The sequence below is a fragment of the Cryobacterium flavum genome (assembly GCF_900103805.1).
Lineage (GTDB): Bacteria > Actinomycetota > Actinomycetes > Actinomycetales > Microbacteriaceae > Cryobacterium > Cryobacterium flavum.
On record NZ_FNIB01000008.1, the window covers coordinates 55,284 to 236,860 of the forward strand.

At 63.9% G+C, this 181,577-nt stretch carries 161 protein-coding genes, 1 tRNA gene and 1 pseudogene (1 of these 163 only partly in view); 47 read left to right on the plus strand and 116 right to left on the minus strand.

Features of this window, described 5'->3' with window-relative positions:
* The 3 genes in view from ligA to BLS91_RS12850 are tightly spaced (at most 55 nt apart) and all read right to left on the minus strand, a layout consistent with a single transcriptional unit that may run on beyond the window.
* Positions 1–470 carry the 5' end (the start) of an NAD-dependent DNA ligase LigA gene (gene ligA, locus BLS91_RS12840; RefSeq protein WP_092341160.1) on the minus strand. It extends 1,792 nt beyond the left edge of the window, so 470 of the gene's 2,262 nt are visible here — the first part of the coding sequence; it begins with the start codon at positions 468–470; its stop codon lies beyond the left edge, outside the window.
* Entirely contained in the window at positions 463–1,635 is a 1,173-nt protein-coding gene (mnmA, locus tag BLS91_RS12845) for a tRNA 2-thiouridine(34) synthase MnmA (RefSeq protein WP_092341161.1), read from the minus strand. Before mnmA ends, ligA begins: the two co-directional genes overlap by 8 nt.
* Before the next feature lie 55 nt (positions 1,636–1,690).
* Positions 1,691–2,884 carry a cysteine desulfurase family protein gene (locus BLS91_RS12850; RefSeq protein ID WP_092341162.1) on the minus strand — a complete coding sequence of 398 codons (1,194 nt, stop codon included), beginning with the start codon at positions 2,882–2,884 and terminating at the stop codon, positions 1,691–1,693.
* A gap of 100 nt (positions 2,885–2,984) precedes the next feature.
* On the opposite strand from BLS91_RS12850, the gene glgX reads away from it, so the two are divergent.
* Positions 2,985–5,063: a glycogen debranching protein GlgX gene (glgX, locus tag BLS91_RS12855; RefSeq protein WP_092341163.1), complete on the plus strand. Its 2,079-nt coding sequence runs from the start codon at positions 2,985–2,987 to the stop codon at positions 5,061–5,063.
* Positions 5,064–5,067: 4 nt separating this feature from the next.
* Here the strand turns inward: glgX and glgP are convergent, their stop codons facing one another.
* Positions 5,068–7,635 carry an alpha-glucan family phosphorylase gene (gene glgP, locus BLS91_RS12860; protein ID WP_092341164.1) on the minus strand — a complete coding sequence of 856 codons (2,568 nt, stop codon included), beginning with the start codon at positions 7,633–7,635 and terminating at the stop codon, positions 5,068–5,070.
* Positions 7,636–7,751: 116 nt separating this feature from the next.
* Here glgP and BLS91_RS12865 point away from each other — a divergent pair, with 116 nt between their 5' ends.
* A complete protein-coding gene (locus BLS91_RS12865) occupies positions 7,752–9,857 on the plus strand; it encodes an alpha-1,4-glucan--maltose-1-phosphate maltosyltransferase (RefSeq protein ID WP_420838505.1) in 2,106 nt (701 codons plus the stop codon).
* Positions 9,854–12,172, plus strand: coding sequence for a 1,4-alpha-glucan branching protein GlgB (glgB, locus tag BLS91_RS12870; protein ID WP_092341165.1), 2,319 nt, complete (start codon positions 9,854–9,856; stop codon positions 12,170–12,172). The genes BLS91_RS12865 and glgB overlap by 4 nt, the downstream gene beginning before the upstream one ends.
* Positions 12,173–12,198: 26 nt before the next feature.
* On the opposite strand, the gene BLS91_RS12875 is transcribed toward glgB, so the two are convergent.
* Both BLS91_RS12875 and BLS91_RS12880 read right to left on the minus strand, forming a co-directional pair.
* Positions 12,199–13,191 (minus strand): tetratricopeptide repeat protein, encoded by a 993-nt coding sequence (locus BLS91_RS12875; RefSeq protein ID WP_092341166.1) that lies wholly within the window; start codon positions 13,189–13,191, stop codon positions 12,199–12,201.
* Positions 13,188–15,029, minus strand: coding sequence for a DUF8094 domain-containing protein (locus BLS91_RS12880; RefSeq protein ID WP_092341167.1), 1,842 nt, complete (start codon positions 15,027–15,029; stop codon positions 13,188–13,190). The genes BLS91_RS12875 and BLS91_RS12880 overlap by 4 nt, the downstream gene beginning before the upstream one ends.
* A 245-nt stretch (positions 15,030–15,274) precedes the next feature.
* On the opposite strand from BLS91_RS12880, the gene BLS91_RS12885 reads away from it, so the two are divergent.
* Together BLS91_RS12885 and BLS91_RS12890 are read left to right on the plus strand one after the other, a co-directional pair.
* The gene (locus BLS91_RS12885; RefSeq protein WP_092341168.1) at positions 15,275–16,882 is read left to right on the plus strand and encodes a coiled-coil domain-containing protein; all 1,608 of its coding nucleotides are present in this window, start codon (positions 15,275–15,277) and stop codon (positions 16,880–16,882) included.
* 22 nt (positions 16,883–16,904) lie between these two features.
* Positions 16,905–17,954: an AI-2E family transporter gene (locus BLS91_RS12890; protein WP_092341169.1), complete on the plus strand. Its 1,050-nt coding sequence runs from the start codon at positions 16,905–16,907 to the stop codon at positions 17,952–17,954.
* A gap of 16 nt (positions 17,955–17,970) precedes the next feature.
* Here BLS91_RS12890 and BLS91_RS12895 read toward each other — a convergent pair whose 3' ends face one another.
* The 9 genes from BLS91_RS12895 to rpsB form a co-directional block, all read right to left on the minus strand.
* The gene (locus BLS91_RS12895; protein ID WP_092341170.1) at positions 17,971–18,732 is read right to left on the minus strand and encodes an alpha/beta hydrolase; all 762 of its coding nucleotides are present in this window, start codon (positions 18,730–18,732) and stop codon (positions 17,971–17,973) included.
* Positions 18,729–19,034, minus strand: a complete 306-nt coding sequence (locus tag BLS91_RS12900; RefSeq protein ID WP_092341171.1) for a hypothetical protein — start codon at positions 19,032–19,034, stop codon at positions 18,729–18,731. Before BLS91_RS12900 ends, BLS91_RS12895 begins: the two co-directional genes overlap by 4 nt.
* 50 nt (positions 19,035–19,084) lie before the next feature.
* Positions 19,085–19,747, minus strand: coding sequence for an aggregation-promoting factor C-terminal-like domain-containing protein (locus tag BLS91_RS20690; RefSeq protein ID WP_233197229.1), 663 nt, complete (start codon positions 19,745–19,747; stop codon positions 19,085–19,087).
* 54 nt (positions 19,748–19,801) lie between these two features.
* Positions 19,802–20,545 carry a DivIVA domain-containing protein gene (locus tag BLS91_RS12910; RefSeq protein ID WP_092341172.1) on the minus strand — a complete coding sequence of 248 codons (744 nt, stop codon included), beginning with the start codon at positions 20,543–20,545 and terminating at the stop codon, positions 19,802–19,804.
* A gap of 47 nt (positions 20,546–20,592) precedes the next feature.
* A complete protein-coding gene (locus BLS91_RS12915; protein ID WP_092341173.1) occupies positions 20,593–21,606 on the minus strand; it encodes a phosphatidate cytidylyltransferase in 1,014 nt (337 codons plus the stop codon).
* Between the two features lie 9 nt (positions 21,607–21,615).
* Positions 21,616–22,170, minus strand: a complete 555-nt coding sequence (gene frr / locus BLS91_RS12920; RefSeq protein WP_092108831.1) for a ribosome recycling factor — start codon at positions 22,168–22,170, stop codon at positions 21,616–21,618.
* A gap of 30 nt (positions 22,171–22,200) precedes the next feature.
* Positions 22,201–22,956 carry a UMP kinase gene (gene pyrH / locus BLS91_RS12925; protein ID WP_092341174.1) on the minus strand — a complete coding sequence of 252 codons (756 nt, stop codon included), beginning with the start codon at positions 22,954–22,956 and terminating at the stop codon, positions 22,201–22,203.
* A 124-nt stretch (positions 22,957–23,080) separates the two neighbouring features.
* Positions 23,081–23,908: a translation elongation factor Ts gene (gene tsf, locus BLS91_RS12930; RefSeq protein WP_092341175.1), complete on the minus strand. Its 828-nt coding sequence runs from the start codon at positions 23,906–23,908 to the stop codon at positions 23,081–23,083.
* 10 nt (positions 23,909–23,918) lie between these two features.
* Entirely contained in the window at positions 23,919–24,863 is a 945-nt protein-coding gene (gene rpsB / locus BLS91_RS12935; RefSeq protein WP_092341176.1) for a 30S ribosomal protein S2, read from the minus strand.
* Between the two features lie 325 nt (positions 24,864–25,188).
* Here rpsB and BLS91_RS12940 point away from each other — a divergent pair, with 325 nt between their 5' ends.
* Positions 25,189–25,722 (plus strand): M23 family metallopeptidase, encoded by a 534-nt coding sequence (locus BLS91_RS12940; protein ID WP_092341177.1) that lies wholly within the window; start codon positions 25,189–25,191, stop codon positions 25,720–25,722.
* 19 nt (positions 25,723–25,741) lie between these two features.
* Here BLS91_RS12940 and BLS91_RS12945 read toward each other — a convergent pair whose 3' ends face one another.
* From BLS91_RS12945 to BLS91_RS12955, 3 genes are read right to left on the minus strand one after another with little or no spacing between them, the layout of a single operon-like run.
* Positions 25,742–26,677: a tyrosine recombinase XerC gene (locus tag BLS91_RS12945; protein ID WP_241982986.1), complete on the minus strand. Its 936-nt coding sequence runs from the start codon at positions 26,675–26,677 to the stop codon at positions 25,742–25,744.
* Between the two features lie 13 nt (positions 26,678–26,690).
* The gene (locus BLS91_RS12950; protein WP_092341179.1) at positions 26,691–27,614 is read right to left on the minus strand and encodes a phosphodiesterase; all 924 of its coding nucleotides are present in this window, start codon (positions 27,612–27,614) and stop codon (positions 26,691–26,693) included.
* A gap of 50 nt (positions 27,615–27,664) precedes the next feature.
* A complete protein-coding gene (locus BLS91_RS12955; RefSeq protein ID WP_092341180.1) occupies positions 27,665–28,987 on the minus strand; it encodes a YncE family protein in 1,323 nt (440 codons plus the stop codon).
* Between the two features lie 121 nt (positions 28,988–29,108).
* On the opposite strand from BLS91_RS12955, the gene BLS91_RS12960 reads away from it, so the two are divergent.
* Entirely contained in the window at positions 29,109–30,596 is a 1,488-nt protein-coding gene (locus BLS91_RS12960; protein ID WP_092341181.1) for a pyridoxal phosphate-dependent decarboxylase family protein, read from the plus strand.
* A gap of 3 nt (positions 30,597–30,599) precedes the next feature.
* Here the strand turns inward: BLS91_RS12960 and dprA are convergent, their stop codons facing one another.
* The 4 genes from dprA to BLS91_RS12980 form a co-directional block, all read right to left on the minus strand.
* Positions 30,600–31,934 (minus strand): DNA-processing protein DprA, encoded by a 1,335-nt coding sequence (gene dprA / locus BLS91_RS12965; RefSeq protein ID WP_092341182.1) that lies wholly within the window; start codon positions 31,932–31,934, stop codon positions 30,600–30,602.
* Positions 31,931–33,466 (minus strand): YifB family Mg chelatase-like AAA ATPase, encoded by a 1,536-nt coding sequence (locus BLS91_RS12970; RefSeq protein WP_092341183.1) that lies wholly within the window; start codon positions 33,464–33,466, stop codon positions 31,931–31,933. The genes dprA and BLS91_RS12970 overlap by 4 nt, the downstream gene beginning before the upstream one ends.
* The gene (locus BLS91_RS12975) at positions 33,466–33,822 is read right to left on the minus strand and encodes a YraN family protein (RefSeq protein WP_092341184.1); all 357 of its coding nucleotides are present in this window, start codon (positions 33,820–33,822) and stop codon (positions 33,466–33,468) included. The genes BLS91_RS12970 and BLS91_RS12975 overlap by 1 nt, the downstream gene beginning before the upstream one ends.
* 101 nt (positions 33,823–33,923) lie before the next feature.
* A complete protein-coding gene (locus tag BLS91_RS12980) occupies positions 33,924–35,063 on the minus strand; it encodes an alcohol dehydrogenase catalytic domain-containing protein (RefSeq protein WP_092341185.1) in 1,140 nt (379 codons plus the stop codon).
* A gap of 39 nt (positions 35,064–35,102) precedes the next feature.
* Here BLS91_RS12980 and BLS91_RS12985 point away from each other — a divergent pair, with 39 nt between their 5' ends.
* Positions 35,103–35,546, plus strand: coding sequence for a nitroreductase family deazaflavin-dependent oxidoreductase (locus BLS91_RS12985; protein ID WP_092341186.1), 444 nt, complete (start codon positions 35,103–35,105; stop codon positions 35,544–35,546).
* Positions 35,547–35,584: 38 nt separating this feature from the next.
* Here the strand turns inward: BLS91_RS12985 and BLS91_RS12990 are convergent, their stop codons facing one another.
* The 9 genes from BLS91_RS12990 to nirD form a co-directional block, all read right to left on the minus strand.
* Positions 35,585–37,057, minus strand: coding sequence for a glyceraldehyde-3-phosphate dehydrogenase (locus BLS91_RS12990; protein ID WP_092341187.1), 1,473 nt, complete (start codon positions 37,055–37,057; stop codon positions 35,585–35,587).
* Between the two features lie 62 nt (positions 37,058–37,119).
* Positions 37,120–37,443, minus strand: a complete 324-nt coding sequence (locus tag BLS91_RS12995) for a DUF2469 family protein (protein ID WP_022886464.1) — start codon at positions 37,441–37,443, stop codon at positions 37,120–37,122.
* A gap of 12 nt (positions 37,444–37,455) precedes the next feature.
* Positions 37,456–38,100 (minus strand): ribonuclease HII, encoded by a 645-nt coding sequence (locus tag BLS91_RS13000; RefSeq protein ID WP_092341188.1) that lies wholly within the window; start codon positions 38,098–38,100, stop codon positions 37,456–37,458.
* On the minus strand, positions 38,100–38,882 hold the full coding sequence (lepB, locus tag BLS91_RS13005) for a signal peptidase I (protein ID WP_092341189.1): 783 nt from the start codon (positions 38,880–38,882) through the stop codon (positions 38,100–38,102). The genes BLS91_RS13000 and lepB overlap by 1 nt, the downstream gene beginning before the upstream one ends.
* Before the next feature lie 80 nt (positions 38,883–38,962).
* Entirely contained in the window at positions 38,963–39,304 is a 342-nt protein-coding gene (gene rplS, locus BLS91_RS13010) for a 50S ribosomal protein L19 (protein ID WP_092341190.1), read from the minus strand.
* Between the two features lie 174 nt (positions 39,305–39,478).
* Positions 39,479–40,015 (minus strand): hypothetical protein, encoded by a 537-nt coding sequence (locus BLS91_RS13015; RefSeq protein WP_092341191.1) that lies wholly within the window; start codon positions 40,013–40,015, stop codon positions 39,479–39,481.
* Positions 40,016–40,081: 66 nt separating this feature from the next.
* Positions 40,082–40,807, minus strand: coding sequence for a tRNA (guanosine(37)-N1)-methyltransferase TrmD (trmD, locus tag BLS91_RS13020; protein WP_092341192.1), 726 nt, complete (start codon positions 40,805–40,807; stop codon positions 40,082–40,084).
* Between the two features lie 9 nt (positions 40,808–40,816).
* Positions 40,817–41,614, minus strand: coding sequence for a sirohydrochlorin chelatase (locus tag BLS91_RS13025; protein WP_092341193.1), 798 nt, complete (start codon positions 41,612–41,614; stop codon positions 40,817–40,819).
* Complete coding sequence (nirD, locus tag BLS91_RS13030) at positions 41,611–41,997, minus strand: nitrite reductase small subunit NirD (RefSeq protein WP_092341194.1); 387 nt, start codon at positions 41,995–41,997, stop codon at positions 41,611–41,613. The genes BLS91_RS13025 and nirD overlap by 4 nt, the downstream gene beginning before the upstream one ends.
* A gap of 290 nt (positions 41,998–42,287) precedes the next feature.
* Here nirD and nirB point away from each other — a divergent pair, with 290 nt between their 5' ends.
* From nirB to BLS91_RS13045, 3 genes are read left to right on the plus strand one after another with little or no spacing between them, the layout of a single operon-like run.
* On the plus strand, positions 42,288–44,927 hold the full coding sequence (gene nirB / locus BLS91_RS13035; protein ID WP_092341195.1) for a nitrite reductase large subunit NirB: 2,640 nt from the start codon (positions 42,288–42,290) through the stop codon (positions 44,925–44,927).
* Between the two features lie 4 nt (positions 44,928–44,931).
* A complete protein-coding gene (gene cobA, locus BLS91_RS13040) occupies positions 44,932–45,771 on the plus strand; it encodes a uroporphyrinogen-III C-methyltransferase (protein WP_092341196.1) in 840 nt (279 codons plus the stop codon).
* Positions 45,771–46,967 (plus strand): uroporphyrinogen-III synthase, encoded by a 1,197-nt coding sequence (locus BLS91_RS13045; RefSeq protein ID WP_092341197.1) that lies wholly within the window; start codon positions 45,771–45,773, stop codon positions 46,965–46,967. The genes cobA and BLS91_RS13045 overlap by 1 nt, the downstream gene beginning before the upstream one ends.
* Positions 46,968–47,042: 75 nt before the next feature.
* On the opposite strand, the gene rimM is transcribed toward BLS91_RS13045, so the two are convergent.
* The 3 genes from rimM to rpsP are packed head-to-tail and all read right to left on the minus strand — an operon-like array spanning position 47,043 to position 48,336.
* Positions 47,043–47,672: a ribosome maturation factor RimM gene (rimM, locus tag BLS91_RS13050; protein ID WP_233197231.1), complete on the minus strand. Its 630-nt coding sequence runs from the start codon at positions 47,670–47,672 to the stop codon at positions 47,043–47,045.
* A gap of 19 nt (positions 47,673–47,691) precedes the next feature.
* On the minus strand, positions 47,692–47,928 hold the full coding sequence (locus BLS91_RS13055; protein ID WP_092108900.1) for an RNA-binding protein: 237 nt from the start codon (positions 47,926–47,928) through the stop codon (positions 47,692–47,694).
* Between the two features lie 3 nt (positions 47,929–47,931).
* Positions 47,932–48,336, minus strand: coding sequence for a 30S ribosomal protein S16 (gene rpsP, locus BLS91_RS13060; RefSeq protein WP_092341199.1), 405 nt, complete (start codon positions 48,334–48,336; stop codon positions 47,932–47,934).
* A 201-nt stretch (positions 48,337–48,537) separates the two neighbouring features.
* Here rpsP and BLS91_RS13065 point away from each other — a divergent pair, with 201 nt between their 5' ends.
* From BLS91_RS13065 to BLS91_RS13080, 4 genes are read left to right on the plus strand one after another with little or no spacing between them, the layout of a single operon-like run.
* On the plus strand, positions 48,538–49,674 hold the full coding sequence (locus BLS91_RS13065) for a glutamate--cysteine ligase (RefSeq protein ID WP_092341200.1): 1,137 nt from the start codon (positions 48,538–48,540) through the stop codon (positions 49,672–49,674).
* Between the two features lies 1 nt (position 49,675).
* Positions 49,676–50,080, plus strand: a complete 405-nt coding sequence (locus tag BLS91_RS13070; protein WP_092341201.1) for a DUF2256 and DUF3253 domain-containing protein — start codon at positions 49,676–49,678, stop codon at positions 50,078–50,080.
* Positions 50,081–50,131: 51 nt separating this feature from the next.
* A complete protein-coding gene (locus tag BLS91_RS13075) occupies positions 50,132–50,398 on the plus strand; it encodes a Rossmann-fold NAD(P)-binding domain-containing protein (protein ID WP_092341202.1) in 267 nt (88 codons plus the stop codon).
* On the plus strand, positions 50,395–50,712 hold the full coding sequence (locus BLS91_RS13080; RefSeq protein ID WP_092341203.1) for a Rossmann-fold NAD(P)-binding domain-containing protein: 318 nt from the start codon (positions 50,395–50,397) through the stop codon (positions 50,710–50,712). The genes BLS91_RS13075 and BLS91_RS13080 overlap by 4 nt, the downstream gene beginning before the upstream one ends.
* A gap of 145 nt (positions 50,713–50,857) precedes the next feature.
* On the opposite strand, the gene BLS91_RS13085 is transcribed toward BLS91_RS13080, so the two are convergent.
* The 4 genes from BLS91_RS13085 to BLS91_RS13100 all read right to left on the minus strand — a co-directional run bounded on the left by BLS91_RS13085 (position 50,858) and on the right by BLS91_RS13100 (position 54,999).
* The gene (locus BLS91_RS13085; RefSeq protein ID WP_092341204.1) at positions 50,858–51,676 is read right to left on the minus strand and encodes an SDR family oxidoreductase; all 819 of its coding nucleotides are present in this window, start codon (positions 51,674–51,676) and stop codon (positions 50,858–50,860) included.
* A 164-nt stretch (positions 51,677–51,840) separates the two neighbouring features.
* Complete coding sequence (locus BLS91_RS13090; RefSeq protein ID WP_092341205.1) at positions 51,841–52,647, minus strand: LLM class F420-dependent oxidoreductase; 807 nt, start codon at positions 52,645–52,647, stop codon at positions 51,841–51,843.
* Positions 52,648–52,802: 155 nt separating this feature from the next.
* Complete coding sequence (gene ffh / locus BLS91_RS13095; protein ID WP_092341206.1) at positions 52,803–54,392, minus strand: signal recognition particle protein; 1,590 nt, start codon at positions 54,390–54,392, stop codon at positions 52,803–52,805.
* A 7-nt stretch (positions 54,393–54,399) separates the two neighbouring features.
* The gene (locus BLS91_RS13100) at positions 54,400–54,999 is read right to left on the minus strand and encodes a TetR/AcrR family transcriptional regulator (RefSeq protein ID WP_092341207.1); all 600 of its coding nucleotides are present in this window, start codon (positions 54,997–54,999) and stop codon (positions 54,400–54,402) included.
* Positions 55,000–55,069: 70 nt separating this feature from the next.
* Between BLS91_RS13100 and BLS91_RS13105 the strand changes: the two genes are divergently transcribed.
* Positions 55,070–56,563 carry an MFS transporter gene (locus BLS91_RS13105; RefSeq protein ID WP_092341208.1) on the plus strand — a complete coding sequence of 498 codons (1,494 nt, stop codon included), beginning with the start codon at positions 55,070–55,072 and terminating at the stop codon, positions 56,561–56,563.
* A 116-nt stretch (positions 56,564–56,679) separates the two neighbouring features.
* Here the strand turns inward: BLS91_RS13105 and BLS91_RS13110 are convergent, their stop codons facing one another.
* Together BLS91_RS13110 and ftsY are read right to left on the minus strand one after the other, a co-directional pair.
* A complete protein-coding gene (locus tag BLS91_RS13110) occupies positions 56,680–57,183 on the minus strand; it encodes a DUF2004 domain-containing protein (protein ID WP_092341209.1) in 504 nt (167 codons plus the stop codon).
* A 22-nt stretch (positions 57,184–57,205) separates the two neighbouring features.
* Positions 57,206–58,081, minus strand: a complete 876-nt coding sequence (gene ftsY, locus BLS91_RS13115) for a signal recognition particle-docking protein FtsY (protein WP_092341210.1) — start codon at positions 58,079–58,081, stop codon at positions 57,206–57,208.
* Positions 58,082–58,317: 236 nt separating this feature from the next.
* Between ftsY and BLS91_RS13120 the strand changes: the two genes are divergently transcribed.
* Genes BLS91_RS13120 through fdxA form a run of 9 tightly spaced genes read left to right on the plus strand, consistent with a single transcriptional unit; the run spans position 58,318 to position 67,682 of the window.
* A complete protein-coding gene (locus BLS91_RS13120) occupies positions 58,318–60,051 on the plus strand; it encodes a nitrite/sulfite reductase (RefSeq protein WP_092341308.1) in 1,734 nt (577 codons plus the stop codon).
* A complete protein-coding gene (locus tag BLS91_RS13125) occupies positions 60,048–60,833 on the plus strand; it encodes a phosphoadenylyl-sulfate reductase (protein ID WP_092341211.1) in 786 nt (261 codons plus the stop codon). Before BLS91_RS13120 ends, BLS91_RS13125 begins: the two co-directional genes overlap by 4 nt.
* Complete coding sequence (gene cysD, locus BLS91_RS13130; RefSeq protein ID WP_092341212.1) at positions 60,815–61,753, plus strand: sulfate adenylyltransferase subunit CysD; 939 nt, start codon at positions 60,815–60,817, stop codon at positions 61,751–61,753. The genes BLS91_RS13125 and cysD overlap by 19 nt, the downstream gene beginning before the upstream one ends.
* Positions 61,753–62,814: an ABC transporter substrate-binding protein gene (locus BLS91_RS13135; RefSeq protein ID WP_092341213.1), complete on the plus strand. Its 1,062-nt coding sequence runs from the start codon at positions 61,753–61,755 to the stop codon at positions 62,812–62,814. The genes cysD and BLS91_RS13135 overlap by 1 nt, the downstream gene beginning before the upstream one ends.
* 3 nt (positions 62,815–62,817) lie before the next feature.
* Entirely contained in the window at positions 62,818–64,245 is a 1,428-nt protein-coding gene (locus BLS91_RS13140) for a sulfate adenylyltransferase subunit 1 (protein WP_092341214.1), read from the plus strand.
* Complete coding sequence (locus BLS91_RS13145; RefSeq protein ID WP_241982988.1) at positions 64,242–65,027, plus strand: ABC transporter ATP-binding protein; 786 nt, start codon at positions 64,242–64,244, stop codon at positions 65,025–65,027. Before BLS91_RS13140 ends, BLS91_RS13145 begins: the two co-directional genes overlap by 4 nt.
* A complete protein-coding gene (locus BLS91_RS13150; RefSeq protein WP_092341215.1) occupies positions 65,017–65,922 on the plus strand; it encodes an ABC transporter permease in 906 nt (301 codons plus the stop codon). Before BLS91_RS13145 ends, BLS91_RS13150 begins: the two co-directional genes overlap by 11 nt.
* Before the next feature lie 45 nt (positions 65,923–65,967).
* Positions 65,968–67,368 (plus strand): FAD-dependent oxidoreductase, encoded by a 1,401-nt coding sequence (locus BLS91_RS13155; protein ID WP_092341216.1) that lies wholly within the window; start codon positions 65,968–65,970, stop codon positions 67,366–67,368.
* Positions 67,365–67,682, plus strand: coding sequence for a ferredoxin (gene fdxA / locus BLS91_RS13160; protein ID WP_092341217.1), 318 nt, complete (start codon positions 67,365–67,367; stop codon positions 67,680–67,682). Before BLS91_RS13155 ends, fdxA begins: the two co-directional genes overlap by 4 nt.
* A gap of 36 nt (positions 67,683–67,718) precedes the next feature.
* Here the strand turns inward: fdxA and smc are convergent, their stop codons facing one another.
* On the minus strand, positions 67,719–71,288 hold the full coding sequence (gene smc / locus BLS91_RS13165; protein WP_092341310.1) for a chromosome segregation protein SMC: 3,570 nt from the start codon (positions 71,286–71,288) through the stop codon (positions 67,719–67,721).
* Between the two features lie 238 nt (positions 71,289–71,526).
* On the opposite strand from smc, the gene BLS91_RS13170 reads away from it, so the two are divergent.
* From BLS91_RS13170 to BLS91_RS13180, 3 genes are all read left to right on the plus strand, one after another.
* Complete coding sequence (locus BLS91_RS13170; RefSeq protein ID WP_092341218.1) at positions 71,527–71,943, plus strand: GNAT family N-acetyltransferase; 417 nt, start codon at positions 71,527–71,529, stop codon at positions 71,941–71,943.
* A 44-nt stretch (positions 71,944–71,987) separates the two neighbouring features.
* Complete coding sequence (locus BLS91_RS13175) at positions 71,988–72,629, plus strand: hypothetical protein (RefSeq protein ID WP_092341219.1); 642 nt, start codon at positions 71,988–71,990, stop codon at positions 72,627–72,629.
* 76 nt (positions 72,630–72,705) lie between these two features.
* Positions 72,706–73,587, plus strand: coding sequence for a hypothetical protein (locus BLS91_RS13180; RefSeq protein ID WP_134505127.1), 882 nt, complete (start codon positions 72,706–72,708; stop codon positions 73,585–73,587).
* 54 nt (positions 73,588–73,641) lie between these two features.
* On the opposite strand, the gene BLS91_RS13185 is transcribed toward BLS91_RS13180, so the two are convergent.
* The 10 genes from BLS91_RS13185 to BLS91_RS13230 form a co-directional block, all read right to left on the minus strand.
* Positions 73,642–74,115, minus strand: coding sequence for a GNAT family N-acetyltransferase (locus BLS91_RS13185; protein WP_092341221.1), 474 nt, complete (start codon positions 74,113–74,115; stop codon positions 73,642–73,644).
* A 389-nt stretch (positions 74,116–74,504) separates the two neighbouring features.
* Entirely contained in the window at positions 74,505–75,416 is a 912-nt protein-coding gene (mutM, locus tag BLS91_RS13190; protein ID WP_092341222.1) for a bifunctional DNA-formamidopyrimidine glycosylase/DNA-(apurinic or apyrimidinic site) lyase, read from the minus strand.
* A 4-nt stretch (positions 75,417–75,420) separates the two neighbouring features.
* Positions 75,421–76,113, minus strand: a complete 693-nt coding sequence (gene rnc, locus BLS91_RS13195; protein ID WP_092341223.1) for a ribonuclease III — start codon at positions 76,111–76,113, stop codon at positions 75,421–75,423.
* Between the two features lie 33 nt (positions 76,114–76,146).
* Positions 76,147–76,350 (minus strand): 50S ribosomal protein L32, encoded by a 204-nt coding sequence (gene rpmF / locus BLS91_RS13200; RefSeq protein ID WP_092108959.1) that lies wholly within the window; start codon positions 76,348–76,350, stop codon positions 76,147–76,149.
* Positions 76,351–76,352: 2 nt separating this feature from the next.
* On the minus strand, positions 76,353–76,925 hold the full coding sequence (locus BLS91_RS13205; RefSeq protein ID WP_233197234.1) for a YceD family protein: 573 nt from the start codon (positions 76,923–76,925) through the stop codon (positions 76,353–76,355).
* Positions 76,926–76,962: 37 nt separating this feature from the next.
* On the minus strand, positions 76,963–79,362 hold the full coding sequence (locus BLS91_RS13210; protein ID WP_092341224.1) for a transglutaminase TgpA family protein: 2,400 nt from the start codon (positions 79,360–79,362) through the stop codon (positions 76,963–76,965).
* Positions 79,355–80,722 (minus strand): DUF58 domain-containing protein, encoded by a 1,368-nt coding sequence (locus BLS91_RS13215; protein ID WP_170211115.1) that lies wholly within the window; start codon positions 80,720–80,722, stop codon positions 79,355–79,357. Before BLS91_RS13215 ends, BLS91_RS13210 begins: the two co-directional genes overlap by 8 nt.
* A gap of 14 nt (positions 80,723–80,736) precedes the next feature.
* Positions 80,737–81,846: an AAA family ATPase gene (locus tag BLS91_RS13220; protein WP_092341226.1), complete on the minus strand. Its 1,110-nt coding sequence runs from the start codon at positions 81,844–81,846 to the stop codon at positions 80,737–80,739.
* Positions 81,843–82,331 (minus strand): pantetheine-phosphate adenylyltransferase, encoded by a 489-nt coding sequence (coaD, locus tag BLS91_RS13225; protein WP_092341312.1) that lies wholly within the window; start codon positions 82,329–82,331, stop codon positions 81,843–81,845. The genes BLS91_RS13220 and coaD overlap by 4 nt, the downstream gene beginning before the upstream one ends.
* A gap of 65 nt (positions 82,332–82,396) precedes the next feature.
* Positions 82,397–84,649: an ATP-dependent DNA helicase RecG gene (locus BLS91_RS13230; protein WP_092341227.1), complete on the minus strand. Its 2,253-nt coding sequence runs from the start codon at positions 84,647–84,649 to the stop codon at positions 82,397–82,399.
* Between the two features lie 50 nt (positions 84,650–84,699).
* On the opposite strand from BLS91_RS13230, the gene rsmD reads away from it, so the two are divergent.
* A complete protein-coding gene (rsmD, locus tag BLS91_RS13235; RefSeq protein WP_092341228.1) occupies positions 84,700–85,275 on the plus strand; it encodes a 16S rRNA (guanine(966)-N(2))-methyltransferase RsmD in 576 nt (191 codons plus the stop codon).
* Here the strand turns inward: rsmD and thiL are convergent.
* Positions 85,272–86,306, minus strand: a complete 1,035-nt coding sequence (thiL, locus tag BLS91_RS13240) for a thiamine-phosphate kinase (RefSeq protein WP_092341229.1) — start codon at positions 86,304–86,306, stop codon at positions 85,272–85,274. The genes rsmD and thiL overlap by 4 nt on opposite strands.
* A 24-nt stretch (positions 86,307–86,330) precedes the next feature.
* On the opposite strand from thiL, the gene BLS91_RS13245 reads away from it, so the two are divergent.
* Positions 86,331–86,855, plus strand: a complete 525-nt coding sequence (locus BLS91_RS13245; RefSeq protein ID WP_092341230.1) for a DUF3515 family protein — start codon at positions 86,331–86,333, stop codon at positions 86,853–86,855.
* A gap of 33 nt (positions 86,856–86,888) precedes the next feature.
* Here the strand turns inward: BLS91_RS13245 and BLS91_RS13250 are convergent, their stop codons facing one another.
* The 9 genes from BLS91_RS13250 to BLS91_RS13290 all read right to left on the minus strand — a co-directional run bounded on the left by BLS91_RS13250 (position 86,889) and on the right by BLS91_RS13290 (position 98,574).
* A complete protein-coding gene (locus BLS91_RS13250; RefSeq protein WP_092341231.1) occupies positions 86,889–87,986 on the minus strand; it encodes a D-alanine--D-alanine ligase family protein in 1,098 nt (365 codons plus the stop codon).
* Positions 87,886–89,037, minus strand: coding sequence for an NAD(P)H-dependent glycerol-3-phosphate dehydrogenase (locus BLS91_RS13255; protein WP_233197235.1), 1,152 nt, complete (start codon positions 89,035–89,037; stop codon positions 87,886–87,888). Before BLS91_RS13255 ends, BLS91_RS13250 begins: the two co-directional genes overlap by 101 nt.
* Positions 89,027–89,824 carry a lysophospholipid acyltransferase family protein gene (locus tag BLS91_RS13260; RefSeq protein WP_233197236.1) on the minus strand — a complete coding sequence of 266 codons (798 nt, stop codon included), beginning with the start codon at positions 89,822–89,824 and terminating at the stop codon, positions 89,027–89,029. The genes BLS91_RS13255 and BLS91_RS13260 overlap by 11 nt, the downstream gene beginning before the upstream one ends.
* A gap of 7 nt (positions 89,825–89,831) precedes the next feature.
* Positions 89,832–91,139 (minus strand): UDP-N-acetylglucosamine 1-carboxyvinyltransferase, encoded by a 1,308-nt coding sequence (gene murA / locus BLS91_RS13265; protein WP_233197242.1) that lies wholly within the window; start codon positions 91,137–91,139, stop codon positions 89,832–89,834.
* A gap of 150 nt (positions 91,140–91,289) precedes the next feature.
* Positions 91,290–91,907, minus strand: coding sequence for a 3-isopropylmalate dehydratase small subunit (leuD, locus tag BLS91_RS13270; RefSeq protein WP_092341234.1), 618 nt, complete (start codon positions 91,905–91,907; stop codon positions 91,290–91,292).
* Between the two features lie 5 nt (positions 91,908–91,912).
* A complete protein-coding gene (leuC, locus tag BLS91_RS13275; RefSeq protein WP_092341235.1) occupies positions 91,913–93,370 on the minus strand; it encodes a 3-isopropylmalate dehydratase large subunit in 1,458 nt (485 codons plus the stop codon).
* A 149-nt stretch (positions 93,371–93,519) separates the two neighbouring features.
* Positions 93,520–94,311, minus strand: coding sequence for a PP2C family protein-serine/threonine phosphatase (locus BLS91_RS13280; protein ID WP_092341236.1), 792 nt, complete (start codon positions 94,309–94,311; stop codon positions 93,520–93,522).
* A gap of 37 nt (positions 94,312–94,348) precedes the next feature.
* Positions 94,349–95,374, minus strand: a complete 1,026-nt coding sequence (locus tag BLS91_RS13285; RefSeq protein ID WP_092341237.1) for a TerC family protein — start codon at positions 95,372–95,374, stop codon at positions 94,349–94,351.
* 248 nt (positions 95,375–95,622) lie between these two features.
* Entirely contained in the window at positions 95,623–98,574 is a 2,952-nt protein-coding gene (locus tag BLS91_RS13290; RefSeq protein WP_092341238.1) for an Ig-like domain-containing protein, read from the minus strand.
* Between the two features lie 258 nt (positions 98,575–98,832).
* Between BLS91_RS13290 and BLS91_RS13295 the strand changes: the two genes are divergently transcribed.
* Positions 98,833–99,966, plus strand: coding sequence for a methyltransferase (locus BLS91_RS13295; protein WP_092341239.1), 1,134 nt, complete (start codon positions 98,833–98,835; stop codon positions 99,964–99,966).
* A 92-nt stretch (positions 99,967–100,058) separates the two neighbouring features.
* Here the strand turns inward: BLS91_RS13295 and BLS91_RS13300 are convergent, their stop codons facing one another.
* The 4 genes from BLS91_RS13300 to BLS91_RS13315 form a co-directional block, all read right to left on the minus strand.
* Positions 100,059–100,823 carry an SCO1664 family protein gene (locus BLS91_RS13300; protein ID WP_092341240.1) on the minus strand — a complete coding sequence of 255 codons (765 nt, stop codon included), beginning with the start codon at positions 100,821–100,823 and terminating at the stop codon, positions 100,059–100,061.
* Between the two features lie 5 nt (positions 100,824–100,828).
* On the minus strand, positions 100,829–101,374 hold the full coding sequence (locus BLS91_RS13305) for a DUF3090 domain-containing protein (RefSeq protein WP_092341241.1): 546 nt from the start codon (positions 101,372–101,374) through the stop codon (positions 100,829–100,831).
* 9 nt (positions 101,375–101,383) lie between these two features.
* Positions 101,384–102,091, minus strand: coding sequence for a histidine phosphatase family protein (locus tag BLS91_RS13310; RefSeq protein WP_092341242.1), 708 nt, complete (start codon positions 102,089–102,091; stop codon positions 101,384–101,386).
* An 81-nt stretch (positions 102,092–102,172) separates the two neighbouring features.
* Positions 102,173–102,245: transfer RNA gene (locus BLS91_RS13315), tRNA-Glu, on the minus strand.
* A gap of 141 nt (positions 102,246–102,386) precedes the next feature.
* Here BLS91_RS13315 and BLS91_RS13320 point away from each other — a divergent pair.
* The 4 genes from BLS91_RS13320 (at position 102,387) to BLS91_RS13335 (ending at position 105,963) form a co-directional block, all read left to right on the plus strand.
* Complete coding sequence (locus BLS91_RS13320; RefSeq protein ID WP_092341243.1) at positions 102,387–103,040, plus strand: MBL fold metallo-hydrolase; 654 nt, start codon at positions 102,387–102,389, stop codon at positions 103,038–103,040.
* Positions 103,041–103,163: 123 nt separating this feature from the next.
* The gene (locus BLS91_RS13325) at positions 103,164–103,934 is read left to right on the plus strand and encodes an ABC transporter ATP-binding protein (protein ID WP_092341244.1); all 771 of its coding nucleotides are present in this window, start codon (positions 103,164–103,166) and stop codon (positions 103,932–103,934) included.
* The gene (locus tag BLS91_RS13330) at positions 103,931–105,223 is read left to right on the plus strand and encodes an ABC transporter permease (protein WP_092341245.1); all 1,293 of its coding nucleotides are present in this window, start codon (positions 103,931–103,933) and stop codon (positions 105,221–105,223) included. Before BLS91_RS13325 ends, BLS91_RS13330 begins: the two co-directional genes overlap by 4 nt.
* 35 nt (positions 105,224–105,258) lie before the next feature.
* Positions 105,259–105,963, plus strand: a complete 705-nt coding sequence (locus tag BLS91_RS13335) for a TetR family transcriptional regulator (RefSeq protein ID WP_092341246.1) — start codon at positions 105,259–105,261, stop codon at positions 105,961–105,963.
* A 5-nt stretch (positions 105,964–105,968) separates the two neighbouring features.
* Here the strand turns inward: BLS91_RS13335 and BLS91_RS13340 are convergent, their stop codons facing one another.
* From BLS91_RS13340 to BLS91_RS13405, 14 genes are all read right to left on the minus strand, one after another.
* Entirely contained in the window at positions 105,969–106,865 is an 897-nt protein-coding gene (locus BLS91_RS13340) for a response regulator (protein WP_092341247.1), read from the minus strand.
* 4 nt (positions 106,866–106,869) lie between these two features.
* The gene (locus BLS91_RS13345; RefSeq protein ID WP_134505128.1) at positions 106,870–109,662 is read right to left on the minus strand and encodes a response regulator; all 2,793 of its coding nucleotides are present in this window, start codon (positions 109,660–109,662) and stop codon (positions 106,870–106,872) included.
* Positions 109,663–109,934: 272 nt separating this feature from the next.
* Positions 109,935–112,379: a hypothetical protein gene (locus BLS91_RS13350; protein ID WP_092341249.1), complete on the minus strand. Its 2,445-nt coding sequence runs from the start codon at positions 112,377–112,379 to the stop codon at positions 109,935–109,937.
* A 740-nt stretch (positions 112,380–113,119) separates the two neighbouring features.
* Entirely contained in the window at positions 113,120–114,286 is a 1,167-nt protein-coding gene (rhaI, locus tag BLS91_RS13355; RefSeq protein WP_092341250.1) for an L-rhamnose isomerase, read from the minus strand.
* 40 nt (positions 114,287–114,326) lie between these two features.
* Complete coding sequence (locus BLS91_RS13360; RefSeq protein ID WP_092341251.1) at positions 114,327–114,935, minus strand: histidine phosphatase family protein; 609 nt, start codon at positions 114,933–114,935, stop codon at positions 114,327–114,329.
* On the minus strand, positions 114,932–116,422 hold the full coding sequence (locus tag BLS91_RS13365) for an FGGY-family carbohydrate kinase (protein ID WP_092341252.1): 1,491 nt from the start codon (positions 116,420–116,422) through the stop codon (positions 114,932–114,934). The genes BLS91_RS13360 and BLS91_RS13365 overlap by 4 nt, the downstream gene beginning before the upstream one ends.
* Before the next feature lie 28 nt (positions 116,423–116,450).
* Complete coding sequence (locus BLS91_RS13370; protein ID WP_092341253.1) at positions 116,451–117,224, minus strand: class II aldolase/adducin family protein; 774 nt, start codon at positions 117,222–117,224, stop codon at positions 116,451–116,453.
* Positions 117,225–117,259: 35 nt separating this feature from the next.
* A complete protein-coding gene (locus tag BLS91_RS13375; protein WP_092341254.1) occupies positions 117,260–118,282 on the minus strand; it encodes a LacI family DNA-binding transcriptional regulator in 1,023 nt (340 codons plus the stop codon).
* A 112-nt stretch (positions 118,283–118,394) separates the two neighbouring features.
* The gene (locus tag BLS91_RS13380) at positions 118,395–119,438 is read right to left on the minus strand and encodes a rhamnose ABC transporter substrate-binding protein (RefSeq protein WP_092341255.1); all 1,044 of its coding nucleotides are present in this window, start codon (positions 119,436–119,438) and stop codon (positions 118,395–118,397) included.
* A 12-nt stretch (positions 119,439–119,450) separates the two neighbouring features.
* Complete coding sequence (locus BLS91_RS13385; RefSeq protein ID WP_092341256.1) at positions 119,451–120,563, minus strand: ABC transporter permease; 1,113 nt, start codon at positions 120,561–120,563, stop codon at positions 119,451–119,453.
* Positions 120,560–121,588, minus strand: coding sequence for an ABC transporter permease (locus BLS91_RS13390; RefSeq protein WP_092341257.1), 1,029 nt, complete (start codon positions 121,586–121,588; stop codon positions 120,560–120,562). Before BLS91_RS13390 ends, BLS91_RS13385 begins: the two co-directional genes overlap by 4 nt.
* Positions 121,585–123,090: a sugar ABC transporter ATP-binding protein gene (locus BLS91_RS13395; protein ID WP_092341258.1), complete on the minus strand. Its 1,506-nt coding sequence runs from the start codon at positions 123,088–123,090 to the stop codon at positions 121,585–121,587. Before BLS91_RS13395 ends, BLS91_RS13390 begins: the two co-directional genes overlap by 4 nt.
* The gene (locus BLS91_RS13400; RefSeq protein WP_092341259.1) at positions 123,087–124,085 is read right to left on the minus strand and encodes an aldose 1-epimerase family protein; all 999 of its coding nucleotides are present in this window, start codon (positions 124,083–124,085) and stop codon (positions 123,087–123,089) included. Before BLS91_RS13400 ends, BLS91_RS13395 begins: the two co-directional genes overlap by 4 nt.
* Entirely contained in the window at positions 124,078–125,316 is a 1,239-nt protein-coding gene (locus BLS91_RS13405) for a cupin domain-containing protein (protein WP_092341260.1), read from the minus strand. Before BLS91_RS13405 ends, BLS91_RS13400 begins: the two co-directional genes overlap by 8 nt.
* A 215-nt stretch (positions 125,317–125,531) precedes the next feature.
* Between BLS91_RS13405 and BLS91_RS13410 the strand changes: the two genes are divergently transcribed.
* The 4 genes from BLS91_RS13410 to BLS91_RS13425 all read left to right on the plus strand — a co-directional run bounded on the left by BLS91_RS13410 (position 125,532) and on the right by BLS91_RS13425 (position 130,927).
* Positions 125,532–126,296 (plus strand): DeoR/GlpR family DNA-binding transcription regulator, encoded by a 765-nt coding sequence (locus BLS91_RS13410; RefSeq protein ID WP_233197162.1) that lies wholly within the window; start codon positions 125,532–125,534, stop codon positions 126,294–126,296.
* Between the two features lie 122 nt (positions 126,297–126,418).
* Positions 126,419–128,455, plus strand: a complete 2,037-nt coding sequence (locus BLS91_RS13415) for a bifunctional aldolase/short-chain dehydrogenase (RefSeq protein ID WP_092341315.1) — start codon at positions 126,419–126,421, stop codon at positions 128,453–128,455.
* A 4-nt stretch (positions 128,456–128,459) separates the two neighbouring features.
* Entirely contained in the window at positions 128,460–129,884 is a 1,425-nt protein-coding gene (locus BLS91_RS13420; protein ID WP_092341261.1) for a rhamnulokinase, read from the plus strand.
* A gap of 122 nt (positions 129,885–130,006) precedes the next feature.
* Complete coding sequence (locus tag BLS91_RS13425) at positions 130,007–130,927, plus strand: NAD-dependent epimerase/dehydratase family protein (RefSeq protein ID WP_159433859.1); 921 nt, start codon at positions 130,007–130,009, stop codon at positions 130,925–130,927.
* Between the two features lie 25 nt (positions 130,928–130,952).
* On the opposite strand, the gene BLS91_RS13430 is transcribed toward BLS91_RS13425, so the two are convergent.
* The 11 genes from BLS91_RS13430 to BLS91_RS13485 all read right to left on the minus strand — a co-directional run bounded on the left by BLS91_RS13430 (position 130,953) and on the right by BLS91_RS13485 (position 144,365).
* Positions 130,953–132,767, minus strand: coding sequence for an APC family permease (locus BLS91_RS13430; protein ID WP_241982992.1), 1,815 nt, complete (start codon positions 132,765–132,767; stop codon positions 130,953–130,955).
* Positions 132,768–133,612: 845 nt separating this feature from the next.
* On the minus strand, positions 133,613–134,299 hold the full coding sequence (locus BLS91_RS13440) for a cation efflux transmembrane domain-containing protein (RefSeq protein WP_092341265.1): 687 nt from the start codon (positions 134,297–134,299) through the stop codon (positions 133,613–133,615).
* The gene (gene cmtR / locus BLS91_RS13445) at positions 134,296–134,649 is read right to left on the minus strand and encodes a Cd(II)/Pb(II)-sensing metalloregulatory transcriptional regulator CmtR (RefSeq protein WP_092341266.1); all 354 of its coding nucleotides are present in this window, start codon (positions 134,647–134,649) and stop codon (positions 134,296–134,298) included. The genes BLS91_RS13440 and cmtR overlap by 4 nt, the downstream gene beginning before the upstream one ends.
* 209 nt (positions 134,650–134,858) lie before the next feature.
* On the minus strand, positions 134,859–135,197 hold the full coding sequence (locus tag BLS91_RS13450) for a thioredoxin family protein (protein ID WP_233206081.1): 339 nt from the start codon (positions 135,195–135,197) through the stop codon (positions 134,859–134,861).
* 104 nt (positions 135,198–135,301) lie between these two features.
* The gene (locus BLS91_RS13455) at positions 135,302–135,907 is read right to left on the minus strand and encodes a hypothetical protein (protein ID WP_134505129.1); all 606 of its coding nucleotides are present in this window, start codon (positions 135,905–135,907) and stop codon (positions 135,302–135,304) included.
* 680 nt (positions 135,908–136,587) lie between these two features.
* Positions 136,588–138,045, minus strand: coding sequence for a beta-Ala-His dipeptidase (gene pepD / locus BLS91_RS13460; protein WP_158252737.1), 1,458 nt, complete (start codon positions 138,043–138,045; stop codon positions 136,588–136,590).
* A 55-nt stretch (positions 138,046–138,100) separates the two neighbouring features.
* Complete coding sequence (locus BLS91_RS13465; protein ID WP_092341270.1) at positions 138,101–139,120, minus strand: ABC transporter permease; 1,020 nt, start codon at positions 139,118–139,120, stop codon at positions 138,101–138,103.
* On the minus strand, positions 139,120–140,655 hold the full coding sequence (locus BLS91_RS13470) for a sugar ABC transporter ATP-binding protein (RefSeq protein ID WP_158252738.1): 1,536 nt from the start codon (positions 140,653–140,655) through the stop codon (positions 139,120–139,122). The genes BLS91_RS13465 and BLS91_RS13470 overlap by 1 nt, the downstream gene beginning before the upstream one ends.
* Complete coding sequence (locus BLS91_RS13475) at positions 140,652–141,701, minus strand: ABC transporter permease (protein WP_104088313.1); 1,050 nt, start codon at positions 141,699–141,701, stop codon at positions 140,652–140,654. Before BLS91_RS13475 ends, BLS91_RS13470 begins: the two co-directional genes overlap by 4 nt.
* Before the next feature lie 98 nt (positions 141,702–141,799).
* Positions 141,800–142,954: a sugar ABC transporter substrate-binding protein gene (locus tag BLS91_RS13480; RefSeq protein ID WP_092341273.1), complete on the minus strand. Its 1,155-nt coding sequence runs from the start codon at positions 142,952–142,954 to the stop codon at positions 141,800–141,802.
* A gap of 175 nt (positions 142,955–143,129) precedes the next feature.
* Complete coding sequence (locus tag BLS91_RS13485) at positions 143,130–144,365, minus strand: epoxide hydrolase family protein (protein WP_158252739.1); 1,236 nt, start codon at positions 144,363–144,365, stop codon at positions 143,130–143,132.
* Positions 144,366–144,493: 128 nt separating this feature from the next.
* Here BLS91_RS13485 and BLS91_RS13490 point away from each other — a divergent pair, with 128 nt between their 5' ends.
* Positions 144,494–145,651: a beta-keto acid cleavage family enzyme gene (locus BLS91_RS13490; RefSeq protein ID WP_134505131.1), complete on the plus strand. Its 1,158-nt coding sequence runs from the start codon at positions 144,494–144,496 to the stop codon at positions 145,649–145,651.
* 55 nt (positions 145,652–145,706) lie between these two features.
* Here the strand turns inward: BLS91_RS13490 and BLS91_RS13495 are convergent, their stop codons facing one another.
* Entirely contained in the window at positions 145,707–146,456 is a 750-nt protein-coding gene (locus tag BLS91_RS13495; protein ID WP_420838506.1) for a lipoyl protein ligase domain-containing protein, read from the minus strand.
* A gap of 47 nt (positions 146,457–146,503) precedes the next feature.
* On the opposite strand from BLS91_RS13495, the gene BLS91_RS13500 reads away from it, so the two are divergent.
* Both BLS91_RS13500 and BLS91_RS13505 read left to right on the plus strand, forming a co-directional pair.
* Positions 146,504–147,136 carry an NUDIX domain-containing protein gene (locus BLS91_RS13500; RefSeq protein ID WP_241982989.1) on the plus strand — a complete coding sequence of 211 codons (633 nt, stop codon included), beginning with the start codon at positions 146,504–146,506 and terminating at the stop codon, positions 147,134–147,136.
* Between the two features lie 97 nt (positions 147,137–147,233).
* The gene (locus tag BLS91_RS13505) at positions 147,234–148,199 is read left to right on the plus strand and encodes a sugar-binding transcriptional regulator (RefSeq protein WP_158252740.1); all 966 of its coding nucleotides are present in this window, start codon (positions 147,234–147,236) and stop codon (positions 148,197–148,199) included.
* Positions 148,200–148,252: 53 nt separating this feature from the next.
* On the opposite strand, the gene BLS91_RS13510 is transcribed toward BLS91_RS13505, so the two are convergent.
* The 13 genes from BLS91_RS13510 to BLS91_RS13570 form a co-directional block, all read right to left on the minus strand.
* The gene (locus BLS91_RS13510; RefSeq protein WP_092341279.1) at positions 148,253–148,924 is read right to left on the minus strand and encodes a 2-oxo acid dehydrogenase subunit E2; all 672 of its coding nucleotides are present in this window, start codon (positions 148,922–148,924) and stop codon (positions 148,253–148,255) included.
* Positions 148,924–149,796 (minus strand): class II fructose-bisphosphate aldolase, encoded by an 873-nt coding sequence (locus BLS91_RS13515; protein WP_199181836.1) that lies wholly within the window; start codon positions 149,794–149,796, stop codon positions 148,924–148,926. The genes BLS91_RS13510 and BLS91_RS13515 overlap by 1 nt, the downstream gene beginning before the upstream one ends.
* Positions 149,797–149,832: 36 nt before the next feature.
* On the minus strand, positions 149,833–151,392 hold the full coding sequence (locus BLS91_RS13520) for an FGGY family carbohydrate kinase (protein ID WP_092341280.1): 1,560 nt from the start codon (positions 151,390–151,392) through the stop codon (positions 149,833–149,835).
* Positions 151,389–153,116 carry a glycerol-3-phosphate dehydrogenase gene (glpD, locus tag BLS91_RS13525; protein WP_092341281.1) on the minus strand — a complete coding sequence of 576 codons (1,728 nt, stop codon included), beginning with the start codon at positions 153,114–153,116 and terminating at the stop codon, positions 151,389–151,391. Before glpD ends, BLS91_RS13520 begins: the two co-directional genes overlap by 4 nt.
* A gap of 38 nt (positions 153,117–153,154) precedes the next feature.
* Positions 153,155–153,397, minus strand: coding sequence for a biotin/lipoyl-containing protein (locus tag BLS91_RS13530; RefSeq protein WP_092341282.1), 243 nt, complete (start codon positions 153,395–153,397; stop codon positions 153,155–153,157).
* An 18-nt stretch (positions 153,398–153,415) separates the two neighbouring features.
* Entirely contained in the window at positions 153,416–154,444 is a 1,029-nt protein-coding gene (locus BLS91_RS13535) for an alpha-ketoacid dehydrogenase subunit beta (protein ID WP_092341283.1), read from the minus strand.
* Positions 154,441–155,424, minus strand: coding sequence for a thiamine pyrophosphate-dependent dehydrogenase E1 component subunit alpha (locus BLS91_RS13540; RefSeq protein ID WP_198412702.1), 984 nt, complete (start codon positions 155,422–155,424; stop codon positions 154,441–154,443). Before BLS91_RS13540 ends, BLS91_RS13535 begins: the two co-directional genes overlap by 4 nt.
* 74 nt (positions 155,425–155,498) lie before the next feature.
* Positions 155,499–156,431, minus strand: a complete 933-nt coding sequence (locus BLS91_RS13545) for an HAD-IIA family hydrolase (protein WP_233197164.1) — start codon at positions 156,429–156,431, stop codon at positions 155,499–155,501.
* The gene (locus BLS91_RS13550; RefSeq protein WP_092341284.1) at positions 156,428–157,933 is read right to left on the minus strand and encodes a xylulokinase; all 1,506 of its coding nucleotides are present in this window, start codon (positions 157,931–157,933) and stop codon (positions 156,428–156,430) included. The genes BLS91_RS13545 and BLS91_RS13550 overlap by 4 nt, the downstream gene beginning before the upstream one ends.
* Entirely contained in the window at positions 157,930–159,372 is a 1,443-nt protein-coding gene (locus BLS91_RS13555; protein ID WP_092341285.1) for an iron-containing alcohol dehydrogenase, read from the minus strand. Before BLS91_RS13555 ends, BLS91_RS13550 begins: the two co-directional genes overlap by 4 nt.
* The gene (locus tag BLS91_RS13560) at positions 159,369–160,256 is read right to left on the minus strand and encodes an ABC transporter permease (protein ID WP_233197165.1); all 888 of its coding nucleotides are present in this window, start codon (positions 160,254–160,256) and stop codon (positions 159,369–159,371) included. Before BLS91_RS13560 ends, BLS91_RS13555 begins: the two co-directional genes overlap by 4 nt.
* A gap of 153 nt (positions 160,257–160,409) precedes the next feature.
* A complete protein-coding gene (locus tag BLS91_RS13565; protein ID WP_092341287.1) occupies positions 160,410–162,020 on the minus strand; it encodes a sugar ABC transporter ATP-binding protein in 1,611 nt (536 codons plus the stop codon).
* 78 nt (positions 162,021–162,098) lie between these two features.
* Complete coding sequence (locus BLS91_RS13570) at positions 162,099–163,106, minus strand: substrate-binding domain-containing protein (protein ID WP_092341288.1); 1,008 nt, start codon at positions 163,104–163,106, stop codon at positions 162,099–162,101.
* An 832-nt stretch (positions 163,107–163,938) separates the two neighbouring features.
* Here BLS91_RS13570 and BLS91_RS13575 point away from each other — a divergent pair.
* Both BLS91_RS13575 and BLS91_RS19635 read left to right on the plus strand, forming a co-directional pair.
* Positions 163,939–164,952: an IS1595 family transposase gene (locus BLS91_RS13575; RefSeq protein ID WP_233197166.1), complete on the plus strand. Its 1,014-nt coding sequence runs from the start codon at positions 163,939–163,941 to the stop codon at positions 164,950–164,952.
* A 22-nt stretch (positions 164,953–164,974) separates the two neighbouring features.
* Positions 164,975–165,187, plus strand: a complete 213-nt coding sequence (locus BLS91_RS19635; RefSeq protein ID WP_134505132.1) for a hypothetical protein — start codon at positions 164,975–164,977, stop codon at positions 165,185–165,187.
* A gap of 486 nt (positions 165,188–165,673) precedes the next feature.
* Here BLS91_RS19635 and BLS91_RS13580 read toward each other — a convergent pair whose 3' ends face one another.
* Genes BLS91_RS13580 through BLS91_RS13600 form a run of 5 tightly spaced genes read right to left on the minus strand, consistent with a single transcriptional unit; the run spans position 165,674 to position 171,503 of the window.
* Positions 165,674–166,912, minus strand: coding sequence for an MFS transporter (locus BLS91_RS13580; protein ID WP_159433860.1), 1,239 nt, complete (start codon positions 166,910–166,912; stop codon positions 165,674–165,676).
* Between the two features lie 19 nt (positions 166,913–166,931).
* Positions 166,932–168,452, minus strand: a complete 1,521-nt coding sequence (locus tag BLS91_RS13585; protein ID WP_092341290.1) for a tripartite tricarboxylate transporter permease — start codon at positions 168,450–168,452, stop codon at positions 166,932–166,934.
* A 19-nt stretch (positions 168,453–168,471) separates the two neighbouring features.
* Complete coding sequence (locus BLS91_RS13590) at positions 168,472–168,948, minus strand: tripartite tricarboxylate transporter TctB family protein (protein WP_092341291.1); 477 nt, start codon at positions 168,946–168,948, stop codon at positions 168,472–168,474.
* On the minus strand, positions 168,948–169,964 hold the full coding sequence (locus BLS91_RS13595; RefSeq protein ID WP_092341292.1) for a Bug family tripartite tricarboxylate transporter substrate binding protein: 1,017 nt from the start codon (positions 169,962–169,964) through the stop codon (positions 168,948–168,950). The genes BLS91_RS13590 and BLS91_RS13595 overlap by 1 nt, the downstream gene beginning before the upstream one ends.
* A gap of 48 nt (positions 169,965–170,012) precedes the next feature.
* Entirely contained in the window at positions 170,013–171,503 is a 1,491-nt protein-coding gene (locus tag BLS91_RS13600; RefSeq protein WP_092341293.1) for an MmgE/PrpD family protein, read from the minus strand.
* Positions 171,504–171,672: 169 nt separating this feature from the next.
* Here BLS91_RS13600 and BLS91_RS13605 point away from each other — a divergent pair, with 169 nt between their 5' ends.
* Entirely contained in the window at positions 171,673–172,353 is a 681-nt protein-coding gene (locus tag BLS91_RS13605; RefSeq protein ID WP_159433861.1) for a GntR family transcriptional regulator, read from the plus strand.
* Positions 172,354–172,374: 21 nt separating this feature from the next.
* On the opposite strand, the gene BLS91_RS13610 is transcribed toward BLS91_RS13605, so the two are convergent.
* The 5 genes from BLS91_RS13610 to BLS91_RS13630 all read right to left on the minus strand — a co-directional run bounded on the left by BLS91_RS13610 (position 172,375) and on the right by BLS91_RS13630 (position 177,212).
* A complete protein-coding gene (locus BLS91_RS13610) occupies positions 172,375–173,106 on the minus strand; it encodes an SDR family NAD(P)-dependent oxidoreductase (RefSeq protein WP_092341295.1) in 732 nt (243 codons plus the stop codon).
* A gap of 37 nt (positions 173,107–173,143) precedes the next feature.
* Positions 173,144–174,319 (minus strand): MFS transporter, encoded by a 1,176-nt coding sequence (locus BLS91_RS13615; RefSeq protein ID WP_092341296.1) that lies wholly within the window; start codon positions 174,317–174,319, stop codon positions 173,144–173,146.
* A gap of 3 nt (positions 174,320–174,322) precedes the next feature.
* Positions 174,323–175,855 carry a tripartite tricarboxylate transporter permease gene (locus BLS91_RS13620; RefSeq protein ID WP_092341297.1) on the minus strand — a complete coding sequence of 511 codons (1,533 nt, stop codon included), beginning with the start codon at positions 175,853–175,855 and terminating at the stop codon, positions 174,323–174,325.
* The gene (locus BLS91_RS13625; protein WP_159433862.1) at positions 175,855–176,301 is read right to left on the minus strand and encodes a tripartite tricarboxylate transporter TctB family protein; all 447 of its coding nucleotides are present in this window, start codon (positions 176,299–176,301) and stop codon (positions 175,855–175,857) included. Before BLS91_RS13625 ends, BLS91_RS13620 begins: the two co-directional genes overlap by 1 nt.
* 131 nt (positions 176,302–176,432) lie before the next feature.
* Complete coding sequence (locus BLS91_RS13630; protein ID WP_198412703.1) at positions 176,433–177,212, minus strand: Bug family tripartite tricarboxylate transporter substrate binding protein; 780 nt, start codon at positions 177,210–177,212, stop codon at positions 176,433–176,435.
* Positions 177,213–177,571: 359 nt separating this feature from the next.
* On the opposite strand from BLS91_RS13630, the gene BLS91_RS13635 reads away from it, so the two are divergent.
* Positions 177,572–178,276: a GntR family transcriptional regulator gene (locus tag BLS91_RS13635; protein WP_092341299.1), complete on the plus strand. Its 705-nt coding sequence runs from the start codon at positions 177,572–177,574 to the stop codon at positions 178,274–178,276.
* 80 nt (positions 178,277–178,356) lie between these two features.
* On the opposite strand, the gene BLS91_RS13640 is transcribed toward BLS91_RS13635, so the two are convergent.
* Both BLS91_RS13640 and BLS91_RS13645 read right to left on the minus strand, forming a co-directional pair.
* Complete coding sequence (locus BLS91_RS13640) at positions 178,357–179,985, minus strand: FAD-dependent monooxygenase (protein WP_092341300.1); 1,629 nt, start codon at positions 179,983–179,985, stop codon at positions 178,357–178,359.
* 15 nt (positions 179,986–180,000) lie between these two features.
* The gene (locus BLS91_RS13645; RefSeq protein ID WP_198412704.1) at positions 180,001–180,924 is read right to left on the minus strand and encodes an amidohydrolase family protein; all 924 of its coding nucleotides are present in this window, start codon (positions 180,922–180,924) and stop codon (positions 180,001–180,003) included.
* A gap of 92 nt (positions 180,925–181,016) precedes the next feature.
* On the opposite strand from BLS91_RS13645, the pseudogene BLS91_RS13650 reads away from it, so the two are divergent.
* Positions 181,017–181,553: pseudogene (locus BLS91_RS13650) on the plus strand (IS30 family transposase); the annotation flags it as partial.
* Positions 181,554–181,577 lie beyond the last annotated feature (24 nt).

Here is a 181,577-nt window from a genome sequence, read left to right on the forward strand (position 1 = left end):
GTGACGTCTTCGCCGACGACCCCGTCACCGCGGGTGGCCGCGGAGACGAGCACTCCATCGGCGTAGCGCAGATTGATGGCGAGGCCGTCGATCTTGAGCTCGCACAGATAGTGCACCGCGCGGCCCGAGTTCTCCGCGGCCTTGCGGGCCCAGGCGTCGAACTCGTCGAGGGAGAAGACGTTGTCGAGGCTGAGCATCCGTTCGGCGTGGGTGACCGGGTCGAACAGTGTGACCTCGGCGCGGCCGCCGACGGTCTGAGTGGGGCTGTCTTGGCTCTGCAGCTCGGGGTGCAGCCGCTCCAGCTCGCCGAGGCGCCGCACGAGCAGGTCGTAGTCGGCGTCGGAGATGACGACCGTGTCCTGCCCGTAGTAGGCGTCCCGGGCGGCGAGTACGCGGGTGGTGATGTCGGCAGCCTCGGCGGCTGCGGCGACGAGGTCGTCAGGGGTGGTGTCGGCGACGGACTCAGGCATTGACCGGGACGGGGCTGGCCGAAGCGGTAGGTGCTGAGACGGAACTGCCTGATGAAATCGGTACGGCGCTGACCGTGCGATCGATGGTGCATTGGCCGAGTGCCCGGGTGCCGACGTAGACGACGGCGGTCTGCCCGGGGGCGACGCCGGCGAGCGGCTGGTTCGGAATGATGCGCAATTCGACCGTGCCGTCGACGCCGGTGACGGCGGCGGTTGAAACGACCTGGGCTACGGCAGGTTCCGGGTCGGCGTGGGCGCGAATCTGCACATGACAGGCGAATTCCACCTCTGGATGCTCGGGGGCGAGCCCGGCCCAGGTGTACTTGTTGCCGGCGATCTCCTTGATGGCGAGCGCCTCCTTCGGACCGACGACGACCGTGTTGGTGATCGGGCGCACCTCAAGCACGAAGCGCGGCTTGCCGTCGGCGGCCGGAGTGCCAATGGAGAGGCCCTTGCGCTGGCCGACCGTAAACGCGACGGCGCCGTCGTGCTGCCCGAGGGTGTTGCCCTCCCGGTCAAGGATGTCGCCGGTTACCGGGGCGACGCGTTCGCCGAGCCAGCCCTTGGTATCGCCGTCTGGAATAAAGCAGATGTCGTAGGAGTCGGGCTTGTTCGCCACCGAGAAGCCGCGTTCGGCGGCTTCTTTCCGCACCTCGGCCTTGGTCGGCGTGGCGCCGAGCGGAAACATGGAGTGGTTAATCTGGTCAGCGGTGAGCACGCCGAGCACGTAGGACTGGTCTTTAGCCCAGGCGGCCGCGCGGTGCAGCTCCTTGTTGCCATCGGCATCCGTCAGAATGCTCGCGTAGTGGCCGGTGCAGACGGCGTCGAAGCCGAGGGCCATGGCCTTTTCGAGCAGGGCGGCGAACTTGATCTTTTCGTTGCAGCGCATGCACGGGTTCGGGGTACGGCCGGCGGCGTATTCGGCGATAAAGTCGTCGACGACGTCGAGCTTGAACCGTTCGGAGAAGTCCCAGACGTAGTAGGGGATGCCCATGATGTTGGCGGCGCGCTGGGCATCCATTGAATCTTCAACGGTGCAACAGCCGCGACTGCCGGTGCGCAACGTGCCCGGCATTCGGCTCAGTGCGAGATGCACGCCGACCACCTCGTGCCCCGCTTCGACCGCGCGCGCGGCTGCGACGGCGGAATCAACACCGCCACTCATTGCTGCTAAAACCTTCACCCAACGAGTGTACGCGGAGTATCTGACACGGCCAAGGTCAGCGCCCGGGCACCCGATCGGCCATTCCGGCCCGGAGCGCCTGGGCGTGCGCGGCCGGCAACGCCGCGAGCAGCGCGTCGACGTCGGCATCGGTCGACGTGTGGCCCAGGGTGATCCGCAGAGCACCGCGGGATTCGATCTCGTTGCGCCCCATCGCCCGCAGCACGTGCGAGGGTTCGGGCACCCCGGCCTGGCAGGCCGACCCGGTCGACACCGACACCCCGGCGGCGTCGAGCAGAAACAGCAGCGAGTCGCCCTCGCAGCCGGCAAAACTGAAGTGCGCGTTACCCGGCAGCCGAATGATCGGGTCGCCATTGAGCACAGCATCGGGTGCGACCCGCGCCACGCCTGCGATCACCCGGTCGCGCAGGGCTGCCAGGCGCGCGGTTTCGCCGCCGGCAGCCGCAGACAGCTCAGCCGACAGAGCGGATGCCGCCACCGCGAACGACACCGCTGCCGCGACATCCTGCGTGCCGCTGCGCACCTTACGCTGCTGTCCGCCACCGTGGATGAGCGGTTCGACGGTGGTGGCGCGACCGAGCACGAGAGCGCCGATACCGACCGGTCCGCCGACCTTGTGCGCCGAGACGCTGAGCGCCGACACCCCGGCGGCGGCCAGCGTGCGAAAGTCCACCGGAATATAGCCGTACGCCGCAACGGCGTCGACGTGCACCGGAATGCCGTGCACCGCGGCGAGCGCCGCCACCTCGGCGACGGGTTCGATGGTGCCGACCTCATTGTTGGCCATGATCACGCTGACCAGCGCAATATCAAACGGGTCCCGGGCAATAGCAGCCTTGAGCGCGGCGAGGTCGACGCGGCCCTGGTCGTCGAGCGGAATCCACTCGATCACGGCACCGTCATGCTCGGCGAGCCACTCGACGGTGTCGAGGGTGGCGTGGTGTTCGCCGCCGGGCACCAGAATGCGCCGGCGCGGGGCGCGCGCCCAGTACAGCCCCTTGATTCCGAGGTTGATGGCCTCGGTGCCGCTGCCGGTGAAAACAACCTCGATCGGGTCGCAGCCGAGGCTGGCGGCCACGATTTCGCGCGACTCTTCGAGCATCCGCTTGGCATTCTGCCCCTGGCTGTGCACCGAAGCGGGGTTACCGACGACACCCATCGCTTCGGCGTAGGCGGCAATAGCGGCGGGGAGCATGGGCGTGGTCGCCGCATGGTCCAAATAGACAACCATGCCCCCTATTTTACGCCCCCAAATTTTACGCACCCCAAATTTACCGTCGAGCGGATGCCGGTGGTCGTCAGCTTCCCGCACACTGATTATTCTTGAACCCATGAGTTCCACCGATCCCCTGCGCAACCTCGGTGTGCGACTAACCAGCGCCGGCGGCGAACTACGGGTGTGGGCCGAACACGCCGACGCCATGGACCTGTGTCTTTTCGACGACACCGACCCGAACTGGATCGTCAAGAGCGTGCCGATGACCAAGGACGTGCACGGCGTGTGGTCCGGCAAATCGCGCACGCTGTCCCCTGGGCGCCGCTACGGTATCCGCGTCTCCGGCCCGGCCAGCTCGAAGAACTCGTTTCACCCGGAGAAAACCCTGATCGAACCGTATTCTCGTGGTCTGGTGCGGGTCGGGGCCGGACTTTGGCAGTCCTCGGTGGTCGATGACTATTTCGACTGGAACGGCGCCACGAAACCGAAAGTCGCCCTCGACCACACGGTGGTCTATGAGGCGCACGTGCGCGGCGTCAGCCGGCTCAATCCGCTGGTGCCGGCCGTCCTGCGCGGCACCTATGCCGGGCTCGCCCACGAATCGACCATCGCCTACCTAAAAGACCTCGGCGTGACCGCGGTCGAGCTGTTGCCGGTGCAGGCGTTCGTGTCGGAGCAGCGTCTCATCAAACAGGGCCTAATCAACTACTGGGGTTACAACACCCTCAACTTTTTTTCGCCGCACGCCGACTACGCCACCCAGGCAGCGCAGTCGGCCGGTCCGGCCGCTGTGCTGCGCGAGTTCAAAGGCATGGTCAAGCTGCTGCACGAGGCCGGGCTCGAAGTCATTTTGGACGTGGTCTACAACCACACGGCCGAGGAGGGTCGCAACGGCCCGGTCACGAGCCTGCGCGGCATCGATAACGCGGCATATTACCGTCAGGACGATTCCGGGGCGTATATCGACGTGACCGGGTGCGGCAACACGGTCAATTTCAGCCACGACGTGCCGAAGCGCCTCGTGCTCGATTCCCTGCGGTACTGGGCCAACGAGGTGCAGGTCGATGGGTTCCGCTTCGACCTGGCCGCTACGCTCGGCCGGGACGCCGGCGTGGTCTACGACCCGCAACATCCGCTGCTCACCGAGATTCGCGACGACCCGGAGCTGGCGGGTGTGAAACTCATCGCCGAACCGTGGGATGTCGGGCAGGGCGGCTGGCAGACCGGCAATTTTCCGCCCGGGTGGACCGAGTGGAACGACCGCTACCGCGACCGGATGCGCGACTTCTGGCTCTCCGACATGAAGAGTCTGCGTCTGACCGGCTCGGCCGGCAGCGGCATCGGACGCTTTGCGACCCGCGTCGCCGGGTCGTCGAACACTTTTTCGGAAGCGCGCGGCCCGCTCGCCTCGCTCAACTTCATCACCGCGCACGACGGCTTCACCCTCGCCGATCTCACCGCCTACGATACGAAGCACAACCTCGGCAACGGCGAGTCGAACCGTGACGGCACCGACAACAACAGCTCCTACAACCACGGCGTCGAGGGTCCGACCCGCGACGTGGCCATTCTGGCCACCAGGCGGAAGGCCATGCGCAACCTGCTCGGCACACTGCTGCTCTCGGCCGGCATTCCCATGCTCACCGCCGGCGACGAGTTCGGCCGCAGCCAGCGCGGCAACAACAACGCCTACTGCCAGGACAGCGAGCTGACCTGGCTCAACTGGGACTTCGACGACTGGCAGCAGGACCTGCACCGGGTCACCCGCCGCCTTCTGCAGCTGCGCCGGGAAAACCCGGCCCTGCGCCCCGTGCACTTCGGTCGCTTCGGCGAGACGACGCCGAGCGCCAGCCAGCTGGACTGGTACAACATCGCCGGCGAAGCGCTCACCGGGGAGGCCTGGAACTCGCCGACCGAGCGCACCCTGCAGTACATGGCAGCGTCCACCCCCGAACACGAAGCCTTCAACCGTATTTTGCTCGTGGTGAACGCCCGCGAGCAGGACGAGACGGTCACCCTGCCAGCGCACGAGGGAGTGGATGCCTACACACTGCTCTGGGATTCCGGTCACGACGACCTGCGCGACTCGGTGATCGAGCACGCGCCCGGCACTGCCCTGTTCGTGTCCGGTGCGTCGATGCAGCTGATGCGGGCGCACGGCGCGTTCGTTCCGCGCCGCGCACGGCGCGCCTGACCGGCTAGTTCGCGATGGCGACCAGACCCATTTCGGCCGGGCTGATCAGCAGGTCATTGCGGGGAACGACACGCACGGTATACCCAAAGGCTCCGGCCCGGTCGAGCTCGACCGTTCCGGTGAACAGGGTGGCGCCGCCGGTCGATGCTTCTTTCAGCGGTGCCGGTTCGAGCGCCTGAATGGCCACGTCGCGCAGCTCGTCGGTGCCCAGGCTCTTGCCGTAGACGACCTCGACGGTCACGTCCTCTGCCGCCAGTCCGCCGAGCTGCACGTGTGCGCGCAGGTGCAGGTCGTCGCCCACTTCGGGCACCGACGAGACACCGCCCGATTCCACGTGGGTCACCGCGACCTGCGGCCAGGCCGACACGATCCGGCCCTTCCACGCGGCCAGTTCGCGGGCCGCGCGGTAGTTGTTGGCCGACATCAGCCCTTCGTAGTGTCCGGCCGGGCGATACAGCCGCTGCACGTACTCGCTGACCATACGGTCGGCGGACAGTGCCGGCGAGAGGGTGGCGAGGGTGTGCCGAATATTCGAGACCCACCGTTCGGGCACGTCATCGGCGTTCCGTTCGTAGAACGTCGGGGCGACCTGATGCTCGATCAGGTCGTAGAGCGCTTCGGCTTCGAGCCGGTCGCGTTCAGCGGAGTCGCCGGCCGAATCGGCAGACGGAATCGCCCAGCCGTTCTTGCCGTCGTAGTATTCGGGCCACCAGCCGTCGAGGATCGACAGGTTGAGGGCACCGTTGAGGGCAGCCTTCATGCCGCTCGTTCCGCAGGCCTCGAGCGGACGGAGCGGATTGTTGAGCCAAACATCCGTTCCCGGGTACATCAGCTGGGCCATGGCGATGTTGTAGTCGGGCAGAAAAGCGATGCGCGTGCGCAGGGCCGGGTCGGCCGCGAACTGCACGATCTTCTGGATCAGGCGTTTGCCCTCTTCGTCGGCGGGGTGCGACTTGCCGGCGATGACGATCTGAATCGGATGCTCCGAGTGCAGCAGCAGGGCGCGCAAACGTTCAGGGTCGTGCAACATCAGGGTGAGCCGCTTGTAGGTAGGAACACGGCGGGCGAACCCGATGGTCAGCACGTTCGGGTCGAAGACACGATTGATCCAGGTCGGGGGGATGCCGCCCGGGTTCTGGTCCCGCCAGGCGTTCAGCAGTCGGCGGCGGGCATCCTCGACGAATTGCAGGCGCATCTGACCGCGCACCGACCACAGGTCCTGGTCGGAGACATCCGCAGAGGCCCAGTTGGCCGTCGAGGTGTCGCTCGTGCCGAGCTTGGTGTGGGCGAGGCTCTTCAGCGCCGGGTCGGTCCAACTCTGCGCGTGCACGCCATTCGTGATCGACGTGATCGGAACATCCGCTGAATCAAAGCCAGGCCACAGGCCGTTGAACATGCGACGGCTGACCTCGCCGTGCAGGGTCGAGACACCGTTGGCGTGCTGGCCGAGCCGCAACCCCATAATGGCCATGTTGAACACGTCGTTGGAACCGCCATCGTAGCTCTCAGCGCCGAGCGCGAGCAGATCTTCCACATCGACGCCGGGCAGCAGGTCGGTGCCGAAGTAGCGTCGCACGAGCGACCGCTCGAAGCGGTCGATGCCGGCGGCGACCGGAGTGTGGGTGGTGAAAACGGTGCCGGCGCGGGCCACCTGCAGAGCTTCCTGAAAGCTGAGGCCCTCGCCGATCAGGCTGGAGATGCGCTCGAGGCCGAGGAAACCGGCGTGACCCTCGTTGGTGTGGAACACTTCGGGCTCCGGCAGTCCGTGCAGCGAGCTCCACAGCTTCACCGCGCGAGCACCGCCGATGCCCAGCAGCAGTTCCTGCAGCAGGCGGTGTTCGCCGCCGCCGCCATACAGGCGGTCGGTGACCAGGCGCAGGTCGTCGGCGTTCTCCGGAATGTCGGCGTCGAGCAACAGCAAACGCACTCGGCCCACCTTGGCCTGCCAGACCCGGGCATGCAGGGTGCGGTCGTCGGGCAGCGCGAGCGACACCTGTACGGCGGAGCCGTCGGCCCGGCGCAGCACGGCGAGCGGAAGCCCGTCGGGGTCGAGCAGCGGATAGCTTTCCATCTGCCAGCCGTCAGGAGAGATGGCCTGGCTGAAGTAGCCGGCGCGATAGAACAGGCCGACGCCGACCAAAGGCAGGCCAAGGTCCGAAGCGCTCTTCAGGTGGTCACCGGCGAGAATGCCGAGGCCCCCCGAATACTGCGGCAGGGCAGCGGCGATGCCGAACTCCGGTGAGAAGTAGGCGATGGCGGCCGGCTTCTCGCCCTCGAGCCCCTGGTACCAGCGTGGCTGCTCGAGATAGTCGCGCAACCCGTCACGGGTGGCGTTGACCTCGGCGACGTAGTCGTGATCCTGCGCGAGATCGTCGAGGCGACGCGGGGCGACGGCACCGAGCAGCGCGACCGGGTCGGTGCCGATCTCGCGCCAGAGCTCGGGGGCAATGTGCTCGAATAGTTGCCGTGTGGGCTCATGCCACGACCAGCGGAGATTGCCGGCAAGCTCCTCCAGAGCCGCGAGCGGCTCGGGGAGAACGGCACGGACGGTAAATTTACGGATGGCCTTCACGAGGTCAACCTTAGGGGTGCCACGTGTCCAACACGTAACAGTCAAACTTCACCGCGCGCACGCCAGGAGGGCAGAACGCGGAAGCCATTGCCACGCTTTCACGCTACGGTCGTGGTGTGGCCAAGACAGCAGCAAAAAAAACGATCCTGACGACAGCATCGAGCAGCGCCCCCGCGCGCGTGTCTGCGGGCGCGGCTGCGGGAAGCCGCGCCGCCGCATCCGTTGGTCGAATCCCCGTTCTCGACCTGTCTCCCCAGCTGAACGACAACCTCTGGCCGGCCCGCGCCTTCGTGGGCGAAGTGGTGCCGTTTGGCGCGACCGCTTTTCGTGAGGGACACGACCTCATCGGCGTCGATCTGCAGCTGACGGCGCCCGACGGCAGCACCACGCGGCATCCGATGGCGTTGCAGGCCGACGGCACCGACCGCTACGGCACCGAGGCCCAACTCGGCGCTGCTGGCCACTGGACCTATCGGGTGCGAGCCTACGCCGACGACTTCGCCACCTGGGAACACAATGCCGCGATCAAGATACCGGCCGGCATTGACGTGGAACTCATGTTCACCATCGGCGGCGAACTCCTCACCCAGGCCGGCGTCGACAAAGCCCGCCCGCTCGCCGCCCGCCGTCTGTTTCAAGCGGCCGCGAAGACCCTCGCCGACACCGGTAAGCCGGCCACCGAGCGTTTTCTCGCCGTGGCAGATGCCGCCCTCCTGCAGGCCATCAGTGCCCACCCCCTCGCCGGACTAGCCTCGCTATCGGCCGAGCGCACGATTATCGTCGAACGGGCCAGAGCCGGGGTCGGCTCCTGGTACGAATTCTTTCCACGCTCGGAGGGCGCCGTGCGGCGCGCCGACGGCAGCTGGAAAAGCGGAACGTTCCGCACCGCAGCCAAGCGACTGCCCGAAGTGGCCGCCATGGGCTTCGACGTGCTCTACCTTCCGCCGATTCACCCGATCGGGCAGGCCTTTCGCAAGGGGCCGAATAATTCGCTCGAGGTCGCCCCCGGCGATCCGGGCTCGCCCTGGGCGATCGGCTCGAAAGACGGCGGCCACGACGCCATCCACCCAGACCTCGGCACGGTGGCCGACTTCACGTTCTTTCTGCAGAAGGCCGCCTCCCTCGGCATCGAGGTCGCCCTCGACTTTGCGCTGCAGGCTTCCCCCGACCATCCCTGGGTCACGGAACACCCGGAGTGGTTCACGACGCTGCCCGACGGCAGCATCGCCTACGCCGAAAACCCGCCGAAAAAATATCAGGATATCTACCCGATCAATTTCGACAATGATCCGGACGGCATCCGCGCCGAGGCGCTGCGCCTGCTGCGTTACTGGATCAGCCTCGGCGTGCGTATCTTTCGGGTGGACAACCCGCACACCAAACCGCTCGACTTCTGGGAATGGCTGCTCGCCGAAGTCAACCAGGCCGACCCCGACGTGGTGTTTCTGGCCGAAGCGTTCACTCGCCCGGCCCTCATGCAGGCGCTCGGCAAGGTCGGCTTCCAGCAGTCGTACACCTACTTCACCTGGCGCAACACGAAGATCGAGCTCGAGGAGTTCTTCGACGGCCTCGCCACCGACACCCCCGACTTTCTGCACCCGAACCTGTTCGTGAACACCCCCGATATTCTCACCGAATACCTGCAATTTGGCGGGCCGGCCGCCTTCAAGATTCGAGCGGCACTGGCCGCGACGGCGGCGCCGAGCTGGGGGGTCTACGCCGGTTTCGATCTGTTCGAGAACGTCGCACGGCCGGGCGCCGAAGAGAGCATCGACAACGAGAAGTACGAGTACCGGCCGCGTGACTGGAGCAAGGCCGAGGAGCTAGGTCAGTCCCTTGCGCCGTACCTCACGCTGCTGAACCGCATCCGCTCCGAGCATCCGGCGCTCGGCCAACTGCGCAACCTCGACATCCACTCGAGCGACGACGATTCGATCCTCGTCTACAGCAAGTACCTCGACGCGGCGTTCACCGGCACCGGCCAAGCGGATGCCCTCCTCATCGTCGCCAACGTCGACCCGCACTCGGTGCGCCAGACCGTGGTGCACCTCGACGTGACCCGGTTCGGCATTGCGCGCGGCGACACCTTCGACGTGCACGACCTCGTCTCGGGTGCCACCTGGACCTGGTCGGCCGATAACTTCGTGCGGCTCGATGCTTTCACCGAACCGGTGCACATTCTGCACGTCACTCCCCACGATCCTGGCCAGGGCCGCGCATGAGCGACGGCAAGAAGAAACACAAGAAGAAGAACAAGTCCACGGACGAGAAGGGTCAGGGAAAGAAAATCGACGCTAAGAAGGCTCAGTCCCCGAAGACACCGTCTGTGAAAAAGCACGTCGCCCCGCCCGAGCCGGCTGCGATCGACGATCACATCCTGGAGACCGTCGCCGCCGGCAGCTACTACAACCCCCACGAAATTCTCGGCCAGCACCTCGCCCACCAGACTGGCGTCTCCGACCCGCTCGTGATCATTCGCGCCCTACGCCCGCTTGCAACCGAGGTCTTCGCCATTCTCGCCAACGGCTCCCACGTGGAGCTGGCGCACCTCGCGCACGGCATCTGGCAGGGCGAAAGCACCCTCGGACTCAGCGACTACACGATCGAGGCCCGCTACGAGGACGCCCTCACCTGGATCTGCGATGACCCGTACCGATTCATCCCGACCCTCGGCGAGCTGGACCTGCACCTCATCGGTGAAGGCCGCCACGAGCGCCTCTGGGACGTTTTGGGCGCCCACCACCGTCAGCACCAGGGCATCACGGCGTCATCGACCGGCACTTCGTTCGCGGTGTGGGCACCGCACGCCCGCGCCGCACGGGTGATCGGCGACTTCAACGGGTGGAACGGCGTGACCCACGCCATGCGCAACATGGGAAGCACCGGCGTCTGGGAGCTGTTCATTCCGGGCCTCGAACTCGGCACCAACTACAAGTTTCAGCTGCTCGCGCAGTCCGGCGCCTGGGTGGAAAAGGCCGACCCGATGGCCCGTCTCGCCGAGGTACCACCGCAGACCGCGTCGGTCGTCACAGAGTCCCACTACGAGTGGGCGGATGACGCCTGGCTCTTCAATCGCAAGGCCAACGATCCGCACAACCAGGCCATGAGCGTCTACGAGATGCACGTCGGCTCTTGGCGCCCCGGCCTCGGCTACCGAGACCTGGCCGATGAGCTCGTCGGTTACCTGCAGGAACTGAGCTTCACGCACGTGGAATTCATGCCCCTGGCGGAGCATCCGTTTGGCGGTTCCTGGGGCTACCAGGTCAGCGGCTATTACGCACCGACCAGCCGGTTCGGCTCCCCCGACGACCTGCGCTACCTGATCGACCAGCTGCACCAGGCCGGCATCGGCGTGATCATGGACTGGGTGCCCGGTCACTTTCCCAAGGACGACTTCGCCCTGGCCCGGTTCGACGGCCAGGCCCTGTACGAGCACCCCGACCCGCGTCGCGGTGAGCAGCTGGACTGGGGCACCTACATTTTCGACTTCGGGCAGATGCAGGTGCGCAACTTCCTCGTCGCCAACGCGCTGTACTGGCTCGAAGAATTCCACATCGACGCCCTGCGCGTCGACGCCGTCGCCTCCATGCTCTACCTCGACTATTCGCGCGAAGACGGCCAGTGGGAGCCGAACCAGTACGGCGGCAACGAGAACCTTGAGGCGATCAGCCTGCTGCAGGAGATCACCGCGACGGCGTACAAGCGCAATCCGGGCACGATCATGATCGCCGAGGAATCCACCAACTGGGGCGGAGTGACGGCGCCGACCAGCGGTGGCGGCCTCGGTTTCGGGTTCAAGTGGAACATGGGCTGGATGCACGACTCGCTCGAGTACATGCAGGTCGACCCGATGTACCGCTCATACCATCACAACGACATCACGTTCTCGTTCATCTACGCCTTTAGCGAGAACTTCCTGCTGCCGATCAGCCACGACGAGGTCGTGCACGGCAAGGGCGCCCTGGTCTCCAAGATGCCCGGTGACTCCTGGCAGCAACTCGCCAATGTGCGCGCCTACCTCGCGTTCATGTGGGCGCACCCCGGCAAGCAGCTATTGTTCATGGGCAGCGAGTTCGGTCAGCGTTCGGAGTGGAGCGAAGAGCGCGGATTGGACTGGTGGATGCTCGACCAGCCGGCACACCGCGGCCTGTTCAATCTCGTCGGCCAGCTCAACCGGGTCTACCGCGACAACGCGAGCCTATGGAGCCGGGACAACGACCCGGGCGGCTTCGAACTGCTCGACGGCGGCGCTGCCAGCCAGAACGTCGTGTCGTTTCTGCGCTGGGACAACCACGGCGTTCCGGTCGCGTGCTTCTTCAACTTCGCCGGCCAGCCGCACACCGACTACCGGGTCGGCCTTCCGTTCGCCGGGCAGTGGGAGGAAATCCTCAACACGGATGCCGGCGACTTCGGCGGCTCCGGTGTGGGAAATCAGGGCAGTGTGAAGGCGTATAACGAGCCCTGGGCCGGTCGCCCGGCCTCGGCGACCGTGACCCTGCCGCCTCTGGCCGGTCTCTGGTTGCGCCTCCGCCGCTAACTATCCCGCGAGAGCGAAATGGAAAGTTAGTAGAGGAGGGCGGTGAGGCGCGAGCGTGTCGGGGGGACGCGGGGATCGTCCTGGCCGACGACCTCGAACAGCTCGAGGATGCGCTCGCGGATGGCGTTGCGCCCGGGGGCTGGCTGGGCCGGAAAGAGGCCGAGCAACCGATCGAAAGCGTCCTCGATGTGGCCGCCGGACAGATCGAGGTCGGCGACCAGAAGTTGGGCGTCGAGATCGTCGGGAGCGGATGCCGCCCCATTGCGAATCTGGTCGATGGTCTTGCCCTGCAGCCGCGCCAGCAGGCTAACCTGGGCCAGTCCGGCCACGGCCATCGTGTCGTTCGGGTTCTGCGCCAGTGCAGTGCGGTATTCGCTCTGGGCGGTGGCGTAGTCGCCGGCCTCGATGGCGGTGTACGCCTCCAGGTGGTGCGGTGGCAACGGCTCATCGACGGCAACGGCCGGCTCGGTGCCGGCGTTCGCGTCGGCGGCCTCGGCCGTGCCGGTCACGCCCTGCTGGGCGGCGAGCTCGAGCACCCGAACGAGCAGCTCCGCGATCTGCTCCTCGCCGAGCGGGCCGTTGAAGAGCTGTACCGGCTGACCGGTGATGACGGCGGCGACCGTGGGCACCGTCCGGACCTGGAACGCCTGAGCGAGTTGCGGATTCGCGTCAATGTCAACGCGGGCCAGCACGAACCGGCCGTCGAGGCCGGTGATGAGCTTCTCGAGCACCGCCAGAAGCTGGGTCGAAGGCTCGCTGCGGGGTGCCCACAGCCCGACGATCACGGGAACGCGGGACGAGAGCTCGAGCAGCTCACCGAAATTGGCGTCCGTGCCGTCGATGACGAGACTCGGAACCATGACGGGGCCGGACGGCGCCGGCGCTCCCCCCACGGGTGCACCGGTCACGGGCGCCCCGTTCGTGGCCACCGGGGGCGCGCCCGTCGGGGCACGGTTCACGAGCGAGGAGAGGTCGACCGCTCCGCGCAGGTTCGATCCGGAAGGGGGCATATTCGTCATGGAAGCTCCGCCGATGTGATGAGGCCCTGGGCAAAGCCCAGAAGCACGATTTTGTCGCTCGAACCGGCCGTGGGCACATAGAACAACAGCTGGTCGCGGTAGGTGTTCGAGAAGCCCTTGGCCGTGGTGGTGATGCCGGAGAGCGCCTTCGTGGCGAGGGCATCGGCCGCCGGACCCACGGTGGCACCGGCATCCACCGGCTTGACCGTTTCGGTCTCGGTCATGCTGACCGCCACGATGCTGCCCGAGTCGTTGGTCGCGAGGGCGACGGCTTCATCGCTGCCCGCGGCAGCCGCGAACTCGATCGACGCGGTCGACGGCAGGGCGGCGATCTTGGCCGCATTCAGGTCGGCGACCTGCACCCGGAAATTATCGCCCTCGCTCTCGAACAGCCCGAAGGAGGGGCTGGCTTCGCCCTGCACCAGGATGTCGGCGTACGCGGCGGCCAATTCATCCGGCGGCAGCAACAGCAACTTGTTGTCGGGAGCGATGGCCGGAGCACCGACGATGGCCGGAGCCACCTTGGGAACGTGCGCCGACTGCTCGAGCGCGAACAGGTAATCCACTTGGTAGTTCGTGCGGGGCGATTCCTGCTTGAGGATGACCGCCATCGTTGGAATGCTGGGGTCGTTTTCATCCTGGATGACGGTCATGACCACCCGCGGCCAGGAATTCGTCTGCTGCGGCAAGGTGAAGGTGAGCGGAGCACCCGCCAGAGCGACGAGAGGCGCCACGGCCGGATCCACGGCGCGAATCTTGTAGTTGGCCAGTCGTTGTTCCAGGGCCGGGCCGGTGAATCGCGTGGCGAGGGTCTCGGTATTCAGGTTCGCATCGGCATCCGCAGTGAGCAGCGAAATTTCGCTCATGATCGTCTCAAGCTGGGAGACGGTCACGGCGGGCGGTGGCAGCTCGGCGGCAGCTTCGACGGAATCGGTGGACTGGGGCGTCGGCGTTGGGGTCGCTGTGGCGGTGTTGGCCGTGCTGAAATCGGGCCACAGATCTGCCGAACAGCCACTCAACGCCAGACCGGAAACCACGATTATGGGAAGGATGGCGACCCGGCGAGCGATTCCTCGCCGTGACGTGATCTGACTGGCCTTGATCGCCTTCGGACGCGGCGCGCGCGGCAACCTGGGCATACGCGGACCGCGCGGAACATTGCGGCGCGGACGACGGGATCGACGCAGATGCAGCAGGGCCAGTAGGTACAACACCAGGCCGGCCAATAGCAGCAAGGCACCACCGGCCAGCAGCGGGCCCGCCCACGGCGTGGAATTGTCGGACGCCCACGATAAACGGATGCTGGCGGGCGCCGGTTCGATTCCGTCCGACGCGACGATCACCGAGATGCCCTCCGGCAGGGTCAGCGTGGTGGTCACGGAGTTCGTGCCGGAGTATTCGTCGAGCCACAGGTCGGAGCCGGCCGGATTCATGATCGCGGCGGCGGCATCCGTTGTGGCGGCATCCGTCCCTGCGCCACCGCCCGTGGCCCCCTCAGAATCGTCGGGCGTGACCGCCGCAGTGATGGTGGAGGTGAGCTCACCGGTTTTCTCGCTCAGGCCGACGGTGGCAAATGAGTCGTCACCGATCCAGGCCGCGACGTCTTCCGACCGCCCGTAGGCCACGAAGATGGGCCCGTCTCCGCGCACGTTGATGGTCTGGCTGCCCGAAGAGGCTGCGAGGGCGCTCGGGTCGATCACGGTGTACTTCGCCGTTCCGGTGACGGTCGAGCTCAGGGACGTGAAAGCGGGCTCGAGCAGGATCGTGCGCTGTGCGATGCCGAGAACGATCATCACGGCAGCAAGAACGAAGGCCGCAATGGCAAGAACAAAACGCACGTATCACCCTTCAGCATTTGAGCTGGTTGGTACTGTTCAGTCACTCTGGCTGACTCACGTGACTGAAAGTCCTCAGACACGGACCTTCTACGTTACTGCGTTCACCTGAAAGGTGCCTAATAGCAGCCGAGGCCCGGCCAGCCGATGATCGGGTATTCGCGACGGCGGCGAGACACTAAAATTGGGGGCGTTCCCCGTCATGCATGATCCATCGAGGGCCGGGGCCCCATCTGTAAGGAGTAAAAGTGTCTGACGACGAAGCTGATTTCACCCAGGTATTTCGCGGCTACGACAAGGACGAGGTGGCCAAGGCTATCCAGTCGCTGCGTCGCGAACTGATTCAAGCGAACACCCAGAACGCCGAGGCCGGCCGCGAGGTCAAACGCCTGGCGGCGCGCATCGACGATCTCAACGCCGAGATCGAAGAGGTTGGAAGCCCCACCTTCTCCGGACTTGGAACCAAGTTGGAGAACACCCTTCGCGTCGCCGAAGAGCAGTCCACTCGCGTCATCGCCCAGGCCGATATCGACGCCGAAAAGCTTCGGGCCGCTACCACTGACGAGGTGCAACTGCTCCGTCACAATGCCCTCGAGCAGGCCGAACGCACCCTGTCCGACGCCGCAGTCAAGGCGCGTCGGGTGCTCGATGACGTCAGGGTCGAAGCGGATGACGTGCGCGCCCGTGCCCAGGACGACCAGGCCCAGATCGTTCAGGATGCGGTTCGCGATGCCTCCCTGATTCGGGGCGCTGTCGCCACCGAGGCTGCGGAAGCCCGTGCCACGGTCAAGCGTGAGGTTGCGGCCATCCGCTCTGAAGCCGATCGTGAAGCGGCAGAAGTACGCGTGGTCGCTCAGCGTGAAGCCACCGAAGCCCGCGAGATCGCGGCCGGTCTGACAAACGAGACCGAACTCACCCGCGCCGAAGTAGCCCTGGAACTCGACCAGCAGCGGGCTGACCTGCAGCGCGAAACCGAGCAGGCCCGCGTCGATCTGGCCGCCGAGACCGACCAGGCCAGAGTCGATCTGGCTCGGGAGTCCGAGCTCGCCCGGCTGGCTGGCGCCCACGAGGCAGACCAGGCGCGCACCCTGCTCGCCGCCGAGATCGAACAGGGGCGCATTGACCTGGCCCGCGAGATCGAACAGGCACACGCAGTGACCGAGGTCGAACGCGAGCAGGCTCAGACCGATCTGGCCCGCGAACTTGATCGCAAGCGTGCCGGTCTGTCCCGCGAGATCGAACAGGGCCGCGCGGCCCTCGCCGCCGAGGTGGAGCAGGCCGCCGCCGACCTGGCCCGCGAGAACCAGCAGGCCCGCATCGACGCCGAGGCCGAGGCCGAGCAGGCCCGCATCGATCTGGAGAACCAGCTCACCGCCACGCGCAAGAAGGGCGAGCACGAAGCTAGCCGTCTGGCCCGGGAGATCGACCAGGCGCGAGCCGACTTCGACGTGGAGCTGAAGGCCCGCCGTGACGAGGCCGAGCAGGAGCACCTCGCCCGGCACCAGGAAGCCGTGGCGCAGGCGCAGAAGTTCCAGCTCGATGCTGCCAAACAGCTCACCGAGACGACCGAGCGTACCGCGGAACTGCGCACGCTCAACGACCAGCTCGATGCTGGCGCTCGCGAAGAGGCCAAAGCCAACAAGGAACTGGCCGAAGAGAGCGCCGCGCGCATTCTCAGCGACGCCCACACCACGGCAACCGCGCTCGTCACCGACGCCACGACACGCTCACGTACCCTCGTTGCCGACGCCGAAGACCGGTTGTCCCAGATTAGGATTGAGCGCGACGCCGTTGCCGGTTATTTTGAAAGCCTACGCAGCGTTTTGACCCAGGCAGAACGGGTCGCAGCCGAGTAATTCCCTATCTTGGAGACGACACGTGAAAATTCAGAACGCCTTTCGATTCGGACTCGTCGGAACCCTGGGCGTAGGCCTGGGCCTGCTGATCATCACCTCGGTGATCACCCTGCAGACGATCATCATCTATGTCGGGGCCGCGCTGTTCATTGCGCTCGGCCTCGACCCGGCGGTCTCCTGGCTGGAGAAGAAGAAGTTCCCGCGCTGGGCGGCCATTCTCATCGTCGTCGCGGGCGTCCTCGGCGTACTCACCGGCGTGATCTTTGCGATCGTGCCAATCATCGTCGACCAGGTCTCCAAGCTGTCCAAGCTCATTCCCGAGCTCGTCACGGCCGTGAACAGCTCAACTTTCCTGAGCGATCTGCAGAAGCAGTTCCCCGGTCTCGACATCACCGAGATCACCAAGACGATCACTAATTTTCTCGGCGGAAACCTCACCAACATCACGGCGACGGTCGTGCAGTCGGGGTTGGCCTTCGTGAACGGGCTGTTCGGCGGGCTCATCATCCTGATTCTCACGCTCTACTTCACGGCCTCGCTGAACAACATGAAACGCGCCACCTACCAGCTGGTTCCCGCGTCCAAGCGGGAACGGTTCACCGACATCAGCGAACAGATCACCACGGCCGTCGGCCGCTACATCGTCGGCCAGGCGGCGTTGGCCTCGGTCAATGGCGTGCTGAGCTTCATCTTTCTGTCGATCATCGGCGCGCCGTTCCCGGCGCTGCTGGCGTTCATCGCCTTCCTGCTTTCGCTGATTCCGCTGGTCGGTACGATCTCCGGTTCGGTCATCATCGTGCTGACCTGCCTGATTCCCGAGATCGGCAGTTCTCCGCAGACCGCGCTGGCCGCGGCGATCTACTACCTCATCTATATGCAGGTCGAGGCATACGTACTCAGCCCCAACATCATGAACCGGGCCGTCTCTGTGCCGGGCGCGGTCGTCGTGATCGCGGCTCTGGCCGGCGGCAGCCTGCTCGGCATTCTCGGTGCCCTGATCGCGATCCCGGTGGCCGCTTCGGTCATCATGATCGTCAAACAGGTCGTCATCCCCCGCCAGAACGAACTCTGACGCCCGACGACCTGCCTCAGGAGTCAGCGGGCAGCGGCGCGGTCCACTCGGTCGGCAACGGCAGTGCGCCGGGGTTGATGGTGGCGACGATCTCGGTGAGCACCCGACGGGTCAGATTCTCGCCCACCCAGAGGTGCTTGCCACCCTCGACGGCGACCAGACGCATACCGGGCACGCTGGCGAACCGCAGGCGGGCGGCATCCGGTCGCAGGTAGTCGTCGAACTCGGGGATCAACGCGACCAGTTCGCGTTCGTTGCCGGCCCACGCTGCCAGCTCTTCGTTGGTCGTGCGGTGCAGCGGCGGTGACAGCAGGATGGCCCCGCGGATGGGATGCTCCAGGCCGTACTTGAGGGCCAGTTCGGTGCCGAAGGACCAGCCGACCAGCCAGGGATTGGGAAGGTGGCGTTCGGCGACGAAAGTCATTGCCGCGGCGACATCGGCCCGTTCGGTGAGGCCATGACCGAAATCACCCTCGCTGGTGCCGCGCGGCGATGACGTGCCGCGGGTGTTGAAGCGCAGCACGGCCAGATCGGCCAGGGCTGGCAGCCGGTTGGCGGCCTTTCGCAGAATGTGCGAGTCCATGAAGCCGCCGGCGGTGGGCAGCGGATGCAGCGTCACGAGTGTCGCTACCGGCGCACGATCCACCGGGGTCGCCAGCTCGCCCACCAGGGTGAGGCCGTCGCTGGTGCGCAGCTCGATGTGTTCGATGGTGGCGGGCAGTTCGATGCCACCACGAATATCAACCGGCACGGGTTCTCCTGAACTTTCGCGGGTCATTTGATCTTCCAACAGTGGGTGTGCCAGTGCCGCCGGTTGGAGAGGTCGGCGTTGTCGCCGAGCACTCCATCCCCGCGCCAGGTGACGATATGAGCGGTGCCGGGAAGGATTCCCTGGGTGCATCCCGGGCACAGATACGTTTTGACCGCCTGCTTGGCGGGAACCGGCTGCACGTGCCAAAGGCCGTCCCGCCGCACCTCACTGCGCCGCCACCCCGCGAGCAGATGATTCAGGTCAACGGCTTCGTCGTCGTCGACCGGCTGCTGGGCTTTGCGGCCTCGGGGTCGATTGCTGCGCGCCATGATTCCAGTCTAAAGTGCGCACCTGGCGCCGCTCGACAGCCGAAGTGCGGCTAGTACCAGCCCGAGGCCTGCGACTTCGCCCACGCGCCGCAGGGGGTGCCGTAGCGCCCGGTGATGTAACCCAGGCCCCATTCGATCTGCGTTCCGGCATTGGTGGCCCAGTCCTCGCCCGCCGTGGCCATTTTGGAGCCGGGGAGCGCCTGCGGAATCCCATAGGCTCCGCTCGAACCGTTCTGGGCGTTGACGCGCCAGCCAGATTCCTTCTGCCAGAGCGAGACGAGGCAGTTGTACTGGTCTTCGCCCCAGCCGCGAGCGGCAACGGCGTCGTAGGCGTAGGCCTGGGCCGAGCCGGGATCGGGCACGGCGGCAGAGGGGGCGGTGAAGCTCTGCGTTTTCTTTTCGACCGCGACGACGACGGGCACCGGTTGGGGCTTCTCGGTAACGGCATAGCCGTCGCGGGTAATGGTGTTGGCGTAGCTGCCGGCGACGAGAACGGCCTGGGCCGGCCCAGTATCGGTCGTGCTGCCGGCTATCTGAAAATACGGTGACGCCGTAGCGCCGGAGTAGGGGTCGACCACGGTGACGAGCACGAACGCACAGGCGGCGGTGAAGCCGAACATGAAGTGCGCGGGCTTCACCCGGCGTCGGGTACGACGAACTTTCGGCCGGGCCGCGGCCGGGACAGTGTCGATAACTTGCAGATGCCTACCCATTAGTAGACGACCTTAGCTGACAAATTAGGTAACGACCAAGTAACGGCGGTCAAATCAGCGGACCGCGAGCATGACGTCGACGACGCTGTCGAGCACGAGGTCCACCTGCGCTTCCCGGTATCCGCCCCGTTCAGGGCGAAAAACGGCGGTGCGAACCTCGTCAACGGTGAGCTCGCGACCGTCTTGAAAATACTTCACCAATTTGTTCGCGAGGCGGTCGACATCCACTCGTTTATAGCCAACCGCAAGCACACTGGTGCGGGTGAAACGGTGCCCGGGGGTGCGGCTGAGTCGGGCCACGATCACGTCGGCGGTGCCCTCGGCGTCAGCCATCCAGGCCTGCTCGCCCCGGTCGTGCGTCGCCTGATCGCGTTCCCGAGCCGCAAAGGCGTCTTCGAGCCGCTCCAGCGCCGCGTCGACGTGTTCGGGTGAGTATCCGCCCTTGTGCATGGCGAAGGCGGTATGACGGATCCCCTCGGCCGTCAATGCTGCACCGGTGCGGGCAGCTTCCGCCTCGGCCTTCTCCGCGACAATCGCGTGGATGGCCTCGGTCCCGTCGGCGGCGCCGGCTTCGTCGTCCGTGGTCGGCGGCGGCGTGGTGACGGTCTCGGTGTCGGCAGTCTCGGTGCCGGCGGCGATCTCGTCGACGGACTCCACGACACCGGTATCGGCATCGAGGTCGTCGCCCGGGTGGTCAGGCTGGTCGTACGCGCGTCGGGCTGCGGCCAGGAACGCGTCGACCTGGGAGACGTTGTAGCCGAGAAACTTCTTGACCACTCGGGGAAATATGGTGCTCATAGCCTCATTGTCTCGTACGAAGTTCGTGGGAAAAGAATCGGCCCGGCTCATGCAAAGACCAGGTAGAGCGCGTAGGCGGCAGCGGCCGACGGCAGGATCGAGTCGAGCCGGTCCAGAAAGCCGCCGTGCCCTGGCAGCCACGAGCTCATGTCTTTGATGCCGAGGTCACGCTTGATCAGTGATTCGGCCAGGTCGCCGAAGGTGGCGGTGAGCAGAATGACAGCGCCGAACACCAGTCCGAACCACCACGGCTGCTGGAGCATGAAGATCGACAGCAGCACACCAGCGATCATGCAGATCAGGCCGGCCCCGATGAAGCCTTCCCAGGTCTTCTTCGGGCTGATCGACGGTGCCATCGGGTGCTTGCCGAAGTTGAGGCCGCTGACGTAGGCTCCCGTGTCGGCAGAGATAACTAAGATCAGAAAGGCGAGCGTCCACCACTGTCCGTGGTCCTGGGCCACGAGCAGCACGGCGAAACTCGCGAGAAAGACCACGTAGACCTGAATCAGGATGCCGCCGCCCACGTCGCCAACGATGGATCGGACCGAGGCGCGATGTGACGGAATGACCAGCAGTGCCAGACGCCACAGGCCGATCAGCACGATGCCGCCGAGCATGACCAGCCATTGGCCGGTTGCCCCGCCATAGAACGCGGCCGGAACGATCGCGATGGCCGAGATGATCACGGGGATGCGCGGAACGTTGCGTCCGGCATGCCGCAGGGCCTGGGCCAGCTCGAACGCACAGAAACCGACGATCACGACGGCGAAGATCATGAAAAGCTGTTTGATGATGATGAGGCTCACCAGCATGGAGCCGCCGAGCACCAGTCCGATCAGGATGGCCAGAATGAGGTTGCGCCCAGTACGCGCTTCGATGCGTTCGTTGGCCTGGTCGAGTTGAGCCCGTGTGGCCTGCACCTGGCGTTCAAAATCGGCCTTGGTGGTTTGCACCTGGCGTTCGAAATCAGCGCGCGTGGTTTTCACTTGCGCCCGGAACTCGGCGCGACTGACGCCGCGACCGCGTTTGTGCGGCTGGTCATTCTCCGGTTTCTCGGTCATCTGAAGCTCCTAGATCTCGAGGAGTTCGGCTTCCTTGCGCTTGAAAGCGTCGTCGATACCGTCCACGTGGCTCTTGGTGATCAGCTCGAGTTCCTTCTCGGCACGACCGACTTCGTCGTCGCCGACCTCGCTCTTGAGGGCGTCGAGTTCATCCTTGGCCTTGCGGCGAATGTTGCGCACCGAGATGCGGGCATCCTCTGCTTTGGCCTTGACGATCTTCACGAACTCCTTGCGGCGTTCCGTGGTGAGTTCGGGCAGGGTGGCGCGAATGGTGGTGCCGTCGTTGCCGACGTTGGCACCCAGGTTCGGGGTGTCGCGAATGGCGATTTCGATGTCGCGCAGCGCTGCCTTGTCATACGGGCCGATCAGCATGGTGCGTGCTTCCTGGTTCTGCAGCGACGCAAGCTGTTCGAGCGGCGTCAGGGTGCCGTAGTAGCTCACCAGAATTTTCGCGAACATTTGCGGGTTGGCTCGCCCGGTGCGCACGGTACCAAAGTCGTCTTTGGCGGCCTCGAGGGCCCGGTTCATGCGCGCAGTGGCGTCGGAAAGAACATCCGCGATCACGGTGACTCCTTTATTTGTGGTGAAACAATTCTAGTTGGAGACGCGAGTGCCCAGATCGGTGCCGAGGATGGCTGCGGTCACGTTGCCCTCCGGCGCCATGCCGAAGACCTGCATGGGCATGTGGTTGTCCATGCACAGGCTGAAGGCGGTGGAGTCGACCACTTTGAGGCCGCGCTGCAGGGCTTCCAGGTAGGTGATGTGGTGAATCTTTTGGGCGTCGGGGTTGGTGCGGGGGTCGTCGGAATAAACGCCGTCAACGCCGTTCTTGGCCACCAGCACGACGTCGGCGTCGATTTCGAGGGCGCGCTGCGCGGCGACGGTGTCGGTGGAGAAGTAGGGCAGTCCGGCGCCGGCACCGAAGATGACGACGCGGCCCTTCTCCAGGTGGCGTTCGGCGCGCCGCGGAATGTACTGCTCGGCCACCTGGGTCATCGAGATGGCGGACTGTACGCGCGTTTCGGCGCCGGCCTGTTCGAGAAAGTCCTGCAGGGCCAGGGCGTTCATGACAGTGCCGAGCATACCCATGTAGTCGGCGCGGCCGCGGTCCATGCCGCGCTGGGAGAGCTCGGCACCGCGAAAGAAGTTTCCGCCGCCGACCACGATGGCCACCTCGACCTGCTTGGCGCCCTCGGCGATTTCACGGGCCAACGAGCTCACGACATCCGGATTGACGCCGACGGCGCCACCGCCGAAGGCCTCACCGGAGAGTTTGAGGAGCACCCGTCGTTTCTTGACGACCGCGGTCGGGCTGGTGTGGGTCGTGGGCGAGCTGGCCGTGTCAGTCATGTCGTGCGGGGCCTTCCGAGAGGGAGTGTTACCAAACTACCAAGTGCACGCGCGTACCCCAGCGGGGGCACACACACAAACGGAGGCCGGATTGCTTTCGCAATCCGACCTCCGACATTTATTGTTAGGCGCCGACCTTGAACCGGGCGAAGCCCGACACGGTCAGTTTTGCATCGTCCAGAACCTTCGCAACGGACACCTTGTTGTCCTTGGCGTAGTCCTGTTCGAGCAGGGCGACCTGCTTGAGATACGCCTTGACGCGTCCCTCAACGATCTTGGGCAGTGCCGCTTCCGGTTTGCCCTCGTTCTTCGAGATCTCGGTGACGATCTTGCGCTCAGTCTCCACCAGATCGGCCGGAACGTCGCTCGCTGCGAGGTACTCGGGGTTGGCGAACGATATGTGCTGGGCCACGCTGCGCGCGGTCTCCACATCGGTGCCGGAGAAGCCCAGAACAACGCCGACCTGCGGGGGCAGGTCCTTGCTGGTCTTGTGCAGGTAGATCGAGAACGACTCGCCGGTGACGGCCGCAACACGGCGAAGTTCGAACTTCTCGCCGATGATTGCGGCTTCGCCGTCGATGAGCTCGGCAACGGTCTGGGTTCCAGCGGATGCTGCCAGTCCGGCCTCAACCGTGGTCGCGCCAGCGGCGGCGATCGCGTCGAGAACCTTGTCGGCCAGAACGACGAACTTGTCGCCCTTAGCGACGAAGTCGGTCTCGCAGGCGAGTTCGATCATGTACGCGGTCGTGCCGATTTCCTTGGCGGCGACGAGTCCCTCAGAGGTGGAACGGTCAGCGCGCTTGGCGTTGCCCTTGGCACCCTTGAGACGCAGGATCTCGATGGCCTTGTCCATGTCGCCGTCAGCTTCAACGAGGGCATTTTTGGTGTCGACCATTCCGGTGCCGAGGTTCTCGCGAAGAGCCTTGACGTTTTCGAGTGTGAAGTTTGCCATACCGGGTTCCTTACTTGGTCTCGTCGGTTGGGACGGTCTCGTCGGCAACCGGAGCGACGGCAGCCAGAACGGCGGCAACGTCGGCGTCGGCGACTGCATCGGCGATGGTGGGCTCTGCAACGACGGCCTCGTCGGCCACGACGGTAGCGTCGGCAACCTTCTCGGTCTCGGCAGAGGACTGCGCGGGGGTGGTCTCGACGTCGGACGCCTGGAGCAGTTCAGCTTCCCACGCGGCGAGGGGCTCAACTTCGGCCTCCGGCTTGGCGTGGCGCTGGATCAGGCCCTCGGCTGCGGCGTCCGCGATGATGCGGGTCAGCAGCCCAACGGAGCGAATGGCGTCGTCGTTGCCCGGGATCGGGTACTGCACGTCGTCGGGGTCGCAGTTGGTGTCGAGGATGGCGATAACCGGGATGCCAAGCTTGCGCGCCTCGTCAATGGCGAGGTGCTCCTTGTTGGTGTCGACAACCCACAGGGCAGACGGGGTCTTCGTGAGGTTGCGGATTCCGCCGAGGCTCTTGTGCAGCTTGACGAGTTCGCGCTTCTTGATGAGCATTTCCTTCTTCGTGAAACCGCTCTTGGCGGTGTCTTCGAAGTCGAGCTCTTCGAGTTCTTTCATGCGGGCCAGACGCTTGGAAACGGTCTGGAAGTTGGTGAGAAGTCCACCGAGCCAACGCTGGTTGACGTACGGCTGGCCCACGCGCTGCGCCTGCTCCGAGATGGATTCCTGGGCCTGCTTCTTGGTGCCGACGAAGAGGATGGTGCCGCCGTGGGCAACCGTCTCCTTGACGAAGTCATAGGCCTTGTCAACGAAACCGAGCGACTGCTGCAGGTCGATGATGTAGATGCCGGAACGCTCGGTGAAGATGAAGCGCTTCATCTTCGGGTTCCAACGGCGGGTCTGGTGCCCGAAGTGCACGCCGCTGTCGAGCAGCTGGCGGATTGTTACGACGGCCATGTGCCGTACTCCTGTTCTGATGCAGGCCTCGAGAGGCCCCACCAATCGGTTTGTGCGATGATCGGTCGATCATCACTCCTGGTGCCCGGCACATGTCCGCCCTGTTCACGCTGGTTACTCGTGAGACGGGACCGATTGGACATGGCGGCCAAATGGGCACGCGTAGTCAGCGCACAAAGCGCTGCTGGGGATAGCGTATCACCGACGGGAGTGCTCGGGCGACCGTGCCGTGTGACCGGCTCCTCCACAGGACCTGACCTCTGGAGATGTACACCAATGCAGCCGAGGCCCGGCGGTTGCCGGAGCCCGGCGGCAGGGTGGAGGCATGCAGAATCTGCGCGCGCTGGCGGCATCCGCTCTCGTTACTGTGATCGTCGTGTTTGGTGCTGGGCCGGCGTCGGACGCCGTGTCAGCCGGGACTTCGTCGTCAGCCGCAGCGACTACAACGGATGACTGGCGTTGGCCGCTCGCGGAACCCCACCGTTTGATCCGGGGGTTTGTGGCGCCGGAATCACAGTATGCGGGCGGCCATCGCGGGATCGATCTGGCGGCCGCGGCGAACGAGAAGGTCTTTGCTGCCCACGACGGCGTGGTGTCCTTTGCGGGCCGAGTCGTCGATCGGTCGGTGCTGTCGATCATGCAGCCGAACGATGTGATCACGACGGTCGAGCCGGTGGACGCCGTAGTCGCGGTGGGCGATCATGTTCGGGCCGGGCAGCTGATCGGCACCGTCGCGAGCGGCGGTCATTGCCCGCCCGGGTGCCTGCACTTCGGTGTTCGTCAGCACGGCTGGTACGTGTCGCCACTACTCTTCCTGGGGAATGTGCCGCGCGCGGTGTTGTTGCCCGCCGTGCCATGACCGCGACTGGGTCATGCGGTCAGGCACGGGGGTGGGCGAGTCCGTAGCTGGCTTTGAGGCGTTCCGCCGAGACGTGGGTGTAGATCTGGGTGGTACCGAGGCTGACGTGACCGAGCAGTTCCTGTACGGCGCGCAGGTCGGCTCCGCCGTCGAGCAGGTGGGTGGCAGCGGTGTGGCGCAGGGCGTGCGGTCCGGCCGGGCCGGTGCCGCCGATTGCGTCGAGGAGGGCAGCAACGAGGCGATAGACCCCGCGCACGCCGAGGCGCTGGCCTGTGCGGCCCAGGAACAACGCGACGGTATTGGGCGCCGTCGCGCTGTTGGGCGGCGCTCCAGCTTGTGCAAGCAGCGCCGGCCGGGCTTGGCGCAGGTACTCGACGAGGGCGCGTTTTGCCGGCACCCCGAACGGAACCACGCGTTCCTTGGCGCCCTTGCCGGTGACCCGCACGGTCAGCCGATCCAGGTCAACGTCGGGCAGATCGAGACCCACGAGCTCGGAGACGCGCAGCGCCGAGGCGTAGAGCAGCTCGACAATCGCGAGATCGCGCAGTGCGAGCGCCTCTCCACCACTGGCGCGCGCCGCCAAGAGATCGAGCAGATCGGTCATCTGGGTGTGGGTGATGACCCGCGGCAGGGTGCGCCCCGGCTTCGGCGAGCGCAGGCGGGCCGCCGGGTCGGCGCTGTCGTCATGGCTGCGCGCCAGCCACGCGGTGAAGCTGCGCGCCGACGCCGACCGGCGAGCCAGGGTGGCCCGGGCCAGGCCGGCCTGGGTGGCCGCCCAGAGCCATTCCCGCAGCAGTTCGAGACTGAGGTCAGCGGATGCCTCGACGCCCCGGTCGCCGGCAAACCCGGCCAGTTGGTTCAGGTCGGTGCGGTAGGCCCGCAGCGTGTGCACCGAGTAGCCGCGCTCAGCGCTGAGGTAGCGCAGAAACTCGTCGATGTCGTTGTTCAGCTCCACCCTGTGGTTCCCTTCACTGCTGGCGAGAAAAGGCCTCCCGGCGGCCTTCGGGGGTGAGCACAGCCAGCTGATCGACATAGGCAGCGGGAAAGTGCGTGACGGCGACGAACTCTCCGATCGGCAGCTGGGAGTGCGTGATCTGGTCGGTGTAGACGTGCACGAGGTTGAGCGTCTGAGCGCCGTTCACCCCGGTGAGTTCACGGTCGGGGGCGCCGAGGTCCATCGTGTAGCAGGTCGCAGCCGCGACCGATACCGGGATACCGGCGAACAGACCCTGGGTGGAATAGTGCAGGTGCCCGCCGAGGATGGCCCGCACATCACTGCCCGCCAGTACGGCGGCCAGTCGCGGCTGGTCCTGCAGTTCGAGCACGCTCATCAACGGCAGCGGGGTGGGTATCGGCGGGTGGTGCAGGGCCAGAATTGACCCGCGCGGGGACGGCGTTGACAGAATCGCGCGCAGCCATTCGAGCTGGTCATCGGTGATCTCGCCGTGGTGATAGCCCGGAACGCTCGTGTCGAGGACGATGATGCGCAGGCCATCGAGGTCGTGCACTTGATCGACGGGGGCCTGATCGACGGGCTCCCCAACGCCGCCCGACTGCGTCTCGCCGAGAAGCTCGGCACGAAACGGTTCGCGCTGATCGTGGTTTCCCATCACCCAGACGATCGCCGCCCCCCATTGCGCGGCTGCAGCCTCAACGATGCCGCGAATGCGGCGGTAGGCATCCGCTTCGCCGCGATCGGCCACGTCACCGGTGAGGATGAACGCGTCGGGGCGAATGCCCGAGCGGTGCAGCTGCTCGAAGGCACGATGCACGGTCTGGTCGGTGTCGACGGCTCCGTAGAGCGTCGCGCCGTCGCGCAGAAAATGGGTGTCACTGACATGCACCAGAATTTTCTCGGCGGGCGCGTACTGACCCAGCTGCACGGCTGCCATGAATCACCTTTCGTCGGTCTTCAGACTACGGGCAGCCACCGACAGCCGTGTCAGAACACCGGCAGCACCGACACCGTGTTGTCGTCGTAATTGGTGATGCCCACCTTGCTGCCGTCGGGGGTGACCGCGAGGCTCGTCGGGGTATGCCCGACCGGGATGCGACTGAGCACCCGGTTGGTGGCGGTACTGATCGTGACGATGGTGTTGTTCTCGGTCGACAGCACGTAGAGTTTCGTTCCGTCTGGACTCACCGTCAGGGCGCCGGGGGCGGTGATGGCGATGCTGGCCCGCACCCGATTCGTGGCGGTGTCGATGACTTCCACGGCATTGGACGGCCCGGTGAGCAGGTCGCGTCCGAGGCTGGCGTAGACCGTCTTACCGTCGGGTGATGGTGCCGACGCGATCGGCGGGTGCGAGGTGTTGAACTCCTGCAGCGGTCCCTGGGGCGCGGCCGTGTCAATGATCAGCACGCCGTAGTCGTCGCCGTTGCTCAGGTAGACCTTCTTTCGATCAGCGCTCGGAGTGAGTTCACCGACCGGGGCACCGGTGAAGATCGGCTCGGCGAGCGAGCGGGTGGCGATGGTCGCCACAGTGATATCGAACAGTGAGGGCGAACCGCCGATGTAGAGCGATTTGCCGTCGGGGGTGGCCACGAGGTCACCGCAGGCGCCGGCCTGGAAGGAGTAGGCGACCGTGTTTGTGGCAATGTTGAGGGCGTAGATCTTTTCGTCGCTGCAGGTGCTCACGAACACCTGTTTCTGGTTGGTAGACACTGCGAGAGCTCGGGGGGTGCCGCCCAGCGGAATGGTGGCGATGACTGTGCCGGTGGCCGTGTCGATCACCGAGACCGTACGCGCGCCGGCGTTGGCGACGTACGCCCAGCGGCCGTTTTTCGTCACGATGAGCTCGCGCGGATTGGCACCGACGGCGATCGTGGCCGGAGCGACGGGCTTGGTCGACGCGCTCGTCTTCGAGACCGTCTGATACCCGGTCTTGGTGCCGGTGACGGTCACGGTGACGCGCTTGCCCACCTGGGTGTTGGAGGGCGTGAAAGTGGCTGCCGTGGCGCCCGATACCGCCACACCGTTCACCTTCCAGCGGTAGGACAGCGTTACCGGAGCCGGTTTCCAGGTGCCCGGCGAGGCGGTCAGCCGCCGACCGGCCTGCGGTACACCGCTGATGGTGGGAATCGGCGTTGCGGTCAACTGGCTGGCTGCGGGCTGAATCGCGGTCGGCTGGCTCATCGTGCGGGGCGCGCTGGTCGCGGGGTTTGCGAGCGCCGCCGGAGCGGAGGCCAGGACGGCCGCTCCAACGGCGAGAACGGTGAGTGCGAAGCCGAGGCCTCGACGTTGGACGGCTACTGGTGCGCTCATGACATCCACTTCTCTGAAAATTCTGACAGTCGACAGGGTGGGGCAATTGGCGATGTTGCGGGTTACAGTAGCCCCGTCACCGTCCGGCGACAAGGGCGCATGGGCGGGCTATCATGGCACCATGTCTGCCCAGCCGGACGCCTATTTCGAGGCTCTGGATCGTGCGCTGCTGCACGCCCAGGCCTGGCTTGCGTCGCTTCCTTCCCGCCCGGTCGGCCCCCGCGTCGACGCCGATACCCTGGCCGCGCTGTCGGCTGGCCCGCTGCCCCCTGCCCCGACCCCTGCGGCTGACGTCATCGATGAACTCGCTTCGTTTGCCGAACCCGGCCTGATGGCGATGCCGTCCGGCCGGTTCTTCGGCTGGGTCATTGGCGGAACCCTGCCGGCGGCCCTCGCCGCCGATTGGCTGGTCACCGCATGGGATCAGAATGCCGGAATGCGCTTCGCCACGCCCGCGACCGCCGTGCTCGAGGAGACCGCCGCCGGCTGGCTCCTCGACCTGCTGGGGCTACCGCCGGGAGCGGATGTCGGATTCACAACGGGCGCGACCATGGCCAATTTCGTCGGTCTCGCCGCCGGTCGACAGTGGGTACTCGAGCAGGCCGGGTGGGAAATCGACCGGGACGGCCTGACGGGCGGTCCCCGGGTGCGGGTCTTTGTGGGCGCCGAGCGTCACGAGGTCATCGATCTCACGCTGCGCTACCTCGGTCTCGGGGCGCCGATCGTGGTGGATGTCGACGCTGAGGGGCGGTTACGGCCCGACGCCCTCGCCGAGCTACTGAATGCCGGCTCCGGCCCGGCGATCGTCTGCCTTCAGGCCGGCAACGTGCATTCCGGAGCGTCTGACCCGATGGGTGCGGCGATCGACGTGGCCCGCCGGCACGGAGCCTGGGTGCACGTCGACGGCGCGTTCGGCCTGTGGGCGGCGGCCAGTCCGCGGTTTCGCGACCAGCTAACCGGTCTGGAACGGGCTGATTCCTGGGCCACCGACGCCCACAAAACCCTCAACGTTCCCTACGACTGCGGGGTGGCGATCGTGTCGCGGCCCGAGGTGGTGCGCCGGGTCTTCGGCGTGCACACCAGCTACCTCATCGCCGCGGACGCTGCAGGCGAACACCGCAGCCCCGGCGACCCGTTCGAGAAGGTGCCCGAATTATCCCGTCGGGCACGGGGCGTTCCGGTCTGGGCGGCGCTTCGATCCCTCGGCCGCGCCGGCACGATTGCTCTGGTCGACGGTCTCGCCGCGAACGCAAAGGCCCTGGCCGACGGCCTTCGGGCCATGCCGGGCGTTAAGGTGCTCAACGAGGTCGTGTTCACGCAGGTGTGCGTGAGCTTCGGCAGCGACGATCGCACCCGACAAGTGACCCAGCAACTCATTGCCGACGGTTCGGCCTGGATGTCGGGGTCGCGCTGGCACGACCGGGACATCCTGCGCATCTCGGTGAGCAACTGGTCGACGGATGCCGCGGACGTCGCGCTCTCCCTCGCCGCAGTGGCGCGGGCCTGCGCGGCAGTGGATGCTCACCCTGCACGATCAGCGGACGCGAAGGCGATCCCGCCCCGGCCGACAGCAGCGAGCACTCCCCACGCGACCGACGATCAAGACTGAGCCCTAGGCCCGCCGCACCCAGCCGGCCTCCCGCTCCTGGGCAGCCCCGTCGAGATCGAGCCCGCCGAGGGCACCGCGCACTGCCGCGCTTGACAGCCCGGCCCGACGGGACAGGTCGGCGACCGTGCGCGGCGAGCGTCCGCTCAGGGCATCGAACACGCGGATCTGGTCGCTCGTGCGCGGTATCGGACCCGGCCCGGCATCGGTGACAGCAAAGTCGAGGGGCACCTGGATCGACCGCTCCCCGACGAGCTCGGCCATCTCGGTCGGGCTGGTCACGCAGACCGCGGCGAATTCGCGAATGAGACGGTGGCAGCCGGCCGAGGTGGGGCTCGTGATGGGACCCGGTACGGCGCCGAGCGGCCGACCCAGCGCGGAGGCGTGTCCGGCCGTGTTGAGGGAGCCCGACCGCCAGCCCGCCTCCAGTACGACCGTCGCCGCGCTCGCTGCGGCGATCAACCGGTTTCTCTGCAGAAAGCGCCACTTCGTGGGTGCGGCGCCGCAGGGCAGCTCGGAGATCACCGCCCCGGAGGCGACGATTCGGGTGAGCAGGGAGTCGTGGCCACTCGGGTAGAACCGGTCGACTCCCCCAGCCAGAAAGGCCACGGTCACGCCGTCGCTGGCCAGTGCGGCCCGGTGGGCCATCCCATCGATGCCATAGGCGGCACCGGAGACGACCGCGAATCCGCGGTCGACCAACCCGGCCGAGGCTTCCATGGCGATGTGCTCGCCATAGCCGGTGGCCGCCCGCGCCCCGACCAGCGCGATCGAGTTAGGCAGCGCGGCGAGGGCACCGGGTACGCCGCGCCACCACAACGCGAGCGGCGCATGCTGTTCGAGGTCGCCGAGCGAAGACGGCCACAGGGCATCCGTGGCCAGCAGCAACCGTGCATCGACGCGGGCCGCTTGCTGCAGCGAGCGGATGACGTCACCCGAGTTGAGCCGCGGCCGCCAGCGCTGCAGTCCCGCGTCGAGAGCCAGCTCCAGCTCGGCGCTGGTGTGAGCATCCGCTTCGGTGGGATCGGCGCTGGGACCGGCCGCAAAGACGAGATCGGGCCCGTCCGGGTCTTCGCCGAGCGCGTCTCGCACGAGCGCGCCGATGCGCACCGGGCTCCACGACTCGAGAATGGCGGTCAGGGCCACGCTCGCGCCAAGGCTCGCCACGAGCAAGCCCGCCGTACCGTCACCGGGTTCGGCAATGCCCGACCAGGCCGCGCGGGCGAAGACCTCGCCGGCCGCGGCGGAGTCAGCGTTGTCGCCAGCGTCAACCGGCATTCCACGGCGTACGCCGGCAGTGAGCTGACTCACCCGGGTTTCGTCGAGCCCGAACAGCGTCATGATGTCATTCCTTTGCGTAGGTAGAGGGCTTGGCCGACCTGGTCAGGGCCGGGAATGGTAAGACCGTCGTAGTCGGCCAGGGTCCACGCGATGCGCAGCACCCGGTCGTAGCCGCGCATGGTGATTCCGCCACGTTCAAGCGCGCGGTCGAGGCCGGCGGTGGTGCTCGGGGCCAGGCGCACCGCCGCGCCGCGCAGCCAGGGGCCCGGAACTTGGGAGTTCAGACTCCAGGCGGTGCTGCGAAGCCGCTCGGCCGCGGCAGCCCGCGCGGTGACCACCCGCTCTCGGGCGATGACACTCGTCATCCGCAGGGTGCCCGCGGCGAGGCGCAGCTGGGCGGCGGTGATTCGTTTGACGTTGAGTTGAATGTCGATGCGGTCAAGCAACGGCCCGGAGATGCGGGCGAGGTAGCGGCGGCGGGCGTTCGGCGGGCAGGTGCAGCTCAGATCGCCAGCGCCATACTGCCCGCACGGGCACGGGTTGGCCGCCATGACCAGTTGAAACCGGGCGGGAAAGTGCGCGACGGCATTGGCCCGGTGAATGCTGATCCAGCCGGATTCCAGCGGCTGACGCAGGGCGTCAAGCACCGGTGAGGCGAATTCGGGAGCCTCGTCGAGGAACAGAACGCCGTGCGAGGCCTGCGACGCGGCCCCCGGCCGAATCTGCCCGTTGCCACCGCCCACCATGGCGGCGGCTGTCGCGGTGTGATGTGGTGCTTCCCACGGCGGCCGAGTAATCAGGGTGTCGCCCAGTCCGAGGCCGCTGAGCGAGCGCAGCGAGCTGACCTCGAGCGAGCTCGCCGGGTCGAGGTCAGGCAACAGCCCGGGCAGGCGGGCCGCAAGCATTGTCTTTCCGGCTCCGGGCGGGCCGAGCAGAAACACGTGATGACCGCCGGCGGCGGCAATCTGCAGGGCCAAAATGGCGTCGTCGTTGCCGATCACGTCGGCCAGGTCGGGCTCGGCAACCAGATCGGTCGGCACTGTTGCGGCCAGAATCGGCTCAACCGGTATCGGGGGCAGTTGGGCGCCGTGAAAGATCGCCGCATCGCGCAGCGACGTGACACCGATCACCCGAACGTCGGGCACGAGTCGGGCCTCGGCCTCGTTGCCGATCGGCACCATCACAGTGGTGTGACCGAGGCGGGCGGCCGTCATCACCCCGGGAAGAATGCCCGGCGTCGGCCGCAGCCGACCATCGAGGGCGAGTTCGCCGAAATGCACGACCTTACCGACCGATTCGCCCGAAACGGTGCTGTCAGCCGCCAGGCAAGCCAACGCGATCGCGAGGTCGAAGCCGGCGCCGTGCTTGGGCAACGCGGCCGGCGACAGATTGATGGTGAGACGGTGAACGGTGAGGGGGCATCCGCTGTTGGCCGCCGCGGCGCGCACCCGCTGAGTCGCCTGCGCCAGGGCGGCATCGGGCAGACCGATCAAAATCATGCCCGGTAGTTGCGCGGAGATGTCGGCCTCGACCTCGACGAGTGCTCCGGTCAGGCCGAGCATCGCGACGGCGTGGGTGCGGGCGATTCCCATCAGAACACACCCTCGAGGTGTTCGATGACCGGTTCACGGCCCCTCGGCGCGATCACAGCGATGACGTCGAGCCGAATCTGGCGCGGCCAGCGCTCGGCCGCCGCGCACCAGGCGGCTGCGAGTCGGCGCATCCGGGCCAGCTTTTTCACGGTGACCGCCTCAAACGGATGCCCGAAGCGCAGGCTACTGCGCGTCTTCACCTCGACGAAGACGACTGCCGCGCCGCGCTGTACGACGAGGTCGATCTCTCCCTCCGCACACCGCCAGTTGCGGGTGAGGATGGTGTAGCCGGCACCCTGAAGAAAAAGCGCGGCCTGCTCTTCGCCGAGTTTGCCGAGTTCGTCCTTGCGCGCCACGAGTGCCTCCGAACACCAGAGTGCGCGCTCACGCGTGGCCGAGGGTGGGCCGCCGCCACATTCGTGGACAGTCGCGCGGCCCGGCCCCTGTGGAGGAGAGGCTATTCGTCGTGCATGACGAACAGGCGGCGCACGACGTCGCCGGCAACGAGCGCGTCGAGGCTCTCGTTGAGGTCAGTGAGCGGTCGGGTGTCGGTGTGCAGCAGTTCGACCGGCAGTTTGCCGTCCCGCCACAGCTGCAGGTAGGCCGGGACGTCGCGGCTGGGCACGGAGTCGCCCATGTACGAGCCGAGCAGCCGGCGGCCTAGCCCGGCGAACTGCAACGCCGGGGTGGTGATGGTCTGCTCGGGGTGCGGCAGGCCCACCGAGACGAGCGCGCCGCCCCGGGTGAGCAGGGCGAGGCTCGCCTCCATCACCCGGGCGCTGCCGACGGCCTCGATCGCGAGGTCGACGCCGTCGCCCGCGTATTCACGCACCAGTTCGGCGGCCTGGTGGGGCGAGCCGGCATGGTCGGCGCCGCAGCGAATGGCCAGCGCCTGCTTTTCGGGCAGCGGATCGATCGCGATGACGGTGGTGCCGTCGACCTGGGCGGCGGCCATGACAGCCATCAGGCCGACCGCGCCGAGTCCGAACACGATCACGGACTGGCCGGACGTGAGGGCGCCGGTATTGAGCACGGCGCCGATGCCGGTGAGGGCCGCGCAGCCGAACATGGCGGCGATGTCGAACGGAACATCCTGGTCGATCGGCACGACCGATTCGCGGACGACGACCGCGTACTGCGAGAACGCCGAGACCCCCAGGTGGTGGTTGACGCGTTCGCCCTCGCCGCCGATCAGCACGGCCGGTCCGTGCAACAGGTCGCCGGATCCGTTGGCCTCGGCGCCGCGGTGGCACAGCGCCGGGCGCCCAGCTAGGCAGGCCCGACAGTCACCGCAGCTCGGCACGAAGACCAGCACGACCCGGTCGCCGATGGCCAGATCGTCGACGCCGTCGCCGAGTGCCGTCACTGTGCCGGCGGCCTCGTGGCCGAGCGCCATCGGCAGCGGGCGTAGGCGCGACCCATCGATGACCGAAAGGTCGGAGTGGCACAGGCTGGCGCGTTCGATGCGCACAAGCACCTCGCCGGTCCGCGGCGTCGGCACCGGAATCCGTTCGAGCGTCAGCGGTCGGCTCTGTGCATAGGGGCGCGAGGTGCCGGCTTCGCGAAGAATCGTACTGAGCATCGTTGCTGGAGTCATTGTTCCAACCTAACGCCCGACGCGACGTACGCTGGGCTTATGACTGTGGGCAACCGGCTGACCGATCTGGGCATGCGCGCGATGAACGGCGTACACCGGATGCTGCTTTTCGTCTCCGGCGGACGCCTCGGCTGGACTATCGGTACCATGGCCGCCGTCGAGCTGCACACGATCGGCCGCACGAGCGGGCAGCGTCGGTCGACGATGCTGACAGCACCGGTGCACGAGGGCGGAAGGTATGTGCTCGTGGCGTCCAAGGGCGGCGACGACCGGCATCCGTTCTGGTACAGCAATCTCGTGGCCCAGCCCAATGTAGAGCTCACCATTCGCGGAGTGACGCGGCCGTTTCGGGCGCGCACCGCGACATCCACCGAGAAAGCCGAGCTGTGGCCGCGCATCGTCGCCGCCTACGCCGGTTATCGGAAGTACCAGACGAAAACCGACCGCGACATCCCCGTGGTCATCTGCGACCCCCGCCCCTAAAATACGGACGGGGCCTGGGCCCCGTCCGACTCAGAGCACTAGGCGACCGGCTCGAGCGCCTCGACCAGGATGGGCGGGAAGATCGGCGCGTGCACGCCGGACATCTCCTCGAGCACCCGAATCACCTGGCAGCTGTAGCCGTATTCGTTGTCGTACCAGACGTAGAGCACGGCCTTCTGGTCGGTGACGATGGTGGCCAGGCCATCGACGATGCCAGCGCGACGCGAGCCGAGGAAGTCGCTCGAGACCACCTCGGGCGAGTCGATGAAGTCGATCTGGCGGTGCAGCGAGGAGTGCAAGGACATCGTGCGCAAGTAGGTGTTGAGCTCCTCCTTGTCGGTCGCGCTGGCCAGGTTCAGGTTGAGGATAGCCATCGACACGTCGGGCGTGGGAACGCGGATCGCGTTGCCGGTGAGCTTACCGGCCAGCTCCGGCAGGGCCTTGGCCACGGCCTTGGCGGCACCGGTCTCGGTGATCACCATGTTGAGCGCGGCTGAACGGCCCCGACGGTCACCGGAGTGGAAGTTGTCGATGAGGTTCTGGTCATTCGTGAACGAGTGCACGGTTTCGACGTGGCCGTCGATGATTCCGTAGCGATCGTTGACGGCCTTCAGGACCGGGGTGATCGCGTTCGTGGTGCAGGACGCCGCGGTGATGATGCGGTCGGTCGGCAGAATGTCCCCGTGGTTGATGCCGTGCACGATGTTCTTGAGCGCGCCCTTGCCCGGCGCGGTGAGCAGCACCCGGGCAACGCCGGGGCATTTCAGGTGCTGGGAGAGGCCCTCCTCGTCGCGCCACTTGCCGGTGTTGTCGACGACGATGGCATCGTGGATGCCGTACTGCGTGTAGTCGACGCTGGCCGGGTCGCCGGAGTAGATCACCTGGATGAGTGTGCCATTGGCGAGGATGGTGTTGTTCTCCTCGTCGATGGTGATCGTGCCCTCGAACGGGCCGTGCACCGAGTCGCGGCGCAGCAGGCTGGCCCGCTTGACCAGGTCGTTGGCCGAACCGCGGCGCACGACGATCGCGCGCAGGCGCAGGCCCTGCCCGCCGCCGGCGTGTTCGATCAGGATGCGCGCGAGCAGGCGCCCGATACGGCCGAAACCGTAGAGCACAACGTCGGTGCTGGTGCGACCGTCGAGTCCGTGCTGGCCGACGACGTCGGCGAGTTCAGCGCGGAGGTATTCTTCCAGGGTGACGCGGCCGTTTTGCTCGCGAAAACCGAGCGCGAGGCGCGCGAGGTCGATCGACGCAGCCCCCAGATTGAGGCCATCGATGGCCTGCAAAATGGGGAGGGTCTCTTCGAGCGGAAGCTCGACATCCGCTATGTGACGGGCGAAGCGGTGTGCTTTGAGCAGGCCGACGACCGATTTGTTGACCAGACCGCGTCCGTAGACGCTCGTCACCACGGTGTTGTCCCGGTAGAGGCGCCCGATCAGAGGAATCATCGCCTCGGCGAGAGCCTCGCGGTTGCTCCACAGAGCACGAGCACGATCAGCGTCCTGGATCACAGGGTTGCCTTCCTAAACCTTCGTCGGTCCTGTCCGGCCACCCGAGGCCCCGGAGTCATTCCTCACTCGTCGAGCGCAAGTTCCTTGGGAAGTTCGAAGTCTTTCGACGCGAGCTCTTCCACGTTGACGTCCTTGAAGGTCAGCACGCGCACCGATTTCACGAATCGATCGGAGCGGTAGACGTCCCAGACCCAGACGTCCTTCATGGTCAGTTCGAAGTAGAAATCGTGTTCCGTGTCACGGCGCACCAGTTCGACCTCGTTCGCGAGGTAGAAGCGTCGTTCGGTTTCGACGACGTACTGGAACTGACCAACGACGTCTCGATATTCCCGGTACAGGGCCAACTCGACCTCGCGGTCGTAGTCCTCGAATTCGTCTTCTTCCATGGTGATCTCATCTTACGCTGAGATTTTGAGCCACGATTTTCGGTGTAGAGGGCTCGGCCCGAGCAGGTCGATCGCGCTCATGTGCGCTGAGCTGCCGTAGCCCTTGTTCGACGCCCAGCCGTAGCCGGGAGCGCCATCGTGTGCGGCGATCATCAGGCGGTCGCGGTGCACCTTCGCAATAACGGATGCCGCCGCCACCGACCCGCAATCCCGGTCGGCTTTGATGCGGGTCACGACGCTCAACGGGGTGGCCAGGGCCTTGTTCAGCCAGTCGTCGCTGCCATCGAGCAGCACGATGCTGCCGGCCACATCGACACCCTGCAGGTATAGATCGGACAGGGCACGCTTACCGGCCAGCCCGAGGCAGGCGATGATGCCGAGTTCATCGATCTCGGCGGCCGAGGCGAGCCCGACGGCCGAGTGCGTCGCCCACTGCGAGGCGAGGGGGGCGAGAAGTTCCCGGCGCGGTTCGCTGAGCATCTTGGAATCGCGTAGTCCCACCGGCATGGCCAGAACGGATGCGTTCACCGCGGCAAATCCTACGGCCACTGGCCCGGCGAGAGCGCCGCGGCCCACCTCGTCACAGCCGATCACGAAGCTGGCGCCGGTGCGCAGCAGGTCGAACTCCACCTCGAGGGTGGGGTCGGACACGGCCACTACTCGGAGCCTTTGCCGGCTTGTTCCACCTCGCGGAACACATCGGGGTAGTCATCCAGCCAGGCCCAGCGGGCCAGCGGCCAGCTCACGACGAGGGCACGACCGACCACGTTTTCGATGGGGACGTAGCCCTTGCCGGCGGTGTCACCGTTGTAGCGGGAGTCCTTGGAGTTGTAGCGGTTGTCACCCATCATCCAGAGCGAGTCCGCCGGGATGGTGACGTCGAAGTCGTCCTTGGACACCGTGGTCTCGCCGGCCGGCAGCAGCACGTAGGCCGACTCGTCGAGGGGAACATCGTTGACGCTCATCTGGCCGAGGGCGTTACAGCACACGACGTGGTCGCCGGGCAGCCCGATGACGCGTTTGATGAGGTGATCATTGCTGTCGGGAGCTGAGAGTCCAACGACCGAGAGCAGCCAGTCGGCGCCGGCCACGATCGGGTTTTGCACCACGTCCGCCTGGGGCAGCAACCATCCGCCCGGATCCTTGAACACGATGACGTCGCCGCGAGTGATCGGAATCAGCTCCGGTTCGAGCTGGTTCACGATGATGCGGTCGTTGATCTGCAAGGTGTTCTCCATCGACCCGGAGGGGATATAGAACGACCGGATCAGGAAGGTCTTGATCAGGAAGGAGATGAGCAGTGCGACCACGAAAATGATCAGGAGGTCGCGGATGAACAGTAAGACGCTGCGATTCTTGCTGGACGCCTTCTTACTGCGAGACTTCTTCGACCCTGTCACCCGATGATCGGACCTGGAGGCGAGCACTTCATCTGTCATTTAACCGCCTGAGCTCCCCATCAGTTTAGGTGATGGGGAGCTCAGTGAAGAATCCGGTTGGATCTCAGTAGGCGCGAGAGTTAGCGCTTTTCCTTGATCTTGGCCTTCTTGCCACGCAGGTCGCGCAGGTAGTACAGCTTCGCGCGACGAACATCGCCGCGGGTCACGATCTCGATGTGGTCGATGACCGGGGAGTGCACCGGGAAGGTACGCTCGACGCCGATCTGAAAGCTGACCTTGCGAACGCAGAACGTTTCGCGCACGCCTTCGCCGGAGCGGCCGATGACGACTCCCTGGAAGACCTGGATACGAGAGCGGGTTCCCTCAATGATGTTGACGTGAACCTTGACGGTGTCGCCAGCACGGAAGTCAGGAAGATCTGTCTTCAGCGATGGGGCGTCTACCGCGTCGAGAATATGCATGTTGTTTCGCTCTCTGTACCCGCCACAGGTCGACTACGCTAGGTGCTTCATTCGAAGCAATCAGTATGAGGATGTGCGCCGCACAAAGCAGGCTCCCCTGTGGCAGAGTCCTGCAGCGGCACAATCGCCTATTCTGCCATGAACTGGCGCGCACTGCAAAGCGGGGCGGGCAGGTTAGGGCCGGTCGCGCTTTTCTTCGATAATGATGGTCTCGGGGGTGCCGGGTCGTCCGAAGGGTGCGCCGCGGCCGGGCAGTGGATGCTGCGGCCCGGCCGGTGAAGGCCGGCCCGGCGCAGACTGCCCGCGCGCCTGCTGTTCCACCAGGTCGACCATGGCGCGCATGCGACGCCGGGCAGCGGCGAACAGCTCCCAGACGGCGAACCAGAACACGGCCAGCCCGCCGATGATGACGAGCACACTGAGCCAGCCGGCGGCATCCGTTGAAAAGGGAATTGCGATGATGAGCAGGTGCCAGAGTGCAAGCACGCCGACATCGGCGTCGGAGACCGCCCGGGTTTCGCGGACCTCTTTGCGCGCGTAGATGACGAGTGCCACCAGCAGTAGCCCGAGGCCGATCAGAACGGCTCCGAAGAAGATGCCCAGGACCGCCCAGGCACCGGAGCCAAATATGGCGGAACCGACGAGAAGCCAGAGCGGCAGGGCTCCGGCGGCAATAAATTGCCAGTGGTAGAAGGCACGGCGGATGATCACGACCCCAAGTTTATCGACGGGGACTGACACTAACCTTGGCGTTCGCTGGAGGCAGAAGGTTGTGCTCTAGATTGTGCGCGGCAATAGATCGGGGCGCACCCGTTCGGTGCGTTCGATCTGCTGCTGGCGCCGCCAGGTGCTGATGGCGCCGTGGTTGCCGCTGAGCAACACCGGCGGCACTTCGAGGCCGCGCCAGCTGGCCGGTTTGGTGTAACTCGGGTATTCGAGCAGGCCGTCTTCGTGGGATTCCTCGACGAGGCTCGCGGGATTGCCGACGACACCGGGAATGAGCCTGCCGATCGCTTCGATCATGGCCATGACGGCGACCTCTCCCCCGTTGAGCACGTAGTCGCCGAGGCTGACCAGGCGCACCCGGCCGCGCTGTGAGTAGTGGTCGACCACACGCTGGTCGATGCCCTCGTAGCGGCCGCAGCCGAAGACGAGGTGCTGCTCGAGGGACAGCTCGCGGGCCATCGCCTGGGTGAACTGGTCGCCCGCCGGTGAGGGAAAGATGAGGATGGGGCCGCCCTCGGCCTGTGCAGCGGGCGCAGCAGCGGGCGCATCGGAACCGAGAATGGCGTCCAGGGCCGCGCCCCACGGCTCCGCCTTCATGACCATTCCGGCACCGCCGCCGTAGGGGGTGTCATCGACCGAGTGGTGCCGGTCAATGGTGGAGTCGCGCAGATTGTGCACGCCCAGATCAATCAGTCCGCTCTGCCGGGCCTTGCCGAGCAGAGACAGATCGAGCACATCGAAGAATTCGGGAAAAATGGTGACAATATCGATGCGCATGGTCAAATTCTAGAAGAGTCCGGCGCTCTCTTTCGCCTCGAGGTACCGGTCGAGGACCAGATCAACCAACGGAGCGGGGGCGGATTCCCCCGGCAGGAGCAGCGGAGCGGTGACCAGGTCGGCGCCGACGCTCTGGGCGCGGGTCAGGTCGAAGAAGAATCCGGGAGCCACGAGATAGGTGCTGACGGTGACGTTGGCGCTCCGGAGCCGGGCCCCGGTGACGGCGCAGGCCAGTCGCGGCGTTGCGGCCGAGAGAAAGCCTACGGTGACGCGCACGCCGAGGCGCTGTTCCAGCAGGGCGCCGACCGTGCGGCAGTCGTGCACTGCGCGTGCATCGCTCGAGCCGGCGGCGGCGAGCACGATCTCCTGGCCGCGTACCCGCCTGTCGAACCCGTCGGCCAGAAGGCGCTGCACCAGCACGTCGATGAGTCGGTCGTCCGGGCCGAGCGCGCGCGATACCGTCGTCACGCGGTCGTGCTCGCGGGTCTCACGCTGGAGGTCGACGTGGACGTGGTACCCGGCCGAGAGCAGCAGGGGCACCACGACAGCGGCGCAGTCCGGGCGTACCGCGCCAAGGCTCGCCGCGACATCCGGTTGCTGCACATCAACGAAACCCCCGGTCACAGCCAGACCGGGGCGGGCGAGGGAGACGGCTAAGACGAGAGCGGCGATGGCCGCCTGGCCGTCAGGCGAGTTGGTGCCGTGCGAGATGGCGACGAGCGCGGCGGGCAGCGGCGGGCTGATCGCAGCGCGGCGCCCGAAGGTGCTGCGCCGTTCAGTGTCGCGCCGTTCCCCAAGCAGGGTCATGCCGCAGCGAGTAGTTCAGTCTCGACCGCGACCTCGATATAGCCGCCGACAATGCGGGTCTCGTAGGTGTTCAGCACGAGGGTCGGGTTGGTGAAGCATTCGCCGGTACCGAGGTCGTAGACCTCTTTGTGCAGCGGTGAAGCGATGGTGGGGCGGTCTCCCTTGGACCCGACGATGCCGCGGGCCATGACGTTGGCCTCGGTGTGCGGGTCGCGGTGGTCGACGGCGTAGATCTCGGTGGGCGAGAGCAGAAATAAGGCGATCTGCTTCATGCGGATCAGTGCGGCTTCGCCCCAGCTGGGTTCCAGATCGGTCACGGCGCAGGCGCGCTCCCAGACCACTGTGGGGCGGGTCATGGTCGTTGTCATGTCGGTCATCGTCATGGTGCGCTCCCAGGGGGTTTCTATCGGGGGTTGTCGCGTTTGTGCGTTGGTACCACGGTAGGCGAGCCATATTTCGGCCAGTCGCCCCCTATGTTTCCCCCGAGTGAAACCCGCCTCACAGCGGGAACGCCGCACTGTGGGGCTTTCGACCAGTACGGGACACACGTGCGACACGAGGGTGAAACTGCCCCGAACTACGCTCATGATCGCCCCGCTTTGAAAGGATGCTGATGCCAGCTTCTCGTGAAACCGCCTCCGCGTATTCTGCCCCAGACCCTGCGGTTCCCGCTATGGATTTGACGCACGCCGTCACATCGACGACCCCAGCGGATGCCGCCAGCGCCGATCCAGACGCCCCGCGCCGCGTCATCGTTATCGGCGGCGGCCCGGCCGCGCACCGCCTCACCGACGCGCTGCACTCCCGCGACACCGAGCACGCCCTCTCGATCACCGTGCTGGCCGAAGAAAACCACCGACCCTACGACCGGGTCGCGCTGAGCCAGCGCCTGGCCGGCCTGATCGACCTCACCCTCGAGCCCACGGCCCCGTGGAACAGCGAACGCATCGCGCTGCGCATCAACGAACGGGCCACAAGCATCGACCGGCTCGCCCGCACGGTCACGACGTCGACCGGCGCGGTGCTGCAGTACGACGACCTCGTGCTCGCCACCGGTTCCAGTGCCCCCGTACCGGAGCTGCCCGGCCGCGAACATATTCGGGTGTACCGCACCCTCGACGACGTCGACGCCCTCGTCGACGAACTCGCCGCTCTAACCGCCTCACTCGGCCGCACCCCCAAGGTCGTCGTGGCCGGCGGCGGTCTGCTCGGCCTCGAAGCGGCCGGCGGACTGCACAAGCTCGGCGCCGAATCGGCCATCGTGCACTCCGGCGGCTGGCTCATGTCCGCCCAGCTCGACGAGGGCGGCGGACAGTCGCTCGGCCGGCTCATCGTTGCCCAGGGCATCGAACTGCACCTCGGCACCCGCGCCCGCACCATCCTCACCAACGACGACAACACCGCCGTGACCGGCCTGCAGCTCGGCAACGGCCGCGACATCGCCGCCGACATGGTCGTCTACGCGATCGGCATCTCGCCTCGCGACGAACTGGCCCGCGATGCCGGGCTCACCGTGGGCACCCGCGGCGGCGTCACGATCGGCAACGACTGCCGCACCAGCGACCCGAGCATCTGGGCGATCGGCGAGGTCGCCAGCTGGAACGATCGCTGCGTGGGCCTCGTCGCCCCGGCCAACGCCATGGCCGAGGTCGTCGCCGACCGTCTGCTCGGCGGCATCGCCGAGTTCACGACCGTCGACGATGCCACCAAGCTCAAGCTGTCCGGCGTCGACGTCGCGAGCTTCGGCGACGCCCTCGCGACGACGCCCGGCTCGCTGGAAATCGTCTACGCCGACCCGGCCCGTGGGCTGTACCAAAAGCTTGTCATGACCGACGACGCCAAAACCCTGCTCGGCGGCATCTTCGTCGGTGACGCCACGCCCTACTCGGCACTCCGCCCGATGGTGGGCCGACAGCTCAGCAGCGAGCCCGCCGCCTACCTCTCAGCCGCGGGCGCCGAGGCCCCGGCTGGCGACGAACTGCCCGACGACGCCCTGGTCTGCTCCTGCAACATGGTCTCGGCCGGCGCGGTGCGAAATGCCGTTCGCGGCGACGACCACACCGATGCCTGTACCGAGCTCGGCGCGCTCAAAGTCTGCACCCGGGCCGGCACCCAGTGCGGTTCGTGCGTGCCGCTGGTCAAGAAGATCCTTGAGGCCGAGCTGACGGCATCCGGTCAAACGGTCTCGCACGCCCTGTGCGAGCACTTCGAGCTGAGCCGCCAAGAGCTGTTCGAATCGGTGCGGGTGCTGGGGCTCACGTCGAGCGACGAGATCTTCTCCCGCTTCGGCACCGGTCGTGGCTGTGATGTCTGCAAGCCAGCCGTCGGCTCCATCCTGGCCAGCCAGAACACCTCCTACATTCTTGATGCCGGCCGCGGCACCCTGCAGGACACCAACGACCGCGCCATGGCCAACATGCAGAAGGACGGCACCTACTCGGTGGTCCCCCGCATTCCGGGTGGCGAGATCACCCCGACCAAACTGGCCGTGATCGCCCAGGTCGCGCTCGACTTCGACCTGTATACCAAGATCACCGGCGGACAGCGCATCGACCTGTTCGGCGCCCGGCTGGAACAGCTGCCCGACATCTGGCGCATTTTGGTGGACGCTGGCTTCGAGTCGGGGCAGGCCTACGGCAAAGCGCTGCGCAACGTGAAGTCCTGCGTCGGCTCCACCTGGTGCCGGTTCGGCGTGCAGGATGCCGTCGGCCTCGCGATTCGGCTCGAATTGCGCTATCGCGGCCTGCGCGCGCCGCACAAGTTCAAGTTCGGGGTGTCGGGCTGCGCCCGCGAGTGCGCCGAAGCCCGGGCCAAGGACGTCGGCATTATCGCGAGCGACAACGGCTGGAACATGTACGTCGGCGGCAATGGCGGTTTTCAGCCGGCGCACGGGCAGCTGCTCGCGACCGACCTCGACGAAGAAACCCTGATCAAGTACATCGACCGCTACATGATGTACTACATTCGCACGGCCGATCGGATGCAGCGCACCGCCCGCTGGATGGAGGACCTCGAGGGAGGCCTCGAGCACGTGCGCGACGTCGTCATCAACGACTCGCTTGGACTGGCCGAGGAGCTCGAGCAGGCCATGCTCGCCCACGTCGACAACTACGAAGACGAGTGGGCGGCGACGCTCGCCGACCCGGAACGACTGCGCCGGTTTCGTTCCTTCGTGAACGCTCCGGCCGAACCCGACCCGAGCATCGCGCTCGTTACGGAGCGTGACCAAATAAGGCCGGCGACTCCGGCCGAACGGGCCTCGTCGAGTACTGTTCTCCTAAGTGGAAGCCGCATTCCCGTTCGAAAAGAGTAGGCAGATGACAGCCCAGAGTTCCCGTACGGCTGGGTCAGTCAGCTCCAGTTCAGTAGCCGCCGGCCCAGTGACCACCGGTCCCGTCACCCTGGTGGGTGGCGGCCCCGGTGCCGCTGAACTGCTGACCGTGGCCGCGGTGACCGCCCTCGCGCAAGCGGATGTCGTGTTGTTCGACCGCCTCGCGCCGAGCGACGACCTCGCCTCCCTCGCACCCCAGGCGACGCTCATCGACGTCGGCAAACGCGCCGGCAGCCACCCGGTCTCGCAGACCGGAATCGAAGAACTCATGGTCGAGCATGCCCTCGCCGGCAAACGCGTCGTGCGGCTCAAGGGCGGCGACCCCTATGTCTTCGGTCGCGGGAGTGAAGAAGTGCTCGCCTGCCACCGCAATGGCATCGCCGTCACCGTCATCTCCGGCGTCACGAGTGCGCTTGCGGTGCCGGCCGCGGCCGGAATCCCGCTGACCCACCGCGGCATCAGCCACGCCTTCACCGTGATCAGCGGCCACGCACCACTCACCGACAACGAACTCGAAGGACTCACCCTGCTCGGCAGCACCATCGTGGTACTCATGGGCGTCGGCACCCTGCCGACCCTCAGTCAGGGGCTGCTCCGACACGGCATGTCGGCCGAGATGCCCGTGGCCATTATTGAACGCGGGTTCAGCGCCACCCAGCGCACCACCGTGAGCACACTGTCGGCGGTGCTGGCCGATGCCGCTGCCGCCAGCGTGCGCAGCCCCGCCGTGCTGGTCGTCGGCGAGGTCGTACGCCTCGCCTACAGCGGCGACGCCGCCGCCGAGGACCTCGTGGCCCGAGCGGCCGAGTTTGCGGGCACCGACTGATGACGGAAACGAACGATGTACCCGCACCCGATCTGTACGTGCACCACGTGCGCCTGCCGGGTGCCGTCGAGCCGATCGAGGTCGCGGCACCGTTTCTGCAGCCGAACCAGCTCGTGGGGTTTCGCATCGGAGTGACGAGCGATCGGCGTTCCAGCGACCTGATCGACGCCTTTGAGCGGCGCGGTGCGCGCGTTGTGCACGCGCCGACCCTGCGCATCGCGCACTCGCAGCAGGACGGCCCGCTGCTCGATGACACCCGCACCATGATCGCCGCGCGGCCCGATATTCTGCTCGCGACCACCGGTTACGGAGTGCGCCGCTGGTTCGAGGTGGCCGAGGCCGATGGTCTCGGCTCCGACCTGACCGACGCCCTGGCCGAGACGACCATCCTGGTGCGCGGGCCGAAAGCGCGTGGGGGCATTCGGGCGACCGGGCTGGGTGACTCCGGGATGAGCGATTCGGAGACGACGGCCTCGCTCGTTGACAAGGTTCTGGCCGAGTACCCGCCCGGGCTCACGATCGGAATCCAGGTGCACGGAGCCACGGACGAACAGCAGCTCGACCGGCTGCGCGCGGTGCACGAGCGCGTGCTCGTCGTCGCGCCGTACCGGTGGATCGCCGTCGACGACACCGACGAGCGGGTGTACAAGCTGGTCGAGGCAATCTGTGCCCGCCAGCTGGACTGCGTCACGTTTACGAGTGCGCCGGCCGTGCACGCGCTGTTCACCGCGGCGGAAGGCATGGAGGTCTACCCCGAGCTACTCAAGGCGCTGCAGACTCAGGTCTGCGCGGCAGCGGTCGGCCCGGTGACCAGTGCCCCGCTGATCGCCGCGGGGATCGCACCCATTCAGCCGACCCGTTTTCGCATGGGCGCGCTGATTCGGCTGGTCTGCGAACACCTCGAGCAGAACATGATCGAGCGGGTCGAGACCCAGAACGGGCTCGTGCAGCTGCGCGGTTCGCTCGTGCAGGTCGGCGAGGAACGTGTGCAGCTGCCGCCGACGGCCCTCGCCATTCTGCGGGCGCTCATGCGGGCACGCGGGGCGGTCGTCTCCCGTGAGGACCTCACGCTGGCCCTGTCCGGCGACTCCGACGACCATGCCATGGAGGTCTCGCTCAGCCGGCTGCGGCAGACGCTCGGCATTCCCGGGCTGGTCGCGACGGTGGTCAAGCGCGGCTACCGCCTCAACGTCTAGCCCTCGGCGCACAGATGCCGGGCTGTTCCCGTGTGAAACACATCGGTACAGTCCGGCAGGGGTGCGGTCTGAGTCTTAGTCTGTCTTAAGAGCGGATGCCGCGGCATCCGTGTCAGAGTCAGTTTCGAGAGTGGGCTCAGCGTCAGCCGGGTCCTCGGGCAACTCTTCGAGCAGCCCGGGCGGCGGCGTGATCGTGACTACGCCGTTTTTCACGTCGACGCTCGGCACGATGGCCTTCACGAACGGGATCATGACGTCGCCGGTGGGCGTTTTCACGATCAACAAGTCTTGCGCGGGCATGTGCTCGAGGCGACCGATGGTACCGATGCGCACACCGTCACGCATGACGGCGAGGCCGACCAGCTGGTGGTCGTACCAGGCGTCTTCTTCATCCGACTGCTCGGCGACGTCCGCGTCGATCCAGAGGATCGCCTTCGCGAGCGTTTCCGCCGCGCTGCGATCGACGACATCCTTGAAAAAACCGACCGCGTGCTGGTTATACCAGCGGAGCTCGACGAGTTCGATCGTCTTGCCGTGCCAGGCCGAACCGGTCGGAACCTGCAGGGTGAACACGGCGCCCGGGACGAAACGTCGTCCCGGGTCATCCGTGAACAGTTCGAGCTTGATTGCTCCCTTGAGCCCGTGAGCCTTGGTCAGGCGCCCCACCCGTAACTGCTGGGTGCGGTCCTTCTCGCTGTCGTCCACAGTTGCATCGTTCACTGAACTAGAAATCGGTGTCGACGACGTCGACGCGAACGCGGCGACCATCGGCCAGAGCTGCAACGAGGGTGCGCAGGGCCTTGGCGGTGCGACCCGCACGACCAATGACCCGGCCGAGATCCTCGGGGTTCACACGAACCTCGAGCACCTCGCCTCTTGCAGAATTCTTTTCTGCAACGTGCACATCGTCCGGGTGATCAACGATCCCCTTGACAAGGTGTTCGAGCGCGGGAGCAAGCAACAGTTACGCCTCTTCGGTTGCTTCTGCAGCGACCTCGGGGGCCTTGGCGACCGGCTTCTCAGCCTTGGGCTTGAGAACCGGCTTCTTCTTCTCGTCAGCGACGAAAGCAGCCTTCGGTTCCTTCACCTTGACGGTGCTCTTGGCGTTCTTGTCGCCCTTGAAGATGCCCCAGTCGCCCGTGAGCTTGAGGAGTGCAGCAACCTGCTCGGTCGGCTGAGCGCCGACGCTGAGCCAGTACTGCGCACGCTCGGACTTAACCTCGATGACAGAGGGCTCCTCCGTGGGGTGGTAGATGCCGATTTCTTCGATGACACGACCGTCGCGCTTGGTGCGCGCGTCGGCAACGACAATGCGGTAGTACGGTGCACGGATCTTGCCCATGCGCTTTAGACGGATTTTGACAGCCACAATTCTCCAGTGTTAATTCGTTGTTTGGCGAACCTTGGGCCGTGAGCGTGGGGGCACACTCGGCATAAGCTCTATAGGATCACGTTGCACCGAGATAGAGGGTCGGGCACAACGGATCGCGACTAATCATTGTGTCAGAGATTGCTGTCATTGTGATAATCGAACCTCAACGGCCGTCACCGGTCCACCCAAGGAGCACCCGTGCCACTCGACTTCGCCCGATCCGCCCGCTCGACCGTGGGCATCGAGTGGGAGGTCGCCCTCGTCGACCGCGAGACCGGCGATCTGGCAAATATCGCCGACCAGGTGCTCGACGCCCTGCGCGGTCCCGACGGTTCGGTCCACCCCACGATCACCGGTGAGCTGCTGCTCAACACGGTCGAGCTAGTGTCCGGCGTGCACGACACCGTCGGCCACGCGGTAGCGGATGTCGCCGGCCAGCTCGGTGAGGTACGTCGCGTTCTGGAAGGTCGTGAGGTGGACGTGATCTGTAGCGGCTCGCATCCGTTTGCGCAGTGGTTTGACCAGACCATCACCGACAAGGCTCGCTATCACAAGCTCATCGACCGCACGCAGTGGTGGGGGCGCAACATGATGATCTGGGGCATTCACGTGCACGTCGGCATCGAGAACAAGGCCAAAGTGATTCCGATCATGAACGGCCTGCTCACCTATGTGCCGCACCTGCAGGCGCTCAGCGCATCGAGCCCGTTCTGGGCCGGCGTCGACACCGGCTACGCGAGCAATCGCTCGCTCATGTTCCAGCAGCTTCCAACCGCCGGCCTGCCGTGGGACCTGCCCGACTGGGACGCCTGGGAGCGTTACGTCGACGACATGGCGGTGACCGGCATCATCGAGGACGTCACCGAGGTGCGCTGGGATATTCGCCCGTCACCGCGCTGGGGCACGATCGAGGTGCGCGTCTGCGATGGAGTCTCCACCGCCGTGGAACTCGCCGCGATCGCCGCGTTCATCCAGTGCCTGGTCGAGTGGATGTCCACCCGCCTCGACCAAGGCGAAGACGTACCGCGCATGCAGCCGTGGTTCGTGCGTGAGAACAAGTGGCGGGCGGCCCGCTATGGGCTGGGCGCCGAGATCATCCTCGATGCAATGGGCGCCGAATGCCTGGTAACGGATGACGTGCGTCGCCTCATCGAGACGCTCTCCCCCACCGCGGAGCGCCTCGGCTGCCTGCCGGAGCTGCTCGGCCTCCACCGCATCATCGACGACGGCGGCAGCTACCAGCGGCAGCTCGCCGTGGCTGCCACCCACGGCGGCAGCCTGCCCGCGGTCGTTGCGGCGCTCAGCCACGAGCTGGCCGAGGGGCTGGGCCGCTAGAATGGTGCACCATCGACGGGCCGATTCGACCCCTGCGGATCGCGTCCCGGAGAAGACCTGCGCGTCGTGTGGACGCCGGATCGAGTGGCGCGTGAAGTGGGCGCGCGACTGGGATTCGGTGAAATACTGCTCGGACTCATGCCGTAACCGCGGGGTCACCGCGACCGATCTGCGGTTGGAAGAATCGATCACGACCCTGCTCACTGCCCGGGCACAGACCGCCACGATCTGTCCGTCCGACGCGGCGAAGGCTGTCGGCAATGAGGAATGGCGCGATCTCATCGAACCGGCCAGGCGAGCCGCCCGCCGCATGGTCTCCCGCGGTGAACTGCAGATCACCCAAGGCGGCGCCGTGGTCGACCCGTCGACAGCGAAAGGCCCGATTCGGCTACGGCGGGTGCGCTAGCGATCACGACGGATAAAATTTGGGTAGGGAAGCAATACGAGAGGTTTTTGAATGGCGAACGATCCAATCCTGGTCGTACCGCATGCCGCCATCGAAACCTGGCTTCGCACATCTGGGGTCGCGTGGACGTTCGTTCGCGCCTCGTTCTTCCACCAGAGCCTCTCCACCACCCACCTGACCGACATCCGTGATCGCGACGAGATCATGGTTCCGGCCGGGCGGGGCGCGACCGCATTCGTCGATGTGGAAGACATCGGCGCGATCGCCGCGGCTGCCCTGCTCGACCATCGTCCCACGCCGACACCGCCTACACGGTGACGGGGAGTGAAGCCCTCACCTACCAGCAGGTTGCCCAGATCTTGACGGACGAACTCGGCCGCCCCATTCGCTATGCACGGCCCGGCATCATGCGATACCTCCAACACGCACGCCGCACCCTCGGCATGCCGTGGGGAATGGTTTTGGTCACTGCCGCGATCTACACCACCGCCCGCCTCGGCATGGCGGGCGAGCTGACCGACACGGTGCGCGGGGTCCTTGGCCGGGAGTCCATTCGCTTCGCCGAATTCGCCCACCGCGAGCGCGCGGTCTGGAATCCCGCACAGACGACAGCCGCCCTGCCCACCACCTGACAATCCCGACTCTGGCCCTCGTTTCGTCGCCGAATGTCCCGGAACCGCACGCAGAGTTTGCTGATTCACCCGCTGCGGCTGGGAAAATTTCATACGCTTGAAGGTTCCGTCAGCTCACCGTTGAGTGCGCGGTGGTCCTGGAGACTCAGGCACCGTGTGCCTCAATCGACACCGGCTGCCATTCGTTCCACGTGGCCAGTCGTGACTCGTAGTCCTTCGTCGCGATGCCCAGGGGCGCCTTGCCGAAGAAGATGCGCAGTGGCGGCTTCTGTGCATCGACGACCTTGAGAATCGCACCTCTGGTAGCCTTCGGGTCACCGGGATCGTTTGCAGAGGGACGACGCGCCGCCGCCTGTCGCACATCGGCGTACTCCGCCATCTCGTCGCTGCGCGAGGCGGAGGGACCCGACCAATCGGTCGAGAAGCTACCGGGTTCCACCAACGTCACGTTAATGCCGAAGCCCGCGATCTCCTGGGAAAGCGACTGTGAAAAGCCCTCGAGTGCCCACTTCGACGCATGGTAGATACCGACGGTGGGAAAGGCGCTAATACCGCCGATACTCGAGACCTGGATGATGTGACCCGAACCCTGCTTTCGCATGACGGGCACCGCCGCCTGTGTGATCCAGAGCGCGCCGAACAGGTTCGTCTCGATTTGAGCTCGGGCCTCGTCTTCGGTCAACTCTTCAACCATGCCGAAGTGACCGAACCCAGCGTTATTGACGACGATATCGAGCTGGCCGAAGTGCTCGGCCGCCTCTTGCACGGCCGCGAAATCCGCGTCCCGGTCCGTGACGTCGAGCCGCATCGGCAAAAAAGTATTCGGGTACTTCTCAACGAGAGCATCGAGAGTTTCCAATTTTCGTGCGGTGCCTGCAACGCTGTCGCCACGTTCTAACGCAGCTTCCGTCCACTGGCGGCCAAACCCCTTGGACGCGCCAGTAATAAACCAAGTCTTGCTCATGGGTATATTCCTTTCAATTGGCTGACCTACACGGATAACGTTCGACGAGGGCAAAGACTTCCCGCCGGCACGGGGGCGTCCGCTGTCGCTCACGCGCTCCGACCGCTTTACTGGTTGCGAACCTACAACGCCCGACGTTGGTCCAGCTTCTGGGCCGAGTCGAATCAGGCGTTCTTGCTGTCGCGCCAGGCCAGCCAGTCGGTCGCCGGGCCGAGGTCGTAGTCGGGGCCGGTGATGCCGACCGTGAACAGGCGGGTGCCGAGGTCATAGAGCGCGTTGGCGTCTTCCACCGTGCGCCCCCGCAGTTCCGTGGAGATCTCGATTTCGCTGATATCGCGGCCGACCTCGTCGCACCAGGCGCCGAGCACGCCGAGCTTGTGCTCGAGCACTTCGGGGTTCGAGAACGAGTGCCAGATGTCGGCGTGCTGGGCGACGATGCGCAGGGTTTTCTTCTCGCCGCCACCGCCGATGAGCACCGGGATATCGCGGGTGGGCAATGGGTTGAGCTTGGCCCAGCGGGCCTCGATGCGGTTCAGGCTGTCGTCGAACGCGTTCAGGCGGGTGCCTGGGGTGCCGAACTCGTAGCCGTACTCCTGGTAGTCGCGTTCGAACCAGCCGGCGCCGGTACCGAAGATGAAGCGTCCGCCGCTGATGTGGTCGATCGTGCGGGCCATGTCCGCCTGCAGGTCGGCGTTGCGATAGCTGTTGCAGTTGACCAGGGCACCGAATTCGAGGGTCGTGGTCTGCTCGGCCCAGGCGGCAAGGATGGTCCATGATTCGAAGTGCAGGCCGTCGGGTTCGCCGGTGAGCGGAAAGAAGTGGTCCCAGTTGAAGGCGATGTCGGCGCCGAGCGCCTCCACTTCAGTGAGCGTGTCACGAATTTTGGAGTACTGGGCGTGCTGCGGGGCGATCTGTACGCCCAGGCGCATGCTGCGGTTCGTCTGGTTCGTCTGGTTCGTCGTCGAAGTCATGGTTCAAGCCTAGGACCGGGCCCAGTGCTGGTCGCGACGCCCGGCGCCGAATTCAGCGCGGGTTCCCAGCCTTTCGCAGGCCCACCCTATGGCCACGGGCCCAGTTTATAAGCTGGGCCCGTGGACGGGGCCTGGGCCCCGTCCACGAGCGGATGCTACCGGCCGAGCATTTTCTGAAGCGCGGCCATTTCCTCTTCCGTCGGCCCGCCTGCTTTACCCTTGCCGGGCTGGGCGCCGGAGCCGAGGCCGAAGCCGGAACCGACGGCATCCGCTTTGACGGATTCTCCGGTCGATTTGACGCCCGAGGCGATCGCGGCGTTCTCGGCGGCCCGTTTGGCCGGGTTGCCCGACTTGGAGCCCTTCTTCTTGGCCACCTGCTTGGGCTTGCCGCCGTAGCCGGCGCCGGGGATCGGGCCCATTCCGGGAATGTTGGGCATGCCGCCCCTGGCGACGGTTTTCATCATCTTGGCGGCCTGCTCGAAGCGCTGCACGAGCTGGTTGACCTCGGTGACGCTCGAGCCCGATCCGCGCGCGATGCGCAGGCGGCGGGAGCCGTTGAGCAGCTTCGGCGTGGTGCGTTCGAGCTTGGTCATCGACTGGATGATGGCCTCGGTGCGCACGATCTCGCGCTCGTCGAAGTTTTCGAGCTGCGCCTTCATGGCACCGGCGCCGGGGAGCATGCTCATCATCTTCTTGATCGAACCCATGTTGCGCAGCTGCTGCATCTGGCCGAGGAAGTCGTCGAGGGTGAAGGTGTCGGTCGCGAATTTCTCGGCGACCTTGCGGGCCTCGTCCTCGTCGAACGCGCCCTGCGCCTGCTCGATCAGGGTGAGGATGTCACCGAGGTCGAGGATACGACCGGCCATGCGGTCGGGGTGGAACGGCTCGAAGTCGTCGAGTCCCTCACCGGTCGAGGCGAACATGATCGGGCGGCCGGTGAGCGACGCGACCGAGAGGGCCGCGCCACCGCGGGCGTCACCGTCGAGCTTGGTCAGCACGACACCGGTGAAGTCGACACCGTCCTGGAAGGCCTTCGCCGTGGCGACGGCGTCCTGGCCGATCATGGCGTCGATGACGAAGAGCACCTCGTCGGGATCGATCGCCTTGCGGATATTTGCGGCCTGCTTCATGAGCTCGGCGTCGACGCCGAGGCGTCCCGCGGTGTCCACGATGACCACGTCGTGCACCTTCTGCAGGGCGTACTTCACGCCGTCGCGGGCCACCTTGACCGGGTCGCCGACGCCGTTGCCGGGCTCGGGCGCGTACACGGCGACGCCGGCCTGCTTCGCGACGACTTCCAGCTGCGTGACGGCGTTGGGGCGTTGCAGGTCGGCGGCGACGAGCAGCGGGGTGTGGCCGTCTTTGGCGAGCCACTTGGCGAGCTTGCCGGCGAGGGTGGTCTTACCGGCACCCTGCAGGCCCGCGAGCATGATGATGGTCGGCGGCTTCTTGGCGAATTCGAGCCGACGCTGTTGGCCACCGAGAATCGTGATGAGCTCGTCGTTGACGATCTGCACGACCTGCTGGGCCGGGTTCAGGGCCTTGCTGACCTCGTCGCCGAGGGCGCGCTCGCGCACCTTGCCGGTGAAGTCCTTGACGACCTCGAGGGCCACGTCGGCGTCGAGCAGGGCGCGACGGATCTCGCGGACTGTGCCATCGACATCCGCTGCGCTGAGCTTGCCCTTGGTGCGGAGGTTTTTGAACGTCTCGGCAAGACGATCTGAGAGGTTTCCAAAAGTTGCCATGATGGTGTCAGTTTATCGGCCGAATTGCACTCGGTGCGATCAGGCGCTCGACCGCGCGGATGACGTTGGTGCGGCGGCCCGCCATGGCTGCCGGGTCGGGAATGCCGCCGGGGGCCGGGGAAGCGCCAGGCTCGTGCACCCAGGCCGAGGCGATACCGAAGATGAGCGTCATGAGCTCAACCGGGTCCCACGCAGCGTCGACCCGTCCCGCCTCCTGCGCCAAGCGGATGCGGCGCACCTGCTCGTCGCGATAGCCGAGCATGACTTCGAGGGCCGGCCGCCATGTGCCGTCGGATTCGAGCCGCGCCCAGTCGATCATGCGCAGGTGGTCGCCGTGCAGCACCGCATGGTCGAAGAGCGCGCCGGCGAAGGCCGGCACATCGTGGTCGGTGAGTACGGCGTCGCTCGCGAACTCACGGAGGTTCAGTTCCAGCACCTCGAGGAACAACCGTTCCTTGTTGGAGTAGTAGGCGTACAAGCGCTCCTTGCTCGCCGACGCACGCTTCGCGATGCGATCGATGCGCGCCCCGGCGAGGCCGTAGGCGGCGAATTCCGTGCGTGCCGCCTCAAGAATCCGGGTCTGGGGGTCTGCTCCGTCGCGTGCCATATCTCGATCATAGCGAAATATTCACTCAAAACGAACTGGTTCGTTCGGTTTGCGCGATAGAGTCGGTCCCATGCCCGGTATCAGCACAAATCAGTCCAGTTCCGCTCCGCCCGCGTCGAGGGCCACCGCGCCCCACCCCAGAAAGTGGCTGCTGCTCGCCATCGTGGCGCTCGCCCAGCTCACCGTGGTGCTCGATGGCACGATCGTGAATATCGCGCTCCCCCAAGCGCAGGAAGCGCTCGGCATGAGCGACGGCGACCGCACCTGGGTCGTCACCCTGTACTCGCTCGTGTTCGGCGCCCTTCTGCTGCTCGGCGGGCGCATCGCCGACTTCTGGGGGCGCAAGCGCTCCTTCATCGTGGGCATGGCCGGGTTCGCCATCGCCTCCGCCCTCGGCGGTGCCGCCCAGAGCACCTGGGAGCTACTCGCCGCCCGCGGTCTGCAGGGACTGTTCGCCGCGCTGCTCGCACCGGCGTCGCTCGCCCTGCTCACGGTGAACTTTCCCGGCGGCAAGGACCGCATCAAGGCATTCGCCGTCTATGGCGCAATCGCCGGCGGCGGCGCGGCCGTCGGCCTCATTCTCGGCGGCGTGCTGACCGAGTATGCGAGCTGGCGCTGGTGCCTCTACGTGAACGTACCGATCGCCATCGTGGCCATCGCGGCCGCGATCCCGGTCATTGGCGAGAGCAAAGCGCACGGCAACACGCGGTATGACGTGCCGGGGGCTGTTCTCGTGGCACTCGGCCTGGGATCCCTGGTTTTCGGCTTCGCGCAGGCTGAGAACGGGTGGGGCACGTGGCCCGTGCTCGTCTGCCTCCCGCTGGGACTCGTGCTGCTGGGACTGTTCGTGCTGGTGGAAAGCCGGTCTAATCATCCGCTGCTTCCGCTTCGCATTATGGCGAACAAGGTGCGCGGCGGGGCTTTTCTCACGGCGCTGCTCTCGGGCGCTGCTCTGCTCGGCGGGCTGCTCTTTCTCACGCTCTACTTTCAGATCGTGCTGGGCTACACCCCGATCCAGTCGGGCCTTGCTTCGCTGCCGATGACCGTGACGATCATGATCGGTGCCGGCGTGCTGTCGAAGTTTCTGGCCAGCACCGGAGTGCGCATTCCGATGACCGTCGGACCGGTCGTCGGCGCGGCCGGGTTGCTCTGGCTGACCGGCATCACGGTGGGCGGCAACTATGCACTCGAGGTGCTGCCCGGGCTGATCCTGCTCGGTGCCGGCCTCGCGATGATCTTCGTGCCACTGCAGAACGTGGCACTGTCGGGAATCGTCGACCACGACGCCGGGGCTGCGAGCGCGGCCGTGACGGCCATGCAGCAGATCGGCGGATCGCTCGGAACGGCCCTGTTCACCGCGCTGTACACCGCAGCCGTCAGCTCGTATCTGGCCGATAAGGAACCGTCACAGGCCGCGCAGTACGGCGCCCTCGTGAGCGGATACCAGTCCGCCTTCCTGTGGGCGGCCATCATCATCTTCGCGGCGGCGCCGATTGCGTTCTTCCTGGTGCGCCCACGCAAGGAGGACCTGCTCGGCGCGGGGTCTGCGGTGCACCTGGGGTAGCCGTCCGGGGCTCCGGGCCCACCTTCCAGCCACGGGCGCAGTTTATAAGCTGGGCCCAGGGACGGGGCCCGGGCCCCGTCCCTGAAGGACCCGGCCATAAAGCACCTCGTGCAGGGTCAGCTGTCGAGGGCTACCAGAACCGTGTCGCCGTGCACGTCGATCGTCACGACCAGCAGGCCGTCGGTGTCGTCGGGGCTGATGGCGTACTCGAGCACCGCGAAGTGCGCCTCGCTGCCGTTGTGGTGCGGGTGAAAGCCGATGCGCTGCAGGCGCAGTGAGCGCAGAAAGTCGATCTGCTGGTCGCCGGAATCCCAGATGATGGCGTTCTCAATCGCCTCCTGGTCCATCTCGTCGAGCTGCTCGGCGATGTATTGGCTGGTCACCGACACCTCAGCCGACAGGTCGGCTACCAGGGACTCGCGCACCTGCGAGTCGAGGTCCTCCATGGCGCCGATCATGGCTGCGGCAATATCAAGAGCCTCGGCGGTCACCGATTCTTCATCGGGCGAGCTGAGATCGATTTCGACGCTCTGGTCACCGAGTTCCGCCGACTCCGACCAGTAGACCTCGCCCTCGTCTTCGTCGCCGAGAATTCCGAAGAAATCGTGTTCGATGCTCATATCGCTCCCTTAATATTATCCATCAGCCGACGAGTTTCTGCGCGAAGACGTGCGGGGTGAACCCGGTGAGGTCGTTGATGCCCTCACCCTGCCCGACGAGTTTGATCGGGATGCCCGTTTTCTCCTGCACGGCCAGCACGAAGCCGCCGCGGGCTGAGCCGTCAAGCTTGGTCAGCACGAGCCCGGTCACTCCGGCATGTTCGATGAACGCCTCGGCCTGGGCGAGTCCGTTCTGACCGGTCGTGGCGTCGAGCACGAGCAGCACCTCGGCGATCGAGCCCTGCTTCTCGACGACGCGGCGAATCTTGGTGAGCTCGTCCATCAGGCCGCCCTTGGTCTGCAACCGCCCGGCGGTGTCGATGAGCACGATTTCGATGCCCTCATTCTTCGCCTTCTCGACGGTTTGAAAGGCGACGGATGCCGGATCCTGCCCGGTCATCTGCGGCTTGACGATTTGCGCACCGGCGCGTTCGGCCCAGGTCGACAGCTGCTCGACCGCGCCGGCGCGGAACGTGTCGGCGGCCCCGATCACGACGCTGCGACCGTAGGTGCCCAGAAACTTGGCGAACTTGCCGATCGTGGTGGTTTTGCCCACGCCGTTCACCCCGACGACCAACACGATGGCGGGGCGCTCGGAGAGCGTCAGGGTGGAGTCGAGAACCGAGAGCCGCTCTTCGATGCCTTCGCGAAGCATCCGCTGGAGATCTGTCGGGTCTGTCGTGTGGTACTTGGCGACCTTGGCGCGCAAGTCTGCGATGACAGCTTCGGTGACATTCGGGCCGAAGTCGGCCTGCAGCAGGGCATCCTCGAGGTCTTCCCAGGTGTCGGCGTCGATGGTCTTCTTCGCGAACATTCCGCGCAGTGCGCCGGAGAGGGACCAGGGGGTGCGTTCAGCCATGTCCTTAGCCTACGGGGACGGCGACGGCTTGCGCGCGGCGATCGGCTGCCCGGCTAGCGCGCGAAACGTTCCGCGCAACCTGTGTGACGCCGCGTGACAGTGTGTGACAGCACGTGACCGGCTCCCTGCCCCGTATTCGTGCGGCGCAGTAGCGTTGACGTCGTTGCTTCGGATCCCAAAATACCGAGGCGGCACCGCAAACCGAGGGAGTCGACGTGCCGAACGAAACCGAGACGGTGCCCACCGTTGCAGCCGGGGCCGGCAATGCACCAACAGCGATTAAGCTGCCCGCAGCCCGCCTGCCACGGCCCTCAACGCGCCCGAACGGCCAGTGGAAGATCGACGGCACCGAACCGCTCAACGGCAACGAGGTCTGGAAGCAGGTCGACAATGGCCTCGCCGTGCGAGGACGCATCGAACAGATTTACTCCAAGCAGGGTTTCGACTCCATCGACGGCACCGACCTGCACGGCCGTTTTCGCTGGTGGGGCCTGTACACCCAGCGGAAGCCCGGCATCGACGGCGGCAAGACCGCCACTCTCGAACCGGAAGAACTCGAAGACCGCTATTTCATGCTCCGCGTGCGCATCGACGGCGGCCAACTCACCACCGAGCAGACTCGGGTCATCGGCGAGGTCTCGCGCGACTTCGGACGCGATACCGCCGACATCACCGACCGCCAGAACATTCAGCTGCACTGGATCCAGATCGAGGACATGCCTGAAATCTGGCGCCGCCTCGAAGCCGTCGGCCTCGAAACCACCCAGGCCTGCGGCGACGTGCCGCGCGTGTTCCTCGGCTCCCCCGTGGCCGGCATCGCCGCCGACGAGCTGATCGACCCCACCGAGTCGATCAACGAGCTCGCCCGCAAGTACCTCGGCACCGACGAATTCGCCAACCTGCCGCGCAAGTTCAAGACGGCCATCACCGGCCACCCCAGCCAGGACGTTGTACACGAGATCAACGACATCGGCCTGGTCGCCGTCGAACACCCCGAACTCGGCATCGGCTACGACCTCTGGGTCGGCGGCGCGCTCAGCACCACCCCGCGCCTGGCCGAACGCCTCGGCGCGTTCGTCGCCGAAGACAAGGTGTCCGAGGTCTGGCGGGGCGTCGCCTCCATTTTTCGGGACTACGGCTACCGCCGCCTGCGCGGCAAGGCACGCCTCAAGTTTCTGCTGGCCGAGTGGGGAACCGAGAAATTCCGTCGTATTCTCGAAGACGAATATCTCGGCTACACCCTGCCTGACGGCCCCGCCGCGCCCCGCCCCAAGACCCAGGGCGACCACATCGGCGTGCACAAGCAGAAGGACGGCTGCTTTTACATCGGCGTCGCGCCGTTTGTCGGCCGTGTCTCCGGCCAGACCCTCACGAAGCTCGCCGACCTGCTCGAAGCCCATGGCTCGACCCGGCTGCGCACCACGCCGCACCAGAAAATCGTGGTGCTCGACGTCGCTGAACAGCACGTCGAACCGCTGATCGCGGCGCTCGACGAGATCGGCCTCTCGGCCCGCCCGAGCCTGTTCCGCCGCTCTACCGTCGCCTGCACCGGCATTGAATTCTGCAAGCTCGCCATCGTCGAGACCAAGCAGTCCGCAACGGATGCCATTCTCGAGTTGGAAAAGCGGCTCGCCGGAATCGACGCCCCGCACCCGATCACCCTGCACGTGAACGGATGCCCCAACTCCTGCGCCCGCATCCAGACCGCGGACATCGGGCTCAAGGGACAGCTGCTGCCGGACGGCAACGGCGGCTCCACCCCCGGCTTCCAGGTGCACCTCGGCGGCGGACTCGCCTCGGTGGATCGGGACGAAGCCGGCCTCGGTCGCACTGTACGCGGCCTCAAGGTCACCGCGGAGGACCTGGCCGACTACGTCGAACGCCTCGTGCGTCGTTTTCTGGATGCCCGCAGCACGGACGAAACTTTTGCCCAGTGGGCGCACCGCGCCGACGAGGAGGAGCTCAAATGAGCGCCATCAACCTGAACGCGCGCGCCGCGGCATCCGCTGCGCCTGCACGCGAACTTCCCGCGCGCCGCCCGGCCGCCGAGCTGGAGGCCTTGGCCGAAGCCGGCTCGGCCGAACTCGCTGCCGCCGCAGCAGCCAACGGCCGCGAGGCCACCGCCGCCGAGGTCGTCGCCTGGGTCGCCCGCAATTTCGGCGCCGACTCCGTGGCTGTCGCCTGCTCCATGGCCGACGCCGTGCTGCCCGAGATCGTGTCGAAGCAGCTGCCGGGCGTCGACGTGCTCTTTCTCGACACCGGCTACCACTTCGCTGAAACCTATGAAGCCCGCGACGCGGTCGCCGCCGCCCTGCCGGTCACCGTCGTTGACGCACTGCCGCTCACGACCGTGCCGGAGCAGGATGCCCTGCACGGCGCCGAATTGTTCGCCCGCGACCCCAACGCCTGCTGCGCGATGCGCAAGGTCGAACCGTTGCAGCGCTCGCTCGGCGGTTACGAGCTGTGGTTCACCGGTGTGCGCCGCGACGAAGCCCCCACCCGCGCCAACACGCCGCTGGTGACCTGGGACGAACGCAACGGCCTGGTCAAGGTCAACCCGGTCGCCGCCTGGAGCTACGACGAGTTGATGGACTACGCCACCCTGAATCACGTTCCGGTTAACGTGCTGCTTTCCCAGGGCTACCCCTCTATTGGATGCGCCCCCTGCACCCAGCCCGTCGCGGCGGGCGCTGACCCCCGTTCCGGCCGCTGGGCCACCCTCGAGAAGACAGAATGCGGGCTCCACCTGTGACGATCACGCCAGTTTCACCACCAGCCCACCGTCTCTCCGAACTCGACGTGCTCGAGAGCGAAGCGATCCACATCATTCGCGAGGTCGTCGCCGAGTTCGAACGCCCCGTGCTCATGTTCAGTGGCGGCAAGGACTCCGTCGTGGTGCTGCACCTGGCCGCTAAGGCGTTCTGGCCGGGCAAGATCCCGTTCACACTGCTGCACGTGGACACCGGCCACAACTTTCCCGAGGTTCTCCAGTTTCGCGACCAGACTGTCGCCGCCCACGGCGTGCGCCTGACGGTCGCCAAGGTGCAGGACTACATCGATGACGGCCGCCTGGTGGAGCGTGCTGACGGCACCCGCAACCCGCTGCAGACCCTGCCGCTGCTCGACGCGATCGCCGCCGGCCGGCAAGACGCCGTCTTCGGCGGCGCCCGCCGCGACGAGGACAAGGCCCGAGCCAAGGAGCGCATCCTCTCGCTGCGCGACGAATTCGGCCAGTGGGACCCGCGCAACCAGCGCCCCGAACTGTGGAACCTCTACAACGGACGCCACACCGTCGGCCAGCACGTGCGCGCCTTCCCGATCAGCAACTGGACCGAACTCAACGTCTGGCGTTACATCGAACGCGAGAACATCGAGCTGCCCCCGCTGTACTACGCGCATGAACGTGAGGTCTACCGCCGCGACAACATGTGGCGTTCGGTCAGCCCGGTCAGCCTGCCCCGCGCCGACGAAATCGTCGAGACACGCACGGTGCGGTACCGAACGGTGGGCGATATGAGCTGCACCGGCGCGGTCGACTCGAGTGCGGCATCCGTCGCCGATGTCGTGCGCGAGGTCGGCGTGAGCACAATCACCGAACGAGGCGCCACCCGCGCCGACGACCGCATCTCTGAGGCCGCCATGGAAGACCGCAAGAAGGAAGGATACTTCTAATGAAGAATTCGCTACGTCTGGGCGCTCTCATGCTCGGAACCACCCTTCTTCTAAGCGGATGCGCGACCTCGGTCAGCGCCGAGCCCGCCACCGACCAGGGACCAGCCACCGAACTGCGCCTCGGCTACTTCGACAACGTCACCCACGCCGCCGCGCTCGTGGGCCTGCAGAACGGCTTCTTCGAGGACGCCCTCGGCGATACCACGCTGAGCACCCAGATCTTCAGCGCCGGGCAGTCTGCCGTTGAGGCCCTGAGCGCCGGCGCGATCGACGCCGCCTACATCGGTCCGAGTCCGGCCGTGAACACCTTTGTGCAGAGCGGCGGCCAGTCGGCGGTCATCGTGGCCGGAGCCGCGAGCGGCGGGGCAGCGCTCGTCGTGCGCGACGGCATTGACACCCCGGCCGACCTCGCCGGCACCACCATCGCCACGCCCCAGCTCGGCAACACCCAGGATGTGGCCCTACGCTCCTGGCTGGGCGACGAGGGCTATGAGACCAGCACGATTGGCGGCGGCGACGTCACCGTCTCACCCGGCGACAATGCGCAAACCCTGACCCTGTTTCAAAGCGGCAAGATCGACGGCGCCTGGCTACCCGAACCGTGGGTGTCCCGGCTCGTCCTGGAAGGCGGCGGCCACGTTCTCGTGAACGAAGCCGACCTGTGGGACAACGGCGACTTTCCGACCACCGTGCTCCTCGTGCGTAAGGCCTTTCTCGAGGAGCATCCCGACACCGTGAGCGCCCTGCTCCAGGGGCACGTCACCGCCGTGGACTGGCTCACCCAGAACCCGGCCGACGCCGCAGCCACGATCAACACGAAGCTCAAGGCCGACACCGGCAAGGCACTCACCGACGACGTTCTGACCCGGGCCCTGACCGAAGTGAAATTCAATGTCGACCCGCTGGCCTCGACCTTTCCGGTCTCGCTCGCCGAAGCGGTCAAGGCCGGCCTCGGCAAGGACGGCGACCTGGACGGCCTGTTCAACGTGGCGCTGCTCAACGCCGTGCTGGTGAAACATGCAGAAGAACCGGTCTCGGCCGGCGGATTGGGAACGGAATAACAGATGACCCTCACCATTGACACCCAAGCGAAAGCCGAAGAAACCGCCGTCGCCGAGCCCGTTGGCACCCTGTTTCGCTTCGCGACGGCCGGTTCGGTCGACGACGGCAAGTCCACCCTGGTGGGCCGCCTGCTGCACGACTCGAAAGCCATCCTCGCCGACCAGCTCGAAGCGGTCACCCGCACCTCCACCGAGCGCGGCTTCGGCGGGATAGGCGGCGGCATCGACTTCGCCCTGCTGACCGACGGCCTGCGGGCCGAACGCGAACAGGGCATCACCATCGACGTGGCCTACCGCTACTTCGCCACGCCCGCCCGGTCCTTCATCCTCGCCGACTGCCCCGGCCACGTGCAGTACACCCGCAACATGGTCACCGGCGCCACCACAGCGGATGCCGTCATCATGCTCATCGACGCCCGTAAGGGGGTGCTCGAGCAGACCCGTCGACACCTCAGCGTCGTCGCCCTGCTGCGCGTGCCGCACGTGATCGTCGCGGTCAACAAGATCGACCTGCTGGACTACAACGAAGCGGCCTACCGTGAGGTGGAGGCATCCGTTCGTCTCGTCACCACCGAACTCGGCCTCGGTTCTGACTCACGTGCAGAAGTTCATGTGATTCCAGTGTCGGCCCTGGTCGGCGACAACGTCGTCGACCGCTCCGAGCGCACCCCCTGGTATGCCGGACCGAGCCTGCTCGAACTGCTCGAAACCCTCACGGTGATCGACGATCTGGACGAGCGCGGCCAAACCACCGAGGCGTTCCGCCTGCCGGTACAGCTCGTGCTGCGGCCTCAGGGCGCGGTCGTCGTCGCCCCCGAGCTCGCCGACTCGTACCGTGACTATCGGGCCTATGCCGGGCAGGTGGCGAGCGGCAGCATCAAGGTCGGCGACACCGTGAGTGTTGAGCCGGGCGGCGGCATCAGCACCGTCACCGGAATCGATTTCGCCGGGGTCGCTCTCGACGAGGCCTTCGCACCGCAATCGATCGCGCTGCGCCTGGCCGACGACCTCGACATTGCCCGTGGCGCGGTGATTGCCGCCGCCGGCAGCCTGCCGCCGGTGACCCGCACCCTCTCGGCCGACCTGTTCTGGCTCGACCCGCGCCCGCTCGCACCGGGCGCCCGCGTGCTCGTGAAGTTCGGTACGACCGTCATGCAGGCCCTGATCAGCGAGGTCACCGGTCGGCTCGACCTGACGACGCTCGGCGCCCAACCGGCCACGAGCCTGGCCGTGAACGATATCGGGCAGGCGAGCATCCGCTTGTCGCGCGATCTGCCGGTGGAACCCTACGCGCAGAACCGCCGCTCCGGCGCGTTCCTGGTGATTCACCCGCAGGACGGCGCGACCCTCGCGGCCGGCATCGTCACCGCTCCCGGCGAGCCGACGCGTGCGGGCGATGGTTCGGGCGCCGGGTCGGAAGTGTCACCGTGAGTTCGCTCACGAACGTTGCCGTGGCGCCGACTGCCACGGCGCTCGAGCCGGCCGCCATCACGGTCGATGCTCTCGGCAAGCGCTACGGCACCGGCCCGCTCGTGCTCGACAACATCAACCTGTCGATCGAGCCCGGCCAGTTCGTCTGTCTGCTCGGGGCAAGCGGATGCGGCAAGTCCACGCTGCTGAACATCATCGCCGGCCTGGAGAAACCGACCGAGGGCGCCGTCACCGTGGCGAGCGGCAAGGCCGCCGTCATGTTCCAGGACGCAGCACTGTTCCCCTGGCTGACCGCCGGCCGCAACGTTGAACTCGCCCTCAAGCTGGGCGGGGTCCCCCGCAAGGACCGCCGCGGCGAGGCCCTCGAGCTGCTCGACCTGGTCAACCTGGCCGATGCCGGCGACAAGCGCCCGCACGAACTCTCCGGAGGCATGCGGCAGCGCGTTGCGCTGGCCCGTTCGCTGGCACAGGACCGCAAGGTCCTACTGATGGACGAACCGTTCGCCGCCCTCGACGCCATCACCCGCGACCTGCTGCACGAGGAGCTGGAACGGGTCTGGCGGCAGACCGGCCGCACCATCGTGTTCGTCACCCACAACGTGCGGGAGGCCGCCCGGCTGGGCGAACGCATCCTGCTGATGTCCTCCCGCCCCGGCCGCATCGTCAACGAGTGGACCATCACCGACACCGGCTCACGCCGCATCGAATCCCCCGAAGTCGCCCGGCTGAGCGACGAAATCACCGACCAGTTGCGACAGGAGATCCGCCGCAATGCCGCTTGACACCCGTACCGCAACGGCCCACGACCCGAGCCACGACGAACTGCGTCGCCTCGAAGCCGGATTGGATTCATTGCAGGCCGTCCCCGAAACCCCGCGCGGTGCCGTTCGACGCACCGTCGACGGTGTGCTGCCGCCCATTCTGCTGCTCATCGGACTCGCCCTGGCCTGGCAGGTCTACATTCTCATCGTCAAACCGCGCCCCGACCTGATCCCCGGACCCCTCGATGTGTTCGGCGCCCTGGTGAGCGCCTGGAACAGTGACCGCCTGCAGCTCGCGGTGACGACGAGCCTCGAACGCGGCGGGCTCGGTTTTATCATCGCCGTAGCCATCGGCACCCCGATCGGATTGCTGCTGGCCGAATGCCGACCGGTGCGACGAGCGCTCGGTCCGCTGTTGTCGGGCCTGCAGGTGCTGCCCTCCGTCGCCTGGGTGCCCGCCGCAATCATCTGGTTCGGCCTCAGCGACGCCACCGTGTACTTCGTGATCCTGATGGGCGCTGTGCCGTCCATCGCCAATGGGCTCGTCTCCGGCGTCGACCAGATTCCCCCGCAGCTGCGCCGCGTTGGCACGGTCCTCGGCGCCTCGCGCCTGCAAATGGCGACCCTCGTAGTGCTGCCGGCGGCCCTGCCGGGCTACTTCTCCGGTCTCAAACAGGGCTGGGCCTTTGCCTGGCGCTCCCTCATGGCCGCGGAGATCATCGTGATCGGCGGCGACATCGGGTTCGGTCTCGGGTCGATGCTGCACCAGAGCCGCGAGCTCGCCGACCTGTCCGGCGTACTTGCCACGATCCTGGTGATCCTCTTCGTCGGCATCCTGGTCGAACTCGTCATCTTCGCGCCGATCGAGCGCCGATTGCTGCGTCGCCGCGGACTCATGGCCGCCGGCCTGCGTTGACCTGCGCGCATCCTTTGTCCTTGTCCCTTGTTTGAAAGGCCCGTTATGACCCCCGCTCCCTCTGCCCTGCGCGTTGCCATCATCGGCGCCGGCCCGGCCGGCATCTACGCCGGCAACATTCTCAACCGGCTCGTGCTGGAGGCCGGCCACGAGGTGGCCATCGACCTGTTCGATTCGCTGCCGGCCCCGTACGGTCTGATTCGCTATGGCGTCGCCCCCGATCACCCGCGCATCAAGGGCATCGTGAAGTCGCTGCAGGAGATGCTCGACGCAGGCATCATTCGTTTCATCGGCAACGTGACCTACGGCACCGACCTGACCCTGGCCGAGCTGCGCGAGCACTACCACGCGGTCATCTTCGCCACCGGGGCCATTCTCGACGCACCGCTCGTCATTCCCGGCATCGACCTGCCCGGCTCGTTCGGCGCCGCCGACTTCGTCTCCTGGTACGACGGCCACCCCGACGTTCCGCTGGACTGGCCGCTCGACGCGACCGATGTCGCCGTCATCGGCAATGGCAACGTGGCCCTCGACGTGGCGCGCATTCTGGCCAAGCACGCCGACGATCTGCTCACCACCGACATCCCGGCCTCGGTCTACGCCGGGCTGGCCGGCTCGCCGGTCACCGACGTGCACGTGTTCGGCCGCCGCGGGCCGTCGCAGGTGAAATTCACGCCGATCGAGCTGCGCGAGCTCGCCGATATTCCCGATGTCGACCTCGTGGTCTACGCCGAGGACTTCGCTCCCGACTCGCACAGCGAGCATCTCGTCGCGAGCAACAACCAGGTCAAGATCATGACCCGCACGCTGAACGGATGGCTCACCAAGGCTCCGCAGGGCGCCTCACGTCGCCTGCACCTGCACTTTCTGCACGCACCGCGCGAGGTCTACGGCGACGGCCGGGTGGAAGGCATCCGTTTTGAGCGCACCGAACACACCGGAGACGGCGGCGTGCGACCGACCGGCGTCATCGTGGATTACCCGGTACAGGCCGTATATCGCGCAGTCGGCTACCGCGGTAGCGCCCTCACCGAGGTGCCGTTCGACGCCGTGCGCGGCGTTATTCCAAACGACGGCGGCCGCGTGCTCGATGCGGCCGGCGAGCCGATCGACGGCCTCTACGCCACCGGGTGGATCAAGCGCGGCCCGATCGGCCTCATTGGACACACCAAGGGTGATGCCTTGGAGACCATCACCCGGCTCGTCGAAGACGTACCGGCGCTCGTCGCTCGCGACCAGGCGTTCGGCTCGGCGGATACGATTCTGGCGCTGCTCGAGGCGCGCGGCGTGGAATACACGACCTGGGCCGGCTGGCGCACCCTCGACGCGCACGAGCAGTTGCTCGGCGCCCAGGATCTGGTCACTCCCGGCCGGGAGCGCGTCAAGGTGATCTCCCGCGCCGAACAGGTTGCCATCTCCCGCACGGAAGCTTTGCTGACACTATGACCTATGTGATCGCCCTGCCCTGTGTCGATGTGAAAGATCGTGCCTGCATCGACGAATGCCCGGTGGACTGCATTTATGAGGGCGAACGCTCCCTCTATATCCATCCAGACGAGTGCGTCGACTGCGGAGCCTGCGAACCGGTCTGCCCGGTCGAGGCCATCTACTACGAAGACGACCTGCCCGAACAGTGGGCCGACTACTACAAAGCCAACGTCGAATTCTTCGACGACCTCGGCTCCCCGGGCGGCGCCGCCAAGGTCGGCGTGCTCGCCAAAGACCACCCCGTCATCTCCGCACTGCCGCCGCAGGCGTAGGGCGCCCGCATCGGCAATTACGCGCGCATCCGCGGATCAACCGACCGCAGCATCGGCCCGTTCGTCCGCGCGGGTGCCGACGCGCTGGCCGACGACAGCACTGACGCCGTCCTGCCGCATGCTCACACCGTAGAGGGCATCCGCTATCTCCATGGTGCGTTTCTGGTGCGTGATCACGATGAGCTGGCTGGTCTCTCGCAGGTCTTCGAAGATGGTGAGCAACCGGCCGAGGTTGGCGTCGTCGAGCGCAGCTTCGACCTCGTCCATGATGTAGAACGGGCTCGGACGGGCCTTGAAAATGGCAATCAGCAGCGCGACGGCGGCGAGTGAGCGTTCACCGCCGGAGAGCAGCGACAGCCGTTCGATCTTCTTTCCGGCCGGTTTCACCGACACCTCGATGCCGGACGTGAGCAGGTCGTCGGGGTCGGTGAGCCAGATGCTGCCGCTGCCGCCGGGAAACAGCACCGGGAACACGTCGGCGAAGGCCGCCTGGGTGTCATCGAACGCGGACGAGAAGATGGTCTGCATCTTCTCGTCGATGTCCGCGATGATGGTGAGCAGGTCGCTGCGGGTTTCCGTGAGGTCGGTGAGCTGCTCGGTGAGAAAGCGGTGCCGCTGCTCGAGCGCCGCGAATTCTTCGAGGGCCAGCGGGTTGACCCGCCCGAGTTGACCGAGCTTGCGTTCGGCGGCCGCGAACCGTTTCTGCTGCTCGGCCCGATCAAAGCGGATGCCGCCGGCCGCGCCGCCAGCGAAAACCAGGCCCTCGCTGCCGCTGCCGCTCACGTCGGTGTCATCGGGCGGGATCAGCTGGTCGGGACCATATTCGCCGACGAGCACGTCTTCGGTGAGACCCAGTTCGCTGCCGGCGCGTTCAAGCAGGGCCGCGAGGTGCAGCTTCTTCTCGTAGATCTCGAGTTCGAGTCCGTGCACGTTTTCGGTGATCGAGGCCAGCCGCTCGCGCAACACGTTCTCGCCCTGCCGAAGCTGCTGCAGTTCGGTGTTCTGGCTCGCCCGTTCGGCTTCGGCGCTCGCGAGCTGAATCCGGGCCTCGGCGACGGAGCGGTCGGCCGCGGCGAGCACGGCCGGAAGCGTTTCGGCAACGCGGGAGGCGGCATCCACTTGGCGGCGACGAATGACCGCGCGACGCGCTGCGGCCTCAGCGGCCGTGCGGTCGTCCTCGAGCTGACGGGTGAGTGTTGCGACGCGGTCAGCGCCTGCGCGCACGCGTTCACGGGCGGTTTCCACCTGGAGCCGGTTCTCGACCTCGGTCTCGCGGGCGGCCTCAAGTTCGGTGTACACAGCGTCCCGCAGGGTCGCGTCGAGGATGGGCCGTGGCTGGGACCGGGCAGTGTCGAGTGCAGCGGCTGCCCGCGCCGCGACAGCCTCGGCTTCGGTGCCGGCCGTGCTCGCGAGCTGCAGAGCGGCGGAGACCCGGTCGACGTCGGCGGCGGCGGCATCCGTTTGCACCACGAGTCGTCCGCGACGTTCGGTCACCGTGGCGAGCTGAGTTTCGAAGGCGCGCAGGGCAGCCCGTGCGCTGACCGACTGCTCTTTGTAGGCCTGCAACAGGGTGCGCTGTTCGGAGAACTCACAGCGCACCCGTTCGATCTGCGAGGTGACGGCCGCGAGCCTCTCGGCCGCCACGTCTCGCTCCGCAACGAGTTCGAGCTTGCTCTGTCTGGAGCCGGACCCGCCGCTCACGACCCACGGGCTCAAGACCTCGCCCGCCAGCGTGATGAGCGTGAGACCCTGAGGCAGCTCGGCCGCTCGAGCCACGGCAAGATCGTCGGCGATGACGGTCTGAGCCAGCAGGCCGCGCAGGCCGGCCGGGCCGTCGATGACCGCGTTCGCCCAGCGTATGCCCGACGGCGCACCCAATTCGATGGTCGGCGCCGCGCTGTCGTCGCCGTTGGCCACGATCAGCTCAACCCGCCCGAAGTCGTCGTTTTCGGCCTGAACGAGGGCAGCGAGGGCGGCGTCGCGGTTGTCGGCCAGCACGGCATCGGCAAGAGAGCCGAGGGCGGCGGCGATCGCCGCTTCGAACCCTGGCTGCACCCGCACGTGGTCGGCCACGAGGCCACGGATGCCGGCCAGCTTCGCGCCGAGCAACGCCGAGGAGCCGTCTTTCTGATCGAGCGCGAGGGAGAACGCACCCTGCCGTGCCGCCTGGGCGTCCCGTTCCCGCTCATGGCCGTGCAGCTCGTCGCGCAGACGCTCCACCTCGGCCTCAACACCCTGAACCGCAGCCTGCGCCAGCTCGAATGCCGCGGCCAGCTCGCCGGAGTCCGGTTCACCGGCTGGCGCAGCGGACTGCAACTCGTCAAGTTGCAGCTGCGCCTTCATGCTGCGTTCGGTCGCCGCGTCACGGGCATTCTGCTGCCGCAACTGCTCACCACGTACGGCAGCCAGCCGCGATGCTGCCGTCTCGGATTGCCCGGTCAGGTGGGAGATGTCGAGGTCGTGCCGAGAGACGAGTGCTGCCTGGGCTGCAATATCTTCGTCGACCGCGTCGAGCCTCGACCGGGCTGCCGCGCTCTGCCCTCGTGAGTCGTCCCAGCCGATTTGAGCCATGCCGATGCCCGCGCGCAGCTGCTCTACCTCGGCGGCAGCCTCGGTCAGCATGGTGGGGGTGACGCTCGAGACGAGGCCGGTCGACTCGGCCTGCGAACCCAATAATGCCAGCCGCTGGTTGGCTAGGGTGAAGAGCCCGCGTAGTCGTTCCTGCACCGACTCCAGGGCATAGCTGGTGCGGCGTGCCAGGTCGACGGCGTCTCCCACTTGGGCGAGTTCGAGCCGCTGCACCCGAGCCTGTTTCTGCGAAAGCTGCTCCTGCAGCACGACCCGCTCGGTGTGGCGTTCACTCTCGGTGCGATTGTGCGCGTCGAGCGCAGTGCGCAGCGTCACGACATCGTCAGCGAGCAGGCGGGCGCGGGCATCTCGCACGACGGCGGCGATGGTCTGAGCCTCCCGCGCGATTTCGGCCTGGTGTCCGAGCGGTTTGAGCTGGCGGCGAATCTCTCCCGCGAGGTCGCTCAATCGGGTGAGGTTGGTCTGCATGGCGTCGAGCTTGCGCAGGGTTTTTTCTTTGCGGCGGCGGTGTTTGAGAATGCCGGCGGCCTCTTCGATGAAGCCGCGGCGTTCCTCCGGGGTCGCGCGCAGCACGGCGTCGAGCTGGCCCTGCCCGACGATGACGTGCATCTCGCGGCCGAGGCCGGAGTCGCTGAGCAATTCTTGTACGTCGAGCAGCCGGCAGGTGCGCCCGTTGATGGCGTACTCGCTCGCGCCGTTGCGAAAGAGCGTGCGTGAAATGGTGACTTCGGAGTAATCGATCGGCAGGGCGCCGTCGCTGTTGTCGATGGTGAGGATGACCTCGGCCCGGCCGAGCGGACCGCGGGTCGACGTGCCGGCGAAGATGACGTCTTCCATCTTGCCGCCGCGCAAGGTTTTCACGCCCTGCTCCCCCATCACCCAGGCGAGGGCATCGACGACGTTGGACTTGCCCGACCCGTTCGGACCGACGACGCAGGTAACGCCTTGCTCAAAGGCGAACGTCGTCGGCTGGGCAAACGACTTGAACCCCTTGAGGGTGAGGCTCTTCAGATACAACGTGAGACCCTTCCGGTCGGTCGCGGCGAGTACTGGTCTCGGGGCTGATTCAACGGTACCGTGCCCCACCGACACTGGCCGGGACATCCGCTCGTGCCCGGTGTGGCGTACCCAACTGCGGAGAATCCATGGAACACAGCATCCTTTCCGGTGATTTCGGGTCGCAAAGCGAAAATCGCCGCGGTTCTGCACGAATCGACCGCACGCACCCGAGTGGGTCGCACTACTCTGGCGTAGCATGACCGACTTCTCGATCGACGAACTCGACATTCCCGCCGGGGCGACCGCGCCCGGCTGGCCCGATTTCGAGGCTGTTGCCGCGCTCCGTAACGAAATCGAAGCGCACGGGTTCGGCACGACCGAACTCAACTATTCGGCTGCTGAGCTGCTGCCGGTGTGGCTCGCCACGAAACACGATCCCAAGCGCATGTTCGTAGCACGCGTCGGCGGTGCTGTCGTCGGCCGGGCCGCCTATGAGACCTTGCAGGGCCCGAACGACGATCATGCCTGGCTGATCGCACAGGTACTGCCGGCCTGGCGCAATCGCGGCATCGGCACCGCCCTCGCCGATCGCGTCGAGCTGCTCGCCGCCACCGAGAATCGGCACGAACTGATCGTCTACACGGTGTCAGCGGATGCCCGGGCGAACGCCTGACCGCCCCGACCGGCTTCGGGTCGGTCCCGCTCGGTAACTCCGAAGTGCGATTTCTCCTCACCCGGGGCTTCCGGCTCGAGCAGGTGGAGCGCGGTAGCCGACTCGCGCTGCCCGCCGACGAGAGCGTGATCCGCCGCTTCCGAGCGGATGCCGCGGCGCACGCCGGCGGCGACTACACCGTGCACTGCTGGAGTGAGGCGACTCCCCCGCCCTGGCGCGACGATCTCGCTCTGCTCTATACGCGCATGAGCACGGATGCCCCTACCGCCGGCCTCGAAGAGCCCGAAGATGTCTGGAGCATCGAGCGGCTGGTCGACGAGGAGACTTCCCGCGTCGGCAGCCCGCGTCGAATGCTCACCGCGGCCGCGCTGCACGAGCCGATCGGTCACCTGGTCGCGTTCACCCAGCTGTCGGTGCCGGCCGAAAGTGACTGCTCCGTCGGCCAGGAGGACACGCTCGTGCTGCGCGAGCATCGTGGGAACCGCCTTGGCATGCTGCTGAAAACAGCGAATCTGGAGTATCTCGCGCAGGAGAGCCCGGGGCATCCGTCGGTGACGACATTCAACGCTGAAGAGAACCGGCACATGCTGGCCGTCAACGAGGCGCTCGGTTTTGTACCGATGGGTTACGAGGGCGCCTGGAAACGCGTCGTGCCTCCGCCGGAACCGTCGAATCCCCCCGTTTGAGGCAGTGCTAGCCTTGCGGTTTCAGTCTGAGGGGGTTCTGGTGATTGTACTTACACGGATGAAAGCGATAGGTCCGGTGTCATACCTTATCGTCGGGATGCTCGCGGCGATCGTCGGGCTGCTGCCCTGGCTGGTCACCGGGATGCACCTTCCCATTCAGAATTTGTGGGCCGTCGACTCCGTTCCGGAGGACATGCCGATCGCCCTGCTGCCGTTCAGCCAGTACACCATCACCCTCATCGTCGCCCTGATCGTGACCGGGTCAGCGCTGGCCGGCGGCTTCGCTCGGTTGACGCGCGCGCAGCACCCCCGATTCGCATTCGCCGCGATCATGATCGGAGTGCTGCTCGTGCAGGTCCTTGCCATCATGCAGACCGCAGTCACAGTCGCCAGCGGACTCGCTGAGAGCCCGGCCGCGAAGGTCTACCTGCTCGCTCTGACCCTCGGAACCATTGCTGCCAACGTGATCGGACTGCTTATTCTGGTGCTCATCGCCCGAGCGCCTGCCGCCGGTGCGACGGTGGGCGTGAGCCTGGCCGCTGTCACGGTCAGTGTCTGGCTGGGCGCGCTCATCGCGCATCCGTTCGACTTTGACGTATCGCAAACGGGCAGGGCCCTGCTGAGCGCCACCCGATGGGTTCCGGCCGTCATCGTGGGGCTCGCCGTGGCGTGGTGCGGCCTGGCAACGATTGGCCGGGTGGCTGCGGCGATCGTCAGTTTTCTTGCCCTCTGGATCGGACCTGCACTGTTCACGGCAGTCAGCGCCGCCGCGGGAACTCGTGTGCTTGCTGCCTACCCGGCTGAGATGCTCGATTACGGCGTGCAGGTGTTCTTCAGCGCGCTGGGTGTGAAGGGCGGATCCGCCGCGCTCCTGATCCCAGCGGTCATCGTGATGGTTCTCGGCCTGACTGTGCGCTGGGCGCTGAGGCGACGGCGCCTCCAGGCCGCTCTGGCCTAACGCCCCGGCGACCGCGCCAGCAAGACCATCACGCGACCTCGATTGGTTCAGAGCTCACCCGAACTCGTAGAAGATCAATTCGTCGGACCGGGACACTTCTGTGAACCCGGCTTTCACGAGGACTCCTTGCGATGCATAGTTTTTGAGGTCAGTGTCTGCCTTGATCTGCACGGCTCCATTCCTCAAAGCACACTGAGTCGCGGCGATGAGGGCCTCGGTGGCGAGCCCTCGTCCCCGAACAGATTCCACCAGGCCGTAGCCGATTTCAACCGAACCTTTCACGTCGGGAGGGCCAAAGAACCCGATGCCGCCCACCGCGACATCGCCGTCGTTGATCCGGATTGAATAGAGCGTGAAGATTGCTTCGCCCTCGCGGGATTCGGCGAGGGCTCGGAGTGGATTCAACTCATCGTCCAACGGATAGTCCGCATGCCAGACATCGTCGGGTTCAGGCTTTCGGTAAACAATGCGCTGAGCCTCCCACGGAGTCAGGGGATGCAGCGTCAACCGATCTGTAACGATATCCATGACCGAAGATTGGCAGAGCTGACACCCAGATGCCACTCTCGGGCGGGATACTACGGTCGCGCGGGGGCTGCGCCGCTGCGCGGGAGGCGGAACTCGCACGCACTGGCGCAGGTCCAGCGCGACGCGTTGCGCTGGAGTTCTGGCCAGGCCCGAACTCCCGCGAACTGGCGCAGTCCCCGCGCAGCGCGACGGGGCTCATCCGCTCTGGCGCCGTAGGTCCCGCGCAGCGCGCAGCGCCGAAGGTCCCGCGCAGCGCGAGGCGGTCGAACGGATGCCCGCTGCCCGCGGTCCCGCGCAATGGCGCAGGTCGAGCATTTTGGCGCACCTCCCGCGCCAGACGGTCGAACTCTTGGCCGGGCGGCGAACGCCCGACAACCAACGTGCTGCGGCTAGCGCAACCGCTGGCAGCTGGGGCAGAAGTGCGAGCCGCGGTTCATGAACTGCTCGCGCACCAGAAGGGTGCCGCAGCGGGAGCACGGCGTACCCTGCCGGCCATAGGCCTCCAGGCTGTGCGCGAAATACCCGGACTGCCCGTTCACGTTCACGTACTGGGCGTCGAAGCTCGTGCCGCCCTCGGCAAGAGCACGCTCCAGAATGGTACGTACGGCCGCGAGCAGCGTCGTCGCCCTGGCGCGCGACAGCGACGCGGCCGGCTGCTCATAGTGGATGCGCGCGGCAAAGAGCGCCTCGTCGGCGTAGATATTGCCGATGCCGCTGATCAGGTTCTGGTCGAGCAGCGCCCGCTTGATGCCGGTGTTCTTGCGCGCGAGGGCCGCCAGAAACATCGGAGACGAGAACGACGGGTCGATCGGGTCGCGAGCAATGTGCGCGACCTGCGCGGGAAGGCGGTGCTGCCACGCGGCATCCGCTGAAAGCAGCCCTGAGTAGCCGCCGGGCAGCCCGTCGCTCGTGGCGAGCATAGCGTCGACGGCCATGCTGCCGAAGATTCGCTGGTCGACGAAATTGACCCACAGCTCGCCGTGGGTCGGGTGTTCCAACGTCAAGCGGATGCGCAACATGCGATCCACCGCCGCGCCCGGCGTGCGCAGCAGCACCTGGCCGCTCATTCCGAGGTGGATGACGAGCGCCCGGCCGCTGTCGAGGGGAAGCCACAAAAACTTGCCGCGGCGAACGGCGGCAAGGATTCGGTGCCCCGTGAGCTGCTCCGTGAACGATTCAGCCGCCGGAACGTGGCGGCGCAGGGAACGCTCGTCGAAGATTTCAACCCCGGTGACCAGGGCCCCGGTGACCGCCGGTTGCAGGCCGGAGCGCACGACCTCGACTTCGGGAAGTTCCGGCACAGGGTTAGAGCGCGTTGAGCTGGTCGATGGCGCCTCGGGCCGCGGCCATTTCAGCGAATTTCTTGCTCGGGCCGACGCCCTGGGCGTTGACGGACAAGCCGATGTCGACGGTCGCGACGAACACCTTGGAGTGATCGGGACCGCTGGCTTCGAGCGTGTAGACGGGAACGCCGACGCCTTTACTCGCGGCGAGTTCCTGCAGGCTCGTCTTCGGGTCCATCAACACACCGAAGTGGCCCGGTTCGGCCAGGAGCGGCTCGATCAGGCGCAACACGAACGCGGTGGCGACGTCGCCACCGGCGTCGAGAAAAGTCGCTCCGATGAGCGCTTCGACGGTGTCGGCCAGAATGGATGCCTTATCGCGCCCGCCGGTGAGGATTTCGCCTCGGCCGAGTCGAATATACTCACCCAAACCCAGGCCGCGAGCGATCTGCGCCAGCGCGGCCGTGGATACCAGACTGGCCCGGCGCTTGGCCAGGTCGCCCTCATCGAGGTTGGGGTAGGTGCGATAGAGCATCACCGTGACGGCCTGACCCAGAATCGAGTCGCCCAGAAATTCGAGGCGCTCGTTGGTGGGAATTCCGCCGTTTTCGTACGCAAACGACCGGTGGGTCAGAGCAAGCTCCAGAATCACCGGTTCAATCTGCACTCCGAGGGTCGCCAACAGGGGCGACCGCTCGGTATCAGCGTTTTTCATCGACCGATCTCCGGCCCATAGAAAAGCCGCGACTTAAATGTCGGCGACTTTACGGCCCTTGTATTCCATGAACAACGGGGTGCCGGTGGAGTCGGTGACAACCTTGGCGCGGTGCGGCAGGCTGTAGACGACCTTGCCGCCCTCCATGGTCTTCACGAGGGTGGGAGGCGTGGCCTTCCACTGCGCGCGACGCGAGTGGGTGTTGGAACGCGACATCTTGCGCTTCGGAACTGCCATGACTACTTCTCTTCTCTGCTGTCTGAAACATGGATGTCCGCACCCATGTCTTTGTCTGTGGAAGCCGTAAACCCCGCAAGCGCTGACCACCGGGGATCGTAGCGCTCGTCGGAAACGAGTTCGGGTAGTTCGGCAAGCGGTTGTCCGGTCTCACTGTCAAGACCAGGGCAATCCCGCCGGCATACCGGCTGGAACGGAAGTGCTAACACTACCGCGTCCCGGATCAAAGATTCCAAATCGACATGGTCGTCTAGAATCTCAAACTCGAAGGCTTCCTCCTGAGGATAACCGAAAAGCTCGGCAAACTGAACTCGAACCGGCAGGTCGATGTCTTTGAGGCATCGGCCGCACTCTCCGAGCGCCCTTGCATAGACCTCGATGCTCACCAGGATTCCCTCGTGCATCGCCTCGAGGCGCAGCTCGGTCGACAGCGTCGAACCGGCTTTCACGGCCACGAGGCCGGCGCCGAGGTCGTCGGGAACGACAATATCGAGGTGGCGTTCGTGCATGGTGCCCGGGCGGTTGATGAGGTCACGCACGTCGACCGTGTACGGCGTCTTCTTGAACTTAGTCACGGTCGTAAATTGTACGCGCTGCGCGTGGGTGCTTCGTTCAGGGGGCGATCGTGCGGGCGCGACGGTCTCCGCGCAGCACCGCGGCCAGGGTGGCGAACAGCGAGGTGGGCGCAAAGTTTGCCCGCAAACGGATGCCGGCACTCGCGCCGCCGTGCAGCCCGCGCAGCACCCGGGTCAGGTCGGCGGCGAGGGTGTCGGCCCGCACAGGCGACCGGTCGAACCGCGATCGCTCCAGCGCGAGGAGTACTCGTTCGAGCGCTTCCGTCGACGCCGGGTCGAGGGTTCCAAGGCGCTCCAGTCGGCCGGCAAACGCTCGCGGAGTGTCGGTGATCGGCGTCGGTATGCCGTGATCGAGACTGGTGTGCTGCACTTCGATCCAGGCGAGCCCGGCGCCAGCGCCTCCGGAGCGGATGCGCCGCACCCGCGAGCGCCGGAGCATCCGTCTGGCGACCCCGGGCAGAAGCAGCAGCAGGAGACCCAGTGCGCTGAACCCGAGTACTGCGAGCAGGTTGCTGGCCTCGACGCTCTGCGGCGTGGTACCGCGTTCCAGGGCGGAATCGTCGGCCAGCCGGTCGGGGCTGAGCCCGGGAGCACTCGTGGCGGCGGCACCGCCGGGCGCGGCCGTCGGCGTGCCGACATCCGCTGCCTGCTCGTAGTTGGGGACGGTACCGCGGCCGGGCGTCGGCTCGAATCTTACCCAGCCAATTCCCACGAAGTACAGTTCCGGCCAGGCGTGCAGGTCGTGCGAGTCCACGTTGTACTGCCCGAGCCCCTGCTCGAGGTCCTGGGATTTGACGCCGGGCAGGTAGCCGAGCGAGACCCGGGAGGGAATGCCGAGGGTACGTGCCATCGCGGCCATGGCGGAGGCGAAATGCACGCAGTAGCCGCGCTTTTCCTTCAGGAACACTCCGATCACATCCACTCCCCCGCCGTCGTAGCCGTCTTCAACGGGCGCGTCGGTGTCGTAGATGAAGGCGCTGCTGCGCAGATAGTCCTGAATGGCGACGGCAGCGTCATAGTTCGATGTCGTTTCCGCCGTCACCTGCCGGGCCGTCTCCTCGATGATCGGCGGCGGATCGACCGGCAGTTGCAGATTGCCCAGGACGCTCGCCGGATAGTCGGTGCTGGAGCGCCGCAGTTGCTCGGCGGTGGGTTTCAGCTCCAGGGACGACACCGTATATTCCTGGCCGAGGGTGTTCGCCGTTACACTCGCAATCGCCCGGGTGCGGCTGTCCCAGTACCAGCGACCGGTGAGGCCCTCAATGCTGGTGGCGCGGGCCGGTGCGGGCAGCCAATGGCTGTTGACGCCCTCGATGACGACCGATGTCGACGCTGGCACCGTCTCCACGTTGGCGTCGAGCCCGAATGGCCGCGGGATGTCGTCGACGGTATTGCGCACGTCTGCCCCGTCGATGCGTGCCGTCCAGGTCAACCCGATGACCTCATCGAGGGTGAGCAGCGTGAAATAGGGCTGCTCCGTGCCGGTCGAGGTGTAGTGAAATGCCGGTCCAGCCTTGGGCCGACGCAGGTCCTGCCCGAGATTGATCATGGGGCTGACTCCGCTGCCGAACAGTAAACCACCAGGCCTTGCCGTCACGAGTCCCCCGGATGTCAAGGCGGGGGCAAGCGTGCTGAGAATCAGGGCAGCCACGATGGTCACGGATCCCAGCACGAATGTGCCGCCGATCCGGCCGCGGCCGCGCACCCGCTCTGGCCGGTACACACGTGGCTCGCCCGGTCCGACCGCCAGACGCGCTGCTTCCCGTGCGCGACGCGCCGACACATCGACCCGCAGCACCAGTAGAAAAGCGGCCGCCGTCACCACGAGCACGGCGACGTCGGTCCCGTCGTCGATGATGAATCCCGGCACGAGGAGCGGCACGAGTGCGCCGGCTGCGGCAAGGGCGGGCCAGCGCAGCGTCACCGCGAGCAGGTCCATGAGAACCGCGATCAGCCCGGTGCCGCCGGCGAGCAGAAAGAGGATGCCGAGGGTCACCTCGGCCGGCGTGCTCTGCTGGGCGATGGACGCCCCGCCGGAGTCGATCAGACCGCTGAACAATCCAATGGTTTGCGGCGTCGGAATGATCCAGAACAGGCCGGTTCCACCGCCGAACAGGAGCGTCATCGTGCCGACCAGCACTACGCCGCTCGCCACCGGAGCGATCGGCCGCGGCAGCCCGAACCGACGAAACACAGCCGCGCTGAGCAGCACGACGGATCCAACCGCCGCACAGACCCACCACCAGGCGTTGCCGCGCAGCAGGGGCGCGAGCGCCGCACAGGAGCTGAGCAGCAAGAAAAGCAAACTGAGGGCGAGCGGCCAGAGCGCGGCAACTCGCTCGCCGCGCCGACGGCGGTGCGCCCGAGGCGGGCTCACCTGGCGTGCCGGCGGCGGGGAATCTGCGGCCGGCGCCTCCTGAGCGACCAGGCTAGTCATGGTTGGCTCCTCGCTCCCCGCTCACGTCGTTCCATACGTCTTCCAGGTTCTCGGCCGTGGCCAGCTCCACACAGCGCCACCCCGCGGCCTGCAGGCGTTCGCGGGCCGGCGCCCCGACCGTTCGTTGCACCAACGCGACGGCGGGTTCACAGTGTCGCGCGAGGGCAACGAGATCGTCGACATCAGCTTCGGACACGCTCACGAGCATCGCGAATGTCGGAAGCGATGGCTGCGCGCCCCGCAGTGCTGCGCGCAGCGGCGCCCGGCGCTCTGCGGCGAGGCGAGCGCTGCGGGTCGGCCACGGCACCGGAACCACACTGGCCAGGGCTTCCAGCAGGGCGCGATCACCGCCGGGGGCCCGAAAAGTCGCTGGCACGTCGCCGTGCAGCCCGCCCAGGGTCTGCTGGTCGCCCGGCAGCAACTGGCTGGCACCCAGCTCGATCACCTCGACCCGGTAACCGGCGTCGAGCAGGTGCACACCAACGGATGCTGCCAGCTCGATCTCGAGTTCAAATCCGGCCCCGAGATGCGGTGGAAGATGCCCGGCGCCGAGCCCCGCCGCGCCGGCCAGGGTCGTATCGAGCACGATCCGGGCCTCCGGGTTGCTGCGCTGCTCCTCCTGCCGCACCATGATTTCGCCGTGCCGGGCGGTGGCCGGCCAGTTGACGCGACGCAGCGCATCCCCAGGGCGGTATTCGCGGGCGATGAGTTCGTCGGAGGTGGGGGTGGCCTGGCGCACCAGCTCGCGAATCGACCCATCGTTGCTGGACTGCGCAAGGCCGTTGCCCGGTAGCGGCGTCACGCGCGGCGTCACGATCAGGTCGTGGGGAGAGCCGGCAGTTCGGTTGCTGCGCGCGAAGCCAAATGGGTCCTGGCGTGACACGCGGAGCGGGCCGACGTCGTAGACGCCGCGATGTCGCGGCACGACAGTGTATTCCAGACGCACAGTCGCGCCGGTTGCGCCGTTCCGACTAACGAGTGGAAGGATAGCCGCCGGCGGCGCCTCCACGCCGGGCGACGGGGTGTCAGCCCACCAGGCGCCGCTGAGCGGTGTCGCCGAGAGGTTGCTCAGCTGCAGCGAGACCACACTCTCACCGCCGACCGGCACGATCGGCGGCCGAAAGACCCTGGTGACCTCGACCCGGGCCGGGCGGAGCGAAACGTAACCGGCGGCGACGAGCGGAGCCACGATCATCAGGCTGGCCACGAATAGCATGTCGCGGCTGTTGACCAGCACCGCGTTGGCGAACAGCACGACTCCGGCGGCCAGAATAACCCAGCCGCGCAGGGTGAGACGCGTGGCGAATCGGGCTGCCAGCCGCGTGTACCAGTCGGCATTGACCAGCCCGGAATCTCTCACCCCGCGTGCCATGACTACGACGTTCCGGTAGATCCAACGGCACGCACCTGCGTCACCGATCGGGACAGAGCGGATGCCGCGACACCGATTGGCACCGGCGTATCAGCGAGGATTCGACGCACGATGTCGTCGATCACCGGACCGCTGTCCTGGTGGTGGTGGCCGAGCGCCCGGCTGGTGGGGACCAGCCGATGGCCGAGAACGGCCACGGCGAGCGAGTCGATGTCGTCGGGCAGCACGTAGTCCCGACCGTTCAACGCCGCCTGGGCCTTCGCGGCACGGATGAGCTGCAGGGTCGCGCGCGGGCTGGCGCCGAGGCGCAGGTCCCGGTCGTCGCGGGTGGCCCGCACGAGATTGACCGCGTATTCCTTGACCGCGCCAGAGGCGAAGACGCCTCGCGCCGTGAGCATCATGTCGCGCAGGGTCTCCCCCGACACCACGGCCGAGATCAGTGCGAGCGGGCTGTTCGTGTCGCGCGAGTCGAGCATCGCGAGCTCAGAGTCGGGGTCGGGATATCCCATGGAGATGCGGGCCATGAACCGGTCCCGCTGCGCTTCCGGAAGGGCGTACGTTCCCTCCATCTCGATCGGGTTCTGGGTGGCGATGACGGTGAACGGCAGGGCGAGCGGGTACGTGACGCCGTCGACGGTGACCTGGCGTTCCTCCATGGATTCCAGCAGCGCCGACTGGGTTTTCGGACTCGCCCGGTTGATCTCGTCACCGATGACGATGTTGGCGAAGACCGGGCCCGGTTTGAACTCAAACCGACGCTCGGCCTGATTGAACACCGACACCCCGGTCACATCGGAGGGCAGCAGGTCCGGGGTGAATTGAATGCGCCCGACCGTGCAATCCACGGAACGGGCGAGGGCCTTGGCGAGCATGGTCTTGCCGACACCGGGCACATCTTCGATTAGGAGGTGCCCTTCGGCCAGCAGAACGGTCAGGGCGATCTGCACAGCCTCGTGCTTGCCATCAATAACCGTCTCAACGTTGCGCATGATCGCGCGTCCGGCTTCTTGCAGTTCCCCGAGGTCAACGGTCGTGTCAGCGTCATTCGACGGAACCGACGCCAGTTCCGCCCTGCTTGAATCGGTGGAGGAGCGAGTCGGTTTGAGGTTCATACCCGCGAACGCTCCAGATATTCCGCTACGGCCCGTGGCACGTAGGGCGAGACATCGCCGCCGAGACCGGCCACCTGGCGTACCAGGGAGCTGGAGACATGGGCGTTGGCCGGGTCGGGCAGCAGAAAGACCGTTTCTACCGCGGCCAGATTGCGATTCACGATCGCCATGGGAGTCTCGTAGGCCACGTCAACCTGCGAACGGATGCCCTTCACCAGAACGCTCGCACCGACATCCATGCAGTAGTCGACGAGCAGCCCCATGCTCCAGCTGGCGACCACGATATTGGTCGGAAGCCCGGCTTCTTTGATGGCCTGTTCCAGCAGCGACACTCGCTGGCTGATCGGCAACAGGGCCGATTTGTCGGGGTTATGCACCACGAGCACATGGAGCTCGTCGAACAGGCCGGCCGCGCGATCGATCACGTCCAAGTGGCCCAGGGTGACGGGGTCAAATGATCCAGGGACAACGGCGATCCTGCGCATGATCACACCCTACTGCCAGACGCTGACGGAACGCTGCCCGACGCATCCGCTTGGCGTGGACATAATCAGCCTTTGTTGAGCCAGCTGCGTTCGGAATCGTTCAGGCGGCGCGCGATCGCATTGCGCAGAGCCTCATTGGTGCGGATGCCCGGATCGCCCGTCACCAAGTGGAAGGCCGCCCGTCGCACCTCGGCGATCAGGTCGCCGTCGACCGCCACCCGAAGAAAACGCAGTTTCGAGCCGTCACCCGATTGCAGATCGCCGAGCACGTTGCCCTCTCGGCGCAGGGCGAGGTCGAGTTCGGCGAGTACGAAACCATCCAGCGTCGCGGCGACATCGCCGATGCGCTGGCGGGCCGGAGACCCGGCCCGGGAATTGGTGACCAGAAGGCAGAGGCCTGGCACGGACCCGCGCCCGACACGGCCGCGCAACTGGTGCAACTGGGAGACACCGAAGCGATCCGCGTCGAGCACCACCATGGCCGAGGCGTTCGGCACGTCGACACCCACCTCGATAACGGTCGTGGCCACGAGAACATCGATCTCGCCGGCGGCGAACGACCGCATGATGCGGTCTTTCTCGTCGCTCGTCATGCGCCCGTGCAGGGCCTCCAGACGATAGGGGGCGAGCGTCGGTACGCCGCGCATGCCTTCGAGAACCTCGTCCACGTTGAACAGGGGACCGGCTTTCTCTCCGTGCGACGGTTCGATTCCGACCAGGTCAGCGGGGACTTCCTCAATTTCTGCCGGAGAAATCGCCGGACAGACAACGAAGCCCTGACGCCCGAGCGCGAGCTCCTGCGCCAGGCTCGCCCAGACCCGCCCAAACAGGGCTCCGTTCTCGCCCATGGGCACCACGACACTGCGAATCCCTTGGCGCCCCGACGGCAGCATGCGAATGGTACTCACGTCGAGGTCGCCGAACACTGTCATCGCGATCGTGCGCGGAATGGGCGTGGCCGTCATGACCAGCACGTGCGGTGGCTGCGCGCCCTTCAACCGCAGGGTTTCACGCTGGTCGACGCCAAACCGGTGCTGTTCGTCGATGACGATCAAACCGAGATCGAAGAACGTTACGGTATCGCTGAGCAGCGCGTGGGTGCCGATCACGATGCGCGACTGACCCGACACCGTGCGCAGCAGTGCCTTGCGCTTCTGGGCGACCGGCAGCTTGCCGGTCAGTAGTGTCGGCATGAGTTCGGCCGCGAGATCGGGGCCGAGAAGCGTGGTGATCGACCGCAGATGCTGCGCAGCCAGCACTTCGGTGGGTGCCAGCAGCGCCGTCTGGCCTCCGCTGTCGGCTACGGCGAGCATGGCCCGCAGGGCGACAACAGTCTTGCCCGAACCGACCTCGCCCTGCAGCAACCGGTTCATGGGGCCAGACCGGGCCATGTCGCTGGCGATCTCGGCCGCACAGATCTCCTGGTCGACCGTCAGTACGAACGGCAGGGTCGCGTCAAAGCGTTCGAGGTACCCGCCAGGGGTGGGCACTCGCGGCCGGGTTCGGCGCTCCCGCGCGAGACTGTGCCGCTGCAGGAGCGCGCACTGCAGCACCCAGGCCTCGGTGAACCGCAACGTCTCCTCCGCGGCCTTCCATTGCTTCGGATTGTCGGGGCTGTGAATCCAGCGGATGGCCTGGGTGTGGTCGAGCAGGCCGTGTTCGATCCGCATGTCCTGGGGAACCGGGTCGGGCAGGTTGCCCACGCGTTGCAGCACCTGGTCGATCATGGTCTGCAGGTTCCAGCTGGTCTCTGCGGCCGTTGCCGCGTAAATGGGGATGAGCGGCTTGTGGCGAAGCCGCACCGCCGGGTCATCGCGAGCCTCTTCTTCTTCGCTTTCAAAGGTCTTGTACGACGGGTTCGCCAGCTGACTCCGGTTTTGAAAGGTGGTCACCTTGCCGGAAAAACTGCCACGCAGCCCTGGGCGCAATTGATCGAGACGCCACTGCTGGCTGCTCTTGCCGAAGAACGTGAGCAGGAACTCCCCACCTCCGTCGGAAATGACCACCTCAACGATCGTGCCGGGCCGCGATGACATGCGCTTTTCTCGCACTGACACAATGTCGGCGATGACCGTGATGTTGGCGCCGGGGGTGAGTTGATTCAGCGGTCGGAGCACCTCGCGGTCGGCGTAGTCGCGCGGGTAGTGGCTGAGCAAGTCGTTGACGGTCTGAAAACCGAACGCCTTCAGGAGCGCTTTCGCCTTGAGTGCGCCGAGGGCACTCGTCAGGCTGCTATCGGGGGTGAGAGGCTGCAGCCGGGGTGCCGGCAGGGAACCACCATCGAATTCGGGGCCACTGGCAGCGCTCGAACCGGTCATGGTTCCATCGTAAACCGGGCCTCTGACAGGGCAGCTAGGCTCGATGGGTTATGACGCGAATTATTTCCGGGTTTGCCGGCTCCCTGACTTTGGCGGTTCCGAAATCGGGCACCCGACCGACCAGCGACCGGGTGCGCGAGGCCATCTTCTCGGCACTCGACTCACTTGATGCCTTGCACGGCATGCGCGTTCTCGACCTGTATGCCGGATCGGGCGCTCTGGGACTCGAAGCAGCGAGCCGCGGAGCGCGAGTGGTGACGCTGGTCGAGAACAGTTACGGCGCGGCGGCCATGTGCCGCAAGAACGGCGAGGCCGTGCAGCGGTCAGCCCCGAAAGGTGCAGAACTGAAGATTGCGGTGTCGTCACAGGCGGTGCAGTCGTTCCTGGCGGCCACCAAGGACGGCTTCGATGTCGTCTTCATCGACCCGCCGTACGACCTCACCGAGGTTGAGCTCGGGCACAATCTGAGTGCGTTGGCCCCACTGCTGGCCGACGACGCGCTCGTGGTGCTGGAGCGCAGTTCCCGCTCACCCGAGCCGGAATGGGGCCCCGGGCTCGAGCTCGATCGCCGCAAGGACTACGGCGACACGACTGTCTGGTACGCCTCTCCACCTGAACTGAATTAGCCCGCCGCGCCGTCCCAGCCGCGATAGGGGTCCCAGCCGCCCTGATCGTGCGGGGAACCGTCGACGGTGATCATGCCCGCGTGCGAAGCGGATGCCGCCACAACCGTTCCGAGGCTCCGAAAGCCCGCCGGCAGAACGGCGCCGGGCGGGAAAGTTGCCAGCAGCCCGTGGTCTTCGCCGCCGCCAAGAGCGACCTCGATGCGGTCGCCCAGGCTCGCGGAGTCGAAATCGATGCCCACTCCGCTGGCACGCGCAATGCGTCCGGCGTCGATGGCGAGCCCATCGGAGACGTCGAGCATGGCGGTGGCGCCCGCGAGGGCTGCGATCGGTCCGCTCGCAATCGGCGGCACGGGGGTGAGCTGGGCTGCCACTTCGGTCGGGTGCGAGAGTTTGAGCGCGTTGGCGCGGTCAAGGTTGGGCACTCCGTTGGCGTCGACGCCCAGGCGAAACAGCAGTTCGAGACCGCGACCGGCGTCGCCGAGCAGCCCGGAGTGCGCCACAACGTCGCCGGGGCGCGCGCCCGAGCGCAATACGGGCGCGCGGCCCTCCAGGTCGCCGAAGGCCGTCACAGCCAGCGTGAGGGCGTCCGACGCGGACAGGTCGCCGCCGACCACCCCGCAGCCGGGCGCGAGTGCCTCACAACAGTCCCGCAGCCCGTCGGCGATGCCCTCGAGCACCACCACGGGCGTCGACGGCGGTGCGGCAATGGCTACGACGAGGGCGGTCGGGCGGGCTCCCATCGCTGCCACGTCGGAGAGGTTGGTGGCCGCGGCCTTCCAACCGAGGTCGTGCGGCGTGGACCAGGCCAGACGAAAATCCGGACCTTGAATCATCATGTCGGTCGTCACCACGAAGCGTCCGTCGGGAGCGGAGACGACTGCTGCGTCGTCCCCCGGGCCAAGCAGCTGCGCGGCTGCGGTCGGCAGCCGGGGAAAGATTCGGCCGAGTACGGCGCCTTCGCTCAGGTCGGCGAGCGTTTCGGTGGTGGCGGTATGCGGGGCTGAACGCGGGGCATCCGCAGCGGTTGTCATGTAAGAAACGGTAGCCTGAATACGATGTCTCACCCATTCCTGCTCCCGCGCTTCGCTCCCCGTCGTTCCATCGCCGTCGTCACCGTGCTCGCGGGCTCACTGCTGCTGGCGGGCTGCGCCGCCGCCGTGCCGCTGACCCCGGCCGCCGATGCCACCAATGTGGCCTGCGCCGACGTAATCGTGCACCTGCCGTCCACCGTCGCCGACGAGCGCTCGCGGGAGACGAACGCCCAGGGGACAGGGGCCTGGGGAGACCCGGCCGCGGTGCTGCTGCACTGCGGTGTTCCGGTGCCTGCGCCGACGACGCTGCCCTGCCTGAACATCAACGGCATCGACTGGATCGAAGATGACTCCGACGCCCCGACCTACCGGTACACGACCTACGGGCGCGACCCGGCCATCGAGGTCGTCATCGATTCCGAAGCGGTGAGCGGCTCAACGGCGCTGGTCGACGTGGCCAATGCGGTCGGGTATGTTCCGGCGGCCGGGGCCTGTGTCGGCGCCGAAGACGTGCGGCTGCCCACCGACGGGGCGACGACCGCGCCGTAGTCCGGTCTTACGAGACCGCTGGTGGCGATCGGGTCAGGAACCGTGGCGGGCGTGGGCGATGGCCACCGCGATGAGTTCGCCGACCAGCTCGGGGTAGGTGTAGCCGCTGGCGAGCCAGCAGCTCGGGAACATCGAGATGCTCGTGAAGCCGGGCATGGTGTTGATCTCGTTGATCACCCAGCCGGCCTGCGTGAGAAAGAAGTCCACCCGGGCCAGGCCGGCGCCGCCGATGGCTTCGAACGCCCGAATCGCCAGCTGTTGCACCTCTGCCAGCTCCTCGTCCGACAAGAGAGCGGGGCAGACCAGGTCGACCCCCGGTGCGTCGAGGTATTTCGCGGCAAAGTCGTAGAAGTCACGGCCGGTCACGACGACCTCGCCGGCCACGGAGGCGCGGGTCGGCTCCCCCGGGCGTCCCTGCAGCACGGCAATTTCGAGTTCCCGGCCGATGAGCCCGGATTCGATCAAGACCTTGTTGTCCTCGGCGAGCCCCACCGTCATGGCCTCGGCCAGTTGCTCGGGCGTCGACACCCGGCTGACGCCGACGCTGGAACCCGCGCGCGCCGGCTTGACGAACGCGGGCAGACCCAAGTGCTCGAGGGCGGCGTAGGCGGTTCCGGGGGCCTGCGCCCAGTCATCCGCTGTCAGGGTGCGCCACGGCGCTACCGGTAGTGCCGCCTGCTGGAACACGGTCTTGGCAAAGTGTTTGTCCATACCCAAAGCGGATGCGAGCACTCCCGAGCCGACATACGGCAGGCCGAGCAGATCGAGCATGCCTTGGATCGTTCCGTCTTCGCCAAACGGTCCATGCAAGATCGGGAATATGAGGTCGACGGTGCCGAGCGAGCGCACACCCGACGCGTCGACGACGGTCAGTTCCCGGCTCGCTGCGCTCTCCGGCCAGCGCACCCGCGTTCCGTTGTCGGCGACAACGGGCAACGCGGACGCGTTCAGGGCGAACTTGGCTGGGTCGTTGTCTTCCAACACAAACGCACCGTCACGGGTGATTCCCACCGGAATGACCGTGTAGCGATCAGGGTCGAGGGCTGCCAGCACTCCGCCCGCCGTGGCGCAGCTGATCGAGTGTTCGCTGGAACGCCCTCCAAAGAGAAGCACCACCGTGAGCTTGTCCATCGTCAAGTGTCCTTTCGCCCTGCGGTTCGCCGGAGTCTGTTGTTAGGTGCGGCGCAATGTCGCGGGGATTGAGTGTGCCGTCGAGCACCTGGCGTACCTGTTCGACGATGGGCATGTCAACGCCCTTGGCGCGGGCAAGTTCGAGAACGGGCTTCACCGAGGCGAGGCCTTCGGTGGTCTGCTGCATCTGCTTGACGACGTCGTTGATGCTGTAACCCTGGCCGAGCAGTCGCCCGGCCGTATTGTTGCGGGACAGCGGCGACTGGCAGGTGGCGATGAGGTCACCGAGACCGGCCAGGCCGGCCAGCGTCTCGGCCTGCGCGCCGTAGGCCACAGCGAAGTCCGTCATTTCGACCAGACCACGGGTGATGATCGAGGCCTTGGTGTTTTCGCCAAAGCCGACACCGTCGACGATGCCGATGGCAACCGCAATGAGGTTCTTCAGCACGCCACCGAATTCGGTGCCGATGACGTCGGTGTTGATGTACGAACGAAAATAGCGGTTGGTGGCCAGTTTGGCCACGGCCTGCGCGGTTTCCAGGCTCACCGAGGAGACGACAGCCCCCGTGGGCTGCTCCTTGGCGATTTCGAGCGCCAGGTTCGGCCCGCTGATCGCGGCAATGCGAGCGGGGTCGATGCTCAGCACCTCTTCGATCACCGTGCTCATGCGCATGCCGGTGGAGCGCTCGACGCCCTTCATGAGCGAGACGACGATCGCGTTCGCGGCCAGGTACGGTTCGACCTGCTTGAGGTTCTCCCGCAGGGACTGGCTGGGCACGGAGACGAAGACCATTTCAGCGCCGGCCAGTGCGAGGTCGAGGCGGCTCGTGGCGCGCAGGCCCAACGGTAGGTTCACGCCGGGCAGGTAGTCGCTGTTACGGCGGGCTTCGGAGATTTCGCGGGCCAACTCGGGGCGGCGGGCCCACAGAACGACGTCGGCCCCGCCATCCGTCAGAATTTTGGCGAAGGTGGTTCCCCAACTACCGGCGCCGAGAACGGCCACCCGGGTGCCTGGTTGGATCTTGAGCAGCTGGGGGGTTCTAGGCTTCAAAACGGCCGGTCTCTTTCTGGTTGTGCTCCGACGGGTTCCAGCGCTTGACCGGAGCCTTTTCGCCGCGCAGGTCTTCGAGCAACGCAGTGATGGCGACCATCACGACGGCCGTCGCCTCGTTGAGCGTGGCGGTATCGAGGCTGCGCCCCCGAAACTGGGCGAGGTCGAGCGGGTCGCCAATTTTCACCCGAATGGTCTTGCGCGGAAACAGGCTGATCTTCTTGGAATACCGCGGCATCAACTTCTGGGTGCCCCAGTGGGCGGCCGGCACGATCGGAATGCCCTGCTCGAGCGCGATGCGCACCGCTCCGGTCTTGCCCCGCATCGGCCACAAGTCGGGGTCGCGGGTGAGCGAGCCTTCCGGGTAGACGACCACGATCTGGCCCTTTTCGACCAGACGCTGGGCGGCCTTGACCGGTTCACTGCCGCGCACCGATCCGCCGCGCTGCACCGGAATCTGGCCAGATTTGGTCAGAACCCAGCCGATGACCGGAATCTTGAAAACGGATGCCTTCGCCAGAAACCGCGGCAGCCGCCCCAGCTTCCAGGCCACGACGCCCATGACCACGGGGTCGATCTCGCTGTAGTGGTTGGGCGAGAAGACGAACGCACCGCTGCGCGGGAACTTGTGGGCGTCGACGATCTCGTACCGGGCCGCGAGGTTCATCACTGGCAGGATCAGCCCGGCGAGAATCCAGAACGCCGAGGGCCGGCTCTTTTCCGAACGGCTTCGGGTAGGCGACTCGGCTGACTCGGGGGATGCTGGCACGTCTTTATTTTCTGGCACGCGCCTATTATCCTTCGAGATCGAAGTCCGCCCCCAAAAGCCGCAGCTTGCCGATGAAGTTCTCATAGCCTCGGCTGATGATTCCCACGTTGCTGACCGTACTGGTGCCCTCGGCGCTGAGTGCCGCGATCAGATGGCTGAAGCCGCCGCGCAGGTCGGGCACAACGATGTCAGCGCCGTGCAGTTTGGTCGGGCCGGTGATGACGGCCGAGTGGTTGAAGTTGCGCTGCCCGAACCTGCAGGGGTGGCCGCCGAGGCATTCCTTGTGAATCTGAATGGTCGCGCCCATTTCCACGAGGGCGTCAACGAAGCCGAACCTTTGCTCGTAGACGGTCTCGTGCACGATCGACGTGCCGTGTGCCTTGGTGAGGGCGATGACGAGCGGCTGCTGCCAGTCCGTCATGAAGCCGGGGTGAACATCCGTTTCGATGATGACAGGCTTCAGATCGCCGCCCGGGTGATAAAAGCGGATGCCGTCGTCGCAGATGTCGAAAGCACCACCGACCTTTCGGAAGACGTTGAGGAAGGTGATCATTTCGGGCTGGCGGGCGCCGCCGACGAAGATGTCACCGTCGGTGGCGAGGGCGGCAGCAGCCCAGCTGGCGGCCTCGTTGCGGTCAAACAGTGCGCGGTGGTTGTAGCCCATGAGGCGGTCCACGCCCTCGATGCGAATCACCCGGTCGGTGTCGACCGTGATGATGGCACCCATCTTCTGCAAAATATTGATGAGATCCATGATCTCGGGCTCGATTGCCGCGCCCTTGAGTTCGGTGATGCCGTCGGCACGCACCGCGGTGAGCAGCACCTGCTCTGTGGCCCCAACGCTCGGGTACGGCAGTTCGAGCTTGGCACCCTTGAGACCGTTCGGTGCCGACATGCGGATGCCGTTGGGCTGTTTCTCGACGACGGCACCAAACTTGCGCAGCACCTCGAGGTGAAAGTCGATCGGTCGGTCGCCGATGCGGCAACCGCCGAGGTCAGGGATGAACGCCTCGCCCAGTCGGTGCAGCAGCGGTCCGCAGAACAGGATCGGGATGCGGCTCGAGCCGGCGTGCGCATCGATCGCGGCGAAGTGCGCGCTCTCCACGTCGACCGGGTCGAGGATGAGGTCGCCCGGCTCGGCGCCCTCGGTCACCTTGACGCCGTGCACCTCGAGCAGGCCCCGAACGATCCGAACATCGCTGATGTTCGGAACGTCCTTGAGCACGCTCGGGGTTTCACCGAGCAGCGCGGCGACCATGGCCTTGGTGACGAGGTTCTTCGCCCCCTTCACCTCGATGCGGCCGACCAGCGGAATACCGCCGCGGATGGTGATCTTGTCGGCGGTGAGGCCAACAGCTGCCCCGTGGTTCTGGGCACTCCCGCGTTCGTTCGCATCGTCGTGCTGCCTGGCGTCATTCAAATTCTTCGCCTCTTGATCACGTCGGGCTTCGCTGAGAGTGCTCACAAAATACCTGTCTTCGTGTTACTTGGAGATTGATTCCGGCGACAGCGCGGGAAGGGTTCGGGGCAACCACGGCTCTCGCGTCGCTTCGAATTCATTGATCCGCGCTTCGTCACGCAGGGTCAGGCCGATGTCATCGAGACCTTCGAGCAGCCGCCATCTAGTGTAATCGTCGATTTCGAAATTCACGGTCAGATCCCCGACACGCACTGTTTTACTCACCAGATCCACGGTCAGTTCGATACCCGGGTCGCTCTCGATCAGGTTCCACAGGGTTTCGGCATCCGCTTCGCTGATCTGGCCGGCGAGCAGACCCTGCTTGCCGGAGTTGCCGCGAAAGATGTCGCCGAATCGGGGGCTGAGCACGACGTCGAAGCCGTAGTCGCGCAGGGCCCAGACGGCGTGTTCGCGTGAAGAGCCGATGCCGAAGTCGGCTCCGGCGATGAGCACGCGACCGCCCTGGTATTCCTTCTTATTGATGACGAAGTCGGGGTCGAGGCGCCAAGCCGCAAAGAGCGCGTCTTCAAAGCCGGTGCGCGTGACGCGCTTGAGGTGCACGGCCGGGATGATCTGGTCAGTGTCGACGTTGGAACGGCGCAGCGGCACCGCGACTCCGGTGACGGTGGTGAATTTCTGCATGCTACTTAGTCTCCATCCTGAACGAGGTCCCACGGGCTCGAGAGCGTGCCGCGAATGGCCGTGGCTGCCGCGACGAGCGGTGACACCAGGTGGGTACGGCCACCCTTGCCCTGTCGTCCCTCAAAGTTTCGGTTACTGGTGGAGGCGCAGCGCTCTCCGGGTTCGAGCTGGTCGGGATTCATCCCGAGGCACATCGAACAGCCGGCGAACCGCCATTCGGCACCGAAATCGAGGAAGATCTTGTCGAGCCCCTCGGCTTCGGCCTCGATGCGCACCCGGGCCGAGCCGGGGACAACCATCATGCGCAGTCCCTCGGCCTTGGTCTTGCCCTTGATGATCTCTGCGGCGGCGCGCAGGTCTTCGACCCGGCTGTTCGTGCAGGAACCGAGAAAAACGGTGTCGACCCGAATGTCCTTCATCGGGGTGCCGACCGCGAGGTCCATATATTCCAGGGCCCGCTCGGCCGCCGAGCGCTCGTTGGCGTCGATGATGTCGGCGGGGTTCGGAACGGATCCGCTCAGGGACACGCCCTGGCCGGGGTTGGTGCCCCAGGTGACGAAGGGTTCGAGCTCGTTGGCGTCGATGATGACCTCGGCGTCGAAGCTGGCGCCCTCATCGGTGGCCAAGGTCTGCCAGTAGGCGACGGCAGCATCCCAGTCGGCGCCACGGGGCGCGTGGGCACGCCCTTCGAGGTAGTCGTAGGTGACCTGGTCGGGGGCCACCATGCCGGCGCGGGCGCCGGCCTCGATCGACATGTTGCAGATGGTCATGCGCCCCTCCATGGAGAGGGCGCGAATGGCCTCACCACGATATTCGAGCACGTAGCCGGCTCCCCCGCCGGTGCCGATTTTGGCGATCACGGCGAGGATGATGTCCTTCGCGGTGACCCCGGTGCGCAGGGCGCCGTTGACCGTGATGGCCATGGTCTTGAACGGGTTCAGCGGCAGTGTCTGGGTGGCCATGACGTGCTCGACCTCGCTCGTGCCGATGCCGAGCGCCATGGCGCCGAAGGCGCCGTGGGTGGAGGTGTGCGAGTCACCGCAGACCACGGTGATGCCGGGCTGGGTCAGGCCGAGCTGCGGGCCGACGACGTGCACGATGCCCTGCTCGATGTCACCGAGCGAGTGCAGGCGCACACCGTATTCGGCGCAGTTGCGACGCAGGGTCTCGATCTGGGTGCGGCTGGTCAGGTCGACAATGGGCTTGTCGATGGCCAGCGTCGGCGTGTTGTGGTCTTCGGTCGCGATGGTCAGATCAGGACGGCGCAGCGGTCGATTGGCCAGGCGTAGACCGTCGAAGGCCTGGGGGCTGGTGACCTCGTGCAGCAGGTGCAGGTCGATGTAAATGAGGTCTGGCGTGCCGTTCTCGCCCTTGCTGACGAGGTGCTTGTCCCAGACCTTTTCAGCCAGCGTGCGCAGGCCGGTGCTGGAATGTTGTTCCGAAGTGGGTATTGCGTTGGTCATTTTGAGCGTCTTCCTCACGAATCGATGGCAGCCACGCCGAACTCCGCGACGAGGGAGGCCTCAGGACAGGGACTCGTCGCGGCACAGAAGAAGTCGGCTCACCACGGATTCAGGGTAACACCTCGTCCAGCCGCCGGCCTCGCCAGCGGTCAGTCGAACGCCGACTCCACGTAGACGACGCTCACGTTGTCACGCCCGCCATGCTCGATGGCCTCAGCGACGAGAATGTCGGCGACGCTGCGCCCGTGCCCATCCAAGCGGATGTCCATAGCCAGGACCCGCGCGATCGCCGCGTCGTCGAGTTCCTTGGTCAGCCCGTCGGAGCAGATCAGAAAGGACTGCTCCCCCAGGGCCGGCAGCAGCCAAACGTCGGCATCGACGAATTCGTCAGCGCCGATCGCGCGGGTGATGACGTTGCGCTCTGGATGCTTCTCAGCGTCCTCGGTGGAGATCAGTCCGGCGTCCAGCATTTCCTGCACCGCGGAATGGTCGACTGACAGCTGGCTCAGAACCCCGTCGGTCCAGGTGTAGACGCGGGAATCGCCGACGTTGAAGGCCATCCAGTGATAGCCGACGTCATCGCCGGCGTCGACGAAAGCGATGCCGGCAAGGGTCGTGCCCGACACTGCGGTGCCGTAGTCGTCGGCTGCGCTGAGATCGCGCACGGCGTCGTTCGAGGAGTGGATGGCGTCGAGTATGCGCTCCGGAGTCGACGGCAGATCGCGCGCGATGTGCTCGTCGAACACCCGCAACACGGTCTGGCTGGCGACCTCACCCTGCGCGTGGCCGCCCATACCATCGGCCACCAGAAAGACCGGTGACTGTGCCAGAAGGCTGTCTTCATTCACCGTGCGCACGCTGCCGACGTCGGTGCGTGCGCTGAAAAAGAGGCGGGCGGTGGCGGTGGAGAGTTCAATCGTGCTCTGCTGGTTCAGAGTCATAAGAACCCTCCGTTCGCCGGTGCCCGGCCTCTATTCGTCATTCCTTGGCGGTCGCCGAAATCTCCTCGGCCAGCGTGTGACCACGCTTCTTGGCATCGTGACGCGCCTTGATCAGGCTCGCGATGGTGGCCACGGCCATGCTACCGATGATCACGCCGAGCGACGTCCAGGTGTCGATCTCCGGGGCCCACTCGATGTTTTCGCCGCCGTTGATGAAGATTACTTCGTTGGTGTGCATTGCGTGCAGCACGAGCTTAACGCCGATGAAAGCAAGGATGACCGCGATGCCGTACTTGAGGTATTCGAGCCGTTCGAGCAGTCCGCCGAGCAGGAAGTACAACTGGCGCAGGCCCATGAGAGCGAAGATGTTGGCCGTGAACACGATGAAGGGGCTCTGGGTGATGCCAAAGATCGCCGGAATCGAGTCGAGCGCGAAGATGAGGTCGGTGGTGCCGATCGCGATGAACACGATCAGCATCGGGGTGAAGACCTTTTTGCCATCGATTCGGGTTCGCACCTTGGAACCGTCGAATTCTGACGAGATACGGATTCGATGACGCAGCAGCCGGATGACCGCGTTCTCTTTGTCCTCGGTTTCTTCCTCGTTGGAGAACGCCTGCTTGACGGCGGTGTAGAAGAGGAACGCCCCGAAGATGTAGAAGATCCAGGCGTAGCTTTCGATCAGCTGGGCGCCGGCGAGAATGAAGATTCCGCGCAGCACGAGGGCGATGATGATGCCCACCATCAGCACTTCTTGCTGGTATTTTCGCGGTACCGAGAACCGCGCCATGATGATCACGAAGACGAAGAGGTTGTCGATCGACAGGCTGTACTCGGTGAGCCAGCCGGCGAGAAACTGCCCGGCATGCTCGGCGTCACCGAGCAGCAGCATGAGCAGTGCGAAGATCAGCGCCAGGGTCACATAGAACGCCACCCACAGGCCAGCCTCGCGCATGCTCGGCACGTGCGGGCGCTTGTAGACGATGAGCAGGTCGGCGACGAGAATCAGGGTCAGAACGACCAGTGATCCAGCCTCGAACCAGAGAGGGAGAGCGAGTTCCACGGGGGGCCTTTCAAGAAATAACGGGAGTCGGGTGTTACGGAACCCGAAAGTCTCTCCCGCACCAATAGGACCCAACCGGAACCAATCGATACCACCGCGACCGGGGCCCCGACAGCGCGGCCCGTATTGACGATCGCGACATAGAACCCGATCGGGCCCAGAGGGATACTCCCCTTCGCTTGCAAAATTCTAACAGTGTGGCGGGCGGGCGCGCGCGCGGTCGAAGATTTCCGGGTATGCCGGCGTTCTTACGGATTGATGCGGTGGTGAGTTTTCCGAATGTCCCGTCGCAGGATCAGCAGGAGAACACCGGCCAGCAGCAGCAGGAATGCCGCGCCGCCGATCCCTGGCGCTTCAAATCCCGAGCGGGCGAGTTCGGTCATCTCCGGGGCGACCGCTGCAACGCTGGCATTCTTGGTGCCCGAGTTGATGACGGTAATGGTCTCCGACGCCAGCTGTGCGGTCGAAGAAGTCACGCCGATTATCACGATGTGGTGCAGGCCGGCCGCTGTCGCCTCGGGAACGATGACGCGGGTCACGATGCTGCCGTTGGCATCAGCTGTGACGGTTGACAGCAGCACGGGTGTGGAATGAATCCACACTTGAACGGACTCCCCCGGATCGAAATCGGCACCAGTGACAGCGAGTGACTGCAGTGCACCCTCCTCAACGGTTTGTTCGAGCGTTGTGTTCTGTGGTGGCGTCGTGGCCACCACGAAACTATGGCTAGCCGAGCGCGCATTTCCATACGTGTCCTCGGCTGTGACGACGACGTCTACGTTTCCGTCGGCGAGCACACCGGGCTCAACCGTCCAGACGCCACCGACCTGCACCGTAGCGCTCAACACCTGCCCGGCCACCGTGACCGACACGGTCGCGCCGACCGGGGCATCCGTTGTTCCCGACAGTGTCGGCGTGGTGTCGCGCGTTCGACCCGCCGGGGCCACGGTCACGGCCACCGCGGGTGCGGTCGTGTCGATCGTGAAGACCTGGGTCGACGTTGCCGGGAGGTTCGTTACGCGGTCCACCACGGTCACGTCGACGGTGAAATTACCATCGGCAGAAATTTCGGCCGATTCGACCGACCAGGTTCCGGCAGCCGTCACGGTCGTTCTAAGAACCTGGCCATCGATCGTCACGGTCACTGCCGATCCGGCCGCAGCCGTCGAGGTACCGACGAAGGTCGGTGCTGGATCGTTGGATGCTGCTGCCGCGCCCCCGATGACAGTCACGTCGGGTGCCGCGACCACCGTGTAGACCTGAAGAGCGACACCCGTGTTACCGGCGGCATCCGTGATCGAGGCCGTGATGGTGTGATCGCCCTCGACGAGCGCCCCGGCGGCCACTGACCACGTGCCCCCCGCGATGACCGTGGCGGCGAGCGTCTGGGTGCCCACTGAAACGGATACCGCGGTGCCGACGGGTGCATTGGACGTGCCCGAAATGGTCGGTGTCGTATCGGCGTTGGTGAGTGCGGACCCTCCGGAAATGGACACGATCGGTGCGACGGTGTCGACGGAGTAGGCCTGCGTTGCCGTTTGGCTGTTACCCGCCGGGTCCGTGACCACAGCGGAAACCAGGTGATTGCCGTCACTGAGTGCGCCGGCCGTGACCGACCATGCGCCGTCGGAAACGGTCGCGAACAGGGTCTGATCGGCCACGGTGACGGTGACGACGGTGCCGTTGGCGGCATCCGTTGTGCCCGAGATGGTCGGCGTGGAATCGTTGATCAGCGTGGAACCCGTGATGATGGCCAGCGAGGGTTTGGTGGTGTCGACCCTGATGGTCTGGATGGCCGTGCCGGTATTGCCTGCAAGATCCGTGACGGAGACAGTGATGGTGTGCCCGCCCTCGACGAGGGCCGCCGCCGTCACCGACCAAGTACCACCCGCAACAACGGTGGAGGTCAGCGTTTGACCCGCAACCACCACGGTGACCGCCGTACCGACAGGGGCATCCGTCGTACCCGAAATCGTCGGCGTGCCATCCGCGGTCGTCAGCGACGAACCACCGGCGATGGCCACCGTCGGCGCTGTCGTGTCGAGAGTGATGGTCTGGCTCGCCGTTCCGGTCGCGCCGGTGACGGTGATGGTAACGACGGCCGCGTAGGAACCATCGGCACCGAGGTTGGTCACGGGCACCGAGAATGCACCCTCTGTAACGGTCGACGTGGCGGTAACGCCGTCGATCAGCACGGATACCGCGCTTCCGTCGGGGGCATCGGTTGTGCCGGAGATCGTCGGTGTCGAGTCGTTGGTGAGGAGAATGGCCCCGCCGGTGATCATCACGGTCGGGACGCTCACGTCCTCGGTGGAAAACGACTTTGTAATACGAATATTGCCAACGATCGTGGCGGTGATCGACCAGGAGTAGCTGGCCGAGTCAGTTCGCGTTCCCGCCACCGTTCCGGTGACGGGATCCAGGGAGATCCCGGGTGGTAGTTGGCCCGCTGTCACTGCCCAGGCCACGTCCTCAGCGCCGACCGATCTATTGTCGGACGACACGACCGAGAGACGGTCGGAGTAGGAGACTCCGTCTGTCATAGCTCCGAGGGTCTGATCGAGCCAATTCGTGGTGGCCGTGCCAGAGGGGGCATCGTTGATGATTCGTGCCGCCGCGCTGAGGGTGATCGCTGTTCCCGTCGTGAGCAGCTGACCGTGCAGCACGGAGCCCGCCGAGAGGGTACCGGCCGTGCCGCCGATGACCCGACCGCTGAATTGGGCGTTAGCCGCAATGGTGAAGGCCGCGCCGATGAACCAGTAGACGTTTCCGGCCTGCGCACCGTTGGCCAGAACCACTTCGGCATTCGCTGCGGTGTCGAATGCGCCGTGCGGCACCATGATGAAGATGGCATCGGGGTCGCCGCCCGCGTCAAGAGTGACATTGCCGGTCAGCGTGACATTGCTGTCAGCGGTGTGAATCCCCGGCAGAAGGGTCTTTCCAGCCAACTCTCCCGAAAGAATGTAGTTCCCGATCAAGGCCAGTGCGGCGGTGTGCGCTGTGGTGAGATCAGACTGCGCGCGCTGCGCCGCTGCGTTCCGCAGGTTGATGGCACCCACGCCCGAGAGCGTTCCCGTATTGGTGTAGACCCGGTTGGACTGGACACACCCAGGTCGGAGCCGAAGGTGCCCTGGACGCTCCCCGCGTCGCTGATCGTGACGGCCGAGTTGCCCAGAACGACATACGAGTTCGTACGCCATCCCCGGTGGAGTTTCTCGGAGAGCAACGAGTCGTCGGACTACCGAAGTTCCAGCCTGACGTACGTGTGGGTATTACCCCGGCGATGGAGCCACCCACTACGAGGGGAGAATACCCGTCTACGCCCCAGCCGGGTGACTCACCACGTATACAAGCCCTCAGAGTCAGGCCCTGGTGCGTCCCAGCCGGCGGTGACAACCCTCGCGACACCGCCGCGGCAGCGATCTATAATTGAAGGTTATGACTATGCACCGGGTTCGATGACTACCTCAGCCGACGACCCCGCCCACGTTCACTGGGCTCAGGAAGACATTCCGGCCTCAGCACTCTGGCGTTCGGCCAATGGCGCACCAGCCCCCTCGAGCGTCGTGCCCGTTGACGACACCATCACAGCGGATGCCGCGTACCGGCTGGCTTCGCAGGGCGTTGCCATGCTCTGGAGCGGGGACTTTCAGAACGCCCGCCAGATTCTGACGGCGCTGGAGCACCGCACTCGGCCACGTCCCGACAAATCCCAGCGCACGACCGGCGAGTTGTTCTACCGGTATCGGCAGAATCGTTCGCATCGGGCCCGGATCCTCGGCCTGCTCCTCGTTCCGATGCAGGCCGGCAACATCATCGGGTTGCGGCGCGCTCCCGACGTGGTCGCGGCCACGGTCGACGCTTATGGGAGCATCTCGGAGGCATCCGTTGTGTCGCTGCACGAGGTGCTCGGCACAATCGGAGCGCACCAGTGGCGCACCAAGGGCATTCCGGTTGCCGCGCTGAACGCGTCGATCTATCCCCACTACGGCACGTTCTTTCCGGTGCGTAGTGAATACGTCGACCTCGTCGCGACGGCTCCGCTCGCCGCGCCGAACCTCGCCTTCGACATCGGCACCGGAACCGGGGTGCTCGCGGCTGTGCTGGCGACCCGGGGCGTGCCGCGGGTGATCGCGACGGATATCGAGCCGCGAGCCGTCGCATCCGCTCGCGAAACGATGGCGCAACTCGGGCTCTCTAAACGTGTTGAGGTGCAGTTGGGCGATCTCTTTCCCGAGGGGCGTGCCGACCTCATCGTGTGCAACCCACCGTGGATTCCGGCGACCGCGCACTCACTGCTCGACGCGGCGGTCTACGACCCCGGTTCGCGCATGCTCAAGGGTTTTCTGGCCGGTGTGCGTGACCATTTGCAGCCCGGCGGCGAGGTGTGGCTCGTGCTCTCCGATTTTGCCGAACTGGTGGGGCTGCGCTCCCGCGACGATCTGCTCAAGGTCATCGATGCGGCCGGCCTGCGGGTGATCGGGGTACTCGACGCGCCCGCCGTGCACGCCCGCGCGACCGACGCGAGCGATTCGCTGCACGCGGTGCGTGCGAACGAGGTCACCTCGCTCTGGCGACTCTGCGCCAGCTAACCCAGCGCTAGTGTCCTGCGTCGGAAGTGCGTGCGAACCTGAATTCGCACTGACAGCCGCGTTTTACGATTCGCGAGCGGACGCTCGGCCCCCTAGAACAGTGGCCAGGGCACGGCGGTCTGGCCACCGCGCGGGGCGGGAAACCGGGGCTCGGCGATCAAGAGATCGCAGCGTGCGGCGAGCTGCGCGACCTCGGGCCCGGTAATCAACCCGGCGAGCTTCTCGCCGAGCTGGCCCAACAGTTGCGAACGCACCCGTTCAACGCCGGCCAACTCGTCAAGTGTGAGAGCCTCACCCAGCCATCCCCACAAGACCGTCCGCAGTTTGTCGTCGACGTGAAAGGTGAGGCCGTGATCGACGCCGAAGCGATGGCCGTCTGGCATGGCCAAAATGTGGTCGCCCTTGCGATCGGCGTTGTTCACGACGATGTCGAAGACCGCCATGCGGCGCAGGGCCGCCGAATCTTCGTGGATGAGGGTGACCGCGCGGTCCTCCTCGTCCCGTCCGTCGAAAACCCGGCGCCAGCCGGCATCCGGTACAGCGTCGGTCAAGACAAGGTCGACCGCTGCCTGGTCCGGGTCGGAGTCCTGCCAGAGCTGCACCATGCCAACACCGCCGGGGCCGTCGCGCAACCAGGTACGCGGCACCACATTCCAGCCGAGCGCCTCCGAGACCAGGTACGCCGCAGCCTCACGGTGGGCAAGGATTGCGCCCGGAAAGTCCCAGAGCGGCCGTTCACCGGCCATCGGCTTGTAAACAACCACGACATCGTCGATGCGCCCGAGGAAGGTCGCATTGGACGCTGTGCGGATGCGGCCCGTGAGCCCGAGCTCCGCGTTCTTGAGGTCGGGCTGCATGGCTGTCAGCGTTCGCCGGGCAGGGCGCAGACGTGCCCGGCGGCATCGATGGGAGTGCCGCAGAGCGCACAAATGGGGCGACCGGCCCCGACGACCTCGCGGGTACGCATGGCGAAGGCCTGCGCGGAACCCACCGGAATGCGCACGACCAGCATTTCCGCCGCCTCTCGGCTAGCCGCGTCGGGGTCGTCCTCGTCGTCCACGAGCGGAAACGCCTCGATCACCACCTGCGCGGTACTCGGGTCCCAGCCCAGGGTCATGGTGCCGGTGCGAAACTGCTCATCGACCGGTTGCTCGAGCGGGTCGTTGTCGACCAGTTCGATCGGCGTGCTGGCTGGCACGCTGAACGAGTTGCCCTCGTGCGTCGTCAGCTGCTCGAGCAGCTCGTCGATCTTCTCGGCGAGCAGCTCGGATTGCTGTTTCTCGAGGGCGATGCTGACGATTTGGGCTCCCGTGCGCACCTGCAGGTAGAACGTGCGAGATCCGGGCACGCCGACGGTGCCGACGACGACTCGATCGGGCCAGTCAAATTCGTGAACAATTGTGGGCATACGACTATTTTACGAGCGCAATGTCTGTGGCGCATCAGGACCGGCCCCGCCGCCAACCGGCGCGTCGTCCCCGCCTGCAGTCGTACGCAGCCAGGACAGGTCACCGGCGTCGGTATTGGTGGCAATGACATTGGGTCGGCTCAGCCCGTAGCGCACGATCGACACCGAGGCCGGACCGACCGAGATGCGCTGGAACAGGTCCAGGTGCATGCCGAGCGCGTCGGCCAGGATCGACTTGATGATGTCACCGTGGCTGACCGCGACCCACACGGCGTCCGGCCCATGCTGCGTCTCAAAGAACGCGTCCTGGCGTCGGATGGCGGCAACCGACCGGGCCTGCATAGTCGCCATCGACTCGCCCCCGGGAAAAACGGCAGCCGACGGCTGCGTCTGCACAACCGCCCACAGCTTTTCCAGCGCAAGCTCGCTGAGCGAGCGACCCTGCCAGTTTCCGTAGTCGCATTCGGTGATGTCCGCGTCAATCGAGCTGACCGGTGAACCGGCCTGGTGCAGAAGGATCAGGCTCGAGGTCTCCTGGCACCGTTCCAGCGGGCTGGAGACCACGCCGACCAGCGGCACCGCGGCGAGCCGCTCCCCCGCGCGGGCCGCCTGCTCGCGCCCGACCTCGTCGAGGCTAACTCCGAGGGTGCGCCCGGCCAGCATTCCGGTGGCATTGGCGGTGGTGCGGCCGTGCCGCACGAGAATGACTGTGGCCATGACTATGAGCCTATACAGGCTGAAGCACTCCCTTAACCAACGAGCGCCCGGCACCTACACGAGAAGGCAACCGGGCAATTGTGACCCCAGCGGGATTCGAACCCGCGTTACCGCCGTGAGAGGGCGATGTCCTAGGCCGCTAAACGATGGGGCCGTTTTTGCAACTTACCGAGTATGCCACACAGTTGAGCGCACTTCCAAACTGAGTGCGCGCGGCGCGTCGCGACTGCTGCCAGCACCCTTCAGGAAAGCGGATGCTGTTGCGCCACGACTCGAATCGGGGTTAGCTCGGAGCATGAAACTGACCAAGCTGGAGCATGCCGCGCTCATCGTCGAACTCTCGGGCAAAAAGCTCTACATCGACCCCGGTTCGTTCACCACGGCGCTCACCGGCACGGCCGGTGCGGTCGCCGTGGTGATCACCCACGAGCACGCTGACCACTGGACTCCCGAGCAGCTCACCCGCATCATCGAAATGAATCCTGACCTCAGCATTTTCGCTCCGGCCGGTGTCGCTCGGGCCATCGCGGCCTCCAATCTCAGCGACACCCCGGTCACCATCGTCAAGGCCGGCGACGTCATCGAGGTCGAGCCGTTCACCCTGCGCTTCTTCGGCGCCACCCACGCGGTCATCCACGAATCGATCCCGGTCATCGACAACGTCGGGGTACTCGTCAACGAGGAGCTGTATTACGCCGGCGACGCCTTCACAATTCCAGAGGGAGTGGAGATCGGCACGCTCGCCGTGCCGGCCGCGGCCCCCTGGATGAAAATGAGCGAGGCGATGGACTTCATTTTCGCCATCAAGCCCAAGCGCAGCTTCCCCACCCACGAAATGTTGCTGTCCCGAGCCGGAAAAGACCTGTCCAATTCCCGATACGAGAACGTGACGAAACTCGGCGGGGGCGAGTTCTTCCCACTGGAACCGGGCGACAGCCTCGATCTGTAGGCCGAGCCGCACCGAGCATCCGCTCGGAATCGGCCTCCCCTCAGCCAACTTGCAGCAACTGCAAATTATAGTGCAGTTACTGTAATTGTGGCCCGCGTGGGCCACCAGAACCGAGGGAAACCGATGGACAGCCAGTGGGTAATTGATGCGCAAGGCCTGGAGAAATCCTACGGGTCGGGTGCGAGCCGTTTCGACGCTCTGAAAGGGGTGTCCGTTCAGATCGCACCCGGCGAGACCTTGGCGATCGTCGGAAAGAGCGGGTCGGGCAAGTCCACCCTCATGCACCTACTCGCCCTGCTCGACGAACCCGATGAGGGAACACTGCAGGTCGCCGGTCGAGACGCCAAGTCGCTGTCCAAGTGCGCGGTCAACGGGCTGCGCAACAAGGAGTTCGGCTTCGTCTTTCAGCAGTTCTTTCTCACGCCCAACGTGAGTGTGCTCGACAACGTCATCCTGCCGCTGAAGATTGCCGGCATGGGCGGCAAGGAGCGCCGCAAGCGCGGCATGGAAGTGCTCGAACAGCTCGAACTGGCCGACAAGGCCGGCAACAAGGCCACGACCCTCTCGGGTGGTCAGAAGCAGCGCGTCGTGATCGGTCGCGCCCTGGTCAATGCGCCGCGCGTGATCTTCGCCGACGAACCCACCGGAAACCTCGACACCGCCACGGGAGCCGTGGTCGAAGACATTCTGTTCGAACTCAATCGCAGCCAGGGCATCACCCTGGTCATCGTCACTCACGACGAGGACCTCGCCGCCCGTTGTGACCGTCAAATTTACATTCGCGACGGACTCGTCGTGTCGCAGACCACATCGACCCACACCGGTTTGACCCACACCGGGGCCCACGCGCTCGTCACCCCGGAAGCACTCAGCACCGCCGGAGGCGCAGAATGAGAACCAAAGACCTCGTCGCCACCGCGATCTCCAACACCTTTCGCAGCAAACTCCGCACGACCCTGACCGTTCTGGCCATCTTCGTTGGTGCGTTCACGCTCACCCTCACCAACGCAGTCGGCGCCGGCGTCAGCCAGTACGTCGACGCCCAGGTGGGTGCCCTTGGCGCCCCCGACGTATTCATCATCACGCAGGCCAGCGACGCCACCACGGCCGGCGACGGCCCGGTAAAGTACAACGCTGGCAGTTCAGCGTCGGTGTCCAGCCAGCAGGGTCCTCCCGGCACCACGACCAAGGCGCTGACGGACACCGACCTCACCAAAATCGCCGACACCGCCGGCATCGTCTCGGTCGATCCGATTCGATCGGTGCAGCCCGACTACATCGAATACGGCACCGGCACGCAGTACGAGTTCAGCATCAACGCCACCTCCGCCGTCACCACGGCCGACCTCACCGCCGGCGCGCAGCTCGATGGCAGCGCCAGCGAGGCCCAGCTCGTACTGCCCGACACCTTCGTGACTCCGCTCGGGTTCGCCTCGGCGGATGACGCAGTGGGGGCATCCGTTTCGATCGGAATCACCGATATTCTCGGCGAGCAGCACACCGTGAACGCCACCATCGTGGGCGTCTCGCTGGAGAGCCTGCTCGCTGCCGGCGCCGGCGCGAACGATGCGCTCATCGCCGAATTGGCCGACGCGCAGTCCGGCGGCATCGAGACGGCAGTCACGAGCTACGGCGTGGCCGTCGCCCACTTCGACAAGGCGCTGTCAGCGGATGCCGTGACCGCGCTCAAGGCAGACCTCGCCACCGAGGGCTACACCGCGAACACCATCGAAGACCAGCTGGGCGCCGTGCAGACCGTGATCAACGGCATCGTGGGCGTGCTCAACGCCTTCGCCGTGATTGCCCTGATCGCAGCTGCATTCGGCATCATCAATACCCTGCTGATGAGCGTGCAGGAACGCACCCGCGAGATAGGCCTGATGAAGGCCATGGGAATGAGCGGCGGCAAGGTCTACACGCTGTTCAGCCTCGAAGCGATCGTCATCGGCTTCCTCGGCAGCGCCATCGGCGCCGGCGTGGCCATCGGGCTCGGCTCCGCGCTGAGTGCCGTGCTGTCACAGGGCCTGCTGTCGGGACTACCCGGGCTGAACATCCTCTTGTTCGAGCCGACTTCGGTAGCTTTCGTCATCCTGCTGGTCATGTTGATCGCGTTCCTCTCGGGCACCCTGCCGGCCCAGCGCGCGGCAAAGCAGAATCCGATTGAGTCGCTGCGCTACGAGTAGCACCGACCGTTAACACCGATGGACCAGGACGAGGCATGACCGACACCCCGAGACCGCGCACACGCACTCGTGACGACAAGCATCACCAAACGAGCCTGCGCGTGGAGCGGAGCGCGGTCAGCCTCGTTCTGGAACACGGTTTCGACAACGTCACCGTGGACATGATCTGCAGCCAGAGCGGCATCTCACAGCGCACCTTCTTCAACTATTTCAAGACCAAGAAAGCCGCCATTATCGGCGCTGAACCGCCCAGCATCGACGAGAGCCGGGCCCGAGAATTCATCGCAGCCCCCGGCGACGACCTGCTGCCCGATGTGCTCACCCTGATGAGCGCGATCGGCCCCCGGGACGGCATCGAGGAAGAACTGTTCACGGACCGCCTCCGGGTGTTCGGCTTGCATCCCCAGCTCATGCAGGAACAGATGGACCGGATGACCCGGGTAACCTCCGAGGTGACCGAGCTGGTCTACCTGCGCCTCGGACGCGCTGCGATCCCGCAATCGGAGAGCGACGCTGACCGTGTCTTTCGGCGCGGACAAGCGGGGCTGCTTACCCACGCCATGCTCGGCGTGGTGCGTTTCATGGCCCTGCAGTGGATTCCCGACTTTGACCGCCTCTCGCCAACCGACAACGGGTCCATCGCTGCCGAGCGTGTTTTGCCCCCGTCATTGGCGGAATCGCTCGAACGAACGATCATCCTGCTGCGGCGCACGCTGGGCAGTCCGGGCCTCGGCGAGTAGTTCGGCTAACGGTCGGATTCCAGCGGTAACCATTTCAGCAGGGCGCCGCGCAATTTAGCCAAGTGCAGGGGGCGCATGAGGGACTCGTCCATGCCGACCATGCGGGCGTGATCTGCGTCGCCGCGCACTGCGCTCGCGGTCATCGCCAGAATTGGCATGCGCATTCCCGGTGGCTCGGCTGCTCGAATGGCCGATGCGAGCTCGTAGCCGGTCATCTCCGGCATGTGCAGGTCGGTGATCACCAGGTCATAGTCTCCGCTCGCCCACCGCGCGAACGCCAGGGCACCGTTGTCTGTCATGTCCGCCTCGTAGCCCAGCAGGTTCAGCTGCCAAACGATGAGTTTCTGGTTGGTCGGGTTGTCTTCGGCCACGAGGATGCGGGGAGCGCCCGGAGCACGAGGTGTCGCCCGCTCCTGGTGCGCGAGTAAATTATCCGCTCTCGTCGCGTTGTGCCGTGCCAGCTCGCGGTGCGACTCAATCGACTGCAGAACACTGCGGGTGAGCGAACCAGCCTCGTCCGCGGTGCGTTCGTCGTCGACGCGGGGCATGAGCCAGTTGATTGCGTCTTCGAGCTCCTGATACTGCAGCGGTTTGGTGATGTAGGCATCGCATCCGACCTCGCGTGCCCGCTCCTGGTCTCGGGACATAGCCATCGCGGTCAGCGCGATCACAGGGATCTCGGCGGTGACCGGATTCTTCTTCAATTCGGCGGTGGCGGCGAATCCGTCCATTCCCGGTAACTGGATGTCCATCAGGATCAGGTCCGGTATTTCGCGGTGCGCTAGCAGCAGGCCGCTCTCAGCATCAACGGCCTCGAACGTCACGTGATCCGCCCGGCGAACGAGCAGGGTGGCGAGCTTCATGTTGATGGGGTTGTCTTCGACGATCAGAATCCTGGCCACATCATCACTGACCCAATGAGTCGCCTGAGGCCAACGCGCGCTTCACCTCGGCCATAAAAGCCGTTCGGTTGAAGTTCTCCGTTCCAAGTATCCGCACGGGCTGGGTTGGGTCGCTCTCCACTGCGGCCAGTTCCTGAACGGTGAGCTGCTTGCCGGTCACTATCAGCACTGGAATGTGTGCCGTGCTCTCGTCGCTCTGCAACGCCAGCACAACCTGATAGCCGCTGAACCCTTCCATCATGAGGTTGAGCAGCACGAGATCGGGATGCAATCGTTGTGCCATTTCAATGGCCTCGTCCTTGGTGAAGGCGCGTTCCACGGCATATTCCGGTCGAGTGAGGAACCGTGCGATAACGTCGACGGTCTCGGGATCGTCGTCGGCCACCAACACCCGGCGGGTGCGCAGGGCATCGGGGCTGAGCCCCAACACGTTCAGCGATTGTTGGAGTGCTGCCCGACTGATCGGTTTTTCGAGCACGGCGGCCGCACCGTGGGTGAGCGCGAGGCTGACGTCTGTATCCCCCGCAATGATCACAATAGGCACAGCGGCAAGGTCAGAGAACTCGTGCAGTCGAATCAGAAACCCCCAGCCGTCCATCCCCGGCAAGCGGATATCGAGTGTGATAAGGCTGAGGTGCTGGTGCGGCGCAATCGCGAGCCCTTCCTCACCGCTCGGGGCAACGATGACGCGAAATCCTTCAGCTTCGAGCAGCAGTCGAAGCACTTCGGCACCTTTAGCGTCGTCTTCGATGACGAGCGCAACGTGCTTCTCGGAGCGCGCCTTGGACTCCTGCTGCGGTTGTGACTTCAGTGCCGCAGCCACGGATTCGGAGGTCGGCTGCCCGGTCGCGGTCGAGTACACTTCCCGGTCGGGCGATACCCCATCCGTTTTCAAGTCGGACGTTGATGACGGTGTGGCGGTAGCGGCCGGTTGGAACGGATGCGGTTTCGGCCGGCACGTACCGGATGTCTGCCCATCGGTCCCCGGGGCCGGATCCCGGCCGGTTTCCGACTTTTCCAACCCCGGCGCCGACCACTCCGGCGCAATCTGGTCGTTCGTGCCGAGCGGCAGCCAGACGGCGAAACTTGCGCCCTCTCCCTCGGCGCTGGCTACGGCCACCGTGCCGCCCTGAATTCCGACCATCTGCGTGACCGTGGCCAGGCCGAGCCCTGTGCCCTCGAACCGTCTGGCCAGGGTACTGTCAATCTGGCTGAACGCCAGGAACAGTTTCGACATGTTCTCCGACGAGATCCCCATCCCCGTATCGACGACGCGAATCTCCAGAAAGTTCATGACACCGCTCTTGGGCAGGGGAAAATCATGAACGGGCCAGGAGCCGTCAATCTTTCCGACGGCGCTGCGCGGTACGCGTTGGGCGATGAGGGTGACCTGACCCTGGTCGGGTGTGAATTTCACCGCGTTCGAGAGCAGGTTGTAGACGATCTGTTTCGTCTTGCGCATGTCAAGCTGCGGAACGCCGAGGTCGTCTGCACCCTCAAATCGAAGCTGGATGCCGTGCGTCGCGGCGCCATCGCGCACGATCAGCAGGCTTTGTTCCAGCAACGAGCGCACGTCAACGGCCTCCAACTCGATGTCCATCATTCCTGCCTCCACCTTGGACAGGTCGAGGATGTCGTTGATGAGGGCGAGTAGGTGATGACCACTGGTGTAAATATCACCGATATAGTCGCGCTGGGACTCACTCATGTCGCCCATGAGACCGTCTTTCAGCGCTTCGGAGAAGCCGATGATGGCGTTCAACGGTGTGCGCAGTTCGTGCGACATGGTGGCCAGAAACTCAGTTTTCATGCGGCTGGCGTGCTCCAGCTCGATGTTGGTTTCCTTGAGCGCCTGCTCAAACCGTTTGCGTTCCGTGACATCGCGAGCGGAGGCGAAAACACCCTGAACGACCCGATCTCGATCGTAGAATGTGGCCGCGTTGTAGGAGACGTCCGTTTCATCACCATTGAGCGCTCGCACCGTCAGCTCGTAGTCGGTGACCCTGTTCTCGGCCAGCGCCCGCCGAATCGCAGTGTCGGCTCGGGCAGGATCAGTGAAGAAGTTACGGCAGGGAGCGCCGATGAGCTCGTCTCTGGTTCGTCCGGTCAGCTCGATCATCTGCTGGTTCACGTCGGAGATGATGCCCATGGTGTCTGTCGTCATCAGTGCGTCGATATTCGACTCGATCAGCGAACGCGTGTAGAACTGCTGGTCGCGCAGCCGCTGGTCGAGCACGGATTGGGCGATCTCCACCTGTTTGCGCGAGGTGTTGTCGGTTCCGATCAGCAGGTAGCCGATAATGGCGGCATCGACGTCACGCAGCGCGGTCACCGAAACGATCGCCGGAAAACGGCTGCCGTCCTTACGCACCACGGTGAGTTCATAGATATCTTCGATGCCACGACTCGCCTTGAAGACGAGAGCCTCAAAACCGGGCTTAATTGTGGTGCCGAACTCCAGGCTGAGCTGGGCTGCTCGCAGAATGATCTCTTCGGGGTCGTGCATTTGGGCAGGGGTGACCTGGTTCACGACCTCTTCAGCGGTGTATCCCAGCATGCGCTGGGCGCCCACGTTGAAGATCTGAATCACGCCTTGCGCATCCGTTGCGATGCTGGAGAAGTTGGCACTGTTGAAGATGGCGTCCTGCAGGCTCACGGTCTGCTCCAGCAGGTTCTTCTCCAGCACGGCAGCCTGGGCGACTGAGCTCTCCGCACCCGGCAGACTCCCTTCGACCACAGCCATGCTGTCGACGGCAGGCGGCCGCTGGGAGCGATTCTTACGGCTGTGGGGGGTCATGATCATCACGCCTTCCGTGATCCATCGATGCGCAGTGAGCGTTTTAGTTCAGTGAAACGCTTCACGGAAAGGCAGAAGAGGCACGCATTCGGCAACTTCGCCTCGCTTGATTGCCGCGAGTCGTCCAGGGGAATTTCCCTCAGCCAAATCTATATCATGAAATACCCTCAGATACCCCCTTATTGGGGTAGTCGCGTATGCCCTCCCCCGACACAAAAAAGGTTCGGGCTCGGCTCGCGCCGAACCCGAACCTTGAGTGCTGTGGTGATGGGTTAGTAGACCTCGGTCACCACGACCTCGCCGTCAACAACGTTGACCTCAGCGTTGACCGTGAGGTAGTTCTCCTCGGATTCATGGCGGATCTCGGAGGAAAATCCGTAGTTGACGTCGTACGCCATGGTCACAACTCCGTAGGTGTCGGTGCTGACCGTCAGACCACCCTCCTCGTAGGACAGGTCCACCGTGAGGTCGGGCGCCGTCACGAGGGTGTAGACCACGTTGGAGTAGTAAGAAGAGATGTACCCCAGGTATGGGCAGTCGTCGGACGCGGCCTCGCCCGCGGCGAGGCAGGTCGTGATGAGCGTGTTGACGGCTTCCAGGGCGGCGGCTTCGTACTCTGCGGTTGGGGTGGCCGTGAACACGTCGTCACTCGATTCGAACTCACCGGAGCCGCCGAGCAGCCCGCTCACGACATAGGTCACGGATGATTCTTCGAAATACTCGGTGGCAGGAACGGCCACTTCGTAGGTGCCGGGGAAAGCCGGAAGGTTCAGCCCGCCGTCCTTTGTCGTCCCGACCGACGTACCGTTCGCCTCGAGGTCAACATCGCCCATTCTGGACGGCAGGTAGACATCGATCTGGCCCGGCTCGGCGTTCAGTATGGACCACTTATCAGCGATCAGCCAGGCGGTGCTCGTGCGGGTGAGCTTCAGCACGGCAGAATCGGCAACTCCGCCCTGTTTGAAGTGCACCTCGATTTCGGCGACATCTCCGACAATGGTGACGTCCGAAATGGCGGCGTCTTTGATGCGATCGGTTGCCAGCCCAAAGATGTCGTTGGAGAGCAGGCCGTCGCCGGCATCCGCTGACGACCCCAGCAGCTTCAGAGCCGTCGTAGCGTTGCCCTTTTCCAATGAATCCAGGTAGGCGGTAGCGACATTCTGCGGGCCGAACACCGAGGAACGCACGATGCCGCCGGCCACACTGCCAGCAATGACGAGCAGCACAGCCGCACCGACGATGATGGCGCCGATCTTGACACGCTTGGCGGTGGCCGGCGACATGGTGGTGGTGGCAAACGGGAGCGGTGCCGCACCCGGCTGGCCGGCCAGGGTGGGATAGGCGCTGGCGGCGGCAGCGCTGGCGGGATCGATGCTGTACGGCATCCCTGCGGCAAGAGGCGCACCGGCTGCAGCGGGCACGAGCGGTGCCGTCGGCACGACGGGCAGCAAACGTTCCTGACCCGAGAGCTTAACCAGGGCGCCAATGGTCCCTGGCGTTGCATAGGCCAGGACAACCGGTGCGACGAAGCGCGTCAGGGCCTCAATGGCAGCACCCCAGATTGCGAAGATCAGAAAGGTCCATGCAGCGGGGCCGAACGTTCCCGAGGCCGAGGCCCTCTCGGGGGCGGTCATCGACGCCGTGAACAATGCGCTGCCGAGGAGCTGGAGAATCAAGCCGAATACCAGGTACGTGGCAATGGTGGCCAGCCACGACGTGGGGGCCGGGAGCACACGGTTGCGACGAACCGCGAGCAGCAGCGAGGCGACAACCGCCAGAATGACGGCGAGCAGCACGATGAGCCAGATAAAACCGGTGACTCCCTCGGTGAACACTGAAATGCTCTGCTGAGGCTGCTCGTCGGACGCGCCGCCCAGGCCGGACAGCGCACGCTCCAGGTCGCTCAAGTCTGCGGAGAAGGCGCCAAGCAGACCGATCACGACGGCGTTGATAGCGATGGTGAACAGGAATACGGGGAGCACACCGACGAATTCGTCGGCTTCAGACAGCGGAGTCAGAACGGCCAGCACGACCGCCATGACAGCGATGAACGTGCCGAGGTGCAGGGCCGCAATGCGCACGGTGCCCCAAGGCAGCCAGGTTGCGCGGGCGACCAGGCGTGACCATCCGTCTGTGGCCTGCAAACGAGCCACATACGAAACGGCGAATCCGATGACCAGAGCACCCAGGAAGGAACCGACGGATGCCGCGGAGGTGGAGCCGACAGGAATGTCCAACTGCAGGTCGGGGAACTGCACGGGCAGCACGGCCGCCAGCACTGTTGCACCAATGGCGAGCGTAAGCCCGGACACGGCCGACAGGATGAGGGCCGAGGATGTCTGCCAAACCCCGCGCCCCACGAAACGACTGGACAGATAAATTCCGGCCAGCAGAGCTGCGAGCACTAACAGCGGCAACGCCCCGACGGTGATACTGCCGGAGAAGGCGACGAAGAAGTCAACTTCTGCCGACGCACTCAGCTGGCCAAACGTTGCCATCGCGACCAACTGCACCGGGCCGGATACAAGCCAGCCGGCCGAGAACATCTCCCAGCCGGTGAGAAGCCCGGTCAGAGCAACCGTCAGGAGCGCGACCACGAACGCCGCTCCGTATCCGATTCCAGCGGATGCGATGGCTCCCCGCCACGCGCGCGGCGCGATCGTGGAGAACGCGTTCGGAGCGCTCGGCCCCTGGGCCAGGGGCTGTCCGGCTGGCACGGCGTAAGGGTTTGCCTGTGTCGGCGCTGCCTGAGCAGGAGCTGCCTGGTCAGAAGCGGGCGGAGTCGGCGCGGGCGGAGTCGGCGGCATTGATCCAGGCTGGAACGGATTCGGTGGCGTGGACGGCGGCGTGTTTTCAAGCGACATAAATGTCGTAATCTCCCCAAGATTGATGTGTGTGCGGGCACAGGGTGAACATCACCTGTGCATTCCATGAGAAACCCATGGCAGCATTAGCCTATTGCACACAAAAGACGTCGCCGACCGGTGCATTCGAAGCTCGATCAGCCAACTCGCCAGCGAATTCAGCGAAGAACACTCTCCGGCGTTCCGCGCCGCACGACGGCACGAGAAACTTCGCAATTTCCGTGCTCGACGCGAGTAATACATCCACTGGGCAGCTGCTCGCGAACACCATCGGCGCCTACGCCGGCACGACCGAGCACGGCCCGAGGACGTCGTCGCTGCCAACACCTTCGCTGGCGACGGAACATTTCGGGTTGGCACGGATATTCAGCCGGGTACGTACTCGTCGGATGGCGGATCGAGCTGCTAGTGGGCGCGACTAAATGCCACCGGCGACGACATAATAGACAACAACATCAGCTCGGGTCCGGCCCTGGTAACCGTGCAGGCCTCGGACGGCCTGATCAAGACCTCTCGCTGCGCTCCGTTCACCAAGTCAGGCTAGGAATGCGCTATCGCTGACGGACGGCGCTCAATCGAAGTCGTGGATCCGCTTAAGCGCCCCAGCCGGCCTGGCTGCCGCCAACGCGCTCGGCGGAAATCTTTGCCTGGTACCCGGATGCGGCATATGCCGTCATCGGGTCGGCCGGGAGACCCCGGCTTTCGCGCCAGGCGGCGAGCGAGGGGCGCACATCCGTGTAGAAGGCATCCATCAGAATGCCATTGGCTCCGAGCACATCGCCGGCGTTCTGGGCCAGGGTCAGGGCGTCCTGGTCGACGAGCAGCGCGCGGGCGGTCATCTCCTGCACGTTGAGCACCGAGCGAATTTGCCCGGGGATCTTGTCCTCGACGTTGTGGCATTGATCGAGCATGAATGCCACGGTCGATTCCGGGCCGTAGCCGCCGCCGCGAATGACCTCGTAGAGAATGCGGAACAGCTGGAACGGGTCGGCCGCACCGACTATGAGGTCGTCGTCGGCGTAGAACCGCGAGTTGAAGTCGAAGGAGCCGAGCTTACCGAGGCGAAGCAGCTGGGCGACGATGAATTCAATATTGGTGCCTGGAGCGTGATGGCCGGTGTCGAGGCAGACGCTGGCCTTCTCACCGAGCGCGACCACCTGCGCGTAGCTGGTTCCCCAGTCGGGTACATCAGTGTGGTAGAAAGCGGGCTCGAAGAACTTGTATTCGAGCACCAGTCGGTGGTCGTCGCCGAGGCGGGCGTAGATGGCGGCGAGCGACTCGGCGAGCCGGTCCTGGCGGCCGCGGATATCGCCCTGGCCGGGGTAATTGGTGCCGTCGGCCAGCCATATCTTGAGGTCGGTCGACCCGGTCTGGTGCATGATATCGATGCACTCGAAGTGATGGTCGATGGCCTTCTGGCGCGTCGCCGCGTTGGTGTGAGTGAGGCTGCCGAACTTGTAGGCGTCGTCCTGAAAGGTGTTGGAGTTGACGGTGCCGAGGGCGAGTCCTTGGTCGGCGGCGAACGCCCGCAACGCCCCATAGTCATCGACCTTGTCCCACGGAATGTGTAGGGCGATCTTGGGTGCGAGGCCGGTGTACTGGTTGACCGTGGCGGCATCACAGATCTTCTCTTCGATGGTGCGCGGGGTGCCCGGCGTTTCGAACACCTTGAACCGGGTTCCGGAATTACCGAACGCCCAGGAGGGCAGCTCGATGGCCTGCTGCGCAAGAAGCGGCTCGATCGAAGCGAAAGTGGTCATGATGTGATCCTGTTCTCTTGGAGGGTGTTGAGCTTGGTCGTCAAGGTGTCAGCGGCACGTTGTAGCTGAGCAGCGCGGTGCCTTGCGTCGTCCAGGACACCGTCGTGATGCCTACATTGAGCACTGCGGGGAAGACCGCGCGGTAGCGGTCTGCCGGAATCCCCAACGCGCGACAGAGAATGAGGCGCATAAGGGTCGAATGCATGACAACGAGCGCCGTTCCGGCAGGATGCTTCGCGGCGATCGCCTCGAGGGCAGTCCATGCTCGCTCGGCGGCGTCGACCCCCGACTCGGCCCCCGGCAGCGGGGATGTACCTGGATGTTCGACGAATCGGGCGGTTTCTTCGGGAAAGGTTGCCTTCATTTCGGCAGAAGTCAGGCCCTCTCCTCGCCCAAAGTCGACTTCACGCAGCGCTGGAACGACGCTGAGAGGGAGCCCGAGCGCCATGGCCGATGGAGTGGCGGTGGTCACGGCGCGCGACAGGTCGGAAGCGTAGACCGCGTCGATCGACTGCCCCTGGGCCCAGCGTGCAAGATCTTCGGCCTGGGCGATACCCAGCTCGGTGAGCGCGACATCTGAGCTTCCGGCATAGCGATTTTCGGCGTGCCACGTGGTCTCGCCGTGACGCACGAGAAACAGGGTCGTCACGGTGTGATCCAGTTCTTCGAGCCGAGTTCGGCGACGAATCTGTCGTAGCGATCGTTCCAGAGCGCCGCCGGAGCGGAGCGCGGCTCGACGACCCGCCCAACGATCGACATGCGCGAGGCGGTCTCGGGCAGCGAGCTTCCGGCTGTCCCCGCCCACGCGGCCAGGATAGCCATGCCAATCGACCCCTCGGACGATCGCGGAATACTGATCGTGCGTCCGAGCAGATCGGCGCGAAGTTGGGTCCACCATTCGTTGTTCGTGCCTCCCCCCGACGAACTCAATGTGCCGTCGACGGCGGCGCCAGCGCGAGCCATCATCTCAAGACTGAGGCGTTCGACGCAGGCGATACCAAGCATGATCGAGGCGAGGAGAAGGTCTGGGTCGAGCAGAGTTACAGCTGCGCTGAGGCTGTAATTAATCCCGTCAACGGTGACGAACCCTGGAGCATCGGGGCGGATCACGGGGAAGCGCTCGCCGGTACCGGCCAGGGGATAACTTGTCGGAATCGATGAGAGCCGGTGCCCCAGGCCGCTCAGGCGGGAGGATGCCCCCGCCAGGTCGATGGAGGGTAGCGTTGCGGTGATCGCTCCAGCACCGACACTCGAGGCACCGCCCGGAAACCACAGTCCATCGTGGGGCGCGCGATGCGAGTAGACCGCTCCGCCGTCGTCGATGATGATGCGGTTGGACACGCCCTTGAGCACCATGGTGGTCCCGATCGTGGTGTGCCAGTCACCCAGGCCAAGAGTGGCGGCGCTGAGCTGCGCGGCACAGCCGTCGGTCATTCCGGCGAAGACGGGAATACCGACGGGCAACCCGGTCACATCGGCCCACCATGCGCCCGATCGGCCGAGCTCGGTGCCGGGAGCGACGACGCTCGGCAGCTGGTCGGGGTCGATGCCGAGTGCGTCGAGGGCACGGACGGGCCATTCCAGTGCCAGCAGGTCGTATCCCGATTTAAGGGAGTGACTCCAGTCAGAGGCGACACGCGTTCCGACGATTGCGGATGCCAGCACGTCGGCTTGGTGGGCGATCCAGCGCTTTTCGGAAAGCATGCCGTTGCGTGCGAGCCAGGCGATCTTCGGCAGGGCCCAGGTCGGCTGAATTTTGTAGCCCAAGCGCGCCCAGCGCACCGGGTCAGACTGGTTGGCTTCCGGTCCGATCGCTTCAGCCCTGGCGTCGTCGTACATGAGGCCAGCCGAACACGGCCGACCCGCGGCATCCACTGTTGTGATGGTGCCCGATGTCGCGCAGATGGATACCCCCGCGATGCGGGCCACGGCCGTGGACGGTAGCGACGCCAGTGCCACGGCCAGCGCTGCACCGGCATGGTTGATCCAATCCTGCGGATCCTGTTCGTGTCGGTCGCCCATTCGCCGACTTACCAGGGGTACAGCGGATGACGCGGCGACAGACCCTTCATCGTCGACGATGGATACCTTCGCACTCTGAGTGCCAAGATCAATGCCGATCCACAGCGCTGTCATCGCCACTGTGGACCTGTTCCAACGGGCATCAGGCGGTGCCTGCGAGGTTCTTGCGGCGCTCTGCCATGTCCGTGCGCTCGAAGTAGTGTGCCACGGTGTCGTCACCGAGGCCGATCACCCCACCGATCGACAGCGCCTGCACTCGGGTTCGTGCACCCTTGACGGTCATGAGGGTGATCGCCTCCACGGCCTCTGCGCTGCCGCCGATCGCGACAATGCCATGATTGCCCAGCAGTACGACCGATGGCAGCTCGCCACGCGTCGCCACGTAGTCGCGTAGACGCTGAAGGAAGAGCCGGCCCAGCGCGATACCGGGCGCCGCGTACGGCACGAAGAGGGGGGTACCGATGACAACGGCCTCGTCGGAGTAGACCCACTGCGCGAAGGCGGACTCCGCGTGCACGCTTGCGAGCAGACCGAGCACCGATGTCGGATGGGTGTGCGCGACATAGGCGGTGGGCTGCACCGACTGCACGGCCACGTGCACGAGCGTCTCGATCGACGCGCGCCGCCTCGTGCCGGTATGCTCACCCGCATCGAGCATCTCGGTGAGGTCCTCCTGGGTCGAGGTGGCGTCATCCATCAGGTCGATGAGAGGTTGAACGTCGGTGACGACGAAGTCGTCACGAGTCACAGCAGACATGTAGGCTCCCGATGCCTTCACGACGATTCGACCATCGGCGAGGCGCTGGGAGGTGTTGCCCTCGGCCAGGATCACCAAGTCTTTGGCGGGCTCGCCCAGGGAATGAGTCAGGGCGACGAGATCGTCGGTCACAAGTTCGGGTTGCCAGATGGTAACCATGGGGATCTCCTTATGGGTCAAGAGTGGGCAGCGCTTCAGTTGTCAGAGCGCATCGGGCGTGGGGCCGCGCTCGACGCGCGGGTGACAAGTTCGGGGACCAGCAGTTCGTGGTGGTGCGCATGGGCCTCGCCACGGTCGATCTCGTCGAGGAGCAGGCGCACTGCTTGCCGGCCCATTTCTTCACGCGGCTGACGTACGGTCGTAAGAGGAACAGTGGCTGCTTCCGACCAGGACAGATCGTCAAAACCCACGATCGAGACATCGTCTGGTACGCGGATGCCGCGGTGTGCGAACTCGAGGAGCACGCCGAGCGCGGTGAGGTCGTTGCCGCACATGATCGCGGTCGGCAGTTCGGCGGTGGCCCGTGCGGCGAGCGCTGCGCCTGCCATTCGTCCATCGGTGATTCGCCACGAGTCGGTAAGGACTCGCTCGGGAACAACATCAACTTCAGCGAGCGTCGCGGCGAAGCCGTCGAAGCGACGATTGGCCTGCAGACTGCTGGCGAAGTTGCCGACGAAGGCGACGTTACGGTGGCCGAGCGCAATCAGGTGCTCGGCAGCCAGCCGACCTCCCGCGACATCGTCGGTCTTGACCCAGCAACGCTCGGTCTTCTCGTCTACGCGGTCCACGTAGACGAGGGGGATATCGCGGGCATCGAGGCGCTCGACCGTCGCGTCGAGGGCGCGCACGGGCGCGATCATGATGCCGTGAACGCGCTGCTGCACGAGCAGGTCGAGGTTGTCCTGTTCACGCGCGACATCGTCGCCGTTGTGCACAATGACTACTCCCACGCCGAGTGACTTCGCTTCGGCCTCTGCGCCCAGGGCGGCGTCGACGAAAAACGGATTGGCCAGATCGGCCAGGGCGAGCCCCAGGGTGCGCTGGCGACCGGCAGGGTACTTGCGGGCTCTTTGGATGGGGGTGAAACCCAGATCGGCGATTGCCGCCAGAACGCGTTCCCGAGTCTGGGGGGCGACGTAGCCGGGACGGTTGAGGACGTTACTGACGGTGCCCGCCGAGACGCCCGCATATTTTGCGACATCGTGAATGGTCGCCATCGTCTTCCTCCATCCTGCTGGGGACGGGTGGAGCCTGCAACGAAGAACGTTGCAGGCTCCACCCCCTGTGTTGATTCAGCTCGACCCGGGTGGAGTCAGCTGGCAGCTGTGCTTAGAACGAGAAGTCACCGACGTTGGACTTGTCGAACACGAACATCGGGCCGAGGACAACCTCTCCCCCGGCGCCGACAGTGAAGTCTCCGAGCTTTCCAGCGGTGAACTTGTCGCCCTCCTTGCCTGTGATCGTGCCCTGAGTGAGCGCGTCCGCGGCGTAGGTGGCCAGGTACCCCAGGTCCTCAGGATTCCAGAGACCGAACTGCTCGATGACGCCGCTCGTGACGTAAGTCGCCATTTCGCTCGGCAGACCGAGGCCAGTGACCCACACCTTGCCCTGGAACTGCGGGGTGTCAGACAGGTAGTGTGCTGCTTCCTTCACCGACACCGTGTCCGGAGCGATGATGGCCTTGAGATCCGGAATGCTCTGCATGAGTCCCTGAGCTGCTTGGTAGGCCTTCTGGTCAACGTCTTCGCCGTATGCAACCTGGGCGATCGTGATCTCCGGGTGTTCCTTCTCGATGAGAGCAGTCATCGCATCGACCCAGGCGTTGAGGTTTGCGGCGTTGGCACCACCGGAGAGGATTGCGATGGTGCCTCCGGCCGTTCCGAGGTGCTTCGAGGTCAGGTCGACCAGTCCCTGGGCGATGCCATCGACCGTGGCCTGGTTGATGAAGATGTCGCGGCAGTCGGTGTCGGTGTCGAAGGCAACGACCTTGACGCCAGCGTCCTGTGCCGCCTTCAGATCGTTGCAAACGGCAGCCGGGTCGTTCGCCGCGATGGCGATCGCCTTCTGGCCGGTCTGGATCGCCGTCTGGATAAACGGAACCTGATCGGCCGAACCGGTCGAGGTCGGACCGACCTCGGAGAAGTCAAGGCCGAGTTCGTCCGCAGCTGCTTTGGCACCTTTGTCCGAGGCCTCGAAGTACTTGTTACCAAGGCTCTTGGGGATAACGGTCAAGCTTCCGGCGCCAGCGGCGTCGGTCCCGGTGGAGCCGCCCGTGGGTGCGGCGCAGCCGGCCAGCAGCACCGACGCGGCCGCGATGGCCACGGCGATGGATGCAGCGCGCCTGTGCGCCGACTTACTGAATGTGAAATTCACTGTTTTGCCTTTCTAGTGGTTGCTTGGTACAGATTTCGGATTTGGGATTGCCCGGTGCTTTTCAACGCCTGCCGCGATCACGGAGGCCTTCGACCGCCGCCGCCGCGAGATGAATCCCGCAATACCGGCGACAACGACGGAGAAGATTAGGGTGGCGCCAGTGACGATGCTGATCGTGTCGGAGCCGATACCGGCGAGCTGCAGCGTCTTGTTCAGCGTTGCGATCAGCACGCCGCCGGCCAGTGCCCCAAGTATTGAACCGCGGCCGCCCCAAATCGAGACGCCGCCCAGCACAATGGCTGTCACGACCTGCAACTCAAAGCCAAGGCCGTTCGTTCCAATCGCATTGCTGTACTGCAGCGTGTAGTACACACCGGTCGCCGACGCGACCAGCCCGCTGAGAACGAACAGAATGAGCCGTGTGCGATTGACCCGAACGCCCGAGAACGCGGCCGTCTCGGAGCTCAACCCGATGGCGAATACACCGCGTCCGAACGGAGTGAGGTGCAATACCACCGCGAAACCGATCGCGACCACGATGATCGCCACGGTCACCATCGGAGCTGGAGCACCGACGAAAAGCGGAGCGCCGATGAACTGCGTGACCTCACTCGGAAAACCCGTGATCGCCGTGGTGCCAAGCAGCCCGACGGCGATGCCGCGAAACAGCGCCAAAGTGCCGATGGTGACCGCCAGGCTCGGCAATCCGACGACCGTCACGAGCACGCCGTTGAGTAGGCCTACCAAGCCACCGCCAACGACCGCGACCCCGGCGGCCAGTGGAAGGGGAATTCCAGCGTGAAAGCTCAACCCGAATATGGCACTTGAGAAGCCGACCACACTGCCGACCGACAGATCGATGTCGCCGGTGATAATGATCAGGGTCACCGGCAACAGCATGAGCAGGATCGGCGCGGAGTTCAGGATCATCGTTAGGTAGGTGTACGGCTGAGCAAAATACGGCACCGTGGTGATGGCAAAGATGATCAGCAGGATGATGGCCAGGACGATTGCCGTCTCTGTCCGCAGCAGCATCCGGCGCCACAGCGTGCGGCTATGCCTGCGGTACTGTGCGGCAGCATGACCTACGGCGTTGGTCGTGATCGTTGCGGTGTCGGCGCTCATGTCGCAGTCCCCTTTCTCTTCGCCCGGCGAATGCGGGTGATGAATACAATGCGGTCGAGCAGGATGGCGCCGACGATCAACACACCGACGATGGACTGCTGCCAGAGGCTCGGCACTCCGAGAACGGGAAGCGCGTTGCTGATGGTGGCGAGAAAAAACGCGCCCAGTGCGACGCCCCAGATCGTGCCGGATCCGCCGACGATGGCGACTCCGCCCACCACGGCTGCCGCTACAGCCTGCAGCTCATATCCGGTACCGACCTGCGCATCACCGGTCGCGAAGATCGCGAGGTAAACGAGCCCGCCGAGACCGGCAAGGGCGCCGCTCGCGACGAAGGCTGTGACCGTCAGACGACGCTCGCCGAGCCCGAACAGCGTGGCTGCCTCGGGGTTGGAACCGAGCGCGTACAGGTCGCGGCCCACCCGCCGACTCGTCATGAACCATCCAATCAGCAAGACGATGATCGCGACAACGATCAGCAATACCGGAATGCCCAGGAACTGCAGGGTACCGAAGGAGCGGTACTCGTCAGGCAACCAGCTGGATCGAATAAAGTGCGGGCCGATCCAGAGGATCGCGATCCCCCGGTAGGTGTACAGCGTGCCCAGAGTGATAACCAGCGATGGCACTCTGAGGAAGGCGACCAGCAGGCCGTTAACGAGTCCCAGGAAGGCCCCGAGGAGGATGCCGCTCAGGATGACCAGAGGTATCGGGATACCCGGAAAGTTGGAGAACAAGCTCCCGGCCGCGTACGCCGAGAGGCACAGGATCGAGCCGACCGACAAATCGATGTTGCGGGTGATGATCACGATCGCCTCGCCGAGAGCGATGAGGATCAGAATCGTCGGCTGCCGAAGCAGCTCACGCCATCCGCCGTCGCTGAAGAGGAACCCGGGTTGCGTCACACTGGTCAGCGCCACGAGCGCGAAGATCATCACGATCAGGCCGACCTCGCGGGCGCGGAGGATCCTGCCTAAGAATGAACGCCGTCCTTGGCTCACCGGGACGGTGTGCGTCACGCTCATGCGGCCACCTCCGGTGCGTGCGTCGCGGCGTACATCACATTCTGGGGAGTTGCCGTCGCGCGCGGCAGTTCCGCCGTAATCCGACCTTCACGCACCACGAGCACACGGTCCGCCATACCCATGACCTCCGGCAGTTCGGACGAAATCATCAGCAACGCGACGCCGGTTCCGGCCAGCTCGGACAGCAGGCGGTGCACCTCGGCCTTTGTGCCCACATCGATGCCACGGGTCGGCTCGTCCACGATCAGCAACTTCGGTTTTGTGGCCAGCCACTTCCCGAGTACGACCTTTTGTTGATTTCCGCCGGAAAGCATTTGTGCCTCGGTGTCGAGGGCATACATTTTGACCTGCAAGCGCGCCGCCCAAGTACGAGCGCTCGGCTCTTCGAGCGGTGCGATGATGAATCCGAATCGGGCCAGCTTGTGGCGGATCGCGAGAGTGATGTTGCTCTGTATGCCCGCCGTCATCGCCAGGCCCTGCTTGCGCCGGTCCTCGGGAACGAAGCCAATGCCGAGTCGCATCGCCGCCGCGGGGCTCGTCCGGGGCACGCTGATACCGCCCATTCGAACCGATCCAGAGTCGTAGGGGTCCACGCCGAACACTGCGCGGGCGATCTCACTTCGACCGGCACCGACGAGGCCGGCCAGGCAGACGATCTCACCCGAACGCACGGTGAAACTGACGTCCTGGAAAACTCCGGCGCTGGTCAGGTGCTCCACCTCGAGTACGGGTTCGCCGATCAGTGCTTCCTGCTTGGAGTACAGGTTGTCGACGCTTCGACCAACCATTTGATGGATGATCTCGTCTTCGGTCGTGACGGTCGTCAAGTTCGTGGCGACGTAACTGCCGTCCCTCATGACGGTGATGACATCGCAGAGGGCGAACACCTCGTCAAACCGATGGGAGATGAAGATGAGGCCCTTTCCCTCGTCGCGGAGCTGGCGTGCGATGCCCATTAGACGCTCGACCTCGATTCCCGACAGCGCCGCAGTCGGCTCGTCCATGACGATGACCTTGGCGCCGACCGAGATTGACTTGGCGATTTCGACGACCTGCTGGTCTGCGATCGACAGTCCTCGCGCCTCGCGGTCGGGATCGATCGGCACGCCAAGCCTTTGCGTGAGCTCGCGAGTCTCGCGGCGCATTTTCGCGCGGTCCAGCGCGCCAAATCGGGTGTACGGCTGACGGCCAACGAAGAGGTTCTCGGCGACCGAAAGGTCGGGGAACAGCGTTGGCTCCTGGTAGATGACAGCGATGCCCGCGGCTTTTGCCTCGCGCGTGTTGTGAAAGTCGACGCTTTCCCCATCCAGCAGAAATGTGCCAGCGTCGCGGCGGTACAAACCGCCGATGATCTTGACGAGCGTCGACTTGCCCGCGCCGTTCTCGCCGATGACGGCATGGATAGAGCCGGCCTTGAGGACCAGCTCTGCGTTGACCAGCGCGGCCACCGCGCCGAAAGTCTTGGTAACGCCATGGAGTTCCAACAGTGCGGTGTAATTCATGCTGCGCTCACGTCGATTTCGATCACATAGGTACGGCTCTCGCCCGGCTCCAGTCGGGGCAACGTGCCGTTGGTGCGGGCAGCGGCGCGGCCCTGGATTTCGGGGGTGTTTGCAGGTTCGAGACCCAGCACATAGTGCTTTGTGGCGGTCAGTTTCCATTGAAAGATCGCCGGTAGCGTCTCGGAGTAACGGAGGGTGAATGTCAATCCCCGGGCCGCGTTGGTCACCCGGGCGACGCGCTCATCGCCAGCGGTGTGGATATAGACCTGCTCGCGCGTGCCGGCCTTGGGCTCACCAATTTCAGCCCGCTGGTTGAAACCAGTGGCCGCGTCGGGGTCACGGGACGTTACGGAGGCGGCGGGGATGTCGATGACGGTCCCAGCGTCGAGCAGCGGCCACCCGAGGTTGACGTGGTAGAGCACCATGTGTGGGCTCACGCTCTCGCCCTCGTTCGTCACGGTGTCCTCGATCGTGAAGGAGGTGGACCCGACACGCGAGGTGATGCGGCGGCGCAGCACGAGATTCTCCTGGAATACGCCCGTCTGGCGTACATCCCCGGCCACGGTGATCAGCTCGGGAGTCACTGTGACCTCCGTCACCCGCGCCGGCACGGCCCCGATGCGGCCGTGCATGCCGGACACGCCATCCTCATCGTCGGCGGGCGGGCCGAAGGTGTCGAGTCCACAGGTCGTCACGAGGCCACCGCCAAAGGTGCGGAGCCACCCTCGCCCGGCAGGCTCGTATGCGTCGGGACGCGTGATGCCAGTCGATGAGAGCCAGGCAAGCGGGATCCCATTAATGGTCGCGGCACCAATATCGAGGGCGCGGTCGGGATGAACGTCGAACTCGAACCCGCCGCCGTTCACCACTCGGAATCGGCGAGCACCACGTGCCGGACCATCATCCTCAACGAAGCGATCGACGCGCGCGACCTGATCAAGCGATCCGACCCGGAGGAGGGCCTGGCCGACGGGGGTTCCGAAGATTTCAGACAACGCCCAGCTCCAGATTTCCGGGACCGAAATGCTTCAGGATGACGATGTCATCGGTTGCGCTGCGGTTGGTGATCGTGACGCCAGCACGGGCCGCCGATTCGGAGACGAAGAACTCGTCCTGGCTGAGTTGCCCGAAACGGATGAGCGTCGCTGCCTGCGCGTCATGCACTCCGAAAGTGCCGCCGCCCTGAACAAAGAGGGCGCCGTAAGCATCCTGGTCCCTGATCGTTACCGTTTGGCCTGGGCGTACCGTGAGCTCTTTGGCGCTAAATGAGGTGGAGCGGAAGACGATCCAGTTCTCGACATAGCTTGAACCGCCGTCGGCCGCTGACGTGGAGGTGCTGTACGGACGCATGAACCGGTTGGGTACAAAATCGACGTCAAGATTCTTTTTCCAGTCCAAAAGGTCGAGAAGAAACTCATAGTCGCCGTGGTGCGTTGGGGGCACGTCCTTCCAGAGCAACTCCTCGGGGACCTCCTTGTTGTTACTCCACGATTCGCACATTGCGAACACGTCGCTGGCGGATTGCGGCTCATAGGTGCAGATGCTCGCCGGAGCGTGCAGAACACCCGCCGGAATGTCCCATCCCGTTCCAAGTTGAGTTCGGTATCCGAGCGACAGATCGGTGATGCGATTGTCGCCACCATCGGCGAAGCGCATGAGACGCTCCTTGACCTGGTCGCGGGTAGTGCCCGGCTGAAATCCGAAAAAGGAGATGGGTTGCAGGCCCAGGTTGTCGTTCATATGGGGCGAGTAGTAGTACGCCTCTGGCTTTCCTACCTTGTCGACGAGTGCGGCCTTCTCGTCAGAGTGGTGCACGTGGAAGGGCAGGGGCATCAGGTTGTCGTAGAACTTGGAGTACATCGTCCAGCCTCCGAAGCGGTCCCACAATCGCGACCCGATCACGTCGGCCTTATGGTGCTCGACAAAATCATCGAAGGGCAGGAGGCCGCCGTCGGGGTCGACGACGAGGCTGAGGCCTTCGTGGGCCCCGGTGAGTGGACCGTTGTCAGCGCGAATCGACGAGGCAAGCCAGCGCTCGTCAATGCCGCCGCGCCCCTGGCCGAGCGGGAAATAGTCATCCGGGTGCAGTCGGATGCGCTTGCCAGGAGTGCAAAAAGCACGGGGAACCCAGGTGGGTGCAAACCGAACAATTCCCTTGCCGGCGTCCAACGCACGATCGTGCGCGGTTGCCGATGTGACGATATTTTCGTAGGCCTCAGAGGTCATCGGTGACACTCATCTTTCAGTTCGTGCATCACCCAGGAGGCAACGCTGCCAACAGGACCGGTTCAATGAACCGTCTTTTGGGACAGTAACACCACACTCGTTGTGCGTCAATATATTTATTCAACACACATTCGCTCCCACAAACTCAGGCAGATAAGTGTATTAGTGTTAGGTAACGCGAAAAGTTAACATACAAGTCACAAAGAATCGAGACCGTGGTGGCCACAACCGGAAGTACCGAATCCGAAGAGCGACGCCGGCAATTGCTGGCCTCGCTTGAGCACGAGAACGTCATTCGACTGACCGAGGCCGCAGGGACTCTCGGTGTCTCAGCCATGACCATCCGTCGTGATCTGGCCGATCTCGAGGCGGAAGGACTCCTGCGCCGCGTGCGTGGCGGAGCGATCTCGGTCATCGGCCCACGCCCCTTCGAAGAGCGGCGTTCCGTGCGCTCGCGGGCGAAAGAACTCATCGCAGACAAAGCTCTGGCTCTGGTTCCACGTTTCGGTTCTATCGCTTTCGATGCGTCGACGACCGTTGGAACCATGGCGAGCAGGCTGGGTCCGAGGTCCGGTCTCATCGTGAGTACGAATTCCTATCCGACCTACGCGAGTCTCAAAGGAACCCTCGGAGTGAACCCCATTCTCATCGGTGGCGAGACGGAAGAATCAACGGACACGTTCGTGGGCCCACTGGCGGTACAGGCCGCCCAATCGTTGCGCTACGTCAGGTTCTTCGCATCGGCCAGTGCCGTGGACGCCACGTTCGGGACCACTGAGGTTTCGCTGGCCGAAGCGCAGATGAAGCAGGCCTTCGCTCGGGTGTCCAAGGAGATCGTGCTCTGCATCGACTCGTCGAAGCTGCACCAGCAGGCCACGGCGGCGTCCCTGGAATTGTCGAAGATTGCAGTTCTCATCACCGAGCTCGACCCGGGCGACAGCCAGCTCGATGAGTTTCGAGATCGCGTCGAGTTGCGCTGAAGCAGCCACGAACGAGTCGTGACCTTTCGTGTGCTTATTTGTTATGTTTCACAACTGCGCACATTTAGCGTATGGTCATCCAGCAGACCACCTTCACCGACGCAGGAGCAGGAGCCAGAACGATGACGAACCGAACCGCGGCCGAACTGGTCGCTCGCAGCAACAGGCTGGGCAGCGATCCCAAGGTTACAAACTTCGCTGGTGGAAACACCTCCGCCAAGGGCACCGACACCGACCCCGTCACGGGCGAGCCGGTCGAATTGATCTGGATCAAGGGTTCCGGCGGCGACCTCGGCACGCTGGCCGCCTCCGGTCTTGCCGTGCTGCGCGTCGACCGGTTTCGCGCCCTGCAACACGTGTACCCGGGGGTGGAGCGCGAGGACGAGATGGTGGGAGCATTCGACTACTGCCTACATGGCACCAATGGTGCGACACCGTCGATCGATACCTCGATGCATGCATTAGTCGATGCCCAGCACGTCGACCATCTGCACCCCGACTCGGGCATCGCGATCGCAACCGCCACCGACGGCGAAGCGCTGACCAAGAAGATTTTCGGCTCCAAGGTGCTTTGGGTACCGTGGCGCCGACCCGGATTCCAACTCGGACTCGACATCGCTGTGCTCCAGAAGCAAAATCCGGATGCCATTGGGTGCATCCTCGGCGGACACGGCATCACGGCGTGGGGCGAGACATCGACTACATGCGAGGCGAACAGCCGCTGGATTATCGACACCGCCCAGGCCTACATCGATGCGATGGGTTCGAAGACACCGTTCGGTGCTGCAGTCGCCGAGAATACCGCGCTGCCACAGCACGAACGCCGAGCCAAAGCCGCCGCTCTCGTTGCCACGATTCGAGGCATCGCCTCGCAGGACAAGCCGATGGTCGGCCACTTCACCGACGACCCCCGCGTGCTGGAATTTCTCGGTAGTGCCAATGCAGCCAAACTTGCTGCTCTCGGCACAAGCTGCCCAGACCATTTTCTGCGGACCAAGGTCAAGCCGATGTTGCTCGACTTGCCGGCCGGAGCATCCGTCGCAGCGTCTATCGAGCGACTGAAGACACTCCATGAGGCCTACCGCGTCGACTACACCGCCTATTACGACAAGCATGCAGCCTCAGACAGCCCCGCCATGCGCGGCGCAGATCCGGCCATCGTTTTGGTTCCTGGGGTCGGAATGTTCAGTTACGGTGCCACGAAACAGGTCGCTCGCGTGGCCGGGGAATTCTATCTCAACGCCATCAATGTCATGCGGGGCGCCGAGGCGCTCTCCACCTATAGCCCGATCTCCGACGCAGAAAAATTCCGCATTGAATATTGGGCACTCGAGGAGGCGAAGCTGCAGCGGATACCGAAACCCAAGAGCCACCAAGGCCGGATCGCCCTCGTCACCGGAGCGGCATCGGGCATTGGCAAAGCCATCGCCACACGGCTCGCGGCTGATGGCGCCTGCGTCGTCGTCGCGGACCTCGACCTGGAGAAGGCGCAGGCGGCGGCAGCGGAATTAGGTTCCGTCGATGTGGCCATCGGCGTCGCTGTCGACGTCTCCGACGCCGACGCCGTGAAAGCCGCGGTCGATGCAACGCTGATGGCATTCGGCGGTCTGGATCTTGTCGTGAACAACGCCGGGCTGTCCATTGCGCGCTCATTGCTGGAGACCACTGAGACCGAATGGGATCTGCTCCACAACGTCATGTCCAAGGGATCGTTCCTGGTCTCGCGCGCCGCAGCGAGCGCCCTCATCGAGCAGGGAATGGGCGGCGACATCGTCTATATCTCCTCGAAGAACTCGATCTTCGCTGGCCCGGATAACATCGCATATTCGGCGGCAAAGGCCGACCAGTCACACCAGGTTCGGTTGCTCGCTGCTGAGCTGGGCGGGTATGGAATCCGCGTCAACGGCATCAACCCTGACGGTGTCGTGCGGGGTTCTGGCATCTTCGCGTCGGGCTGGGGCGCTAATCGGGCCAAGACCTACGGCGTCAGTGAAGAGAACCTGGGCCAGTTCTACGCTGACCGAACTATATTGAAACGGGAGGTCATTCCCGAGAACGTCGCTGACGCGGTGTGGGTGCTCACCGGCCCCGCATTGAGCCGGACGACGGGTGTGCATATCCCGGTCGACTCCGGCGTCGCCGCCGCGTTCCTGCGATGACCCGATGACCCGCGCAGCTGTCGCCGCAATCGATCTCGGCGCGACCAGTGGACGTGTCGTGGTCGGTCGCTTCGACGCTGACACTGTGCGCCTAGACGTAGTCGAGCGATTCTTGAACAACCCCGTGCGCTGCTGGGAGGGAACAACAGACGGGCTGCACTGGAACGTGCTCGAACTGTTTCGTTCAGCCCTGATCGGCCTCCGCAAAGCAGTGATTGATGAGCCTGATCTGCGCAGCATCGGAATTGATGCCTGGGGGCTCGACTATGGGTTGTTGCGTGGCGGTGCGCTGCTCGGCAATCCCTACTCGCACCGCGACGAGCGCACACTCGAGGGCGTGCGGGCGACCCATGAGCTCGTCTCGCAGAAGGAACTGTATGCCGCCAGCGGTATGCAGTTCATGCCGATAAACACCGTCTATCAGTTCACCGCCGACCGGCTTGCCGGACGGGTGCAAGCTGGCGATACAGCCCTGTTGATACCCGATCTCATGGGGTATTGGCTGACTGGCGTGCCTGTCGCCGAGCACACCAACGCCTCGACGACGGGTTTGCTGGACATACACACGCGAGGTTGGTCGACCAAGCTGGCGAACAGCCTCGGCTTCACAGCGAGCCTGTTCCCGCAGTTGGTCGAACCTGGAACGACGCTCGGCCTACTGCTGCCGACCGTGCAAGCCGAGGTTGGCGGGCAGATCCCCGTTGTCACCGTGGGGTCGCACGACACGGCCTCAGCCGTGGTCGGAGTGCCTGCCCGGGGCGATGAATTCGCCTACGTCTCGTGCGGTACCTGGGCGCTCGCCGGGGTCGAACTGGAAATGCCCGTGCTCAGCGAGGCGGCCCGCGTCGCCAATTTCACTAACGAAAGCGGACTGGACGGTCGCATCCGCTTTCTGCAGAACATCACGGGACTCTGGCTGCAGTCGGAGAGCATCCGCACGTGGGAGCGGGCGGGACTTCAGATCGACCTTCCTGCACTCATCCGTGAGGCCGCGGCCCTACCGCGCGGTTCGGTGTTCGATGCCAACGATCCGCGCCTGCTCACGCCTGGCGACATGCCCGCGCGCATTGCGCAGTGCTGCCTCGAGGCCAATCAGCCTGTGCCGCACACTCTGGCGGAGGTCACGCGCGCAATTTGCGAGAGCCTGGCCGAGGCGTTTGCACACACCGTTCGCACCGCTTCGGAGCTGTCGGGCAAGACCGTGAGGGTCATCCACATCGTTGGCGGCGGATCGCAAAACGCCCTCCTGTGCCAGTTGACCGCCGACCGCAGTGGACTGCCCGTGATCGCTGGTCCGGTCGAGGCAACCGCCTTCGGAAACGTGCTCGTGCAGGCGCGCACCGGGCGGCTCATCTCGGGCAGCCTCGAGGCGATGCGGGCCGTCATAACCCGGTCGGTGACGCTGCAGCATTACGCGCCGCGCGGGTGACATCGCGCCGGAATACGCCCGCACGGGAGGGGGTTGATCAAGCGTTTCTGGTGCACCGGCATATTCCGTCTGTCAGACTCGGCGTTAATCGCACGACGCGACCACCGAACTGAATGGATCCCATGAGCAAGCACCTTGTTGTTGGAGCCGGCCTCATCGGCCGCCCCCTGGCCGAACGCCTCGCAGCGCGCGGCGACACCGTGACCATTGCCACCCGCTCGGGCTCGGCCGCCGCAGGCGCGACTGCTCTGGTACTGGATGCGAGTGATCCGGCAGCTTTTACGCACGCCGCAGCTAATGCTTCCACCATCTTTCTCTGCACGAATCCGCCCTATACCGATTGGGCTGCACAATGGCCGCCCATCTACGAGGCGGTGATTGCCGCCGCATCCGCTACCGGTGCCAGGATCGTCGTGATGGGTAACCTGTATTCCTATGGGTCACCGACCGGCGCCATGACCGAACACTCGAGCGAAACGACCACCGAAGCCAAGGGACTCATTCGCCGCGAAGGTTGGGCAAAGTTGCGCGCCGCGCATGACGCCGGCCACATTCGTGCTGTCGAGGTGCGGGCCAGTGACTACTTCGGGCCTGGGGCCACCGGCACCGCGCACCTGGGCGAAGCGTTTTTCACCGCTGTTCTTCGCTCAAAGACGGCTCATGTCGTGGGTAAGCCGCACCTCGCGCACAGCTGGAGCTACCTGCCCGACATCGTGACCACGCTCATCGCCGCGGCAGACTACACCGGCGACTGGGGCCGAATCTGGCACGTTCCGAGCGGTACCGTCAGCCGTGTCGACATCGTGGGGCAACTCAATGCGCACTACGGCACACGGGGAAAAGTCACCGGCTATCCGCAGCTGTTGCTGCGGTCCCTCGGGGTGGCCAATCCGATGATGCACGAAGTGTGGGCGTCGAGTTACCAGTTCGTGGTGCCGTTCGTGATTGATGCGACCGAGACCGAGCGTGAACTCGGTGTCGCCGCCACGTCGTGGAACGAGGCACTCATCGCCACCGCGGAGAGCTACCGCAGCCAGATCTGATCGAGGCGCTTCTGCAGCCGGTGCCTCAGCTCACGTGTACGTGCGGGCGCCGTTTGGCGTTCGGCTCCGACTCACGCAACACTTCGCGGGTCACCGGTGCGATCTCGCCCTGGCCGGTGACGAGGAACTTGAACATATTCGAGATGGGGTTGTTCTGGGTCCACTCAAAATAGATTTCCGGGATGATGCCGGTCTGGTCACGAATCTCCAGAAGCACGGCCGCAATCGTGTTCGGCACATTGCCGCTGGTCACTTGGAGAACCCGGTAGCCGTGTTTGGCCACGCCGCTCACGACGAGATCTTCCTCAAAGTCCGACGAGTCTGAGGGGAGCACTTCGAGAAAGATGATCGGTGAGCCGGTCGGTATATTGCCGAATCGGCGTTCGTCGCGGCTCTTATCACGGTACTCGGTTTCGGTGTCTTCGTCGGGCTCGTGGGAGATGATTCGCACGACGTCGTAGTCCTCGGCGTCGCCCGTGACGAAATCGAGGGCCGAGGAATCCAAAGTGATCGACGTCGCCCTGAGTTGGAACGACCGACGCACGCGCGAGACGAGGGAAGTCACCATGATGCCCACGATGAACAGGGCGGCGATGCGCACGCCGTCGGGGCGTTCGACGATGTTCGCGATGGTCGTGTACGCCATGATCGCGGCGATTATGCCGAAACCAATGGTCGGCCAGCGTTGCCGTCTTTTGCGGGCGGACAGGGTGACCGCGACGGATGCCGACGTCATCAGCACGAGCACGCCCGTTGCGTAGGCACCGCCCTGGGCGTCGACGCTGGCCTGGAAAGCAATCGTGATCACGAAGGCGATCCCGATGAAAACCAGTACGAGCGGGCGCACGGCCCGGGCCCATTGCGGTGCCATGCCGTACCGCGGCAAGTACCGAGGCACGAGGTTAAGCAGACCGGCCATAGCGGATGCCCCAGCAAACCAGAGGATGCAGATGGTGCTGATGTCGTAGACGGTGCCGAATGCGTTACCGAGGTATTCGTGGGCGAGATAGGCCAGGGCGCGACCGTTGGCGGGGCCGCCGGGCTGGAAGGCGGCCTGCGGGATCAGAAACGTGGTGACCAGGCTCGACGTGATCAGGAAACCGCTCATGATCAGTGCCGCTGTGGTGAGCAGCCGTTTCGTACCGCGAATCCGGCCGACGGGATTGTCGTCACTGTCGGTCGGGCTTCCCGTAACCTGCGGCATCACGGCCACACCGGTCTCGAAGCCGGACAGGCCCAAGGCCAACTTGGGAAACACGAGCAGTGCGATCCCCACCATGACGAGCGGATTACCGTGCTGCACGGTGAGCGCCGCCCACCAATCCGTGATGACCACGCTATTCGTCGCCACGTGCTCAATCGCAACCATGATGACGATCAGGTTGAGAATGAGGTAGACCGCAACAAGAACCACGGCGATGCTGATTGCTTCCCGAAAGCCGCGAAGGAAGACAATTCCAAGCAGGGCGATGATGAACAACGTGATCGGTACTTCCTGACCGTGAAACCAGGTTGGCGTGAACGGATTCTCGACTGCGTGAGCCGTGGCATCCGCTGCAGACAAGGTAATCGTGATCATGAAGTCCGTGGCCGCGAACCCGAGCAGAACCAGCACGAACAGCTTGCCCGACCACCACGGCAGCAGCTTCTCCAACATATGGATGGAACCGGATCCCCGAAAACTCTCTGCAGCCACCCGCCGATACACGGGCAAGGCGCCGAACAGTGTCAGGGCGACCAGAACGATGGTAGCAATCGGTGATAGCAGTCCGGCGGCGAGGGCCGCGATCGCCGGCTGATATCCGAGCGTCGAGAAGTAGTCGACACCGGTCAGGCACATCACACGCCACCATGGCTGCGTCTTTTCGGCCGTGGCCGCGTGCGGTCCCACCCGCGATCCCTGACGGTCCCCGGTGTCTTGCAATAGCCAAGCTTTGACACTTTTGGCCGAAGCCCGCGATATGGTCACGAGCACACCCTACGCCCTCGCAAACTACCGCAAGAATTGCTTTCACTTTCATTTACTGCACGCTTCTCGCTGCGGCCGAACAAGGGGGCAAGCCGCCATCTGGTGACCCCTACTCGACCTGTACGCGACGTTTGCGGTTGCGTGGTTGTGAGCGCGAGAGAGGACCACCGCAAAGATCAGGAAGACGGCTGTGCTCAGCCATCCGCTTATCTCTCCCAGCTGCGGAATTACGAGCAGCCCGCTCACTCCCAGCAGAATCAGCACCCCGGCCAAAACTGCGAACAACCGCATGCCATAAAGCAAGATGAAGACGAGGTAGTGCCCGCCAACGAAGAAGAGCTCAGCCGGAAAGAAGGGTACGGGCTCATAGCTCCCGAGGGCGACGGCAATCAGCAAGCCGAGGGGCACGGTAAACGCGCACTGCATCGCCAATGCCGCCGAAGAAGAGCGCAGCCATACCGCCAGCAACGGAGCCCCAAGTGAACACCGCGCTCGCCGCCGCCCAGATGACCGCGGACACCAATGGTCCAGGGAAGCCGGCACGATAGATTCGTCGAACATCGGCCTGTGCTTGTGAAATGTCCATGACATCCACCGTGATCGAGCCGAAGAGCGAGTCGCACACTCGTCAGAGCCCACTTCGATCATGGCGCACCAGTCGCGACAGGACCAATCAGAGCCGCGTTGCGACGCTGTGTCAGAGCGCGCGAGTAGCTTCAGCAGCAGTCTTCGTGCTCGACGTCGCGTTCCCCGGTGAGCGCAGCCACGGGCACTTTGCAGGCGTCGCCACGCCAGGCCTCGAAGCCTTCCCGAACGGCGAAGACCACGATCACGAGGGCTGCAACCGAGTCCGCCCACGCCCAACCAAAGAGCGTGTTCAAAAGTAGCCCGACCAGCAGGGCTGCGGAAAGATAGGAGCAGATCAGGGTTTGTTTCGAGTCAGCGACCGCCGAAGCAGAGCCCAACTCATGGCCGGCGCGACGCTCGGCGAAGCTCAGAAAGGGCATCACCAGTAGGCTGACCGCTGCCAGCACAATGCCGACCGTGCTGTGCTCCGCTTCGCGAACGCCGAAGAGGGACAGGCCGGCATCCACAATCACATACGCGGCGAGAGCGAAGAACGCCCACGCGATGACTCGCAGCGCGGTCTTTTCTCGCTTCTCCGGATCAGGCGCTGCGAACTGCCAAGCGACAGCGGCAGCGGAGAGGACCTCCACGATGGAGTCCAGGCCAAACCCGATGAGGGCGGCTGACGATGCCACGCTGCCGGCCGCGATCGCAATGATGGCTTCGATGACGTTGTAGCCAATGGTCGCCGCGACGATCCACCGAATCCGGCGGCGGAGAACCTGCGTTCGGTCAGGCTGGATCGCAACAACTCGGTCATTGCTGGAGAGGCTCATGCGTCGTTCCCGCAGCACAGCGGTACGTCGCAGTCCTCATCGACGCAGCCGACACCGTCATCGATAGCGAGCACCACATCCATCAGGGCGATTAGCGCCCTGGTCACGTGAGGATCCGCGATCTCATAGCGAGTCGAGCGTCCCTCCGGAACGACGGCCACGATTCCGCAGCCTCTGAGGCACGCCAGGTGGTTGGATACGTTCGACCGCGACAACTGCAGCTCGCGCGCCAACGCACCCGGAAACCCCGGGCGTTCGAGCAAGGAGAACAGGATTCGAGACCTGGTGGGATCGGCCATCGCTCGACCCAACCGGTTCATCACGTCAACCCGCGAGGCAATAGTCAGCATCCACTGACATTACAGCAGGGGCTGACCAATCACCACGGTCCTGCCAACGCAGTGTCAATTAGTACTGATCGTGCCCGATTGGATCGGCCCGGAGGCGGAGCGCGACCCACAGTCCACATCGGCGGCAGATGTAGGCATTGTCGCTGAGGGCGTGCAGCCTGCGGCGCGGATAGCTGCGACCGCAGCAGGAACAGGTGAGTTCTGGGGTGTTATCCATGAGCCGCGAGCGCTGCCTCAATCTGTTCTTGGGTGGGAGCTCCGGCCATTCCGTTCGGCGTTACATAAATCCGGCAGGCGAGATCGCTGGTGCGGCCATCCGTCGGGAAGAGATCAACACCGTCGACGAGGATCGTTGGCGACCCAGCAAATAGGACTTGCCCGGCTGTCTCGGCGGAATCGATCAGTGTGGATGTGATCACTGTGTTCGAGTGCATCGTGTTGTCGACGGCGCGCTGCAGGCGGATGAGGGCCTGTACCGAGTTCGGACAGCCTGCAATGTAGAGCAGCTCGATTGTTGTCATGGATTCTTTTCCTTTTGAGGGGGCCATCCATATCATCCAACGGATGCGTCGCCTCGCGATACCGCGGATGGACAGAAATCAACGTGGGTACCCAGTATTTTCCGCAGGACAGTCTTTCAGGTCGATGCGAGCTAGTTGTAAATCTCGATGAGGCTCGGGTCGGTCAGCTCAATCTGAGCGACACCTTCGTACAGTGTGATTTGGCCGGAGGTGCACAGGGTCACGCCGCCGTCAATCGGCTCAAGGTCGCCGACGTCCCAAACCACGATCTGAAAACGTTCCGGGTCGGGGTAGTCGCGACCGAGGTTGAAGAACACGTCGTCTTCCGAGTTGCCGCCGCCGGCGAGTGGCCCGCAGACGCGCTGCGTCGAACCGGCGTAGTCCACAGCATGGTTCCAGGGGATCCCGCCGCCAGGCTGCTCTTCCGCGGCCGCGGCAAATGGGAGCGGGGTTGGAGCGCCAGGAGCCGGATCTGCCTGGTAAACCCAGTTTCCGTTGCGGTCCTCGACGCAGCTAAGCTCTACGGCCTTCCGCTGAGCCAGACCGGCCGGTGCCGCGACGAGCGCAGCGCAGGCGGTGGCAGGATCGACCGGCGATGACTCTTCGGTCAACAGTTCAGCCGCGTTGGGCTCGTCATAGGAATAGGAGCCCGAGCTGCAGGCGGTGAGCAGAAGCATCGAAGACAGGGCCGCAGCAGCTGTCAGAGCGGCGATTGGAGCGCGAGGCGATCGGGGCATGGGCAAAGACTAGGGCATCGCCGACGGACGTGTGTGTCCCAGTCCGAATGGGCGTCCAGCGGGCAGCATGCCCCCTTCGGCCGAACACGTCACGAGAAAATCGCGGCCGCTGAACGACTAATACGCGGAGACTCGAACCAAGAACATCACATTCCGAGTCATCTTCATCAAGACTTCGAAGTCGCACAGATTCGGAACTCCCCCGACAACCGGCACGAAAGGGGCACCACGGGCTCACGAGCCTGGGCTAACCTAGCGGGATTCGGACATGACTTCATCGCGACCGCAACTGCCAAAACCCCCCAATTGACCGGAGATTTTTTACAAAGCTGGGGTACCTGGACTCGAACCAAGAACAAATGATAGCCGTCGGGGTGGCCGTGCGCACCTGCATACGGGGCAGACTTCCGCGGAATTCCGCGGTTCTCATGGGGTTTAGTGTACGCGCTGTACGGTGAAATACGGCCTGAATCTGGTCAGATTTTGGGGTTTATGGTTAGTTTCTGGTCATGGGCCGTACCTTTACGTGACCGGGCGCACGTTGGCGTCAGGCTCGCCAACAATGTCGCGCGCGTATCCGGTATTGCCCGGAACCCCTGGGAAGGCCTCGACCCCGCAACTCTGACCGCTTAGAGCGATCACTTCGATAACAGGCGAAGGCCCGTTACCTTGCCACTTCCCTATCCAAGCCGCGACACGACCGCCTTGATCAGTGGCCAGACACGCTCCACGGACTTGTGATTCACCCTTTCCGCGGAGGAATGCAGGGCCTGAAGCTCGGTGCCGATCGAGATGATATCGGAGACGGGCACCCGCCGACTAAACATGCCGAGCTCGAGAGAACACTGGGACACCTCGACGTTTGGCTCTGTGCCGAGCACGTCACGGTAGGCCTCCGATGCCGTCCGAAGGAGTTCCGATTGCGGACGATACGGGAACTCCGGAGCGTCGAGGCCGTAGAGTTCGCACACGACACCACCACCGGCGAGCGCCACGAGCGCCTGTACTCGCTCGATCAACTCGTGTTTCCGCGAGGTGAGGGCCGACGTCACCGTCGACATCACACGTGCACCTTCGGGAGTCGGCCGCAACGTTCCCACGTTGTTGGACGTCTCTACACGACCGGGCACGTGCAGATTCCAGCTGACCACCCCGTGAGGAATCAGCCGCAAAACAGACATGAGACGAAGCCCCGCGGCGTGTGAAAACGCGATGTCGGGACGGTGGGCATCTTTCAGCTCGACGCGAATCGCCGGGTCGGAAATCTGGTACTCACTCTTGAGAGCTGCATCCAGCTCGGCGATGAGCGCCTCGATCGAATCGAGGTGTATGTCCTCGAAAACGATGACAGCGGATGCATCGGCCGGGATGGCACTATTCTGAGCACCTCCGAAGGGGGTGGCGATGCGCAGGTCGTACGTGGCGGCCAACCGGTGCACCGCGCGGGCCAGCACCTGCAGAGCGTTCGCGCGCTCCAGCTGAATGTCGAATTCGCAGTGACCGCCATTGAGCCCACGCACCTCCAGCGACCGCGCAGTGGTCAAGGCATCCGGTGTTCGTTCAAACTCGCCCGGAACATCAACCGTGAACGTCACGTCCCCGCTGCACCCCGCCAGAATCTCTTCATCGGTAATCCAGTTGAAGTCGATCATGCGGCGCCCAGTGAGTTGCGCAACGTCGAACTGTCCGGCACCCACCTTCCCCTTCTCTTCCATGGCGGTGAGGACCGCTTCCAGCGGCGGATGAGGAATGTCCTTCGATTCCAGCAGCGCGAGAATGTAGGACACTCCTATTCCGTTGTCCGCCCCCAAAGATGTTCCTGCCGCCGAGATGTACTCGCCGTCCACGACGAGGCTCAGTGGTTGGTTCACAAAGTCGAATTCGACACCTTCGGCTTTTTCGCAGACCATATCCAGGTGGCCGTGCAGGATCAGGGGCTCGGCATTTTCAAGGCCACCCTGACCGGGCTTGCGCACGAGAACGCAGTGCAGGTCATCCTTGAATGCCTCCAGTCCACAGGAGCGCGCAAAATCCACGACCCACGTGGCGACCTGTTCCTCGTTCCCCGATCCTCTCGGGATGCTGGTGAGCACTTCAAAGAATCGTAAGACCTCGCGGGGTTCGAGGTCGTCGAGCACTCCAGAGTTGGTGGTTTCCATAATGTCCGCGGCAGGCATGTTTCCCTCTCTTGTACTACTTGACAATGCTTGATTTGTTGCGCGACATGGTGAGGGCAACCACTGCGATGATGACCGCGCCGTAGACCAAGCTCTGTGCTTGGGCGTCAATACCGACCGCAGTCGTCGCGATGGGAACGAGGGCAACGGTCAGCGCTCCGAAGATCACCGTGAGCGGATTCACTACGCCCCCGGAAATCGACGTCCCTCCGATCAGCGCTGCGGCGATGGCGGGAAGCAGCAGGTCGCTTCCTAGGCCGGTGGGCGACGCGGATCCCGCCTGCGCGATGATCGCGATGCCGGCGAGTCCAGCCGCGAACCCCGAGAGAGCGAAGGCCAGCACCTTGAGCGAGCGCGTTCGAACGGCCGAGAAGATCGCGGCGGACTCGTTCTTTCCGATGGCCGTCATTCCTCGGCCGATGCGGGTGTAGCGCAGGAGTACCCAAAGAGCGACCGCCAGTAGCACGCCCATCCAGAACGTCATCGGCACATTTGCGATTCCGCTTTCGTACAACGAACGAACGCTCTCCCCGTTGCTAGAGACATAGACGGTCGTGCGGCCGCTGGCTACGAGCGCGATGGCTTGAAAAATTCCCAGCGTGCCGAGTGTCAGCGCAAAGGACGGCACCTGCGCGTAGGCGAGGATTAGGCCGTTCACGGCTCCGAAGGCGGTGGTGGCAAGGAGAACGATCAGTGGCGATAGACCCGCTACGGGCCCGAGCGTGAGAGCAAGCAAGATTGCACCCAGCAGGCCAATCGCGGCATTCGACAAGTCGATCGACCCGACATTGAGCACCATTGCCTGCCCGAGTGCTAGCAAAAGGATGGGGGCCGACGACGACGCGATTATTGCTAATCCTCCTCCCCCGATGAAAGCTGGCGTGAGGATCGCAACGACGACGAGAATCGCAAGAAAGATGACGATCGGGCCAATCGCATGCCAGCCTCCGAGGCGCTTCACGGACGGCAACTTACCGCGGGCGGGGATGAGGACGGGTACGGCAATCTTCGTTGCCTCGTTATCAATCTTGGACATCAGAGCATCCTTTCGAGCAGGTCCAGAGTCGCGGGATTATCGTGACCGAGGTCGAAGACCCCCGAGATCCGACCGTCCCGCATCACCACGATGTCATCGGCGATATCTAACGCCTCATCGATCGTGTCGGGTATGAGAATAATTGCGGTGCCGCCATCGCACACCGACCGGATCTGCGCGTTGACTGTCTCCGCCGCACCCGGGTCGAGGCCTCGGAGCGGGTGGTCTAGCACGAGTGCCTTCAAATTTGAAGAGTTCAGCCACTTGGCGAGGACGACCTTCTGCTGGTTGCCGCCTGAAAAGTCTTGCAACATGTGCAGGGGCTCCCGAGGCCGAATGTCCAGCTTCTCAAACCACATCCGTGCCAAAGACAGCCTGCGTCGGGGAAGCTCGAACGGCCCAACGGCCGCGGAGCCGGGATGCGTGAGCGTGATGTTTTGATCCGCTGGCATTTCCCCCACCATTCCCTCAGTCTTGCGCTCCGCAGGCACGTAGCCGACCCCCAGGTCGACGGCACGTTTGATGGACAGCTGGTGCCCGGAGTATCCCGCGATCGAGACCGATCCGGAGTCAAAGCCTTCGGCCCCGAAGACCGCTCGCACCACGGACTCGCGGCCTGAGCCGCTGGTACCCAGAATGGCCAGGACTCGGCCGGGGTAGGCATCGATCGATACATCCGCATAGGATCCTGCCCGGGTGAGGTCGTGGATCGAGATGATTGGGCTGCTCGTCGCCTCAATACTCCGCCGGTTTCGAACAGCAGCGTGGGTCTCCCGACCAACCATGAGGCGAAAGAGTTCCTCTTCGGTAACGTCATCGACGGGGCGGTCGGCGATCAATTCACCATCGCGCATGACGACCACCCTGTCGCAGATGCGCATGACCTCGTCGAGTCGGTGCGAGACGAAGATAACCGAGCCGATGTCGCGAAGCTTGGAGATTTCCCTCTCCAAGATCGCGGTCTCCGTCCTTTCTAGGATTGCAGTTGGTTCATCGAGGATCACGAGAGGCGTCGTGTGGCTGGCGGCACTTACCCGGATCGCCCGCGCAATCTCGACCATCTGGCGATCAACGAACGACAGGTCGCTTACTCGTGTCTTCGGATTCAAGTGCGATCCGATGAGGTCGAGAGCCTGTGCTGCGTCCGCGTACAAGCGTCGCCAGTTGTACAGCCCTAGCCGATTGACACCGCCCCGGCCCATTGGTGTGTTGACCTCGATGTTTTCGGCGATTGTGAGGTTTGTGAAGAGAGATTGCTCCTGGTGAACGACCCCGATCCCCGCGCGCAGGGCATCGGCTGGTCCGCGGAACTGAACTTCCCGTCCGTTTACGGCGATTGTTCCTTCGTCGTGGCGATAGTTGCCCGAGAGCATCTTCAGCAGCGTTGACTTGCCCGCGCCATTCTCTCCAATGAGGCCGATGACCTCACCCGATTGAATATTAAGCGACACTTTGCGAACGGCACGATTCGATCCGAAGCTCTTGGAGACGCTGTCGAGGCGAAGCACTGCGGGAGTTGTGGTCACGTCGTTCACTTTGCCACCTGCAATCTGTCGCGCTGCGACCACGCGGCGAACACGATAGCGGCGACCAGGATCGCGCCGGTAACTGCCGACTGATAACTCGACTCAACGCCGGAGAGTATGAGTCCGTTGTTCAGGATCGTCAGCAGGAATACGCCCAATACGGTGCGCAGTATCCCCCCTTTTCCACCGCCGAGATGCGTGCCTCCGATGACAACCGCAGGAATGACGATGAAGAGCACTCCGGAGCCGACGGTCGGTGACCCGATGTCGAGTTGAACAGTGGCCAGGATGCCGCCGAGACCGCTCAGAAGCGCGGCAATGGCGAAGACGGCAACCTTTACGCGGAAAGCCGGAAGGCCCGCCGAGCGCACGATCGTTTCGCTGTTTCCAATGGCGAGGGTCACCCGGCCGATCCGGGTACTGCGTAGAACGAATATGCCGAGGCCGATGACGAGCAGCGCCACCCAGAAGGAGTTCGGAAGCCCGAAACTAATTCGCGAGGTCCAGCCCTTCAACCCCTCATCTTCAAGACGAGGGAGAAGGTCGGTTCCATAGAGCATGGTGGCGATTCCGAGGCCGACATACCACATTCCCAGAGTAACGATGAATGAGGGAACCTTCAGCGCGGTGAAGATGAGGCCGCTGGCGACACCGATCACAAGAGCTACGCCGAGCGCTATGACCCAAGCCCATGGCCCCAAGTCCGCTCCCCCCCGCGAGTTGGCGCTGAGAAGGATCCAAGTCATTCCGGTGGCCCCCATGACTCCCTCCACGGACAAGTCGATGGATCCAAGGAGGATGACCAGGGTCGCTCCCACGGCAACGATCAAGGGGATAGCGGACTGGGTAAGCACATTCTGAAGGTTGGAGGCAGTCAGAAAGCGTTCGTTGAGCAAAGAAAACACACCGATAAGAACGGCCAGAGCTACGAGTAAACTCAGCGGTTCGGCGAGACCGCGGAACCGAGCACGGCGCTCGATGCCGGATTCGCGGATCCTGATCGCAGTGGTGCTTATGCCCCCCGCGACCTGTTCCGCTACAACTTTGTGAACCATGAAAATTCTCCTCGCATATACAGATCTCGTACTGGTGATGCGGCTGTTCCCGGCCATCGTCTGGTGACGAGGGCCGGGAACAGGCCGGCCGCAATGCGCTACGACTTGGGCAAAACCTCGGGGCCACCGCCGCCGACGAGGGTCGCCGGCTCGGTGTCCCACGGGCCAGTCTCGACAAGATTGTCAACGAAATCAGCTGCAGCCGTGTCAGTGTCGTACTTCGCGTAGTCGCCAAGCGTCTCGGGGGTTACGCACTTGATGTCAAAGAAGCTATCCCGCTTGTCCTTGGGCAGTTCGGACGGAACGATCTCGCCGATCGCGGCCTGGTAGGCCGTGTACAGACCGATGGCGGAGGCCATGTAGCCGCGGTGGAAGGTTTCCCCGACAATGGCATTGTTGCCGTAGCCCTCTTTCATTAGTTTTACCGTGTCGGGGTACAGACCGTCAGAGGCGAACTTCACCGAGTTCAGCAAACCGGCGTCATCGAAGGCTTGGAGCGCACCGAGCTGCATACCGTCATCGGCACTCCAGACACCATTGATCTGGTCGCCGTACTTAGCGATCAGGTCCTTTGAATTCTGGTTGGCCAGCTGCGGGTCCCAGTTCGAAGCCTGCTTCTCGAGAATTTTGATGTCAGGGTAGTTTTCACGCATCTCAGCCTCGAAGCCGGCGACACGCGTCGCGCTGGTCGTGCTGTCTTCCACGCCGGGGAACATGATTACGTTGCCCTTGCCCCCAAGTGCATCACCGATTGCCTTGGCATTGCAGCGGCCTGAGTCCACACCAGCGTGCTTCTGGAAGGCCACGAAGTTATCCCCCGCGTCCCAGGGCTCGAAGTTATCGGGTTTGTTCCACCAGATCGATACGTAGCCACCGGCACGCTTCACAGCGTCCACGATGGTCGGGGTGTCCGAGCTCGCTACCGTGTTGACGAACATCACGACCTTCTTGCCCTGCGCCAAGATCGCCTGAATCTTCGAGATTTCAGTCTGCGACGAACCCTGCGAGTCGATGATCTCGAGAGGAATGTCAAGTTTTTTGGAGAGGGCCTTAGCTCCCTCAATGTTGGCGATGAAATAAGGGTTTGTGGTGTTGATGACGGATGCGACGAGGACGAGATCCTCTTTGGCGATCGGCCCCGAGGAACCTGTGGCGGTTCCACCCGCGGTCGACGTGCACCCGGCGAGAGCGAGCGCAGCAACAGCCGCGAAGGCGGCGAGGCGGAGCGCGCCGCGTTTGTTTCTGAGAGACATCTTTGACTCCTTTGTCGTGGGTAAGGCTTGATTTCAAGTCGTTTGCATTTTTATTCAGCAAATAAATTTTGATTCACTGTGAGGATATGGGTACTCGCGCGTGCACGCAAGAGAATTTCGCCGGACGGCCCACACGTGACCGATTCGTTACGATTTGGAACGAGAAAATCGTGCGTCAGCGCAGAGTTCGGAAGAAATCCCGAACGTCGTTCACGTAGATTTCCGGTTCTTCCAAGGGAGCGAAGTGACCGCCGGTGCTGTGGACGCGGTACTGCTGGAGGTTGAAGTACTTCTCCGTCCACGTTTTCGGCGGCTTGTAGATCTCGCCCGGGTAGATCGAGACCGCGGTCGGCACTCCCACGACCGGGAACCGGTTGTGGCTCGGCGTCCACGGGTTGCCCCGGCACTCCCAGTAGTACCGGGACGAGGTCCCACCCGTTCCCGTCAGAAAGTACACCGCGGCGGTCGTGATCAGGTCTTCCTTTGGCCACACACGCTCGAATGACTCTGTGCCGCTGCCACGTTCCGCGAGGCCCCAGAAATAGCGCTTCTCGGTAATCCAGGCCAGCTGGGCCGCAGGCGAGTCGGTGACGAGCGCCGCGAGCGTCTGTGGCTTCGTCAACTGGATCTCACCGTAGCCACTCTCATTCTCGACGAACAACTTGCCACGTTCGAACCAGCCGGATTCGTCGGCGGAGTACTCGCTCGCCGCCGGCAGTCCCAAAAAGGTGTCATACTCGACGCCGTCGGGCTGGTCGGGATGATCCGGAAGATAGTGCGACATCTGCGCGGGAAAATGTGTGTACACCCCGATGACGTCAGATTCGTACTTGTGCCCGTGCTGCTGGGCGATGAGCGCGCCCCAGTCCCCCCCTGCGGTGGCGTAGCGGTCGTACCCCAGAATCTGCTTCATAAGAACGTTCTCGAGATCGGCGGTCTTCCAGAAATTCCACCCTGTCTCCGTCAGCGGAGACGAAAACCCATAGCCAGGCAGGGAGATCAGAACGACATCGAAGGAATCAGACTCCAAACCGCCGAACCTCACCGGATCCGTCAGAGGCTCAATAATTTTTCGTACGTCCCAGAAAGTCCAGGGCCAGCCATGGTGGAGAAGCAGCGGCTTCGGGTTCGGCCCCTTGCCGCGCACATGGATGAAGTGCAGGGGCACGCCCATCACGTCCACCTTGAAGTGTGGGAGTTCGTTCATCTGGCGCTCCACAGCACGCCAATCGTACTCGTTGATCCAATAGTCAATGAGGGTGCGGTGGTAGTCGGTATTGTAGCCGTAGCGCCAGTCTTCGTTCCCAAAATCCTGCGGGAATCGTGTGCGTTTCAGCCTCTCCATCATGTCGTCCAGATCCGCGTCGGGGATGCGGATCTCGTACGGCTGGACATCAAACGAATTCGACAACCTAGAACCTCCTCGTTCTGCGTCGCACGCGTGAAGTATGTTTTTATTCATTGACTGCGTGTATATTCACTTTATATCCCAACCGGGATATATCTGTCAACGAATCGTGCTCGGTCAGAAGAATCAGCGTGTTGCGGCTGCTGGTGGAATCGGTTGGAATCACTGCCGATGACGCCGATCGAGGCCAGCGCGAACGGAAATGTCCGCGGAAGCGCCCCATCAGCGACGTCGCTGCAGTCGAGCTAACGCTCGCGAATCGGAACCAAAAAAATCGTTGTCCGGCTTTTGCCGCACGCCATCGCTGCAGGTGCAATCATCTCGAGAAAGAGAAGTGGACCATGGGCACTGCCCTCGACAAATATGCGGACATGAAGCCCAATTGGGACTACCCGGTCATTATCGAGTCCCACATCAATGGGATCCGTACGAAAGAGATGAACCCCAACACGCCAATTTCCTATGACGAGATTGCGGAAGACGCGATTCGTTGCTGGGAAGCCGGCGCCGGCGCGATCCACGCCCACAACACTAGCTTCGATCTCATGGGCGCAGACGCATACAAGGACTACATGCGCACCTGGGACATGGTGTTGCAAAAACATCCTGACATCACCTGGTACCCGACGACCTGCAATAACCTTCGCCTCAAGGGAGACGAGAACGGGCTTCAACACGTCCCTCTACTGATTGAAAAGGCAAATGTTCGCATTGCCTGCGTCGATACAGGGCTCACCCTGTTCGCTACAGAAACGGATGCCGAGGGCTACCTCGCCGGGCCGGAATTCGGGTTCAACTACGAGCGGGTGGGCAGCCAAATCAAAATGCTGCGCGAGCACGGCACCCCCATGGTCTTCGGCGTCTACGAACCAGGCCACCTTCGCCACGCCATGCACTACGTGAACAAGGGGCTCTCCACACCCGGCTCTATGTGGGATTTCTATCTCATTGGCGATTACGGTCTGACTGCCACAGAACCCATCGGAACGAACGGCATGAAGCCGAGCCTTGAAAGCCTGTACTACTACCTCTGGATGATCGAGGAAGCCAAGGTCAAGCATCCGTGGTACATCTCGATCTGGGGTCAGGGTGCGCTCGACGACACCTCAATCCTCCGGAGGGCGATCGAGCTGGGGGGCCACATCAAAACTGGACTGGAGCTGTTCTATGATCCGGCCCGCAACCCGACAAACCTGGAACTGCTGCAGCAGGCGCAAGAGATCGCTCGGGAGGTCGGCCGACCCATCGCGACCGCGGACGAGGCGAGAGCCCTGTACAACATCCGATGATGCGCAAATGACGAAAATATTTCGCGGAGTCCTCTTCGTTCAAATGTGAGACTAGTTACGTACGCGTTTCGACAATTTGGCTTGCCTGCGGGCGTGCCCATGCCGAGCGTCGTTGTTGGAGCCCGGTCACGAGCTCGTTCACTATTTCATCGAGTGTTCCTCGTACACCCTCATCACGCAGGCTTCCCAGGCTTGCGGGCGACCACTCAAGGTTCATTGCACCGTAGACCGCATCCACGACTGGTCGCAGTCCCTCGGGCTTGTCAAGAACAATGCAGGCGGTGAGGAGCCTGGCCCGGCGCATGGCGCGCTGAGCGATACCTACAACTTTCACTCGCCCTCGGGCATTGACGCTATGGTCACCCGCGCAGTACTCCCCGACGACGGGACCGACTCGAGCGTCGAGGCCGAGGTCGCCCAGCACATCTCGAAAGCAATCGGCGCCCACCTCAAAGGCGGCTATGTGATTACCGTAGAACTCCAAGGGGGCCATGAGATCGATAATCAGGCAGGTCTGATCGTAAGCCACCGCTCGTCCCCCCGCGAGGCGGATCACCGGGTCAAAGCCGAACCTGCGAGCGGCCGCTGAGGCTGCGGCGAATTCGGGCATCAAACTCTCGCGTCGGCTGAATGCCACCGTTGGAATCGGGCGATATGCCCTGATCCGAGCATGAGCATTAACGTCCTGTTGCATCTCGCGGAGCACGCGCAAGGATTCGTCGATGTCGTCTTGTGCCGTGCTGCCGACCCGGCCCAGTGATAATTTCGGAATGCGAGTGTGCAACTGCCGGTTCGCCGTGGTCACGTCGCGCAAGACCATAATTTTGAATCTAGGAACAGGAGATAAATCAATTGTCTGATCAGCTGGCGGATATGCAAGTGCACCATGAGGTGCGTTCTACCACGACCGACTTGGAGGGGCTTGTTTGGGATATTCGATCCGACGAGGTCGTGTACGGGGAGACCATCTTGACGCGGCAGTATCTCTCTCATCGCGGCGCGGTTGCGATCGTTGCCCTGGATGAGGACGATCGTGTTTTGCTGATACGGCAGTATCGCCATCCAATACGTGCACGAGAGTGGGAGCTTCCGGCAGGCATTCTCGACGCTGCCAAAGAAAGTCCCATTTCGGCCGCCCGACGAGAATTGTTGGAAGAAACCGGACTTGCAGCCGCGAATTGGGAGCTGCTGCTGGATTTCTTCCCCACCCCAGGTGGCAGCAACGAAGCAGTCCGCGTCTTTCTCGCACGTGGCCTGGAGACAAAAGCGACCGACTTTCGCCCCACTGGAGAAGAAGTGAATATCGAACTTCGCTGGGTTCCGCTCGACGATGCTGTCACGGCAATTCTTGACCGTAAGACGCAGAACGGAACCCTTGCGGTCGCAGTATTGGCGGCTTTCGCTGCCAAGGTGCGGGGCCGGACGAACGCGACAAGTGCGGACGCTCCGTGGGATCGCCATCCGTCGGCCTCCTTGCACCACTGATTCCCGAAACACTAATCAGTCCAGCCTAGGGAGTTTTGGATATTCTTGCAATTGACGAATGTTGATACACTTGCGTATCTTAGTGAAAGGAAGAGTCATGTCTGCTGATCCGGAACCGCGCCGCTTCATGACCAAGGTTGCGCGTATGTATTACACGCACGGCATCCGGCAGATCGATATCGCGTCGAGCTTGGGCATATCGCAAGCGCGCGTGTCCCGACTGTTACAGGCCGCAGAGCAGGCGAAAATTGTCCGAACGGTTGTTGTCGTCCCCGAGGGCCTGCACGCGGAGATCGAAGAAGATCTGCAAGGGCGTTACGGGTTGTCCCAAGTTCACGTCGTTGAAGCGCTGGATCTGGACGACGAGGGTGGGATCAATCGCGACCTCGGCGAAGCCGCCGCACTCATCCTCTCGGCAATGCAGTTATCGGGCAAAACTATCGGCTTTACTTCGTGGAGCCGGTCACTGCGTTCACTCGTGACCACCCTCGAACCGTCGAAAAAGAGGTCCGACGCCACTCGCATCGTCGAGATGCTCGGGGACGTCGGCCCACCACAGCTGCAGCATGATTCCACCCGTTCCACGCAACGCTTTGCTGACCTAATCGGCGGGACGCCACTGTTCATCCGCGCCCCCGGAGTTCTGTCTTCGGCGGAAGTGCGTGAGGCAATGATTAGCTCCGACGCACACACCCGCGAGGCGATCGCGGCGTTGGATGAATTGGACGTTGCTCTCGTCGGTATCGGTACCTGCAATATCGACGCGCCGCTGGAACCGGGCGGCAACTTTTTCACCGTAGAACAGTTCGAAATGGCCAAATCCCTCGGCGCCGTCGGACAAATCAACCTGAGATTCATCGATGCGGAGGGAATCCCGATCGAGAGTGAGCTTGATTCCCTGGTGATTGGCGTGACCCTGGCCCAGCTTCCCGGCACGGGCGGCCGCTTTGCCGTCGCTGGTGGAAGGTCGAAATACGAGGCAGTGCGGGCAGCGCTTCGCGGTCATTGGATCGACACTCTGGTCACGGATATGGAAACGGCAGAGCGGCTGCTGCAGGAGTGAAGATAGGTGAGCGGCGGCCCGCACCGCGAGCCGCCGCCATCGAATACACGTTGTTACAGCGGCGCTTCCAGTTTCGTCTTCAATGCTCCGAGAAACTCGGCCGCAACCGCTCCATCCAGGGCGCGGTGATCCGAGGTGAGGGTCAGTTCGGCGATGGGACGCCAACTTCCGCCATCCTCAGTCCAAACATGACGGCGGATGGTGGCGCCGACGGCCAGGATGGCAGCCTGGGGCGCGTTGACGATGGCATCGAAGCGGGTCACCCCGAGCATGCCAAGATTCGAAATCGTGAACGTCCCTCCCGTGATGTCGTCGCGCCCCAGCCCGCCGGAACGTGCACGGCCGACGATGTCGCGCCGGCGCTGAGCGATCTCTTCAAGATTCAACTGATCGGCGTTGTGAATAATCGGTACTGTCAGACCCTTGTCCGTGGCGACAGCTATACCCACGTGGGCTCGGGGGAAAGATACGACCGCCTCGCCGTCCACGTGCACGTTCACCGCCGGAACAAAGATCAGAGCGTGCGCGGTCGCACGAACAAGCACATCGGTCACGGTCGCCCCCGGCACGACGATCTTGGCACGCGACGCCTCCGTCATATCAACCTCGACCGTGAGGTGGAAGACGGGCGCTTCCCACGCCGTGACCATGCGCCGCGCCGCGGTGCGACGCATGCCCTTCAGCTCGGTACGCTGGCCCTCGTCGAGATCTAGTGGTTGCGTCATCACGCCCGCGCTTCGGTCAGAACGGCGGTTGTCGAGGCACCGGCACACCCGTACTCGCGCATCTTTGCGATCGTCGCTTCGATCATCTGGCGCTTTCCTTCGGACATGGCGTCTTCGAGCTGGCGGTCACCCTGCGCCCAGGTCTCTTCGATACCGCGGCGAAAGGCATGGCGGAGATCAGTATCGGCGTTCAGCTTGTGCACGCCAGCCGCGATCGCGGCGCTGATATCCGACTCCGGTACTCCCGATGCTCCATGCAGAACGAGGGGAACGCCCGTGACATCCCGAATGCGCTGGATTCGTTCGATGTCCAGGGGCAGTGGGTCACCAGAGGTGATGCCGTGCATCACACCTGCCGAAATCGCTAGGAAATCGACACCGGTTTCCGCGACGAATCTTTCGGCTTCGTCGACGTTGGTGTAGTGCGCTGACCAGTCGATTCCGTTGGATGCATCGGGAATGCTGCCCAGTTCCGCTTCTACTGGAACGCCGAATGAATGTGCAACCTGAACGACGTAGCGCGTAGTTTTCAAGTTCTCTTCGAACGGCAAGTGCGAGCCGTCAAACATGATCGAGTCAAATCCAAGACGCAGGGCTTCGAAGACCTCGTCGTACGTACCGTGATCGAGGTGGATGACCGCATCCGCGCCTGTACCGTCGAGTTCACGACGGGTCATGCGGTACGCAGCCTCAAGACCCATGTGAGGAACAATCGCCCGCCCAACTTGCAGGAACACTGGGGATTGAGCGCGAATTGACGCTTCGATCAGCGCTTGCGTGGTCTCAGGGTTGTGCATATTGAAACCACCTACTGCATAGCCACCTGCTCGGGCGCGGGCAACATAGTTTTCGGCTGTCTTCGTGGTCATCATGATCCTCTCGATTGGTTCAGTTGTTAGACCAGCACGTCAGTGTGCGGCCAGTACCGGGACGGAATCTGGGACCGTCCCGTTGGTTGGGTAAGGCGGTGCCGGCGGCATCATGCGCGCGGATCGCACGGCGGACTGCCAACCGCCGTAGAGCTGGTCGCGTCGGTCGCTGCTCATGCGGGGCTCGAACACGCGCTCCACGCGCCACGTGTCGCGCACGAGATCTTGTGCGTTCCACAGACCCACCTCTGCTCCGGCAATATAGGCGACTCCGAGAGCGGTGCGTTCGAGGCCCTCCGGCCGAACGACCGGCATGCCAAGGATGTCGGCTTGGAACTGGCACAGAAAGTTGTTGCAAACCGCTTTTCCGTCTACCTTCAGCGACGTCACGCTCATACCGCCGGCACGCAAGGCATCAAGGTTGTCGCGCGTCTGGTACGCCATGGCTTCGAGCGCCGCGCGAACAATCTGGTCGATGCCCGTGTCAAGAGTCAATCCAAAAATTGAGGCTCGGACGTCCTTGTCCCAGTAAGGGTCGCAGAGGCCGGCGAACGCGGGAACAAAGTAGACGCCCTGGGTGTCTGTGACCCGTTCTGCGATGCGCTCCATCTCCGCTACGGATCCAACAGCCCGCATCTTGTCACGCAGCCAATGAAGCGTCTGCCCGCTGTGGAATACCACCCCTTCGACTTCGTAGCTGGTGAGCTCGGGAATGTTCATCGCCACGCTGGTAGTCATTCCGGGGAGAAGGAGTGGGCTGCTCCCGACGTTGGCGACGAGCACGCCAGCGGTTCCAAACGTGTTCTTGACTGAGCCCTCGTCGAAACATCCCTGCCCAAAAAGTCCAGCCTGCTGATCAGCGATGATTGCTTGGATGGGTATGTGATGGCCGATGCCGCCGGGCAGAATGCTGGGGTCAAGGTATCCGAAGTGCGAATTGGAAGATCGCACCTCGGGGAGTAGCTCCTGCGGGATTCCGTACACGTCGCAAAGTCGGTCGTCCCACACAAGTTCATTAATGTTGAGCAATGCCGTGCGCGACGCCGATGTCGCATCGGTGACGTGCTCACGCCCGCCGGTGAGGTTCCAGACAAGCCAGGTGTCGACTGTTCCGGCAGCGTAGTCGCCCGTGCCTGCAAGCGCTTTGAGTCCCGGGATATTCTCGATGAACCAGGCCAGTTTAGGGGCGGAAAAAAACGAGTCGTTCCTAAGCCCGGTGAGCGTGCGGATTTCGGCGTCGAGCCCCATGTCGGACCAGCGCTGCACGATCTCATCGGTCTGATGTGAAGACCACATGATCGCATTGTGCACGGGGATGGAGGTGGATCGATTCCAGATCAAACAGGTTTCCCGGTGAGTGGTCACCCCGACCGTTGCAATATCGCGCGCCGTCAGCCCCGACCGATCCATAACCTCGTCGATCGCTGCCCGCATCGCAGTCCACAGCTGGGCCGGGTCAAGCTCGACCCAGCCGTGGTTGGGGAAAAGGGGCGTGAGCGAATTTGATGCCTCCGCGACGATCCGCCCGTCTGTATCAACGAGTACCGCCCTCGCGCTGCTCGACCCTTCATCGAGCGCGAGGACATAGCGGCCCGTCATAGGTCTGCCCGGCCGCCCTGGAGGCCGACATCACCGACGGTCAACCCACTTTGCCGTTCACCGGATGTCGCGCGACCCGGAATTTGCGCTGTGGGTCGGCCGGGGACGGCTAGGTGGCCGAGCCACTCAACGTAGCCGTCGATCTCTTCCTGGATACGGTTTTCATCCCAGCCGTTGATCGCCGCCATGATCTCCGCGATCCGCTCGACGCTCTGGATGCCGTGATCGGGTTCAAACGCCAGCAGAAGACGTCGTGCCATAACGTCTGTGAGAGTTCGGGCGAATTCTTCATGGATGGCGAAAACCACTTCAGCGGCCAGAGCCCCCGACTTTTTGTCGACGATTTCAGCGAGACTGGCATCGTCACTCACCAGAGCCACGATGTTCGCTGCCCGCACTCCGTACAGAGCGAGGAGGCGCTTCGCCACTAGTGGCGGCACAGCGCCGTTCGCAATGAACGCCTTCGAGAAGGCCTCATAGTTTGCTACTCGAGCACCAGGAAGGGGACTCGTCAGCGTAATTGTTTTGATCTTCTTAGCACCGAGGCTGCGAAGCGCTAAGTCAACGGCGTCCTCAGAGAGCTGTCGGAACGTCGTGAGCTTTCCGCCGATGACGGAGAAGAGGCCTTCGACGCCGTCTTTAGCGTGGTCGTGGATGATGTGACTCCGCGGAATCTTCCATTCGGGCACACCAGGCGCGTAGGGAAGTGGTCGCACTCCGCTATACGTGTAAAGAACATCGTCGGTGGTGAGTTTCGCGCCCGGCACGAGGGTGTTGACCTCGTTGAGAAGGTAGTCAATCTCCGACTGTTCTGCGCGAGCAGAGTCCGGTTCCTCGTTGTAGAGGTTGTCGGTGCAGCCGATGAGGTATCTATCCATCCACGGTATGACGAGGACCAGACGGCCATCCGCCTGCGACTCGTAGTACACGACGTCGCGAGGCGCCCCCGGGAACGGGGCTACGACAATATGGCTGCCCTTCGAGCCGCCGATGAATCGGGGTGAATTGACTCCCCCAAAGTCGGCCAGCAGGCGGTCGACCCACGGGCCTGCAGCGTTCATGACCACGCGTCCGCGCACGGAATGACGTTCTCCCGTGATGGAATCGGTGTACTCAACGCCGGTCACTCGAGCATCGGACTTCAACAGCCCATCGACGCGGGAGTGGGTGACGATGTCGGCCCCGTCACTCTTTGCTGCTACCGCGAGTTCAACACAGAGGCGCTCAGCGTATTCAACCTGCCCGTCGATAAATACCGCGGAACCTGTGAGTCCGGCAGGCTCCATCCCGGTGAAGCGGGACAGCACCGCGCCCTTCGTCAGAATACTGTGATTGGGTTGCTTCTTGTCCCACGAGAGGGCGTCGTAAGCGATCATGCCGAGACGGATCAACCACGACGGCCGCTTGTTGCGGGCGTAGAAAGGCATGAGAAGCGGCACAGGCTTCACGAGGTGCGGAGCGAGCTTGAAGAGACGCTCGCGCTCCTTCAGGGATTCACGAACCAGGGCGAAGTCCTTATGCTCCAGGTATCGAAGACCACCGTGAATGAGTCGCCCCGACCACGCGGACACACCGCTGCATATGTCTTCCTGGTCGATGACAATGGTTCGCAAGCCTCGCGCAGCCGCATCGCGCGCTATGCCGAGTCCATTGATACCGGCCCCTACGACGACGAGGTCATACGGTGCGCGGGTATCGCCGGCGTTCACTAAAGATGAGCTCATGGCTCCTCCTGCTTCGTTGTTTTCGTTGAGGCTCGCGTTTAGTCGGTTTCGATCACGGCAAGAATGGTGCGGACCTCCACTGAGGCACCCTCCTCGACCAAGATCTCAACCAGGGTTCCCGTGGCAGGTGACTCGAGGGTTTCCTCAACCTTCTCCGCCTCAACCTCCGCCAACGGTTCGTCTTCATCGACGTGGTCGCCCACCTTCTTGAGCCACTCGACGATTGCCCCTTCACTCATTCCCATTCCCCACTGGGGAAGCAACACATCTATACGCGCCATTTGATTCCTCTTTCGTTATTAAACTGCGGCTGCGACCGGCTGAAGCGCCGGCAGATCGACGACGCGCCGGATGGCGGCCGCAATGGTGGCCTTTGTCGGGTACATCTGCTTTTCGAGCGAGGGGCTAAAGGGAATTTGCATGTCCGGTGCCGTAACACGAACGATCGGGGCTTTAAGCGAATCAAAGATTTCTTCCGCGACGAGCGCACTGATCTCTGCCGCTGCACCGCAGGTACGGTGCGCCGGCTCGGCTACGACCAGGCGACCTGTCTTTGCCACCGACCGCAAAATGGCATCACGGTCGAGTGGAACGAGCGTTCGTGGATCAATGACCTCAACGGACACTCCTTCCTTTGCGAGTTCTTCCGCTGCAGCCACTGCCTCCGGCACGGAGCTCGAGATAGCGACGACGGTGACATCCGTTCCTACTCGCGCCGTGCGTGCGACGCCAAGCGGAACCCAAAACTCGTTCTCGTCTACATCCTCTTTCGAGCTCCACAGGAGGCAGGCCTCGAAGCTGAGGATCGGGTCGTCGGAATCGACCGCGGAGCGGAGCAGCCCTTTTGCGTCTGCGGGCGTGGCGGGGGCAATGATCTTCAGGCCGGGGACGTTCATGAACATCGGATACGGACGGTCCGAGTGGTGCGCGCCGGTGTTCAGTCCATAGAACATGGCGGAGCGGAAGACCACGGGCATCGAGGCCTGGCCGCCGAACATGTACCGGTTTTTCGCCACTTGGTTCACGAACTGGTCCATGGCCATGTAGAGGAAGCTCGAGTAGGAGAGGTCGACTATCGGGCGTAGCCCGGTCATCGCAGCACCAGCGGCCGCGCCGACTATGCCCTCCTCGGAGATCGGGGTGTTGCGAATGCGGTTCTTGCCGTACCGCTGAAGAAAATCACCCTTGTCACTGCGGGATTTGCCGCCACCGGTAGTGCCATAAACATTGGCTTCGACGTCTTCGCCGATGATAATGACACGCTCGTCGGCGTCCATGGCCTCGCGCTGGGCTGCGCCGATGGCACCCAAATAGCTCATCACAGTCATGCTGCGGACTCCTTGTCGGTGTAGAGGTCGTCGAAGGCGACCGAAAGATCGGGGTAAGGACTCGCGTCCGAGAATGCGACAGCCGCATCAACCTCGGCGAGCGCAGTGGCTTCGAGGCCATCGAGCTCATCGTCAGAGAATCCCTGCGACGCCAGATAGTGGCGAAAGAGCATGATCGGATCTTTTTTCAGCCAGGCCTCGCGCTCATCGGCGTTCCGGTAGTCCGTGCCGAGTCTCAGCCCTTCGGAGTGTTCGTTGTACCGGTAGGTCATGACCTCCACCAGTGTGGGGCCGTCCCCGGCGCGCGCCCGTGCCACCGCTTCGGAGACCGCGTCGTAGACAGCCAGAACGTCTTGTCCTTCTTCAACTCTGATTCCGGGCATCCCGAATCCAGCGGCACGCTCGGAAATGATGCCCGATGTCACGGTGTGAGCCGGGGTGCTCAACGCGTACTGGTTGTTTTCGCACAGAAAGATCATCGGGAGGTCCCAGACGCCGGCCATGTTCATCGACTCGTAGAGGACACCCTGATTGGCGGCTCCATCGCCGAAGAAGGCGAGCGCTACTTTGCCGTTGTTCAGCACCTTCGACGAGAGGGCTGCTCCATTGGCGATCGGGATGGAGGACCCCACGATGCCGGACTCGCCGAGGCTCCCGACCGCGAAGTCAGCGAGGTGCAGGGAACCGCCCTTACCTTTGCAGACGCCCGTCGCCTTGCCGACAAGCTCAGCCATGAGCGGGCCGAGCGGTGAGCCTTTTCCGATGGGGTGTCCGTGGCTGCGGTGGTTTCCACTCATGTAATCACCCGCGCCAAGGGCCATAGTGGCGCCGACGACCTGCGCTTCTTGCCCAATGCTGGTGTGAACCGTGCCGGGAATGTGGCCTCGTTTCACCATCTTGGACGCGCGTTCATCGAACGCTCGGATTCTCAACATTCGCAGCTGCATCTCACGCAGGGTATCGCGTGTCAGTTCGGCCATTGGGAACCGCCTTTCTTTCGACGTCTTCGTCTGCGTTCGCGAGTGAATATTCATTCGCGTTGTGAAACTCTATGCTACGCATTTCTGTGTCCCACTGCAAGCGACACGGATGGGACATCCGACCAACCAAGTTCATGCCGTATCGCCACCGGAATGACGTGGTCCACTCGGTCGAGAATGTAGGTGGGCTGGTCCGCTGCAGCGGTGCGCGCCACCGAGTCGAGGTCGGCGTCTCCGGTGAGAACAAGCGCGGAATCCATCCGGGCATCCACGGCCATTTTCACGTCCGTGTACAGGCGATCGCCCGTCATGAGGCATTGCTCTGGCCGCAGCCCAAGGCTTGCCATCACCGTTTCAAGCATGATCACGCTAGGCTTCCCTGCGTTAGCGACGCAGGGCACACCGGTGCACGCCTCGATCGCAGCGACAATCGCCGCCGCGTCAGGCTCACCGCGGCCGCCCGGAAACGGACAATAGCGATCAAGGTTGGTCGCCACCAGAATCGCATCCCGCTTCCACAAAGCGTCAAATGCTATTTGGAGCTTGGAATAGTCGAAACCTCGGTCATAGCTCGCCAAGACGATCTCTATCTCGTCGGGGTTCGACGACGTAGGGATGCCCGCATCCCGCAGTGCCGTAATGAGCGGTTGTTCAGCGATCGGATAGACCGTTTTACCGGGGTGTTCGCGACTAAGCCAAGCGACCATGCTCACCACTGAATTGACAACTTCCTCGGGTGCAACCTGGATGCCGAGTTTCGTGAGCTTAGAGACGTACATTGCCCGGTCGAGAGTTGGGTTGTTTGAGAGAAACACCACCCGACGTTTCGTCTCGCGGAGGTGCGCAAGGAGCTGGAGCGCTCCTGGAAGAAGTTCCTCACCGAGATAAATGGTGCCGTCCAAGTCGAACAGGTAGGCGTCGTAGACCCGTTCGGGCAGCGCCCGTGGTGTGGCCTTCCCGGTCGGCGCCGAGGGCAGGCCCGTGCTGGTAACGGTCGTTTCACTCACGCGATCACTTCGATTCGGTCGTGGAAAAAGGAGCGGAACGCGGGGTAGATCGCCGCGTAGCGGCGATACAGCACTTCGTAGTCATCGGCAGCTTTCGGGTCGGGTTCATATCGGACCTCGGTGGCACTCATGGCCTCGGACGCGTGGCCAATGCTGGGAAAAAGTCCCGCCCCGAAGGCCGCGAGCATGCCCGCGCCTAGGCAGGTTGTTTCCCTTTGGCGCGACAATACAATGGGCCGGCGCAGAACATCCGCGATGATCTGGCACCACAGCGGGCATTGCGACCCTCCACCCATGGCTACAAATTCTTCCACGGTGTCCCCCGTTGCCTGCTCGACCTGGTCCTGACTCAGCCGCAATTCGAAAGCAACGCCCTCAAGCACGGCGCGATAGATATGGGCGCGATGGTGCACGCCCTGAAGACCCACCATGATGCCGCGGGCCTCATGGTCCCAGTACGGCGTGAGAGCGCCGTTCCAGTAGGGAACAACATAAAGGCCGTCACTGCCCCGAGGCACCACCGAGGCTTCGACCTCGAGGGTGGCCTCGACCCCGCCGCGAAACTTCTCCGAGGCGTGAGTGAACGTATCGATGAACCAGGAGATCATGTACGTGCCCGCCCCCACGAAGGTTTCGTACGCGAAGCTGCCCGGAATCGTACCCATCATCGCTCGATACGCCCTGTCGGGCTGGTACTTAGAGGAGTAGGTGCCCGAGATCAGGCCCGTGCCGATATTGAGGTACGCCCGCCCCGGTTCCGCGACCCCCGCCCCGAGCCCGGCGCACTGTCCGTCACCGGCTCCCGCGACGATGAGCGTGCCAGGGAGCAGGCCAAGAAGCTCGGCGGCATCGATCGTGAGGCCACCGATAACGTCTCCGGGAGCATACAGGGCCGACAATTGCGAGTGGTCGAGACCGAGGTTCGTCAGGACAGCTGCGTCATAGTCGCCGGTTCGAATATCGATGAGGCCGGTGGGGTCCATGCTTGCCGTTGAGGTTGCCCAGCGGCCAGTCATGCGGTGCACTAGATAGCCATGCACCTCGACGACGTGCGCCGTACGGCGCAAAACCTCGGGTTCATGCTCGGCCAACCAGAGCAGTTTGTAGTACGAAACGGTCGTGTTCGGCGGCTTCCCGGTGCGGTCGTGCACATCGGCCGAACCAAACTGGTCCACCTGCTCACCGGCCCTGGAATCGAGCCAGAGCATCGCCGGTCGCACAGCTTCGCCGTCGTCGTCGAGGCACACGAAACTCTCGCGCTGGTGCGTTACGGTCAGGGAAACCACACGGCTGACGTCGAGGCCTTCGACGGCACTGCGCACCGCGCTTTGCATAGCTGTCCACCATTGGCGCGGATCTTGTTCGCCGCGCCCCGGCGCGGGGATATTCAAATCAAGCTCGGCCCGCCCACTGGCAACCTCGGTGCCATCCGCGTTCCAGACACTCGCTTTGGCGCCGGTGGTTGAGCAGTCCACCGCAATGACCACGCGATCATCTCTCATGACGTCGGCTCACTCTCTGCTTGAAAGGCCTGCTCGATCACCACGTCCACATCGGCCGGCGTCCACCAACCAAGAAGGAAGAGCAGGTCGATGACCGTGAACCGGTCGCGCATGAACAGACAGTTCGCGACAGCCCACCGCCAGATTTCCGGGGTGACCCAGTCGACAAGGTCGCCCGGGGTGGTGGGTGAGCCCGCGGCGAGCAGACCGGCCGATAATGACGCGGGCGTGGGGACGGCGGCAGCGATAGCGACACCATCGGAGATCGCGTTGGCGACGAGGCCCTTCATACGCTCGGGGTCGGCGTTCCACGCCTTGATCTTGCGGGCATAATCGGACCAGCATTCCTCACCGCGACCGCCGGTCTCGTCGCACACATCGAACGCTCGCTTCACCTGCTGTTCGAGGTCGTTCGCTGACGGGAAACGGAGGGTGAACTCACCCGCGGCGACCCGGCGGCGCAATAGATCCCACGCTGCGGACGCAATCTGAGTCGCAACGCCAACCTGAGCTCCATGGAGGCCTGTCGGCAGGTTGTGGGCGGCGGCATACATGTCGAGCATGTGCGAAACGACGTGCTCAACACCGGAGAGGCACGCCGTGGTACCCGCAATCCCTGTGCCCATTCCGCGGATGGCGAGCATTCGGGTGAGGTCAAGCACTGCTCCGGGCGCACCCTCGGCGAGACCGTCTGCCCACGTGGCGGGGTCACCAGCGAACTCGAGCAGGAAATCCCGCGGGGTCAGCCGAAAACTGGTGTCGAAGCCCAGGCGGTTGGCGAGTTCCCAGTCGGCAGGAGCGGTGTACAGCGAGAGCACCTCACCGAAACCGGCAGTGTTCATGGCAACGGGAGCGTCTGCGATCGTCTTCGTGTCGGCGAGCACTACGTCGGGCCACCGGGAGGGGATAGTGCGCTTTACCCCGTTGCGCAAGACTACCGAGACGTTGTCGGTAAAGCCGTCGACGGATGCTGCGGTCTGCACGATCACGAGCGGAATTCCACCTTGGCGGTCGGTGGCGACCTTTCCAATGTCGGAAATCGTGCCGCTACCGATCGCAACGGCGCAGTCATATCCTTCAATGGCAGCCGTCGCAGTTTCGAGTGCGTCTTCGTCGGCGTGCAGCTGTCCCGCGTGGCCGAGAACGACAATCTGCACCGCGAACGCCTCGGCAAGGAGTTCGCACAGTTGCTGTTTCAGGTCGCGGCCGTCGCGCAGGATGGTCGTCTCGTCGACGAGAACGACTACTCGGGGCACCTCCGTCGATCCGTCGGCTACCAAGCCTTTCACCGCTGGGACCAAGCCGAAGCTTGCTTCGGGCGAAATCACCAGGGAGCGGATGCCGAGTGGCACCAGTTCGACCGCGTCGGGTGTTGAGGCGATGACCGCGCGGATCGCGTCAAGGTCGGTGGGATCGGTGATTGTGGCGAATGCACTCATGTGTGTCTCCTGCTCGACTTTCGGTCAGTGAGTACCGCGGCGGCGATAACGGCGCCAATAACCACGGGCTGGAGGTTTGCGGAGACATTCAGCAGCGACATTCCGTTATTCAGGACGCCGATGATGAGGAGTCCGACGAACGTGCCAAGGAGGCTGCCCGAGCCGCCAGCGAGACTGGCACCGCCGATGACCACTACGGCAATCACGTTTAGAAGGTCAGCAGCGCCGGCGGTGGGCTGAGCGGAGTCCAATCGTGATGTGACGAGGAGACCGGCTACTGCGGCTAGTATTCCGGCGATGGTATATACCAAAATTTTGGCGCGGCGTACGGGAAGTCCGGACAGGCGGGCTACTTCCTCGTTTCCGCCGATCGCATAGAGCGCACGGCCCGACGGCCTGAACTTGAGCCAGAATGCCGCAATGGCGAATATCGCGACGAGAATAACGCCCTCAATAGGAATGCCGAGAAGGCTCGTCGCTGTGATCGCAACGAACCAGTCAGGGAACCCCGTTATTGGGTTGCCATTTGTAATGAACAACGCGAGACCCGCCGCTGCCGACATAGTCGCCAGCGTGGCAATGAACGGTTGCAGTTTGCCGTAAGCGGTAAGGATGCCGTTAATGAGGCCGACAAGGGCCCCCACGAGAAGGCCCGCGACCAGAGCGACCTCGAAAGGCCACCCGGCCATTTTGTACATCGCGGCCATGGACATGGAGCTGAGCGCCAGCACGGAGCCAACCGACAGGTCGATGCCTCCGAGAAGGATGATCAGTAGCGCTCCGACCGACATGACGCCGACAGCTGAGACTTGGCTAAGAATATTGAGCAAATTGCGAGGGGTCAGGAAGTACGGGGACAGGAATGAAAGGGCAACGACGATCACGATCAGGCCGATCAGGGGACCAGGAATCTGACTCATTATCTGTCGGACTCGACTCGTGTTGCCGGACGCAGCCGACCGCGGTGCGATCTCGCTGTGCGCGGGCGTAGAGTCTGGCCGAGGGGGCGTGACGTTGCGGTCGACTATGGCCATGGTTCAGTTCTCCTGCATTCTGATCGGCGTTCGGAACTCTTCTTCGCCGTCGATTGGCGACTCGAGTGGGGCTTCTCTTGGGACGTTGCTAAGCGCAAGGGCCATGACTGCTTCCGGTGTCGCTTCCGCGCGGTCGAGAATCGCACGCTGGCGGCCACCGGACATCACGAGCACACGGTGAGACAGGCCGAGTACTTCTTCGAGTTCTGATGAGACGACGATGACGCCGACGCCGGTTTCGGCGAGTGCTCTGATGGTCTCGTAGATCGTCATCTTCGCTCCGACGTCGACGCCCCTGGTGGGCTCGTCGAGGATGAGAACCTTGGGCTCGTTCACCAGCCACTTCGCCAGCAGCACCTTCTGCTGATTTCCGCCCGAAAGAGAACCCACGGGAATGTCGAGTCGTCCACGGATGTCCAGGAAGTCTCGCAGTTTGTTCGCGGTCGCCGTCACCTTCTTCTTGGTGATAATTCCGGCTGAGCTCAGGCCTTTCTCCCACGGAAGGGTGATGTTTTCGGCGCCGGTACGGTCAAGGTTGAGTCCTTGACCCTTTCGGTCCTCGGGAACCATCGCGATCCCAGCGTCAATGCCAGACCGTGGGTTTTTGATATAAACGACCTTGCCGCGCACGCTGATCTTTCCGGCGTCGGCTTGATCTGCACCGGCGATGGTTCGCACGACCTCGGTTCGACCAGCTCCCACGAGACCAGCGAAGCCAAATATTTCTCCGCGACGAACATCGAAGTCGATGCCCTCAAATACTCCGGCCTTGCTCAATCCCGTGACCGAGAGTGCGATCTCGTCGGTAGCGGGCTTTGGCGCCCGGTGGGAGAAGACAAAATCGCGGCCGACCATTGCCTTGACCATTTCGTCTTTCGTAATCCCATTTGCTGGCCAATTTCCCACCAACGCGCCATCCCTGAGGCACACAATCGTGTCCGCGACTTCTTTGATCTCTTCGAGGCGGTGGGAGATGTACACGATTCCCACGCCACGTTGTCTCAACGCTGCGATTTGAGCGAAAACGTGTTGAGTTTCGGACTGACCGAGTGAAGCAGAGGGCTCATCAAAAATGATGTATTTCGGTTCGCGGGAGAGGGCGCGTGCGATCTCGATTTCCTGCTGCGCCGCGATGGAAAGTCCTGCAACCGGACGGCGCGGGTCAGTCTGTGAACCGACGAGCTCGAGGTATTCCCTCGCCTCGTCATTGATGCGATTGCGATCGATCAGGCCTCGGCGACGAGGCAGCCGCCCGATAAAGATATTCTCTGCGACCGACAGCTCCGGAACCATTCGAATCTCTTGATGAATAAGCGCGACGCCATTTTTCAATGCGTCTGACGGCCGAGCTGGTTCGTAAGGAACGCCGTCGATGGTCATCGAGCCGCCGTTGGCTTCAACTATGCCCGCGATAATCGACGACGTTGTCGACTTTCCGGCCCCGTTCTCGCCGATGAGTCCAACGACGCTTCCGGGCCGGAGCGTAATATCAACGCCTTTGAGTACGGGAATTCCCCAGTAGCTCTTGGAAAGCCCCGTGCAAATGAGACCCGCAGAATCTCCGTCTGCCTGGCCGTCGTAAGTTGTTTGTGCAAGTGTCTGTACCACTGTCATCCATTCATCACGATCGGAATAGAACCGGTGGGAGACGGTCTACCGCGGTTTCCACGTCTCCCACCGGCAGCTGTTCGATTATTTGAAGTCGGGACCGTAGAACTTCGCGGGATCGTTGTCAGCGACGTTCTCACCGGTGACGAGCACCGTGTCCTGATATTGGAGTTCAGGAATGTCATCGCCGTTTCCCTCGGCAATCTTCACCGCGTCCTGCACCGATAGTTGACCCATGAGGTACGGCTGCTGCGCCATCGTGGCCTGGGTGAGTCCGTCGGCGACGGCCGTGAACATCGTCGGGAATCCGTCGATCCCTACAAAGAAAAGGCCCGTGCGGCCTTCCTGCTTTGCAGCCTTAGCTGCGCCCAGCGCCATGGCGTCGCTTTCGCCGAAAATTGCCTTCAAGTTAGGATTTGCAGTCAAGATATTCTGGGCGGCGGTGAAGGCTTTAGTTTCGTCCCAACCTGCTGATTCCTGAGCGACGACATTGACGTCGGGATAGTTCGCTAGTGCGTTTGCGCAGCCTTCGCTGCGCTGCAATTCCGCGGTGGAGCCGAGCGGGCCTTGGAGGATTGCTATGTCGCCGGCGCCACCGAACTGGTCAAACATCCAGGTGCACAGCTTCTCGGCGGCGGCGACACTGTCCGTCGCGATGTATGTGGCAAGTTTGCCTTTGCCGGACTCGGGCTTTTGGTCGACGGCAATGATCGGAACACCGGCGTCATTGGCCAGCTTGACGCCGGCTGCTGCTGACGTTGCGTCTTGGGCGATGAAAATGATGACGTCGACCTGCTGGGTGATCAGATCCTGAACTTGGTTGACTTGCTGACCGGAATTGTTATTGGCGGAGAGCGTGACGAGTTTATATCCGGCTTCGTCTGCAGCCTGCTCCATTCCGTCAACGGCTGCGACGTAGAACAGTGATTTTTGGTCCGCTACTGCGATCCCAATCGTTTGACCATTGTCGCCGTCGTTCCCTGAGGCGCCTGTTGGGGCGACAGTTGGACTGCAGCCGGTGAAGAGCAAGGCGACAGACAACGCGGCTGCCGACGCCAAGGTAACATTCCGTCGAAAATTGATGCTGTGCATACGTTTCTCCTTTGAAACAAACCTTGCAAGTGTGCATATTTATTCATGTCTTGATCTGGCATTCGTCCTAATTGAGTGTCGCATGACCTTGGAAGAGTGTCAAGAACCGTCATCGACATGCTTAAATCTTGATTCCGGGAGTCACAGCAACTATCTGTGCTCAATGAATCCAAGATCGCTATGCCGAACCGTTTGGCTGCGTAAGGTCCGCCTGCGTCCTCCGGACGATCGAGAGCGAACAGTCCTTCAGGCAGGGGGCCCCACCTCCCAAGTGCCGTTCGCGACCTCGATCCGGTTCGTTGTGTCAGCGACAATCCCGAACCATCGCCCCCGCCGTGATCGACTAACACCAAAAGGGAGATCCTCTCTGCGCCATCGCCGCCACCGCACTCCGCGTCGAGCCCAGCCCTGACCTTGAGCGCCCATCGACAGCGGACCGCCGACCGCCTACCGCCCATCAACCACGCAGGTGAGCGGTGGCCCCTCGCCGACGTCTGATATCCGAGCGCCGACGACAAGACGAGACCGGCGCATTGCCCAACCCTCTTGATCGTTTCCCGACACGGCCGGCGCATGAACGACACCCACACTGGCAGGAAAGGTCAAACCGTGTCGGTCCCCACATGCAGAACCGAGCCACCGACTGCTTCGCCGGACAGACGTTGGCCACCGTAGAGACGCGAGCATACTGCTGCCTATAGTCGCCGCCGACGATGATGATCACAACAACTGTTTAGGGCGTCATCGCTCCACGACCCCGTCCATCTCGACCGCAATCGCAAAATAGAATATTCATATTGGGTATCTGCTTGGGTGAAGTAGCCTTGGTTTCATGCCGATTTCACCGAGCGTCAGGCCGCTGTCGGGTGTGGATTATCCGTCCACGTTCCTCGAGTTTCAGGACTGGTTTTCCACGGATGAGAAATGCCTCGATTACCTCGCACGGTTGCGGTGGCCGAACGGATTCGTGTGCCCGCGATGCGCCGCAACGACCTCGTGGCGGACAACGGACGGCCTATGGATGTGCACGGCCTGTTCGCGGCGCACCTCGGTAACGGCTGGGACTATCTTCGACCGGACACGCACTCCGATGCGGACCTGGTTCGCCGCCATCTGGTTTGTCACCGCGCAGAAAAACGGGGTGTCTGCCCTCGGCCTGCAACGTGTCCTGGGGTTGAAATCCTACGAGACCGCGTGGGTCTGGATGCACAAGTTGCGGCGCGCGATGGTCGTCCCGGAGCGGGATCTGCTCACCGGCACCGTCGAGGTCGACGAGACCTTCGTCGGGGGCATCTCCCGCGGCAATGTGGGGCGCTCAAGCGACAAGGTTCCGGTCATCGTGGCTGCAGAGAGCTTAGGGAAGAACCGGATTGGTCGCATCAGGCTGGAGCCAACACCCGAAGGTCGGCTCACCCTCGTCAATTTCACCCAACGCGTCGTCGTACCCGGCGCGATGATCAAAACCGACGGCGCCCGGGAACTCAGGCGCCTGTCCGCGCTGGGCTTTGAGCACCAGTATTTCACCCAGCTCGGCTCGACCGTCCCGGCCCACATCGACCTTCCGGCGGTGCACCGGGTGGCTTCACTTTTGAAGCGATGGATGATCGGCACGATGCACTACGGAGCGTCCCGAGAGCAGTTCGGGTTCTACCTCGACGAGTTCACCTTCCGCTTCAACCGGCGGACATCGAAAAGCCGAGGTCTGTTGTTCTACCGCCTCATGCAACAGGCCGTTATTACCGGGCCGCACCCGATCAAAAGCCTCGTAATTCCACGAGACGATTCGGCAGCCTGTGACGTCAGGCCGACGCCGGATCCAGCGCCCACTGGCGGCTTAGTCCCCTGACTCCAACAGGTACGCTCAGAGCATGTCCCTTATCCGCACGCAGGCCATCGTCAGCGTTACAATTCCCGGACACGATCTCCGACGCGCTGCGGAGAGCCTCAAGCAAGCATTGCTTCCCTACCCAGAAGCACGAATCGTCGCGTTAACGCAAAAGACAAACTGGATGACCTCTTTCATGGGGACGACGGCTCTACTTGCCGCCATCGATTACACGCCAGCCCCCGAAGCGCTCTAACTTCCGCCGCTGTCAACTTTCCATCGGGCCGTTACCCACTTCACCTAAGCAGATACCCAGTATATTCATACTATATGAGGGATCGAAAGACTTCAAATGTCTAGGAGACAGTGCAGAAAATATGACCATAAACCCGCGCATAAAGTGGTTATGTCAGCAAAAAACCCCCGCTTGACCGAGGGTTTTACAGCTGGGGTACCTGGACTCGAACCAAGAACAAATGATAGGCGTCAAGGTGGTGGTGTGCACCTTCATATGGGGCAGACTTCCGCGGAATTCCGCGGTTCTCATGGGGTTTAGTGTACGCGCTGTACGGCGAGATACGGCCTGAATCTGGTCAGTTTTTGGGGTTTATGGTGCGTTTATGGTCACGCAGCCCCAGTGAAGAAAGTGCAAATTCACTATCCTCCGCTTGGACCGCATTCGCCCGCGTTGTCCTGCCGAATGAGGCCTCGCCCAGTTCCTCCTGCAGGGCCCGGCGTGTAATCAGTCCTGGTCGGACGACAGATCCTTGGAAAAATCGGCCCTGAGCACAGCCAGCGTGCTCGCTCCGAGGAGTCCGGCGAGCGCCAGGAAAATGGCCGAGATGCTGGATGCACCCGCGATCAAGCCGATGGCCGCGGGCAATACAGTCTGACCGAGCCTGTTCCCGGTGATGCGCACACCGAGTGCCGTACCTCGAATGGCCCTCGGCGCCTGCCCCGCCACCCACGCCAGCGTGACGGGTTGCCCGAGGCCCAGCCCAAATCCGGCCAGGGCGAGAAGCACGTAGAGAACGGGCAGGGACCCAACGAAGGGGAAAACCGCCAGCGCGAGCGCTGGAAGGACCGCACTCAAGGCAAGAGTCCAGCGCAACCCGGCGAACTTCAACAGCGGCAGCATCAATAATCGCGAACCCATCGACGCGGCAGCTCTGGCGGCGAGCAGAAGACCCACGGTTTCGACGGAGAGCCCATTGGCCTGACCGTACGCCGGGAGGTACGCCGCCAGAATATCGATGGCCGTAAGCACGGACAAACTCACCAACATGGCCTGCGGCATGTTGGGTGTCTTCATCACGCGCCCCACCGATTCCCAGTATTTGAGATGCAACTGTGGCGAGGCGTCCGTCGCGGGCGCCACGCGCTTCTCCCTTCCCCGCGTGCCCCTTGCTGGCTGTATTAGGGACAAAGCAATGATCGTAGCGAGCAGAGAAGCGATGGTCGCGCCAAGGAACACCTGCTCAACTCCGAATCCTAGGGTGTTCTCGCTTGGGTCGGATGCGCTCGTTCCGGCCAACAGTCCCCCGCCCGCTGGTCCAACTAGTTGCCCGAGCGAAACGATGACAGTAAACATGCCAAATCGCCCATTTCGCTTTTTCGGATCACCGCGGTTGGCGACCAGGGCCTGCGTTGCGACAACGCTCAAAATATGGCCGAGGCCTAGAATCGCTTGACTCGCCGCGAGCGCCCAGATACTGTCAATCCAGATCAACCCCACGGCGACGCTAAGAATTATCACCGCTCCTGCGATCACAAATCGCGGTTCTCCCCAGCGATCGACCCATCGTCCAATCGATACCGCCACGAGTAGGGACAACACTGCGAAGGACGACGCGATGAGGCCCAATTCAGCGTTGTTGGCCCCGATCGAGATGGCCTTGTAAGACACCATCGGACGCATGGCGTAAATGACCGTCTGCAACAACAAGGTGATGAGCAGGATTCTAACGAAGGGGCTTCTCATGAGGCCACGAGCCGAGTTGTCAATCGTCCTCCGCTGTTGCGGGGATGAGCGAGCGACGACGACGGTTCTTGGAGATGACATCCGCGAGAACGAAGATCAGCCCGGCCGCTAGGAAGACTGCACTGATCGGGCGGGTGAGGAAAGTGCTCCAGTCTCCGTCTGACAGCAGAGTCGCCTGCCGCAGAGATTGCTCCATCTTCGGCGCCAAGATGGCGGCGAGAATGAGCGGTACCAGAGGAATTCCCAGGCGCCGCATGAGGAATCCGATACCGCCGAAGATGAAGAGGAGCACGACGTCCGCGAAACTGTTCTTCATCGAATAGGCGCCTACGGCCGCAATGACAAGGATCGTCGGCATGAGGAAACGCACCGGAACGTCGAGGATTTTCACGAAGAGGGGAATCAGTGGAAGGTTAAGCAGCAGCAGCAGAATGTTGCTGATGTACAGGCTTGCGATAAGTGCCCAGACAAGTTCGGCGTTGTCCGTCATCAGTCGCGGACCCGGCTGGATCCCGTAGATCGTGAAGACTACGAGCAGGACCGCCGTTGTTCCACTGCCAGGTATACCTAGCGTGAGCATCGGGATCATGGCACCACCGGTCGCCGCGTTGTTGGCGGTCTCCGGTGCTGCAACGCCTTCGATGGCACCTTGGCCGAACCGTTCGGGATGCTTGGCCCTGCGCTTCTCAACCGTGTAGCCGAGCACGCCAGCCAGCGAGCTCCCTGCTCCCGGCAAAACACCGGCAAAGAATCCGATGATAGACGACCGAATAATGGCGGGCCAGGACCGCTTCCAGTCGTCGCGAGTGAGCCAGAGTTTACCTTTCAGACCGATCCGCTCGCCGCCACGCTGGTTCTCGTTTCGGTGTGTCAGGTACCAAAGTACTTCCCCCACACCGAAGATGCCCATGAGCACGATGATGATATCAATACCTTCTAGGAACGTCGACTGGCCAAACGTCAGGCGAGGCACGCCGGTTTGCAAGTCCGAGCCCACGACCGCGATAAGGAGGCCAATCGCAATCGAGACCAGTCCTTTGATCATGTCGGCGCCCATCAGTACAGACGTGAACAGAAGCGCCGCGACCATCAGGGAGAAGTACTCGGCCGGACCGATGGCCAGCGCGTATCGGGCGATCAACGGAGCGAAGAGCATGAGCCCGATCACCGAAAGCGTGCCCCCGATGAAGGAACCGATCGCGGCAACGGCCAGCGCCGGTCCAGCGCGGCCCTTCTTGGCCATTTCGAACCCGTCGATGGCCGTCATGACCGATGACGCCTCACCAGGGACTTTCATGAGAATGGAGGTCAGTGAACCTCCATACATGGCGCCGAGATAGACGCCAAGCATCATGATGAGCGCGGACTCTGGTTGCAGAGAGAACGCGACTGGGATCAACAGGGCAACCGTTGTGGATGGGCCGAGCCCGGGAAGGATTCCCACGACTGTCCCAAGCATGCAGCCGACTAGTGCGGCCAAAACGTTGCTCAGGGTGAGGGCTGAGGCGAAGCCCGCAAGCAATAAAGTGAACGTATCCATATGAAGGCTTATCCGTTTCTTAGAAGCCGAATGGCCCGGTCGGAAGCGCGACGTTGAGGCCGCTGCTGAAGCACAGGAATGTCAACACCGACAGAACTGCGGCGACGATGGCCGATAGCCAGTAGCGCCGCTCTCCCAGATAGCTGAACAAGCCGGAAAGAAGGAGAAAAGTTGATGTCACGAAGCCCAGGAGAGGAAAGATCACCAAGTAGACGACGATAGCGCTGCACAACACACCCAGCTCCCTCACGGAGCCCACACTCTCCTCAGGCGCACGTGGTTTGACGATTCCGCGGACCAGCACGGTCAGCCCGAGCACCAGCATGGCCATCGAAACTGCGATGGGAAAAGTGCGGGGGCCCAGAAAGCCGGAGATTCCCCGTGGCTCGAAAATCTGAAGGGATCCGATCCACCCGACTGTTCCAAGGATCGCGATCCCTAGGCCGGCCCAGAAATCCCCCGTATTGATTTTTCTGAGCACGGCCTGCCTGCCCATTACTCGATCAACCCGACGCTTCGCAGCAACCGCTCACCGGTTTCGGCCTCTTCCTCGATTATCGCTCCGAAGTCGTCGCCCGTCCTAAATAGGGGTGCCCACTGATTTCTTTCGAGCACGTCTGCCCACGCATCGGTCGCGACCATTTTTTCAAAGGTATCTTCCCAATACTTCACGGCCGTGGCTGGCATGTCGGCGGGACCGAATACTCCGCGCCAGTGCTCGACGACCACATCGACGTCCTGTTCGATCCAGGTAGGAATACCCGATGCCGGTCCATCCAAGCGCTCCGGAGCGGAGATTGCCAGGATTCTGATCTCACCCGCTTCGTACTGTGGTAGTGCCTCGGAGAACCCGGTTGAAATGGCATCCACCTGTCCCCCCAACAGTTGTGTGAGGAGATCGCCACCGCTGCTGAAGGCCACGATGTTGAGGTCCTCGGCCGCGACTCCCGCCGCTTCAGCGGCTCTTAGGAGATGAAGCTGGTCATCACTGGGTACCGTTCCAACGCCGAGGGTCAGTGCGCGGGTATCTTCCCGAAGCGCTTCCATCACCTGGCTACCCGAAGTGAACGGAGAATCCTCTCGTACGGCGAGAACTACGTACTCGGTCATAAGTTGGGCGATCGGGACAAAATCCTTGCCCATTGTGAGGTCTGTGGTTCCCATAATCGGATTCAAATAGACTCGATTAGAGTTTCCTAAGAGCGTTTCGGCTGTGCCCGCGCGCTGACGCCCAAGCGCCATGGTGGGGTTTCCACCACCGCCACCGATATTAGTGATGTCGATCTGGGCATCTGTGAGGCTTTCAGCGCTAAGCGTCTGTTGGATCTGGCGGGCGAAGAGGTCAAGCCCCCCGCCGGGATCGCCCGCCGTGGCGAATTCAATTGCCCCACTCGGGTATTCGACAGCACCATCAGTACCCCCGCTGCCCGCGTTACTCGAACAACTGACTCCTGTTATAGCTACGATGGCCGCTGTAGCGGCTGCCAGGGTAAATCGTGCGCTGCGCTTCATTGCACTGTGCCTTCCGTTAGTTGGTCGCTGTGGATTCAGGTCGGTTGTTTAGGTGAGCGCCGTTTCCGGCACGAGAAGGTCGGAGAGCGCGCCAATGTCGAATCCGTCACCACCGGACGGAGAGCCAAGAAACAGAATCTGGCGCTCAATCTGCGAAACCTGCGGTGCCGAGAGCACCGATCCTGCGAGAGTTCGAAATTTTTTCAACACGTCATCGCGGGTCAACGGATTTCCGGCACTGCCTCGAGGAAACTCGCAACTCTCCTCATAGGTCTGCCCATCCTTCGTTCGAACTGTGAGGCGGATCAGATGACGTCGGTCACTCCCGAGAGAATCAATGCTCGAATCCGCGCGAACGCGAATTCGATCGACGATATCGAGAATGTGCGGGTCGGCCAGTCTGGAAGGATCGAACTGGTCGAGGGCTAATTCACCATCGGTCATGGCCACAGCGAGGCAGTACGACAGATTCATCTGGGCCGTCGTTACGCTTCCCGGAATGTACGCCCAGCCGACATGCTCCAGAGTCAGCGTCGAACACCTGACCTCGACATCTTCAATGTCCTCGGAAGTCAGCCCCTCGCGCGTCTGGACGGCCCACCATGCATCGATACTGGTGTGATTTGAGCCGCAGCACGGATAATACTTGATGGAAAAATTTTCGGTCTCCCAATGTTCGCCCAATCCACAACACACTTCCGCGAGGCCTGGGGCCAGCGTGTCAGAATAGGTGGCCGCAAACCCGCCATACGGGGCCTCAAGGACTGATGCCGTTCCAGTGAGTCCGCGAGCCGCGAGCAAGGCGGAAGTCACCCCGGACTGCCCGGAATGACCGGCGTGAACGCGCTTTACCATGGCGCCGAACTGCGCAGCCATGAGATACCCACCAAACGACCCTGCAATTCCGAGTGCGTGGGCCGTCTTACCGGCATCCAGATGCAGCAGCCGGGACGCAGTCGCTGCGGCGGCAAAGGTCGCAGTGTTCGGACTGGGATGGAATCCCCGCGCCAGTTGACCAGCGCCGGTGGCCAGACCAATCCGTGCTGCAATCTCGAACCCGATAACAATAGCGTGGAGAAGCTCTTCCGCTGTCACCGGCTCGGCGGGAATGCTCACGTCGCGCGTCTCGGGCGTGGAATGAGCTGATTGGAAGGCCCGCATCTCGGCGATAGCGAACGCAACTGGAATCACCTGTGCGCCAGCATGAACGACGGCGGCGGGGTGTAGGTCGTCGTATTCGAGCGCGTGAACCGCTGTTCCATTGGCGAACGGCGCCAGTGCGCCGGCGACTCGCTGCCGCGTACCCCAGATAGTGGCTTCACCCCGACCACCCGCAGCCCCGGCGAATCCTGCTGTGATGCGAGACCATTCCTCGCGTGCGCCTAACAGCCCGCATCCGAGCGCATCGAGAATGAGAAGCCGAGTGTGTTCAGTGACGCCGCGCGGAATACTGCCTAACTCCGAGCCAGCGACCCATGCGGCCAGTGTGGCTGTCGTGCCGAGCTTGTGTTCACGATCGGAACTGTGGAATCCCCCCATGCAACACCTCCTTGTGTCGTCTGTAGTCTGTCACCTGTCGACAGGATGTCAATGTTTATTTCGAAGACGCACGATTCGGCTACGTCAGGCATACTGTCCACTGAGCTACTGGCGCTTCTGACCACGGGGCGATTTGACACTTCAGATGAAATCTCAGCGAGGCAAAAGCGTGACAATCAATCATTCGATTCCGGACGACGTAGTCGAGCAGCCGGTCCCCTACTCCGAGCAGACGGCACGCATCGTTCGTAGAGCGATTCTTGCCGGAAACTACGCCCCTGGTGAGCGTCTCAGTGAGGTAGAACTATCCAAACAATTGGGCATTAGTCGCAGTCCCATTCGTGAGGGACTGCGAAAGCTCGCCGATGAAGGCTTGGTGGTCATTCATCCTGGACGAGGCGCATTCGTCGCCGGCTTCGACCTGACCGAGATTCGTCAACTCATGGAATTCCGTCAGGCGCTCGACGTCATGGCCGCCGGACTGGCCGCGGAGCGGGCATCTGAAGCTCAGCTCAGGGAAATGCAGGCGGCGCTCGACGCTGGCACGGTTGCCCATCGCGGCACCAACGGCATCTCACCGCCTTGGAGCACCGACTTTCATCTATTGGTGCTCCAGGCGGCCAGCAACCCAAAAATATTCGATCGGGGTATGGAAGTCCACACCCAGCTACACCTCGTCCGCTTTCGGTCCGGGTCTGCGGTGGGGAGCGCTGAGACCGTGCACAGCGAGCATCAGGCCATCCTGGATGCCATCCGCTCCGGGAATGCGATGGATGCTGAGGCCGCCATGCGGCGGCACGTCGCCCAAGCGTACGATCGAATTGCCCATGTGGTCCAACACGGTGAATGATCGCTTGACCCAGCCCCCAAACTAGCTCATCAACTCGCCACCATTGGCGCCCCAGGTCTGACCGGTGACGTAACCACCGGCTTCGGAGACCAGAAAGCCCACCACGGCAGCGATGTCGTCGGGTTGGCCGAAACGCCCAAGCACGCCCACTCCGGCTCGCTCGATCATTCGCGCCGAGTCGGGCTCGTCGCGGTCCGTGATAATGGTTCCCGGACAGACGGCATTCACCGTAATGCCGTCCCGACCGAATTCCTGAGCGAGCGAACGAGTCAAGCCGACCAGGGCATGCTTAGCGGCTGAGGAGCTCGCACGACCGGCCGCACCCACTTGGGATCGTACACCGGTCATGCTGACGATGCGTCCCCAGCCGGCGGCCTGCATTCCGGGAATGAAGGCCTGGCACAAGGCGACCGGTGCCTCGACGTTCACTGCGAAGACTTCTCGCCACTCAGCCGGAACTACCTCCAGAAATGGCCGTCGCGGGCGAATCGCCGCATTGTTGACCAGGACGTCGACTCTCCCGATCTCGCCAATCACCCGCTGCACTGCATCCGCGTCGGCCAAGTCGGCAAGGACAACTTCGGCGTGCACCCCAAGTCGCTCAATCTGTCTCGCGACTTCTAGCGCGCCTTCTTCGTCTCGGCGTGTGTGCACCACGATGTCGAAACCTTGCCTGGCCAGAGCGAGGGCAGTGGCTCGGCCGATATTGCGTGCGGCACCGGTGATTAGGGCGCGTTTACGTGGTGCTGTCATGGTGATTCTCCTGACGGGGTCGAATGCGGCGGCGTCATCATTTCGGGCGACGGTTCATGCGCCCGCTGGTTACGGCGACGACGGCGAGCCCTGCGGCCGTCGCCGCAAATACCCCGGGCACGCCCCAGGAAGCTGCGACCAGACCGACAACCGCGGGTACGGCGGATTGTCCGAACCGGTTGGCGCTCAGTCGCAGCGCCAACCATGTGCCCCGTGTGCCGGGTGGCGCGGTGAGAGCTATCACCGACATGGTCAAGGGCTGTCCGATGCCGAGGGAGACTCCAGCGAGAACGAGCGCTGCGCCGAGAAACCATACGTTGAGGGGCAGGGTGAGCATCGTGACGGCCACGGCAGACACCGCCGTTGATCCGACGATCAGCCTGTCCCGGCCGAACCGTGCGGCGAGTGGCCCGAGAAAGAACCGCGACACGATGGTGGCTATGGCCCTCACCATCAGGAGAATGCCTATGACGCTTGCCGGGATCTGGCGCTCGACGCCCAGCGCCGGGAGATACACGGAGAGCAGGTCCACTGCTGCTAAGACCATCATGCTCACCAACATCGCTCCGATCATGCGTCGTCTCGTGGCCTTTGGCGCTCGCAGGGCTGCTCGCAACGATCCCGAAGGCGCCGGTGCCGCAAGAGTTCCGTTTGGTTCCCGCCGAGCCAGGAAGCCCGTAGGCACGAGCAGAAGCACGGCGGCGATGAACGCGATCAGGAACAGCGTTGATGTCGGCGGCAAGATGCTGCTCCCGCCGACGATTGCGATGACGCCTGGGCCCGCGGCCTGCCCTATCGTTCCCGCCACGGTGTAGTAGCCGAAGGCAGCATCTAAGCGTTTGTCGTCGGATTTTGCCACGCGGCTCTGCTGACCGACCACTGAGAGCAGATGACCGAGCCCCAGCAGAACATTCCAGGCCAGCAGCAAGGTCAGAGTGGGCGTCCAGAACACGAGACCGGCGGCCGCGATTGCGAAGAGCATTGCGCCCAGGATCAAGACGAGCCGCTCGCCCCGAACGTCGGCGATACGTCCTACGAACACTGCAATGAAGAGCGGCAGGACCGCGAAGCTGGAGGCGACGAGCCCGAGCCAGGTTAGTGGTACGCCCAGTTCCAGTGCCCGATAGGCGGCAGTCGGCCGCACGATGTATGCAATGAGTTGCACCAGCATGGCGTGCTGGAAGAGCGCCCACGGCCACTGACGCAGGGACATCAGCTATTTGGTGAGGATGGTTGACCGCACGACCGGTTCGGTCTCGCTAGCGCGGCGCCGCAGGATGCGGCGCACGACAGCGGGGGCAATCAGCACGATCGCCAGGAGCGAGTAGACGACGGCTGAAAACGGAGAATCAATAAGGGCGCCCAGATTGCCTGCCGAGATATCCAGTGTGCGCCTCAGCTGCAGCTCGGCCAGAGGGCCAAGGATAGCGCCGACGATGAGTGGTGCAACCGGGTACCCGAAGCGTCGCATGAGGTACCCGATGAGACCGAGCACAAGCATGAGCAGCACGTCGAAGGTCGAGCCGTTGACCGAGTACGCCCCGAGCAGAGCGAACATGGCAATACCTGCATAGAGGTAGGGCTTAGGAATGTTGAGGATTTTCACCCACAGTCCCACCAGCGGTAGGTTCAGGATGAGAAGCATCAGGTTGCCGATGAGGAGGCTCGCGATCAGTCCCCAGACCAGGGTCGGCTGGGTATCGAGCAGCTGCGGGCCGGGTTGGATGCCGTACTGCTGGAATGCCACCAGGATCACCGCTGCGGTCGCCGAGGTAGGAATTCCCAGTGTGAGCAACGGCACCAGGGCACCAGCAGCGTTAGCGTTATTGGCGGCTTCAGGACCGGCCACTCCCTCAATCGCTCCCTTGCCAAATTCTTCAGGTCGCTTGGACAACTTGCGCTCGAGCGAATAGGACAAGAAGGTCGGAATTTCCGAACCACCGGCTGGAATGACGCCCATCGGAAAACCAATAGCAGTCCCCCGCAACCAGGGTTTCCATGAGCGCTTCCAGTCGCTGCGCGTCATCCAGTGCTGACCCTTGATCGACATATGTTCGAATGTGCTCGACTTCTGGTGGGCGGCGACGTAGATGACTTCGCCGATGGCGAAGAGCGCGACGATGAGAATAACAGTGTCGACGCCGTCGAGAAGTCGCACCATGCCGAACGTGAGTCGATCCTGGCCGCTCTGGAAGTCGATGCCGATAAGCCCGATGACCATTCCCACGGCCAGGCTGGCCATTCCGCGCAGCGGAGACGAGCCGACAAGAGCACTTACCGTGAGGAAAGCCATTACCATGAGGGCCAGATAGTCCTGCGGGCCCAGCTTGATGGCGACATCCACAATCATCGGGGCGAACAGTGCCACGAGCATTGTGGCGATGGTTCCCGCAATGAACGATCCGATGGCCGCTGTGGCGAGGGCCGCGGCACCACGCCCCGCTTTGGCCATTTTATTGCCGTCGATGGCCGTGATGATCGACCCGGATTCTCCCGGTGTCTTCAGCAGAATCGACGTCGTCGAACCGCCATACATCGCGCCGTAGTAGATCCCCGCGAACATGATGAACGCGCTGGCCGGTTCCATCCCGTACGTCAGTGGCAGCAACAAGGCGATGGTCAGTGCCGGGCCAATGCCCGGAAGCACGCCGATAAGGGTTCCGACGATGGTGCCGATTAGGGCGAAAAATAGGTTTTGCGGCGTGAATGCGACCTCAAAACCGTGCAGCAGGCCTTCCAAACCCTCCATCAGAACAACCCCTCAAAAATGCCCGCCGGCAGGCTAATCGACAGCCCCCGCGTAAACACGATGTAGATCACGATTGATAGCACGACGGAAACAATGGCATCGCGCAGGTAACGCCGTGCACCGATTGCGTACGCCACAGCGAAAAAGGTGATCGCGTTGGTCAGGATGTACCCGAGTGGCTCGAGCGCTGTGGCAAAGAAGAGCACCGCACCGACAACCATCAACGCCTGGCGCCAACGTGTGGTCGTTGTGTCGACGTCTCCCTCGGCCTCGTCGGCCTCGCCACGCATCCCGCGGAGGGCCTGCACGACCAGCGAAGCAGCGATGGCGAGTAAGAACACTGCCATGATGATGGGAAAGAATCCGGCGCCGATGCCCGACGCTGACTTCGATGCTGGCTGCCCCAGGCCGTCGAGCAGCACGAGAACGCCCAATGCGACGAGCACGATACTGAAGGTGAATTCACCCCACGGGACGTTGGAAGGATGGTCGCCCGGCTGCGGCCGAGATTCCGGGGCGCCGGCCACAGCGCGTGCTGCGGCCGGCGATTCGAAATTCGAGTGGATGTGTGGAGACACTATTGGGCGAGACCCAGATCGGTCAGTACACCGGTGACGCGCTCGTTCTCGGTGTCGAGCCAGTCGCCGAACTCACTCCCGGTGATGAGCAAATCCTGCCAAGCATTGGTGGTGAGGGTCTCTTTCCAACCAGCGGATGCGTGCATGGTCACGATCGCCGCGATGTAGGCCTCTTTTTCAGCGGCGGTGATTCCGGGAGGTGCCATGATCGAACGCCAGTTGGCGAACTCAAGATCCGGCAAGCCGGCATCCGTCATGGTCGGCACATCAGGAAGGCTGGCAACCGGTTCGAGAGAGGAGACGACGAGACCGTGGAGCTTTCCGGCCAGAATCATCTCTTGAAACTCGCCCGTTCCAGCGATGCCGGCGACGACCTGGTTGCCGAGCAATGCGGTGGTCGCTTCGCCACCACCGGAGAAGGCAACGTAATTGATCTCTGTCGGGTCAATCCCGTACTCCTGGGCCAGCAGACCGATGAAGACGTGATCGGCCGAGCCGGCCGAACCACCCGCGATGGAGATAGATGCAGGATCCTTCTTGATGGCTGCGAACAGGGAGTCGAGGTCCTCGTACGGCGATCCTTCCGGAACGACGATGACTTCGCTCTCGCCGATGAGGCGGGCGATCGGGGTGAGGTTGTCGAGCGTGACCCCCGTGCCGTTGGTGATAATGCCGCTCATCATGGCCAGGCCGCTCATAACGAGCAAGCCTGATTCACCTTCCTGCGGAGCAACCTGGGCCAAAGCGACGGTTCCGGATGCTCCTGGAACGTTGGTCACCTCCGCGCTATCGACAACGCCAGCCGTTTGTAGGGCGTCCTGAACGGCTCGGGCCGACTGGTCCCAACCGCTGCCCGGAGCAGCTGGAGCAATGATATTAACCCGGCCGAGGCTTACGGCCTCGGAACCGGCCGCAGCCGAAGGCTCGGCCTCGCTGGCGGAATTGGCACAACCCGTCAAAGCGAGTGCAACGATCGCCCCGATTGCAAATATGGCTTTAGAACTTTTCACGAGAAGGAACCCCTTTGACTTCTCGGCCTCGGCACCATTGCCGCGACTCGTTCGATCAGCCTAATGTCGTTGAACACCTGTATACAGATATGCTGCACACCGTTATGCAGCTGTGACAGACTGAGCGCGTGAATCAGACGCGCGAAGCTAGCCCACTCGAACCATCCGTGGGCGTGTACTCCGCAGTGCGCGAATTGATCATTTCTGCACGACTGGCACCGAGCACAGTCATCAGCGAACCGGAGCTGGCCGAGCGACTAGGCGTGAGCCGGACGCCGGTACGTGAAGCGATCAAGGCCCTTATGGCCGAAGGGCTCGTCGTGCGACTCGCTTCCGGGCGATCCATGGTCGCCCCCATCTCCGTCGAGGACGCTCAGCGCACTTACGACATCCGCGCGAGACTTGAGGGGCTTCTCGCCCGAGATGCGACGAAACGCATCCAGCAAAACGAACTGCCTGCACTCGAGCGGCTGCTGCATCTGATGGATCTGCTCAAAGACGACTACGTCGAGGTGGTCCGCCTCGGTGCGGAGTTTCACCGAGGTATAGAGACCATCTCGGATAACCGGCAGTGTGCCGACATGCTCCGACAGATTCGCGGCCACGTCGACCGCTACCGAACGCTGACGACGCAGCAACCCGGGCGCGTGCAGAAGGCAGTGACGGAACACCACTCCGTCTTGGCGGCGATTGCTTCCGGTGACCCCGCGCGGGCAGAACGGGCGATGCTAGAACATGTCGAAACCGCCGGCCACGTTGCAGTGGAGGGCGTGCGACGCGCCCTTGAGACGCTTGCAAGGCAGAATGAGGCCACCTCAAACCAGGCCGGATAGGCGCGACCGGGAGTTCGTAGTCAGAACTCGGCAAATCCAGATCATGTGACACTCACTGTGGCACCTGGCAAGCAGCCGAGTCAATCTGGTTGCGATGAGAGAAACCCGGTGACTAACATCGCTAGACCCTTTGCATCGTCGGGGATGACGCGCCCACGCCAGGCGATGTGGAGGTCAGGCCTTAGAAGCAAGAGACCGTCACCGTAGACATTTATGGAATCCACTGACTCGGCCTCCACATATTGAAAGGGTGCATCTAAGTCGTCAAATGCGGCCTGCAGCCGATCGATCCCTTCCACGGACGCGGTCGACGCGATGAGTGAGTATCCCTTGCCCAGCAGGTCTTGAAAGGGACGCCCGTCGAGCAACCACGTATTGGGTATCCGTGCGCCCGGGCGAGTCGTGGGTCTGTACTGGAAATCCAACTGATCTTCAACTTGAACATCGTCCACTGGATACGCGATCACGGGCGAATGTGCGTAGCGATATCCGAGTTCGATCCCATACAGGTCATTGCTCCAGCGTTGCTCGATGTCGGCTCGACCAGCGAGCCTCTCACGGAGCGTCTCGCCTCGAAGCGATTCGTCGGCCAGCTCGGGTTCCCAGAGAGCTCGCCACGCTCGCCGACCGGTCGCTGCTTTTCGTGACGCCGCGATGTTCCGTGCTCCGGTCGGTCGACGCTCGGCCTCGTACGAGTCCAAAAGAATAGGGCCGCCCCATCCCTGCAACGTGGCTGCGAGCTTCCATCCCAGGTCCACCGCATCACCATGGCCCGTGTTCATGCCCAGCCCACCCGTTGGGATAACGAGGTGCGCTGAATCGCCGGCAAGGACAACGCGTCGATCACGATAGCGATCGGCGAGCTTGAGTTGCTGTTGCCAGGACCCCACGTAGACCGTTTTGTAGTCAATGGGAAAGCCGACGATCTTCTCGAACAGGGCTGGCATCTCGGCATCAGTCTGCACCGTCGCGTGCAGGGAAAAATGCTTCTTGTCATCTTGCACGATCAAGAATGAAGATTTGTCGTCGGCGAAATGGTAGTGCCGACCGACGCCCATCGGTATGTGATCAATCAGGGTTTCGCTGTAGAACAAGGCCTGCCTCATTTTCAGCAGGGACTCCCCGACCAATTCGATACCAAGTTCATTCCGCACCGTACTCGACGCCCCATCGCAGCCCACGAGGTAGTCCGACGAGATAATTTGAGTCTCGCCGACGGCTGACCGAATGACAGTTTCTACGCCATGCGTGTCCTGCGAGAAGTTCATTACCTCACGGTCAAATACCACTCGAACCCCCGGTGTGGCTGCGGCAGCATCTCTCAATAGCGGCTCAAGAGTATATTGAGAAATGAGCTGGTAAGGCTCTGCCGCGCTGGTGCCATCGTGAATTTCCGCGTAGCGAGCCTTCATTTCATTGACCGACGGGTAGTCATGATGAACCAACGGTGGCCGAGTGAGATTCTCTGCACAGATGAACACATCCATGGGCATGTCATTATCGAGTCCTGCCTGCCTGATGCTGTCGGCCAGACCCAGCCGACGAAAGTTCTCCATGGTCCTGGCGTTACATCGCTCCATCTTCGGGAGCTTCCCAAGCCCGGGTCGCTTATCGACGACCAGGACTTCCACGCCCATCTGTCCAAGCTCAATGGCCAAGGTCAGTCCCACAGGCCCGGCTCCGGCAATTACAACCTGTATGCGTTTCATACCGTCCCCGTTCGGTTAGCGGCGTGCGCCGGAGGCAAGAGCCAGATCCAACCCGAGAATTCGACTGGCATTTCCCGAATATATTGCGGAGCGCTCTTCAGCAGTCAGGTCGATGTCCTCAAGATTCTGAATCGTGGCCCGGATGAATCCGGGACCTTTTTCCGGGTCGTATGGGCTGTCTGACGCGAACAAGACGCGGTCTGCTCCAAAGAATTTGATTGACGTGCGCAAGGCTTCTTCAGCGCCAAAGGTTGCCGTGTCGCAGTAGAACATCTTGAAGTATTCGAGGGGACGCTTGGTCAGGGGATAGCCCTGCACGTCTTCTTTCTGATCTTCAGGCGTTCGAGCCCCCAGCTGATCCCATCCGGCGCCCACCCGGCCTGCGAAATGCGGGATCATCGCCCCTCCGTGGTGAATGAGAAATTTGAGCTCGGGCCAACGTTCAAGCGCCCCCGAAAAGACGGCACGCGCCATGAATACGGAGAGATCGTACTCCCAGCCCAGCGCCCACCAAATCTCAAATTTTGAGCGGGTTTCCGTCGGGAAGTCCGACCATGCGGACGTGCGGTTGGGGTGCACCTGAATGATTTTGCCGCTTCGCGCAACCATCTCGTAGAACGGGTCTAACCGAGCCTGGTCCATGGGCTGTCCGTTTACATGGCAGTAGATTTGCACACCGAGTGCCCCCAACTCTGTGAACGCGTACTCCGCTTCTTCAATGGCTCGATCGACGTCGTCGAGAGACACCGCAGCGCAGAAACCCGCAAAGCGATCCGGATGATCTGCAACCAGCTTGGCCAGACCCTCGTTCGCTATCCGGGCCATTTCGGCGTTGGTTGCCGGCGAACCGAGATCTTCCAAGGGCGGCGCTGCCACATTGATGATTTGCCGGTAGTCCCCAAATTCATCCATCTGACTAAACCGAAGGTCGAGGTCCACAAGCGCAGGGATGCCTCGGGTGCGCGCCTGCAAGTTTCTCAATGCGGGGCTGTCATCAATCGAAAAAAAACGTTCCGCGTACTCTTTGGGAAGTATGTGTCAGCGAGCGACCAGCGGAGGTTGAGGACCGCGCCGTTCCTGGGCATTGGGAAGGGGATCTGATCTTGGGGTCACACTGCCGGTCGGCGATCGCTACGTTGGTGGAGCGTCAGACCCGGTTCACGATGCTGGTCCACCTCCCAGGTGACCACAGCGCGATCACGGTTCGCGAGGGGCTGTTGGCCGCCATCAAGACTCTCCCAGCGCACTTGGCTAAGACTCTGACGTGGGACCAGGGCACCGAGCTGGCTCAGCACCGGAAGATCACGCTGGCCACAAAGATGGCCATCTACTTCTGTGATCCACATTCGCCGTGGCAGCGGGGCACCAACGAGAACACCAACGGGCTGCTGCGCCAATATTTCCCCAAAGGCACCGACTTATCCGTCCATTCGCCCGAGCGGCTACTCGAAGTCGCCACCGAACTCAACAATCGACCCCGCAAAACACTCGGCGGCATCACACCCACTCAAGCCATGCAACGACTATTGTCAGAGCCAGAAATACCCATCGTTGCGACGACCGGTTGAATTCGCCGAACCCTTTGCGGGACG

Bases quoted from the DNA above. Each gene is read 5' to 3' on its own strand.
- mnmA (WP_092341161.1), bottom strand. From the start codon at position 1,635: ATGAGTGGCGGTGTTGATTCCGCCGTCGCAGCCGCGCGCGCGGTCGAA.
- BLS91_RS12850 (WP_092341162.1), bottom strand. From the start codon at position 2,884: ATGGTTGTCTATTTGGACCATGCGGCGACCACGCCCATGCTCCCCGCC.
- glgX (WP_092341163.1), top strand. From the start codon at position 2,985: ATGAGTTCCACCGATCCCCTGCGCAACCTCGGTGTGCGACTAACCAGC.
- glgB (WP_092341165.1), top strand. From the start codon at position 9,854: ATGAGCGACGGCAAGAAGAAACACAAGAAGAAGAACAAGTCCACGGAC.
- BLS91_RS12875 (WP_092341166.1), bottom strand. From the start codon at position 13,191: ATGACGAATATGCCCCCTTCCGGATCGAACCTGCGCGGAGCGGTCGAC.
- BLS91_RS12895 (WP_092341170.1), bottom strand. From the start codon at position 18,732: ATGACCCGCGAAAGTTCAGGAGAACCCGTGCCGGTTGATATTCGTGGT.
- BLS91_RS12900 (WP_092341171.1), bottom strand. From the start codon at position 19,034: ATGGCGCGCAGCAATCGACCCCGAGGCCGCAAAGCCCAGCAGCCGGTC.
- BLS91_RS20690 (WP_233197229.1), bottom strand. From the start codon at position 19,747: ATGGGTAGGCATCTGCAAGTTATCGACACTGTCCCGGCCGCGGCCCGG.
- BLS91_RS12910 (WP_092341172.1), bottom strand. From the start codon at position 20,545: ATGAGCACCATATTTCCCCGAGTGGTCAAGAAGTTTCTCGGCTACAAC.
- BLS91_RS12915 (WP_092341173.1), bottom strand. From the start codon at position 21,606: ATGACCGAGAAACCGGAGAATGACCAGCCGCACAAACGCGGTCGCGGC.
- pyrH (WP_092341174.1), bottom strand. From the start codon at position 22,956: ATGACTGACACGGCCAGCTCGCCCACGACCCACACCAGCCCGACCGCG.
- tsf (WP_092341175.1), bottom strand. From the start codon at position 23,908: ATGGCAAACTTCACACTCGAAAACGTCAAGGCTCTTCGCGAGAACCTC.
- rpsB (WP_092341176.1), bottom strand. From the start codon at position 24,863: ATGGCCGTCGTAACAATCCGCCAGCTGCTCGACAGCGGCGTGCACTTC.
- BLS91_RS12940 (WP_092341177.1), top strand. From the start codon at position 25,189: ATGCAGAATCTGCGCGCGCTGGCGGCATCCGCTCTCGTTACTGTGATC.
- BLS91_RS12950 (WP_092341179.1), bottom strand. From the start codon at position 27,614: ATGGCAGCCGTGCAGCTGGGTCAGTACGCGCCCGCCGAGAAAATTCTG.
- BLS91_RS12955 (WP_092341180.1), bottom strand. From the start codon at position 28,987: ATGAGCGCACCAGTAGCCGTCCAACGTCGAGGCCTCGGCTTCGCACTC.
- BLS91_RS12960 (WP_092341181.1), top strand. From the start codon at position 29,109: ATGTCTGCCCAGCCGGACGCCTATTTCGAGGCTCTGGATCGTGCGCTG.
- dprA (WP_092341182.1), bottom strand. From the start codon at position 31,934: ATGACGCTGTTCGGGCTCGACGAAACCCGGGTGAGTCAGCTCACTGCC.
- BLS91_RS12970 (WP_092341183.1), bottom strand. From the start codon at position 33,466: ATGGGAATCGCCCGCACCCACGCCGTCGCGATGCTCGGCCTGACCGGA.
- BLS91_RS12980 (WP_092341185.1), bottom strand. From the start codon at position 35,063: ATGACTCCAGCAACGATGCTCAGTACGATTCTTCGCGAAGCCGGCACC.
- BLS91_RS12985 (WP_092341186.1), top strand. From the start codon at position 35,103: ATGACTGTGGGCAACCGGCTGACCGATCTGGGCATGCGCGCGATGAAC.
- BLS91_RS12995 (WP_022886464.1), bottom strand. From the start codon at position 37,443: ATGGAAGAAGACGAATTCGAGGACTACGACCGCGAGGTCGAGTTGGCC.
- lepB (WP_092341189.1), bottom strand. From the start codon at position 38,882: ATGACAGATGAAGTGCTCGCCTCCAGGTCCGATCATCGGGTGACAGGG.
- rplS (WP_092341190.1), bottom strand. From the start codon at position 39,304: ATGCATATTCTCGACGCGGTAGACGCCCCATCGCTGAAGACAGATCTT.
- trmD (WP_092341192.1), bottom strand. From the start codon at position 40,807: ATGCGCATCGATATTGTCACCATTTTTCCCGAATTCTTCGATGTGCTC.
- BLS91_RS13025 (WP_092341193.1), bottom strand. From the start codon at position 41,614: ATGACCCTGCTTGGGGAACGGCGCGACACTGAACGGCGCAGCACCTTC.
- nirD (WP_092341194.1), bottom strand. From the start codon at position 41,997: ATGACGATGACCGACATGACAACGACCATGACCCGCCCCACAGTGGTC.
- nirB (WP_092341195.1), top strand. From the start codon at position 42,288: ATGGATTTGACGCACGCCGTCACATCGACGACCCCAGCGGATGCCGCC.
- cobA (WP_092341196.1), top strand. From the start codon at position 44,932: ATGACAGCCCAGAGTTCCCGTACGGCTGGGTCAGTCAGCTCCAGTTCA.
- BLS91_RS13045 (WP_092341197.1), top strand. From the start codon at position 45,771: ATGACGGAAACGAACGATGTACCCGCACCCGATCTGTACGTGCACCAC.
- BLS91_RS13070 (WP_092341201.1), top strand. From the start codon at position 49,676: ATGGTGCACCATCGACGGGCCGATTCGACCCCTGCGGATCGCGTCCCG.
- BLS91_RS13075 (WP_092341202.1), top strand. From the start codon at position 50,132: ATGGCGAACGATCCAATCCTGGTCGTACCGCATGCCGCCATCGAAACC.
- BLS91_RS13085 (WP_092341204.1), bottom strand. From the start codon at position 51,676: ATGAGCAAGACTTGGTTTATTACTGGCGCGTCCAAGGGGTTTGGCCGC.
- BLS91_RS13090 (WP_092341205.1), bottom strand. From the start codon at position 52,647: ATGACTTCGACGACGAACCAGACGAACCAGACGAACCGCAGCATGCGC.
- ffh (WP_092341206.1), bottom strand. From the start codon at position 54,392: ATGGCAACTTTTGGAAACCTCTCAGATCGTCTTGCCGAGACGTTCAAA.
- BLS91_RS13100 (WP_092341207.1), bottom strand. From the start codon at position 54,999: ATGGCACGCGACGGAGCAGACCCCCAGACCCGGATTCTTGAGGCGGCA.
- BLS91_RS13105 (WP_092341208.1), top strand. From the start codon at position 55,070: ATGCCCGGTATCAGCACAAATCAGTCCAGTTCCGCTCCGCCCGCGTCG.
- BLS91_RS13110 (WP_092341209.1), bottom strand. From the start codon at position 57,183: ATGAGCATCGAACACGATTTCTTCGGAATTCTCGGCGACGAAGACGAG.
- ftsY (WP_092341210.1), bottom strand. From the start codon at position 58,081: ATGGCTGAACGCACCCCCTGGTCCCTCTCCGGCGCACTGCGCGGAATG.
- BLS91_RS13125 (WP_092341211.1), top strand. From the start codon at position 60,048: ATGAGCGCCATCAACCTGAACGCGCGCGCCGCGGCATCCGCTGCGCCT.
- cysD (WP_092341212.1), top strand. From the start codon at position 60,815: ATGCGGGCTCCACCTGTGACGATCACGCCAGTTTCACCACCAGCCCAC.
- BLS91_RS13135 (WP_092341213.1), top strand. From the start codon at position 61,753: ATGAAGAATTCGCTACGTCTGGGCGCTCTCATGCTCGGAACCACCCTT.
- BLS91_RS13140 (WP_092341214.1), top strand. From the start codon at position 62,818: ATGACCCTCACCATTGACACCCAAGCGAAAGCCGAAGAAACCGCCGTC.
- BLS91_RS13150 (WP_092341215.1), top strand. From the start codon at position 65,017: ATGCCGCTTGACACCCGTACCGCAACGGCCCACGACCCGAGCCACGAC.
- BLS91_RS13155 (WP_092341216.1), top strand. From the start codon at position 65,968: ATGACCCCCGCTCCCTCTGCCCTGCGCGTTGCCATCATCGGCGCCGGC.
- fdxA (WP_092341217.1), top strand. From the start codon at position 67,365: ATGACCTATGTGATCGCCCTGCCCTGTGTCGATGTGAAAGATCGTGCC.
- BLS91_RS13170 (WP_092341218.1), top strand. From the start codon at position 71,527: ATGACCGACTTCTCGATCGACGAACTCGACATTCCCGCCGGGGCGACC.
- BLS91_RS13185 (WP_092341221.1), bottom strand. From the start codon at position 74,115: ATGGATATCGTTACAGATCGGTTGACGCTGCATCCCCTGACTCCGTGG.
- rnc (WP_092341223.1), bottom strand. From the start codon at position 76,113: ATGAAAAACGCTGATACCGAGCGGTCGCCCCTGTTGGCGACCCTCGGA.
- rpmF (WP_092108959.1), bottom strand. From the start codon at position 76,350: ATGGCAGTTCCGAAGCGCAAGATGTCGCGTTCCAACACCCACTCGCGT.
- BLS91_RS13210 (WP_092341224.1), bottom strand. From the start codon at position 79,362: ATGACTAGCCTGGTCGCTCAGGAGGCGCCGGCCGCAGATTCCCCGCCG.
- BLS91_RS13220 (WP_092341226.1), bottom strand. From the start codon at position 81,846: ATGAACCTCAAACCGACTCGCTCCTCCACCGATTCAAGCAGGGCGGAA.
- coaD (WP_092341312.1), bottom strand. From the start codon at position 82,331: ATGCGCAGGATCGCCGTTGTCCCTGGATCATTTGACCCCGTCACCCTG.
- BLS91_RS13230 (WP_092341227.1), bottom strand. From the start codon at position 84,649: ATGACCGGTTCGAGCGCTGCCAGTGGCCCCGAATTCGATGGTGGTTCC.
- rsmD (WP_092341228.1), top strand. From the start codon at position 84,700: ATGACGCGAATTATTTCCGGGTTTGCCGGCTCCCTGACTTTGGCGGTT.
- thiL (WP_092341229.1), bottom strand. From the start codon at position 86,306: ATGACAACCGCTGCGGATGCCCCGCGTTCAGCCCCGCATACCGCCACC.
- BLS91_RS13245 (WP_092341230.1), top strand. From the start codon at position 86,331: ATGTCTCACCCATTCCTGCTCCCGCGCTTCGCTCCCCGTCGTTCCATC.
- BLS91_RS13250 (WP_092341231.1), bottom strand. From the start codon at position 87,986: ATGGACAAGCTCACGGTGGTGCTTCTCTTTGGAGGGCGTTCCAGCGAA.
- leuD (WP_092341234.1), bottom strand. From the start codon at position 91,907: ATGCAGAAATTCACCACCGTCACCGGAGTCGCGGTGCCGCTGCGCCGT.
- leuC (WP_092341235.1), bottom strand. From the start codon at position 93,370: ATGACCAACGCAATACCCACTTCGGAACAACATTCCAGCACCGGCCTG.
- BLS91_RS13280 (WP_092341236.1), bottom strand. From the start codon at position 94,311: ATGACTCTGAACCAGCAGAGCACGATTGAACTCTCCACCGCCACCGCC.
- BLS91_RS13290 (WP_092341238.1), bottom strand. From the start codon at position 98,574: ATGGCGTACGAACTCGTATGTCGTTCTGGGCAACTCGGCCGTCACGAT.
- BLS91_RS13295 (WP_092341239.1), top strand. From the start codon at position 98,833: ATGACTACCTCAGCCGACGACCCCGCCCACGTTCACTGGGCTCAGGAA.
- BLS91_RS13300 (WP_092341240.1), bottom strand. From the start codon at position 100,823: ATGCAGCCCGACCTCAAGAACGCGGAGCTCGGGCTCACGGGCCGCATC.
- BLS91_RS13305 (WP_092341241.1), bottom strand. From the start codon at position 101,374: ATGCCCACAATTGTTCACGAATTTGACTGGCCCGATCGAGTCGTCGTC.
- BLS91_RS13310 (WP_092341242.1), bottom strand. From the start codon at position 102,091: ATGGCCACAGTCATTCTCGTGCGGCACGGCCGCACCACCGCCAATGCC.
- BLS91_RS13320 (WP_092341243.1), top strand. From the start codon at position 102,387: ATGAAACTGACCAAGCTGGAGCATGCCGCGCTCATCGTCGAACTCTCG.
- BLS91_RS13325 (WP_092341244.1), top strand. From the start codon at position 103,164: ATGGACAGCCAGTGGGTAATTGATGCGCAAGGCCTGGAGAAATCCTAC.
- BLS91_RS13330 (WP_092341245.1), top strand. From the start codon at position 103,931: ATGAGAACCAAAGACCTCGTCGCCACCGCGATCTCCAACACCTTTCGC.
- BLS91_RS13335 (WP_092341246.1), top strand. From the start codon at position 105,259: ATGACCGACACCCCGAGACCGCGCACACGCACTCGTGACGACAAGCAT.
- BLS91_RS13345 (WP_134505128.1), bottom strand. From the start codon at position 109,662: ATGACCCCCCACAGCCGTAAGAATCGCTCCCAGCGGCCGCCTGCCGTC.
- rhaI (WP_092341250.1), bottom strand. From the start codon at position 114,286: ATGACCACTTTCGCTTCGATCGAGCCGCTTCTTGCGCAGCAGGCCATC.
- BLS91_RS13365 (WP_092341252.1), bottom strand. From the start codon at position 116,422: ATGACAGCGCTGTGGATCGGCATTGATCTTGGCACTCAGAGTGCGAAG.
- BLS91_RS13370 (WP_092341253.1), bottom strand. From the start codon at position 117,224: ATGGTTACCATCTGGCAACCCGAACTTGTGACCGACGATCTCGTCGCC.
- BLS91_RS13375 (WP_092341254.1), bottom strand. From the start codon at position 118,282: ATGGCGACCATTCACGATGTCGCAAAATATGCGGGCGTCTCGGCGGGC.
- BLS91_RS13385 (WP_092341256.1), bottom strand. From the start codon at position 120,563: ATGAGCGCCGACACCGCAACGATCACGACCAACGCCGTAGGTCATGCT.
- BLS91_RS13390 (WP_092341257.1), bottom strand. From the start codon at position 121,588: ATGAGCGTGACGCACACCGTCCCGGTGAGCCAAGGACGGCGTTCATTC.
- BLS91_RS13395 (WP_092341258.1), bottom strand. From the start codon at position 123,090: ATGAATTACACCGCACTGTTGGAACTCCATGGCGTTACCAAGACTTTC.
- BLS91_RS13405 (WP_092341260.1), bottom strand. From the start codon at position 125,316: ATGACCTCTGAGGCCTACGAAAATATCGTCACATCGGCAACCGCGCAC.
- BLS91_RS13415 (WP_092341315.1), top strand. From the start codon at position 126,419: ATGACGAACCGAACCGCGGCCGAACTGGTCGCTCGCAGCAACAGGCTG.
- BLS91_RS13420 (WP_092341261.1), top strand. From the start codon at position 128,460: ATGACCCGCGCAGCTGTCGCCGCAATCGATCTCGGCGCGACCAGTGGA.
- BLS91_RS13425 (WP_159433859.1), top strand. From the start codon at position 130,007: ATGAGCAAGCACCTTGTTGTTGGAGCCGGCCTCATCGGCCGCCCCCTG.
- BLS91_RS13430 (WP_241982992.1), bottom strand. From the start codon at position 132,767: ATGTGCCTGACCGGTGTCGACTACTTCTCGACGCTCGGATATCAGCCG.
- BLS91_RS13440 (WP_092341265.1), bottom strand. From the start codon at position 134,299: ATGAGCCTCTCCAGCAATGACCGAGTTGTTGCGATCCAGCCTGACCGA.
- cmtR (WP_092341266.1), bottom strand. From the start codon at position 134,649: ATGCTGACTATTGCCTCGCGGGTTGACGTGATGAACCGGTTGGGTCGA.
- BLS91_RS13450 (WP_233206081.1), bottom strand. From the start codon at position 135,197: ATGGCCCCCTCAAAAGGAAAAGAATCCATGACAACAATCGAGCTGCTC.
- BLS91_RS13455 (WP_134505129.1), bottom strand. From the start codon at position 135,907: ATGCCCCGATCGCCTCGCGCTCCAATCGCCGCTCTGACAGCTGCTGCG.
- BLS91_RS13465 (WP_092341270.1), bottom strand. From the start codon at position 139,120: ATGTCCAAGATTGATAACGAGGCAACGAAGATTGCCGTACCCGTCCTC.
- BLS91_RS13475 (WP_104088313.1), bottom strand. From the start codon at position 141,701: ATGGTTCACAAAGTTGTAGCGGAACAGGTCGCGGGGGGCATAAGCACC.
- BLS91_RS13480 (WP_092341273.1), bottom strand. From the start codon at position 142,954: ATGTCTCTCAGAAACAAACGCGGCGCGCTCCGCCTCGCCGCCTTCGCG.
- BLS91_RS13505 (WP_158252740.1), top strand. From the start codon at position 147,234: ATGTCTGCTGATCCGGAACCGCGCCGCTTCATGACCAAGGTTGCGCGT.
- BLS91_RS13510 (WP_092341279.1), bottom strand. From the start codon at position 148,924: ATGACGCAACCACTAGATCTCGACGAGGGCCAGCGTACCGAGCTGAAG.
- BLS91_RS13515 (WP_199181836.1), bottom strand. From the start codon at position 149,796: ATGATGACCACGAAGACAGCCGAAAACTATGTTGCCCGCGCCCGAGCA.
- BLS91_RS13520 (WP_092341280.1), bottom strand. From the start codon at position 151,392: ATGACGGGCCGCTATGTCCTCGCGCTCGATGAAGGGTCGAGCAGCGCG.
- glpD (WP_092341281.1), bottom strand. From the start codon at position 153,116: ATGAGCTCATCTTTAGTGAACGCCGGCGATACCCGCGCACCGTATGAC.
- BLS91_RS13530 (WP_092341282.1), bottom strand. From the start codon at position 153,397: ATGGCGCGTATAGATGTGTTGCTTCCCCAGTGGGGAATGGGAATGAGT.
- BLS91_RS13535 (WP_092341283.1), bottom strand. From the start codon at position 154,444: ATGACTGTGATGAGCTATTTGGGTGCCATCGGCGCAGCCCAGCGCGAG.
- BLS91_RS13540 (WP_198412702.1), bottom strand. From the start codon at position 155,424: ATGGCCGAACTGACACGCGATACCCTGCGTGAGATGCAGCTGCGAATG.
- BLS91_RS13550 (WP_092341284.1), bottom strand. From the start codon at position 157,933: ATGAGAGATGATCGCGTGGTCATTGCGGTGGACTGCTCAACCACCGGC.
- BLS91_RS13555 (WP_092341285.1), bottom strand. From the start codon at position 159,372: ATGAGTGCATTCGCCACAATCACCGATCCCACCGACCTTGACGCGATC.
- BLS91_RS13565 (WP_092341287.1), bottom strand. From the start codon at position 162,020: ATGACAGTGGTACAGACACTTGCACAAACAACTTACGACGGCCAGGCA.
- BLS91_RS13570 (WP_092341288.1), bottom strand. From the start codon at position 163,106: ATGCACAGCATCAATTTTCGACGGAATGTTACCTTGGCGTCGGCAGCC.
- BLS91_RS13575 (WP_233197166.1), top strand. From the start codon at position 163,939: ATGCCGATTTCACCGAGCGTCAGGCCGCTGTCGGGTGTGGATTATCCG.
- BLS91_RS19635 (WP_134505132.1), top strand. From the start codon at position 164,975: ATGTCCCTTATCCGCACGCAGGCCATCGTCAGCGTTACAATTCCCGGA.
- BLS91_RS13580 (WP_159433860.1), bottom strand. From the start codon at position 166,912: ATGAGAAGCCCCTTCGTTAGAATCCTGCTCATCACCTTGTTGTTGCAG.
- BLS91_RS13585 (WP_092341290.1), bottom strand. From the start codon at position 168,452: ATGGATACGTTCACTTTATTGCTTGCGGGCTTCGCCTCAGCCCTCACC.
- BLS91_RS13590 (WP_092341291.1), bottom strand. From the start codon at position 168,948: ATGGGCAGGCAGGCCGTGCTCAGAAAAATCAATACGGGGGATTTCTGG.
- BLS91_RS13595 (WP_092341292.1), bottom strand. From the start codon at position 169,964: ATGAAGCGCAGCGCACGATTTACCCTGGCAGCCGCTACAGCGGCCATC.
- BLS91_RS13600 (WP_092341293.1), bottom strand. From the start codon at position 171,503: ATGGGGGGATTCCACAGTTCCGATCGTGAACACAAGCTCGGCACGACA.
- BLS91_RS13610 (WP_092341295.1), bottom strand. From the start codon at position 173,106: ATGACAGCACCACGTAAACGCGCCCTAATCACCGGTGCCGCACGCAAT.
- BLS91_RS13615 (WP_092341296.1), bottom strand. From the start codon at position 174,319: ATGTCCCTGCGTCAGTGGCCGTGGGCGCTCTTCCAGCACGCCATGCTG.
- BLS91_RS13620 (WP_092341297.1), bottom strand. From the start codon at position 175,855: ATGGAGGGTTTGGAAGGCCTGCTGCACGGTTTTGAGGTCGCATTCACG.
- BLS91_RS13640 (WP_092341300.1), bottom strand. From the start codon at position 179,985: ATGAAACGCATACAGGTTGTAATTGCCGGAGCCGGGCCTGTGGGACTG.